Raw genomic sequence first — 226761 nt, 5'->3', positions numbered from 1 at the left:
TCAAGCCAAACGTGTCGACCACCTGTATCGGCCAGGCCTGCAGCATGGGCGCGTTCCTGCTGACCGCGGGTGCCGAGGGCAAGCGTTACTGCCTGCCTAACTCGCGTGTGATGATTCACCAGCCACTGGGCGGTTTCCAGGGCCAGGCGTCGGATATCGAAATCCATGCCAAGGAAATCCTCTTCATCCGCGAACGCCTCAATAAACTGATGGCCCACCACAGCGGGCGCACCCTGGAAGAAATCGAGCGTGATACCAACCGTGATAATTTCATGAGCGCTGAAGCCGCGAAAGAATACGGGTTGATCGACGCAGTGATCGACAAGCGCCCCGCTTAATATAAGCCGCTCAAAATAGGGCTGGTCGGCATGTCCGACCACTGGCGGGCTTGAAAAAGCCCGCATAAGCCTTCATCTTGTGTTGCAAGCCTATCGGATTTGGATCGAACGAATGACTGACACCCGCAACGGCGAGGACAACGGCAAGCTGCTCTATTGCTCCTTCTGTGGCAAAAGCCAGCATGAAGTGCGCAAATTGATTGCCGGCCCCTCGGTGTTTATCTGCGACGAATGCGTCGACCTGTGCAATGACATCATCCGCGAGGAGGTGCAGGAAGCCCAGGCCGAGAGCAGTGCGCATAAATTACCTTCGCCGAAAGAAATCAGCGGCATCCTTGACCAGTATGTGATTGGTCAAGAGCGTGCAAAGAAGGTTCTGGCCGTAGCGGTGTACAACCACTACAAGCGCTTGAACCAGCGTGACAAGAAAGGCGACGAAGTCGAACTCGGCAAGAGCAACATCTTGCTGATCGGTCCTACAGGCTCGGGTAAAACCCTGCTTGCTGAAACCCTTGCTCGCCTGTTGAACGTTCCGTTCACCATTGCCGACGCCACCACCCTCACCGAGGCTGGCTACGTGGGTGAAGATGTCGAGAACATCATTCAGAAACTGCTGCAGAAGTGTGACTACGACGTAGAAAAGGCCCAAATGGGTATTGTCTATATCGACGAAATCGACAAGATTTCGCGCAAGTCCGATAACCCGTCGATTACCCGGGATGTTTCCGGTGAAGGCGTGCAGCAGGCCCTGTTGAAACTGATCGAAGGCACGGTTGCTTCCGTACCGCCCCAGGGTGGCCGCAAGCACCCGCAGCAGGAATTCCTTCAGGTTGACACGCGTAACATCCTGTTCATCTGTGGCGGTGCGTTCTCTGGCCTGGAGAAGGTTATCCAGCAGCGCTCCACCCGTGGCGGCATTGGTTTCGGCGCGGAAGTGCGCAGCAAGGAAGAAGGCAAGAAGGTGGGCGAGTCCCTGCGTGAAGTCGAACCTGACGATCTGGTCAAGTTCGGTCTGATCCCGGAATTCGTTGGCCGTCTGCCGGTCCTGGCCACGTTGGACGAGCTGGATGAGGCTGCTCTGATTCAGATCCTCACCGAGCCGAAAAACGCATTGACCAAGCAATACGCCAAGCTGTTCGAGATGGAAGGTGTAGACCTCGAGTTCCGTACCGACGCACTCAAATCGGTGGCCAAGCGGGCACTGGAGCGCAAGACCGGTGCACGTGGCCTGCGTTCGATTCTTGAAGGCGTGCTGCTCGACACCATGTACGAAATCCCCTCGCAGTCCGAGGTGAGTAAAGTGGTGATCGACGAAAGCGTTATAGAAGGCAAGTCCAAGCCACTGTATATCTACGAAAACAGTGAGCCGGCTGCCAAGGCAGCGCCAGACGCGTAAGCGTCCAGCGGTAGCGGTACAAGCAAGGGGCCTTCAGGGGCCCCTTGTTTTTTGGGGTGGTTTCTCAGGGCAGTGGTTAAATTCGCGGTTATTCATGCGTTTAACTGCTGGCATTGAGCTTGTTTTTTTTGCATCGAACCCCCATCTTGGTTTCAAGCTTACTTTTCAACTGTCATAGAGGCGAAATCATGAAGACAACCATCGAATTGCCTCTCCTGCCGTTGCGTGATGTCGTCGTCTATCCGCACATGGTTATCCCGCTGTTCGTGGGGCGCGAGAAGTCTATCGAAGCCCTCGAGGCCGCGATGACGGGCGACAAGCAAATCCTGCTGTTGGCCCAGAAGAATCCAGCTGATGATGATCCAGGCGAAGACGCCCTGTATCGCGTCGGCACCGTTGCGACTGTATTGCAATTGCTCAAGTTGCCCGATGGTACCGTCAAGGTACTGGTAGAAGGCGAGCAGCGCGGCGCGGTAGAGCGTTTCATGGAGGTGGACGGCCACCTGCGCGCCGAAGTGGCGCTGATCGAAGAAATCGAGGCCCCGGAGCGTGAGTCCGAGGTGTTTGTACGCAGCCTGCTCTCGCAGTTCGAGCAGTATGTGCAGTTGGGCAAGAAAGTCCCGGCTGAAGTCCTGTCTTCCCTCAACAGCATTGATGAGCCAAGCCGTCTGGTCGACACCATGGCGGCGCACATGGCGCTGAAAATCGAACAGAAGCAAGACATCCTCGAAATCATCGACCTGCCGGCACGTGTCGAACACGTGCTGGCGCTGCTCGATGGCGAAATCGACCTGTTGCAGGTCGAGAAGCGCATCCGCGGCCGCGTGAAGAAACAAATGGAGCGCAGCCAGCGCGAGTACTACCTGAATGAGCAGATGAAGGCCATTCAGAAAGAGCTCGGTGACGGTGAGGAAGGCCACAACGAAATCGAAGAGCTGAAAAAGCGTATCGACGCCGCTGGCCTGCCGAAAGACGCCTTGACCAAGGCCACTGCTGAGCTGAACAAGCTCAAGCAGATGTCGCCGATGTCGGCCGAAGCCACCGTGGTGCGCTCCTACATCGATTGGCTGGTACAGGTGCCGTGGAAGGCTCAGACCAAGGTACGCCTGGACCTGGCCCGTGCCGAAGAGATCCTCGATGCCGACCACTACGGTCTCGAAGAGGTCAAGGAACGCATCCTCGAGTACCTCGCCGTACAAAAGCGCGTGAAGAAAATCCGCGGCCCGGTGTTGTGCCTGGTCGGCCCTCCAGGTGTAGGTAAAACCTCCCTGGCGGAGTCGATTGCCAGCGCCACCAACCGCAAGTTTGTGCGCATGGCCCTGGGCGGCGTGCGTGACGAGGCGGAAATCCGTGGTCATCGCCGTACCTACATCGGTTCGATGCCCGGAAGATTGATTCAAAAGATGACAAAAGTGGGTGTGCGCAACCCGCTGTTCCTGCTCGATGAAATCGACAAAATGGGCAGCGACATGCGTGGCGATCCTGCATCGGCGCTGCTTGAAGTCCTCGATCCAGAGCAGAATCACAATTTCAACGACCATTACCTGGAAGTCGACTACGACCTGTCCGACGTAATGTTCCTGTGCACCTCCAACTCCATGAACATTCCACCAGCTTTGCTGGACCGGATGGAGGTGATTCGTCTGCCGGGCTACACCGAAGACGAAAAGATCAACATCGCCGTCAAATACCTCGCGCCCAAGCAGATTTCGGCCAACGGCCTGAAGAAAGGCGAGATCGAATTTGACGTCGAGGCGATCCGCGACATCGTGCGTTACTACACCCGCGAGGCCGGTGTACGGGGCCTTGAGCGCCAGATTGCGAAGATCTGCCGTAAGGCGGTCAAGGAACACGCCCTGGAAAAACGCTTCTCCGTGAAGGTGGTTGCCGACTCCCTGGAACACTTCCTCGGCGTGAAGAAATTCCGCTACGGCCTGGCCGAACAACAGGATCAGGTCGGGCAGGTAACTGGCCTGGCGTGGACCCAGGTGGGTGGCGAATTGCTGACCATCGAAGCCGCGGTAATTCCGGGCAAAGGCCAATTGATCAAGACCGGCTCCCTGGGTGACGTGATGGTCGAATCCATTACGGCCGCGCAGACCGTGGTGCGCAGCCGCGCCCGCAGCCTGGGCATCCCCCTGGACTTCCACGAGAAGCACGACACCCATATCCACATGCCGGAAGGGGCGACCCCGAAGGACGGCCCCAGCGCGGGCGTAGGCATGTGCACGGCCCTGGTGTCGGCATTGACCGGGATTCCTGTGCGCGCCGATGTGGCAATGACCGGGGAAATTACCCTGCGTGGCCAAGTATTGGCTATCGGTGGTCTGAAAGAGAAATTGCTTGCTGCACACCGGGGTGGAATCAAGACGGTGATCATTCCTGAAGAGAATGTTCGCGATTTGAAGGAAATTCCTGACAATATCAAGCAGGATCTTCAGATTAAACCGGTTAAATGGATTGACGAGGTCCTGCAAATTGCGCTGCAATACGCGCCGGAGCCCTTGCCGGATGTGGCTCCGGAGATAGTCGCGAAGGACGAAAAACGCGAGTCCGATTCCAAGGAAAGAATTAGCACGCATTAATGTGTTAAAGCCTGGGGGCTTCCTTGACAGCTTTTTAGAGCCCTTGTTATAAAGCGGCTCTTAAGTGTCTGTAGGCCATTCAGCACTGGTTTTTGCTTTTACCAAAAAACTTAGAATCATACTCAATAGATATATAAGGGGACTTAGAGTGAACAAGTCGGAACTGATTGATGCTATCGCCGCATCCGCTGATATCCCGAAAGCTGCTGCTGGCCGTGCGCTGGACGCAGTAATCGAATCCGTCACTGGCGCTCTGAAGGCCGGCGACTCCGTGGTACTGGTAGGCTTCGGTACTTTCTCTGTGACCGATCGCCCAGCTCGCACTGGCCGTAACCCACAGACCGGTAAAGCACTGCAAATCGCTGCTGCCAAGAAACCAGGTTTCAAAGCCGGTAAAGCCCTGAAAGAAGCGGTTAACTAAGCTTCGTTCTTGCCTTACCTACCCGGGTTAGACGCAGGTCTGGCCTGGCAGCGGAGCGGCAGCTGACCCACATATCCATTGGGTCGCCATGCCGGGGGTGTGGGTTCTAACCCCCGTCCGCTCCGCCAGTTACGAGAAGGCGCATCCTCGGATGCGCCTTTCTTCTATCCGGACTCTACCCACGCTCCACGGTTGCCTAAATTTGAAGTTCAACCGTTTCTGGGGGACGCATGCTGCAAAATATCAGGGACAATTCACAAGGCTGGATTGCCAAGACCATTATCGGGATCATCGTCGCATTGATGGCGTTCACCGGTATCGAGGCTATTTTCCAGGCTTCGGGTAACAACAAGCAGGACGTGGCCAAGGTCAACGGTGACGAAATCACCCAGACCGAATTGAGCCAGGCCGTCGACATGCAACGGCGCCAGCTGATGCAACAGCTGGGCAAGGATTTCGACGCTTCCCTGCTGGACGAAAAACTGCTGCGCGACGCGGCCCTCAAGGGCCTGATCGATCGCAAGCTGCTGTTGCAAGGCGCTGCTGATTCCAAGTTCGGCTTCTCGGAAGCGGCACTGGACCAGGTGATCCTGCAGACGCCGGAATTCCAGGTGGACGGCAAGTTCAGCGCCGAACGCTTTGACCAGGTGATTCGTCAGCTGGGCTATAGCCGTATGCAATTCCGTCAGATGCTGACCCAGGAAATGCTGATCGGCCAGGTTCGCGCAGGTATCGCCGGCAGCGGTTTCGTGACCGACGCCGAGGTGCTGGCATTTGCCCGTCTGGAAAAGCAGACCCGCGATTTCGCCACCGTCAATATCAAGGCTGACCCTGCGGCGGTGAAACTCACCGATGACGAGGTCAAGGCCTACTACGACCAGCACGCCAAGGAATTCATGACCCCGGACCAGGTGGTCATCGACTACCTGGAACTGAAGAAGTCGTCTTTCTTCGACCAGGTCACCGTCAAGGACGATGAATTGCAGGCTGCCTACGAGAAGGAAACCGCCAACCTCGCTGAACAGCGTCGTGCCGCGCACATCCTGATCGAAGTCAACGACAAGGTCACCGAGGCACAAGCCAAGGCCAAGATCGAAGAGATCCAGGCGCGCCTGGCCAAGGGTGAGAAGTTCGAGGCCTTGGCCAAGGAATTCTCCCAGGATCCAGGTTCGGCCAACAATGGTGGCGACCTGGGCTTTGCCGGTCCGGGCGTCTACGATCCGGACTTCGAAACTGCCTTGTACGGCTTGAAGCAAGACCAGGTATCGGCGCCTGTGCGCAGTGCTTTCGGTTGGCACTTGATCAAGTTGCTGGGCGTTGAAGCACCTGAGGTACCATCGTTCGCCAGCCTGAAAGACAAGCTGACCCGCGAGCTCAAGACCCAGCAAGTGGAACAGCGGTTTGTCGAAGCGACCAAGCAATTGGAAGATGCGGCATTTGAAGCGTCCGACCTGGCCCAGCCGGCATCTGACCTGAAACTGACCGTCCATACCTCCGCGCCATTTGGCCGCGAAGGTGGCGAAGGCGTCGCGGCCAACCGTGCCGTGGTCACCGCCGCGTTCAGCCCGGAAGTGCTGGATGAAGGTGCCAACAGCAGCGCCATCGAGCTGGACCCGGAAACCATCATCGTGCTGCGTGCCAAGGAGCATCTCAAGCCGGCTCAACTGCCGCTCGAGAAGGTCGAGGCGGCCATTCGCACACAGATGACCAAGGAGCGCGCGAGCGCTGCTGCCAAGGCTCATGCCGACGAGTTGATCGCCAGCCTGCGCGATGGCAAGACCGCGTTGGACCAGCCGATTGACGGCCAAGCCTGGAAGGTCACTGAAGCGGCGACCCGTGGTCAGGAATCCATCGACCCGGCCGTGCTGCAAGCCCTGTTCCGCATGCCCAAGCCTGCGGCCAAGGACAAGCCGACCTTCACCACCGTGACCCTGCGCGATGGCAGCCTGGTGATCGTGCGTTTGAACGGCGTCAACGAAGCGGCAGCGCCTACGGACGAAGAAAAGGCGCAATACCGTCGCTTCCTCGCTTCCCGTATCGGCCAGCAGGACTTCGCGGCGTACCGCAAGCAGCTGGAAACCCAGGCAGACATCAAGAAATACTGATGCCGGCCTGAATAAAAAGACCCCGTCCTGAAAAGGCCGGGGTCTTTTTTTTGCCCTCGATAAAGCGCTGCTGAACTCGCCTTAAGTAGGCTTGCCGGCGAACTTGAGCTTGCCCCAGGTCAGGCCGATCAGCGCCGCCAGGGTCGAAGCGGCCAATACACTCAGCTTGGCAGCCGACAGCAGGGCCGGGTCGGAGAAGGCCAGGGAAGAGATAAAGATCGACATGGTGAAACCGATCCCCGCCAACAGGCCGACCAGGCCCACCCCCGTCCAGGTCACCCCATCGGGCAGCTTGCAGATATTGAGCTTGACCAGCGCCAGGCTCGCCAGCATCACGCCCAACGGCTTGCCGAGTACCAGGGCGAAGATGACGCCCATGAACACACCGTGGGCCAACGGATCATCCAGGTTGAAACCGTCCAGGCTCACTCCGGCATTGGCCAGCGCGAACAGCGGCATCACGCCGAACGCTACCCACGGGTGCAGTGCCGATTGCACCCGTTGTACCGGCGGCAACATTTCCCTCTGGGCTTCGCGCAGTTGCTTGAGGGGCTGGGCGACCTGCTGGGGGCCTTGCGCCGATTGCGAGAAGCGCTCCATCAGCTCGTTGAATGTGCGTTCGATGGTCTCCAGCGGGCGCTCAGTGGTGGGCTTGGAATGGACCGGCGTCATCAAGCCAAGGATGACCCCGGCGAGGGTAGGGTGCACGCCGGTCTTGAGCAGGCCAAACCAGACAATCGCGCCTGGCAGCAGATAGATCGCGGCCTTGCCGATGCCCATGCGCTGAAACACCAGCACCAGGGCCAGGCCGCCTGCGGCAATCACCAAACCCATGTAGTCGAGGCTGGCGGTGAAGAAGATAGCGATGATCAGGATCGCCACGATGTCGTCAATGATCGCCAGGGCCAGCAACAGGATACGCACCCCGCTGGGGATCGATTTGCCCAGCAACGCCAGCACGCCCACGGCAAAGGCGATGTCGGTCGCGGTGGGCACGGCCCAGCCACTCGCGGCGGCAGTGCCGTGGTTGAGCAGGGTGTAGATGAGCGCTGGCATCAGCACGCCACCCAACGCCGCGCCCAGCGGCAGCGTGGCGAGCTTGAGGTTGGCGAGGGCACCGTCCTTGATTTCCTGGCGGATCTCGGCACCGACCACCAGGAAGAAGATGGTCATCAGCCCGTCATTGACCAGAAAGTGCAGGGAGCGTGACACGCTGTAGTCGCCCAGCCCCAGAGTGATGGGCGTGTTCCAGAAATGCTCGTAGGTCGCCGCGGCGGGGCTGTTGGCCCAGATCAGCGCCGCAATGGCCGCCAGCAGCAGGACGATACCGCTGACGGCTTCGATACGGGAAAAGCGCTCAAGGGCAGACAACGCGCCCTCAGCCAGACGTTGAGGGCGAGGGATCGCAGGGTGTTTATCAGGCACGACAAATCTCCATTGGCGGCCCGACCAATGCTTGGCTTTTAACCTGCGCCGTACTTTATGCAGCGACGCACCCAGGGGGATGATAGGAAGCTGATGAATAAGTTGTAAACAAACTTGTCATCGTGCGTGCTTTGTCTTACCCAGTATTGCGCCCACCGCCAGCGCCATCAGGCCTAAAACCGCCCATGGGAATACCTCGACACCGAAGCTTTGCAGCAATAAGCCACCTACCAATCCTCCCCCGGCTATGCCCAGGTTCCACACCGTGACCAGCATTGATTGCGCGGCATCGGCCGAGTGGCCCGCCGACTTGGCCAGGGCGGTTTGCAACAGGGCCGCGAGGCCACCGAACGCCAGGCCCCACAACGCCACGCTGATGTAGAGGCTGATTGGCGAGCTGATCCAGAGGCCAAGCAGCAAGGCGGCCACGGCGAACATCGCACAACTGATGAGGGTCAGTAGCCGTAGATGCCGGTCAATCCAGATGCCTACCAGCCAGATGCTCAACAAGGCCATCAAGCCGAACACGAGCAATACCCTGTCGATGTCGCCGCCAATCCCGGCTGGCACCAGCAGCGGCGCGATGTAGGTGTAGAGGATGTTGTGGGCCAACACGTAGGTAAGGGTCACCCACAGCACCGGACGTATGCCCGGTAAGGTCAGTACCTTATGCAAGCCCAGGCGCTTGCTTGCCGGTTCACCGGCGAAGTCCGGCAGTTGCCAGCGCGCCCATACCAGCAGTAACAGGGTCAGGCCGGTCATGATGGCGAAGCTGGTACGCCAACCGACCAGCGCACCCAGCAACGTGCCGGCAGGTACGCCGAGGGACAAGGCCAGCGGCGCGCCCAACATGGCCACGGCAATCGCCCGGCCCTGCAGGTGAGGCGCAACCATGCGGCTGGCATAACCCGCCAGCAGTGCCCACAGCAGCCCAGCGAACACACCCGCGAAAAAGCGTGCGATCAAGGTCAGGCCATAGTGGCTGGAAAACGCGGTAACACTGTTGACCAAGGCAAAGCCGCCAATGGCAATCAATAGCAGGGGACGTCTGCGCCAGCCTCGGGTCAGTAGCGTCAGGGGGATGGCCGCGAGTAACGAGCCGAGGGCGTAGAGCGTCACCAACTGCCCGACCAGGGCCTGGGACACGCCCAGCCCTGCACTCATTTGCGGCAGCAATCCGGCGGGCATCGCCTCGGTGAGAATGGTGATAAAGCCAGCCGAGGCCAGGGCCAGCAAGCCTGCCAGGGGTAGGGCCTCATGTTGGGGGGCAGTACCGGCCAATAAAGGGCTGTCGTTCATGGGGTTCTCCTTGAGGGGCAAGGAGACAGGGTAGGGGGCTGCGGTGTGCGGAAAAACAGGCTAAGGTTCCGAACTTATCGGACGTTGTTGTCCGCAATCATCCAAGGCATCACCATGGACAACCTTGGCAGTCTCTCAGTATTCGTACAGGTCGCGGACACCCGCAGCTTTACCGGGGCGGGTCGGATATTGGGTGTGTCATCTTCGGCGGTAGGCAAAAGCATCGCGCGGATGGAAGAGCGCTTGGGTGTCAGGCTGTTTCATCGCAGCACCCGCAGTATCACCCTGACCAGTGAGGGCGCGCTGTTCCTGGAGCGCTCGCGACGCATCCTGGCGGAAGTGGAGGCGGCCGAACAGGAGTTGACCCAGGCCAGTGCCGCGCCTCGGGGTAAGTTGCGTATCAGCGTGCCCCAGGTGCGTGGTTTGTTGATGCCGGTGATCAGCGACTTTATGCGTGCCTACCCGGAAATCGAGTTGGACGTGGATTTTTCCGACCGCATGGTGGACGTGATCGAAGAGGGCTTCGATGCGGTGATTCGCACCGGCAAGCCGGAAGATTCGCGCTTGATGGCGCGCCATCTGGGGCACTACCAATTGGTCATCGTCGGCACGCCCGGCTACTTTGAGCAGCACGGCATTCCAAGTCAGCCGCAACACCTGAATCACCACGCCTGCCTGCGGCATAAATTCTGCGCCACCGGCAAGCTGGAGCCCTGGCCCCTGCGTCATGTTCCGGGCTCAACGGAGCCGAGCCTGCGCACGCCATTGGTCAGTACCACCATCGAGTCGCTCTATCATGTGGTGCAGGAAGGTCTCGGTATTGCATGCCTGCCGGACTACATGGTCAACCAGGCGGTAAGCAAAGGGCAATTGCAGCGAGTACTGGACGAGCACCTCGAGCACCGCGGCAGTTTCTGGTTGTTGTGGCCGGCCAGTCGCCATGCTTCGGCCAAACTACGGGTATTCATCGACCATATGTGTGCCGGGCTTTTTCCTACCGGTGCGGTTCCCTAAGCCTGTGACGTTTTACCGACAGGAATGCGCGCCTCCAGGCCCTGTTCTGTTGCACAATACCGTCCGGACCGTTTTCCTCAGGATTTTCAATGTCGACATCATTTCACTTGCGCAGCCTCGGGTTGGCGCTGGTGCTGGCGGGCGCTGCGGGTTGCTCGTCACCCAAGACCGCTATCTATGAGCACGAGAATTTCGATGACTCCGGTACGTTTTCCCGTGATTACCCGGTCAGCGACGTGGCCGCCTGTGAGGCGGCGCGCCGTGCGTTACTGAGCCAGGGCTACATCATCACCAGCAGCGATCCCAAGTTGGTGGCCGGCAACAAGAGCTTCCAGCAGACTGGCGAGACCCACCTGCAGATCAGCTTCAATGTGGTGTGTGCCGCAGATGGCAAGGGCAGCAATCACTCGACGATGTTTGCCAATGCCTTGCAGGATCGCTATGCGTTGAAGAAGGTCAACAACTCCGCCAGCCTGGGCGTGGGTGTACTGGGTTCGGTGTCGATGCCGATTGGCTCCACCGATGACTCGATGGTAAAGGTGGCGAGCGAGACCGTCTCGGCGCCGAAGTTCTACGAGCGGTACTTCGCCCTGGTGGATGTGTTCCTGCCCCAGGAGGTGAAGCAGGCCGAGCATATTCCCGAAAAGCCCAAGGCTGACCTGGGCATGCCCGAACCCAAGGCTGCGCCGGCTGCCGAGAAGGTCGAGGCGCCGCAGGACACACCGCAGCCTGCCGCCGCGCAACCTCTTGCGCCGCCACCTGAGGCCGCGCCGATCGCGCCGACACCAGAGCCGAACCCGGAACCTGCGCCGGCCCCAACACCGGTAACCGAGCCTGCGCCGGCGCCGACCAACCCCAGCCTGCCAGCACCGACAGAGGCGATTCCGCCCCTGCCAGCGCCTGCGCAGTGACTCAGACGGCTACGGGATCTACCTTGTCGACGTTGATCCCGTAGCGGCTGATGGCCAGGGCGATTTTGTCCCGGCCAATCACACCGTCATCCGCCAACGCTTTCAAGGCCGCCAGAACAATGAAGTGGCGGTCGACCTCGAAAAACTCGCGCAATGCCTCGCGGGTATCCGACTGCCCGAACCCGTCGGTGCCCAGTGCGACGAAACGGCGACCGTGCACAAAGGGGCGAATCTGGTCGGCGAATAACTTCATGTAGTCGGTCGCTACCACCACTGCTCCGGTTTTCCCGTCGAGGCAGGTTTCGACATAACTCTGGCGCGGCTCGCTTTGCGGGTGCAGCAGGTTCCAGCGCTCGGCGGCGTGTCCGTCACGGCGCAGCTCGGTCAGGCTGGTGACGCTCCAGACATCGCTGTGCACGGCGAAATCCTTGGCGAGCAGCTCGGCTGCGGCGATCACTTCCCGCAAGATCGAGCCGCTGCCCATCAGCTGCACCTGCGCTTGCGGGTGGGTGCTCAGCGGATACATGCCCTTGAGGATTCCTTCTTCAACGCCTTCGGGCATCGCTGGGTGCGGGTAATTTTCGTTGAGCAGGGTGATGTAGTAATAGATGTCCTCTTGCTCGACATACATGCGCCGCATGCCCTCGCGAATAATCACCGCCAGCTCGTAGGCAAACGTTGGGTCATAGGCCACGCAGCACGGAATCACCGACGCCAGGATATGACTGTGCCCGTCGTCGTGCTGCAAGCCTTCGCCCATCAGCGTGGTGCGCCCGGCCGTGGCACCCAGCAGGAAGCCGCGCGCACGTGCATCACCCGCGGCCCAGGCCAGGTCGCCAACGCGCTGGAAGCCGAACATCGAATAGAAAATGTAGAACGGCACAGTCATCAGGCCATGATTGCTGTAGGACGTACTCGCCGCGATCCACGAAGAAATGGCGCCGGATTCATTCAGCCCTTCCTGCATGATCTGTCCGTCCTTGCTCTCCTTGTAGTAGCTCAATTGCCCTGCGTCCTGTGGCGTATAAAGCTGCCCGACGGCGGAGTGGATGCCGATCTGGCGAAACAGGCTTTCCATACCGAAGGTACGCGATTCATCCGGCACGATGGGCACGATCAGCTTGCCCAGGTGCGGGTCCTTGAGCAGGGTGCCGAGGATGCGCACAAAGGCCATGGTGGTGGAGATGGCGCGTTCGCCGGTGTCTTTGAGTTGGGTGGCAAACGCGCTCAGCTCGGGGATCTGCAAAGGGGCGACAGCCGTGTGGCGCGCCGGTACATAGCCGCCCAGGGCTTGGCGTCTTGCGGCGAAGTAGCGAGCTTCTTCGCTGTCGGCGGCGGGTTTGAGGTAAGGGATTTCGTCGAGCCGGTCATCGGCGACTTCCAGGCCGAAGCGGTCGCGAAAGGCTTTTACCGCGTCGGCACCCATCTTCTTGAGCTGATGGTTGATGTTCTGGCCTTCGCCGGCTTCACCCATGCCAAAACCCTTCACGGTCTTGGCCAGGATCACCGTGGGCTGGCCCTTGTGGCGCACGGCGGCGGCGTAGGCATTGTAAACCTTGTCCGGGTCATGCCCGCCCCGTGAGAGTTTCCAGATATCGTCGTCGGACATGTCCGCAACCAGCGCCAGCAACTCCGGGTATTTGCCAAAGAAGTGTTCACGCACATAAGCGCCATTCTGGGATTTGTAGTTCTGATAGTCGCCGTCCACGCACTCCATCATGCGTTGGCGCAGCAGGCCGCTCTGGTCCTTCTCCAGCAGTGCGTCCCAACCGCCTCCCCAGATCACCTTGATCACATTCCAACCGGCGGCGCGATACAGGCTCTCGAACTCCTGGATCACCTTGGCATTGCCGCGCACCGGGCCGTCCAGGCGTTGCAGGTTGCAGTTGACGACGAAGATCAGGTTGTCGAGTTTTTCGCGGCCTGCCAGGGAGATGGCAGCCAGGGATTCCGGCTGGTCCATTTCGCCATCGCCGAGGAATGCCCAGACCTTGCGGCCCTGGTGTTGCTTGAGGGCGCGAAACTCCAGGTAACGCATGAACCGCGCCTGGTAGGCGGCGGTAATCGGGCCAAGGCCCATGGACACGGTGGGAAATTGCCAGAAATCGGGCATCAGCCGTGGGTGAGGGTAGGACGACAGTCCCTCGCCGCCGGCCTCGCGGCGGAAGTTGTCGAGCTGGGCTTCACTGATGCGGCCTTCCAGGTAGGCGCGGCCGTAGATGCCTGGGGAAGAGTGGCCCTGGATGTATATCAGGTCACCGTCGAAGGTGTCGGTTCGGCCACGGAAAAAATGATCGAAGCCAACGTCATACAACACCGCCGCTGATGCGTAGGTGGCGATATGCCCACCTACACCTGAGTGTTTGCCTGCGCGCAGGACCATCGCCATGGCGTTCCAGCGGATAAACGCATTGGTGCGACGCTCGATGTCCAGATTGCCGGGGTAGGGCAGTTGTCGTTCGACAGGGATGCTGTTGACGTAGGGGGTGGTGACCCGCCCGTAGAAGTCGCCATGGCGCGCGACGTCGAAATCCAGCAACTGGTCGATCAGGTAATGGGCGCGGGGGCGGCCTTCGGTGGACAACACCGATTCGATGGACTCCAGCCATTCGCGGGTTTCCTGTGGATCATCGTCGAGTCTTGCTGTGTTATTCGAGGTCATGTGAGGCTCCAGGGTAGGCGGATTCAAGCGGCGAGCTCCTTGTGGGAGTGATGCAAATGTAGTTGCAATTGCAACGATATGACGGAATCTAGCGCGGGATGAGCTACTATTGCAACCTTCTTGAAATCCCCCGGATGGTGTTGCATGTCGTCGAAAGAACCGGATGTCTGGTTCCGTTTTGTCAGGGCCCACAGGACGGTCATCCGTGAAATCGAGCGGCGGTTGGCCGCGGCGGATCTGCCGCCGTACGCCTGGTATGACGCCTTGTGGGGCCTGGAGAGCGGGCCCGATGGTACCCGTCGCATGCACGAATTGGCCGATGTGCTGGCCATCGAGCGCTACAACCTCACGCGTCTGGTAGATCGCCTGGAAAAGGACGGCCTGGTGGTGCGCTCGCGTTCCGACGGCGACGGTCGTGCGGCGTTTGCCTCGATCACGGACGCCGGCCGGGTGTTGCGCAAAAAAATGTGGAAGATCTACGAAAGCACCGTGGACGAGCTGTTCCTGTCGCAGATCGAACCTGGGCAACGCCAGGCGTTTGCCGATGCCCTGCAGCGCACTGCGGGGCTGGCGATGTCGGCGGGCGTGCCGACCCGCAGCCGCGGCAAGCGCTGAGCAACAATGAAAAGCCAATGCAAGCCCGAACATTCCAGCTCATCCAAGTGGGTAGCGGGCCATTGCCTTCTTCACGTCTAATGCATCGATCCGTCCTTGTTCCGCCAACGCCCTGAGCGCCGATACCACTACCCAATACCGACTCGGTGCCGTCGCCTGCACCGACCCCGCGCCCAACGCTATAAACCGCGTATCCACGTGCGCCCTCAACTGATCGACAATCGCCTGCGGATAGCCGGTCACTGCAATCACCGGCGCTGTATTTCCCGCCAGGCACTCACGCAAATGGCAACTGCGCCTGGGGGCCAGGGGGTGCAAGCGATTCCAGCGCTCGGCGGCCGCCGCCTCACGGGCCAGCCGTGTGTAGCTGGGGCAGCTCCATACCTGCGCCGTGATATTCCAGTCCTGTGCCAGCAACCGAGCCGCGAGCATGACTTCTTCAAGCGCCCGGCCAGCGCCGAGCAGGCGCACATCTCCCACTTGGCCACGTTGGATCGGATACATGCCTTTGTGGGCGTCTGCACGGTCCTGACTATCCAGCGTGGTGCTAGCGTCCTGATCATGCAGCGCCAGGTAATAAAAGCCCGGCTGCCCGTCGACGTACAGCGTGCGCAGCCCCGCCAGCACAATCGCCCTGGCTTCGTCACCCGAGGCGGGATCGTAAGGGGTGCAGCGCGGATGGGTCGCCAGCCACAACGGCAGCGATGGGTGCGCGCCCTTGGGCCATGGGGAGGGCTGGTTTTCGATGTCATTGCACAAGATACCGCGCTGGGCGGTCTGGTCCGACAGTGCACACAGCTGTGCCGACGATGTCGCGCTGTGCAGGTAGAGCAAAGGTTTTTCGCCGCGATTGCGTGCAAACCATGTGGGCCAGTTGCCCACGCGGCGGCTGCGTGACTGGCCGCGGATCACCCAGGCTTGTCGGCTGGATTCCAGGGTATTGGCCATGGTCATGACCGTATACAACGGCGAGCTGCCCGGGCTGGCGGCGGTGTCGAGTGCGTCGATGCAGCGCAGCGCAGAATGCGCGGTGGAGGCAGGCATGGGGCGAAGCTCCTTTCAACGGATGCTCGTACCCTAATGGAAATGTGGTTGCATTTGCAATGATTGCAATTGCACTTGAAAAGCCTCGCGGTTAAATCATCCCGACCCTGGCGCGTTTAATCTTGAAATACCGGAATGTCATCACGTCGACATTTTTTCGTCATGACGGCACTTTAGGCTGGGTTCGCAGGTCATTTATCTGCAACCGCTTTCAATTCAAGAAGGAGTTCACCATGGACGAATACCAGGAAGAATTGCTGGAGTACCAGGCATTCGAGCTGGATCCACTGGATCCCGCCGACGATGCCACCGAGCTGTAAAACCGACTTCAGGTGGAATGCCGCTGACTGCGGCGAAATTCCCCTGGGGTCTGGTTGTTCCAGCGCCTGAAGGCCCGCTGGAAGGCTTGGGCCGAAGCAAAACCGAGCAAGTAGGCGATTTCGCCGAATGCCAGCTCGGTATCGCGAATGTAGGTCATGGCCAGGTCGCGGCGGGTGTCGTTAAGAATGGCGCGAAACTGCGTGCCTTCCTCGGCCAGTTTGCGCCGCAGCGTCCAGGTCGGCAGCTTCAAGCGTGCCGCCACCTCTTCCAGGTCGGGCTCCCGGCCCCCATTAAGCATCGGCCCGAGCAACCGGGTAATGCGTTCGCGCAGGCTACGGGTGCGGGTCAACTGCTCCAACTCTCTCTCACACAACTGCAACAACAGGTGCCAGGTGCTGGGGCAATGCTGTGGGTTGCGCAGGGCCAGGGTCGGTTGGCTGAGGCGCAGTTGATTGGCGTCGGCGCCGAAGTGCACCAGGCCGTCTCCCAGCACGCTGTATTGTTCGTGGTAGTCCGGCGCTTGGAATTCGATTTCGATCCGTTGCGCCTGCACCGGCTGTTGCGCCAGGCCAGACAGTTGCTGCAGCCAACCGGCGATGATCGAATCGACGACAAAGCGGTTATAGGCGTTGTAGGGACTGATGGAATAGAACCGCAGCCAAGCGCCCTTGGCATCCTCGTGAAAACTCGATTGCCCGCGATAGTTGGAGCCGTACAGCGCTTCAAAGCGTGTCAGTGCGCGCGCTGCTTCGCGCACATTGGGCGCCTGGGCGGCGGTGACGCCGGCAAGGCCAGCCTGGCTCAAGCGACTGAGCTGGCCCATGCGCAGGCCCAGGCCCGGGTCGCCGGTCAGTTGGATGGCCGCGTGACCCAGGCGCATGTAGCGCGGGATTGATAAGCGTGCGCCGGCCTCGGCCAGGCGCGCCGGATCGAGGCCGTATTGCAGCAGCAGCGGTTGCGGGTCCAGGCCGTGGCTGTGGATGGCGTCGGCCAGGGTGTGCACGAAGCCCACCGACAGATCCCCCAGGCGCACCGGCTTCAAGGGCTACAACCAGATGTTCAGCAGGCGCGCACCGCGGGCGTCGCTGTCGGCGAACACTTGCCCGTTGCTGCTGAGAAAGCTCTGGCCGGCGCTGCCCAGGTCCCAGAACTGCCCACGTAAAAATACGCTCATGCCCGCCGTGGCTTGGCTGACGGGTTGCTGGCTGATCAGGGTCAGGCGGCGCCAGGCGGCGCCCTCGCTGGTTTCTTCGGGCTTGAGGCTGACTTCAGCAGGCGTCGACACGCTCTTGAAGCCACGCCATGGGCGGTCCCAGGTGTCGCGCCCGGTGACAAAGGCTGGCACCGCGACCAGTTGCGCACCCTGTTCGTTGAGCTTGCGGTAGTTGTCCGGGTACCAGCTGTCGCTGCCTACCAGAATGCCCAGGCGCCCGGCGGGCGTGTCGACCACGCTGAGGGTGTTTTCATCTCCTGGCGCGATAAACCCGCGTTCATCGTAGATCGGGTAGAGCTGGCGCTGCGGCTGGCCCAATGGCAAGCCATCGGCGGCAAACACCAGGCTGGCGTTGTACAGCGCGCCGTGGCCTACCTGCAGCACCCCTTGGCTGACAGTCGGGTTGGGCAGGGCGATGGAACCGGCCACAAGGGTGACGCCGAACTCCTTGGCCAGGCCGCCGAACAGCACTTGGTAGTCTTGCGCCATGGCCGGGGCTTTCATGCGCAAATACGCGTCGTCCATGCGGTTGTCACCGGTGGCGCTGATCCAGGCGCGCATGAAGGGCAGCGGGTTGCTGATCGACAGCCAGTGCATGGCGTCCTTCAGATGCGCGGCCTGGTACAGCTCGTTTTTTTCGCCACTGAGCATCAGCCAGGTGCCGATATGTTCGGGCAGCACCACGATGGTCTTGGGGTTGATCAGGCCCAGGTCACGCGCGTTTTGCAGGTAGGCCGCCAGTTTCAGGTGCAGGCGTTCCAGGCTCTGGTAGTCGGCGGGGAACAGCTCCGGCTGGATGCCCAGCAGGTTGCCACGCTCGGCCGGCTGGCCCTCATTGACGGCGAGGGTGATGCGCAGGTCCGACAGGTAATGCGCCACGGGGCGCTCCTGGGTCCAGACCAGATACGCGGCGAGAGAGGCAACCAGGGCCATGATGACGGTGAACGCTAGAAGTTTACGCATGGGGCAACAGACAACAGACCGGGTGCAGGGTTCGCGACTAGGGTAGGGCCCATGGCACCGCTTGCCAAGGGGCGCTGTGCATTTGGATCAATAACTTGTCAGTTTCAGTCATTGAGCCGTGGTCCGCTGCCTCTTAGTCTGTGGGACATAAACCGATGGCACGCCGTTCGAGTGCGCCACGTCCCGTGATGATCCGTTGTGGAGCTGTACCATGACCGCTGCTGCCTACCCGCACCTGCTGGCCCCGTTGGACCTGGGTTTCACCACCTTGCGCAACCGTACCCTGATGGGCTCGATGCACACTGGCCTGGAAGAAAAACCCGGTGGTTTCGAGCGCATGGCGGCCTACTTTGCCGAGCGCGCCCGTGGCGGGGTGGGCCTGATGGTCACTGGTGGCATTGGTCCGAATGATGAGGGCGGTGTGTATGCCGGTGCCGCCAAGCTGACCACTGACGAAGAAGCGCAGAAACACAAGATTGTCACCCAGGCCGTGCACGAGGCGGGTGGCAAGATCTGCATGCAGATCCTCCATGCCGGGCGCTACGCCTACAGCCCCAAGCAGGTAGCACCCAGCGCGATCCAGGCGCCGATCAACCCGTTCAAGCCCAGGGAGCTGGATGAAGAGGGCATCGAGAAGCAGATCCAGGATTTCGTCACCTGCTCGTTGCTGGCTCAGGTCGCCGAATACGACGGCGTGGAAATCATGGGCTCGGAGGGTTATTTCATTAACCAGTTCCTCGCTGCCCACACCAACCACCGCACCGACCGCTGGGGCGGCAGCTTTGAAAATCGCATGCGCCTGGCGGTGGAAATCGTGCGCCGTGTGCGCGAAGCGGTAGGCCCCAACTTCATTATTATCTTCCGCCTGTCGATGCTCGACCTGGTGGAAGGTGGCAGCGTCTGGGAAGAAGTCGTGCAGTTGGCCAAGGCCATCGAGCAGGCCGGCGCGACCATTATCAACACCGGTATCGGTTGGCACGAAGCCCGTATCCCGACGATCGCCACCAAGGTGCCCCGTGGCGCGTTCAGCAAAGTCACGGCCAAATTGCGCGGCGCGGTGCAGTTACCCCTGATCACCACCAACCGCATCAATACCCCGGAAGTCGCCGAGCGGATCCTGGCCGAAGGCGATGCCGACATGGTCTCGATGGCGCGACCGTTTCTCGCCGACCCGGAGTTCGTCAACAAGGCCGCAGCCGGGCGCGCCGATGAAATCAATACCTGCATCGGCTGCAACCAGGCATGCCTGGACCACACCTTCGGCGGCAAGCTGACCACCTGTCTGGTCAACCCGCGGGCCTGCTATGAAACCGAGCTCAATTATTTACCGGTCCAGCAAATCAAGAAAATCGCGGTCGTCGGTGCTGGCCCTGCGGGCCTGGCCGCTGCCACCGTGGCCGCCGAGCGCGGGCACCAAGTGACCTTGTTCGATTCCGCCAGCGAGATCGGCGGCCAGTTCAATATCGCCAAGCGCGTGCCGGGCAAGGAAGAGTTCTTCGAAACCCTGCGTTACTTCAAACGCAAATTGCAGACCACCCACGTCGAGCTGTGCCTGAATACTCGCGTGAATGTCGAGCAACTGGTGGCGGGTGGTTATGACGAGGTGATCCTGGCCACCGGTATCGCGCCACGCACCCCGGCGATCCCGGGCGTCGAAAACGCCAAGGTCTTGAGTTACCTGGATGTGATCCTGGAGCGCAAGCCGGTGGGCAAGCGTGTGGCGGTTATCGGTGCCGGCGGCATCGGTTTCGATGTATCGGAATTCCTCGTACACCAAGGCGTGTCTACCAGCCTGGATCGCGAGGCGTTCTGGAAAGAGTGGGGCATCGATACCCAACTGGAAGCACGTGGCGGGGTGGCCGGGATCAAGCCCGAGCGCCATGCACCGGCCCGTGAAGTGTTCCTGCTGCAACGCAAGGCCTCCAAGGTCGGTGACGGCCTGGGCAAGACCACCGGCTGGATTCACCGTACCGGCTTGAAGAACAAACAGGTGCAGATGCTCAACAGTGTCGAGTACTTGAAGATCGATGATCAAGGCTTGCATATCCGCATCGGCGCCGAGGGCGAACCGCAAGTGCTGGCGGTGGATAATATCGTCATCTGCGCCGGCCAGGACCCGCTGCGCGAATTGCACGACGGCCTGGTCGCCGCCGGCCAGAACGTGCACCTGATCGGCGGTGCCGATGTGGCCGCCGAGCTGGACGCCAAGCGCGCCATCAACCAGGGCTCGCGCCTGGCTGCCGAGTTGTAAGGCGACAACAGGGGCGGTGTTAGACTTGCCGCCCCTTTCTCATTCAGATACCTGCCGATGGGCCCTTTCGATTGGCTGCCTTATGCGCCCCTTGAACCTGTGCAGCTTGTTTGGCTGAACGGCATCGAGCTGGCCGTGCTGCGCCTGGACCGCATCGACCCGCTGATCAGCGGCAACAAGTGGTTCAAACTTACCGAACACTTGGCTCAGGCCCGCGCTACCGGCGCCAAAGGGGTTATCAGCCTTGGCGGGGCTCACTCCAACCATCTGCACGCACTGGCAGCGGCGGGCAAGCGCTTTGATTTTCCTACGGTCGGCCTGTTGCGCGGCCATCCCCAAGACACTCCCACGGTGCTCGACCTCAAGACCTTCGGGATGCAACTGCATTGGTTGGGCTACGGCGGTTATCGGGTGCGGCATGAGCCGGGTTTCTGGCTGCCCTGGCGCGAGCAGTATCCCGACCTTTATCCGATACCCGAAGGCGGTGGCGGTCTGGACGGTGCGCTGGGCTGTGGGGTGTTGGTGGAGCAGGCGCGGGCGCAGTTGAGCCACCTCGGCTGGACAGATTACGACGCATGGTGGCTGGCGGCGGGCACCGGTACTACTCTGGCCGGGTTGGTGCTGGCGGAGGCCGGCGCGCATCCGGTGTACGGCGCAATGGCTGTGCCGGATGATCATGGCGTGGCGCAGAATGTGAGTGCGATTGTGCAGACCGGTTATGAGTTGCTGGACGCCTGCCGTGGCGGCTTTGCCAAGGTCGATCCGCTGCTGCTCGACTTTATCGAGCGCACCGAACGGGCCTGCGGTGTGCCACTGGAGCCGCTCTACACCGGCAAGGCGCTGCTGGCATTGAAGCAACAGATCGAGGCCGGACGCTTTGCCCCCGGCACGCGCCTGATCTTCATCCACACTGGCGGCCTGCAAGGCCGCCGAGGTTTCCTGTAGGTGTCAACGGGTGGGATTGTGCCCGCCCGGCATCATTCGCAAGGCAGTGTTATCGCGCATCACATAATGGTGAAAGATCCCCGCCAGCGCATGCAGACCGATCAGCCAGTAACCGATCTGGGCGAACAGCACGTGCCAGCCTTCAATCTCCTCGGCCAACGCCTTGTTTTCTGCAATCAGCGGCGGTAACTCCATCCCATAGAACATCACCGAATGCCCCTTGGCACTGACGATCAACCAACCGGCAATCGGCAAGCCGATCATCAACGCATACAGCGCCCCATGCATCAGCTTCGCCAGCATGCTCTGCCATGGCGGCGGTGCCGGCACGATCTTCGGCGCCACCCCCAGGCTGCGTGCGAACAGGCGCAGCCACACCAGCACAAACACGGTAAGTCCGAACATAAAGTGCATTTCCACAATCAGCGTGCGCGCACCGCTGCCTTTGGGGAACTGGCCGCGTAACTCAATGCAGGCGTAGACCACCGCCAGCAGCACCACCATCAACCAGTGCAACGCAATCGACATGGTGCTGTAGCGCGTATCGGAGTTTTTCCACGGCATCGCTTTTTTCCTCACTCATCAGGGCATACCTCCGCTCTTTAGCGACGGAGTACGTTAACTGTATGCCCGTTTTGAGCGCTTCGCTCGTTGCCAATGCCGTTGCCTTGATCCTGGTCAGTAACTTTGCGGCATTTCCCCGCGTGCCAGGCGTGCGTTGATGTCGGCGATGACATTCGGCAGGTCGTTGATAGTGTCGATCAGGTAGTGCGGGCGCGAGCCTTCGAACATCGTTTCGATGCGCTGACGCTCGCTGGCCAGTGTGGCGCTGTCCAGAGCGCGAAATTGCTCGTAGGTCAGGCCCAGGGCATTGCCCGAGCAGGTCAGCGCCACCGTCCACGTGCCGGCGCGACGGCCTTCGAGGATGCCCGGCACGGTGTCGTCGACCTTCACGCACGCGGCCACGTCATCAATGCCCAGGGCGATCACATTGGCCAGGGCCTGGGCCGGCCACGGGCGACCGTTGGGGACTTCGTCGGTGGCGACCACATGGTCGGCGACATAGCCGTTGGTGGCGGCCAGGGCCACGACCTTGTCCATCACTTGCTTGGGGTAGCCGGAGCAGGAGCCGATCTTGATGCCTTGCGCCCGTAGCGCTGCAATGGTGTCGAGGGCGCCGGGGATCAGCGCCGAGTGCTCGGCGATCTTCTCGATCTGCAGCGGCATAAAGCGCTGGTAGATGGCGGTCACATCATCATCGGTCGGCGTGCGGCCGAAGGCCTTGCGGTAGCGCTCGGCAACTTGCGGCTGGTCGCAGAGGGTGCGGATATGGTCCCACTTGCCCATGCCCATCGGGCCACGGGCTTCCTCGATAGAGACTTGCACGTCGAACTCGGCAAACGCCTCGACAAAGATCTGCGTGGGCGCGAAGGAGCCGAAGTCGACCACGGTGCCGGCCCAGTCGAGGATAACGGCCTGGAGGGTGTTGGGGTTTTGATAGTTCATGGTTCAGATCCTGTGGGTAATGAAACTCATGTAGGAGCGAGCGTGCTCGCGAAAAACTCCCGGGCATCGCGTTGAGTCAGAATGCCCGCGTCATCGTTAACGGTCATCGCGAGCAAGCTCGCTCCTACACATTTCTTGCAGCACCTCGGCGATGGCCTTGACCGCTGCGCGCATGCCGGCCGCGTCGACATGGCCGATGCAGCCCACGCGAAAAGTTTCCACCTGGGTCAGCTTGCCCGGGTACAGGATGAAGCCCTTGGCCTTGACCCGTTCGTAGAAGTCCTTGAACTGGTAGCGCGGGTCTGTTGGTGCATGGAAGGTGACGATGATCGGCGCCTGGATCGACGCCGGCAGAAAGCTGCGCAGGCCCAGCGCGGCCATGCCATCCAGCAATGCCTGGCAGTTGTCCGCGTAGCGTTGATGGCGAGCGGGCAGGCCGCCTTCCTCAGCGTATTGCAGCAAGGCTTCATGCAGGGCGGCGACCACGTGGGTCGGCGGGGTGAAGCGCCATTGGCCGGTCTTGACCATGTAGCTGTGCTGGTCGAACAGATCCATCGCCAGGGAATGGCAGTTGCCTTGGGCAGCGGCCAGCGCATGTTTTTCTGCAAAGACAAACCCCATGCCCGGCACGCCTTCCAGGCATTTGCCGGAGGCTGCGATCAACGCTTCGAACGGGACTTCGCGGGCATCGATCGGCAGCGCGCCGAATGAACTCATGGCGTCGATGATCAGGCGCTTGCCGTGGTGTTTGACCACCTGGGCGATCTCCGGCAGCGGGTTGAGAATGCCGGTGCTGGTTTCACAATGAATCAGCGCGACGTGGGTGATGGCGCTGTCAGCGCGCAGCAGGCGATCCACATCGGCAGCGGTGGTGGGCTCGTCTTCGGCGGTTTCAAAGGTGCTGAACGCGCGGCCAAGCACCTCGCAGATCTTCGCCAGGCGCTTGCCATAGGCGCCGTTGATCAGCACCAGCACCTTGCCCTCGCGGGGCACCAGGGTGCCGATGGCGGCTTCGACGGCGAAGGTGCCGCTGCCTTGCAACGGCACGCAATGATGGCTGTCAGCACCGTTGAGGATCGCCAGCAGCTGCGTGCAAACGCTGGCGGTGAGCTGGTTGAAGCGGTCATCCCATGAGCCCCAATCCACCATCATCGCCTGGCGGGTGCGGTTCGATGTGGTCAGGGGACCAGGGGTCAACAGGATCGGCGCGGCAGTGGTCATCTCAAATCCTCGCAAGGTGTCGGGGTTGAAGCTACGGCGCCTAAATTGCAGTTTGGCTTGTTATCAATCAAATTGTTTGTTGTTATGCGAGCTATCAGTGAGGCCGATAACTATGAACCTGTTCCAACTGCGTGCATTCGATGCGGTGGCCCGCGAGGGCAGTTTTACCCGGGCAGCGGCTCGGCTGTTTATCAGCCAGCCGGCTGTCACCGGGCATATCAAGGCGTTGGAGGAGCACTACCAGATCCCGTTGTTGCGCCGTACCGCCCGGCGCGTGGAGTTGACCGAGGAGGGCGCGCGCCTTGCAGCCATTACCCGGGCAATCTTCGGTTTGGTGGACGAGGCGCAGACCATGCTGGAGGCCAACCGCCAGTTGCTCACTGGGCGCCTGGAAGTGGCGGCCGACGGCCCGCACTTGGTGATGCCGATGATCGCCAGCCTGCGCTCGCGCTACCCGGGCATTACCGTGAACCTGCGCTTGGGCAATGCCCAAGAAGCCCTGGCGGCGCTGCTGTCCGAACATGCGGACGTGGCGGTGCTCACCGAGGTGGAACCACGCAATGGCCTGCACTTGCAGCCTTTGGACGAGTCACGGATTTGCGCGCTGGTGCCGGCTGCGCATCCGTGGGCAAACCAGCCCGAAGGCATTCAACTGACGCAATTGCACGAGGTGATCATGGTGCTGCGAGAGCCCAGCTCCATCACTCGGCGCACCTTTGACGACGCCTGCCTGGCCGCGAATGTGCAGCCCAAGGTGCTGCTGGAGTTGGACAGCCGTGAAGCCGTGACCGAGGCCGTTGCGGCTGAGCTGGGCGTGGGAGTTGTGTCGTCGATGGAGGTCAGCCCGGACCCGCGTGTGCAAGCGGTACCGATCCTGGGCGATGGGCTGCTCAACCGGCATATGCTCGGCTGCATGGAGCGGCGCCGCTCGCTGCGCTTGATTCAGGCATTTTTCGAATTGGCATGAAGGCTCTCACGCACTATTTCCAAAAAGCTCGCCACCACCCGGCGTGAGCTCTGTTCCTTCAGGCACACCAGGGTTTCCTTCATGCGCTGGGTGCAATCGCGGATCGGCATGGCGTACACCCGTGCGTCGGCGCCGAACTCGGCTGCCGACACCACGCCCACGCCAATGCCCACCACCACCGCCTCGCGGGCGGCTTCGCGGCCTTCCACCTGTATCGCCGGGCGAATGCGCAGGCCGGCCTGGCTCATTTCCTGCTCCAGGGTCTGACGGGTGACCGAGCCGATTTCGCGCAATACCAAGGGTGTGTCGTCGAGGTCGGCCAGGCAGATCGACTCGCGTCCGGCCCAAGGGTGGTTGCGTGCGACAAACGCCAGGAGCTGGTCATCGGGCAAGGGCAGCGACAACAGGCGCGCATCGTCGACATCGCGCCCCAGCAACGCCAGGTCAGCCTGATAGTTGTACAGGCGAAACAATGATTCATCGGTGTTGCCGGTTTCGATCTTCACGCTGATTCCGGGGTACAGCTGGCAGAAGCGCGCAATCTGCGGCAGTACATGCACCGGGGCATCCACCGCCAGGGTGAGGGTGCCGGTAAGCAGGGCGCGGGAGTCCTGCAGCAATTCCTCGGCTTCGGCCTCGATCACAAACAGCCGTTGAGTAATGCCCAGCAGGCGTTCACCGAGGTCGGTCAGGCGTACCGAGCGCTTGTTGCGGTGAAACAGCAATACGCCGAAGCGCTCTTCGAGTTTGCGTACCTGGTCGGAAATCGCCGGCTGGGTCAGGAACAGCCGCTCGGCAGCCCCGGTAAAACTGCCATGGACGGCCACCGCGTGGAAGGCCTTGAGCTGGGCATGGGAAACCGACATGGCAGGTCCTCTTACAAGCTGGGCTTATATTTGAAATACGATAAATCGATTTTACCTATTAGTCAGCCATTGCTTTGATGCACCTCAGTCGCCGTAGGTTGAGTCCTACAACCTCGGTGGCCATGGGCGCAGGCATACCGCACCCATCTGACCAATGTTGCGGCCCCACGGCCCGGCATTGCAGTGCTCAACCATAAAAACAACAGGCGTTTTCTTTCGATTCTGCCGGCACACTCACACCTGAGGTCAGAACCACCATGAATATCCCTATGGGTAGCATCAAGCGTTGGCGCGTGCAGATTTTCGCCATCACCTGGCTGGCGTACGCCGCTTTCTATTTCACCCGCAAAGCATTTTCCGTGGCGAAGCTGGGGATCGGTGACGACCCGGGTTTCCCCCTCGACAAAATGATGATGGCCAACCTGGATGGCCTCTACCTCGCCGCATACGCCGTGGGCCAATTCACCTGGGGCATGCTCGCCGACCGCTTCGGGCCACGGGTGGTGGTGCTTGGCGGCTTGCTGATTTCCGCTGCCGCGGCGCTGGTGATGGGCACGTTCGCCACCTTGCCGGTCTTCGTCACCTGCATGTTGATCCAGGGCTTGGCGCAATCCACCGGTTGGTCGGGGTTGTGCAAGAACCTTGGCAGTTTCTTCCCGGCCCAGCAGCGCGGGCGGGTGTTGGGGCTGTGGAGTTCGTGCTATGCCTTTGGTGGCTTGGTCGCCTCGCCGTTTGCCGGCTGGTGGGCGTATACACTGATCGGCAGTTGGCACGCGGCGTTTATCTCCAGCGCCGCAGTGGTGGCGGTGGTGGCCGTGCTGTTCTTTATGTTCCAGCGCAATACCCCGCAGGACGTAGGCTTGCCGGCGGTGGAGCCCGAGCCGGTCTTGAGCGCCGAAGAGGCTGCTGCTGAAAAGCACATCAGCGTGCTCGAACCATTGCGCGCAATCCTGCGCAACCGCACGGTGTTGACCCTGGGGCTGGCGTACTTCCTGCTCAAACCGGCGCGCTACGCGATCCTGTTGTGGGGCCCGGTGATCGTCTACGAGCAGATGCCATCGGTGGGCAAGGTTGGCGCCGCCATCGTGCCTACCGCGTTTGAACTGGCCGGCTTGCTCGGGCCGGTGCTGATCGGCTTGGCCTCCGACAAACTGTTCGGCGCCCGGCGCATGCCCGCCTGTGTGCTTAGCCTGCTGGCGCTGACCGTAGCCTTGGCGTTATTCATGGGCGCGCTGCACACCGGCAGCGTGGTGCTGGTGATGGCCCTGTTGTTTGTGATGGGCCTGACTCTGTACGGCCCTGATTCGATGATCAGCAGCACGGCGGCCATTGACTTCGGCACCGCCAAAGCCGGCGCCACGGCGGCAGGTTTTGTCAATGGTTGCGGTTCGGTGGGGGCGATCCTTGGCGGCTTGCTGCCGGGCTACTTCGATACCGTCACGGTATTTATCGTCTTTGCCGGCGCGGCGCTGTTTTCGTCGCTGGTGCTGATGCCCTACTGGAACGCCAGGCCTGCGGTACTGGTCCAGGTCGGGGACTTCGTCCCTGATCGCAACGTCACAGGCAAACCCCTGCGCACCTGAGGCACCTGGCCGGTTTTTTGGTGGATTAGAGTGTTTTTGCCCTATAAACTCTGCCCCCAAAGCGCCGGCCAGTAGACGTTTCGGCGCCATGGATAGTAGAGAGTGAGTCATGGGCGCACAGTGGAAAGTCAAACATAAAGAAGCGGCAGCCAATGCCAAGGGCAAGATCTTCGGCAAGCTGGTGAAAGAAATCACCATCGCCGCCCGTAACGGTGCCGATACCGCGACCAACGCGCACCTGCGCCTGGTGGTGGAGCAAGCCAAGAAAGCCTCGATGCCCAAGGAAACCCTGGACCGAGCGATCAAGAAGGGCGCCGGTCTGCTCGGTGAAACCGTGCAGTACCACCGTGTGACCTACGAAGGGTTTGCCCCGCACCAGGTGCCGTTGATTGTCGAGTGCGTGACCGACAACATCAATCGCACCGTGGCGGAAATCCGCGTGGCATTCCGCAAGGGCCAACTGGGCGCTTCTGGCTCGGTGGCCTGGGACTTCAACCATGTCGGCCTGATCGAAGCTTCGCCGGATACCCCGGACGCGGATCCGGAAATGGCCGCCATTGAAGCCGGCGCCCAGGACTTCGAAGACGGTGAAGAAGAGGGCACTACCCTGTTCATCACCGAAACCACCGACCTGGATGCCGTGCAAAAGGCCTTGCCGGAGCAGGGTTTCACCGTGCTGTCGGCCAAATTGGGCTACCTCTCGAAGAACCCGGTCAGTGGCTTGACGGATGAGCAGATGGCTGAAGTCGAGGCGTTCCTGGAAGGCCTGGACAACCATGATGATGTGCAGGATATGTTTGTCGGCCTGGCTGGCTAGTCACTGGACAAATACGGTCAAAAATGTGGGAGGGGGCTTGCTCCCGATTGCAGTGATTCAGACACAGATACTGTGGCTGATACACCGCTATCGGGAGCAAGCCCCCTCCCACATTGTTCCAGCGGTGTTAGATAGAGCTCAGTACGCCTTCAATTTCTTCAAAGCTCGGCCGCGCCAACACATCGGGTTGGCAGCAGCTTTTTTGCAGTTCAATCAGATCCTCACTGACTACCCCTTCACCCCGCTCCAACAACTCCCCCAGCAACACCCCGAATGCGCGCACTTCAATACGCTGCAACGCCCTGGTTTCCAAGGTGTCGGCCGTGGCATGGAATGACGCCGCGCCGAAGTCTGCGAGCAAACAACCACCCGTCGCATTCCACAGAATGTTGTGGCCATACAGGTCACCGTGGGTAATCCCCTGAAGGTGCAAGTGCGCCGCTGCCGAAGCGATGCCTCGTGCCATGCGCAGCACCACATCGAGGCTAAAACGGGTATCGGGTTCGTAGATGTCCCGGGTGCAAGACGCCAGGCTAGGCAGGGCCGCGAGGTTGCGGTAGCTCGGGTCAATCAGGCTCATGACCAATGCCGCCTGACCCTGCGGGTGCTCGATGACACGACCTTGCACCTTGATCAGGTTGGGATGCAGCCCGGCGGCAATGCAGGCTTGCATTTCATGCAGCGGTGACCCGTCGCTGGTGATAGTGCCTTTGTATAGCTTGACCGCGACCGACAGCGCCTGGGTTTTCCAGATTGCTTTGTGAATGATCCCGGAAGCGCCTTCGCCCAATACTTCTCCCAGTTCCAGTTCAGACCAGGGAATGTTCGGCGTCCCATCATCGCCCGTCACTGTCACCGCCATTTCCACCGGGTTACCGGCGTAGGCCAGCCACGTCAGGCTGGGCAGCGTCAGCAGCCAATCCGGCAGGTGTGTAAGGCGATTGGAGGCAATGCGGATCAGCTCCAGGTTGGCGCAATTGGCCAGACTTGGCGGTAACTGCGTCAGTTGGTTACCGGCCAGCATCAACTTTTGCAGCAACGGGCGCTGGCCCAATTCGTCGGGCAATTGGCTGATGCTGTTATCGGTGAGGATCAGCCAGCGCAGCTGGGGCGGCAGGGCGGCGGCGGGCACGTGGCTGATCTGGTTGGCCTTGAAGCCGATCATGCTCAGCTTCGCGCATTGGCCCAGGCACTGCGGTAACTCGGTAAAGGCGTTGTCCGAGCAGAACAGCACGCGCAAGTGCGTCAGGCGATGCAGGTCGTCGGGCAAGCTGGTCAGGGCGTTGCCCGTGAGATTGAGGATTTCCAGGGAGTCGGCCAGTTCGAAGATTTCCCGGGGGAACTCGGTCAGCCCGCAGGCGAGGTCCAGGCGCGTGGCGCCGGCCAATTGGCCGGCCTTGAGTTGGGCGAGGGTAGTCATGAACAGCGCGGCACTCGGATGGGGGGCGTAAAAGGCGCTCATGATACCGGGTCGGGGGCGGTTTGCGCGCAGGGTGTTTGCAACTGGCGCAGGCGGCTGGCAGTGCGGGCGAGGTCGATGGCCTGACCTTCCAGGCATTTATCCAGCGGCTGGTGGCCGATGAGCGTCAGACGTTTGTCCTGGTCGTAGAGCACGTCCACCAGGTTGATGAACCGCTGCTGCACGGCAATTGGGCATTCGGCCAGGTGCGGCAGGCCGTCGATTATCCAGTGGTCGAAATCCTCGCACAGCAGCAGGTAGTCCATGACCGCCGTGAGCTGTTCGCACAGGTCGTTGAAGGTGAACACGATGGTGCGCGCCTGATGGCCACGGCACAGCAGCTGCCGAGTGCCGACCGTCAGGTGCTGCGCCGGGCAATCCGTGGTGGGCAGCTTAAGGCTTTCACGCTGGGTCGGTGTACCGGGCCACACATACTGGCCGCTGGTGAAACGCTGTTGTGCGTGGGCCTGGGGCAGGCTGCGAAAGTCCTCGGGCGAACTGACTTCCAGCACATCCATGCGCGCGGCGATCAGGTCGATCACCGACTTGAATCGTTCGTGGTACAGCGGGTTGGGCAGCAACCCCTCGGGCGGATAGTTGGAGGTCACTATCACCAGCACGTCGCGTTGGAAAAGCGCCCTGAACAAACGGCTGATGAGCATCGCATCGCCGATATCGTGGACGTGGAATTCGTCGAAGCACAGCACGCGGCAGCCGGCCAGCAACTGATCGAGGGTGATGGTCAGGGCATCGTCATGCCCGCGGTGCAGGAACATGCCTTGGTGCAGGCGGGCGAAGAAATCGTGAAAGTGCACGCGTTGCTTTTCGGCGATGGGCAGGGCCTTGAAGAACCCGTCCAGCAGCCAGCTTTTGCCGCGCCCCACCGGGCCGTGCAAGTACAGGCCGCGGGTGGCTTGGCCATTGAGCAGACGCTGTGCCTGGCGATTCAGGGCGGTAATCGCCCGCATTTGCCCATCACTGAGGGTGTAGCCCTGTTGCTCGGCCTTTCTTTGGAAATACGCCGGGATAGTCGAGGCGTCCGAAACGCTGGATTGTTTCGCGAACAGGCGCTGGAGCAGGGAAAACACGGCCAATGGAGTCACTCTGTGCTGCGGTGGTCGCTTACTTTAGAGCGCCCACCGCGATTTGACCAATAGGGTAGGGGGCGGCCAACTGGCTCGAAAACCTAATGCTGGACATGGCTTCTAGAACTTCATCAACCCCGTGGTCGGCTGGTCCACCGGGCTAACCATTGCGTAGTTATAGCCGCCGCCTGACCAGTATTCGGCCTGCAAGCCATCGGCGCTGCGGCTGCCCCGGGGCAGGAAACCGTTGTTCGGGCCCGGCGGGCGGATATAGAAGCTGATACGCCGGCCTTGCGGGTCTTCGTACAGCACCATGGCTGCCGCGCCCTGGTCGGTGGTGAGCAGGCGCCCGCTGACCGGCTTGAACCCCGCCTGGCTCAGGTCGGGCAGGCGGTGGGCCTGATTGAAATAGCGGTCGAGCCAGGCCTGCATATTGCCGCTGCCCTCGGCACTGAAGTCGGCGGGCATGATGCCGTCCTGGGCAAACAGGCGGTAGGCCTGCATGGCATCGGCCATTGGCAATAGCGGCGGCTGGGTGGCTACGCGGGCTTGCCAGCCGCCTATTCCGCCAAGGCTCACGGCAATCAGCAGCAGCGCCGCGGTGGCGAAGTGGCGGCGGGACTGACGCTTGATACGCTGGCGAACCAGTGCCGGGTCCAGTGCCGGGTTGTTCGGCTGTTGCAGGGCGCCGCTTAAAGATGCACGCAATAATTGCGCATCCTGTTGCCAGGCATGCACCTGCGCGGCCACCTCGGGGTGGCTGGCCAGCCAGGTTTCAAGCACACGGCGATCACTCTCCAGTAATTGGTGATCGACGTAGGCATGCAAGTCGCGTTCGCTGGGGGGCAGGCTGATCATTTGAGTCTCCGCAGGGCAGGGCCGGCAATTTCGCCATCGCTGAGTTGACGCAACGCTTGGCGCGCACGGGACAGGCGCGACATCACGGTGCCGATGGGCACGTCGAGGATGTCGGCCACGGCCTTGTAGCTCAAGCCTTCGACGGATACCCACAGCAGCAGGGCACGCTGTTCGGCGGTGAGCTGGTCGAAGGCTTGCAGGGTGGATTGGGCCATCACCGTGCGCTCTACCGACGGCTGCGCATCATCGCGACCGGTGAAGAATTCGAGCATGCGTGCATAGCGTCGGCTGCGGCGGTGGGCGTCGAGGAACTGCCGGTAGAGGATCGAGAACAGCCATGCGCGCAGGTCACCTTCGATCCGTTTATCGGCCCAGGCGATGATCGCGCGTTCCAGGGTTGCCTGCACCAGGTCGTCGGCGCTGCTGGTGTTGCGCGTCAGCGACACCGCAAAACGCCGCAACCTGGGGATGAGTTCACGTAACTGTTCGTCGAGTTCATGCATGGGTGTCTGGCTGGTCACTTCGCTGGGACTAGAAAGACGTCCGGCGTTAAAGATTATTCAACGGCCCGCAAAATAATTCGAAGGTCAGGGAATAGAGCAAATCGGCGTTCGTCTTAATGCTCCGACCTTATGTTTCACCCTAAGGCCACTGGCCCTGGAGTTCCTGCATGGTAGATCACTCATCACCACCCCGTCTGCCGTTGAGCACTGCGAGCCTGATCGCACGTCTGGCGGGCATCGGCGCGGTGGTTGCCGTTGTCGCTGGGGCATTTGCCTACGTCAACGGCACCCTCGACCCGCAACGCCTGCGGCCAAAAACCTTGGTCAATGCCCTGGAAACCAATAACGGCGTACACCCCGGCTTTCGCCGTAACCACGCCAAGGGCGTGTGCGTGGCCGGTTACTTCGAGAGCAGTGCCGAGGCGCGTGCGTATTCCAGTGCCCAAGTGTTCAGCGCGGCCAAGACCCCGGTCATCGGCCGGTTTGCCTTGCCCAGCGGCAACCCTTATGCACCGGACAGCAGTGTGCCGATCCGCAGTTTTGCCGTGCAGTTCAGCCAAGCCAACGGCCAGCAGTGGCGCACCGGCATGAACAGCATGCCGGTGTTCCCGGTGGGCACCCCCGAGGCGTTCTACCAGTTGCTCAAGGCGGGCGCGCCGGATCCGGCCACTGGCAAGCCGAACCCGGCCAATATGCCGGCATTTTTTGCCGCGCACCCGGAGACAGCGCCGTTCCTGGCGTGGGTCAAAACCGCCAAGCCATCGGCCAGTTATGCGACTGAAACCTATAACGGCATCAATGCGTTTTACCTGGTGAGCGCCGATGGCAAACGCCAGGCCGTGCGGTGGAGCGTGGTGCCGCTCAGCCAGGACGCACCGGGCGATACCGCGGCGGATGGCGCCGATTTCCTCGAGAAAGATCTGGTGCAACGCCTCGTCGCCGGGCCGTTGCGTTGGCAATTGAACATGACCCTGGCCAACCCCGGCGACCCGCTGGATGACGCGAGCAAGACCTGGGCCGGCGAGCACAGGGTGCTGAACGCCGGCACCCTGGTGCTGCAAAGCAGCCAGCCACAGGCAGACGGTGATTGCCGCGATATCAACTTTGACCCGCTGATTTTGCCCAGCGGCATCGAGGCCACCAATGACCCGTTGCTGGCTGCCCGCTCCGCCGCGTATGCCAGTTCATACCTGCGCCGCGCTGGCGAAGTCAGCCCGTTGCACAGCGCCCCTCAGGAGTTGCAGCCATGAATGCCCAGCCCCGCTTTTTTGCCCCCCTGGCACGTCTGCTGCACTGGCTGATGGCGCTGATGATCATTGCCATGCTGTTTGTCGGCGCTGGGTTGGCCGCGTCGGTGTCTGAGCGCCATGAGTGGTTGATCCACCTGCACAAGCCGCTGGGGATCGCGATCCTGGCCCTGGTGATCGTGCGGTTGGTGGTGCGCTTTTGCACACGACAGCCGCCGTTGCCAGCGGATTTGCCCGCGTGGCAAGTGTTGGCGGCCAAGGCTTCCCATGTGCTGCTGTATGCGTTGATGCTGGTGTTGCCGCTGCTGGGCTGGGCGATGATTTCGGCCGCCGGTGATCCGGTGATGCTCAGCAGTAACGTGCAACTGCCCGCACTGGTCGGGGCGAATGCGCCGTTGTTTGCGCTGTTGCGCAAGGCCCACGGCTATCTCGCCTACCTGTTGTTTCTCACGGTACTGGTGCACTTGGCGGCGGCGTTGTTCCACGGTTTGATCCGCCGCGATGGTGTCTTGCAAAGCATGACCGGCACCAAGGACTGATGGTTTTTTGTGGCGAGCGGAACGGCCCGCTCGCCACAGGTAATCAGCGCAAAAGGCCGACGATATCAGCGACGCTGCTCAAGACGTCCTTGCCCAGCTGTTTCGAGCGATCGCCTGACCAGCCGGTGCGCAGGTTGGGGGCGTCGTCGTTGTCCTTGAAGGGCATCTCCAGGGTCAGGGACAGGCAGTCATACTTTTCACCAACCGCGTTGCAGGCCAAGGTCATGTTGGCTTCTCCCGGCAGGTCGCGGGTGTAGCCGTGGGTGGTCTGGAAGTCCCGGGTCAGGTGGCTCAGATGGCGGCGGAAGTGTTTTTCCAGGGCTTCGATGCGCGGTGTGTAGCCGGGGTTGCCTTCGCAGCCGGCGGTGAAGACGTAGGGGATCTCTTCGTCGCCGTGGATATCGAGGAACAGGTCCACGCCGTATTTTTCCATCTGTTCCTGAACGAACAGGACTTCCGGGCTGAGTTCCTGGCTGGCGCTTTGCCAGGCGCGATTGAGGTCCTGGCCCATGGCATTGGTGCGCAGGTGGCCATGGAAGGCGCCATCGGGGTTCATGTTCGGGACCAGGTAAAGGTCAGCCGCGGCCAGCAGCTTTTTCAGCTCGTCGTCGCCGTCCTGTTGCAGGCGTTCGATCACGCCTTCCATAAACCATTCGGCCATGTGCTCGCCAGGGTGCTGCTGGGCGATGATCCACACGTTGCGGCGACCTTCGCCCCCTTTGCCCCGTCGTAGCAGTTGGATATCGCGGCCTTCGGCGCTCTTGCCGGTAGCGAGCAGGGTGACTCCGGCGTACTTAAGGGCTTGGTCGATCAGCCAGTCGTGGCGTTCACGGCTGTAGGGTTCGAAATAGGCAAACCAGACGTGTTTTTCCCGGGTCTGGAGGGTGATATGCAGGATCTCGCCATCGAAACGCGTCGGTACCCGGAACCAGTTGATATGGTCATAGGACGCCACGGCGTTGTACCCGCTCCAGGCATGCCTATAGGACGAGCGACCCGCGTTGCTCAGGCGAAAGGTGTGGGTATGCCCTACGTGCATGCCTTCGGCCTTGAAGTGGAACCATTGGAAGTGATCGCTGCGGGTATCGGGTTTGATTGCCAGCAACAACTGATAGGCATCGCTGGCATCCAGGACCTGGATGTTGCCGCTGTCGAAGTCGGTGCTGATCTTGATGGAGGTCAAGGCCACGGTCATAGTCTGGTTGCCTGAATATGAGTGATGTCGCGGCTATATTACACAGGCGCCAGGCAAAACCTGGATGCAAAATTGTTGCACGGGGGAGGGGGCGTCATCCCTGACGCCGCCGCAGCTTAGAGTCTATGAGATTGATTCTCAAGCGCTAAATCGCAAAGATCCGGGCTAGAGCAGTCGAGTGGCTTTCTTTAGGCGATAGTCTTTTGCTACCATGCGCGCCATCAAGCAACACACAGTCTTCATTAGCCTGAAGCCACGCCAGGGAAACTGGCAAAAAAAAGACCCGGCCAAAGAGCCGGGTCAAAAACCGTGATTAGCCTGATGAGGAGATATTCCAAGAGTCCGACCTAAGGTCTCTTGGTCTATCGACTGATCTCGCGATCAGCTGGGTCCAATAATAATCATTATCATTTGCAAGTCAAATGTTTTTATCCGTGGGATAGAAATATTTTTCCTTGCCGCCTGTTACGCGTTTGCCCGAGCCGCTGGCCCTTGCAACGACCGCTCCACCATCGCCTTGGCCATATCAATCAAATACACCACGGAAAACGCCAGGTCGCGTTGATTGCCTTGATGGCTGCACGCTGATTCATAGGCGGTGGCCGCTGCACTGCGCAACAGGTCCGAGGCATGCACCAGCGCTTCCTCCTGGCTGATGCCCGGTTTGATCACGAACATGGCGTCACCCTGGGTCGGCGCCGACATTTCTTCTTTCAAGTAATAATCCAGCGCGCGCTGGGCCGCACCGCTGTTGTGCATGTCGTGTAATTCAATGTGTTCAGGTGTTTGGGGCAATGGATACGGGCTGTTCGTCATAAGCGGCAGTACTCCGGTGGGTGTCGAAATCCTTAGGCTTGATGATAGTACGTATCGTATTTATGTCGTTTTATGGATTACTACAAACTGTTTATTGCCCTGAAAAATACACGTCGTATCGTCAGGCGCCATGGACAAATGGATAGCGTTGGTTAAAGCCAACATGAAAGACCGCAAGGTCACGCAAGGCGAATTGGCGGAGCGCCTGGGCATGTCCCAGGGCGGTGTCGGCCACTGGCTCAACAAGCGCCGTGTACCGAGCCTGGCGGACATGAACCGGGTGCTCGCGGAGCTGGGGTTGGGGGACCTGGAAGTGGCGCTCGAGATTCGCGAGCGGGCCGCAACGGAGGCGGCGTTGGAACGACGCTACAACCCGTATTTTCGCTACCCGGTCAGCGACTGGAAGCAGGCGTGCGAGTTGCGCGAGGAGCGTGCGGCCTATGGAACGAGTCGCTACGAATTGACCGATTACCACGCTCAAGGCAAGGCGTTCTGGCTACCGGTGACGAGCGACGCCATGACCGCGCCCACGGGCCTGAGCATCGGTGCCGGGATGATGATCCTGGTGGACCCGGCTATCGAGCCCGACCCCGGCAAACTGGTGGTTGCCCAATGGGCTGGCAGTCCCCAGGCGACCTTTCGCCAATTGCAGGAAGAAAGCGGCCAGCGTTATCTGGTGCCGCTCAATCCCACTTACCCCAAGGCGCTGCTCACCGAGGATTGCCGCATCCTGGGCGTGGTGGTGCAAGCCACGGCGAAGTTCTAGCCGGCCGTTTCAAGCTCCACCAGCGCGCTGCCTTCAGCCACCATTTCACCTTCCTGGCAGAACAGCGCCTTGACCACCCCGGCCTGAGGCGCACGGATGCTGTGTTCCATCTTCATGGCTTCCAGCACCACCAGTTGAGTACCAGCCTCGACGGTTTGGCCTACCTCTACCAATACGCGCACGATGCTGCCGTTCATCGGAGCGCTAAGGCCGCCCTGATGGGATTGCCCTGCCTCCACCGCCGCAATCGGATCGAACAGGCTGACCGCATACATCTCACCGTCCCAACGCAGGTACAGGCTGCTTGCACTGCGGACCGCCAGGTGAGCACGGCACACCCCTTGGTGCTCGATCAGCAACTGCTCGCCGCACAGCTGTGGCGTGTGCCCCGATAATGTCACCAGCCGATTCTGCCCATTGCAGCTCAGGTGCAGCGAAACCTCGGCCGGCAGGCCCGCACGAAAGCCCTGGTTATTGGCCCACGGGCCATCGCCCATCGGCAGGCTCTGCATAAACGCCGAGCCCGCCGCCTGCCAGAACGCATCGCTTAATGCACCGGGCGCCGGTAACAGCCCATCCTGATAACGAGGGATAAAGCCGGTATCCAGTTCGGCGGCCGCAAACGCGGGATGACCGATTATGCGTCGCAGAAAGCCCAGGTTGGTCTTGAGCCCGCCGACTGCAAACTCGTCGAGCATGCTCAGTAACCGCAAACGCGCCTGTTCACGGTCTTCGCCCCAGGCAATCAACTTGCCCAGCATCGGGTCGTAGAAGGGCGACACGTCGTCGCCTTGCTCGACGCCGCTGTCCACTCGGCGGCCCGGGCCTGGGCGGGACTCGCGGTACAGCGCCAGGTGCCCGGTGGCCGGCAGGAAGTCATTGGCCGGGTCTTCGGCATACAGCCGTACTTCAATCGCATGGCCGATCAACGGCACTTGGTCTTGAGTGATGGGCAGCGCCTCGCCCTGGGCCACCCGGATCTGCCAGGCCACCAGGTCCAGACCGGTGATTGCCTCGGTCACCGGGTGTTCCACTTGCAGTCGCGTGTTCATCTCCATGAAGAAAAACTCGCCACGGGCATCCAGCAGAAATTCCACCGTACCTGCGCCGACATAACCGATGGCCTGGGCCGCACGCACGGCTGCTTCGCCCATGGCCTTGCGTTGCTCGACACTTAAGCCCGGCGCCGGGGCTTCTTCGACGACTTTTTGATGGCGACGCTGGATCGAGCAGTCGCGCTCATTGAGGTACAGGCAGTGGCCATGCTGGTCGGCAAACACCTGGATCTCGACATGCCGCGGCTTGAGCAGGTATTTCTCCACCAGCATCTGCCCATTGCCGAAGGATGACAGCGCTTCACGCTGGGCAGAGGCCAGGGCTTCGGCCAATTGGCTGACATCCTCGACCACCTTCATGCCCTTGCCGCCGCCGCCGGCCGTGGCCTTGAGCAGCACCGGGTAGCCGATCCGCTCACAGGCGGCGCGGAAGGTTTCCAGGTCCTGGGCCTCGCCGTGGTAACCCGGAACCAGCGGTACGCCAGCGGTTTCCATCAGGGCCTTGGCCGCCGATTTGCTGCCCATGGCGTCGATGGCCGAGGCGGGCGGGCCGAGGAAGATCAACCCGGCGTCTTCGATGGCGCGGGCGAAGCCAGCGTTTTCCGAGAGGAAACCGTAGCCTGGGTGAATCGCCTGGGCGCCGCTGGCGTGGGCGGCGGCGATCAGTTTGTCGATTTGCAGGTAGCTGTCGGTGGCTTTGCTGCCACCCAGGTCGACGCGGATGTCTGCCTCGCGACTATGGCGTGCATCGCGGTCGATGGCGCTGTGCACGGCCACGGTGGTCAGGCCCATGGCCTTGGCGGTGCGCATGACCCGGCAGGCGATCTCGCCACGGTTGGCCACCAATACGGTGGTGAGTGTGCTCATGAACGCGGCTCCTGGGCTTGCCAGCTCGGTGCACGTTTTTGCAGGAACGCACGCAAACCTTCCTGGCCCTCGGCGCTCACCCGAATGCGCGCGATGGCGTTTTCACAGTAACGTCGCAGCGCAGGCGTGAGGGCACCGTTGCCCACTTCGCGCAGTAAATCTTTACTGGCGCGCATCGCCGCCGGGCTGTTTTGCAGCAGGTTTTCGACCCATTGGTCTACCTGCTGATCCAGGGTTTCGGCCGGATAACTCTCGGCCAGCAAGCCGATTTCCCGTGCTCGCTGGCCGCCGAACCGCTCGGCCGTGAGGGCATAACGACGGGCAGCGCGTTGGCCGATGGCCTGCACCACGAAGGGGCTGATCACCGCTGGCGCCAGGCCGATGCGCACTTCCGACAAACAGAACTGCGCGTCGTCGGTGCCAATGGCCATGTCACAGCAACTGATCAGGCCCAACGCGCCACCGTAGGCCGCGCCTTGCACCACGGCCAGCGTGGGGATTTTCAGCTTGGACAGGTTGTACATCAGCTCCGCCAGTTCACGGGCGTCGTCCAGATTGGTGTGGTAGTCCAGCTCGGCCGATTGCTGCATCCAGGCCAGGTCGGCGCCGGCGCTGAAATGCTTGCCGCGCCCGCGCAATATCAAAAAACGCACGGAAGGGTCGCCTTGCACCCGGTCCAGGGCAATGATCAGTTCGCGGATCATCTCGGCGTTGAACGCGTTGTTCTTGGCTTCACGACTGAGCCACAGCGTGGCAAAGCCACGGCTGTCAGTGATCAGTTCGAGGGTGTTGAAGTCGTTCATGCAAGGAGCTCCATGATAATGAGAGGCCTCCTGTAGGAGCGAGCTTGCTCGCGAAGCTCGTCAACGATAACGCGGGTATTCTGGAGGTTCGCGTTGCCCTGACGTTCTTCGCGAGCAAGCTCGCTCCTGCAGGTTACATGCGGAACACGCCGAAGCGGCTCGGCTCGATGGGGGCGTTCAGCGAGGCGGACAAGGCCAGGGCCAGCACGTCGCGGGTCTGCAACGGGTCAATGACGCCGTCATCCCACAAGCGCGCGCTGGAGTAGTAGGGGTGGCCCTGGGTTTCATACTGGTCGAGTATCGGTTGCTTGATTGCCGCTTCCTCATCGGCGCTGAACGCGTCGCCTGCGCGCTCGGCCTGCTCCCGCTTGACCTGCACCAGCACCCCGGCGGCCTGTTCGGCACCCATCACGCCGATGCGTGCGTTGGGCCACATCCACAAGAAGCGTGGGTCGTAGGCGCGGCCGCACATGCCATAGTTACCGGCACCAAAGCTGCCACCGATGATCACGGTAAACTTCGGCACCTTCGCGCACGCCACGGCGGTCACCAGCTTGGCGCCATGCTTGGCAATGCCGCCGGCTTCGTACTTCTGGCCCACCATGAAGCCGGTGATGTTTTGCAGGAACAGCAGGGGAATCCCGCGCTGGCAGGCCAGTTCGATAAAGTGCGCGCCTTTCTGCGCGGCTTCGGCGAACAGGATGCCGTTGTTGGCCAGGATCGCAATCGGGTAACCATGCAAATGCGCGAAGCCGCAGACCAGGGTGGTACCGAACAACGCCTTGAACTCATCGAACACCGAGCCGTCCACCAGCCGTGCGATCACTTCACGTACATCGAAGGGCTGCTTGGCATCCGCCGGGATCACACCGTACAGCTCTTCGCTGCTGTACAGCGGCGCCACTGGCGGCCGTTGCACCAATTGGCCTTGCTTGCGCCAATTGAGGTTGGCCACGCTGCGCCGAGCCAGGGCCAGGGCATGTTCATCGCTGTCGGCATAGTGGTCGGCCACGCCGGAGATCTTGCAGTGCACATCGGCGCCGCCGAGGTCTTCGGCGCTGACCACTTCACCGGTGGCGGCCTTCACCAGCGGTGGTCCGGCAAGGAAGATGGTGGCTTGCTGGCGCACCATGATCGCTTCGTCGGCCATGGCCGGCACGTAGGCGCCGCCGGCGGTGCATGAACCCATCACCACGGCGATCTGCGGGATGCCCTGGGCGCTCATATTGGCCTGGTTGAAGAAGATCCGCCCGAAGTGCTCGCGGTCCGGGAACACCTCGTCCTGGCGCGGCAGGTTGGCGCCGCCGGAGTCCACCAGGTAGATGCACGGCAGGCGGTTCTGCTCGGCGATGGTCTGGGCGCGCAGGTGTTTTTTCACGGTCAGCGGGTAGTAGGAGCCGCCTTTGACCGTGGCATCGTTGGCGACGATCATGCATTCGACGCCTTCCACGCGACCGATGCCGGCAATGACTCCGGCCGCCGGCACGTCTTCGCCATACACCTGATAAGCCGCCAACTGGCTGAGTTCGAGAAACGGCGAGCCCGGGTCGAGCAGGCGATTGATACGCTCACGGGGCAGCAACTTGCCCCGCGAGGTGTGGCGCTCCTGGGCCTTGGTGCCGCCGCCTTGTTGCACATGGGCGAGCAGGCTGTGCAGGGCGTCGACCTGTTCGCGCATCGCCATACTGTTGGCGGCGAACTCCGCCGAGCGTGGGTTGAGCTGGGTATGCAGGGTGGCCATGACGCGCTCCTTCAGCGGGTTTCGTTGAAGAGTTCGCGGCCAATCAACATCCGCCGAATCTCACTGGTACCGGCGCCGATTTCATACAGCTTGGCGTCGCGCAGCAGGCGGCCGGCGGGGAATTCGTTGATATAGCCATTGCCGCCGAGAATCTGGATCGCATCGAGGGCCATCTGCGTGGCGCGTTCGGCGCTGTAGAGGATCACCCCGGCGGCGTCCTTGCGCGTGGTCTCGCCGCGTTCGCAAGCCTGGGCCACCGCGTAGAGATAGGCGCGGCTGGCGTTGAGCTGGGTGTACATGTCGGCGACCTTGCCCTGGATCAGCTGGAATTCACCGATGCTCTGGCCGAACTGCTTGCGGTCGTGGATGTAGGGCACGATCAGATCCATGCACGCCTGCATGATCCCGGTGGGGCCGCCGGACAGCACCACGCGTTCGTAGTCCAGGCCGCTCATCAGCACTTTCACGCCGCCATTGAGCACGCCGAGAATGTTCTCTTCGGGCACTTCTACGTCATCGAAAAACAACTCGCAGGTGTTGGAGCCACGCATACCCAGCTTGTCGAACTTGTTGCTGCGGCTGAAGCCTTTCCAGTCGCGCTCGACGATAAAGGCGGTGATGCCGTGGGCGCCTTTTTCCAGGTCGGTCTTGGCATAGATCACGTAGGTGTTGGCGTCGGGGCCGTTAGTGATCCAGGTCTTGCTGCCATTGAGGACGTAGCAGTCGCCGCGTTTATCGGCGCGCAGTTTCATCGAGACCACATCGGATCCGGCATTCGGTTCGCTCATGGCCAGGGCGCCGACGTGCTCGCCGCTGATCAGCTTGGGCAGGTACTTGAGTTTCTGTTCGTGGTTGCCGTTGCGATTGATCTGGTTCACGCACAGGTTGGAGTGCGCACCGTACGACAGCGCCACCGAGGCCGAGCCGCGGCTGATTTCTTCCATGCTCACCACATGGGCCAGGTAACCCAGGCCGGCACCGCCGTATTCTTCCGGCACGGTGATGCCCAGCAGGCCCATGTCCCCAAACTTGCGCCACAGGTCGGCGGGGAACAGGTTGTCGATGTCGATCTGCGCCGCACGCGGTGCGACTTCCTTGGCCACAAAGGACTGCACCTGGTCGCGCAGCATGTCGATGGTCTCGCCGAGGGCGAAGTTCAGGGACGGGTAATTCATGGACAGGCACCTTAATGTGAGCTTTGTTGTTGTGTAGGTTGGGCGCCAGGGGAGGGCGCTCACCTTTACGTTAACGTAAGCTTGCGTTACGGCGCTGTCAATCGTAGTTTACGTATACGTCAACCTACAAAAAAGACAACAGGGGTCGTTATGGATCAACCGAATCAGAGCTACAGCCGTGGCTCCCAGGACAAAGCCTTGCTGGCCATGACCATTGGCCAGGCCTTTGATCGCACCGCCGCGCAATTTCCCGATGGCGAAGCCTTGGTGGTCCGCCACCAACAGCAGCGCTTCACCTGGCGGCAACTGGCCGAGACGGTTGATCTGCATGCGCGGGCATTCCTGGCCTTGGGCATGCAAACCGGCGACCGCCTGGGCATCTGGGCACCCAATTGCGCCGAGTGGCTGATCTGTCAGGTGGCTAGCGCGAAGCTCGGGGTGATCCTGGTCAATATCAACCCGGCGTACCGCAGCAGTGAGTTGGACTATGTGCTCAAGCAATCCGGCTGCCAGTGGCTGGTTTGCGCCGGAGCGTTCAAGACCTGCGATTACCACGCCATGCTCCAGGCGCTGAAGCCCGATTTGCGTGGCCTCATCAGCCTGGATCCCAGCCCGCCGCCGGGCTTCATGCCCTGGTCGCAGCTGTCGGGCCTGGGCGCCGGTGTCCCGCCCGAGCAACTGCACCACCACCAGGCCAGCCTGCACTTTGACCAACCCGTGAATATCCAGTACACCTCCGGCACCACCGGCTTCCCCAAGGGCGCCACCCTCAGTCACCACAACATCCTCAATAACGGCTACATGGTCGGCGAAAGCCTTGGCCTGACTGCGCAGGACCGTCTGGTGGTCCCGGTGCCGCTGTATCACTGCTTTGGCATGGTGATGGGCAACCTCGGCTGCATCACCCACGGCACCACCCTGATCTATCCCAATGATGGCTTCGACCCACTGCTGACGTTGAGTACCGTCGCCGAAGAAAAAGCCACCGGCTTATATGGTGTGCCGACCATGTTCATCGCCATGCTCGATCACCCACGCCGCGCCGAGTTCGACTTGTCCAGCCTGCGTACCGGGATCATGGCCGGGGCGACGTGCCCTATAGAAGTGATGCGCCGAGTCATCAACGAAATGCACATGAGTGAAGTGCAGATTGCCTACGGCATGACGGAAACCAGCCCGGTCTCACTGCAAACTGGCGCGGATGACGATATAGAGCGGCGCGTCACCACGGTGGGCCGCACCCAACCGCAACTGGAAACCAAGATTATCGATGAGGCCGGCAACACCGTCGCGCGCGGCGTGATAGGCGAACTGTGCACCCGTGGCTACAGTGTAATGCTCGGTTACTGGAACAACCCCGAAGGCACCCGCGAGGCCATCGATGACGCCGGCTGGATGCACACCGGCGACCTGGCGACCATGGATGAGCACGGCTATGTGTGCATCGCCGGGCGTAATAAGGACATGATCATCCGCGGTGGCGAAAACGTGTACCCGCGGGAGTTGGAAGAGTTCTTCTTCACTCATCCGGCGGTCGCCGACGTGCAGGTCATCGGCATCCCCGATGAGCGTTATGGCGAAGAAATCGTCGCGTGGATCAAGTTCCATCCGGGTCATGTCGCCAACGAGCTTGAACTGTTGAGCTGGTGCAAGGACCGTATCGCCCATTTCAAGACGCCCAGGCACTTCAAGTTTGTGGACGAGTTTCCGATGACGGTGACGGGCAAGATCCAGAAATTTCGCATGCGCGAGATCAGTATCCAGGAGTTGGAGGCTGCCCGCGACGACCTGGGGTAGGTGAATACCGCTGTTTGAAGGGCAAATGATCGCAGATTGATCTTTTGTTCTATCAAATGGATGCGGTAAATGAGTGAGCTTGATCAACCTCCCAGCCAACAATCAGTAGCGCCGCAGAGCGTGCATGCGCGGGTTATACAGGACCGGCAGCCCTCCTGGTATGACGCCGCCGCCCTGAAACGCAAGAAGGCCTTTTCACAGACGCAGTTCGAAATGCCGCCATGGTACGCAGCGCTTTCGCCGGACAGACAACCGGCACTGAGTGCCGCTTATGCACGCAGCTTTAATTCGCTGAACAGGCTCGATGTTATTTTCAACGGGTTACAAGGCGTGGTCGCGTTTGCCGAGCCGCTCCTGGTGGCGGCGATGAAGGCGAAGTTTGCCGCAGACTATGACGTAAAACGGCTGTTTTTTGCCCGTGAGGCGTTCATGCCCGCCGATCGTTCAAAGGTCGGCGGCTTGGAAGCTTCCGGGTATTGCTACTACCAGGGAGAGAGCCTGCTCGAAGCGGCGCTGGGTAACTTTGCCTTGGAAGACACGATTGAGACCGACGACCAGAACGCCAGCCTCGTCACGCGCTACGATTTCCACCAGCAGCCGCCTGGCAGCCCATTCAATCAGTCGCAAGTGCTTAGCCGTAAAGTCACCATTGCGCCTCATGCATTCGCCAGCCTGTGTCGGGAGTTGGACCTGGGTGCGCAGTACCTGGCCCATGTCGAGTCGTTCATCAGTCCACTGGACCCCCCTCGAACCCCCAGGGGGAGCAGGGCCAGGGCCGTGCGTAATCTTATGGTCAGTGCGACCCGGCATCAGCTGCAATTCGCCGCCGAAGTCGCGGTGGCGCGTAGGGATATCCAGCCGGATGCGTATCAACTGATACAACAGTTGATGAGCAATCAGCAGGATCTGGAATGGCGCGATAAAACAGTTACCTTTTCGAGTTTGAACGTCCTTGGGCAGTCGCTTAAACAAATTATCGTCATCGGGCATGTGAGTATTCACTACCCCATACGTGGCAATGTGGTGTTCTTGAGCGAGCCCTGCCTGGCGTTTATACCCGGCGACCCTGTTTGCATGTTGAAGGAATACGCCAACCTGGAGGCGCTCAAGTTTGATTTGGTCGAGCGACTGTGCGTGGCCAGCTACCGGCAGTTTTTCAGCCAGTTCATCCCCTATGAGCGGCAAGGGGCGTTTTTTTCCAGGCTCAAGCAGCATCTCGACCCCGCTGAGCAGTCGACAGAGTCTCAAGACTTTGACTCAAGCAAGAAAAATATCAGGACCCTCACAGCAAGTTACGGAACGCGCTACGCCTTGTTGTGGCAGGACCATACCCGGCAAAACATCGACCTGATGCGCAGCAACGCCCGGGCCATGGCCGTCTCCACCGACGCGGCGGATGCACGTGCGCGTAACGCCTGGCTGGTCAAGCTGGGCAGCACGGCGTTGAATGTCCTGAATGCGGCTGTGCTGGTCTTTCCAGAGCTGGCGCCGGTCATGCTGATGATCGGCGCGGCGCAAATACTGAAGGAGGTCGCATCGGGTATTGAGGCGTGGGAGGCGGGGGATAAGCAAGCGGTGTGGGCTCACGTTTCAGCCGTTGCTTTCAATGCGGCGACGGCCGTTGTAGGCGCCAGGTTATTGCCCTTGGTCAAGAGCGCCTTTGTCGAGAGCCTGGCCCATGTGCGTTGCCCCGATGGCAACATACGCCTGCATGCGCCTGACCTGAGGCCATACCAGCAATCCGTGTCGATGCCCGCGCAGCTTACGGTGAATGGTGACGGGCTGATTGAACATGAAGGGGGCCTGTACCTGCGCGAAGACAATGCCTATTACCGGGTGGAGCAAGTTGGGGCGGGCAATGACTACAAGATCCTGCATCCGCATGATCCTTTGGCCTTCACCCCAAGGGTAAGCCGCACGCGCACCGGGGCCTGGGCTCATGAGCACGAGATCCCGCTGACCCTGACCGAGTCACAGTTGATGCGCCGCTTGGGGCCGATGGCAGAGGGGTTTTCAGATCAGCCGCTCAAGCTCAAACGCATCATGCAAATGTCTGGCGTTGAGGTGGATGCGCTGCGCCGGATACATGTGCATCGGGCAGCACTGCCGGGGCTATTGGCCGATACCTTGAAGCGGTTCGAGATTGACCGTGTGGTGGCTGAAGAAGGCTCCAGCGTACGCCCCTCATTGCGTGCTGCGGATCAACTCGAACGCTTTACCCAGCGCTATGCCGCTGCCGAGCGCGCAGAAAGCGCGGCCGCATGGCCGATCAGGCGCTTATTCCCGTCATTACCCAAGGCGATTGTCGAAGAGCTGTTGGACGAAACCAGCGCCGCCGAAATGCAGGTGCTCACCGAGCAGGATCGCGTGCCACTGCGCCTGGCTGAAGAGGCCCGCCATTATCAACAGCAGGTGCGCCTGGCGCGGGCGTATGAGGGCTTGTACCGCAATACCCTAGGCAATGACGACACGCAACGCTTGGTGCTGCACAGCCTGGACAAGCTGCCCGGCTGGCCATCGGGCTTGCGCATCGACGTCATCGAACGGTTGCCTGCGGGGGAGCGCCTGCTGGACTCATCGGGGCCGGAGGACGCGGCGATCAAGCGGCGTCTTATCAAGTTTGGTCCCATGAACCTTTATGAAGTACAGGATAACAAGCTGGCGGTATTCAATGCCCAGGCGGATATCTATGAGGCGGTACAGTCAGCGGTCCCGCCTGAGGACTGGACTGCAATGAAACTGACCGCGCTGGATGGAGGCGCGAGCCTGAAACAGGCGCTGGAGCAGATGCCTTTGATGCCTCGTGAACAATTGCGCAGGTTGTTGCGCATGCAGCCGATCAAGCCTGGGTATAAACCGCCCATGCGCCTTGCGGAGGGACGTATCGGCTATCCGTTGAGTCCTGTGGGCATTCGATCCGCTCCCTGCGAACAGGCAGCCTCAGCGCTCTATCCGTCACAATCCATCGAAGAGGTGGAGTGGACGCTGAAGCTGCAAGACGCCAGCGATGATGTGTTTTTGGCCCGCATGGACCAACTCGAAGAGGAGTTCACGCAACTGAAGGCGACACTGGACGCCTGGCATGACGAAGACACGACTTATCGCCGATCAAGGGGCCGGGTCGTCAATACTCTCAAGAATGCCTGGCAGCGTTCCCCTCCACACTTGCCCATGAGTCCTGAGCAAATGCGCTCTGAGCTACGAGAAGAGGAGGGTGGGCTGTATGTCGTGCGCTTGGCCGACGAGCAAGTCGGTGATTTGCCGCCGATCACCGCGAACATGAGCCATGTGGAATGTCTGGATTTAGCGAGAATGTCACTTTCGGACGCCTCTTTACCTTTCTTGCAGTCATTCAGCGGCTTGCGTTGGCTGGATATCAGCCACAGTAACCTCACGCGCTTGCCGGAGTTCGTCGATGGGGGCGCGCAAATCACCTGGCTCGACCTGAGCAGCAATGACATTCGTCTGACCGCGCCGAGTCGTGAACGCCTGCAGAATATGCAGGGCCTCAAGACCCTCAACCTCTCCCATAACCGGCAGTTGGGCTGGGCCGCCGACCTGAGCAACCTGCGTGATCTGCAGCGGCTCTATCTGGAAAATACCGGCACCAGGGTATTCCCGGCAGGTGTCGAGGTGCCTGGCAACCTGGCCTGGATCGATCTGCGTACGAATGGGATCACGACCTTGCCCGGCTATGCCATACAGCACCCGGATCGAGTCAATCTACAGGGCAATCCCGTCGCGCCGCTTTGAGGGTACGGGTAACAAACCGCACGTGCAGACAGCACAAAGGGGACCCGAAGGTCCCCTTTAATTTGTCGTTGCCTGCTCTTTTCTTATTATTGAGGGGCGGCCTGTTGTTGTTTTTGGTAGCCGTGGCCCGTACCGCTGTTTTTGGCGACCCCCATCCGGGGTCAAGAGCAAACGTATTTTTTTGAACGCTGACCTGCTTCTTCGTAAACGATCCAACCAGTGGGTAGCTACCTGAGGTAGTTTTATTTTTCTCTATCCGGTTGCGGGTTGCGGCATGCCGTACCCTGGGAAGCCATCTTCTCCAAAAAAATCTGTTAGCTGCGTCTCTGCCGTGTTGTTTTTGTTATGTCAGAGTCGTTTCGTCTTATTTTTATTAGGTTTGGTGCTTTTTATTCTTGTTATGCCATAGAGATAGCAGAAGCCGTGCCAACTTTTTAAAAGTCTTTAAAATCAAAAGGTTAGTTTTTTCGTGGGAAATGTCTTTACGTATGTGCGCTAAATTCTGTTCCCGCGTTACCCGCCGAACAGGCGCGCGGTAACACATTGTCACAGCTGTGCTACTTCATCCGGCGCTACGGGCCTTGGCCACACGCGAACCGCTCGGCCGCCCCAGCACTCTGCTGATCTGCTGGCCCGCGCCAATCAAGCGCTCCAGGTCGATACCCGTGTCGATACCCAGGCCGTTGAGCAGGTACAGCACGTCCTCGGTAGCGACGTTACCGCTGGCGCCCTTGGCATAAGGGCAACCACCGAGACCAGCGATAGAGCTGTCGAACACCTGGATGCCTTCCAGCAGACCGGCGTAGACATTGGCGATGGCTTGGCCGTAGGTGTCATGGAAATGCCCGGCCAGTTTGTCCCGCGGTACCTGGGCGCCGACCACTTCGAACAGCCGCCGGGTTGCCCCCGCCGTGCCGGTGCCGATGGTGTCGCCCAGGGACACTTCATAGCAGCCCATGGCATACAGTTCACGCGCGACGGCTGCCACTTGCTCTGGGGCGATAGCGCCTTCGTACGGGCAACCCAACACGCACGACACATACCCCCGCACGCTGATGCCATGCTGCCTGGCCGCGGCCATGATCGGCGCGAACCGCGCCAGGCTCTCGCTGATGGAGCAGTTGATATTGCGCTGGGAAAACGCTTCGGATGCTGCGGCAAATACCGCAACTTCCTTGACCCCGGCGGCCAGCGCATCCTCAAACCCGCGCAGGTTCGGCGCCAGCGCGCCATAGGTTACGCCGGGCTTGCGCTGGATCTGTGCAAACACCTCGGCTGAGCCGGCCATCTGCGGCACCCATTTGGGCGAGACAAAACTGCCGACTTCGATATAGCTCAACCCGGCTTCGCTCAAGGCGTTCACCAGTTGGACCTTGTCCGCCACGCTGATGGGCTGGGCTTCATTCTGCAAACCGTCGCGCGGGCCGACTTCCACCAGGCGTACGTGTGAGGGGAGGGACATGGCAGTTACCTTCTGGTCAATGGCCGGCTTGGCTGATGGTATGCGCGAGGGCTTGGGTGCATCGCTCCTCGGCGGTGTCCAGCTCGAGTTTCATTTGTTCGATATCCAGCAACTGTTGCTCAAGCTGTTCACGGCGTTCGGCGATCTTGGCCAGCATGCTGTTGAGTTGGATCTGGTTGCCGCCGGTGGGGTCGTAGAGTTCGATCAGCTCGCGGCATTCGGCCAGGGAAAAGCCGATGCGCTTGCCCCGCAGGATCAGCTTGAGGCTGACTTTGTCCCGCGCCGAGTAGATGCGCTCCTGGCCACGGCGTTCCGGGGCCAGCAGGCCTTGTTCTTCATAGAAGCGAATGGCGCGGGTGGTGATGTCGAGCTCGCGGGCGAGGTCGGAGATGCTGTAGGTGGTGCTCATGGCGGTGCTCAAGAAGGTCTTGGCACTAAGCTAATTGGAGGTTGACGTAAACGTCAAGGGGCGCTGCGCGCCCCATCGGGGGCAAGCCCCCTCCCACAGGGGGACTCCTGCAACTTTAGGCTTGTTGTTTATCGAGTTTCTTTTCATGGGCCGTCACCTGCTGGCATAGCTCGATCATCTGCTCGCGCATCCAGCGGTTCGCCGGGTCCTGGTCAGTGCTTTCATGCCAATACAGGTGGGTTTCTACCAGCGGTACGTCGTTGACCGGCAAATTGAACCAGTGCAGTTCATGGCGGCGGGCGAAGCGTTCGGGCACGGTCATCACCATGTCGGTCTGCTGCAACACCTGGGAGGCCATCAGGTAATGCTGGGAGCGCAGGGCGATCTTGCGCTGGATGCCCATCTTGCCCAGGGCCAGGTCCACATGGCCCAAACCGTTACGGCGGCTGGAGATATGGATATGGGTCAGCGACAGGTAGTCATCCAGGCTGAATTTGTCCTTGCCCGCCATCGGGTGGCCCTTGCGCATGGCGCACACGTAGCGGTCTTCCATCAGCTTGACGTGGCGCACCTGCGGGTCGGTGTTGAGCGGCGCGTCCACGGCAAAATCCAGGCGCCCGGCCGCCAGTTCTTTGGTGGTTTCGCGGCGCTTGGACAGGAAACTCTCGATCACCACGGTCGGCGCCAGGCGGCGCAGGCGCTGGAACAGCTGCGGCAGGATCACCGCCTCGGTGAGGTCGGTCATGCTGATACGGTAGGTCTTGGCCGCCTGCTGCGGGTTGAAGATGCGGCTTTCCTGCACCGACACCCGTAGCAACGACAGCGCATTGCGCACCGGGCCGATGATGTTCTGCGCCATGGGCGTGGGCACCATGCCTTGGGCGGTGCGCACGAACAACGGGTCGTTGAAGGTCTCGCGCAGGCGTGCCAGGGCGTTCGACACCGCCGGTTGGGTGATGCCGACGATTTGCCCGGCGCGGGTCAGGTTGGCTTCGGTGTAGATCGCATCAAAGACGATGAAAAGGTTGAGGTCGACCTTGCTCAGATTCATTTCGTTGCGCTCTTATTGTTAGGTGTCCATACGCCGATCATATATCGGTGATGAATGTTAATACACGCCGAGAATAGGCTAGGTAAATTATCAACGCTGTTCTAGCATCGATTGCATGACCTAAACAACCTCTCAGAGAAGGGAGCTGCCCATGGATTTCGCCTATTCGCCCAAGGTTCAGGAACTGCGTGAACGTGTCACCGCGTTCATGGACGCTTACGTCTACCCGGCCGAGCCGGTGTTCGAGCGCCAGGTCAGCGAAGGTGATCGCTGGCAGCCCACCGCCATCATGGAAGAACTCAAGGCCAAGGCTAAGGCCGAGGGCTTGTGGAACCTGTTCCTGCCCGAATCCGAACTGGGCGCAGGGCTCACCAATCTTGAATACGCACCGCTGGCGGAAATCATGGGCAGGTCCTTGCTCGGCCCGGAGCCGTTCAACTGCTCCGCGCCCGACACCGGCAATATGGAAGTGCTGGTGCGCTACGCCAACGAAGAGCAGAAACAGCGCTGGCTCGAACCGCTGCTGCGCGGTGAGATTCGCTCTGCCTTCGCCATGACCGAACCGGACGTGGCCTCCTCGGACGCCACCAACATGGCTGCCCGCGCCGAACGCCAGGGCGACGAGTGGGTAATCAACGGCAAGAAATGGTGGACTTCAGGTGCTTGCGACCCGCGCTGCAAAATCCTGATCTTCATGGGTCTGAGCAACCCGGATGCACCGCGCCACCAGCAGCACTCGATGATCCTCGTCCCTGTGGACACCCCCGGGGTGAAAATCCTGCGTCCGCTGCCGGTGTTCGGCTACGACGACGCGCCCCACGGCCACGCCGAAGTGCTGTTCGACAACGTGCGCGTGCCCTACGAAAACGTGCTGCTTGGGGAGGGGCGTGGCTTCGAGATCGCCCAGGGCCGCCTTGGCCCGGGCCGTATCCACCACTGCATGCGCTCCGTCGGCATGGCCGAACGCGCCTTGGAATTGATGTGCAAACGTTCGGTCAGCCGCACCGCGTTCGGCAAGCCTTTGGCGCGTCTGGGGGGCAATATCGACAAGATCGCCGACTCGCGCATGGAGATCGACATGGCGCGCCTGCTGACCTTGAAAGCGGCGTACATGATGGACACCGTGGGCAATAAAGTGGCGAAAAGCGAAATCGCCCAGATCAAGGTGGTGGCGCCGAATGTAGCCTTGAAGGTGATCGACCGTGCGATCCAGATCCATGGCGGCGCCGGGGTTTCCAATGATTTCCCGCTGGCCTATATGTACGCCATGCAACGCACCCTGCGCCTGGCCGACGGCCCGGACGAGGTGCATCGTGCGGCGATTGGCAAGTTTGAGATTGGCAAGTATGTGCCTCGGGAATTGATGCGCGGCGGGCAGTAGCACCGCGTCGCCTGCAATCGGGGGCAAGCCCCCTCCCACATTTTGACTGTATTCACGAATCCAAGTGTGGGAGGGGGCTTGCCCCCGATGAGGCCAGTCCAAACACCTCAAACTCCAAGGCTCAGTACACCCAAACCTCCACCCGTCGATTCTTGATCCGCCCCTCATCCGCCGTATTCGCCGCTACCGGCATCTGCGCGCCAAACCCACGGATATCCCTGGGCACCACGCCGCTCTTGACCAGCTCCCGGCGTACTGCCATAGCCCGCAGCTTCGACAGCAACGCCGCACGTTGCGGATCATTCTTGGCATCGCCAAACCCCACCAAAGTTACCTGTTTATCGAGCTTGCCGTGGCTTCTTATATAAGCCACCACCCGCTGCAAATCCTGGCGCGCCTTGTTGTCGAGGCTGGCGCTACCTTCCTCGAAACGAAAATTCACAGTCAAGCGCTGGGCGTCACGGGCGAGGGCCTGGTAGTCGTCGGGCATTGACGGGCGTGGCGCCACGCCAATCGCCTGCACTTGTTGGGCGATAAAGCCATTGGCGGCGACTATTGCCTGGGCCTTGCTGCCTTGGGTGAAGTCCACCAGCGCCCTGGCCCAGGGGTTGCGGGAGGAGGGCGGCAGGTAAAAGAACAGTCGCCGTGACAGCGGGTAATCCTCGGTGGCAATCAAGCTGGTCAAGGGCAACATCGGTTGTGAGTCGCCGTCGACAATCGCCACTGCCTTGGCCTGGCGTACATAGGGCAAGCCGATAAAACCGATGCCCTGGGGGTCATGACTGACCGCATCGGACAGCGCCTCGCTGGACTCGAAACGCTGTGCGGTCCCGGCAAGCGGTTTGCCGCGTCGGCTCAACACCAATTCCTTGAAGGTGTCGTAGGTGCCGGACTGATCATCCCGGGCGTAGACATGAATGGCCCCGCCAATGCCGCCCAGCGCTTCCCAGGTGCTGACCTCGCCGTTGAAGATCTGCGCCAGTTGCTCGGTGTTCAGCGTATTGAGTGGGTTGCGCGGGTTGAGGATGATTGCCAGGCCATCGATGGCGATCACCTGTTCGGCTTCGGGGCTTTTCAGGTCACCCAGGGATTCGAGGTCTACCAGTTCGCTGTCCTTGATCGGGCGGGACGCCGCGGCGAGGTCGGCGCGGTTGTTTTTCAGCGCGGCAAAACCGGTGCTGGAACCATGGGCAGCCACTGCGATGGTCACGGTCTTGCCTTGGCGCGTCTTGCCAACCACCCGTTGTTCGTTTGCCCCGTCACCCGGTTCGCTGTGTACACCCTGCAGGCCTTGATGCTCCATCAGACCCTTGACCAACGCCGGGCCGAGTGCCGCCCCGATGGTATTGGAACCCTGGATGCGCAGCGCTGGGCCTTGGTCGGGGACGGCAAGGGGTGCGGCCACGGCGGGCAGGGAGATCGCAAAGCACAGGAACAGAACGCGCAGCCTCATGCCGGCACCTTCTCAAGCCAAAGGGAGTGCCGCGAGATTAAGTCAGTTGGATTGCAGCAATGTGACTGACACTCAGCCGGTCAAAATGTGGGAGGGGGCTTGCCCCCGATAGCGGTGTATCAGCGACAGATGAGCTGGCTGACACACTGTCATCGGGGGCAAGTCGAATCGTCGCACCGCCCCTCCCACATTTGACCGAGTACAATCGGGGAGTCAGCTCAGTTCCAACCAGATCGGCGCATGGTCCGACGGCTTCTCCAAGCCACGCAAATCGTAATCCACCCCGGCATCCTTGACCCGCGGTACCAAGCCGGTGGACGCCATGATCACGTCAATGCGCAGCCCACGCTTGGGCTCGTCTTCAAACCCACGGCTGCGGTAGTCGAACCAGCTGAAGCGGTCGGCCACGTCCGGGTTGAGGTGGCGGAAGCTGTCCACCAGGCCCCAGTTCTTCAGGCGTGCCATCCACTCGCGTTCTTCCGGCAGGAAGCTGCACTTGCCGGTTTTCAGCCAGCGCTTGGCGTTGTCGGCGCCGATGCCGATGTCACAGTCCTCCGGGGAAATGTTCACGTCGCCCATCACCACCAGCGCCTGGTCATTGCTGAACTGGCTTTCCAGCAGGTGCTGCAAGTCTGCGTAGAAGCGCTGCTTGGCTGGGAACTTGGTCGGATGGTCGCGGCTTTCACCCTGGGGGAAGTAGCCGTTCATGATGGTCACCGGGTGGCCGTTTTCATCGGCGAAGGTGCCCCAGATAAAACGCCGCTGGGCGTCTTCTTCATCGCTGGCAAAACCTTTGTGCACGCTCAGGGCTTCTTTGCGCGAGAGCAGGGCCACACCGTAGTGGCCTTTCTGCCCGTGGTAATACACGTGATACCCCAGGGCCTGCACTTCGGCCAGGGGGAACTGGTCATCGTGGACCTTGGTTTCCTGCAGGCCGATCACGTCCGGTTGATGCTTTTCAATCAGCGCCGCCAGCTGATGAGGGCGAGCACGCAGCCCGTTGATATTGAAGGAGACGATTTTCATGGTCGGCAGTCCAGTCTGGCAAAAGGGCGATGCTAGCCGACAAGTCCGGCGGGGGCCAGCGTGGCGGTCGGGTGAATGCGCTGCTAATGTCTGGGAACGACTGGAGCTGTACAGGTTCGTACCCATAAGAACGCCATGTTTGAGTGGCGCCCAGGAGATTGACTGTTATGCCAGACACTTCGACGGCCATTGCCGACATCCGCCTGCTCAATAGCGGTTACTCCCGCGAGGCGCGATCCCTGCTTTACCAGGCGTATCGCCACGAGCCGACCTTCGCCTACATCTTCGAAGCCGAGCGGCCGGGTTATGAGCAACGGGTACGCGCCACCGTGCGCGAACTGGTCAAGCAGCACTTCTTCCAGAAGCTTCCCGCCATCGGCCTGTTCGTCAACGACCGGCTGATCGGCATCGCCCTGATTGCACCGCCCCAGCGGCGCCTTGGCATTACCGAGAGTTGGGCGTGGCAGATCCGCATGTGGCTGAGTACCGGCGTGCGCGGCACGCGGCGTTACCTGGAATACCATCAGGCGGTCCTGGCATGCCTGCCCAGCGAGTCGGTGCATGTATTGCCGCTGTTGGGTATTCACCCACAGTTCCAGGGCAAGCACTTCGGTGAGCAACTATTGGAAGCCGTACACAATTGGTGCGCCGATGACCCGCATTCCTCAGGGGTGGTGCTCGACACTGGCAACTCCCGCTACCTGGATTTCTACAAGCGCCAAGGCTATGAAGAGATCGGCGAAGTCGCCGTAGGCCCGGTGCTGGAACATGTGTTTTTCCATCCCAATCCCCAGGCGTTACATGCTGCAACGGCTTAGACAGAATTATTCAGACAAATCCGGGTTCAAAGACTCTCCCCAGCTCGTGTAGCATCCGCGCCTATGAAGTTTCCAGGAAGATTTACCAGCGGCTTGATTCTGCTGTTCACAAGCTGCGGCGCATTCGCGCAAAGCGAATTGGACGTGCGGGTCAAACCCTCAAACGACGCGTTGAAAGCCAACATCGAAGGCTATATCGGCGGGGTGGGCGATCGTGATGAAGAAGCCTTGCTGCGGTTCAGCCGCGGCGCCGAGGAGCAGGCGCGTAAAGCGGCCCAGGCCCTGGGCTACTATCAGTCACGGATCGCCAGTGATGTAAGGGGCGGGAAGAACCCGCGCCTGACGCTCACCATAGACTCCGGCGAACCGGTGCATCTGCGCGACGTAACCATTCGGGTCGATGGCCAGGCCGCTAGCCTCAAGGCTTTTCGCGTGCCTGCCAGCGACGATCTCAAATCCGGCGCGGTGCTCAACCACGGCCATTACGAAGACGCCAAGCGCCTGATCCAGAACCAGGCTTCGCGCTACGGTTTTTTCAGCGGGCGCTTTACCAGCCAGAAGCTGGCGGTGGACCCCCAGGCCGGCGTGGCCGATATCGAACTCATTTACGACAGCGGCCCGCGCTACAGCATGGGCAAGGTCAGCTTCAGCGGCGACACGCCTTTTGATGAAGAACTGCTGCAACGCATGGTGCCGTTCAACAGCGGCACGCCGTACGACTCTGAACTGATCGCCGAACTTAACCAGAACCTGCAAGCCAGCGGCTTCTTCGAAGGCGTGAGGGTGGATGCCAGCCCCACCGCCGCGACCAATGATGTAATCCCGGTCGCCGTGCAGCTGGAAACCCGCAAGCCGCGCACCATGGGCCTGGGCCTGGGTTACTCCACCGATGTCGGCCCACGGGGCAAAGCCAACTGGACACGGCATTGGGTCAACCCCCAGGGCCATAGTTATGGTTGGGAAGCCGAGTTGTCGGCGCCCCGGCAGAACGTCGGCCTGTGGTACGACATCCCCCTGGACCCACCGCTCACCGACAAATTGCGCTTTGCCGGCGGCTATCAGAATGAAGAGATCGCCAACACCGACACTTTGAGCAAGCTGCTCACCATCGGCCCGGAATGGCACAGCAAATTGCCCAGCGGTTGGACGCGGGTGATTTCCCTCAAGTACCAGCGCGAAGAATACCGCCTGGGCAACGACTCGGGTTTGAGTAACCTGGTGATGCCGGGGGTCAGTTATTCTTACCTGCGCAGCGACAACCGCATCGACCCGCACCATGGCTACCGGCTGATGTTTGACACCAAGGTCGCGAAGGAGGGCCTGGGGTCCGACACCAACCTGCTTTACGGCACGGCCACGATCAAGGGCCTGACCACCTTGTGGGACAACCATCGTTTCCTGGGGCGTGCGCAATTGGGTGGCAGTGCCACCAACGGCTACAAGTCCGTGCCGCCGTCGTTGCGCTTCTTTGCCGGTGGCGACCAGAGCGTGCGCGGCTACGAGTACCAGACCCTGTCGCCCGAGAACGACCGCGGCGACCGCATCGGCGGCCGCTATATGGTGGCCTTGAGCGCCGAGTATCAATATTCCATCACCGACAAATGGCGCATCGCGACCTTTGTCGACCAGGGCAACTCCTTCAATAACCTGGACTTCCCCAGCCTGAAAACCGGTGTGGGCGTTGGCGTGCGCTGGGTCTCGCCGGTCGGGCCGATTCGCCTTGACCTTGCCCATGCCCTCGAAGATCCGGGCGGCGTTCGATTGCACTTTTCCATGGGGCCTGAGCTTTGATGCGTGGTTTGAAAATAGCCGGGCTGGCGCTGGTCGCCATCCTCGCTTTGCTGTTGTTGGCGCTCTGGTCGGTACTGGGTACCCAGGCGGGCAGTCGCTGGGCCATGGGCCAGGTGCCGGGCTTGAGTGTGGAGCATTTCCAGGGCCGCCTGGGCGGGCAGTGGAGCGCCGATCATGTGTTGTGGCAGCAGGACGGCAGCCGCGTCGAGTTGAAGGCGCCGACTTTTGACTGGTCGCCCGGCTGCCTGCTACGCATGACCCTGTGCATCAACAGGCTGGACGTGGAGCAAGTCAGCCTGGAATTTGCATCCAGTGCCGAAGAGAGCAGCAGCGGGCCGATTCAACTGCCCGAACTAACATTACCGGTTGCCGTACAGTTAGGCGACGTTCGCATCGGCAGCCTGGTTTTCAACGGCAGTGAAGAACTCAAGGGCCTGCAACTGGCGGCGCACTGGACTGCCATGGGCCTGCGTATCGACTCGGTGCACTTGCAGCGCGACGACCTGGTGCTGGACCTTGCCGGCCTGCTGCAACCCAGTGGCGATTGGCCGCTGAAGGCCAGCGGCAACCTGAGCCTGCCCTACGCCCCGGGCGGTGCACCCTGGACGGTAGCGCTCAAGATCGACGGCGACCTGCTCAAGACCCTCAAGCTCGACGCTGACAGCAGCGGCTACCTGCCGGCCAAGCTCAGCGGCGAATTGCAACCCCTGGTGGAAAACCTGCCGGCGCAGTTGCACATCACCTCCGAGGCGTTCAAGCCCGACGCGGATCTGCCTGACACCCTGCAACTCAACCAACTGGACCTGAGTGCCAAGGGTGACCTGAAAAGCGGCTACCAATTAGTGGGCAAAGCTGTACTGCCGGCGGAAAAAGGCCCGGTGGACTTGCTGCTGCAAGGCAAGGTCGACGCCAAGGGCGCGCAGATCGCCGGCCTGGACTTGAATGCCGGCGACAAGCAAAGCCTCAAGCTCAGTGCCAACCTCGACTGGCAACAAGGCTTCAGTGCTGACGCAAAAATCGACTGGCTGGACTTCCCCTGGCATCGCCTGTATCCGGTAATCGACGAGCCGCAGGTTGTATTGCGCACCTTCAACGGTGAAATCTCTTATAAGGACGGCAATTACCTTGGCAACCTCAAGGCCGATCTCGACGGCCCGGCGGGTAAATTCAATCTGGTCACGCCTTTCAGTGGCGATCTCAAGCAAGTCTTCTTGCCCGAGTTGAAGCTGACCGCCGGCCAAGGCAAGGCCGAAGGCCACCTGAATCTGCAATTTGCCGACGGTATTGCCTGGGATATGGCGCTGGACCTGTCGGCCCTGAACCCGGCGTACTGGGTCGCCGAGTTACCCGGCACCCTCGCCGGGCCGCTGCGCAGCAAGGGCGAGTTCAAGAACGAACAGCTCAAGCTCAACGCCGACCTCGACCTAAAGGGTCGCCTGCGTGGGCAGACGGCAGTGCTGGCGGCCAAGGCCGAAGGCGCCGGCGAACAATGGACCCTGGCTAACCTGGATATCCGCCTCGGTGACAACCGCATCAACGGCAGCGGCAGCCTGCAACAACGCCTGGCGGGGCAGATCGACATCAAGCTGACGCGCCTGGCCCAGCTCTGGCCGCAACTGCGCGGGCAAATCAATGGCCGCGTTGATGTAGCCGGCACCTTGAAAGCCCCCCAAGGCAAGCTCGACCTCAAGGGCCAGCAGTTGGCATTTGCCGACAACCGCCTGCAAACCCTCAACCTCGACGCCAACCTCGATAACGCCCAGCGCGCCAGGCTCGACCTCAAGGCCAGTGGCATTCAGGCGGGCGAAACCCAGGTCGGCAACCTCACTGCCAGCGCCCAGGGCGATATCAAGAACCAGAAGGTCCAGTTGGACCTCGCCGGCCCACTGCTCAAGCTGGCCCTGGCGTTGGATGGCAACCTCGACAAAGGCAATTGGCGCGGGCGTCTGGCCAGCGGTGATGTACAAGCCGGCGGCCAGGACTGGCGCCTGCAAGCCCCGGCGAAGATCGAGCGCCTGGCCGATGGCAAGCTGACCTTCGGCGCGCACTGCTGGGTCTCCGGCCCCGCCAGCCTGTGTGGCGAAGACCAGCGCCTGATGCCCGAGCCGAAGCTGCGCTACCACCTCAAGCAATTCCCCATCGACAGCCTCGCGGCATTCTTGCCCAAAGACTTCGCCTGGCAGGGCAAGCTCAACGCTGACGTACAACTCGATTTGCCACAGAGCGGCCCCAAGGGCGTGGTGTCGGTGGATGCCAGCGGCGGCACCCTGCGCGTGCGCGACAAGGGCCAGTGGCTGGACTTTCCCTACAACACCCTGAAGCTGGAAACCACCCTCAACCCCAAGCGCATCGACACCCAGCTCAACTTCCATGGCGGCAAGCTCGGCGAGTTGCTGTTGCAGGCGCAGATCAACCCGCTGCCGAGCAACAAGCCGATTACCGGCAATTTCAGCCTCACGGGCCTGGACCTCGCCGTGGCGCGGCCCTTTGTGCCGATGGTGGAAACGCTCAACGGCAAGCTCAACGGCAGTGGTCGCATTTCTGGCGGTTTGCTCGCACCCCTGGTCAACGGCAACCTCAACCTGGTGGACGGCGAAGTCTCCGGGCCAGAACTGCCCATCAGCCTCGAGGGCCTGAACCTGCAGGCGCAGATCGCCGGCGAAAGCGTGCAGCTCAACGGTGGCTGGCACAGCGGCAAGGCCGGGCAGGGCAGTCTCAAGGGCCAGATCGACTGGGGCCGCGCGCTGGTGGTTGATCTCAACCTCAAGGGCTCGCAACTGCCGGTGACGGTGGAACCCTATGCCAAGCTGGAAGTGGCGCCCGACCTGAAGATCAGCCTCAAGGACGACAAGCTGGCGATTGCCGGCAAGGTCCATATCCCCCGTGGCGATATCACCGTGCGGGAACTGCCGCCGTCGACGGTCAAGGTCTCCGATGACACCGTGATCATCGGCAGCCAGACCGAAGAGGGCAAGCCGCCGATGGCCATGGCCATGGATATCGACGTGGAGGTGGGTGAAGACCAGCTCAACTTCGCCGGCTTCGGCCTCACCGCCAAGGTCCAGGGCCATGTGCATATCGGCGACAACATGGACACCCGTGGCGAACTGTGGCTCAACGACGGTCGCTACCGCGCCTACGGCCAGCGCCTCAACGTGCGCCGTGCGCGGCTGCTGTTCGCCGGGCCGCTGGACCAACCGTTCCTGGATATCGAGGCGGTACGCATTGTCACCGAATCCAGCCGCACGGTCACCGCAGGTATTCGTCTCAGTGGCAGCGCCGAACAACCGACCACGCAGATCTTCTCCGAACCGGCCATGGCCCAGGAAGACGCACTGTCGTACCTGGTACTGGGGCGCTCGCGCACCAACACCGGCGAAGACAACAACATGCTCGCCGAAGCCGCCCTGGGCCTGGGTTTGATGGGCAGCGCCGGCGTGACCACGGATATTGCCAACAAACTGGGTATCCAGGACTTCGACCTCGACACCCAGGGCACCGGCAACAGCACCGCCGTGGTAGCCAGCGGCAAGATCAACGAGAAGCTCAGCCTGCGTTATGGGGTCGGGGTGTTTGAACCGGCTAACACCATTGCGTTGCGCTACCTGCTGAGCAAGAAGGTGTACCTGGAAGTCGCTACGGGCGTAGCCAGTTCCCTGGATATCTTTTACAAACGCGATTTCTGATCGGTACGCGGTAAAAAATGTGGGAGGGGGCTTGCTCCCGATAGCGATCGGTCAGCTACAAACAAGTTGACTGACATACCGCTATCGGGAGCGGGCCCCCTCCCACATTGGTTTTCATTTCACTCCAGCCTTCAGCCAACTACCAAGCAACCTAATAATTCCATTTGACATTCGCTGCCTAAGCAGTAACATCTCGTCACACATTCACTGCCTAGGCAGTAATAAGGTGACTTTCGATGCCTCACTTCACCCCTGACAACTTCCACAACTGCCACCTCGGCCTGTTGCTGGGCCGCGCCGCGATTCTCAAGGACCGCATCATCGACACCCATATGGAACCCCACGGCATCACCGCCGCGCAGTTCAAGGTGTTGATCATCATGGCCCAGTTCGGCGTCGACACCCCGGCCGAGCTGTGCCGCAACCTGTCCCTGGACAGCGGCTCGATGACGCGCATGCTCGACCGCCTGGAGCAAAAAGACCTGCTCAGCCGCAAGCGCTCCGAACTGGACCGCCGCCAGGTGCAGTTGGTGCTGACCGCCGGCGGCCAGCGCCTGGCGGACATGCTGCCGCAGATCGGCGCCCAGGCCCTTAACCAGTTGGCCGGCGTACTTGAACCGGGCGAGCTGGAAACCCTGGAGCGGATCCTGAAGAAAATGCTCATCGCTGCGGGTGACCCCATCACTATCCAGCGGGTAGGTAAATCATGAACACACGCGCATTCAGCCTGGTGCTGGCGGCGATGACGTTGGCCGGTTGCGCCAATTACAGCGGTCTCGACACACAAGGCCAGCGCCTCGACGCCAATACCCTGCAAACCGGTAAATCCCTCGGCGGCATGACGTTGTCGAACGCTGCCTGGCCGGCTGCCGACTGGTGGAAAAGCCTTGGCGACCCACAGCTCGACAGCCTGATCGCCGAAGCCCTGCAAAACAGCCCCGACATGCAAGTGGCCGACGCCCGTGCCCATCAGGCCGAAGCCGCTGCCTATGCCGCCAACGCTGCGCGCATGCCAACCCTGGATGCCAGCGCCGGCGTCAGTCGTTCGCGCCTGGCCAAGGACCAGGACCCTCGCGGGCAGGGCGATGCGTACTCGACGGTGCGTAATATCGGCGCCAGCTTCAACTACAACTTTGACCTGTGGGGCGGCCAGCGCGCCGCCTGGGAAGCCGCCTTGGGCGAGGCCCGCGCCGCGGAAGTCGACCAACAGGCCGCACGCCTGACCCTGGCCGCCAACGTGGCCAAGGCCTACAGCGACCTGGGCCAGGCGCATATCGTGCGCGACCTGGCGGTCGACGACCTCAAGCGCACCCGCCAGATGCTCGACCTAAGCAAGCGCCGCCTGAGTTCCGGCATCGACAGCGAATACCAATACCAGCAGACCGAGAGCCTGGAAGCCAGCTCCCAGTCGCAGCTGATCGATGCGGAAAAACAACTGCAAAGCGCCAAGATCGCCCTGGCGGTGTTGCTCGGCAAAGGCCCGGATCGGGGTAGCGAGTTGGCCCGTCCGGCGGTGCTCAAGCCCAGCGCCGTCGCCGTACCTTCGGTATTGCCCGCCGAGCTGCTCGGCCGTCGTCCCGACCTGATCGCAGCACGTTGGCGGGTAGAAGCGGCGAGCAAGAACATCGACGCAAGCAAGACCCGCTTCTACCCCAACCTCAACCTGAGCGCGAGCGCCGGGGCCGAGTCGTTGCTGGGGGACGCGATGTTCGGTTCGGCCAGCCGTTTCTTCAACATTGCACCGACGATTTCGCTGCCGATCTTCGACGGCGGCCGCCTGCGTGCCGACCTCGACGCCCGCGACGCCGATTACGACCTGGCCGTGGCCCAGTACAACAAGACCCTGGTGCAAGCCTTGGGCGATATTGGCACCACCCTCTCGCAACTGCGCGACACCGGGCGGCAGATCCAGGCCCAGCAACATGCCGCCGACATCGCCCAGCAGTCGTACGACACCGGGGTGCAGCGCTACAGCTCAGGCATCGGTAATTACCTGGATGTGCTCAGCATCGAGCAGCAATTGCTGCAGGCCCAGCGTCAGCTGGCGGCCCTGAATGCGGCGCAGATCGACCTGTCGATTCAACTGATGCAGGCCCTGGGTGGCGGATACAACGCCAGCAACGTGGCTGCGACCACCCCAGCTACACGCACGGAATAATTTGAGGTATTTGTCATGGCCACTGCCGACAGCAACAACGCAACTGAACAACCCAAAGACAACAACCCACGCAAACGCAAAGTGATGCTGATCGGCCTGGCGCTGATCGTCATCCTCGGTGCCCTGGGTGTGTGGGGCTGGTACGAGTTCTACGGGCGCTTTAATGAAAGCACGGACGACGCCTACGTGAACGGCAACGTGGTGGAAATCACCCCGCTGGTCACCGGCACCGTGGTCAGCATCGGCGCCGACGATGGCGACCTGGTGCACGAAGGTCAGGTGCTGATCAACTTCGACCCCAACGATGCTGCCGTCGGCCTGCAAAGTGCCCAGGCCAACCTGGCGCGCACCGTGCGCCAGGTACGTGGCTTGTACAGCAACGTCGATGGCATGAAAGCCCAGGTCAATGCACAGAAGGCCGACGTGCAAACTGCCCAGGACAACTACAACCGGCGCAAGACCCTGGCTCAGGGCGGCGCGATCTCCCAGGAAGAACTGTCCCACGCCCGCGACAGCCTGACCGCCGCCAAGAACGCCTTGACCAACCTCGAGCAACAACTGAAAACCACCAATGCCCTGGTGGATGACACGGTGATTTCGTCGCACCCCGACGTGCAAGCTGCCGCCGCGCAATTACGCCAGGCGTACCTGGCCAATGCGCGCAGCACCTTGATCGCGCCGGTCACCGGTTATGTAGCCAAGCGCACCGTGCAACTGGGCCAGCGCGTGCAGCCGGGTACCGCACTGATGGCGGTGATCCCGTTGGACCAGCTGTGGATTGATGCCAACTTCAAGGAAACCCAACTGCGTGACATGCGCATCGGCCAGCCGGTGGATATCGAGTCGGATATCTATGGCAGCGACGTCAAGTACAGTGGCACCGTCGATAGCCTCGGCGCCGGCACCGGCAGTGCATTCGCCCTGTTGCCGGCGCAGAACGCCACCGGTAACTGGATCAAGATCGTGCAACGGGTGCCGGTGCGCATCCATATCAACGCCGAAGAGTTGGCCAAGCACCCGCTGCGGGTGGGCCTGAGTACCGTGGTGAATGTGGACCTGCACGACCAGAGCGGCCCGGTGCTGGCGCAACAGGCGCCGCAAAAGGCGTCGTTCACCACCAATGTGTATGAGCGCCAGTTGGCCGAGGCCGATGCCATGATCAATCAGTTGATTCATGACAACAGCGTCGCCGCTCCCAAGGCTGCGCAACGCTGATGAGCAATAACGCCTCGTTCACGCCACCCAGCCTGTTGATGGCCACTATTGGCCTGTCGCTGGCGACCTTTATGCAGGTGCTCGACACCACCATCGCCAATGTGGCGTTGCCGACCATCTCCGGCAACCTGGGCGTGAGTTCAGAGCAGGGCACCTGGGTCATTACTTCGTTCGCGGTGAGCAACGCCATTGCCTTGCCGCTCACCGGCTGGTTGAGCCGACGCTTCGGCGAGGTGAAGCTGTTCCTGTGGGCGACCATCCTGTTTGTGCTGGCGTCGTTCCTCTGCGGCATCTCCACCTCGATGCCCGAGCTGATTGGCTTTCGGGTGCTGCAAGGCTTGGTCGCCGGGCCGTTGTACCCAATGACGCAGACGCTGTTGATCGCCGTCTACCCACCCGCCAAGCGCGGCATGGCCCTGGCGTTATTGGCGATGGTCACGGTGGTGGCGCCGATTGCCGGGCCGATCCTCGGCGGCTGGATCACGGACAGCTACAGCTGGCCGTGGATCTTCTTTATCAACGTGCCCATCGGTATCTTTGCGGTGATGGTAGTGCGTGCGCAGTTGAAGAAACGCCCGGTGGTCACCAGTTACCAGCCAATGGACTACGTTGGGCTGCTGAGCCTGATCGTCGGGGTCGGCGCCTTGCAGATCATTCTCGACAAGGGCAATGACCTGGACTGGTTCGAATCCAACTTCATCATCATCGGTGCGGTGATCTCGGTGATTGCCCTGGCGGTGTTCGTCATCTGGGAAATGACCGACAAGCACCCGGTGGTAAACCTGCGGTTGTTCGCGCACCGTAACTTTCGCATTGGCACCATCGTGTTGATCCTCGGCTACGCGGGCTTCTTTGGTATCAACCTGATCCTGCCGCAGTGGCTGCAGACCCAGATGGGCTACACCGCCACCTGGGCCGGGCTGGCGGTGGCACCGATCGGTATCCTGCCGGTGCTGATGTCGCCGTTCGTAGGCAAGTACGCGCACAAGTTCGACCTGCGCCTGCTGGCGGGCCTGGCATTCTTGGCGATTGGCTTGAGCTGCTTCATGCGCGCAGGCTTCACCAACGAAGTGGACTTCACCCACATCGCCCTGGTGCAGCTGTTCATGGGCATTGGCGTGGCGCTGTTCTTCATGCCGACCTTGAGCATCCTGATGTCCGACCTGCCGCCGCACCAGATTGCCGACGGCGCCGGGCTCGCGACCTTCCTGCGCACCTTGGGCGGCAGCTTCGCGGCCTCGCTGACCACCTGGATCTGGATCCGCCGTGCAGACCAGCACCATGCCTACATGAGCGAGAGCATGACCCCCTACGACTCGGCGACCCGCGATGCCATCCAGGCGCTCGGTGGAGCAGGGCAGAAGGCGTACGCGCAACTGGACCAAGTCCTCACCAGCCAGGCGTACATGATGTCCACCGTGGATTACTTCACGTTGCTGGGGTGGATGTTCATGGGGTTGATGTTGCTGGTGTGGCTGGCCAAACCGCCATTTACCGCAAAGGCAGGGCCAGCAGCCTCGGGCCACTGATAGCCAAGGCTGAAATGCAATCAAACTGTGGGAGGGGGCTTGCCCCCTCCCACAGTTTAATCTCTGTTCACATTGACCAGTGGTGTTTGAGAGTCAGGCGCCAGGCAATGCCAACTGCGGGTTGACGAAGTCAAACGCCGCCAGTTGAAACCCTTGCTCATCCACCTGCAACGCCCAGCCTTGCTTGTCCCAGTCCCCCAGTACAATACGCTTGGCCGCCTGGTCGCCAATCTGCAACTTGTGGATCGCCGGGCGGTGGGTGTGGCCGTGGACCAGGGTGTGCACGCCGAACTGCTGCATCACCCGTGGCACTTCTTCAGGCGTGACGTCGACAATGTCATTGGCCTTCATGCGCACCTGGGCGCTGCTCTCACTGCGCAACTTGCGCGCCAGTTTGTGACGTGTGCCCAAAGGCAGGTGACGCAGGATAAACAACACAATCGGGTTACGCAGGATGCGCCGCAGCTTCATATAGCCAAGGTCGCGGGTGCAGAGGCTGTCGCCGTGCATCAGCAACACAGGCTCGCCATACAATTGCACGACACTCGGGTCCTTGAGCAAGGTGGCGCCTGCCGCTTTGCAGAACGCCTTGCCGATCAGGAAATCGCGGTTGCCATGCATGATGAAAATCGGGGTGCCGCTGTCGCTCAGTTCACGCAACGCCGCACAGATGGAACGCTGGAAGGGGGTCATGCCATCGTCGCCGATCCAGGCTTCAAAGAAGTCCCCCAGAATGTACAACGCCTGGGCGCCACGGGCGCGGCCGTGGAGCAGATCCAGAAACGCCCGGGTAATATCCGGGCGTTCCTCTTCCAGATGCAAGTCTGAAATCAGCAATATCACGCTTCGATGATCTCGGCTTTCTCGATGATCACGTCTTCTGCTGGAACGTCCTGGTGACCGGCCTTGGACGTCGTGGACACGCCTTTGATCTTGTCGACAACGTCGGTGCCTTGGGTGACTTTACCGAACACCGCATAACCCCAGCCCTGCACATTCTTGCCGCTGTGGTTGAGGAAGCTATTGTCGGCGACATTGATGAAGAACTGCGCGGAGGCCGAATGCGGCTCCATGGTGCGGGCCATGGCGACGGTGTACTTGTCGTTGGAAAGGCCGTTGTCCGCCTCGTTCTGGATGCTTGGGCGCTTGTCTTTCTTCTCTTTCATGCCAGGCTCGAAACCGCCGCCCTGGATCATGAAGTTACCGATGACACGGTGGAAAACGGTGTTTTCGTAGTGGCCGGCTTTCACGTATTCGATGAAGTTGGCGACGGTGATCGGCGCCTTGTCGGCGTTCAGCTCGATGACGATGTCACCGTGGTTGGTGGTCAGTTTGACTTGAGTCATGTTCACTACTCTTTTCAGGGAATTCGTGGGTTTGGGCGCCTGGGCGCCACGACCGGTTTGGCCAGGCTTGGGCCAAGACGCGCAGTTTAGCGTGCCTTGCAGGAATTTCGAGGTGGTTTTTTACCGCGCCTGTCATTAAAGCAGCAATTAAAGCAGCAGTTTTCGACCGCGCTCTGTCAGGTGGTTGACAGCTTCGGCTATGATAAGCCCTTTGTTTTATCTGGCCTGACCCGGCCACGAACCTGTCTGTTCAAGGATCCTATGAGCAAGCCCACTGTCGACCCTACCTCGAATGCCAAGGCCGGACCTGCCGTCCCGGTCAATTTCCTGCGCCCGATCATCCAGGCGGACCTGGATTCGGGCAAGCACACGCAGATCGTCACCCGCTTCCCGCCAGAGCCCAACGGCTACCTGCACATCGGCCATGCCAAGTCGATCTGTGTGAACTTCGGCCTGGCCCAGGAGTTCGGTGGCGTCACGCACCTGCGTTTCGACGACACCAACCCGGCCAAGGAAGACCAGGAATACATCGACGCCATCGAAAGCGACATCAAGTGGCTGGGCTTCGAGTGGTCCGGTGAAGTGCGCTACGCCTCCAAGTATTTCGACCAGTTGTTCGACTGGGCCGTCGAGCTGATCAAGGCTGGCAAGGCCTATGTGGACGACCTGACTCCGGAGCAGGCCAAGGAGTACCGTGGCACCCTGACCGAACCGGGCAAGAACAGCCCGTTCCGCGACCGTTCGGTGGAAGAAAACCTGGACTGGTTCAACCGTATGCGCGCCGGTGAGTTCCCGGACGGCGCTCGCGTGCTGCGCGCCAAGATCGACATGGCCTCGCCAAACATGAACCTGCGCGACCCGATCATGTACCGCATTCGCCATGCCCACCACCACCAGACCGGTGACAAGTGGTGCATCTACCCCAACTACGACTTTACCCACGGCCAGTCGGACGCCATCGAAGGCATCACCCACTCCATCTGCACCCTGGAGTTCGAAAGCCATCGCCCGCTGTACGAGTGGTTCCTGGACAGCCTGCCGGTGCCGGCGCACCCGCGCCAGTACGAGTTCAGCCGCCTGAACCTCAACTACACCATCACCAGCAAGCGCAAGCTCAAGCAACTGGTGGATGAAAAGCACGTGCATGGCTGGGACGACCCACGCATGTCGACCTTGTCGGGCTTCCGTCGTCGTGGCTATACCCCGGCGTCGATCCGCAATTTCTGTGAGATGGTCGGCACCAACCGTTCCGACGGCGTGGTCGACTACGGCATGCTCGAGTTCAGCATCCGCCAGGACCTCGACGCCAACGCCCCCCGCGCCATGTGCGTGCTGCGCCCGTTGAAGGTGGTGATCACCAACTACCCGGAAGACCAGGTCGAGCACCTCGAACTGCCGCGTCACCCACAGAAAGAAGAGCTGGGCCTGCGCAAATTGCCGTTCGCCCGCGAAATCTACATCGACCGCGATGACTTCATGGAAGAGCCGCCCAAGGGCTACAAGCGCCTGGAGCCGAACGGCGAAGTGCGCCTGCGCGGCAGCTACGTGATCCGTGCGGACGAAGCGATCAAGGACGCTGACGGCAACATAGTCGAGCTGCGTTGCTCCTACGACCCGGACACCCTGGGCAAGAACCCTGAAGGCCGCAAGGTCAAGGGCGTAGTCCACTGGGTGCCGGCCGCCGCCAGCATCGAGTGCGAAGTGCGTCTGTACGATCGCCTGTTCCGCTCGCCGAACCCCGAGAAGGCTGAAGACAGCGCGAGCTTCCTCGACAACATCAACCCTGACTCCCTGCAAGTGCTCACTGGTTGTCGTGCCGAGCCATCGCTTGGCGACGCACAGCCGGAAGACCGTTTCCAGTTCGAGCGCGAAGGTTACTTCTGCGCGGATATCAAGGACTCGAAACCTGGTGCTCCGGTATTCAACCGTACCGTGACCTTGCGAGATTCGTGGGGCCAGTGATTAAGTCTTAAGGGAAACATCGTGCTAACGATCTACAACACGCTCAGCAAGACCAAAGAAGTCTTCAAGCCCCTGGATGGCAACAAGGTGCGCATGTACGTGTGCGGCATGACCGTGTACGACTACTGCCACATCGGCCACGGCCGCAGCATGGTGGCCTTCGACCTGGTGACCCGCTGGTTGCGTTTCAGCGGTTATGACTTGACCTATGTGCGCAACATCACCGACATCGACGACAAGATCATCAACCGCGCCAACGAAAACGGCGAGGCGTTCGACGCGCTGACCGAGCGTATGATCGCCGCCATGCACGAGGACGAGGCGCGCCTCAACATCCTCAAGCCCGACATGGAGCCGCGTGCCACGGACCACATCCCTGGCATGCACGCGATGATCCAGACCTTGATCGACAAGGGCTACGCCTACGCCCCGGGCAACGGTGACGTGTACTACCGCGTCGCCAAGTTCATGGGCTACGGCAAGCTGTCACGTAAAAAAATCGAAGACCTGCGCATCGGTGCGCGCATCGAAGTCGACGAAGCCAAGCAGGACCCGCTCGACTTCGTGCTGTGGAAAGCCACCAAGCCAGGCGAGCCAAGCTGGGAGTCGCCTTGGGGGGCCGGGCGTCCGGGCTGGCACATCGAGTGCTCGGTGATGTCCACCTGCTGCCTGGGCGAGACCTTCGACATTCATGGCGGCGGCAGCGATCTGGAGTTCCCGCACCACGAAAACGAAATCGCCCAGAGCGAAGCAGCCACCGGCAAGACCTACGCCAACGCCTGGATGCACTGCGGCATGATCCGCATCAATGGCGAGAAGATGTCCAAGTCCTTGAACAACTTCTTCACCATCCGCGACGTGCTGGAAAAGTACCACCCGGAAGTGGTGCGTTACCTGCTGGTGTCCAGCCACTACCGCAGCGCCATCAACTACTCGGAAGACAACCTCAAGGACGCCAAGGGCGCCCTGGAGCGGTTCTACCACGCGTTGAAAGGCTTGCCAGCGGTGGCACCTGCTGGTGGCGAAACGTTCGTGGCACGCTTTACCGAAGTCATGAACGACGACTTCGGCACGCCGGAAGCCTGCGCGGTGCTGTTCGAGATGGTGCGTGAGATCAACCGCTTGCGTGAGACTGATCTCGACGCGGCAGCGGGCCTGGCGGCGCGCCTCAAAGAACTGGCCAGCGTACTGGGTGTGTTGCAGATGGAAGCCGATGACTTCCTGCAGGCCGGCGCTGAAGGGCGTGTGGATGCGGCGCAAGTGGATGCGCTGATTCAGGCACGTTTGGCTGCTCGGGCTGGTAAAGACTGGGCGGAATCCGACCGTATCCGTGACCAACTGACCGCGATGGGTGTGGTGTTGGAAGACGGGAAGGGTGGGACGACGTGGCGGTTGGCTGACTGACCGTTGAAAGCTGCATGCTGAATAAAAAACGCCCCGACTGGTTCGGGGCGTTTTTTGCATATTGCTAAGTTTTTCGAATTAAACCTCTATTCGTGTCCAAGACCTGCATAGTCAGAGCGGAGGTCTCACCGAACACGGCTCTGAAATTTTTCCTGCTTGGTATTGGCAGTCTATCAACGTCCCGTCTCGGCCCCACTGCCGTGATTGTCCGTTTCTCTCGCCGTGTGCGTATTCGGTAGAATAAAGTTGAGTTCCATCCTCAGACCAACCTTGCATCTTTCCATGAAGTTTTCCATCTTTATAGATTGAGTGCTTTCTTTTTTGTCCGTTGTCATACCATTCTATGTCGTCGCCTTGGCGGTTATGATTTTCGTCTTGTTCCCATTGACTGACTTTTATGCCGTCAATGTTCCATTCGTGGCTTATTCTAATGCGCTGATTTTTATAGAGTGTTTGTGATTCGGTCTCGCCGTTTGCGAAATATTTGACGTCCCAGCCATCCAACTGCCCACGGTCATAATCTTGTATATTTTTTAGTGTGCCGTCTTCATAGTAATAATTTGATATTCCTGAGCGACTGCCGTCTAAGTATTTTTCCATGGATTCAGGATTTCCGTTAGCGTACAGTTTGACTCTTGGGCCATTTAGCACTCCATTTACATAATGCTCACGGATCTTGATTTTTCCTGTCAGGTCGTAAGTTATGTACTCGCCGTCAGTGATAATTCCGTTATTGTAATTTATAGATTTTTCAATTTTTCCGTTTTTGTGGCGAACAATGCTTTTTCCTTCACGTTGCCCCTGCGCACTCATTTCAATAGAACTCGAAATCATGCCGTTGCTATGAAAGGTGCGGAATTTATGGATGAATTTGCTCGCAGCATAGTCTTCATTGTCGACGAATCCATCGGCCGCAATCTTCTTAGTTTTTTTATCGTAGATATATACTTTCCAGGCTTTTAGTTTTTGGTCATAAGTTTGGGGTTGCTCTATGAAAAAAAGACTGCGCGCAGCTGGAACGGGTCGGTAATTCTTGTCTAGGTACATTTTTCCATCAATTAGCACATCTGTGAGTGATCTGCATATTTCACCCGTGCAGGTAGCGAATTTGGTTGCCATCGGTATTTTTCGATCACAATCGTGATGTGTGATAAATAGTGCGGCTCCATCATCAGCGTATTTTTTGATTTTCTTAACTTCTGCTAGGAAATTTTCGACAGGAACGCCGATGGAGTCCGGTGTGATATGCAGTTTAGAAGTGCCACAACTGTGTTCTGTCGAAAGCGTCAGGCGAACTGCCGCCATGAGCTTTACGCCGAAAGAGTTAGTGGTTTCTGTATCAATGTCGAGATAGGTTGCATTCATTTTTATATTTAGGATTGTCGATAAGTGAGTCTGTTCGGCTTGAGCGTATATTGCATTCGAGATGAGTGCTAGTGTCACGAAGAATTTCTTATATTCGAATTGCATCCCGATTGTCCATTAATTGACTTGTATAGAGAGGGTAAAGTTTTGGGTGGCGGCTGTGCGTGACTTCGATTTACGTTTGAGTGGAAGGTGTGCCCGCTGGAAACGCTCAATGGAGTATCGGGCACCAAAGAGAAGACTATGGGTCAATCGTTGACTACAAAGAAGCAAGGGTTTCTGGCGCGGACGTAGGATGTTTCTTTGGAAAATATGTCACGGTGCTTTACGTTGTTCGTGCTTGCGGGTGTTCAATAGCTGACGGTAAAAGGGGGGGGCTACTTGTACCAACATAGCGGCATCCCTCATCACTTCTACCTTTGAACACCGTTCAATTTAGGGCTGCTTCTTTAGGTGGACGCTGTGCGTCTAGAGTTTAACCGGGCTGCGAAACCCGGTCGCTGAATTTGCAGCGACCGCCGAAGATTAGGCGGCCATTTTCTGAGCGGCAACCCTAAAGAGCTGTAGGGCGTTTCCTTGCAATGGGCTCCGAAGTGCTGCTGAGTTCATATGCACTACCAGTCGTGTAGTTATGAACAGTCGCGTGGTATTCACCGTTCTTGAAATGCAGGGCAACTCCGTCATCCAGCGCGTAGGCGGGGCGTATGTTTTTAAGTCGAACCAGTTCAACAAACGAAGATTCTCTTCCCGCCTCTGAGCTGAAGTGCGGGCACAGCGCGCCAGGGAGAAAACCCAGCCCGTCGATCAGCGCATATACGCCCCCTGAGTCGGAATGCCCATGGTCGAACCAGCAGATAGCGCCGGCACTGACGCCGCAAAGCACTTTGCCGTGTTCCTGGGCTTGCTTCAAAAGGGCGGTCACGTCAAATTCACGCCAGATGGCCAACAAGGCTCGGGTGTTGCCGCCGGCCACATAGATGATGTCAGCCTGTTCAAACAGCGCGGCAACATGATCCAGGGCTGGAAAAGGCGGAATGAAAAACGTCAATGGCACAACGGTGCAGCCGGCGCTTTGGTATTTGAGCGTGAAGTCGGCAATCTTCGTACGGTCATCGCCATTGGCGGTGGAGATATAGAGCACCGTGGGCCGGGGTTTGCCCGACGAAGCGACGATATATTCGTCGATGCGGGTCATGCGCGTCATGTCTTCGCTGGACTCGCCGCCGATGACAATGATGTTTTTATCCATGGTGAACTCCTGTCTCAGCACAGCGGGCATACCCAGGTCTTAGGACATTTCCCAAAATGCCCGTAGGGTTTGACGCTCATTCCATCCTAGCTTTAGATGGTTGCCACGACCAAACCCAAGACGAAACTGGCGGTGATTCAAATGGATTGTATTTTCTGCAGCATCGTTCAAAAGACTTCCCCGGCGCACATCCTGTGGGAAGACGACCACCATATGGCGTTCCTTTCGATCTTCCCCAACACGCCGGGTTTCAGTGTGGTGATCCCCAAGCAGCACTACGGCAGTTATGCGTTCGCGCAGTCGGATTCGGTGCTGGCTGATCTGGCTGTGGCGGCCAAAAAGACTGCGTTGCAGATTGACCGGGCGTTTCCCGATGTGGCGCGCACGGGGATGATTCTGGAAGGGTATGGCGTGGATCATCTGCATGCGAAGCTGTTTCCCATGCACGGAACGGGGCAGGACAGTGCGTTCAAACCTCGCAGCTCGAAGGTGGATAAGTACTTTGAGACGTATGAGGGGTATATATCGTCTCACGATTCGGTACGGGCTGATGATCAGGGGCTGGCTGAACTCGCTGCGCATATCAGGTCATTTAGCTAACCTTTTGGAGGGCTCATGCAGCAGTCATCGGGCATTCTTTTGCGGGGCGTGGATCTTGCGGTACTCATTGGGGCTAATGCCTAGGCGACGCACGAACGCACGCCTGAAACCATCCACATTGGCGTACCCAACCTGATTGGCCAGACGCTTGAGGGATACATCGGCGCTGTCGAGCAGTTGGCGGGCTCCGTCGATGCGCGCCCGTTCAACGAATTCGGCTGGGGTCTGGCCGGCGTCAGCCTTGAATACCCTGGCGAAATTGCGTTCGCTCATGCCCATGTGTCGGGCCAGTAGTGGCACGCTGAGGTCGGTCGCCAAGTGTTCGATGATGTAATGCTGTATATCGCGAATCGCGTTGCGCTCGGCGCTCTGGGCTGCCAATTGGGCACTGAACTGCGATTGGCCGCCGGGGCGCTTGAGGTACATCACCATTTCCCTGGCCACGCTCAGTGCCAGGTCCCGACCGTGATCCTCTTCCACCAGGGCCAATGCCAGGTCCATCCCCGCCGTGATGCCCGCTGAGGTATACAGGTTGCCATCGCGGATGAAGATGCTATCGGCGTCCACCTGGATGTTCGGGTACTGGCGGGCCAGGGCCGCACTGGAGTTCCAGTGGGTGGTGGCCCTACGGCCTGCCAGCAGCCCGGCTGCAGCCAGTACGAAGGCACCGCTGCACACCGAGCCGACACGACGCGCCTTGCCCGCCTGCCGACGCACCCAGTGCAATACGCGAAGATTATCGGTGATATCGCCGATTGCCGGGCTGCCGGCGATGAGCAGGGTATCGATGTGGGCGTCGAAGGTTTCAATGCAGTCATCCGTTTCCACGCGCAAGCCACTGGTACCCTTGATAGGGCCGGGTCGGACCCCGATCACCGCTATTCGGTAGGTACGAGGTTTACCCAGTTGGCGTGCGGCTTCAGCGAATACATCGGTCGGTCCGACGAGGTCGAGCATTTGGATACGTGGGGGTGCAAGAAGAGCGATTTTCATCGAGTTGCCCGTCTAGGCTGTGAATTTGGCTGAAAACGTCGTTAGTTTATGATTGTTGCCATATTTCGATTGGCTGAAAATAGCGTCTACGTCATTTTCAGTCAATTGGGTACATCATGAGTCATAGCAATCTGTCGGTGGCCAAGCCTGCCGAGTCGAGCCAAGGTACACATTCGATCAAGAACCTCCCCATCAACTTGTTTGGCAGTGTCATGGGGCTTGCCGGCTTGAGCTTGGCGTGGCGGTTAGCCAGCCCTGGCCTGAGTGAGGCCAGTATCTTCGGCGAAATTCTTGCCGAGTTCATCGGCATGCTTTCGGCTCTGGTGTTTGTCTTATTAGCGGTGGGTTACACGAGCAAATGGATCAAACACCCTGAGGCGGTAAAAGCAGAGTTTTCTCATCCGGTAACCGGCAACTTTTTTGGTACCGTGACTATTGCGTTACTGCTGCTTTCGGCCATAGCGATGTCATACAGCACGCTGTTGGGCCAGGTGTTATGGGCGGTCGGTAGTGGGCTGACTGTGTTGCTGGCGGCGGTCGTGGTTTTTCGTTTGCTCAGCGGCGGCCGGGAGGCCCAGTTGGCCGTGCCTGCCTGGTTGATTCCAGGCGTTGCGGCATTGGATATTGCGGTGACTGGGGCCCATATGCCCATGGCCTGGGCTCACGAACTCAACCTCTTCGCCATCGCAATGGGCAGCACATTGGCAGTGGTGCTGTTCAATCGAATTTTCGCCCGGCTGATTCATGAACCGGCGATGGCCAAGGGCATGACGCCTTCACTTATGGTGATGGTGGCGCCTTTTGCCGTAGGATTTCTGGCTTATGTGAACGTTTTCGGTGCTGTTGACCGTTTTGCCAGCGTTCTTTTTTACTTTGGCCTGTTCCTGTTTGTAGTGTTGGCGTTCAAAGTGTTTCGAAACGCAGCGCCTTTCTCGCCAGTGTGGTGGTCGATCAGTTTTCCCATTGCGGCATTGAGCAATGCCGCGTTGAAGTACGCTGATGCGCAACAGAGCTTGTTTTTAAGCCTGGTAGCTTATGGGTTGTTGGTGTTCCTGACGCTTGCATTGGCTGTGATGCTCGTCAAAACGGTGAAAATGGCACTCGACGGGCGCTTGTTGGCAAGCTGACGGGCGCTCTGGCAAGCATTTCCAGGCGCACGCTGGCTCGCTCTTACCTGCTTTTTTCTGTGCGGCTACTGACTTCGGTGGGCACATCATTGCCCGCCATGCGCTTTCTAAACAGCGCAGTACGCGCCAGCAGCAGGGTAGTCACCGGCACGGTGATCGACAGCAAAATCGGGATCAACCAGCCATGCAATACCGGCCCGGACTTGAGCGTCGAAAAGTAGATGATCGACGCCAACGCCACACTCCATGCGCCCAATGTCGAGGCGAGCGCGGGTGGGTGCATGCGCTGGAAAAAGCTCTTCATCCGCAGCAAGCCGATTGCACCGATCAGTGCAAACACGCTGCTCACTATCAGCAGCACCGCCACGCTCACTTCAACCCATAACGGCATCATTCAATCACCTCCCCACGCAACAGGAATTTGGCCAGGGCAAACGAGCCGACGAAGCCGAACAGCGCAATTAACAACGCCGCTTCAAAGTAGGTATCACTGGCATAGCGAATGCCCAGCACCAGCATCATCAGCATCGCCAGGATGTACAGGTAGTCCAGCGCCAGTACCCGGTCCTGGGCCGAGGGGCCTCTGAACAGGCGGATCAGTGTCAGCACCATGGCCAGGGAAAACAGGAACAGGTTGGCGAGGATCGCATTGGAGAGCAGGGCGCTCATTCGAAGATCTCCATCAGGGGCCGTTCATAGGCGTGCTTGAAGTGCTGGATAAACTGCGCTTCGTCATCCAGGTCGAAAACGTGCAGCAGCAAGATGCTACGGTCCAGGGCCAGTTCCGACCAGACAGTGCCTGGCGTCACGCTGGTGATCATCGCCAGTACGGCCAGGCCATTGGCGTCGCGCAGGTCCAGGGGGATCTTGATAAAGCGCGAACGCGGCGCTCGTGTGCCGCAGGTCAGGACGCCCCAGGCCACATTCAGGTTGGAGAGGATCACGTCGCGGCCCACCAGGAAAAACAGGCGCACGATCACCCCGGGGCGGCGGATGCGGATCGGCAACGGCCGCAACGGCGCCATCAGCAACGGTGCAAGAAAGCCCAGCAGCGCGCCCAGCAGCAGGTTGCCGGGGCTGATCGACAGATTCAGCACCAGCCACAACACCCACAACGCCAATGACAGCCACGGAGCAGGGAACAAACGCTTCATGGCTGCACCTCCAGCGCGGCGGCCTGGGCTTCGGGGCTGGGTACCGGGCGTGTCGCCAGCACTGCCATCACGTAGCGCTCCGGGTTGTTCAGGCTGTCGGCGGCGGCCTGGGTGTAACGCATCAGTGGCTCGGCCTTGAAGGTCAGCAGGATGCTGAGGCCGAGCAAAAAGAAGATCGGCAGGCACTCGTTACGACGCAACAGCGGCGATGGGCGTTCTTCCGGGGTCCAGAAGCGCTGGATACCCAGGCGCGCAAAGGCGATCAGCGAGGCCAGCCCGGACAGGATCAGCAATGCCACCAGGCCCCAGGCCGCAGGGCGAATTGGTTCATCGATGGCATTGCCCAGGCCCAACGGATTGATCAGCGCACTCAACAAGCTGAGCTTGCCGATAAACCCGGACAGCGGCGGCATGCCGATGATCAACAAGGCGCAGGCGATAAAGCTCAGGCCCAGGAAGGCCATGGTCCAGGGGATTACCTGGCCGACCACGGCTTTCTGCTCATCATCCAGGTTCACCCCAGGACGCGGATGCAGTGACTCCATGGCCTTGGGCAACGCATCGATTTCTTCATCCAGCGGCAGGTCGTTGGCCGAACGCGAACGCTCGATCAACTCCGCCAGCAGGAACAACGCACTCAACGCCAGGGTAGAGCTGACCAGATAGAACAACGCCCCCGCCGTCAGGCTCGGCTGGGCAAACCCCACTGCCGACAGCAGGATCCCGGCCGAGACCAGGATGCTCAGGCTGGCCATGCGCTCCAGGCGCTGCGCCGCCACCATCGCCAGTGCCGCGCAAATGATGGTCGCCATGCCGCCATACACCAGCCAATCGCCGCCAAACAGTGCCGAAGCCCCGGCCTGGCCGGAAAACAGCAGGGTCCATAGGCGCAGCACGGTGTACACGCCGACCTTGGTCATGATCGCAAACATCGCCGCCACCGGCGCGCTGGCCGACGAGTAGGCGGGCGCCAGCCAGAAGTTCAGCGGCCACATGCCGGCCTTGGCCAGGAACGCCGTGGCGAGGATCGCCGCGCCGGCATGCAGCAGGCCACGATCAGCCTCCGGCACCAACGGGATTTTCAACGCCAGGTCGGCAAAATTCAGCGTGCCGGTGACGCCGTAGATCATTGCCGCGCCGATCAGGAACAGCGACGACGCCAGCAGGTTGATCGCAATGTAATGCAGGCCTGACGACACCCGAGCACGACCGGAACCATGCAACATCAAGCCGTAGGATGCCGCCAGCAGCACCTCGAAGAACACGAACAAGTTGAACAGGTCGGCGGTGAGGAACGCGCCATACAAACCCATCAACTGGATCTGGAACAGCGCGTGGAAACTGGTGCCCGCCCGGTCCCAGCGGGCCATGGCGAACAGCAGCGCGCTCACGCCGATGATCCCTGTCAGCACCAGCATCATTGCCGACAGTTGGTCCACCACCAACACGATGCCGAACGGCACCTGCCAGTTGCCCGGCAGGTACACGCCAATCGAGCCGGGGCCGCCTTGTTGCGTCCAGTACAGCAGCAGGATCGCGATGCCCAGGCCGATCACACTGGAGAACAGATTGATCTGGGCTTTCAGCGGGCGACGCTTTTCGCCGAGCATCAGCATCAACCCGGCCGTGAGCAGTGGCAGCAGGATCGGCGCGACAATCAGTTGGTTCATCCACGTCATTCCTTGGGCTCCCGGCCGTCCACATGGTCAGTGCCGGTCAGGCCCCGGGATGCCAGCAGCACCACCAGGAACAACGCGGTCATGGCGAAGCTGATCACGATGGCTGTAAGTACCAGGGCCTGGGGCAGCGGGTCGGTGTAGTTGAGCAGGTCTTGCGGCACGCCGTCCTTGATGATCGGCTCCTTGCCGATAAACAGGCTGCCCATGCTGAAAATGAACAGGTTGACGCCGTAGGACAACAGGCACAAACCCATCACCACCTGGAACGTCCGTGGCCGCAGGATCAACCAGACGCCGGAGGCCGCCAGGACCCCAATGGCTATTGCGATGACTTCTTCCATCAGGCGGCTCCTTCGGTTGTGGCAACTACTTTGGCCTGGTTGCTCGGTTTGTGTGCCCGCACCGATTGATGGCCGAGGGCAGTGAGCATCAGCAGCGTGGAACCCACGACCATCGCGTACACGCCGACGTCAAAGAACAGCGCACTGGCGATATGAATGTCGCCCAGCAGTGGCAGGCTGAAATGCCAGGTATGGGTGGTGAGGAACGGGTAGCCAACGAACAGCGCGCCCAGGCCAGTCAGGGTCGCCGACAGCAGGCCAAAGCCCATCCAGCGCATCGGCCGCAGGCTCATTTGCGCCTCGACCCATTGGGTGCCCGCCACCATGTATTGCAGGATAAACGCTACCGACATCACAAGACCGGCGACAAAACCGCCACCCGGTTGGTTGTGGCCGCGCATGAACAGGTAGAACGAGACCACCAGCGCAATCGGCAGCAGCAAGCGCACCAGCACTGCCGGCACCATCATGAAGCCCAGGGCGGTGTCGCTGGCCTGGCGTGGGTTGACCAGGTCGGTGGCCACGTCCGGTGCCAGTTGGCGCTGTTGTGGCGGCAACTCCATGCTTTCCTTGGACGGGCGGAAGCGTCGCAGCAGGGCATAGACGGTCAATGCCACGGCGCCAAGCACGGTGATCTCGCCCAGGGTGTCGAAACCGCGGAAGTCCACGAGCATCACGTTCACCACATTGCTGCCGCCGCCTTCGGGCAGGGCGCGGCTGAGGTAGAACGAGGAGATATCGTTGGGCGTCTGGCGGGTCAGCATCGCGTAGGACAACAGCGCCATGCCGCCACCGACCACGGTAGAGAGCAGGAAGTCGCGCACCCGGCGGATACGCGCCTTGCGCAGGGTGTTGGGCAGTGGCCACACCTCTTCGATCCGCCGCGGCAGCCAGCGCAGGCCGAGCAGAATCAGCACGGTGGTCACTACTTCCACCACCAGTTGGGTCAGGGCCAGGTCCGGCGCCGAGAACCATACGAAGGTGACGCAGGTCATCAGGCCGCACACGCTGACCATGGTCAGGGCCGCCAGCCGGTGGTACTTGGCTTGCCAAGCGGCGCCGAGGGCGCAGGCAATTGCCAGCAACCACAGGGTGACGAACACGATGGAGCCCGGGATCTTCGGCCGGTCGCCCCAACTGAGGCCACTGTTGAGCATGGGGATCATCGCGCCGACCACCGCCAGCAGCACCAACAGGAACAACTGGGTTTGCAGGCGCTTGGTGCTGATGCGTTTCTCGATCCGGCGCACGCCGCGCATCATCACCACCAGGCTGCGCTCGAAACCGCGCTTGCCGTTGAAGTAGCTGATCAGCGGCGGGTACTTGAAGCGCCCGCGCTTGAGTTGCTTGCGCAGCAGCAGATACAGCACCACGCCGCCGCACATGGCCACCAGGCTCATGATCATCGGCGCGTTCCAGCCGTGCCAGATCGCCAGGCTGTATTCGGGCAGCACGCCACCGACCACCGGCAGCGCCGCAGCGGCAAGGATCGAACCCACCACCTGGGCCGGGAAAATCCCTACCAGCAGGCAGGTGAATACCAGCAGTTCGACCGGCGCACGCATCCAGCGCGGGGGTTCATGGGGCGTGTGCGGCAAATCGGTGGCGGGCGGGCCGAAGAATACATCCACGGTGAAGCGCAGGGCGTAAGCCACGCTGAACGTACCAGCGATGGTCGCGATCAGCGGCAGGGCGATTTCCACCCATTGGGTCGAGGAGATAAACACGGTCTCGGCGAAGAACATCTCTTTGGACAGGAAGCCGTTGAGCAGCGGCACCCCGGCCATGGACGCGCTGGCGACCATGGCCAGGGTCGCGGTAAACGGGATCAGACGCACCAGGCCACTGAGCTTGCGGATATCCCGCGTGCCGCTTTCGTGATCGATGATGCCCGCCGCCATGAACAGCGACGCCTTGAAGGTGGCGTGGTTGAGGATATGGAACACCGCGGCGACGGCGGCCAGCGGGCTGTTAAGGCCCAGTAGCAGGGTGATCAGCCCGAGGTGGCTGATAGTGGAATAGGCCAGTAGGCCCTTGAGATCGTTTTGAAACATGGCGCAGTACGCGCCGAGGAGGAGGGTGAGGGCGCCGGCACCGCCGACGATCCAGAACCATTCTTCGCTGCCGGACAGCGACGGCCACAGGCGGGCCAGCAGGAACACGCCGGCCTTCACCATCGTCGCCGAGTGCAGATAGGCCGAAACCGGCGTCGGCGCCGCCATGGCATGGGGCAGCCAGAAGTGGAAGGGGAACTGCGCGCTTTTGCTCAAGGCGCCAATCAGCACCAGGGCGAGCATGACCGGGTACAGCGAATGCGCGCGTATCTGATCGCCCGCTGCCAGCACCTGGTCCAGGTCATAGCTGCCGACAATATGCCCCAGCAGCATCACCCCGGCCAGCAGGCACAAGCCGCCGGCACCGGTGACCATCAGCGCCATATACGCACCACGCCGCGCATCGGCGCGGTGGTGCCAATAGCCGATCAGCAGGAACGAGAACAGGCTGGTCAGTTCCCAGAAGAACACGATCTGGATCAGGTTGCCGGAGATCACCAGGCCGAGCATGGCGCCCATGAACGCCAGGAAAAACGCAAAGAAGCGCGGCACCGGATCATCCGGCGACATGTAGTAACGCGCATACAGCGACACCAGCGTGCCGATGCCGAGCACCAGCATCGAGAACAGCCAGGCAAACCCATCCATGCGCAGCACGAAGTTCAGCCCCAGGCTGGGCAACCACATGAATTCTTCGCGGATCACACCACCGTGGGCGATCTGGGGGTAGAGCAGGGCGACTTGAATAGTGCCGACCAGCGCCACAAGGCCAGCCAACAGGGATTCGGTGTTACGTGCATTGTGCGGCAGCAAGGCCGCCAGACAGCTGCCGATAAAAGGCAGAAGCAGTAGAACTATCAGGGACATAGGCTTCTAATCTGCGGGAGTTTGGGATGCATCATACGTGCCGCTTTCGCGATCACCAAACGGCAAGATGTGGCAGGATCCTACAAGATAGGCCGAAGGCTCTCATTTGGCATTGTTTCAGGTGGCCGCTTTGCAACCAACAACACCGCTCAATGTGGCAGCCGGGCTTGCCCGCGATGGCTATCCGTTGGACGCCGCTGGAGTTCGGACCTCAACCCTGGCGTTCCTGTTCCATCTCATCGGCCAATTCAACGGCCTTCTGCCCCCGCGTCTTCAACTCACTCACAATCACCGCCACCACAATCAACACTGCCCCCAGCATCGCAATCGGCGGGAACCGCTCCCCGGCTATGCGCCCGACCACCCCGGCCCACACCGGCTCGCCGGCATAAATCAAGGTGGCCCGGGTGGGTGACACGCTCTGCTGCGCCCAGTTCATCGCCACCTGGATCACCGCACTGGTCAGGCCCAGGCCCACCGCGCTGAACAGCAGCAACCACGAAAAGCCCGGCAACGCCTCGCCCATCGGCACCACCAGCATGAACGACAATACCGACGCCGTCGCCAGCTGCACCACCGTCACACGGCGCACGTCCACCTGCCCGGCAAATGCGCTGATCAGAATGATCTCGGCCGCAATCGCCACCGCGCCGATCAAGGTGGCGATTTCCCCGGCGCTGAAATCCAGCGAAGCGCCCGCAGGGCCTGTCAGCAGCATCAACCCGGCAAACGCCAGCATGATGCCGATGCTTGGCATCAAGCCTGGTCGCCTGCCCAGTACCAGCCACTGCAGTAACGGCACGAAGGGCACATACAGCGCAGTGATAAACGCCGACTGGCTGCTCAGGATCGTCTGCAAGCCAATGGTCTGCAAACCGTAGCCAAACATGATCGCCACGCCGATAAACACCCCGGCTTTCAATTCGAACAGCGTGAGATCGCGCAAAGTGCGCAAGGAAAAGCAGCCCACCACGATGGCAGCCGCAGCAAAGCGCAGGCCGACGAAAAACATCGGCCCGCTGACGGTCATGGCGTGCTGCACCAGCAAAAAGGTGCCGCCCCAAAACATGGTGATCACCACCAGGATGCATTCGGCCTTGCTGAAACGGTTGAAACGCGAAGGGGAGTTCGGGGCGGTCATGGCGGCTCGGTCTTGCAAGGGAAAAGCACGGACCGCACAATGCGCCGCACTGCTGGGCAGTATACTGCGCACACCCACCGATTGAGCAATATAGTGCACAAAGAAAATCCACAACGGGCCTCGGTCCTGCAACACGTCAGCCAGAACGTCCGTCGCCTGCGTCACGCCGCCGACCTGAGCCAGACTGCGCTCTCGGAAAAGTCCGGGGTCAGCCGGCGCATGCTGGTAGCGATTGAAGCGGGGGAGAAGAACGTCAGCCTGTCCACCCTCGACCGTGTGGCCGAAGCGCTGGAGGTGGCATTCAGCGACTTGATCCAGGCTCCGGATGCGCCTGACCATAGTCGTATCAATGAGCTGGCCTGGGCCGGCGATATACCCGGCAGCAAGGCGGTGTTGCTGGCCAAGGCCAACGCCCGCCGCGAAGTGGAATTATGGGAGATGCGCCTTGAGCCGGGGGATCGCTACAGCCCCGAGCCGGACCCGGAGGGTTGGAGTGTGCAATTGTTCGTGTATGAAGGTGCATTGACCCTGATTCTCGACGACCAAGAAAAAATCGTCGCGGCTGGTGAGTTCTATATGTTCGCCAGCCGCCAATCCCACGGCTATCGCAATGAGGGTGATGTGGCGGTGCGATTTGTTCGAAATGTCGTGATCTAACCGGGCCATCAAATGGTTTATATCTGTTAGTTTTCACCGCAGGGCAAACCTGAAAGCGCATGTTACTCCATTCGCCAGCCAGTAAGTCTTGAATTGCTTACGAGGTGCAATCCCCTGTCGCAAAGTATGAAGTCAGACCCTGAATCGCTTTCTGAACAGTTAAAACCGTAGGCGCTCACCAGCGCCGACGGTTTGTGCGTCACGAGTCTAACTACTTAAACTTACGGGGCTGGAAACAACAGTGGGTCTATTTTTCGATGTTGAGTTTCCCATTTTTGACTTCTATCCGTAGTTTAGTGCCATCTGTAAGTGTTGCTGTACCGGTAAAGTGGTAGACCCCTGACAGCGGGCCCTCTAATGTTTCAAAGTTAGGCATTGAGGTCAGCGTAATCGTACCGCTTTCGCTTGGCCAGGCGACGTTTCGATTGAGGTCGAATACAAATGCACGCACCTGTCTGTTATCCGGACTGAAGTTATAAGTGCCCGGTAAAAGTGCCTCTGCAAAGTTGAAGACTACTCGGTAGTCAAACGGATTCGGATCAGGCGCTGGGACAAACTCTTGTGACCATACGCTGATATGGGCTGGAAAACTACCTGACGCAGGCTGGGTAGTGAGCGCAGTCTCCATCGACCGATAGTTGCGGTTGATGGCATCACTGATATCGCAGGTCACTGAACCTGTTGCGTTGGTCATGCGGCGTTTCGTTGTGCCTTTAACTTTCATATCACCCTTTGTAAGGGTGACGACTCGTGTACCATGTTCCGCTTTAAAGTTGAAAATGAGGTGTACTGTCTCCTCGGCGCGGTCCAAAGTAACCTTCACACTTCCGCTAGAGGCAGTATAAGGTTGGAAGGTATGAGAAGTCCTTTTCACCCATGAAGCATTGGCTTTTCCTTGCGCGCCCCATTCTTTGACGATCTCATAAGTTTTTTCTATGACATGGCCCTCGTTGGGTAAAATCAGCTCGATTTGTTGGTGATATTCAAACGGCACGGGCTCGGTGAGGGCTGATATGAACCATCGGTTGCGATCTTCATCCAGGTAGAAGTGAATCGGAGGGCCTTCAAAGCGTTTCAAGTCGGCATCGCCCTCCACGACGGCGGTGCAGGTTCCCGAAATAAGTTTGGCTTTGGAGTGATTGGGCTTATTCATTTGATGTTTCCTTTGGAAGGAGGGGCACGATGAATAGGCTATGGGTTGAATTGGGCTGCGTATACTGTCAAAAGTAACAGGTATAACTCATGGGGTTTTGATAGCGGGAGTCACTATGGCCTGGGTGCAACAAAGTGAGATGCAAGTCCACAACGCCGATGTGCTGATCATCGGCGGCGGCCTGAGCGGCACGATGCTCGCCGTACAACTGCTGCGCCTGCCGGGCACGCGGCGCATCCTGGTGATCGAACCGCGTGCTGAGCTGGGGCGCGGCGAGGCCTATAGCGCGGTCGAGCTGGGCCACACCTTGAACGGCAATGCGGCGCGCATGAGCGTCGACCCGGACAATGCCGACGACCTGATCCAATGGCTCACCGACTACATCGCTGGCGGTGGTTGGCCGGAGTCGGACCAGCAGCATGTGCCCATCAGCGAACTGTTCCCGCCGCGGGGGATTTTCGGGCTGTATGCGCAACAGCGCCTGGCCGAGGCCAAGGCGCTATCCACTTCGACAGTCGAGCATATCCGTGCCGAAGGGGTCGACCTGCAAGTCGAGGCAACGTCGACGCGGGTCACCCTCGATACTGGCGAGCAACTGCATGGGGCTTTTGCGGTATTGGCCACCGGCATGTTCCCGGCTGCGCGCACGCCACAGACCGAGTCCACGGGGCTGAACGCTGCCGCATTGGACCCATGGGACGTGCAAGCGATGACCCAACTCGGCCCACAATCAACGGTGCTGATCATCGGCTCCGGGTTGACCATGGTCGACGCCGTGGTGTCCCTGGAACAGGCCGGGCATCGCGGGCCCATCGAGATTTTTTCGCGCCACGGTCTGTTGCCCCATGTGCGCCGGCAACCGCCGAGTTGGGACGACTTCCTGGCCGCCGACCACCGCCTGCGTAGCCCGCGGCAATTGCTGCGGGAGGTGCGCCGCCAATGCCGCATCGCACTCGACCAAGGCATCGATTGGCAGGCGCCGCTGGACACCGTACGTGTGCATATCGCACGTTTATGGAGCCAGGCCAGTGAGCGTGAGAAACGCCAGTTCGTGCGGCATGTGCGGCCATGGTGGGAAAGCCATCACCACCGCTCGCCACCGTTGAGTGCGCAGTTGGTGGCCCGTTTGCAGGAAGAAGGACGGTTGCGGATTCGCGCAGCGTCGTTCAAGGGTTTAGTGCCGTCGGATGAGGTCGTCGCCATTGCGGTGCGCCATCGTGGCGAGCAAGGGCTCACCCGGGTTTCGGGCGCGGCGCTGATCAACTCCAGCGGCATCGAATACGACTGGCGCCGCGTGGCCCGGCCGTTGCCACAACAACTGCTCCAGCGCGGGCTGGTCCAGCCCGGGCCATTGGCCTTGGGGATTGCGGCGGATGCGGCCGGCGCGGTGCTGGATGCCCAGGGCCAGGCCAGCCAGCGACTGTTTGCCATGGGCCCGCCGTTGCGGGGCATGTGGTGGGAGAGTACGGCGGTGACCGACGTGGCGCTCCAGGCCAAGGCACTGGCAACCAAGCTCACACATTTAGATCTGCGTTTAGTTTGAGGTTTTCACAAAACCTGGCTTCAGCCCAAACACCTCAACCCCCTGCGGCGTCGATTGCCCGGTGGTCACCTTCACCCGCTCCACCGGTTTATCCATCGCTGGTCGGTACTCCACCGTCATATCTGCCTGGATCGCCTGGCTGGGAATCACGATCGCCTGGTCATTGTTGTAGGTGACGATGGTCAGCCGCGCACTCATGCCCAGACGCACCCGTTGCAACTGCTGTGGTGTCAGCTTCGGGATCGACAGGGTCACCGGAAACTGCGCGCTGCCCTGGTTGTCGCTGGCGATGGCCAAGCCACTGACCACGCTGACCGAGCCGGTCAGCCGTTCGCCGTCGAAGCCATCGCCCATCACTTCCACCGCCTGGCCCTGGTGCAACTGGTTGATGTCCAGTTCGGAAACCTTGGCGACGATTTTCAGCCGTTCGATATTGGCCAGCCCGAACAGCACCTGACCCTGGCTGACCTTGCTCCCCGCCTGTACCGGCGCGTTGTTGCTGGCGCCTCCTTGGGCGGTGCTGGTGCTGCCGGGTGCGGGCACCACGATGCCGGAGAACGGCGCCTTGACCTCCTTGCCTTCAAGGAGTTTTTGCAGGGCTTGGTACTTGACCGTGGCATTAGTCAGCTCCATCTCGGCGATCTGTCGGTATTCGCCTCTGCCTTGGTCCTGGGCCTGTTGCAGTTCACTGCGCGCCGCTGCCAGGTCGAGTTGCTGCTGTTGGGTTTGCTGCTTGAGATCGTCCAGTTCGTTGCGCGGAATAATCCCGCGCTTGAACAGGTTTTCGCTCTCGGTGAGTTTGCGCTGGGTATTGCCGGCGGTCATTTCAGCGGTGCGCAAACTGCGGCGAGCGCGGCTGACCGCGGGGCTGCTGTCCCAGTCCTGCATTTCCTGTACCGCGCGCCGGGCCTTGAGTTGGGCGGAGAGGGCGTCGCGCAGTTGCACTTCAAGGGTGGCCGGGTCCATGCGCAACAGCACCTGGCCGGCTTCGACACGTTGGCCTTGCTCGACCAGATTGGCCAGCACATTGCCGTCGAACGGCGCCGTGAGGGTGACGGTGTTGTCGGGCTCGATCTTGCCCACCAGGCCGATCTGGTGCACCAGCGGGTCGGGTTTTACCGCCAGCCATTGCTCGGCGGTGCTGGCCTGCTCGACGCTGCTGCGGTGGTTGAGCCGGCTGACTGCCGCGCCTGCCAGCAGTACGATCAAGACGACGGCCAGCCAGCGTTTTTGATTAGTAGTCATTGAGGGCGATTTCCCAACTTTCCAGCGTCATGCCCAGGGTCAGATCGAGCTGGGTCTGGGCGTTCAGATAAGCGATCAGCGCATTGAGCTGGGCGTTTTCGGCGTTGCGCAGATCGGTCTCGAAGCTCAGTACCTGGAAGTTGGTGGAGCGCCCGGCACTGAGTTTTTCCCGCTCGATCTCGATCTTGCGCCGCGACAACTCCACGGCGCGCTTGGAAATTTCATATTGGCGCCAGCGGGTACCGAGGTCACGCACCACGTTGTTGACGTTGCGCTCCAGCTCCTGGCGGGCGTCGGTAATGCGGATTTCCTGATCCTCCACATTCACCCGCGCGCGGACTTCGGCCTGGCGTGTGCTGATGTCGCCAATGGGGATCTGCACCTGCACGCCGGCGTAGCTGTCCCAGGTGCGGTTATTGGTGTGGCCGTTGTCGTTGTCGTAGGCGTCACGCACCTGGTTGGCGCCGGCCACCAGGTCCACCTGCCAGCGCCCGGAGTCCTTGGCGATGACCAGGTTGAGATCGGCCTGCTGGCTGCCCAGCAGGGCGGCGAGGTATTCCGGCTGCTGGTTCTGCGCCAGGTTGAAGGCTTGGCGCTTGTCGATTTCCATGGGGTTGGCCTCCAGGGCTTCGGTGGCGCGAATCGGCGTGGACAGGTCCAGGGCTAGCAGGCGCAGCAAGGCCAGGCGGTTGGTGTCCAGTTGGTTCTGGGCTTCTTCCACGCCCAATTGCTGGGTGGCGATATCGGCTTCGGTCTGCACGATCTCGAACTCGGCCATGCGCCCGGCGCTGATCAGCGCTTTGTTGACGTCCAGCAAGGTGTTGGAACGCTTGAGGGCTTCCTGGACGATCACCAGTTGCTCCTGGGCGCGAAGGAGTTCGCGGTAGGTGGCAATGATCTGGCTGATGGTCTGCGCCACGGTGGCCTTGAGGTTCAGGCGGTTGGCCTGCTCGGCCAGACGCGACAGGCGCAGCGGCGCGGTGGTGGCGTCCCAGCCGGCCCCGCGCATCAGCGGTTGGATGATCGCCAGGTCGAGGCCGTCACTGCGGTAGCGTCCGGCGCGGTTGGCGTTATTCAACTGCTGGGTCCAGGCCATGCTCAGGCGCGTGCCGTATTCGCCGAGCAGGCTGCTGGTCGGCGCCACACTGGCATTGCGGGCGTTGTCCTGGGAGCCCCGGCTGGTGCGGTAATTACTGTTGAGGGTGAGCTTGGGGTTGAACACGTCTTCGGCGACGCGCAAGTCGAACTTCTGCGCCACCCGTTGCAGATAGGCGCTGCGGATCGCCGGGTTGTTGCGCAGGCCCAGGTACACGGCGTCGCCCAGGGTCATGGTGGTGACCTGGGCATTGAGCGACACGCCGCGGTCATAGGCGCTGCGCGTGCTGCTGGGTGCCGATGGCTTGACGACCACCTCGGCGGCCACGCCGGGCAGGCTGATCAGCGCCAGCAACCACAACCATTTACTCATCGCGCAGGGCCTCCACCGGTTGCAACCGCGAGGCCGAGACCGCCGGATAGATGCCGAAGAACAAGCCGACCAGCAAGGTACTGCCCACCCCCAGGGGCAGGGCGGCCACCGCCAGGGCGAATGCCCAGCCCGACAGCCAGGCATACAGCCACGCAGCGGTCATGCCCAATACCGCACCGCAAAGCGCACCCACGGCGGTGAGGGTGATGGCTTCGAGCAGGAACAGGTTACGAATATCTCGCTGGCGCGCGCCCAGGGCCATGCGAATGCCGATCTCGCGGCGGCGCTCCGAGACGTTCATCAGCATCACGTTCATTACCCCGACGCCGCCGCCCACCAGGGAGATCGCGCCGAGGGCCAGCAGCAGATAGGCGAATGTGCGGCTTTGGCGCGTCATGCCGTCGATCATCTGCTGGGGCACGATGATGTCGACGTCATGCTCGGTGAGCTGGGGTTGCAACGCAGCGCTAGCGTCTCGGGCAATACGTTCCATGTCCTGCCCCGGCGTCGCACGGATGATCACATTGCTGATCTGCGGGCTGGCATAGATGCGGCGCATACCCTCGGCGGGAATAAACAGCGATTCGTTGGCTTGCACCGGCATCAGCATGGCCCGGGGCTGGTTGTGCAGAATGCCGACAGTCAGGAACAGATAGTCGTTGATGCGCACGCGATCGCCCAGCCTCAGTGGGTCACCCGGTGCTCCGAGGGCCTGGGCGAGTTGGTCACCGATCACGGCGTAGGTTTCGTTGGCGTCGAAGGCTGACAGGAAACGCCCCTCGCGCATGACCAGGCGCATGGCCGCGTAGATATCCGGGGTGCTGCCGACCAGGTTGGCATTGGTGGTGCGGCCATGGAACACGACGGGCCCGCTGAACAGGCTGAGGGCGCCGATATGCGCAATGCCCGGCACCGCCAGGCGCACGCTATCGAGGTCGAGCCGGGTGCGCATCGGCACATTGCTGCTGCCCTTGGGCGGGAACTGGGCGATCAGGGTATCGGTGCCCATGTCCTTGAAAATCATCGCCGCGTCCACCGCCGCGTTGTGGCCGATATTGATCAGCGCCACCACCGAGGAACTGCCGATGACGATGCCCAGCAACGCCAGGATCGAACGCTTGCCCAGGGTGCGCAGGCTGATGAACGCTTCATGCAGCAGGTGGCTCAGGCTCTGCTCGACCCGCAGGCTCATAGGCGATCGGCCTCGTGCACCACGCCATTGCGCACCAGGATCTTGCGCTCCAGGCGCTCGGCGATGTGCGCGTCATGGGTGACGATGATCAGCGTGACCTGTTGCTCACGGTTGAGGGTCAGCAGCAGGTCCATGATCTCCTGGGCGGTGGTACTGTCGAGGTTGCCGGTGGGTTCGTCGGCCAGGATCACCGAGGGCTGGCCCACTAGGGCGCGGGCTATGGCGACGCGCTGGCGCTGGCCCCCGGAGAGGTCGGCGGGGCGATGGTGGGCGCGCTCGGCCAAGCCTACTTGCTCGAGCATGCGCTGGGCTTGCTCCACCGATTCATGCCGCGACACACCGCGATAACTCAAGGGCAGGGCAACGTTGTCCAGGGCGCTGAGGCGCGGCAGCAGGTTGAAGCTCTGGAACACGAAACCGATCTGCCGGTTGCGGATCGCCGCCAGCTCATCGGGGGTGGCAGTGAAAATGTCGTGGCCGGCAAAGTGGTACTGGCCGCAATTCGGCAGGTCCAACAGGCCGAGGATATTGAGCAGGGTGCTTTTGCCGGAGCCGGAGGCACCCAGGATGCCGCAGCTGTCACCGCTTGCGATGGACAGGCACACGTCATTGAGAATGCTCAATTCCTGCCCGGCCAGCTGATAGCGCTTGCCGATGCCTTGCAGGGAGATCAAGCCTGGGTGCGAGGGAGTGTCTGTCATCATGACTACGCCTGCAGTCTCGACGGTGTCGGCATGCCCCGGAAAATCCTTGTAACAAGTTCGGGAACTGCCTGTACGCGTCACGGACTGGTTTTATTTCTTGTTTTTAAAATATTGTTTGAATAGTAACCGCGTTCCAGACGCTTCGCCAGCCATGGATGTAGAGCGGTTTTGCCCTGTGAATCGTTTTCCAGGCTGAGGGTTTCGAGCCGGCGAAATGCCTTTTGGTATGACTCAATAGCCCGGTTCTACAGGCTTTCAGTGATATGGCGCAGTGTCACTACTTGCTTTCACCCGGCCGCCCCGGTATAAAAAATCAAATTATTTTTTAAAACAATATTTCCGCCGTGGAACCCTTATGGCCGCGAAGAAACTCAGCGCTCCAAACGTTACCAAGACTCGATTGCTGGATGCGACAGAGGCACTCTTCATCAAGTACGGCTACGACGCCGTTTTGTTACGTCAGATTACCGAGCGTGCCCAGGTCAACCTGGCCGCGGTGAACTATCACTTCGGGGACAAGGACTCCCTGATGAAAACCCTGCTGATGCAACGCCTGGAGCCGCTCAACGAGCAGCGCCTGGAATTGCTCGCCCGCTGCGAAGCCGAATCCGACGGCCCGCTGGATTGCGACACCCTGCTCGGCGTGCTGTTCGCCCCGGCCATGGGCCTGGAACGCAGCGACCCGGCCAGTGGGGAAGGGCGCTCGTTCATCCGTTTCCTGGGGCGGGTCTACAGCGACACTTCGCCGTTTATCCAGGAATACCTCAAGGTGCATTACCAGCCGGTGTTCCAGCGCTTCTTCGAAGCCTTCGCCCTGGCCTTGCCGGATCTGCCGCGCAATGAGCTGGGCGTGCGCCTGCAATTTGCGCTCAAGGCAATTTCCGGGGTTATGGCGGGTACCGAATTGCGCCTGCTGATGAACTCCATGAGCCTGGGCCGCCCGGCCACGGATGCGGAGGTGATGGCCAAGTTGATTACCTTGGTGTCAGCGGCGATTCGCGTGCCACAGCAGAGTGCTGAGGCTGAGACGGCGTTGGCCAAGGTGTTGGAGACTCAGCGTGTCATTCGCGAACAAGCCTTACGCTGAGTCCAATCCTCATTCTCCTTTAGGAGCGGGCTTGCTCGCGAAAAACGTCAACGATAACGCAAACAACTTGGTTTACCACGGCGGCCTTGCGGTCTTTGTGAGCTGGCGTAAAGGCCCCGTATCGCAGAATACGGAGCCTTCGAGCTGACCTTAGAGGTCTATTATGGTGACTGTATTACTCCCGGAGTTAGCGACAAACATTCTTGTCCCCTCAGAGTTGACTGCAATGGCCTTGGGTTGGTCGAAACCTTCGAGTGTGCTGATAAGCTCGAGTGTTGTAGCATCGTATGTCTTTACCGTGTTGCCGGATCTTTCAGTTATATAAATCGCGCCAGTGCGGGGATTGGTTGCTACGCCCCATGGGCCTCGCAGACCTTCTATGCTCTTGATTAACGTAGGAGAGTCATTGTTGGTATCGAGAACTAGCAGTCTATTGGCGGCGGCTGCCGTCACGTAAAGCGTGGAGCCGGTTGGGGCATGAGCAAAGCCTGTGTGTTCCACACCGGTCTCATAATAGCTGCCGATAGTTCTTAAAGTGGCCGCGTCGGTGACGACAATATAATATCTCCCTTGCGATCCATATGATCCATATATATGAGTTGATTGCCTATTAATGCCAACTGCCCTGCCAGAGGCTGCGTTGAGTGTGTAATAGTTGTTGAAGGTGCCGGATACTGTATTTGAGGTGGTGTCGATTGATGATGAAGTATAGGCGTAATAATGTGAGATGAAATAGTGGCTGAGATAGCCGCTATAAACTCTTGATCCGTTATTGTTAGTGATGAGTTCTCCGGATTGTGAGGTGGTTATTGCTTTTATCGTTCCAAGGTTGGTTGTGTTCAATGCAAGTATGTCGTTTACATAATATGAATTTTGATATCTGGAGTTGTAAAGGCTTACATAAATCACGTCACCATCAGGTTTTGTGACTAGTCCTGCTGGTGGGTATGCGAGCGGTTGAGTAATAATAGTTTCACCTGTATCCGAATCGAATACTGTAATGCCGTATCCACCAGTTCCGGTGCTGGCAACGTACACCCGGTTATCATCCGGACTAATGGCAAGATATGTCGGGCCATTTCTGACTGTCACACTCCCTACAATCTCCCCGGACATTTTTTTGATCGTATAATTCACAGGTGTCAAAGGCTGTGCTGAAAACTTGTCGTGCTGCTCTTCCAAGTTTACAGATACGTGCACTTCCAGTGAGTCTCCATCTTTCAATAAGCGTAGATAACTCGATGGTATTTCTTCGCTGATGAGTTTTGCACTGGCCTCACCGGGGCTTACAACAGCGCCGATTCGCAGTTCATGGTACCGACTGCTGCATAAATCGATATAAACCGGCTGTCCAGGTTTCATGAGCCGCCATCCCCTTACTTCTATTCGATGGGGTTTACTGGTATCGATCACACCTGAGGATGCACTGGGCACGCTCACAAGGTTCCACTCACTCGCCGGCAGTGCCTCAACCTTCAGCGTCAACTCATCAGACTTGGTGGTCTTGCCGATTTCCAGCAGTTGGTAAAATACCTTGCATTCTCCGTCCAGGTAAGCGGCTACAAACTCATTCTGCACCTCGAAGCTGGTGTAGTTTTCACCCGGTTCCGGGCGTGCCGGTTTCGCCGGGATATCGGGCATACCCACGTCGGGTTTGCCGGTGATGAACACCTTGATATCAGCCCCCGGTGGGAATTTGTCGGAGACCACACGCACAGTCACCTTCTCAGGATTGGGCGGCAGTACATTCATCGGATTCAGGGTGGCCTGATCCGGGCCAGTCACGGTCGCTTGCAGCACCTGTGGCGCTTGCAGTTCCAGCCTGGAACCGACCTTCATATTGACCGCGTGAGAAAAACGCGTCAGTACGTTGTCCCGCCAGCGCGTGTAGTAGATGCGCATGGTCTTGTCGATATTGGCAAGGATGTAGCTACGTTCCAGCCTGAAGCGCAGGTCTCGCCCAACCCATTGAACCCGTATCGGAAACGCCTGCTCAGGTGCCGTGCCGCCGGACGCGGTGCCCTCACAATAAAGCGTCACGATATCGTTGAGCAGGAAGTCAGGGTTGCTCTTGACCACAATATTGGCGTGCTCGGTGGATTGTTCGGGGTCGAATTGATACAGCGGTGCCGGCGCTTCCATGACCTCAGGCTCCGGCAATGAGGCCACTGCGTTGCCGATGTTGACTGTCACGTCCATTGAAGTGCGCACGCCATCCCCATTGTCCACCTGATAAAGAAGCCTGAGTGTGCCGCCTTCAAGACCGGCAATCACGCCGTTCGGGCCGTTGGCAATGGGAAATAACACATCGCCCCCTCCTGCAGACTCGTAGAGTTCGTCGTAGTAGCGAGTGCCGTTGGCGTACGTGCCCTCGAGGATCAGAATCACCAGATCAAAGGGGTCCTGGCCCAGCTCGGGGTATGCCCTGACGATCACATTGATAAATTCTACTTGTGGATCGAGGACGCCGCCGGGCGCTTCCCGCACCACCGGTGGCCGCAGGCGCATATCGATGGGCGTACCGGTTACATCAACGATGATGGCATCGGAGGGGCGGTTGGGCACGCCGCTGCGAATGCGTTCATAGAACAACTGGAACTGCCCGCTGATAAAAGGGCGCAGGTCGGCATTCGGGCAGGGCAGGGTGATAAAGCTCAGTGAGGTAAGCGGTGGGGAGTCGTAGGTGGTGGTGATAACGCCAACGCTCGAACGGCCTCTGACGGTTACGCGCACGATGTCCCCAAGGGCAAAGTCCGGGCTTCGGGTGGTGACAAAGATGGTTGCATCGCGCTCATCGAGCCGGTCATGATCGAGGACATTGTCCGGAGCTTCGAGTATAAAAGCTTCGGGCAAGACCGGCTCAGACCCATCATTGAGCCTGACATTCAACCGTAGTGCCGGTGACCAGCCGAGGGACGCGTTGCCGACCTCGTCGATGATTTCATATTCACACACATGGGAACCACTGCGCACTTGCTGCCAAAAACCGTAATAAAGCGTGACGGTTATATCTTCACGCCCGGTGGCTTGGCTTTCGGTGAGCGGAGGGATTGGCGCCGTGATCCCATTAATGCGTAAGCGAATACGGTCACGTGTGGCCCGGTAGGTGTTGGGTTCCTGGGTCGCATCGTCCGGGTAGAACTTGAAGGTAACAGGTACCCCGTTTTGTGCGTCGGTCTCAGTCACTCCGAAATTGATGATGTGCTCAGGGAATACCGGAACCGGCAGGTTTTCGTTTTGCAGCGTGCTGCCGATCGGGTTGCGACCAGCGGGGGGCACGGTATCGACCTTCAGATTGAAGCGTTTGGTTTCTTTGGACGTGCCACCGAGGTGAGTCACTCTCAAGAACACCGGGTTGACCGGGCCATCAGGAAGACGGGTTCGAGGGATGTATAACGGAATCATACGACTCTTGTCGACATCATTCTGGGTGACATTATAGGTCGCGACTGGAATTAGCAGGTCATCGCAGAACAGCTCAATGAAGTCACCATCAGCCATATTCAGGTAGGCCAACAGGTTGCACAACAGACCCAGGTCCCGATGAACCTCCAGAGCCGCTTTGTTTATGCCACCATCGAAGCCGACGACTGTTTGCGTCAAGCCCGGAATATAGAGGGGCAACACCTCGAACGGCACGTTTGTAAAGCTATCGGAGGTGATGGTGCCCTGGATTGACTGTGGTGGTAGGAAATAGCTGCGGTTAAGGTGCCGGGGGCCGGACAAGTCGGTGGCCTCTTCCGCCGGCTCTGACAATTGCCCTGAGTCGATCACGGGCAATGGCGCGGGGTGTGCGACGACGGAAAGGTGAGTGTCTTGGCTCATGGAAAACCCCCTCTGCAAGTAAATTGGCTCACTGGGGGAATTAAGCGTCTCGGAAGGCGAACGGGATAGCTGTGAGAAATGACAGTCGCGACGAATGGTCTGGGTAAAAACCACTGATTGCCATGGCGCACGCAAAAAAAAGCCCGCTGGGGCGGCGGGCTTGATGTACAACGTTTGTAACGGATGAGGCTTCACCCTACGTCTTGGGATGTGAACAAATCGTGAAAAATATGTAAGAGAAAGTGTGAATGTGTTGATCCTGGTAATCAGATCAACTCCTCATACGTTCAGATCTTCCACCGGCCAGCGCTTTTGGCCAAGCGTTGACGCATTGCATCCACATTCGCGGCCAATTGCAGGGTCAATAACCGATATCCATCCAGTGCGCTGTAGACGGGTGCATCCAATGTGGACTCACCACCGCTGGCCTGGCCGTTGCGTTCCAACCGCTCCGTCACCCCCGACTTCAACGCCCGCGCCATCCCCACCAACTGCACCCTGATTTGCCGATGCTCAGCCTTCAACATTACCTGCATGCGCGCCGTCGCCTGCTCATCGCGAGGATTGGGCCGGGTATTGCCGAGAATCTCCAGGGTGCTGATGCACATGCGCAGGTGGCGCTGGATCGCGTCCAACTCGGTCATGGAAATCCGCACTTCCTTGGACACCGACGGCATCAATGAGCGCAGTTGCAACATTGCTGCATTCAGGCGGTTGAGCAACTTGAGGTGTTCATCATCGGTCACCGATTGACCATTGATGATCCGGCTGTAGATCTGCGCGCAATCACGCAGCGCACTGGCCAGGTTGTAACGCCATGAATACACGGCGTACAGCGGCAGGGCGAAGGAAAACGCCAGGGCCAAGGCGATGCCGATGAGGATGTCTACGGTGCGCCACAGCCCGTCCGACAGCGGATTGTCACCGTGCCCCGCGACGATAAATACGGTAATCGCCGACAGCAGCGCGGTATACCCGCCTTTGCCGATGGCGTGGTAGGAAAAGAATCCGCAAATCGCCGACATCAGCAGGTAGGTCAGCAATGGCTGGCCGACGTAGGCTTCCTGCACCACCAGCAGCAAACCGACACTGGCACCGATCAGCGTACCGTAGGCGCGCTCCACGGCTTTCTTGCCGATATTGCCGTGGTGCTGCAACCCGCCGATCACCACCAGCATGGTTACCGAGGCCCATTCGCCGTGGGGCAGGTTGAGACCGGTGGTCAACAGGATCGTCGCCAGCAAGCCGATGGACACGCGCACGGCGTGGATCAGCTTGGCGTGACGATAGCGGCGGTACGGGTCGAGCAGGGGGCGCAGCAGGCGTCGGGCAAAGAAGGGCAGGTTCATCGGTATTAAAAGAGCCTCAATCGTCAGGGCTGACTCAGTCCATTGTGGGAGGGGCAAGTCGAATCGTCGCACCGACCCTCTCACATTGTTGAACCGAGGAGTGCTTAGAAAATGTAGTCAGTGGTCAGGAAGCTCGAGTCACGGTTACGCAGGATCTCGCTGACCAACGCCTTGTTGCTCTCCTGGAACTTGGTCGCCACCAGAGTGCGGATCGAGAACACGCGCAGGGCGTCATGTACCGACAGCGTGCCCTCGGCCGAGTTCTTGCGGCCATTGAACGGGAAGGTATCCGGCCCGCGCTGGCACTGGGCGTTGATATTGATGCGGCCGACCTGGTTGGCGAAGGTGTCCACCAGGCGCCCGACGGCGACGGGGTCGGTGCCGAAGATACTCAACTGCTGGCCAAAATCCGAGTCCAGCACGTAGTCGATCACGGTTTCCAGGTCGCGGTAGGGCACGATCGGCACCACCGGGCCGAATTGCTCTTCGTGGTACACGCGCATCTGCGGGTTCACCGGGTACAGCACCGCCGGGTAGAAGAACGAACCACGGCTGCTGCCACCTTCGGCATTGACGACCTTGGCACCGTGCCGGGCCGCATCGGCCACCAGTTCATTGAGGTAATCCACCTTGCCCACTTCCGGCAGCGGTGTCAGCGCTACGCCATCGTCCCAAGGCATGCCGGGCTTGAGGGTGGCTAGCTTGGCATTGAACTTCTCGATAAAGCTGTCGACCACATCCGCGTGCACAAACAAAATTTTCAGCGCGGTGCAACGCTGGCCGTTGAACGACAGCGAGCCGGTGACTGCTTCACTCACCGCGTTGTCCAGGTCCACTTCGGGCAGCACGATCCCCGGGTTTTTTGCATCCAGCCCCAGCGCAGCACGCAAACGATGCGGTTTGGGGTGCAGCTTTTTCAAATCGCTGGCGGCCTTGTTGGTGCCGATAAACGCAAAGATATCGATCTTGCCGCTGGCCATCAGCGCGCTCACGGTTTCGCGGCCGCTGCCGTAGATCACGTTGATCACCCCGGCCGGGAAGCTGTCGCGGAAGGCCTCCAATAAAGGACGGATCAACAGCACCCCGAGCTTGGCCGGTTTGAACACCACGGTGTTGCCCATGATCAGCGCCGGGATCAGCGTGGTGAAGGTCTCGTTCAGCGGGTAGTTGTAAGGCCCCATGCACAACGCCACGCCCAGGGGCACGCGACGGATTTGCCCGAGGGTGTCCTGTTCAAGCTCGAAACGGCTGCTGCGGCGGTCGAGTTCCTTGAGGGCGTTGATGGTGTCGGTGATGTAGTCGCAGGTGCGGTCGAATTCTTTCTGCGAGTCCTTGAGGTTCTTGCCGATTTCCCACATCAGCAGCTTGACTACCGCGTCGCGCTGTTCGCGCATGCGCCGCAAGAAGGCTTCGACATGCTGGATGCGCTCTGCCACGCGCATCGTCGGCCATTCACCCTGGCCACGGTCATAGGCGCGCACGGCGGCATCCAGGGCGGTGAGGGCGGTATCGGCATCCAGCAGCGGCGTGCTGCCGATATGCACGCGTTCATCGCCCAGTTGCACCGGGCTTTGCACGCGGGCGAGCGGGCCGTCCCACACCCGCAGTTGGCCATCGACCAGGTAATCACGCTGCTCAATGGGCGCCGCCAGGCGAAATTGCTCGGGAATCTGGGCAACGGACGTGGGAAACAGTTGGGCAAGCAGGTTGCTGGTGGTCATGTCGCTACCCCTGGAATAGTTGCAAAACATGACTAGAGAGTCACCCAACTGGCAGCTCCAAGGCAAGGCTTACGCGCATTCTTGTTCGCAGTGTCGCGTGCGCCGGGTAAACTGCGCGGCTTTTCAGAAGGAGTTCACATGAGTCAGTACCAGCCGGGCATTCTTGCCGCCCCGGTGCCTTTGCAGGCCCGCCATCTGTTTTTTGCCCTCGATTCCCTGCAAGCCGTGCCTGCTGCCCTGGACGCACTGGTGCAGTGGACGGATGCGGCGGCCGTGGTCGGTTTCGGTGAGCCGCTGGTAAAGGCCCTGGGTGCTGAGATTGAAGGGTTGCGTACATTCCCCGTGGTCAGCGGCCCCGGTGCACATAACCCGTCGACCCAGCAGGCGTTGTGGGTATGGTTGCACGGAGTGGATCGCGGCGAGTTGCTGCTGCGCAGCCGCACACTTGAAAAAGCCCTGGCCCCGGCTTTTCGCCTGGTGCAATCGACCGAAGGCTTCCGCTACAAGACCGGTTTTGACCTGACCGATTACGAAGACGGCACCGAAAACCCCCATGACGATGCCGCCGTGACAGCCGCCTTGACCGATAGCGGCGCCAGCTTCGCCGCGATCCAGCAATGGCAGCACGACCTCGACGGTTTCGCCGCATTGCCGGCCCAGGAGCGTGACCACATCATCGGCCGCCGCCATGGCGACAACGAAGAGCTGGATGACGCTCCCGAGTCCGCCCATACCAAACGCACGGCCCAGGAAAGTTTCACCCCGGAGGCCTTCGTGGTCCGCCGTTCCATGCCCTGGGCCGAGAATGGCCAGGCGGGTTTGATGTTTCTTGCTTTCGGGCATTCCTTCGATGCGTTCGAGGCGCAGCTTCGACGTATGAGCGGGTTGGAGGATGGGATTGTTGATGGTCTGTATCGCATCAGTAAGCCACTGACCGGTGGTTACTACTGGTGCCCGCCGGTCAGGGAAGGGCGCCTGGACCTGAGTTTGGTTTTTTAACGCTTCTGCACCTGCGTCCTTGAAAAACACATGGCGGCAACGCTAGTGTGGCGGTCTGAATATTTCTGAATGTTTCAGCTTTATGCCCAGCCTCACTCAACGCACTGCCGATAGCACCTCGCGCCGCGCCGCCTTGACCCTGGGGTTTTGCCTGCCCAGCGATGTGTTGCTCTATCTGTTGCTGCCAATGGAGTCCGAGGCGTTCGGCGTCACCCTGGCCCAGGCCGGCGTGCTGTTGGCCGCCAACCGCCTGGTACGGATCTTTGGCTACCGGCATGTACTGAATTTCTATGCGCGTAACGGCGACCGCCTGACCTGCATGATCGCCGCCGGTGCCGCAGCGCTGTGCGCGCTGGGCAATTCGGTGCTGTCCGGGTTCGCTGCGCTGCTGGGCCTGCGGTTGGTCTGGGGCCTGTGTTTTGCCGCGTTGAACCTGTCGACCCAAGTACTGGCGACCTCCGAGCCGGAGGGCGCGGCCCGCAGGGCAGGGCGTTCGCGGGCATTGATCGCCTTCGGGCCGATGCTGGCCTTGCCCCTGGGCGGGCTGTTGACGTTATGGGCAGGGCCGCGCCCGATCTTTCTGGTTCTCGCCGGTTGCTGCCTGGTGGGGCTGTGGCTCGCCCGCGGCTTGCCCACCAGCGGTCATGATTTGCACAGCACTCCGGGGCGCCGCTTCAAGTGGCCGGACAGTGTGGCGCTGTGGTCGTTTATCGAAGGCGTGGCGCTGGACGGCTTGTTTATCTTTGGCCTGTCACTCCAGGCACAGAAAATCATGGGCGGTGATGCAGTGCTGATCGCCGGTGGCTTGATGGGCCTGCGCTACCTGTCTGAATTGCTGTTGAGCTCATTGGGCGGGCGTGCGGCCCAGCGCTTCGGGGCCACGTCGATGTTACTGCTGTTTTCGTTCTTGAGCGCCCTGGCCTTGGCCGCGTTCGGCAGTCATTGGGTGATCGTCGGCGCGGCGGCGGTGCTGGTGCTGCGTGCCCTGCAACTGCCACTGGTGACCACGCTGGTGGCTGAGCGCAACCCAGGTGCCATGCGCGTATCGGCATTGGCGTCCAACGCCGTATGGCGCGATATCGGCGCAGGCCTCGGGCCGCTGCTGGCGGGCCTGTTGCTGCCGGTGGCCGCTGCGCCTTGGGTGTTTGGCCTGGCTGGCGCAGCAATTGTCGTGAGCGCGCTGTTCTGCTGGCGGGCCAAGGTCGCCCACTGACGTTACGTTAAGCGCTTTTCAGGCTTTGCAGCCATGTGGGATCGAGCCGGGTTTGGTCGATATCGATCCCCAGAGCCTCCATCTTTGTCTTATGAGCCTCAATCTCGCCGACCAGTTGCGCCTGGGCGCTGGAGTTGGCGTCCAGTTCATGCATCTGCGTCAGCCCCAAGTGATAGAAGCGCAATAACTTGATGGCCGCCGGGTCGTTGGCCTGGACCCGCTCGGTGACCTTGTGCATTACATTGGTCACACTCATCAGGCTGCGTTTGAGCTGCCAACCGTATACAGCCGGCGCCAGCCAGGGCTGGGTCCAGAACGGGCCACGCACCAGCGCGACAGTAATCAACACCCCGGCAAATACGCCGCCGACATTGAAGCGAAAGTTGTCGCCTCCGGGCTCGCCGAACAGCACCACCGCCAGGCTCGACAGCAGCATGGCCAGGGCCAGGAACAGCACGGCGACGATCAGCGTGCTGCGGCGGGTCTGTTGACGGTAGGTGACGGGGTCGCAGGGTTTGAGCTCGAACATCCGAGGAAGGTCTCCAGAAAGGGCTGCCATCTTCTCATGCTTGCAGCAATGAAGTTGAACGATAGCCACGGGCAGTTTCTCTAAATTTGTGAAGCCCCCATGAGGTAAGCCGTCATGTCCGAACACAAACAGCCACCACCTGGTACACCCGACCCGAACCGCACGCCCGGTGAAGAAGAGCGCGACAACGATGCGTTGCGCCCCAATGACCCGAAAGAGCGTGGCCCGGACGATGATGTCGAGCGCGTCGAAGAAGACCTGGAAAACCTCCACGACAAAGCTCGCCCGCTTTAACAGGAGAACCTGATGAACAAGCGTACCGATGGCCCCCACTCCAATGAACATGCCAGCGGCAAGGATGAGCTGGGCTTTGACCCGGACTCGCCGGATGTGGCAGACCCGCAGGTCGATCCGATAGGCCCGGCCATCGCGCCGTTGGACAAAGACAAAAAGGCTAAGGAAGAGGCGAAAAAAAAGCCGCCCTACGATCCGTTGGGCGACTTGAAAAAGTGAACCGAGCCCCGCCGTCGTGCGGGGCTTTGTTTATTTGGGCGGCGTCCAGCTGACGTCGGTAATGCCATACTTTTCCGCCCAGGGCCGGGTGGTTTTTTTCACCTGCTCGTGACCCACGCGGCCGATGCGGCTGACATGTGCAATGTCGGCATCAACGGCCGCCCAATGCCATGCCTCGGCGTTGTTCATCACTTCGGCGCGCACCACGAAAGACTTGGGTTTACCGTGTAGCTGATAGTGGATGGTGTAGATTTTTGCGGTACTCATGTTGCCTCCCTGTCTTGTTATAGATGGATAGGCCAGCGTTCAAAAAGGTTCATTCAAAATGACAACGTGTGCGGGGGCGCGGCATAGTGACGCTCCGCCTCGTGCCAAGGACCGCGCCATGCCTGAACTCACTCATAGTCATCTCTATTTGAAACGCCTGGGCTACGATTCGCCGCCACCCCCCACCTTGCAAACCCTGCAGGACTTGCAACTGCGCCATGTGTGCACCTTTGCCTTTGAAAATCTGTCGACGCTGATGTACGCGCCGGTGCCGATCGACCTGCCCAGCGTCGAGCACAAGGTGCTGCACCAGGGGCGCGGTGGTTATTGCTACGAGTTGAACCAGTTGTTCCTGGCCCTGCTGCAGGAACTGGGCTTCGAAGCCCGCGGCATCACCGGTCGCGTGATAATTGGCGGGCCACCGGACGCCCACACCGGGCGCACCCACCGCCTGAGCCTGGTGACGCTTGAAGGGGTGCGCTACATCACCGACGTCGGCTTTGGCGGCATGGTACCCAGCAGCCCGTTGCAACTGGACACCGACGCATCCCAGGCCACTGCCCACGAGCCCTATCGCCTGACCTTCAATCAGGGCAGCTACACGCTCTGGGCCCAGGTCGCCGAAGAGTGGCGCGGCCTGTATGTGTTCGATCTGCAAGTCCAGGCAGACATCGACTACGAAATCGGCAATTGGTACGTCTCCACGCACCCGGGGTCGCCGTTTGTGGGGCAGTTGAAGGCCGCACTGCTGGCACCCGGTAAACGTCATACCTTAGCCAACGCCCACTATGCGCTCCATTACCTGGATCGGCCCAGTGAAAAGCGCACGCTTCGGACTGCCGATGAATTGCTGGGGCTATTGCGCGACACCTTCGGCATTCGGCTGCCGGATCAGCCTCAACTTAGCGAAGCCGTGGAGCGCCTTATCTGTATGAATCCTGAAGAATATTGAGATAGAGCCTTCGCTGAACCGTTTTTTCTCCTTTTTGGTGCAAATCAGTTCGAACTTTTTGCAAACGCCAAGGTTCGAACCGATTCCTGAATACTTTGCCCACCTTAAAATGGAGATGTAAAACGATGTCCAAACTATTCGGAAAATTCCTCAAGAACACCTCGTTGCTGGCCCTGGTGGCTGCGCCTGGCGTGGTGTTCGCTGCACCTTCCACCGACCCGATTTCCACCTTCGGGATCCTCGGCAGCTACAACGACTTCAAACTCGAAGGCGGTAGCCAAAGCGACAAAGACCACATGCCTGAAGCCGGCCTGTTCTATAACTTCGGCAACAAGCTCACTGCCGAGTCCGGTTTTATCTACCAGGCCGGTATCGAAGCCAAGTACGGCGAAAAGAGCGATAACAAGCTCAAGGAAGGCCAGGCCGACCTCGACCTCGGCTGGCGTGCCGCGCTGGATGCGCGCAACTTTGTCGACGTGATCGTGGGCGGTGGCTACACCTGGACCCGCTATGAGCCGGACACCAATGGCTACGACATGAAACTGACCAACAAGTCGCCGTTTGCCAAGGCTGCGCTGGGCTACAACCACCAGTTCGATGACATGACCCTGCGCGTTGAAGCCGGCGCCCGTCACACCATCGATGGCCGTGCCAAACTCAAGGTAGACGGCGTTGGCAGCGACAGCGTGGACCTCAAGGACCGCACCAACCCCTATGCCGAAGTCAGCCTGCTGATGAACCAGAAGGGCGACCTGCCAGTGATGGCGGGCCTGTACTACACCCGCACCGAGTACAAGCTCGACGATGACTCCTATGTGGCCGACAACACCAAGCTCAAGCGTGACGAATACGGCTTCAAGGTCGGTATTGCATTCTGACGCTGTTGTACTGCAAAAAACGCCTCGATAATCGGGGCGTTTTTTTTGGCTTTCGCAGGTCAGCCCAATGCGGCAAGTTGCGCCACGGTTTCAGGAAAACGCGCTACCAGACGGATCAGGGTGACGGCCTGGGCGTTGGGCTTGGCCCGGCCTTGTTCCCAGTTCTCCAGGGTGCGGGTGTTGGTACGCAGGTACATGGCGAATACCGACCGGGAAAGGTTGAGTTGCTGGCGCACGGCGATCACCTCATCAGCGGTGAGCGGCGCCAGCTTGTTGAGGTGGACCTTGTGGTTGCGCAGGGTGATTTTACCCTGGCGCTCATCGGCCAGGGCGTCGAAGCCTTCGACCAGTTCGGAAAAGATGTCACGTTTCATGATGTGTTCTCGCTTTGATTTCCCTGTCCAGCATGTGTTTAAGAGCTTTCTTGTGGTGGGGTGTCAGGTCGCTCTGTTCGTGCTTGCCGTACAAGGTGAATAACCAGAATTGCGTGCCGTCTGACCACCAGTAGTAAATGACTCGCAGGCCACCACGCTTGCCTTTGTTTCGCCGCTCATCAACGAAGCGAACCTTTCTCAGCCCGCCCGTTCCTTCGATCACATCTCCTGCTTCGGGGTTTTTCATTAACTCCTGTTGAAAACCCTGGAAAAGCTCCTCACTCAGATAGTCCTTGCGATGCCGCTCGAATGCCGGCAGTTCGATAAATAGAGCATCCATGTTCTGTACGTAGCCTGCGTAGAGTTTGGTGGCCCGCCCGCGTTAGGTCAAGTGACCGCGCTGTGGGAACTTTCTTAAAACGCAAACACCATACGGCCGGCTTCATCGGGTAGATGCCGGATGAAGAGGCAGATCGAGGAGGAAAATTCAGCGAGCAGGGGAGGGGAAAAGCAGATCCTGGGAAACGCAAAACGGCGCCCAAAGGCGCCGTTCTGTTGACTGCATCAACCTAAGCGATCAAACCCCCAGCACCGCATGCTGCACCAAGGTGAGCAACGGTTGTGGGTACACGCCCAGGAAGAACGCGAGCAGGGCGATGGCCAGCAGCATCACGCCGCCTGCCTTCTGTTCCCAATGCAACTCGGCATCCACACGGCGCAGGTTGGGCTCGATCAGGTAGAGGGTGACCATCACGCGCAGGTAGTAGAACACGCCGATGGCGCTGCCCAGCACCAGCGATGCTACCAACCACCACTCGTGGGCTTCGACACCCGTGGCGACAATGTAGAACTTGCCGATAAAGCCCGCAGTCAGCGGGATACCGGCCAGGGACAGCATCATTACGGTCAGCACGGCAGTCAGGTACGGACGGCGCCAGAACAGGCCGCGGTATTCGTACAGGGCGTCGGCGTCACGGCCTTTGTAAGGCGAGGACATCAGCGTGATCACACCGAAGGCGCCAAGGCTGGTGATCACGTAGGTGACCAGGTACACGCCAATGGCTTCCACGGCCAGGCCCTTGCTCGCCACCAGGGCGATCAGCAGGTAGCCGAAGTGGGCGATGGACGAGTAACCCAGCAGACGCTTGAGGTTGTTCTGGGTCAGCGCCAGCAGGTTACCGAACAGGATCGACGCAATGGCGATCACGGTCAGCACGTTGCTCAGCACGCCGGTGTTGGCGGCAGGCGAGATCTGGAACAGACGCACCATCACCGCAAACACCGCCACCTTCGACGCAGTCGCCAGGAACGCGGCCACCGGCGCCGGGGCGCCTTCGTACACGTCCGGGGTCCACAGGTGGAAGGGTACCAGCGACAGCTTGAACGCCAGGCCGATCAGCATCATCGCCAGGCCCAGCTGGGCAATCGGCGCCGGGCTGTTGGTGGCGGCCAGGGCCTGGCCGATACCCGTGAAGCTCAGGCTGCCGGCTTCGGCGTAGAGCAGGGCCATGCCGAACAACAGGAACGCGGAACCAGCAGCCGACAGCACCATGTACTTGATGCCGGCTTCCAGGGAGCGCTTGTTGAAGAAGGCGTAGGCCACCAGGCCGTAGGTCGGGATCGACAGCAGTTCCAGGCCGATGAACAGGCCGGCCAGGTGCTGCGCGCTGACCAGCACGATACCGCCGGCCGCAGCCAGCAGGATCAGCAGGTACAACTCTTCCTTGTTACCTGGGTAACCGGTGCCGCCTTCGCCGAGGTAGGCGTGGGCGAGGGTCACGCACGCCAGGGTCGCCACCAGGATCAGGGCGATGTACAGCAGCGCGAAGTCATCGACCATCATCAAAGGCGTGACCGCCAATGGCGCGACCTTGAGGGCCGGGATGATCGACAGCAGGGCCAGGTTCAAACCGGCACAGGACAGCAGGAACGTTTGCGAGTGATTGCGGCGCCAGGCGATCGCCAGCATCACCACCACAATGGTGAGGCTGGTGATCAACAGCGGCGCAAGCGCGATAAAGTGTTGGATCGTGAATTCCATAGCGCTCTTACCGGGCCGAAGCGAGTTGGGAGAAGGCGGTGCCGAACCACTGCTGCACGCCATGCATCGTTGCGGCAGAAGTGTCCAGGAACGGTTGCGGGTACACGCCAATGAAGATCAGCAATACCGCAAGGCCGAGCACCATGATCAGTTCGCGGGCATCCATACCGTGCAAAACGGTGTCTGACTTGGCCGGGCCGAAGTACGCGCGGTGGATCATGATCAGCGAGTAGACCGAACCGAACACCAGGCCGGACGTGGCGATGGCGCTGATCCATGGCGTCTGCACGAAGGCCCCCATCAGGATCAGGAACTCGCCGATGAAGTTACCGGTACCCGGCAAGCCCAGGGACGCCGCGGCGAAGAACAGGCTGATCGCCGGCAGGTATGCGATGCGCGACCACACGCCACCCATCTCACGCATGTCACGGGTGTGCAGGCGTTCGTACAGCTGACCACTGAGGATAAACAGGGCAGCCGCCGAAACACCGTGGGCCAACATCTGGATCACCGCGCCTTGCAGCGCCAGCTGGCTGCCGGAGTAGATGCCGATCAGTACGAAACCCATGTGGGAAACGGACGAGAAGGCAATCAGGCGCTTGATGTCGGTTTGCGCGAAGGCCAGGAACGCACCGTAGAAGATCCCGATCAGACCCAGGGTCATGGCGATCGGCGCAAACTCGGCCGAGGCATTCGGGAACAGCGGCAGGGCGAAACGCAACAGGCCGTAGGCCGCCGTCTTCAGCAGGATACCAGCCAGGTCCACGGAACCGGCAGTCGGCGCCTGGGCGTGGGCGTCAGGCAACCAGGAGTGGAACGGCACCACCGGCAGCTTCACCGCGAAGGCGATGAAGAAGCCGAGCATCAGGATGTACTCGGTGGTCAGCGACATCTTGGTTTTCAACAGGTCGGCGTAGTTGAACGTAATCACGCCGGTGCTGTTGAAGTTGACCAGGACCAGGCCCAGGATCGCCACCAACATGATCAGGCCGGAAGCCTGGGTGAAGATGAAGAACTTGGTCGCCGCGTAGATCCGGGTTTTCTTGCCGTCCGAAGAACTGTGACCCCAGAGCGCGATGAGGAAATACATCGGCACCAGCATCATTTCCCAGAAGAAGAAGAACATGAACAGGTCCAGCGCCAGGAACACGCCGACAACGCCGCCCAGGATCCACATCAGGTTCAGGTGGAAGAAGCCCACGTGACGCTGGATCTCTTTCCAGGAGCAGAGTACCGAGAGGATACCCAGCAGGCCGGTCAGCAGGATCATCAACAGCGACAAGCCGTCGAGAGCCAGGTGCACGTTGATGCCGAAGCGCTGGATCCACACGTGCTTGAATTCAAGCGCGAAGGTCGGATCGACACCCGGTGCCGGAGCAAATGAATAGTCGCCATGGGCCCACAGCCAGAGGCCGAGTGCGAGTTCCAGGGACATGGTCAGCAACGCAATCCAGCGGGGCAGGGTGGCGCCGAAGCGTTCACCCATCCAGCAGAGCAGGCCGCCGATAAAGGGGATCAGGATTAGCCAGGGCAGAATCATGACGGGCTCGTTTCCTTTCGCAAGTTCGCAAAGTACGCAGTGCACTTAAACATAGTCAGACCGCTACCACGACGATGGCGCCGATCACCAGCACGGCACCCGCCGCCATGGATGCTGCATACCAACGCAGTTGGCCAGTCTCGCTGCGGCTCAGGGCTGTGTGACCAGCCTTGGCGGCGCGCGGGATCAAACCGATGGTCTGGTCGAGCGGGTCTTTGCGCAGTACATGGCTGATGGCGAGGTATGGCTTGACGAACAGTTTGTCGTAGATCCAATCGAAGCCCCAGGCAGCGAACCACCAGGCCGACAGGAAGCGCCCGATGCCACTGTTGGCCACGGCGGTCACGAAGCGACGCTTGCCGAGGAACAGCAGGGCGGCCAGCAGGATACCAGCGATGGCGATGGCGCCCGAGGCGATTTCCAGGCTGTGCTTGTCTGCGCCGCCGGCATGGCCGACGCTTTCTGGCAATACACCGGCCAGTGGTGGAGTGATCATGGCGCCGATGAAGGTCGACAGGATGATCAGCACCGACAGTGGCAGCCAGTGGGAGATGCCGTGGCCTGCGTGCGCTTCGGTCTTGGCTTCACCGTGGAAGGTGATGAAGATCAGGCGGAAGGTGTACAGCGAGGTCATGAATGCACCCACCAGGCCTGCGTACAGCAGGTTCTGGTTACCGCTGGCAAAGGCTTCCCAGAGGATTTCATCCTTGGAGTAGAAACCGGCGGTCACCAGCGGCAGGGCGGCCAGGGCTGCACCACCGACGATGAAGCTGGCGTAGGCCAGTGGCAGTTTCTTCCACAGGCCGCCCATCTTGAAGATGTTCTGCTCGTGGTGGCAGGCCACGATCACCGCACCGGAGGCAAGGAACAGCAGGGCCTTGAAGAACGCGTGGGTCATCAGGTGGAAGATCGCCGCGTCCCAGGCACCAACGCCCAGGGCCAGGAACATGTAGCCGATCTGGCTCATGGTCGAGTAGGCGAGGATACGCTTGATGTCGGTCTGCACCAGCGCGGCGAAGCCGGCCAGTACCAGGGTCACCCCGCCGACGATGCCGACAAGATGCAGGATATCCGGCGCCAGGGTGAACAGGCCGTGGGTACGGGCGATCAGGTAGACACCGGCGGTCACCATGGTTGCGGCGTGGATCAGTGCCGAAACCGGGGTCGGGCCGGCCATCGCATCCGCGAGCCAGGTTTGCAGCGGCAGTTGCGCGGATTTACCCACGGCGCCGCCCAGCAGCATCAGGGTCGCCAGGGTGATCCAGAAGTCGCCGACCTGGAATTTCTGCGGTGCCAGCACCAGCAGTTCCTGGATGTTCAGCGTGCCCACCTGTTGGAACAGGATGAACAGGCCGATGGCCATGAACACGTCGCCGATGCGGGTGACGATAAAGGCCTTGAGTGCCGCGTTACCGTTGTTGCGGTTGCTGTAGTAGAAACCGATCAGCAGGTACGAGCACAGGCCCACGCCTTCCCAGCCGAAGTACAGGAACAACAGGTTATCGCCCAGCACCAGGAACAGCATGCTGGCGATAAACAGGTTGGTGTACGAGAAGAAGCGCGAGTAACCGGCTTCACCGCGCATGTACCAGGACGCGAACAGGTGGATCAGGAAGCCTACACCCACCACCACGCCGAGCATGGTGATCGACAGTCCGTCGACGTAGAGGGCGAAGTTGGGCTTGAAGCCCTCCACCGACATCCACTGCCACAGTACCAGGGTGTAGTGACCGCCTTCGGGCGGTGCAACGTTGAATTGCCAGATGACGTAGGCAGCCACGATGGCCGACAGGCCAATGGAGCCCACGCCGATCAGGGCCGAGAGGTTTTCCGACCAGCGCCCGCGAGAGAACGACAGCAGCAGGAAACCGATCAGGGGGAATACGAAAGTCAGAAAGATCATGTTCATCCGCGCATCTCACTGGCAGCGTCGATATCAAGCGTGTGGAAGCGACGATACAGTTGCAGCAGGATCGCCAGGCCGATACTGGCCTCGGCGGCTGCCAGGCTGATCACCAGGATGAACATCACTTGTCCATCCGGCTGGCCCCAACGTGCACCGGCAACGATGAACGCCAGTGCCGCGGCGTTCATCATGATTTCCAGGCTCATCAACACGAACAGAATGTTACGGCGCACCATCAGGCCGACCAGGCCAAGGCAGAACAGGATGCCGGCGACCGCCAGACCATGCTCCAAAGGGATAGCAGGCATCGTCATTGCTCCTTGGCTTCGTTGCGGCCCAAGTGGAAGGCGGTGATGGCTGCGGCGAGCAGCAGCATCGAAGCCAGTTCGACCACCAGCAGGTACGGGCCGAACAGGCTGATGCCCACGGCTTTCGCGTCCACGGTGGTGTGGCCGATGGCCTGGCCGCTCTGGTGAGCGAACAGCACATACAGCAGTTCACCCAGCAGCAGCGCTGCGAGGACAACCGGGCCGAGCCAGATGCCGGGCTTGAGCCAGACGCGCTCCTGGGCGACCGAAGCCGGCCCGAGGTTGAGCATCATCACCACAAACACGAACAGCACCATGATGGCGCCGGCGTAGGCGATCACTTCCAGTACACCGGCGAACGGTGCGCCGAGGCTGAAGAAGGTCATGGCCACGGCGATCAGCGAAATGATCAGGTAGAGCAGGGCGTGCACGGGGTTGGTGTTGGTGATCACGCGAAGCGTGGACACCACTGCAATACCCGATGCGAAATAGAAAGCGAATTCCATCTTTCTTCCTTAAGGCAGCAAGCTCTTCACGTTGATCGGCTCGGCTTCGTTTTGTGCGGCGCCCTTCGGCTTACCGGCAACGGCCATACCTGCAACACGATAGAAGTTGTAATCAGGGTTTTTACCGGGACCAGAGATCAAAAGATCTTCTTTCTCGTACACCAGGTCCTGACGTTTGAACTCGGCCATCTCGAAATCCGGTGTGAGCTGGATCGCGGTGGTCGGGCAAGCTTCCTCGCAGAGGCCGCAGAAAATGCAGCGCGAGAAGTTGATACGGAAGAAGTCCGGGTACCAGCGACCGTCTTCGGTTTCAGCTTTCTGCAGGGAGATGCAACCCACCGGGCACGCCACGGCGCACAGGTTGCAGGCTACGCAACGCTCTTCGCCGTCGGGGTCGCGGGTCAGTACGATGCGGCCGCGATAGCGCGGCGGCAGGTACACCGCTTCTTCGGGGTATTGCAGGGTGTCGCGTTTGCGAAAGCCGTGACCGAACACCATCACCAGGCTTCGCAACTGGGTACCGGTACCCTTAACGATGTCGCCAATATATTTGAACATGGGTCAAATCCTCACTGAACCGCGGCAGCTGGCGTGTTCAACAACACGACGGCAGCCGTCACCAGCAAATTGATCAGGGTCAGCGGCAGGCAGAATCTCCAGCTGAAATCCATCACCTGGTCATAGCGCGGGCGCGGAATCGAGGCGCGCAGCAGGATGAACAGCATGATGAAGAACGCGGTCTTCAAGAAGAACCAGAAGAAGGCCAACTGCGGCAAGATGCCGAACGGACCGTGCCAGCCGCCAAAGAACAGCGTGACCAGCAGGGCCGAGATCAAGATGATGCCGATGTATTCGCCAACGAAGAACATGCCCCATTTCATACCGGCATATTCAATGTGGTAACCGTCGGCCAGTTCCTGTTCCGCTTCCGGCTGGTCGAACGGGTGACGGTGAGTCACGGCCACGCCAGCGATGAAGAAGGTACAGAAGCCAAAGAACTGCGGAATGATGAACCACAGGTTCTGTGCCTGGTACTCGACGATATCGCGCATGTTGAACGAGCCAACCTGCACCACGATGCCCATCAGCGCCAGGCCCATGAACACTTCGTAGGACACGGTCTGGGCCGAGGCACGCAAGCTGCCCAGCAGGGCGAACTTGTTGTTACTGGCCCAACCGGCGAACAGCACCGCATACACCGACAGACCGGCCATGGCGAAGAAGAACAGCAGGCCGATGTTCAGGTCCGCCACGCCCCAGGTCGGGGTGATCGGGATGATCGCGAAGGCGACCAGCAAGGCGCTCATGGCCACCACCGGTGCCAGGGTGAAGATCACCTTGTCGGCGAACGGCGGGGTCCAGTCTTCCTTGAAGAACATTTTCAGCATGTCGGCGGCGATCTGGAACATGCCGAACGGGCCAACGCGGTTCGGACCGTAGCGGTCCTGCCACCAGCCCAGCAGGCGACGCTCGACGAAGCTGAGCAGGGCGCCCGCCACGACCACGGCCAACAGGATCACGATGGCCTTGACCACCGAAATGATCACGTCAATTACTTCCGGCGTGAACCAGGTCATTGCGCTGCCTCCTGCAGACCGTCAACGGTTTGGCCAAAGATAGCGGGCGGAATGCCGGCAAGGCCTTTAGGCAGTGCAACCAGGCCAGCGCCCAACTCCTCGTTGATACGCAGCGGCAGGCGCAGGGTCTGGCCGGCCACGTTAAGGCTGAGCAGGGCACCGTCGTTGACGCCCAGGCGGTCGGCTTCGGACTTGGCCAGCGACACGTAGGCCGCAGGGATACGTTCCTGCACCGGCGCGGCCTTGGAAGAGGTCTCTTCGCTGCCGAACAGGTGGAAGAACGGCACGACCTGCCAGGTGCCCGGGGCCGGGTTGAACGGACGCGGTACCGCAGCGAACCAGTTCAGCGAGTCACCGGTGCTTTCGATCAGGCGAGTACCCGGGTCGCCAGCACGGATGTGACCACCGACTTCGTCCTGGAACTTGTTCCAGGCCTGCGGCGAGTTCCAGCCCGGCGACCAGGCAAACGGCACCTGCTGACGCGGCTCGGCCGACCCCGAATAACCTTCCATGGAGAAGGCGAACGCGGTGTCGATGTCTTGCGGGGTACGCGGTTCGTGCACGCTGATATCAGCACGCATGGCGGTACGCCCGGAGTAGCGCAGCGGTTCACGGGCCAGTTTCAAGCCCTTGATACGGAACGCGGCGGACGGTGCAGCGTCGACGATGCGGGCCAACTGCGGCGCGCTCGCAGCGGTGGCTGCGGTGACGTGGTCGAGCTGGGTCCAGTCAATCGGCTGGTTCAGCAGGGTGGCGCGCAGGGCATGCAGCCAGCGCCAGCCTTCGTGCACCAGGATGCTGGCATCCATGTACTTCGGATCGAACACCTGGAAGAAGCGCTGGGCGCGGCCTTCCTGGCTGACCAGGGTACCGTCGCCTTCGGCGAAGGTGGCGGCTGGCAGCACCAGGTCGGCACGCTCGCTGGTAGCGGTCTTCTGGTGGTCGGCGACGATCAGCACCTTGGCGGCGTTGAGTGCAGCGTCAACCTTGGCGGCAGCGGTGCGGGTGTACAGGTCGTTTTCCAGCACCACGATGGCGTCGGCGCTGCCGTCGGTCACCGCTTGCAGGGCGGCGTCCAGGGACTCGCCACCGAGCATGGCCAGGCCGAGGCTGTTGGCTTCCGGCACCACCAGGCTGATGGAGCCGTTCTTATCGCGCAGCTTCAGGGCTTTGGCGATGTTGGCAGCCGCTTCGATCAGCGCCTTGGAACCCAGGGAGGTGCCGGCGATGATCAATGGGCGCTTGGCCGCCAGCAGTGCGTCGGCGATGCGCTGGGCCAGTTCGACCGCTTCGGTGTCCAGGCCATCGACGGCAGGCGCGCTGGCGTCGAGGGCGTGGGCCACGGCGAAACCGATCCGGGCCAGGTCGTCCGGTGCGGCATGGACGCATTCTTCGGCGATGTCGTCGAGCTTGGTTTCAGCCAGGGAGGCGATAAACAGCGGGTTCAGCGCGTGCTGGCCGATGTTTTTCACCGCGGCGTCGAGCCACGGTTGCACGCGCATGGCATCGGCCATCTCTTCGGCCTTGCCCTTGACCGACTGGCGCAGCGACAGGGCGATGCGGGCAGCGGTCTGGGTCAGGTCTTCACCGAGCACAAAGATGGCATCGTGGTCTTCGATGTCGCGCATGTTCGGCACTGGCAGCGGGCTGTCATTCAGCACTTGCAGGACCAGGCGGATACGCTCCAGCTCACCAGCTTCGATACCGCAATAGAAGTGCTCGGCGCCGACCAGCTCGCGCAAGGCGAAGTTGCTTTCGAGGCTGGCACGCGGCGAACCGATACCGACGATGTTGCGCCCGCGCAGCAGGTCGGCGGCTTTATCCAGCGCCGCGTCCAGGCTCAGCTTGGCGCCATCGGCCAGCAGTGGCTGGCGTGGGCGGTCTTCGCGGTTGACGTAGCCATAGCCGAAACGGCCACGGTCGCACAGGAAGTACTGGTTGACCGAACCGTTGAAGCGGTTTTCGATGCGACGCAATTCACCGTAGCGCTCGCCCGGGGAGATGTTGCACCCGCTGGAGCAGCCATGGCAGATGCTCGGTGCGAACTGCATGTCCCACTTACGGTTGTAGCGCTCGGAGTGGGTCTTGTCGGTAAACACACCGGTCGGGCAGACCTCGGTGAGGTTGCCGGAGAATTCGCTCTCGAGCACGCCGTCTTCAACGCGACCGAAGTACACGTTGTCGTGGGCGCCGAATACACCAAGGTCGGTGCCGCCGGCGTAGTCTTTATAGAAGCGCACGCAGCGGTAGCAGGCGATGCAGCGGTTCATCTCGTGGGAAATGAACGGGCCGAGGTCCTGGTTCTGGTGGGTACGCTTGGTGAAGCGATAGCGGCGCTCGTTGTGGCCGGTCATCACCGTCATGTCTTGCAGGTGGCAGTGACCGCCTTCCTCACAGACCGGGCAGTCGTGGGGGTGGTTGGTCATCAGCCATTCGACAACGCTGGCGCGGAACGCCTTGGATTCTTCATCGTCGATGGAGATCCAGGTGTTGTCGGTGGCTGGGGTCATACAGGACATGACGATACGACCACGGGTGTCGTTCTCGTCGGTGTATTGCTTGACCGCGCACTGGCGACAGGCACCGACGCTACCGAGCGCGGGGTGCCAGCAGAAATACGGGATATCAAGGCCGAGTGACAGACACGCCTGTAACAGGTTGTCCGCCCCATCGACTTCGAGCGCTTTGCCGTCTACGTGGATAGTGGCCATGGTTCAAAGTTCTTCGTTGGCCCGTTGTCAGCGGGCGTGGCTAATGGAATCTTGTTATTCATGTGCATCTACACAGCCTTTACGGCGTCAGCACATGAGCAGGCGAAGGGCACGAACCCTTCGCCTGTTTAAGCGTTACGCGCCGACTACGATCGGCTTCGCCAGAGGCGGGACGGCGGCGCTGGTGGGCGCGATACCGGCTTCGAACTCCGAGCGGAAGTATTTGATTGCGCTGCCCAATGGCTCTACGGCGCCCGGTGCGTGAGCACAGAAGGTCTTACCTGGGCCGAGGAAGCCGACCAGGCCCAGCAGGGTTTCGATATCACCCTCGCGACCTTCGCCATTTTCCAGGGCCATCAGCAGCTTGACGCTCCACGGCAGGCCGTCACGGCATGGGGTGCAGAAGCCGCACGATTCACGGGCAAAGAACTGCTCCATGTTGCGCAGCAGCGACACCATGTTCACTGTGTTGTCCACCGCCATCGCCAGGCCGGTGCCCATGCGGGTGCCGACCTTGCCGATGCCGCCGGCATACATCTGGGCGTCCAGGTGTTCGGGCAACAGGAAACCGGTACCGGCACCGCCTGGCTGCCAGGCTTTCAAGGTGTAGCCGTCGCGCATGCCGCCGGCGTAGTCCTCAAACAGCTCGCGGGCGGTCACGCCGAACGGCAGCTCCCACAGGCCAGGGTTCTTGACCTTGCCGGAGAAACCCATGAGCTTGGTGCCCATGTCTTCACTGCCTTCACGGGCCAGGGATTTGTACCAGTCCACGCCGTCGGCGATGATCGCCGGCACGTTGCACAGGGTCTCGACGTTGTTCACGCAGGTCGGCTTGCCCCACACGCCGACGGCGGCAGGGAAGGGCGGCTTGGAGCGCGGATTGGCGCGGCGACCTTCGAGGGAGTTGATCAGTGCGGTTTCTTCACCACAGATATAACGCCCGGCGCCGGTGTGCACGAACAGTTCGAAGTCGAAGCCGGAACCGAGGATGTTCTTGCCCAGCAGGCCCGCAGCCTTGGCTTCTGCCACTGCACGGTTGAGGTGCTTGGCGGCGGTGGTGTACTCGCCACGCAGGAAGATGTAGCCACGGTAGGTCTTGAGCGCACGGGCGCTGATCAGCATGCCTTCGATCAGCAGATGGGGCAGTTGCTCCATCAGCATGCGGTCTTTCCAGGTGTTGGGCTCCATCTCATCCGCGTTGCACAGCAGGTAGCGGATATTGATGGATTCGTCCTTGGGCATCAGACCCCACTTCACACCCGTGGGGAAGCCTGCGCCGCCGCGGCCCTTGAGGCCGGCGTCTTTGACGGTCTGGACGATATCGTCCTGGGCCATGTCGGCGAAGGCTTTGCGCGCAGCGGCGTAACCGTTCTTGGCCTGGTATTCGTCGAGCCATACCGGCTCGCCATCGTCACGCAGGCGCCAGGTCAGCGGGTGGGTCTCGGCCGAACGCTTGATCAGGTTGGCCGGGCCGAAAGAGGTCAGGGTCATGGGTAGCCCTCGAGCAATTGGGTCACGCCAGCAGGCTGTACGTCACCGAATGTGTCGTCGTCGATCATCAACGCCGGCGCCTTGTCGCAGTTGCCCAGGCAGCACACCGGCAGCAGCGTGAAGCGGCCGTCGGCGGTGGTCTGGCCGAGGCCGATGCCGAGCTTGGCCTGGATTTCGCTGACCACGGACTCATGGCCGCCGATGTAGCAGACCATGCTGTCGCACACGCGAATGATGTGACGGCCGACTGGCTGACGGAAGATCTGGCTGTAGAACGTCGCCACCCCTTCAACATCGCTGGCCGGGATGCCGAGGATCTCGCCAATGGCGTAGAGAGCGCCGTCGGGCACCCAGCCACGTTCCTTCTGGACGATCTTCAAGGCTTCGATCGACGCCGCGCGCGGGTCTTCATAGTGATGCAGCTCGTGCTCGATGGCCGAGCGCTCGGTTTCACTCAAGGTGAAACGGTCTGTCTGGATAAGCGTGCTGTTCATGCTTAGCGGTCCACGTCGGCCATAACGAAATCGATACTACCCAGGTACGCAATCAAGTCCGCGACCATCTCGCCTTTGATCACCGAAGGGATCTGCTGCAAGTGGGCAAAACTTGGGGTACGAATCCGGGTGCGGTAGCTCATGGTGCCGCCATCGCTCGTCAGGTAATAACTGTTGATACCCTTGGTCGCTTCGATCATCTGGAAGGATTCGTTGGCCGGCATGACCGGGCCCCACGAAACCTGCAGGAAGTGCGTGATCAGGGTTTCGATGTGTTGCAGCGTGCGCTCTTTGGGCGGCGGCGTGGTCAGCGGGTGATCCGCCTTGTACGGACCTGCCGGCATGTTGCGCATGCACTGCTCGATGATCTTCAGGCTCTGGCGCATTTCTTCGACACGCACGATGCAACGGTCGTAGGCATCACCATTGGCCGCCAACGGTACTTCGAACTCGAAGTTCTCGTAGCCGGAGTACGGGCGGGCTTTACGCAGGTCGAAGTCGCAACCGGTGGAACGCAGGCCGGCACCAGTGACGCCCCATTCCAGGGCTTCCTTGGTGTTGTACTGCGCAACGCCGATGGTGCGGCCCTTGAGGATGCTGTTGTCCAGCGCGGCTTTCTGGTACTCGTCCAGACGCTTGGGCATCCAGTCGATGAATTCCTTGACCAGGCGCTCCCAGCCGTTGGGCAGGTCGTGGGCCACGCCGCCGATGCGGTACCAGGCCGGGTGCAGGCGGAAACCGGTGATGGCTTCGATAACCTTATAGGCGCGTTGACGGTCGGTGAAGGTGAAGAACACCGGGGTCATGGCGCCGACGTCCTGGATATAGGTACCCAGGAACAGCAGGTGGCTGGTAATGCGGAAGAACTCGGCCATCATGATGCGGATGGTATCGACGCGGTCCGGCACCTTGATACCGGCCAGCTTCTCCACCGAGAGCACGTACGGCAGGTTGTTCATCACGCCGCCGAGGTAGTCGATACGATCGGTGTAGGGGATGAAGCTGTGCCACGACTGACGCTCGGCCATCTTCTCGGCACCACGGTGGTGGTAGCCGATGTCCGGCACGCAGTCGACGATTTCTTCGCCGTCCAGTTGCAGGATGATACGGAACGCACCGTGGGCCGAAGGGTGGTTCGGGCCCAGGTTGAGGAACATGTAGTCCTCGTTGGTGCCGGAACGCTTCATGCCCCAGTCTTCCGGACGGAAGCGCGCAGCCTCTTCTTCAAGCTGCTGCTTGGCCAGGGTCAGGCTGAACGGGTCGAATTCGGTTGCGCGGGCAGGGTAGTCCTTGCGCAGCGGGTGACCTTCCCAGGTCGGCGGCATCATGATGCGCGTCAGGTGCGGGTGGCCGGGGAAGTCGATGCCGAACATGTCCCAGACTTCGCGCTCGTACCAGCTGGCGTTGGGCCAGATACCGGTCACGGTTGGAACGCTGAGATCGTTTTCGCTCAGGGCGACCTTGATCATCACGTCACTGTTACGTTCCAGCGACATCAAGTGGTAGAACACGGTGAAATCGGCGCCGCTCGGCAGCCCCTGGCGCTTGGTGCGCAGACGCTCGTCCACGCCATGCAGGTCATAGAGCATGACGTACGGCTTGGGCAGGTTGCGCAGGAAGGTCAGGACTTCGACAAGCCTGGCACGCGCCACCCACAGCACCGGCATGCCGGTGCGTGTGGCCTGGGCGGTGAAGGCGTCAGGGCCAAAACGGTTATTGAGTTCGACAACCACGTCCTGGTCGTCTGCCTTATAAGGCGGGATGTACAGAGCACTGCCTGTAGTCATGGTTTTTTATCGCTTTCGGTCAACGTAAAGAATGAAGCCAGGTTTTCGTTCTATAAAAGAAGCGGGTCTGGATCAGACTTCGTCGGGGCTGCGCAGGTTAGTGACTGCGATTCGCTGTTCGCGGCGCTGTTCTTTTTGGGACGGCATCTCGGCGCGGTACACGCCTTGATCGCCGACGACCCAGGACAGCGGGCGACGCTCCTTGCCAATCGATTCCTGCAACAGCATCAAGCCTTGAAGGAATGCTTCGGGGCGGGGCGGGCAGCCAGGCACGTAGACGTCCACGGGTAGGAACTTGTCCACCCCTTGAACGACGGAGTAGATGTCGTACATGCCACCGGAGTTGGCGCACGAACCCATGGAGATTACCCATTTCGGCTCGAGCATTTGCTCATAGAGACGCTGGATGATCGGCGCCATCTTGATAAAGCAGGTACCGGCGATAACCATGAAATCCGCCTGGCGCGGTGATGCCCGGATCACTTCGGCGCCAAAACGCGCGATGTCGTGGGGCGCCGTGAAGGCGGTGGTCATTTCCACGTAGCAGCACGAAAGGCCGAAGTTGTACGGCCACAGGGAGTTTTTACGCCCCCAGTTGACCGCGCCACTCAGCACGTCTTCCAGCTTGCCCATGTAGATGTTCTTGTGGACTTGGTCTTCTAACGGGTCGGAAACGGTTTCCCGTTCGCCGATGGGGTACTGCTCGTTAGGAGCATCCGGGTCGATCCTGGTGAGATTGTATTGCATTGCCAAAGCCTCATTGTTTCAGCTTCGCCTGCCGCTTGCGACGAGCTTCCGGAGCCCAGTCAAGGGCGCCCACTCGGAACAGGTAGACAAGACCTGCCAACAGAATTGCTATGAAAACGAGAGCTTCGACGAATCCGGTCCAGCCGCTTTCGCGGACGGACACAGACCAGGCAAAGAGAAAGAGGGCTTCGATATCGAAGATCACGAACAGCATCGCGACCAGATAGAATTTGGCTGAGAGCCGCAAGCGGGCGCCACCTGTAGGTAGCATGCCGGACTCGAACGGTTCGTTTTTGCTGCGGCCCCAGGCTTTTGACCCAAGGAGGCTGGAGACGCCGAGCATGAAGGCGCAAAGGCCGACAACACCGAGGAGGAAAATGGCAAAGCCCCAGTTGTGGGCCATGAGTCCTGTCGCTTCGGTCATGCTGGAAATCCTTAACAGAGAGCAAAGGTCTCTGAGCTCGAAAAAGTAACGATGCAGTGACGATATGTCGCACTGCAATCAATCGCGGTGATTTTATGGCTAAACACCGGGCAAGTAAAATTCCTGGGGTGAAATTATTCGGTGGAATAAGCACATAGTGCACCTTCTTGGGGCTGTAGCCCTTGTGGTGTGGGCATTAGCGAGCTTTTCATCAATTATGTTTTGTTTAAGCTGTAACGAATTTTTTAAGCGCTAAATGATAATGAATATTGTTTGCGTGGGGTTTGAGCGATTGTTTCTCATGTGGCGGGGGAAGTTGCCGTTACTTGGTTGAGTGCCGTTTAGTTGCCGCGACGGTTCTTTTAACCGATTTGATGTGCGCGAGTACCGCTCTGGATCAATGTTTTGCGCAAAATTACTTGTGGGAGGGGGCTTGCTCCCGATAGCTGAGTATCAGCCAACCCAGCTGTTGCTGATCCGCCGCTATCGGGAGCAAGCCCCCTCCCACATTGGGTCCGCAGTGCATCGGTAGGTTTTGTGCAGGCAAAAAAACGCCCCGAACCAGTCGGGGCGTGATTGTTGTGCGGCACTGCGGTTAGGTCTTCCGTGGGGCCGCGGTGGCCGGGTACTCAGTTGATCAGTGGAACTGATCTTCTTCGGTCGAACCGGTCAGCGCGGTAACCGACGAAGTGCCGCCCTGGATCACGGTGGTCATGTCGTCGAAGTAACCGGTGCCCACTTCCTGCTGGTGCGCCACGAAGGTGTAGCCTTTGGCGGCGTCCGCGAACTCCTGCTCTTGCAGCTTCACGTAGGCAGTCATGTCGTTACGGGCGTAGTCGTGCGCCAGGTTGAACATGCTGTGCCACATGTTGTGAATGCCGGCCAGGGTAATGAACTGGTGCTTGTAGCCCATTGCCGACAGTTCACGCTGGAACTTGGCGATGGTCGCGTCGTCCAGGTTCTTCTTCCAGTTGAAAGAAGGCGAGCAGTTGTAGGACAGCAGTTGGTCCGGGTATTCCTTCTTGATCGCTTCGGCGAAGCGACGAGCTTCGTCCAGGTCCGGCTTGGCGGTCTCGCACCAGATCAGGTCGGCGTACGGCGCGTAGGCCAGGCCGCGGGCAATGGCCTGGTCGAGGCCGGCGCGGACTTTATAGAAGCCTTCCTGAGTACGCTCGCCAGTCACGAACGGCTGGTCGTATGGGTCGCAGTCCGAAGTCAGCAGGTCAGCGGCGTTGGCATCGGTACGGGCCAGGATGATGGTCGGTGTACCGGCAACGTCAGCGGCCAAACGCGCAGCGGTCAGCTTCTGTACGGCTTCCTGGGTCGGTACCAGTACCTTGCCGCCCATGTGGCCGCATTTCTTCACTGACGCAAGCTGGTCTTCGAAGTGCACGCCGGCAGCGCCAGCCTCGATCATGCTCTTCATCAGTTCGTAAGCGTTCAGTACGCCGCCGAAGCCGGCTTCGGCGTCAGCCACGATGGGGGCGAAGTAGTCGATGTAGCCTTCATCGCCTGGGTTCTTGCCGGCTTTCCACTGGATCTGGTCGGCACGACGGAACGAGTTATTGATGCGCTTGACCACGGTCGGTACGGAGTCCACCGGGTACAGCGATTGGTCGGGGTACATGGATTCAGCGGAGTTGTTGTCCGCTGCCACTTGCCAGCCGGACAGGTAGATCGCCTGGATACCGGCTTTTACCTGTTGTACTGCCTGGCCGCCAGTGAGGGCGCCCATGCAGTTGACGAAATCTTTGTCGGGACGGAAGGACGGCTTGGCACCTTGGGTGACCAGGTTCCACAGCTTCTCGGCGCCGAGTTTTGCAAAGGTGTGCTCAGGTTGGACCGAGCCACGCAGGCGGACGACGTCAGCAGCGGAATAAGCGCGGGTCACGCCTTTCCAGCGTGGGTTTTCAGCCCAGTCTTTTTCAAGGGCTGCAATTTGCTGTTCGCGTGTCAGTGCCATGGGGAAAAACCTCGTCGCATAGGTCTAGGTGGAGAATTCCATTTGCCAGCCACGGATTGAATGCGTGGTGATGGCTGCTCGCTGACCAGAAGCTCAGGTGGTCAAGCCGGGCTTGGCGGGGAAGGCGACGGGATGAACGAGTGGCTCAAGGCGGAGTTGAGCAGGTAAAGGCGAACTGCGAACGGTCTTCGGGCGTCGTGGGCCTTTGTACGATCCATCAGTGCGTAGCCGGGTTACCTGGTTAGCTTCCGTCCCTCGGGACAACTTCGTTCCAGTCGCAACCTCGTCAAACACGCCTTATGGGCGGTACAGACACGAATCGGCTCGAGTGGGTAGCTTGGAGCGGCGATCCGAAGGCCCTTACCAGGGCCCCTGATTAGCGGGAGCGAGGCCATCATGCCCATGCTTTTTTGGATCGTCAAATGTTTTGTAGTGCTTTTTTTCAGGCACTACATCTTTAGTCTTATACGACTCGTCAGTCAGTTTTCGGTGCTTCAGTTCAGGGTATCGACCTTGACCCGCAAAGTCAGGTCATCGCGGCCCTGAGTAGAGTAGCTGCGGGTTGTAGAGGATTTATCGGCCTGGGTCTCGCGATTTATCCCTGCTAGGGTGATCCATTCGCCCAGGCGCCCGCTGACGGTTGTGTCGGTACTCTGAACATTCACTACATCGGGACGTTCGTGGCTCATGCGGTCACGGTTGGTACTGATAGCCAGGTGTACGGTCTCGCCGGTGACGCTGGCGGTGACGTAAAAGCCCTGGGTGACGTTGCGATACTGGGTCTGGTTCTGCAGGCGGCCATAGCCATCCTGGTGCGTGGTGGTCAGCGGTACGCTCTGGCCGACCTGAATCAGCGCAGGCACGCCTTCGCTGGCCTGGATCTGCTGGATGCCGCCATCGCGGCTGACGGTGCCATAGCTGATGATGCGGGTCTGGCTGTCGCCGCTGTTCTGCTGGTTGGTTTCGTTGGTGTCGACGGTGATCAGCAGGCGCTTGGCCGGCGTGTCCAGTTGGGAGAGCAGGGTACGCAAGCCCTCTATCTTCGCAGGGTCGGCGTTAACGATAAGCTGGTTGCCGTAGGCGCTGACGGTGCCGTCCTTGCCGATGAAGTTCTGCGCCACGGGCAGCAGGTCGGCGCTGGTGCGGTTGCTCAGGTTGACGACCTCGGTGGCAGCCATGGCCGAAACACTGGCGGTCAGGAGTAGGGCGGTGAGCAAGGTGCGTAGCGACATGTCCGTTATCTCTGCGAGTCATTTTGCTTGATAGTGCCAGTTTGTCGGCCTGGCGGGGCGCAAGTTGAATCGTAGACGGCAAAATGCCCCGGCAAGCAGGGCATTTTGTGGTGTTGCTGATAGGGCTTGCTCCCGATATAGGCGACGCGGTCGTGAGTCAGCCCTCGCGCACCATATCCACATGCGGAATCCCGACTTCAAGAAACTCATCACTGACGATCTTGAAACCCAGTCGTTCATAAAACGGCGCCGCATACACCTGCGCACTGAGGAACTGCCGGGTCTGGCCGCGCTGTTCAGCCACCCCAATCACCGCTTCCATCAGCTTGTCGCCTACCTTCAGCCCGCGCCAGTCCTTGAGCACCGACACGCGACCAATCTCGCCGCTGGGCAGCAGGCGTGCGGTACCAATCGGAAAGTCGCCTTCGAATGCGAGGAAATGCATGGCGCCAGCGTCGTCCGCATCCCACTCGAGCTCGGCTGGAACCGATTGTTCGGCGATAAATACCGCTTCACGAATGCGCCGAATCTCGTCGATATCCTTTCGCCAGTCCGCGACACTTACGTGAATCTTATTCATCCGCGAACCCCAGGCTGCCTTGCTTGACCAGTTCGCACAGCAGGTCGCGGCCGTCTTCGTCGGCCAGCCATACGCTGAGGTTTTCGCTGTGCAGTGCGTCGGCCGAGCACACCAGCTTCAACAGTTCACGCAGTTTGCCCGGCAGGTAACGGCTCTGGCCGCTGGCGAACAGCAGCACGTCGTCGTCCACTTCGGACCAGGCCAGGCGCGCGCTTGGGTTGCGCACCAGGATCGCGCCGTCTTGCAGGCTGCTGATGAAGTCTTCTTCGCCCAGCTCTTCGCCGGCTACCAGTTCGGGGTAGCGCGGTTCGGTCATGAACTGGCCGAACCAGGTCAGCAGCATGCGCTCGTCGCTCATGTGCTCGGCCAAAAGGCTCTTGAGTCGATCGAGGGCGTCGACCTGGATCTGGTGCGGGTCGCTGACCGGCTGGGCATCGGCGTCGGTGTAGCGCTCTTCGTCAGTCAGGTACTGGCTGAGGAAGTCGGTGAAGTGGGTCAGCACTTCGGCGGCGCTCGGGGCACGGAAACCCACCGAGTAGGTCATGCAATCGTCTTCGGCGATGCCGAAGTGCGCCAGGCGCGGTGGCAGGTAGAGCATGTCGCCTGGTTCCAGCACCCATTCGGCGCTTTCTTCGAATTCGGCGAGGATGCGCAGGTCGGCGTGTTGCAGCAGCGGGCTTTCGGAGCTGCACATCTGGCCGATCTTCCAGTTGCGCTTGCCTTGGGCTTGCAGCAGGAACACGTCATAGTTGTCGAAGTGCGGGCCGACGCTGCCGCCGGGCGCGGCGAAGCTGATCATCACATCGTCGATGCGCCAGCTTGGCAGGAAACGGAAGTGCTCCAGCAGTTCGGCGACTTCCGGCACGAACTGGTCGACCGCCTGCACCAGCAGGGTCCACTCACGCTCTGGCAGGGCGCTGAAGGCATCTTCGGCGAATGGGCCGCGACGCAGTTCCCACGGGCGCTCGCCGTGTTCGATCACCAGGCGCGATTCGACTTCTTCTTCCAGAGCCAGGCCTGCCAGTTCGTCGGCGTCGATCGGGCTTTCGAAGTCAGGGATGGCCTGACGGATCAGCAGGGGTTTCTTCTGCCAGTAGTCGCGCAGGAATTCCCGTGCCGTGATGCCGCCCAGAAGTTGAAGAGGAATATCAGGATTCATGTGTAACCTATTGAAAAAAAGCACTTTTCAGACTGGAATAAAAACGCCCGGCGCGGCCGGGCGTCTCAAGGGGGCTTGCTTGAATCAGATGCGCTTGGCTTGCTCTACAGCGTTGCCGATGTAATTGGCCGGGGTGAGCAGTTTCAGCTCAGCCTTGGCCGCGGCTGGCATGTCCAGGCCGTCAATGAAAGTTTGCAGCGCTTCGGGGCTGATGCCCTTGCCGCGTGTCAACTCTTTGAGTTTCTCGTAGGGGTTTTCGATGTTGTAGCGGCGCATTACGGTCTGGATCGGCTCGGCCAAAACTTCCCAGCAGGCGTCCAGGTCAGCGGCGATCTTCTGCTCGTTGAGTTCAAGCTTGCTGATGCCCTTGAGGCTGGCTTCGTAGGCGATCACGCTATGAGCGAAGCCCACGCCGAGGTTGCGCAATACGGTGGAGTCGGTCAGGTCGCGCTGCCAGCGGGAGATCGGCAACTTGCTGGCCAGGTGCTGGAACAGGGCGTTGGCGATGCCGAGGTTGCCTTCGGAGTTTTCGAAGTCGATCGGGTTGACCTTGTGCGGCATGGTCGACGATCCGATTTCACCGGCAATGGTGCGCTGCTTGAAATAGCCCAGGGAAATGTAGCCCCAGATATCGCGATCGAAGTCGATCAGGATGGTGTTGAAGCGCGCAATGGCGTCGAACAGCTCGGCGATGTAGTCGTGGGGTTCGATCTGCGTGGTGTACGGGTTGAAGCCCAGGCCCAGCTCGTCTTCGATGAAGGCGCGGGCGTTGGCTTCCCAGTCGATCTCAGGGTAGGCCGACAGGTGAGCGTTGTAGTTGCCCACGGCGCCGTTGATCTTGCCCAGCAATGGCACGGCGGCGACCTGGGCGATCTGGCGCTCCAGGCGGTACACCACGTTGGCCAGTTCCTTGCCCAGGGTGGTCGGCGACGCTGGCTGGCCATGGGTGCGCGACAGCATCGGCACGGCGGCGAAACGGATCGCCAGCTCACGGATGGCTTCGGCAGTCTGGCGCATCAGGGGCAGCATGACGTCATCGCGGCCTTCGCGCAGCATCAGGGCGTGGGACAGGTTGTTGATGTCTTCGCTGGTGCAGGCAAAGTGGATGAACTCGCTGACCTGGGCCAGTTCCGGCAGTTTGGCCGCTTGCTCCTTGAGCAGGTATTCGATGGCCTTGACGTCGTGGTTGGTGGTGCGCTCGATCTCTTTCACACGCTCGGCGTGCTCCAGAGAGAAGTTTTCCGCCAGGGTGTTGAGCACAGCGTTGGCTTCGGCAGAGAACGCCGGCACTTCGCTGATGGCGGGGTGAGCGGCCAGGCGCTGGAGCCAGCGCACTTCAACCAGAACGCGGGCACGGATCAGGCCGTATTCGCTGAAAATAGGGCGCAGGGCCTGGGTTTTGCCGGCGTAGCGGCCGTCAACAGGGGAAACCGCAGTGAGCGAAGAGAGCTGCATGGGGTGTTCTCGGACAGTCGGGCAACGAAATGGGGCGCGTATCATACATGAAAAAATCCGCCGGTCCGTTGCCAACTGACCGGCGTATTACGCGTAACGGCTTGAAAAGGGCCTGTCGCTGCGACTTATTCGTTGCGCATCAACGGGTAAAGCTCCTTGAGCAATTTGCGTCGGCTGATCACCAGCTGCCAACGATGACCGCCCAACTGCCGCCACAACCGCGCCGAGCGAATACCGGCCAGGAGCAGCGCACGGATTTTCGAGGCATTGTTGGGTTGTTGCAGGTTGCGCATGTCGCCGTGCACTTGAATACGTTGGCGCAAGGTGCTCAGGGTGTCCTGGTATAGCGCGCCACAGGCAGCGATCACGTTTTCGTGGGCCGGGCCGAAGTGTTCCACCTGGGACTGGATCTGCGGCAGGCGCTTGCCGATGGTTTCCAGCATGTCGTCACGCTTGGCCAGTTGGCGCTCAAGGCCGAGCATCGACAAGGCATAGCGCAATGGCTCGCGCTGCAAGGTGCTGGGGTCGCGCTCCAAGGCGCCGATCAGTGCACGATAACCTTCGCGCAGGGCCAGGTCGTCACCGCCGTAGACCTCCAGGGTGTCCTTGGGGTCGCGAATCAACAGGCTGCCGAGCATGCAGGTCAGGCCGGCTTCGGTGACCTGGCCGGTCTTGGCGATCTTGTCCACCAGTACGGCGGCAAGAAACACACCACCAAGGGCCGTCAATTGCTCCTGGGTCGGGCTCATGCCGGGCTGCTCCAGGCTTGCGCAACTTCTATCACGCCGCCGCCCAGGCAGATTTCGCCGTCATAGAACACCACGGATTGGCCTGGGGTGACCGCGCGTTGCGGGTCATCGAAGGTGGCGCGGTAGCCCGTGGCGGTTTTTTCCAGTGTGCAGGGCTGGTCGCTCTGGCGATAGCGTACCTTGGCGGTCAGGCGACGCGGCGTGCTCAAGTCGATCGGGTTGACCCAATAGATCTCGGAAGCGAGCAGGGCGCCGGAGAATAGCAGTGGGTGCTCGTTGCCCTGGCCGACGATCAGCACATTGTTTTCCAGGTCCTTGACCAGCACGTACCACGGCTCTTCGCCGGCGTCTTTCAGGCCCCCGATTCCCAGGCCCTGGCGCTGGCCGATGGTGTGGTACATCAGGCCGTGGTGGCGGCCGATCACTTCACCTTCGGTGGTCTTGATTTCACCCGGCTGTGCCGGCAGGTACTGCTTGAGGAAGTCGCTGAAGCGGCGCTCGCCGATAAAGCAGATCCCGGTGGAGTCTTTCTTCTTGGCTGTGGCCAGGCCGTGTTTCTCGGCAATCTTGCGTACTTCGGGCTTTTCCAGCTCACCCACCGGGAACAGGGTCTTGGCGATCTGTTCGCCGCCGACGGCGTGCAGGAAGTAGCTCTGGTCCTTGTTCGGGTCCAGGCCCTTGAGCAGTTCGGTGCGCCCATCGATATCGCGACGGCGCACGTAGTGACCAGTGGCAATCAGGTCGGCGCCAAGCATCATGGCGTAGTCGAGGAACGCCTTGAACTTGATCTCGCGGTTACACAGGATGTCCGGGTTCGGTGTGCGCCCGGCCTTGTATTCAGCCAGGAAGTGCTCGAACACGTTGTCCCAGTACTCGGCGGCGAAGTTGGCGGTGTGCAGCTTGATGCCGATCTTGTCGCACACCGCCTGGGCGTCCGCCAGGTCGTCCATGGCGGTGCAATATTCCGTTCCATCGTCTTCTTCCCAGTTCTTCATGAACAGGCCTTCCACCTCATAACCCTGCTCCATGAGCAGAACGGCGGAAACGGAAGAATCCACGCCGCCGGACATGCCGACGATGACGCGCTTCTTTTGTGTGTCAGAAGGGGCTGGATCACGCATAGGGTTTCAACGGGTGTCTTGAAAAAGGACGCGATTCTAACAGGCTCACGCCCGCAAGGCTAAAGAGAAGGGCGGATCAATTCGAGGCTGTGCCTGTGGCCGGCCAGATAATCATCGATGCAGCGGATGATCAGCTCGCTGCGCCAGTCATCGCGCACGGCCATCAGCTCGTCACGGGTCAGCCAGCGGGCGCGCAGGATGCCTTCGTCGAGTTGATAGTCCGGGTGGTGTTTCAGGGCCTTGGCGATGAAGCAAACCCGTTGATAGGTCACGCCGTTGCTGGGGGCAGTGTAGAGGTAGATGCCGACGATGCCGGTGGCTTCGACATCCCAGCCGGTTTCCTCGAGGGTCTCGCGCACGGCGGCTTCGGTGAGGGTTTCGTTCGGGTCCAGGTGGCCGGCGGGCTGATTGAGCACGGCGCGGCCGCCCTTGAGTTCTTCGACCATCAGGAAGCGGCCGTTGTCTTCAACGATGGTGGCGACGGTGATGTGGGGGAGCCAGGTCATGGTTGCCTCGATTCAGGACGCAGTGCGTCTTACAGCAGGATTACAGTCAGTGTGGGAGGGGGCTTGCTCCCGATGAGGGAGGGTCAGTAAATACATCTGGGGCTGACCCACTGCCATCGGGAGCAAGCTCCCTCCCACATTTTTATCCGGTTTCTACAGTTGAACGGTAGAAACAGAAACCCCGGCACTTGGCCGGGGCTTCTTTGCAGCTTTACAACCTTACTTCAACTTGGCAATCGCCGCATTCAAGGTGTTGCTTGGGCGCATGGCCTTGCTGGTCAACTCCGGGTTCGGCGCGTAGTAGCCGCCGATGTCCACTGGCTTGCCCTGTACTGCGTTGAGCTCGGCAACGATGGTTGCTTCGTTCGCGGCCAGGGTCTGGGCCAATTCGCCGAACTGCGCTTGCAGTGCAGTGTCTTCGGACTGTGCCGCCAGGGCCTGGGCCCAGTACAGCGCCAGGTAGAAGTGGCTGCCGCGGTTGTCGATGTTGCCGACTTTGCGCGATGGCGACTTGTTGTTGTCGAGGAACTGGCCGGTGGCCTGGTCCAGGGTCTTGGACAGTACCAGGGCTTTCGGGTTGTTATACGTGACACCCAGGTGCTCAAGGGACGCGGCCAGGGCCAGGAACTCGCCCAGGGAATCCCAGCGCAGGAAGTTTTCTTCCAGCAGTTGCTGCACGTGTTTCGGTGCCGAACCGCCAGCGCCGGTTTCGAACAGGCCGCCGCCGTTCATCAGCGGCACGATCGACAGCATCTTGGCGCTGGTGCCCAGCTCCATGATCGGGAACAGGTCGGTCAGGTAGTCGCGCAGTACGTTGCCGGTCACCGAGATGGTGTCCAGGCCCTTGCGGGTGCGCTCCAGGGTGAACTTCATCGCGTCCACCGGGGCCATGATGCGGATGTCCAGGCCTTCGGTGTTGTGGTCTTTCAGGTACGCCTGGACTTTCTCGACTACGACGCCATCGTGGGCACGCTGAGGGTCCAGCCAGAAGATGGCCGGGGTGCTGCTGGCGCGGGCACGGTTTACGGCGAGCTTGACCCAGTCCTGGATCGGCGCGTCTTTGGTCTGGCACATGCGGAAGATGTCGCCGGCCTCGACTTTCTGTTCCATCAGCAGGTTGCCCTGGCTGTCGGTGACGCGAACAACGCCGTCAGCCTTGATCTGGAAGGTCTTGTCGTGGGAGCCGTACTCTTCGGCTTTCTTGGCCATCAGGCCTACGTTTGGCACGCTGCCCATGGTGGTCGGGTCGAAGGCACCATTGGCCTTGCAGTCTTCGATGACCGCCTGGTAGATGGTGGCGTAGCAGCGATCCGGGATTACAGCCTTGGTGTCGTGCAGTTGGCCGTCGGTGCCCCACATTTTGCCGGAGTCACGGATCATGGCAGGCATCGAGGCGTCGACGATGACGTCGCTTGGCACGTGCAGGTTGGTGATGCCTTTGTCGGAGTTGACCATCGCCAGGGCAGGGCGAGCGGCGTACACCGCCTGGATGTCAGCTTCGATCTGCGCTTGCTGGTCAGCCGGCAGCGCCTTGATGCGGGCGTACAGGTCGCCGATGCCGTTGTTCAGGTTGAAGCCGATCTGCTCCAGCACCGCAGCGTGCTTGCTCAGGGCGTCTTTGTAGAACTCGGCAACGATCTGGCCGAACATGATCGGGTCGGAGACCTTCATCATGGTGGCTTTCAAGTGAACCGACAGCAGAACGCCTTGTTGCTTGGCGTCTTCGATTTCAGCGGCGATGAAGCTGCGCAGGGCTTTCTTGCTCAGCACGGCGGTATCGATGATTTCGCCGGCCTGGACGCTGGTCTTTTCCTTCAGCACGGTGGTGGTGCCGTCCTGGGCAATCAGCGCAATTTTGACAGCATCAGCGGCTTCGATCTGTACGGCTTTTTCGCTGCCGTAGAAGTCGCCATTGCTCATGTGGGCAATGTGCGACTTGGAGTCGGCAGCCCAGGCGCCCATCTTGTGCGGGTGCTTGCGTGCGTAGTTCTTGACCGACAGCGGTGCACGGCGGTCGGAGTTGCCTTCGCGCAGGACCGGGTTCACGGCGCTGCCCTTGACCTTGTCGTAACGTGCACGGGTTTCTTTTTCCGCGTCGGTGGTTACGGTTTCAGGGTAGTCCGGCAGGGCATAGCCCTGGGCCTGCAGTTCCTTGATCGCGGCTTGCAGCTGCGGGGTCGAGGCGCTGATGTTTGGCAGCTTGATGATGTTGGCTTCAGGTGTAACGGCCAGGTCGCCCAGTTCGGCGAGGTGGTCCGGGATAGCCTTGTCGCCCAGTTGCTCGGGGAAGCTTGCGAGGATGCGCCCTGCGAGGGAAATGTCGCGGGTTTCCACGGCAATATCAGCGGAAGCGGTGAAGGCCTCTACGATAGGCAGCAGTGAATAGGTGGCGAGGGCTGGGGCTTCGTCGGTGAAGGTGTAGATGATCTTCGAGCGGGTGGGCATATTCGGATTAACTCTCTTCTTTGCTGAAAGCGTGCGCAGAAACTCGAGATGCGCCGGGTGGAGCGCGTTCGTTCAAGTCATCCATGAGCGAAAGGTCGAGGTTTCTTCGCGGTGATGTTGGGTTGCATCAGTCGAGCGTCAAGCGGGTGGACTATTGTATTAGTCCTGCTTTGCAGCGGAGGGCCATGTTCTAGAGCGGTCCGCTGTCGTGACTCTTTGGTCAGCGGCGGCATTATACATAGGTCGCTATGCTTACGCCGAGCCTTCATACAAAAGGCGGGTCGTCCATTGGTCTAAAGGTCGCAGGTGCCGGTTTACGCCTAAAGTCGCACGTTGTGCTCAGGATTGGCACTTTTCCCTTTGATTTCAGGCTTGTAGGCGACAATTTATGCTGTTTTCGATGCAAATGAGCATGGCGCGAGGTTTCAGTCGCCATTTATCTGGAGTACGCTCGAACGCAGCCAGATGTTCAATCCATAGATGGAGTTCAGCATGGGATACAAGAAGATTCAGGTTCCGGCAGTCGGCGACAAAATCACCGTCAATGCAGACCATTCTCTCAATGTTCCTGACCAACCGATCATTCCCTACATCGAAGGTGACGGTATCGGTGTCGACATCAGCCCGGTGATGATCAAGGTGGTCGACGCAGCTGTTGAAAAGGCTTACGGCGGCAAGCGCAAGATCTCGTGGATGGAGGTTTACGCCGGCGAAAAGGCTACACAGGTCTACGACCAGGATACCTGGCTGCCCCAGGAAACCCTGGATGCGGTCAAGGATTACGTGGTGTCCATCAAGGGGCCGCTGACCACACCGGTCGGTGGTGGTATCCGCTCGCTGAACGTGGCGCTGCGCCAGCAGCTCGACCTGTATGTGTGCCTGCGCCCGGTGCGCTGGTTCGAAGGCGTGCCCAGCCCGGTCAAGAAACCTGGCGACGTGGACATGACCATCTTTCGCGAGAACTCCGAAGATATTTACGCCGGCATCGAGTGGAAAGCTGGTTCGCCTGAGGCGATCAAGGTAATCAAGTTTCTCAAGGAGGAAATGGGCGTTACCAAGATCCGTTTCGACCAGGACTGCGGGATCGGCGTCAAGCCGGTGTCGAAAGAAGGCACCAAGCGCCTGGCGCGCAAGGCCCTGCAATATGTCGTGGATAACGATCGCGATTCGCTGACCATCGTGCACAAAGGCAACATCATGAAGTTCACCGAAGGTGCCTTCAAGGAATGGGCCTACGAAGTGGCGGCCGAAGAGTTCGGTGCGACCCTGCTGGACGGCGGCCCGTGGATGCAGTTCAAGAACCCCAAGACCGGAAAGAACGTAGTCGTCAAGGATGCCATCGCCGACGCCATGCTTCAGCAGATACTGTTGCGCCCGGCTGAATATGACGTTATCGCGACGCTTAACCTGAACGGCGACTATTTGTCTGACGCTTTGGCGGCGGAAGTGGGCGGTATCGGCATCGCGCCGGGGGCCAACTTGTCCGACACCGTGGCGATGTTCGAAGCGACCCACGGTACCGCGCCTAAATATGCGGGCAAGGACCAGGTCAACCCGGGCTCATTGATCCTGTCGGCAGAAATGATGCTACGCCATATGGGGTGGGTCGAAGCGGCTGACTTGATTATCAAGGGCACCAACGGCGCTATTTCGGCCAAGACCGTGACCTATGACTTCGAGCGCCTGATGGATGGCGCTACGCTGGTGTCGTCGTCGGGCTTCGGTGATGCGCTGATCAAGCATATGTAAACAGGCAGAGAAAACCGGCCGCCCTGATGAATCGGGCGGCCGGTTTGCTTTCAGTGCTTTATTCAGTGGCTGATCAGGCCTGTTTCTTTTTTTGAGTTTTGATCGGGCGCTGTAACTTTTTCTGCGGCAGACGGTGGGGTGACTAACTTGATATTCACCGCATTCAAGCCCTTTGGGCCCTGTTTGAGATCAAAGGACACCGGTTGACCCGCCTTCAGCGTTTTGTACCCATCCATATCGATCACGGAGAAATGCGCAAAAAGGTCTTCATCCTTGCCGTCCTCGACAATGAAGCCGTAACCCTTGGCATTGTTGAACCACTTGACCTTACCCCTAGCCATTCCCATATCCCTCTGCACCAGACTCCATCACTGGAGTATCATCCTGTCTATCCGTCCTAACCCGAATAAATAAGGTTGACTGCGCGGACCTTTTTTACCCACTGTGGGCTCTATTGGTTGTAACACCGATTCGCCGATAGTCAAGGCGACCAGCCGGTCAGAGTTGAAATTCTGACAGGTCGCCCCCACCACTGTAATCGAACCACTGACGAACCTTTCTTTCCATGCATGCAAACAGCCAGATTCGACTAACATTCAATCAGGATCGCCCGGATCAGGAACATGATGACGACGGTTCTGCAGGCATTGCTGTCCAGGAGGCCAAGCCTGCTCTACAGGCGCCGCCGATGTACAAGGTGGTTTTGTTCAATGATGACTACACACCGATGGATTTCGTCGTCGAAGTGCTCGAGGTGTTTTTTAACCTGAACCGCGAGTTGGCGACCAAGGTAATGCTGGCCGTTCACACAGAAGGACGGGCAGTATGTGGAGTGTTTACCCGCGACATCGCCGAGACAAAGGCCATGCAGGTCAACCAGTACGCCAGGGAAAGCCAGCATCCGCTACTCTGTGAAATCGAGAAGGACGGTTAACGCCGACCACTTGGGTATGAGGTGAAGCTATGTTAAACCGCGAGCTCGAAGTCACCCTTAATCTTGCCTTCAAGGAGGCTCGTTCGAAGCGTCATGAATTCATGACCGTCGAACACCTGCTGCTGGCACTTTTGGATAACGAAGCTGCCGCCACCGTTCTGCGTGCGTGCGGCGCCAACCTCGACAAGCTCAAGCATGATCTGCAGGAGTTCATCGACTCCACCACGCCACTGATCCCCGTGCATGACGAGGACCGTGAAACCCAGCCAACCCTGGGCTTCCAGCGGGTATTGCAGCGTGCTGTTTTCCATGTACAGAGCTCCGGTAAGCGTGAGGTCACGGGCGCGAACGTGCTTGTGGCGATTTTCAGCGAACAGGAAAGCCAGGCCGTGTTCCTGCTCAAGCAGCAGAGCGTTGCCCGTATTGATGTAGTCAATTACATCGCCCACGGTATCTCCAAAGTGCCTGGGCACGGCGATCATTCCGAGGGTGAGCAGGAAATGCAGGATGACGAGGGCGGTGAGTCTTCTTCTTCGGGCAATCCACTGGATGCCTATGCCAGCAATCTCAACGAATTGGCGCGCCAGGGGCGGATCGATCCGCTGGTGGGGCGTGAGCTTGAGGTTGAGCGTGTGGCGCAGATCCTTGCTCGTCGGCGCAAGAACAATCCGTTGCTGGTTGGGGAGGCGGGCGTGGGTAAAACCGCGATCGCCGAAGGCCTGGCCAAGCGCATTGTCGACAATCAGGTCCCAGACCTGTTGGCCAACAGCGTTGTCTACTCCCTTGACCTGGGCGCCTTGCTCGCCGGGACCAAGTACCGGGGCGATTTCGAGAAGCGCTTCAAGGCGCTGCTCGGCGAGCTGAAAAAACGCCCGCAGGCGATTCTGTTTATCGACGAGATCCATACCATTATCGGGGCCGGTGCGGCATCCGGTGGGGTGATGGACGCCTCCAACCTGCTCAAGCCGTTGCTGTCGTCGGGCGATATCCGCTGCATCGGTTCGACCACGTTCCAGGAATTCCGTGGCATCTTCGAGAAAGACCGTGCCCTGGCGCGCCGCTTCCAGAAAGTCGACGTGTCCGAGCCTTCGGTTGAAGACACCATCGGCATCCTGCGCGGGCTCAAGGGGCGCTTCGAGGCGCACCATGGCATCGAATACACCGATGAGGCCCTGCGTGCCGCGGCTGAGCTGGCGTCGCGCTACATCAATGACCGGCACATGCCAGACAAGGCCATCGACGTGATCGACGAGGCGGGGGCCTATCAGCGCCTGCAACCGGTCGAGAAGCGTGTGAAGCGCATTGACGTGCCTCAGGTCGAGGATATCGTGGCGAAGATCGCGCGGATTCCGCCAAAACACGTCACCAGTTCCGACAAGGAGCTGCTGCGTAACCTGGAGCGCGACCTCAAGCTCACCGTGTTTGGTCAGGATGCGGCAATCGATTCGCTGTCCACCGCGATCAAGCTGTCCCGTGCGGGCCTCAAGTCGCCGGACAAGCCGGTCGGGTCGTTCCTGTTCGCAGGCCCTACCGGGGTCGGCAAGACCGAAGCGGCGCGGCAATTGGCCAAGGCCATGGGAATCGAGCTGGTGCGTTTCGACATGTCCGAGTATATGGAGCGCCACACCGTTTCGCGCCTGATCGGTGCGCCTCCAGGCTATGTCGGCTTCGACCAGGGCGGTCTGTTGACCGAGGCGATCACCAAGCAGCCACATTGCGTACTGTTGCTCGATGAAATCGAGAAGGCTCACCCGGAAGTCTTCAACTTGCTGCTGCAGGTCATGGACCACGGAACCCTGACTGACAACAACGGGCGCAAGGCGGACTTCCGCAACGTGATCGTGATCATGACCACCAACGCCGGTGCTGAAACCGCTGCGCGGGCCTCTATTGGCTTTACGCATCAGGATCACTCCTCCGATGCCATGGAAGTGATCAAGAAGAGCTTCACGCCGGAGTTCCGTAACCGCCTGGACACCATTATCCAATTTGGTCGCCTCAGCCATGAGGTCATCAAAAGCGTGGTGGACAAGTTCCTCACCGAGCTTCAAGCGCAGCTGGAAGACAAGCGCGTGCAGCTGGATGTGACGGAGGCGGCGCGCAGCTGGATCGCAGAGGGCGGCTACGACGCGGCGATGGGCGCTCGCCCGATGGCGCGCCTGATCCAGGACAAGATCAAGCGGCCATTGGCCGAAGAGATCCTGTTCGGCGAGCTCTCCGACCATGGCGGCGTGGTGCATATCGACCTGAAGGATGGCGAGCTGACCTTCGAGTTCGAGACCACGGCGGAAATGGCCTGATCGTTCTGCAGCAACAAAAAAAGGCGCCGAAAGGCGCCTTTTTGCTGACTTGAAATGCAATTCTCAGAACAGTGGAGATCCACTGTGGGAGGGGCAAGCCCCCTCCCACAGGGCCCTCCATTGCTTGGTAAACCCCGCACACACAAAAACGCCCGGCATAACCGGGCGTCTTGTATTGACTTGCTTAACGAGCGCGGTAAGTGATGCGCCCTTTGCTCAAGTCATAGGGCGTCAGCTCGACGCGCACTTTGTCACCGGTAAGAATACGAATGTAGTTCTTGCGCATCTTGCCGGAGATATGCGCGGTTACGACGTGCCCATTTTCCAACTCCACACGAAACATGGTGTTGGGCAGGGTGTCGACGACAGTGCCTTCCATTTCGAAGCTGTCTTCTTTCGACATGCAGTAAAGCCCTCGGTATCCAGTGAATGGCCCGGTGCAACTGCGCCAGGCAAAAGCGGCGTGCATTGTGCCCGAAAAAGGGTGTTTAAGCCAAGGGGTTCTAGTTAAGCGTGACCCATCTTTGATTAATCAGCAGCTCAATGGGCCGATATTGGGTCTTGTAGTTCATCTTTTTGCAGTTCTTGATCCAGTATCCGAGGTATACCGCGTCCAATTCCTGGCGCAGTGCCTCGCCTATTTGCCAGAGGATGGCAAAGCGTCCGAGGCTGCGGCGTTCTTCGGCCGGTTCATAGAAGGTGTACACCGCCGACAGGCCGTTGGGCAGCAGGTCGGTGACGGCTACGGCCAGCAGGCGGCCGTCGAGGCGGAACTCGTAGAAGCGCGAGAACGGCAGGTCGCGTACCAGGAAGGTAGAAAATTGATCGCGGCTGGGCGGGAACATATCGCCATCGGCGTGGCGTTGTTCGATGTAGCGCTGGTAAAGATCGAAATATTCTTCACTGTACTGCGGCTTGGTGGCCGTTACCGTCAGGTCGGCGTTGCGCTTGAGGATGCGTTTCTGATTTCGATCCGGCAGAAACTGCGTGACAGGGATGCGCGCCGGCACGCAGGCATTGCAATTCTGGCAATGAGGTCGGTACAGATGATCACCGCTGCGCCGAAACCCCATCTCGGACAGGTCGGCGTACACATGCACGTCCATCGGCTGGCTGGGGTCGAGGAACAGCGTGGTGGCCTGCTCGTCGGGCAGGTAGCTGCAAGAGTGGGCTTGAGTGGCATAAAACTTCAAGCGCGCCAGCTCGGTCATGATCAACCCTCGGGTTAAAGCTTTGAAATAAGTGTAAGCCAGGTGGGCGAAAGTCGCCTAGGAAACCCATGGTCCAGAGCTGGGCTGGTCCAAGTGTTTGCGCAGGAAGTCTGCGAAGTCGCTGCGCGGTATGGCGCGGGCACCCAGGCTATGCAGGTGATCGTTGGGCATCTGGCAGTCGATGAGCACAAAGCCCCAGGCCTGCAATTGGCGGGTGAGTGTGGCGAAACCAAATTTTGAGGCATTGTCGGCGCGGCTGAACATGGACTCGCCAAAGAACAGTTGGCCCATCGCCAGGCCATACAGGCCACCCACCAGTTCGCCCTGGTCCCACACCTCGACGGAATGGGCGTAGCCACGCTGGTGCAGCGCCAGATAGGCGCTCTGGATGCCTTCGGTGATCCAGGTGCCATCCGCATAGGCTCGGGGCGCGGCGCAGGCCTGGATGACTGCTGCGAAGTCCTGGTCGAAAGTCACTGTATAGCGTTGTTGGCGTAATAGCTTGGCGAGACTGCGTGAAACATGCAGCTCATCGGGAAAGATCACCGTACGCGGGTCGGGTGACCACCAGAGGATCGGCTGGCCTTCGGAGAACCACGGAAAGCAGCCATGACGATAGGCTTGGATCAGTCGCTCGGCCGACAGATCGCCGCCGGCGGCGAGCAGGCCATTGGGTTCGCGCATGGCCTTGGCCAAGGGTGGGAAAGTCAGGGTGTCGCGTTGTAACCAGGTCAGCATGGCATCCAGGCTTATGGCAGGGGAGGGGAGTGGCAGGCAACGCCTGCCCCGCAAGCGTTGATTATTGTCGACCCGGCGCCAGGGGGCCAGCCCGAATAGGTTATCGGCCAGGATTAGCATGAGCGGGTGTTTCTGCAACTCCGTGCATCAAGCGTGGTCGTAATCGGGGCTGAGGCATGCCGGCCATCTGCCAAGCTTGCCTGGATTGCTAAATACAGCTCATAAGCCTTTGTCAGCAAAGACAATGCATGCTCAAATTGAACAGGCTGTGACAAGGCAATTGTCCAGTCGGCCGGGTGAAGGGCAAGTGTGTGGCATCGCGCACGCAAACCCGTACAATGCGGCCATTGTGGCGTTATCGCCATTTCACCTATCCATCACCCGGTGTTAAAAGTAGATTCAGCAACATTCGTTCATTTTTCAGCTGCTCGGGATAGAGCAGTCATGTGTAGTCATTCAACAGATGGACGCGCTAAAGGCGCAGGAAAAGACCCGTTTTGAAGAAATCCGCCGCAGCACCTAAAGCAGCAGTCGTACCGGCCTGGCGCCAGCACCTGCATTATCGACTCAAGGAAGGCGCACTGATTGCCATCGGTGCTCTGTGCCTGTTCCTGATGATGGCCTTGCTCACCTACGGCAAGGACGACCCTGGCTGGAGCCACAACAGCAAGATCGATGATGTGCAGAATTTCGGTGGCCCCGTAGGTTCCTACAGTGCCGATATCCTGTTCATGATCCTGGGTTACTTCGCCTACATTTTCCCGCTGCTGCTGGCGATTAAGACCTGGCAGATCTTCCGCCAGCGCCATGAGCCATGGCAGTGGAGCGGCTGGCTGTTCTCCTGGCGCCTGATCGGCCTGGTGTTCCTGGTGCTCTCCGGCGCGGCGCTGGCGCATATTCATTTCCATGCACCTACCGGGCTGCCGGCGGGCGCGGGCGGGGCCCTGGGCGAAAGCCTTGGCGATCTGGCCCGCAGGACCCTGAATATCCAGGGCAGCACGCTGATGTTTATCGCGCTGTTCCTGTTCGGCCTCACGGTCTTTACCGACCTGTCATGGTTCAAGGTGATGGACGTGACCGGCAAGATCACCCTTGATCTGTTCGAATTGTTCCAAGGCGCCGCCAACCGCTGGTGGGCTGCCCGTGTGGAGCGAAAGCAGATGGTTGCGCAGCTTCGCGAGGTGGACACTCGTGTCAACGAGGTAGTGGCCCCAAGCACCCCGGACCGGCGCGAGCAGGCCAAGGTCAAGGAGCGCTTGATCGAGCGTGAGCAAGCCCTGAGCAAGCACATGTCGGACCGCGAGAAGCAGGTGCCGCCGGTGATCGCGCCGGCACCGCCCAAGGCGCCGGAACCCAGCCATCGTGTGCAGAAAGAGAAACAGGCTCCGTTGTTCATCGACAGCGCCGTGGAAGGCACCTTGCCGCCGATCTCGATTCTCGACCCGGCAGAAAAGAAACAGCTCAATTATTCCCCGGAATCCCTGGCGGCCGTCGGCCACTTGCTGGAAATCAAGCTCAAGGAGTTCGGTGTCGAAGTTTCGGTGGACTCGATTCACCCAGGCCCGGTGATTACCCGTTACGAAATCCAGCCGGCCGCGGGTGTAAAGGTCAGCCGTATTTCCAACCTGGCCAAAGACCTGGCGCGCTCCCTGGCCGTGACCAGTGTGCGGGTGGTGGAAGTGATCCCGGGCAAGACCACCGTGGGTATCGAGATTCCCAACGAAGACCGCCAGATCGTGCGTTTCTCCGAAGTACTGTCGACCCCGGAATATGACAACTTCAAGTCACCGGTCACCCTGGCCCTCGGCCATGACATCGGCGGCAAGCCGGTGATCACGGACCTGGCGAAAATGCCCCACCTGCTGGTGGCTGGTACCACCGGTTCCGGTAAGTCGGTGGGTGTGAACGCGATGATCCTGTCGATCCTGTTCAAGTCCGGGCCGGATGACGCCAAGCTGATCATGATCGACCCGAAAATGTTGGAACTGTCGATCTACGAAGGCATTCCGCACCTGCTGTGCCCGGTGGTCACCGACATGAAGGACGCCGCCAACGCCCTGCGCTGGAGCGTGGCCGAGATGGAGCGCCGCTACAAGCTGATGGCGAAGATGGGCGTACGCAACCTGTCGGGCTTCAACGCCAAGGTCAAGGAAGCGCAGGATGCCGGTACGCCGCTGACCGACCCGCTGTACAAGCGCGAGAGCATCCATGATGAAGCCCCGCTGCTGACCAAGCTGCCGACCATCGTAGTGGTGGTCGATGAATTCGCCGACATGATGATGATCGTCGGCAAGAAAGTCGAAGAGCTGATTGCCCGTATCGCCCAGAAGGCTCGTGCCGCCGGTATCCACTTGATCCTGGCGACCCAGCGTCCTTCGGTCGACGTGATCACCGGCCTGATCAAGGCCAACATCCCGACGCGCATGGCGTTCCAGGTGTCCAGCAAGATCGACTCGCGCACCATCATCGACCAGGGTGGCGCCGAGCAACTGCTGGGCCACGGTGACATGCTCTACATGCCGCCCGGCACCAGCCTGCCGATCCGCGTGCACGGGGCCTTCGTGTCCGATGACGAAGTCCATCGCGTGGTCGAAGCCTGGAAACTGCGCGGCGCGCCGGAATACAACGATGACATCCTCGCTGGCGTCGAAGAAGCCGGCAGCGGCTTCGACGGTGGCAGCGGCGGTGGCGACGATGATGCCGAAACCGACGCGCTGTACGACGAAGCGGTGGCCTTCGTGCTGGAAAGCCGTCGTGCCTCGATCTCTGCTGTACAACGCAAGTTGAAGATCGGCTACAACCGCGCCGCCCGCATGATCGAAGCCATGGAACACGCCGGCGTCGTGACAGCCCCCCGTGGCGCGGGGCAACACGCGCCACGCCCTGACCATTCAATGAGGACTCCCATGCGCTTTATCCGCATGCTGTTGTTGCCGGCCCTGGCCCTGACCGCTGTCTCGGCCCATGCTGACCCGGCTTCCGTCGCCAGCCTGAAGAACCTGTTGGACAAATCCCAGACCTTGACCGCGCGTTTCTCGCAGTTGACCCTGGATGCCGGTGGCACCCAACTGCAGGAAACTGCCGGTGAAATGGCGGTGCAGCGTCCTGGTTTGTTTTATTGGCATACCGAAGGCAAGGCCGAGCAGACCATCGTTTCCGATGGCCAGAAAGTCACCCTCTGGGACCCGGACCTGGAACAGGCGACCATCAAGAAGCTCGACCCGCGCCTGAACCAAACCCCGGCGCTGCTGCTCTCAGGTGACGTGTCGAAAATCAACGACAGTTTCGACATCACTTCCAAGCAGACCAGCAACGTGATCGAGTTCACCCTCAAGCCAAAATCCAAGGACACGCTGTTTGATACCCTGTCCCTGTCGTTCGGCAACGGCGTGATCAATAACATGCGCCTGGTCGACAGCGTTGGCCAGCGCACCGATATCCTGTTTTCCGGGGTCAAGGCCAACCAGCCGGTGCCTGCCTCCAAGTTCAAGTTCGACATCCCCAAGGGTGCCGACGTGATCCAGGAATAAACTGCCCAGAGGTTTCAAGCGCTGCCCATGGATCTGTTTCGAAGTGACCCGATTGCCCAGCCCCTGGCCGCGCGCCTACGCTCGACCAACCTGGATGAGTACGTCGGTCAGGAACACCTGCTCGCTCGCGGCAAGCCTTTGCGCGAAGCCCTGGAGCAGGGCGCGCTGCACTCGATGATTTTCTGGGGCCCGCCGGGCGTGGGCAAGACCACCCTGGCGCGACTGCTGGCGAAAGTCTCGGATGCGCACTTTGAAACGGTCTCGGCGGTGCTGGCCGGGGTCAAGGAGATCCGCCAGGCGGTGGAAGTCGCCAAGCAGCAGGCCGGGCAATACGGCAAGCGCACCATCCTGTTCGTCGACGAAGTGCATCGCTTCAACAAGTCGCAGCAGGATGCGTTCCTGCCCTATGTCGAAGACGGCACCTTGATCTTTATCGGCGCCACCACTGAAAACCCTTCGTTTGAACTCAACAACGCCTTGTTGTCGCGAGCGCGTGTCTACGTGCTTAAGAGCCTGGACGAAGCGGCGATGCAAAAGCTGTTGCAGCGGGCCTTGAATGAAGACAAGGGCCTGGGCAAGCGCCAGCTGAGCGTCAGTGAAGAAGGCTTCAAGATCCTGCTCACCGCCGCAGATGGCGATGGCAGGCGCTTTCTCAATTTGCTGGAAAATGCCTCGGACCTGGCCGAAGACGGCGGCGAAATTGGCGTCGACTTGCTGCAAAGCCTGCTCGGCGATACCCGTCGGCGCTTCGACAAGGGCGGCGAAGCCTTCTACGACCAGATTTCCGCGCTGCACAAATCCGTACGCGGCTCCAACCCCGACGGTGCGCTGTACTGGTTCGCGCGCATGATCGACGGCGGTTGCGACCCGCTTTACCTCGCCCGTCGCGTGGTGCGCATGGCCAGTGAAGACATCGGCAATGCCGATCCGCGAGCGCTGAGCCTGTGCCTGGCGGCCTGGGAGGTGCAGGAGCGCCTTGGCAGCCCGGAAGGCGAGTTGGCGGTGGCCCAGGCCATCACCTACCTGGCCTGCGCACCCAAAAGCAACGCGGTTTACATGGGCTTTAAGTCGGCACTGCGGGCGGCGGCCGAACATGGCTCGCTGGAAGTGCCGATGCACTTGCGCAACGCGCCGACCAAACTGATGAAGCAGCTGGGTTACGGTGACGAATATCGCTACGCCCATGACGAACCGGATGCCTATGCGGCCGGCGAAGACTACTTCCCCGATGCGCTGGAACCGTTGCCGCTCTACCAGCCAGTGCCCCGTGGCCTGGAGCTGAAGATCGGCGAAAAGCTCAACCATCTGGCCCAACTCGACCGTCTCAGCCCCCGCCAGCGGAGAAAGTAGTGCTCAAGACGATTCTTGCCGTGTCCATAGCCGGCATCGCTGGTACATTATTGCGTTTCGCCACCAGCACCTGGGTCAGCGCCCAGTGGCCGAAGCATTTTTATGCGGCGACCTTGGCGGTCAACCTGGTGGGCTGTTTGATTATCGGGCTGTTGTATGGCTGGTTCCTGTTGCGCCCGGAAGTGCCAATTGAAATTCGCGCCGGCTTGATTGTCGGCTTTGTAGGCGGTCTGACGACCTTTTCATCCTTTTCACTGGATACGCTGCGCCTGCTGGAAAGCGGGCAGGCCCTGGTCGCCTTCGGGTACCTGGGCATCAGCGTGTTCGGCGGGCTGCTCGCCACCTGGGCCGGCCTGTCCTTGACCAAACTTTGATAACGAGAGACCGACATGCTCGATTCCAAACTGTTACGTAGCAACCTTCAGGACGTAGCGGACCGCCTGGCATCCCGTGGCTTTGCCTTGGATGTTGCGCGCATCGAAGCGCTGGAAGAACAGCGCAAGACCGTCCAGACCCGCACCGAAGCACTGCAGGCTGAGCGTAATGCGCGTTCCAAATCCATCGGCCAGGCCAAGCAGCGCGGCGAAGATATCGCGCCGTTGATGGCGGATGTGGAGCGCATGGGCACTGAGCTGTCCGAGGGCAAGATCGAGCTGGAAGGTATTCAGACCGAGCTGGATTCGATCCTGCTGGGCATCCCGAACCTGCCCCACGAATCCGTGCCGGTAGGCGAAGACGAAGACGGCAACGTTGAAGTACGCCGCTGGGGCACGCCCAAAGCCTTCGATTTCGAGATCAAGGACCATGTGGCCCTGGGGGAACTGACCGGCGGCCTGGATTTCGAGACCGCGGCAAAAATGTCCGGCGCGCGCTTTGCCCTGCTGCGCGGCCCGATTGCGCGCATGCACCGTGCACTGGCGCAGTTCATGATCAACCTGCACACCGGTGAGCATGGTTACGAAGAGGCCTACACCCCGTATCTGGTCCAGGCGCCGGCGCTGATGGGCACCAGTCAGTTGCCGAAGTTCGAGGAAGACCTGTTCAAGATCACACGTGATGGCGAAGCTGACCTGTACCTGATCCCGACTGCCGAAGTGTCGCTGACCAATATCGTGGCCGGCGAGATCCTCGATGCCAAGCAATTGCCATTGAAGCTGGTTGCCCACAGCCCATGCTTTCGCAGTGAAGCCGGCGCGTCGGGTCGCGATACGCGCGGCATGATTCGCCAGCACCAGTTCGACAAGGTCGAGATGGTGCAGGTGGTCGAGCCGTCGACTTCCATGGAAGCCCTGGAAGGCCTGACCGCCAATGCCGAACGCGTGCTGCAACTGCTGGAGCTGCCATACCGCGTCCTGGCCCTGTGCACCGGCGACATGGGCTTCAGCGCCGTGAAGACCTACGACCTCGAAGTGTGGGTGCCGAGCCAGGACAAGTACCGCGAAATCTCGTCGTGCTCCAACTGCGGTGATTTCCAGGCCCGTCGCATGCAGGCGCGTTTCCGTAACCCGGAAACCGGCAAGCCGGAGCTGGTGCATACCCTTAACGGTTCGGGCCTGGCCGTAGGTCGTACCCTGGTGGCCGTGCTGGAAAACTACCAGCAGGCTGACGGCTCGATCCGTGTACCTGAGGTGCTCAAGCCGTACATGGGCGGCGTTGAGGTCATCGGCTAAATGGAATTTCTGCCGCTGTTTCATAACCTGCGCGGCAGTCGTGTGTTGGTCGTCGGTGGCGGGGAGATTGCCTTGCGCAAATCCCGGCTGCTGGCTGACGCCGGTGCATTGCTGCGGGTGGTTGCTCCCCAGATCGAAGACCAGCTGCGCGAGCTGGTGCTGGGCAGTGGCGGGGAATTGATTTTGCGCGGTTATCAGGAGGCCGACCTTGACGGTTGCACCTTGATCATCGCGGCGACCGACGATGAACCACTGAACGCGCAGGTGTCCAGTGACGCCAAGCGTCGCTGCGTACCGGTCAACGTGGTGGACGCGCCGGCCTTGTGCAGCGTGATCTTCCCAGCGATTGTCGACCGTTCGCCCTTGGTGATTGCGGTCTCCAGTGGCGGCGATGCGCCGGTACTGGCGCGCTTGATCCGGGCCAAGCTGGAAACCTGGATTCCCTCTACCTACGGTCAGTTGGCCGGGTTGGCGGCGCGTTTTCGTGCCCAGGTCAAAGGTTTGTACCCGGATGTGCAGCAACGCCGGGCGTTCTGGGAAGAGGTATTCCAGGGGCCGATTGCCGACCGTCAATTGGCCGGGCAGGGCGACGAGGCCGAGCGCCTGTTGATCGACAAGGTCAACGGCGCACCGCCGCACGCGCCCGGTGAGGTTTACCTGGTGGGCGCTGGCCCGGGCGATCCGGACCTGCTGACCTTCCGCGCCCTGCGCCTGATGCAGCAAGCCGACGTGGTGCTCTACGACCGCCTGGTGGCGCCGGCGATTCTCGAGCTGTGCCGTCGCGACGCCGAACGTGTGTACGTCGGCAAGCGCCGCGCTGACCACGCCGTACCGCAAGCCCAGATCAACCAGCAACTGGTGGACCTGGCCAAGCAAGGCAAGCGCGTGCTGCGCCTCAAGGGCGGCGATCCGTTCATTTTTGGGCGCGGTGGCGAAGAAATCGAGGAATTGGCGGCCCATGGCATTCCGTTCCAGGTGGTGCCAGGCATCACGGCGGCCAGTGGTTGCGCGGCGTATGCCGGGATTCCGCTGACGCATCGCGACTATGCGCAGTCGGTGCGCTTTATCACCGGACACCTTAAGAACGGTACGTCGGATCTGCCCTGGCAGGACTTGGTGGGGCCGTCGCAGACCCTGGTGTTCTATATGGGCTTGATTGGCTTGCCGATCATTTGCGAGCAGTTGATCAAGCACGGGCGCTCGGCGGACACGCCGGCCGCTTTGATCCAGCAGGGCACCACTTCCAACCAGCGCGTGTTCACCGGCACCCTGGCCGATTTGCCGCGCATGGTGGCGGAGCATGAAGTGCATGCGCCGACATTGGTGATCGTGGGTGAGGTAGTGGTACTGCGCGAGAAGCTCAAATGGTTCGAAGGGGCTCAGTCTCAGGTCTGAGCCTTAAAAGCATCGGGAGCAAGCCCCCTCCCACATTTTGATTTGTGAACACAGTCAAAATGTGGGAGGGGGCTTGCTCCCGATGAGGCCATCAAATACAACCGATGATCCCGATCAACTAAAGACACCTTTACCTGAAAGTCGCGCCCGATCATGGCTGTTGTCAAACCCCTGCAACGGCCCCTTCGGCACAATCCCGGTCGGATTGATCGTGCGATGGCTGGCATAGTAATGTCCCTTGATATGCTCGAAATCCACCGTCTCCGCCACGCCCGGCCACTGATACATCTCCCTCAGCCAGTTCGACAAATTCGCATAATCCGCAATCCGCCGCAGGTTGCACTTGAAGTGGCTGTAGTACACCGCATCAAAACGAATCAGCGTGGTGAACAGCCGTACATCGGCCTCGGTCAGGTATTCGCCGGCCAGATAACGATGCTGGTCCAGGTGCTGTTCCAAATGATCCAGCTCGGCAAACACATCATCAAAGGCACTTTCATAAGCCTGTTGTGACGTGGCGAAGCCTGCGCGGTACACGCCGTTGTTCACGGCCGGATAGATGCGTTCGTTCAGTGCGTCGATTGTTGGGCGCAGGGTGTCGGGATAAAAATCCAGGGTGTTGCCAGTCAGCCCGTTGAATGCGCTGTTGAACATGCGGATGATCTCCGCCGACTCATTGCTGACGATGCGCTTGAGCTTCTTGTCCCATAGCACCGGCACGGTGACGCGCCCGGTGTAATCGGCGGTTTCGGCGGTGTAGCGCTGGTGCATGAAGTCCAGACCGTGCAGTTTGTCGCCGCTGGAGCCGTGGGCCTTGTCGAAGGTCCAACCGTTTTCCAGCATCAACCAGCTGACCACCGAGACGTCAATCAGGCTTTCCAGGCCCTTGAGTTTGCGCAGGATCAAGGTGCGATGCGCCCAGGGGCAGGCGAGGGAAACATACAAATGATAGCGACCTGCCTCGGCCTGGAAGCCACCTTCACCGCTGGGGCCAGGCTGGCCATCGGCGGTTACCCAGTTGCGGCGTTGTGCCTGTTCCCGTTGGAAAGCGCCGTCTTTGCTACTTTCGTACCACTGGTCTTTCCAGTGTCCTTCGATCAGTAAACCCATGACTGGCTCCTTGGCTGATAAACGTTGGAGCCCAGTCTAAAGGGATGAGTTCGAACTAAAAGCGCAAAGACCGGGGGTGAATGATCGACTAAATCGATTTATCCCGTGCATCCCAGTATTGCTGGGCCAATTCGAATGCCTGTTGCCGTGGGTGGCCCAGGCCGCGTAACGCCAGGGCCATGGTGGCGATCAGGGCCAATTGCGGGTAGCTGTCCTCGACGTCGCCGCGCCACAGCGCTTTCAGATGCTCGGGCTCCAGGGTCGCCGGCTTGACGTGACGCTGGGCGGAGAGGGCGGGCCACTCTTCGTCCCAACTCTGGCCGCCAGTGGTGCCATACAAGTGACTGAGGGTATCGGGGTTGATCTCGATCTCGCCACCGTCGCCCTTGACCACAATCACATTGTCACCGAGCAGGCCACTGGCATCGCGATGTACGCCCTGGTAACCCGGGTGGAAGATGCTTTGCAGGCCGCAACGCGCGTTCAGCGGGTTGAGCAACCGTGCTAGCGAGTGGATGGGCGAGCGCAGGCCGAGGGTGTTGCGCAGGTCGATCATGCGTTGCAATTGCGGCGCCCAGTCGCCTAGCGGGATAAACGCCAGGTTAGCGTGCTCAAAGGCGCCCTCGACCTGTTGCCAATTGCGGCACAGCGGGATCTGTAGAGTCTCCAGCAACTGCTCGGTGTACAACCGGCCCGCCGTGTGGGCACCACCGCCGTGCATCAGGATGCGCACACCGTTTTGTGCCAGGCACTTGGCCGCGAGCAGGAACCACGGCAGGTGGCGTTTCTTGCCGGCATAGGTCGGCCAGTCGATGTCCACATTCAGCGCTGGTGCGTTGAGCCGTTCACGTACCGCTTCGGTGAAGCCGGCAAGCTCTTCGGGGCTTTCTTCCTTGTGGCGCAGCAGCATCAGGAAGGCACCGAGCTGGGTATCCTCGACCTTTTCATCGAGCAGCATGCCCATGGCTTCCCGGGCTTCCTCGCGGGTGAGGTTGCGCGCGCCGCGCTTGCCTTTGCCGAGGATGCGCACGAACTGCGCAAAGGGGTGCTCTTCAGGCGTTGCGAGGGTCAGGGGGGCAAAGTCGGTCATAAGCAATTCGTCGGCCTGGGCAGGCCCGCCAGCTTGGCGGCGAGTTTGGCGGGAGTGCCATTGAACAGTTTGTTGAGGTGCAGGCTGTTGCCCTTTTCCGGGCCCAGCTTCAAGGCGGTGTACTTGATCAGCGGGCGCGTGGCCGGGGACAGCTGGAATTGGGCATAGAACTGGCGCAGCAGCCGGAGGATCTCCCAGTGATCCGGGGTCAGCTCCAGGGCTTCGGCGGCGGCCAGGGCCTGCGCCACCTCTTCGGACCAGTCATCCAGGTCGACGAGGTAGCCGTCCTTGTCCAGTTCCAGGGCGCGAGCGCCTACGGTCAAGGTGTTCATAGCCAGGTGTTGACCTTGTCGTAGTCGATCGACAGTTGTACGAAACCTGGGTAGTCCACGCTGTCGGCCCAGTCGGGCAGGGGCAAATTACGCGCCTGCATGTCTTCGGCCAGTACAAACACCTTCACGCCCTTGGTGCGCAACGCCGGGCTGTGCAAGCCGTAGGCGCCATCGCCGCAGAGCAGGATCGCGTCTTCGCGCCCACACAGGCGCAGGCAGCTGTCGAGGCGGCTATCGGTGAACGGAGAATGAGACAGCACATGTAAAGTCGACATCAGAGGGTTATCACCTGGTCGTAACGGTCAATCAGCCTGCAAATGTCTTCGTTGCCCAGGGGCTGGGCGCTGGCCGGCGGGGTGAGCCCGCGCTCCGCCAGGCTATGGCTGCAAGCGAATACGTCATCAATGCCAAACAGCCCCAATGCCTGCAGATTGGCACCGAGGTCCTTTTGCTGCACAGCCTTGGCGTCCTGGTGCGGTGCCAGCTGAAACACACCGTCGTCAAGAAACAGCAGGCCAATGGGCAGATCGAACGCGCCGCCGGCCAGCACGATATCCAGCGCTTCCCGCGCACTTGGCCCGGACCATGGGGCCTGGCGGCTGATTACCAACAAGGATTTGGACATGTCATGGCCCTCCAAAACAGATCAGGCGGTCGGCGCCCTGTATAGCGTCATGCAATTGCCCCAGGCCCGACAGCGCCCAGGGTGCCTCAAGGTTGACCGCGCTGCGTTGATAGCGCGTGGCTTCCTCGGCATTGAGCACGCCACGGCGCAAGGCCGCGGCGATGCATACCACGCCATCAAGCTGGTGCTGGCTGACAAACTCGCGCCATTGGTGGGCGATATCTTGCTCATCCTGGGGGGCAACGATGTTATTGGACGCGCTGTACACGCCATCTTGATAAAAAAACAGCCGCACAATCTCATGCCCGCCGGCCAGCGCCGCCTGGGCGAACAACAGGGCGCGGCGCGAGGAGGGCGTGTGGGCGGCGCTATACAGTGCAATCGCGAACTTCATGGAACACTCTGCCAACAAACGTGGGCCAATGATAAAGCCGCCGCCGCGAAAAAGCCCGCCGTGATCAAAACGGTCACTGCCGCTGATCGTTCTGACGATTGCCGGCAGGCGCAAGGCTGCCTAGTCTGTGGGGATTCGCAACCCGGATGGAGTCCTTATGTCAGGTCCCTTGGCGTCCCTTAAAGTACTGGATTTTTCCACCTTGCTGCCCGGCCCGTTTGCCTCCTTGCTGCTGGCGGACATGGGCGCCGAGGTGTTGCGTATCGAGTCGCCTACGCGCATGGACCTGCTGCGCGTGTTGCCGCCCCATGACCGCGGCACGTCGGCGAGCCATGCCTATCTCAATCGCAACAAGCGCAGCCTGGCCCTGGATCTCAAGCAGGCCGAGGCGGTGGAGATCGTGCGTGAGTTGGTCAAGGGTCATGACATTGTGCTTGAGCAGTTTCGTCCCGGGGTCATGGAGCGGCTGGGTTTGGGGTATGAAGCGCTCAAGGCTATCAACCCCCGGCTGATCTATGTATCGATTACTGGCTACGGCCAGACCGGCCCTTATAAGGACCGCGCCGGCCACGATATCAATTACCTGGCGTTGGCCGGCGTGGCCAGCCACACCGGGCGCCGGGACAGCGGGCCGCTGCCGCTGGGGGTGCAACTGGCCGATGTGGCAGGTGGGTCGCTGCATGCTGTCGTGGGCTTGCTGGCAGCGGTGATTGCCAGGCAGCAGAGCGGGGTGGGGCAGTACCTGGATGTGAGCATGACCGATTGCTCGTTCAGCTTGAACGCCATGGCCGGCGCCGGTTACCTGGCCTGTGGGGTGACGCCTGAGTGGGAGAACCATGTGCTCAATGGTGGGAGTTTCTACGACTACTACCGCAGTCGTGATGGACGCTGGATGTCGGTGGGGAGTTTGGAGCCAGCGTTTATGCAGCAATTATGCGAGGCACTGGGACAGCCGGAGCTGGCGGCCCACAGCGTGAAGCCTGAACAGCAGGCCGTTCTTAAGCAGGCCCTGCGGGTGGAGTTTGAGAAGCGCAGCTTTGAGGAACTTTGCGAGCTGTTCGCCGGGGTGGATGCGTGTGTGGAACCGGTGTTGAGCCTGGCGGAGGCTGTTGAACATCCGCAGTTGAAGGCTCGAGAACTGGTCAGCCAGGTGCCCAGAGGGGATGGCTCGACACAAGCGCAATTGGCCTGCCCGCTGAAGTTTTCCGAGGGTTTGCCGGCGCCACGGCATATTGGTGCGCCAGTGGGGGCGCACAGTGATGAAGTGTTGGCGCAGTTGGGGCTCAGTGCTCAGCGAATAGAGGAGTTGCGGCAGGCCAAGGTGGTTGGGTGAATGTACTGGCCTCATCGGGAGCAAGCCCCCTCCCACATTTAGAATGTATTCACAGATCCAAAGGTGGGAGGGGCGGTGCGACGATTCGACTTGCTCCCGATGAGGCCCTTATTCCACCCGAGTTTCGCCAGTAAACACCAGGGTCTGCCGACACCGCCGACACAAATACCGCCGCCCCTGGTTCACCAGGCCATGGCGCTGCGCCGAAAACGGAAAATCACTGTCCGCACATGGGCATCGGTAGATATAGCGCTTTACCTGGCGACGCTTGATCTCATAGGTATGGCAACGATCCGGCGGCAGTTCATAAACCCCGCGCATGATCAGCTGCCATTCCTCGCCATGGGGCTGGATACGTTCGCCGAACAACTGGTGGGCAATCAGGTGCGCCACTTCGTGGGCCACGGTTTGCTTGAGAAAGTGCTGGCTGTTTTCACGGTACAGCTGAGGGTTGAAGCGCAGCAGGTTCTCGTGCAAATGCGCGACACCGGCCTTCTGGCCCCGCAGCTTGAGGCTGACCTGGGGGCGTTTGAAGCTTCGTTTGAAAAAGGATTCGGCTTGCAGGAAACAATCTTCGACGCGGGTATTGAGTTGCTCGGGCATGCTGTACATATCTCCAGAGACACCCAGTATGCCGCAAAACCAGGTGTTTCCGAATCTGTCAGGCGCCGAATGGTCATGCATGACGCACAAAGCCACCTTGCGGTGGCCTTGCCTCAGGGTTTTGTTTGTTCAGCTGGTATAGATCGGCCCGACGCCCAAGCCCCAGACGATGACAGTAAAGGCCATGATCGCCACCAGTACCACGAGGCCCACGGCCAATACCGAGCTGGAGAACAGGAAGCCTTCGTCCGGGTCGATGCTCATGAAAGTCGGCAACCCCACATACAGCAGGTACACCGTGTAGCAGATCGCCGCCGTGCCGACGACCATGCCTAGCCACATATGCGGGTAGAGCGCCGCCAGCCCACCGATAAACAGTGGGGTCGCGGTGTAGGTGGCAAAGGCCACGCAACGGGCCATGCTGGGGCTGGCGTCGTAGGTGCGCGCCATCCAGTGAATGAACGCCCCCATCACTGCTACACCGCCGAGCATGGCGGCGTAAGACATCAGGGTCATCCACAGCGCGCTTTCCTGGGTCAGCATGACCGGTGCGCGGTTGCCGATGACCCAGCCGACCTGGGTGGTGCCGATAAAGGCGGATACGGCGGGGATCGCCGCAAGAATCAGGGTATGAGTGAGGTACATGTGGCCAATGCTTTCTTCCTTATCGCCACGAATTTCCCGCCATTCCTGGTCGGGATGGGTAAACAGCCCCACGACGTGATGGATCATGCCAGTCACTCCTGTCGTTATTACCATCGCCCCCCATCGGAGCGCCCACGGGCCAGATGGCCTGAAAGGTCTGGATAGTTGTGTGCGACCTCAAGTCGCAGTATAGGAAGTGATGACCGGAATAACTGTAGGGCCTTTAGAGCAAATTGCGCTGTAAACCTGAGGTTTAATCGCGGCGGGATCTGTCAAATGTGGGAGGGGGCTTGCTCCCGATAGCGGTGTATCAGCCAGCACTTGTAGTGCCTGGCACACCGCTATCGGGAGCAAGCCCCCTCCCACATTGGAACTTGGTCGTTCATATCGCTAAAATACCCGGCTTTTCGTCACACCTTCAGCGGATCCAAGCGCCATGGGCACTCTTACGGTCAACCAGAACAAACTGCAAAAACGCCTGCGTCGCCTGGCCGGTGAAGCGGTCGCCGATTTCAACATGATCGAGGATGGCGACAAGGTCATGGTCTGCCTCTCCGGCGGCAAAGACAGCTACACCATGCTCGACGTGTTGCTGCACCTGCAAAAGGTCGCGCCGATCCAGTTCGAGATCGTCGCCGTCAACATGGACCAGAAACAGCCTGGCTTCCCCGAGCATGTGCTGCCGGCCTACCTGAAAGAACTGGGCGTCGAGTACCACATCGTCGAGAAAGACACCTACTCGGTGGTCAAGGAGCTGATCCCGGAAGGCAAGACCACCTGCTCGCTGTGCTCGCGCCTGCGCCGTGGCACGCTCTACACCTTTGCCGACGAGATCGGCGCGACCAAGATGGCCCTGGGTCATCACCGCGATGACATCGTCGAGACCTTCTTCCTGAATATGTTCTTCAATGGCTCGCTCAAGGCCATGCCGCCCAAGCTGCGCGCCGATGACGGGCGCAATGTGGTAATCCGCCCGTTGGCGTATTGCAACGAGAAGGACATCCAGGCGTACTCCGACTTCAAGCAATTCCCGATCATCCCCTGCAACCTGTGCGGCTCCCAGGAAAACCTGCAGCGCCAGGTGGTCAAGGACATGCTGCTGGACTGGGAGCGCAAGACCCCCGGGCGTACCGAGAGCATCTTCCGCAGCCTGCAAAATGTGATCCCGTCTCAACTGGCTGATCGCAACCTGTTCGATTTCACCAGCTTGAAAATCGATGAGACGGCTGCTTCGCGTTTCGTCAATGTAGTGAACCTCTAAGCCTCGTCGAGGCTCTAGTAAACGGCGCTTGCGGGCGCCGTTTTCAATTCAACTGCCAGGAGAGGGCATGCGCGATTACAAGTGGCTGCACGAATATTGTCTGAACCGCTTCGGTTCGGCGGCCGAGCTGGAAGCCCACCTGCCTGTGCCCAAGACCCCGGCGCAATTGCGCAAGATCACCGATGACCGTTACCTGTCGACTTTGGCGCTACGGGTGTTTCGTGCGGGCTTGAAGCACAGTGTGGTCGATGCCAAGTGGCCGGCGTTTGAGCAGGTTTTTTTCGGCTTCGATCCGGAAAAAGTCGTGCTGATGGGCGCCGAGCACTTGGAACGCCTGATGCAGGACACCCGCATCATCCGCCACCTGGGCAAGCTCAAGAGTGTGCCGCGCAATGCGCAGATGATCCTCGATATCGAGCAGGAAAAGGGCAGCTTCGGTGCGTTCGTCGCCGATTGGCCGGTAACCGATATCGTCGGGTTATGGAAATACCTGAGCAAACACGGCCACCAGTTGGGCGGGCTGTCGGCGCCGCGGTTTCTGCGGATGGTGGGCAAGGATACGTTTGTGCCGAGCTATGACGTGGTGGCGGCGTTGAACGCACAGAAGATCGTCGACAAGGCACCCACCAGCCTGCGGGATCTGGCCACGGTGCAGGGCGCCTTCAACCAGTGGCATGCCGAGAGTGGGCGTCCGATGTGCCAGTTGTCGATGATGCTGGCGTATACCGTCAACCATTGATCATTGTAGGAGCGTGTCAATCGGCCAGTCGACGGTTCAGTTGATGCCGCCAACGCACATACAACAGCGCCGTGCAAAACACCGCCAGGCTCGCCAGCATCTCCAATACCCCGAACCACTGGCGGTTCGGGTCGTACGCCGCCAGCGCGCCCTTGATGAAATACAGGTTCACCACAAAGCACACCCACGAATGCCCGCGGGCGCTGCCTATGATCATCCCGGGCGCGAGTACCAGCAGCGGCACCAGTTCGATCAGCAGGATCACCCATGGACGCGCCCCGTGCAGGTCGGCGATGAACAGGTAGTACACGCACAACAAACCCACCAGCCCAAAAAACGCCAGCAGGCTCAGTGCCCGTGCAACCTTGACCCGCGGTTCCAGCCATGCCTGGGGCGGCAGGATTTTAGGCTTCCTGGCCACGGCCGTTCTCCAGCAGCGTGGCGGTCTTGGCCAGGCGCAAGCCCAGGGCTCGGCACAGGGTGATTTCATGGGGGTCGAGCATGCGCTTGCCGTCGGGCCCGGAATGGTGACTGGCGCCGTAAGGCGTGCCGCCGCCCTGGGTATCGAGCAGCGCCTGCTCGCTGTAGGGCAGGCCGGTGATGAGCATGCCGTGGTGCAACAGCGGCAGCAGCATCGACATCAGCGTGGTCTCCTGGCCGCCATGCAGGCTGGCGGTGGAGGTGAACACGCCGGCAGGCTTGCCCACCAGCGCGCCGGTGAGCCACAGGTTGCTGGTGCCGTCGAGGAAGTACTTGAGCGGCGCGGCCATGTTGCCGAAACGGGTCGGACTGCCCAGGGCCAGGCCCGAGCAGTGTTTCAGGTCATCCAGGCTGGCATACAGCGCGCCTTCATCGGGAATGCTCGGCGCCACGGTTTCGCACTCGGTGGAAATCGCCGGCACCGTGCGCAGCCGCGCTTCCATGCCGCCTTGTTCGATACCGCGGGCAATCTGTCGGGCCATCTCGCTCACCGAGCCATTGCGGCTGTAATACAACACCAGCACATAGGGCGCGCTCACGGCAGGATCTCCAGTACGTTCTCGGGTGGGCGGCCAATGATGGCTTTATCGGCGGTTTCCAGGATCGGGCGCTCCATCAGCTTGGGGTGGGCGGCGATGGCGGCGATCAATTGCGCTTCGCTGAGGTTGGCGTCGGCCAGGTTGAGGGTCTTGTATTCGTCTTCGCCGGTGCGCAGCAGCTGACGGGCGTTGATCCCCAGTTTTTCCAGCAGGGCCTTGATTTGCGCCGCATCCAGTGGGGTTTCCAGGTAGCGCACCACGTTTGGGGTGAGGCCACGGGCCTCCAGCAGTTCGAGCGCACCGCGGGATTTCGAGCAGCGCGGGTTGTGATAAAGCGTCAGATCGGTCATGTGCGGGTCGCATCTTGCGTAAGGTGGCGGGTATTCTACCTGCGCTGGCGCCTGTCCTTAAACCGTAAGAGGCGATAGGCCGCAGCCCATGTTCATTTTTGCGAAGGAATACCCCATGACAAGGCGACTGATCGGTGCATTGGCGATCATCACAACCCTGCTGCTCAGCGGCTGCGGTAACGATTACGGCGTTGACCAATACGGCCAGAAAGTGGCGGCCGAACGCCTGGACAAGCAGTGGCTGGTGGTCAATTACTGGGCCGAATGGTGTGGACCGTGCCGCACGGAAATCCCCGAACTCAACGCCTTGGCCGAGCAATTGAAGGGGCAGGGTGTGGGGGTGTTTGGAGTCAACTTCGACAATGTGCAGGGCGAGGAATTGAAGGCTGCCAGCGACAAGCTGGGGATCAAGTTCACGGTCCTGGCCCAGAACCCGGATGGGATCTTCGAGATTCCCCGCAGCGAGGCCTTGCCGGTGACCTATATCATCGATGACAAGGGCAAGGTGCGGGAGCAATTGATGGGGGAACAGACCGCAGAAGGGGTGCTGGGCAAGCTCAAGGCCCTGCGCGGTTAAAGCAACACCTCAGAGAAAGTGTGGGAGGGGGCTTGCTCCCGATAGCGGTGTAACAGTCAATTGATGTATTGACTGACACACTGCTATCGGGACCAAGCCCCCTCCCACATTGAGATCCCATCAATCCGAAGATTGGGGATATCAGCCTTCTTCAAGCCACAAGCGAATCGGCTTGCCCTCGGCCGGCCAGAACCGCGTCTGTTCGATCGGCGAGATGTCCCAGCGCTGCACGCCTTGCAGGGCCTGGAAAAAGCGCTGCTCCTGCTCCATCAGTGCCTCGGCGCAGAGTTTGCGGGTGCTGCCGATCTGGCCGAAGCTGAGCTTGTCGCCCTCGACGGTGTACGGCGCGAACCAGTGGTTGCAGCCGCCATTGCCATAGGCACGACCATCGGCGCCGAGGGTGACGGTCAGGTGCGCATAGTCCATCAGCGGCCGTTCACCGATCCATTCCACCACATAGCTGTGGTCGCGCTCCAGCTTCGCGCCATCCGCGGCGCAGCCGGCCAGGCCCATACCGATTGCACCGAGCAACAACGCGCCTTTCATTGCGCAGCCTGCTGGCATTTCGGGCAGCGGTGCTTGTCGCCTTCGCTGGCCCAGCCGAGTTCTTTGATGCGTGCGTTGGCAGCCGGCTGCAGTGGCTCCTTGGTCAGCTTGGTTTCCACCGCAAATTCAAACTCCAGCACGGTGTCGCAGCTGTCGCAATTGACCTTCCAGGTATGAATCTCCAGCTCACCGAACTTCGGCCCCTGGGCCATGGCGACCCATTGGCCGGCTGGGCGGATGGAGTAGCGTGCGTCACCTTCGACGGTCAGGCGCATCGACAGGGTTTTACTGCCGCGCAAGGTGACGATCAGCACGTCGCCATGCTTGATCGAACCACCGTTGCCGGTGACTTGGTAACGGCCCGGCACCAGGGCGCGGCATTCGATCAGGGTGTGTTGCGGGCTCAGCAAGCTGAAGCGGAAATCGTGTTCGGCCATGGATCCTCCAAATAGGCGCGGCATCCTATCACGGGTGCCGGCCTATCATGAGCCTGGTATGTGACCGCTGATCATCCCTCGACCCGGTTCTGCGCCCGGCCCTCGGCCCAGGCCGCGATGTTGGCCAGTGTTGTGCCGGCAATCGCCGCCAGGGCCTCGCGGGTGAGGAATGCCTGGTGCGCGGTAATGATCACATTGGGGAAGGTCAGCAGGCGGGCGAGCACGTCGTCTTGCAGGGGCAGGTCCGAGCGATCCTCGAAAAACAGCTGGGCTTCTTCCTCGTATACATCCAGCCCCAAATAGCCCAACTGGCCCTCCTTGAGCGCTTCGATCAGCGCCGGGGTATCGACCAGGCCACCGCGCCCAGTATTGATCAGCATCGCGCCGGGCTGCATCTGCGCCAGGGAGCGGGCGTTGATCAGGTGCTGGCTGTCGACGGTCAACGGGCAGTGCAGGCTGATGATCTGCGCCTCGGCCAGCAATTCGGGCAGGCTCACGTAACGGGCGCCGAGGGCCTGGACCTGCGGATTCGGGAAGGGATCGCAGGCCAGCAGCTGGCAGCCGAAGCCGGCCATGATCTTGGCGAACGTGGCGCCGATTTGCCCGGTGCCGACCACGCCGACGGTCTTGCCGACCAGATCGAAACCGGTGAGCCCGTGCAGGCTGAAATCGCCATCGCGGGTGCGGTTGTAGGCCCGGTGCAGCCGCCGATTGAGCGCCAGGATCAGCGCCACGGCATGCTCGGCCACGGCGTGGGGCGAATACGCGGGCACGCGCACGATGGTCAGGCCCAGGCGCTTGGCAGCCGGCAAGTCGACGTGGTTGTAACCGGCCGAACGCAGGGCAATCAGGCGCGTGCCGCCTTTGGCCAGTTGCTCCAATACCGGTGCGCTGAGGTCGTCGTTGATAAAGGCGCAGACCACCTCGTGGTGTTCGGCCAGGGCCACGGTGTCGAGGTTGAGGCGGGCGGGTTGGAATTGCAGCTCGATGCCCTGGGGGCGCGGCTCTCCGAGAAAGCTGTCACGGTCGTAGGCTTGGCTGCTGAACAGAATGACGCGCATCAAGAAGGCTCCCTGCAGTTTACACGTTGGAAATGCTGACTAAATGTGGGAGGGGGCTTGCCCCCGATGGCAGTGTGTCAGTCGAAATATCTGTAACTGATACACCGCCATCGGGAGCAAGCCCCCTCCCACATTGTTGATTCGTTGCCCATGAAAACAGGATCAGGCGCTGACCCTGGCTTCACTGGCCAATCGCGCAATGGCCATGTCCAGTTCATCCAGCGCGGCCATGGCCTTGGCATCATCCTGCTTGAGCAGGGTTTCGGCGCGTTGGCAGGCTGCGCGCAGTTGCGGCACGCCGCAGTAGCGCGTGGCGCCGTGCAGACGGTGGACGCGTTCGATCAGGGCATGGTTGTCATTGGCTTCGCGGGCGAGGGTGATTGCCAGGCGATCAGCTTCCAGGGAAGCCAGCAGCATGGCGAGCATGTCAGCGGCGAGGTCTGCCTTGTTGGCGGCCAGGCGCAGGCCTTCCTCGTGGTCGAGCACCAGCAGTTGTACGCCCTGGGCCAGGCCGTCGTTGGCGCGCTCCTGGCCTTGGTTGCGCAGGGCCAGCCCGGTCCATTTCAACACCACCTGGGCCAATTGGCGCTCACTGATGGGCTTGGTCAGGTAGTCGTCCATGCCGCTTTGCAGCAGGGCGCGTTTTTCGTTGGCCATGGCGTGGGCCGTGAGGGCGACCACCGGCAGCGGCGTGCCGTGGCGTTCGCTTTCCCATTGGCGGATAGCCTCGGTGCTCTGGCGCCCGTCCATGCCGGGCATTTGCACGTCCATCAACACCAGGTCGAAGGTTTCTTGCTTGACGGCATCGATGGCTGCATAGCCACTTTCCACCGCCTGCACCTTGGCCCCCATGTCTTCCAGCAGGGTTTGCACCAGTAGCAGGTTGGCCGGATTGTCGTCCACGCACAGCACCCGTGGCGCACGGCTGGACAGCGGCTCTCCCGGTTCGCTGCGCGAGGGGCGCGGGCTGATCAGGTCGGCCAGGGAGCGGCGCAGCTTGCGTGTACAAGCGGGCTTGGCCTGCAACTGGCTGTTGGGGTTGGGCACCGATTGGTTGAACAGCATCTGCTCGGTAGTCGGGCACAGTACCAGCACCTTGCAGCCCAGGTGTTCGAGGTCCCACAAGTGTTGGTTGAGACGCTCGGGTGGAATGTCATTGGCGGTGACGCCGAGCACCGCCAGGCTGATCGCCTGTTCGGTCTGGTGTGCACTGGTGATGCCATTGGTCAGGCTTTCCAGGGTGTTGAACGGTGTGACTTCCAGGCCGCAGTCTTCCAGTTGATGTTGCAGGGCCTGGCGCGCCAGTTCGTGGTTTTCCAGCACGGCCACGCGGCGACCCAGCAGCGGCGGGCCGGGCAGGTCTTCAACGTCGTCACGGGTTTTGGGCAGGTTCAGGCTGATCCAGAACTCGGAGCCTTCACCTGGCGTGCTGTCGACGCCGATTTCCCCGCCCATCTGCTCGATCAAACGCTTGGAAATTACCAACCCCAGGCCAGTGCCGCCGGGCTGGCGCGACAGCGAGTTGTCGGCCTGGCTGAACGCCTGGAACAGTGCCCGGACATCCTGGTTGGACAGACCAATGCCGGTGTCTTGCACGCTGATGCGCAACTGCACGCTGTCTTCCTGCTCATCCTCGATCATCGCCCGGGCAACGATGGTGCCTTCGCGGGTGAACTTGATCGCGTTGCTGATCAGGTTGGTCAGGATCTGCTTGAGGCGCAGCGGGTCGCCCACCAACGCCAGCGGCGTGTCGCGGTACACCAGGCTGACCAGTTCGAGCTGCTTGGCATGGGCGGCGGGGGCGAGGATGGTCAGGGTGTCTTGCAGCAGGTCCCGCAGGTTGAACGGCACGCTGTCGAGTACCAGCTTGCCGGCCTCGATCTTCGAGAAGTCGAGGATCTCGTTGATGATACCCAGCAGGTTGTCGGCGGATTTTTCGATGGTGCCCAGGTAATCCAGCTGGCGCGGTGACAGCTCGCTTTTTTGCAGCAGGTGGGTAAAGCCGAGGATGCCGTTGAGTGGCGTGCGGATCTCATGGCTCATGTTGGCCAGGAATTCCGACTTGATGCGGCTGGCTTCCAGGGCTTCCTTGCGGGCCAGGTCCAGCTCGATGTTCTGGATCTCGATGGTCTCCAGGTTCTGGCGCACGTCTTCGGTGGCCTGGTCGATGCTGTGTTGCAATTCTTCCTGGGCATTCTGCAGTGTTTCGGCCATGCGGTTGATGCCCGACGCGAGCTGGTCCAGCTCCTGGCTGCCCAACAGTGGCAAACGTGTTTCCAGGTTGCCGTCCTTGAGCTGGGCCACGGCTTGCTTGATCTGGCCAATCGGCGAATTGATGGTGCGGCTGATTCGCAGGGCGAGGGCAGCGGTACACATCAGACCGATGGCGATCAGCAACAGGCTGGCGAACAGGCTGCGGTAGCCACGCAGCAGCATGCCGTTGTGGGACAGCTCCACTTCGACCCACCCCAGCAGGCGGTCAGACTCATCGGGGATGAGTTCGCCCGCCAGGTTGCGATGCCGGCCGAATACCGGCAGCAAATAACGGGTGGCATCGTTGCCGGTGCGCTGCAGTAGGTGCGAGCTGTTGCCGGTAGGCGGCGGGTTGAGCATGGTCGGGCCGGCGTGGGCCAAGGGCGAACGGTCTGGGGCGAGGAACGACACCGCGCGCACGTCTGACTGCTCCAAGGATTGAGTGGCGATGCGCTCCAGCAGTTCAGTGTTCTTGTGGCCCAGGGCAGGCGCCACCAGCGGCGCCAATTGTTCGGCGATCATTTCGCCGCGTTGCAGCAACTGGCTCTGCAATTCCGACAGTTGCATCCAGGTGAAATAGCCTCCCAACACCAAGGCCATCAGGCTGGTCGGTAATAAGGTCAGCAACAGTACGCGGCCTTTTATCCCCATTCTTCTAAGCACGCCACTCTCCTGCTACCACGTTGTTATCAATTATCCACGCTGGCATCCGGCCCGCGCCACCTGCGCAGTGTAGCCATTTGCACGGTCTGGAATCTTGCAAATTAATGACATGCGGCAATCTTCGGGCCATTCGGCGCCGGGTGGCGATTGCCTGTAGCCATTTAATCTTGAATAATCAGTGATTGAGAATGACTTGCAGACGCTAATGACTCCCGCAACAGTTGGCCTACCTACTATCCTGACCATCGAAGATGACCCTGTGTTGGGGGCCTACGTGCATGAGCAGCTTGGCCGCAGTGGTTTTCAGGTGACGTGGTGTCGCAACGGCCAGCAAGGCCTGCAAATGGCCCGAGACCAGGCATTTGACCTGGTGTTGATGGACATCCTGTTGCCGGGACTGGACGGGCTGTCGATCCTCACGCATTTGCGTCAGAGCCACGCCATGCCAGTGATTCTGATGTCGGCCCTGGGCGCCGAAGCCGACCGCATCAGCGGCTTTCGCCTGGGCGCGGATGACTATCTGCCCAAGCCGTTCAGCATGGCTGAATTGCGCGTGCGCATTGAAGCCATCCTGCGCCGGGTGGCCCTGGATCGCCGGCCTGAGCCGCCGCGCGCAGTGATGCGGGAGAATGTCCCGGTGCTGCATTTTGATGATGAGCGCTGTGATGTGTGCTGCCAGGCACAGTGGGCCGGACTGACGCGCAGCGAGTACCGGCTGCTGGAAACCCTGCACCGCAACGCTGAAGAAGTCCTCAGCAAAGCCTTCCTGTATCAGCAAGTGCTGCAGCGTGGGTATGCGCCCCATGACCGCAGCCTCGACATGCACGTCAGCCAGATTCGCCGCAAACTCAAGGCCATCGGCTATGCCGAGCGTGAAGTGCGCACGGTGTGGGGCAAGGGCTACGTGCTGAGTGGTGTTGATGAAGGGCTTTGAGCGGCTGCCGGGCAAGCACTCGCTGTTCTGGAAACTGGCCTGCCTGTTGATCGCGTTCTGTTTGCTGATGATCTGGCTCAGTTGGTCGTGGGGCCGCTATATGGAGCAGCAGAGCGCGTACCTGTCGGACAAGTCGCGGGAGATTCTCAGTGGCTATGCGGCAGGCGCCGAGCTGGCCTGGAGCACACAAGGTCGCGCCGGGGTGGATGCCTGGTTGCAACTGATGGCCAAGCGTGAAACCACCTGGGTTGGCGTGATCGGCAACGATTTGCAGTCCCTCAGCAACACGCCCCTGAGTGACAAGGAAAGCCAGCGCCTGACCTTTTTGCGCGGGCTGGATTGGCCGGTCAGCCGGCATGTCACAGGGCTGCCCTGGATGAAGGTGCCGTTTCCGGTCGATCCTGGCCTGGGGTCGCTGGTGATCGAGTTGCCGCAACGTTTTATGCCGGGGCGCTATCAACTGTTCTGGCGGATAGTCACCAATGGTGTGATTCCGGGCCTGTTCACCCTGTTGCTGTGCATCGGCCTCTATCGGCTGCTGATCATGCCCCTTAATCAATTGCGCGAGCAGGCCAATGCCTGGCGTGCGGACCAGTTGCATACGCGGCTGTCCCGGGATGCGACCAGCCGCCAGGATGAATTGGGAGAGTTGGGGCGCGCCTTTGACCATATGTCCGAACGCCTGCAAGGCACGGTGCGCTTGCAGCAGCAGTTGCTGCGCGACATGTCCCATGAACTGCGTACGCCCTTGAGCCGCCTGCGGGTGGCCTGCGACAGCGAGCAAGACCCGGCCCGCCTGCGTGAGCGCCTGGGGCGGGAAATCGACGCCATGCAACGCCTGGTGGAAGACAGCCTGCAACTGGCCTGGCTCGACAGCGAAACAGCGCCGCTGCCCCAGGAAGACATTCAACTCCAGGCTTTGTGGGACATGTTGCGCGAAAACGCCTGTTTCGAAAGCCACTGGCCGGCGTCGCGCTTGCCGTGCCTGTTGCCGGCGGACAGTTGGGTGCGTGGCAACCTGAACGCACTGGCCCAGGCCCTGGAAAATATCCTGCGCAACGCCATACGCCATTCTCCCGACGATGGCTGCGTGCAACTTGACGGGTGTCGCGAGGTGGATTATTGGCATATCTGGCTGCAGGATCAGGGCGGCGGTATTGATGAGCGGGATTTGGAACGCATCTTCGCGCCTTTCACCCGTTTGGACGGCTCGCGGCCCGGCGATGGTGGGTTCGGCCTGGGCCTGAGCATCGCCCGCAACGCGGTGCAGCGCCAGGGCGGGCGCTTATGGGCGGAAAATACCGGGCAGGGCCTGCGGGTGCATCTGCGCTTGCTGGCGCGTTAGCTTTTCAGCGCCGACGCAATTTACGTTTTTTCCACTGGTGCGCCACCCACCAGCGCCAGTACGCCATCGTCAAGCAATAGGCCAGAGCCCCCAATACCAGGCCCAGCACCACCGAACCCAGCAGGAACGGCTGCCAGAGCGTGCTCAGCTGGCCGCTGATCCATTCCCATGTGAGGTTATCGGGCAGGCTGCGCGGCGGTACGTTCATCAGCCAGGCGCCCGTCATGTAGGTACACACAAACACCACCGGCATGGTGATCGGATTGGTCAGCCACACCAGGCTGACGGCGATCGGCATATTGCCGCGCACGACGATCGCCAGGATTGCCGCAAGCAGCATCTGCAACGGAATCGGAATAAACGCCGCAAATAAACCCACCGCCATGGCACGAGCCACTGAATGCCGGTTCAGGTGCCAGAGGTTCGGATCATGCAGCAGGGTGCCAAGAAACTGTAATGACTTATGTTCCCTGATACTGCTGGGATCGGGCATGTACCGTTTGAATAAGCGCCGGGGCATAAGGGGTCCAGGTCAATTTGAGGGGCAAGTATGCCCGGATTCTATAAACAGAAAATTCAGACTTTGTGACAAAACATCATAGGCGCTGCCGGTCAGCCAGCTAAAACTGAGTGGATCAGTGGAAAAGGATGATCCATGAAAACAGCGATGTTGGCCTTGGCGCTGGGGCTACTGGCGTTGCGTTGGTTACCTGCGTTGCCGTCTGGCGCAGGGGTGTTGGGCATGTTGGTGCTGGTGTTGATGCTGCTGCCTTTTCGCACCTATCCCGTGGCGTTCTTCCTGTTGGGTTTGAGTTGGGCCTGTATCAGTGCGCAGTGGGCGCTGGATGACCGCTTGCGGCCGGTGCTGGATGGGCAGACGCGCTGGGTCGAAGGGCGTGTCATCGGCCTGCCGCAACAGACGGGCACAAGCGTGCGCTTCGAACTGGCCGACAGCCGGTCGCGCACTGCGCGGCTGCCCAAGCGCATCCGCGTGTCCTGGCATGGCGGGCCGACGGTTAACAGTGGGGAGCGCTGGCGCCTGGCATTGACGCTAAAGCGGCCTGCCGGCCTGCTTAATTTCCACGGGTTTGACCATGAGGCCTGGTTGCTGGCCCAGCGTATCGGCGCCACCGCGACGGTAAAGGACGGCGAGCGCCTGGCGCCGGCCCGCAATGCCTGGCGCGATGCTGTCCGCCAGCGCCTGCTGGCTGTGGATGCCCAGGGCCGCGAGGCGGGCTTGGCTGCATTGGTACTGGGCGACGGTTCCGGGCTGGCGCCTGAGGATTGGCAGGTGTTGCAGGACACCGGCACGGTGCATCTGCTGGTGATTTCCGGGCAGCACATTGGCTTGCTGGCGGGTTTGATCTACGGCTTGATCGCTTTGTTGGCGCGCCATGGGTGCTGGCCCCGAACCTGGCCGTGGCTGCCGTGGGCGTGCGGCTTGGCATTTTCCGGGGCGTTGGCTTATGGCCTGCTGGCGGGGGGCGGCGTGCCGGTGCAGCGGGCTTGCGTCATGGTGGGCCTGGTATTGCTGTGGCGTTTGCGCTTTCGTCACTTGGGTGTTTGGTGGCCGTTGTTGCTGGCGCTGAACGCTGTGCTGGCGCTTGAGCCCCTGGCCAGCCTGCAACCGGGGTTCTGGCTGTCGTTTGCGGCGGTCGCAGCGCTGGTCCTGGCGTTCAGCGGGCGCCTGGGGCCGTGGAGCGCCTGGCAGGTCTGGACGCGTCCCCAGTGGTTGATCGCCATTGGCTTGTTCCCGTTGTTGCTGGTATTGGGTTTGCCCATCAGCCTCAGTGCACCCGTGGCCAACCTGGTTGCGGTGCCGTGGATCAGCCTGGTGGTGCTGCCCTTGGCGCTGCTGGGCACGGCGCTGCTGTGGGTGCCGTTGGCCGGTGACGCTTTGCTGTGGTTGGCGGGTGGCGCGCTGGACGGCTTGTTCAAGGGCCTGGCGCTGCTTGCTGTGCGACTGCCTGCCTGGATACCGGCCGAAGTACCTTTGGGCTATTGGCTGGTGAGTCTGGCCGGCGCAGTAATTTTGCTATTGCCCAAGGGGCTGCCGTTTCGGTTATTGGGCTGGCCCATGCTGTTGTTGGCGGTTTTTCCACCCAGGGAGTCGATACCCCATGGGCAGGTGGACGTGGTGCAGCTGGATGTCGGCCAGGGGCAGGCCCTGATCCTGCGCACTCGCCATCACTCCTTGCTTTATGACGCCGGGCCCCGGTCGGGGCCTGTCGACCAGGGGGCGCGGGTCGTCTTGCCGTCGTTGAAAAAGCTGGGGGTAGGGCAGTTGGACATGATGCTGCTCAGCCATGCTGATGCCGATCATGCCGGCGGTGCGGAGGCAGTGGCCCGGGGGCTGCCCGTCAAGCGCGTGGTGGGCGGCGAAACCGAAGGCCTGCCGGGGTTTCTCGGTACCCAGGCCTGTACCCGTGGCGAGCGTTGGGACTGGGATGGCGTGGCCTTTGAGCTGTGGCAATGGGCCGGTGCGATTGATGGCAATCCGAGATCCTGCGTACTGCAGGTCGAGGCCAATGGCGAACGCCTGCTGCTCACCGGCGATATTGATCGCGCCGCCGAACAGGCATTCCTGGCCTCGCCGCTGGCGGTGCCGACCGATTGGCTGCAGGCCCCGCACCATGGCAGCCGCAGCTCTTCGTCCTGGCCCTTCCTGCAGCGGCTGGCGCCGGCATCGGTGCTGATCTCCCGTGGGCGCAGCAATGCATTCGGCCATCCTCATCCACAAGTAATGGAGCGCTATCAGGCCCTGGGCAGTCGGGTATATGACAGCGCTGAACAAGGCGCAGTGCGCCTGCGCCTGGGAACGTTCCTTCCACCGACTGTTGCGCGCAGTCAACGCAGGTTCTGGCGCGAACCGTTACCGTAATCCGGCGTTACCAAAGACTCTGGGCCGTGACGGGCGGGCCTGTAGCCGACGAACCCCGCTGCCGAACCTATATGGTAAAGTGGCGCACTTTTTCGAGGGGACATTCACTGTGTGGGAATTGGTCAAATCCGGCGGCTGGATGATGTTGCCGATCATTCTGAGCTCCATCGCCGCACTCGGCATCGTTGCCGAACGCCTGTGGACCCTGCGCGCCAGTCGCGTCACCCCCGAGCACCTGCTGGGGCAAGTCTGGGGCTGGATCAAGAACAAGCAGCTCGACAAGCAAAAACTCAAGGAACTGCGCGCCAATTCGCCGCTGGGTGAAATCCTCGCCGCCGGTCTGGCCAACTCCAAGCACGGTCGCGAGATCATGAAAGAGTGCATTGAAGAAGCGGCTGCGCGGGTGATCCATGAGCTGGAGCGTTACATCAACGCCCTCGGTACCATCGCCGCCATGGCACCGCTGCTAGGCCTGCTCGGCACGGTGCTGGGCATGATCGACATCTTCAGCTCGTTCATGGGCGCGGGCATGGCGACCAACGCGGCGGTACTTGCCGGCGGTATTTCCAAGGCCTTGATCACCACGGCTGCGGGCCTGATGGTGGGGATTCCCGCGGTGTTCTTCCACCGCTTCCTGCAACGGCGCATCGATGAGCTGGTGGTCGGCATGGAACAGGAAGCTATCAAACTGGTGGAAGTGGTGCAGGGCGACCGTGACGTGGACCTGGTCGAGGGTAAAGCGTGAAATTTCGCCGCAAGCAACGGGAAAATGTCGATATCAACCTCGCGTCATTGATCGACGTGGTGTTTATCCTGCTGCTGTTCTTTGTCGTGACCACCACCTTCACCCGGGAAACCCAGCTGCGTGTCGATTTGCCTGAAGCAGTGAGCGGTTCGCCTGCCGAAGACCAGCAGGTCAAGCAACTGGACATCGCCATCAGCGCCGATGGCGTGTTTTCGGTGAATAATCAGTTGCTGGAGAAAAACGACCTCGCCAGCCTGATGGAAGCCTTGCAGAAGGAATCTGGTGGTGACACCCAGTTGCCGCTGTCCATCAGCGCTGACGGCAAGACCCAGCACCAAGCCGTGATCACCGCCATGGACGCTGCCGGCAAGCTCGGTTTCAGTCATTTGCGCATGACCACCGTCGAGGCGGCGAGCCCACCCTGATGGCCATGTCCGATCGTTTGCTCAAGGCCTGGTACGAGGGCCATCCGGCACTGATGTTGTTGCGCCCGCTGGAGTCACTGTATCGCCGGGTAGTGCAACGCAAGCGTGCGCGCTTTGTGGCGGGCGAGGGCGAGATCTATCAATCGCCGGTGCCGGTAGTGGTGGTCGGCAACATCACCGTAGGAGGCACCGGCAAGACGCCGTTGATCCTGTGGCTGATCGAACACTGCCGGCGCAGCGGTTTGCGCGTGGGCGTGGTCAGCCGTGGCTATGGTGCCAAGCCACCGCAACTGCCGTGGCGGGTCGAGGCCGGCCACAGCGCCGACGTGGCCGGCGACGAGCCCTTGCTGATCGTGCAGCGCAGCGGCGTAGCGCTGATGATCGACCCCGACCGCAGTCGCGCGGTAAAGGCCCTGCTGGCCAGTGAACCCTTGGACCTGATCCTTTCCGACGACGGCTTGCAGCATTACCGCCTGGCCCGCGATCTCGAACTGGTGCTGATCGATGCCGCCCGCGGGCTTGGCAATCGACGCTGCCTGCCTGCCGGGCCGTTGCGCGAGCCGGTGGAGCGCCTGCAGAGTGTCGATGCGCTGCTGTATAACGGTGCCGCGACGGACCGTGAAGATGGCTTTGCCTTTCGCCTGCAACCCACTGCGCTGATCAACCTGCACAGTGGCGATCGCCAGCCGGTAGCCTACTTTCCCGAGGGCCAGCAGGTGCATGCGGTCGCTGGCATCGGCAATCCGCAACGTTTCTTCAATACCCTTGAAACGCTACACTGGCAGCCGATACCCCATGCTTTTGCCGACCACGCGCCCTACAGCGCCGAGGTCTTGAGTTTTACCCCGTCATTGCCGCTGGTCATGACCGAAAAGGACGCGGTGAAGTGCCGCGCCTTTGCCCAGCCCGACTGGTGGTACCTTGCGGTGGATGCGGTGCCGTCACCGGCGTTCATCGCCTGGTTCGACACGCAGCTGATGCGTCTGCTGCCCGACCGTCTCTTGCCTTAAAACGCTTCTTTCCAGGAAACACTCATGGACACCAAACTGCTCGATATCCTCGCTTGCCCGATCTGCAAAGGCCCGCTCAAGCTCAGCGCCGACAAGACCGAGCTGATCAGCAAGGGCGCCGGCCTGGCTTACCCCATCCGTGACGGCATCCCGGTCATGCTCGAAAGCGAAGCCCGTACCTTGACTACCGATGAGCGCCTGGATAAATGACCACCGCCTTTACCGTTGTCATTCCCTCCCGCTATGCCTCGACGCGCCTGCCGGGCAAGCCGCTGCAAATGATCGGCGACAAGCCGATGATCCAGCTGGTGTGGGAACAGGCCTGCAAAAGCAGCGCCGAGCGCGTGGTGGTCGCCACCGATGACCCGCGTATTATCGAGGCGTGCAAAGGCTTTGGTGCTGAAGCGGTACTGACCCGTGAGGACCACAACTCCGGTACTGATCGCCTGGCCGAAGTGGCCACCCAGCTCGGTTTGGCGCCAGACGCCATCGTGGTGAACGTACAAGGCGACGAGCCGTTGATCCCGCCGAGCGTCATCGACCAGGTTGCCGCCAACCTGGCGGCCCATGGCGAAGCCCGCATGGCGACCCTGGCCGAACCGATCGAAGATATTGAAACGCTGTTCAATCCGAACGTGGTGAAAGTGGTCAGCGACATCAATGGCCTTGCACTGACGTTCAGTCGCTCGACCCTGCCTTGGGCGCGGGATGCCTTCGCCAGCAATCGCGACATATTGCCGGAAGGCGTGCCGTATCGCCGCCACATCGGCATATACGCCTATCGTGCCGGTTTCCTGCATGATTTCGTCAATTGGGGCCCCTGCTGGCTGGAAAACACCGAATCCCTGGAGCAACTGCGTGCCCTGTGGCACGGGGTGCGCATCCATGTCAGCGATGCGTTGGAGGCGCCGCCAGCAGGTGTCGACACCCAGGAAGACCTGGAGCGCGTCCGTCGCCTGCTGGGCGTCTGATGGAAGTCCTGTTTGTATGCCTGGGCAATATCTGCCGCTCGCCGACCGCTGAAGGCGTGCTACGCCATAAATTGCGCGACGCAGGCTTGTCCGGCCAGGTTGAAGTGGCGTCTGCCGGCACCGGCGAATGGCATATCGGCAACCCGCCGGACCAGCGCAGCCAACGTGCGGCGCTGGCGCGGGGTTATGACCTGTCGTCCCAGCGTGCCCAACAGGTCAGCCGCGCCGACTTCGCGCGCTATGACCTGATCCTGGCCATGGACCACAGCAACCTGCGCAACCTCAAGGCCATGCAGCCGGGGCAGGGCAAGGCAGAACTGGATTTGTTCCTGCGTCGCTTTGACGGCGGAGTGGACGAGGTGCCAGACCCTTACTATGAAGGTGAGCAAGGTTTCGAGCGGGTCCTGGACCTGATCGAGCGCGCCTGCGATTTATTGGTGATCGAATTGAAGGGCCGCTTATGACCTTGCAAGTGCTTGCGCAGGTATCGCTCAAGCCATTCAACAGCTTCGGCATTGATGTGCGTGCGCAATTGTTTGCCGAGGCCCACAGTGATGCGGATGTCCGCGAGGCTCTGGCCTACGCGGCTGCACAATCGCTGCCACTGTTGGTGATCGGTGGTGGCAGCAACCTGTTGCTGACCCAGGATGTGCCTGCGCTGGTATTGCGCATGGCCACCCAAGGCATTCGCGTGGTGCACGACGATGGCGTGCACGTGGTCGTCGAGGCCGAAGCAGGCGAAGCCTGGCATCCGTTTGTGTTGTGGACCCTTGAGCACGGCTTTTGCGGTCTGGAAAACCTCAGCCTGATCCCCGGCACCGTCGGCGCCGCACCCATGCAGAACATCGGTGCCTACGGCGTGGAGATCAAGGATGTGTTCGCCGGCCTCACCGCCCTGGATCGCCAAACCGGCGAGCTGCGGGATTTCAGCCTGGACGAATGCAGGTTTGCTTACCGTGACAGCCTGTTCAAGCATGAAGTCGGGCGGTGGTTGATCCTGCGGGTACGCTTTGCCCTCAGCCGCACCACTCACCTGAAACTCGACTACGGCCCGGTGCAACAGCGCCTGACCGTGCAGGGCATCACCCACGCTACACCAAGCGATGTGAGCCGGGCGATTTGCAGCATTCGCCGCGAGAAACTGCCGGACCCGGCAGAGTTGGGTAATGCCGGCAGCTTCTTCAAGAACCCACTGGTGTCCCAGGCCCTCGCTGCCGAACTGCAAAGCCAATACCCGGACTTGGTCGCATACCCTCAGGCCGACGGGCAAATGAAACTCGCCGCCGGCTGGCTGATCGACAAGGCAGGGTGGAAGGGCTTTCGAGACGGCGATGCGGGGGTACACAAGATGCAGGCGCTGGTGCTGGTCAACTACGGCACCGCCACAGGCCGCGAGATTGCCAACCTGGCGTTGCGTATCCAGCAGGATATCTTCAAGCGCTTCAAGGTCGAGCTGGAAATGGAACCCAACCAGTACTGACCATTCGTGCAGGCCTGGAAATAAAAATGCCCCGTATCTCGCGATACGGGGCATTTTTTATTGTGACTGACTGATCAGTCGTCGCGGCTCATGATGCCGAAGATCTGCAACAGGCTGATAAACAGGTTGTAGATCGAAACATACAGGCTCACGGTCGCCATAATGTAGTTACGCTCACCGCCGTGGATGATGGCGCTGGTCTGGAACAGGATGCACACCGAGGAAAACAGCACAAAACCCGCGCTGATCGCCAGTTGCAAGCCGCTGATCTGGAAGAACATGCTGGCCACTACTGCCGCCAGCAACACGAAGAAACCCGCGGTAATGAAGCCACCCAGGAAGCTCATGTCCTTACGGCTGATCAGCACGTAGGCCGACAGGCCACCAAACACCAGGGCAGTCATGGCAAACGCCGAACTGACCACTTCCGCACCGCCGGCCATGCCGAGGTAACGGTTGAGGATCGGGCCGAGGATGAAGCCCATGAAACCGGTCAAGGCAAACGCCGACACCAGGCCCCAGGCCGAATCGCGCAACTTGTTGGTCAGGAAGAACAGACCATAGAAGCCGATCAGCACGACAAAGATATTCGGATAACCAACGCGCATCTGCTGGGCCACGTAGGCCATCACGCCGCTGAATGCGAGGGTAAGGGCGAGCAGTCCGTACGTGTTGCGCAAGACGCGGCTGACTTCAAGCTGCTCAGCCTGCGCGTTACCATTCACTGCGTAATTCTGTTCGCGCATGGCGACACTCCTTCAGTTTTGAAACGTTCAGTCGCAAAGATCATAACAGACGCCCTGTAACAAGCGATGCAGAGAGTTTGACAGTGTGTTTCATTCGGGTATTATGGCGCCCGCTGAGACGGGATGAGCTACTATAATCCTGTGATGCACAAGGGAAATTGGCAGAGTGGTTGAATGCACCGGTCTTGAAAACCGGCGAACGTTAATAGCGTTCCCAGGGTTCGAATCCCTGGTTTCCCGCCAAGATTTACACGAAAGCCTCGCGAAAGCGGGGCTTTTGTGTTTCTGGGGTTCGAGAATGTTTCTTCTGCTTTTGGCGGGAGTTCCGAAACTTTTGAGTAGGGGTTCCGAAACATTGCCTATTTGGACGGTTTCGCGGTGGCGCCAATCCTCCTGTAACCCGCTTTGTGATCTCCTGTTTGCTGTGTCCCAGCAGCAGGCTTGCATCCCCGATATCGATGATTTCCGACGCGGCCTTCGGCCGGATGTCGCGGAACTGAAACCCTCCAATCTTGGCCGCCAGCAGCGGGTCGCCTTGTTCGATGGCGTTCTGCTGGGCTTTCTCCCGAGCCTTGTCCCAGCGCAAGCGCAACATCCCCTTCGTCATTCGCTTTCCATACCTGTTGATCAACAGGTACTTGGATGAATGACCGACATTCCTTTCGCCAATCTCCCTGACCAATCTCCCCAAGCTGTTTTCCCCGGCTTCCGTACGCATCAGGATTCGAAGCTTCTGGCCGGTCTTGCCCTGCGTTACCAGGAAGTAGTCACCTTCGGTATCGTCGCTACGCATGATCAGCACGTCAGCAGGCCGCTGTCCGGTCAAATAGCCCAGGTCCATGGCTTCCTTGAGTTCTTGTTCGGCAACTGCGTAGACGGCATCCCAAACAGCCGCGTTGGCGTAGTAATCACGCGGCGCTTCCTTGTTCTTCCTGATGCCCTGGCAAGGGTTCTCCCGTTCCGTCAGCCCCCACTCCCTGGCCATGTTGAAAACGTGGGACAGGAGCGCGATCTCGCGGTTGGCACGAACCTTCGCTGAGCGGGCATCACGGTAGCCGGCGATGTTGAATGGCGTAATTGAATCGATGGGCGCCTCATCAAACGTAGGACGAAGCTGTTTCAGTTCGGCCATGTTGTCCTTCTGGGTCCGCTCCCCCTTTTTTGGGATGACGTCGCGCACGTACCGGTCGAAGATGCCCTTCATCGTTGTCAGGTCGGCAGGCTTTTCTTTGGCCTCCAGTTCGGCCCACTTCAGCCGGGCTTTGCTCAGGTCTGTACCAAGCGGAATCTCTTTTCCCGCTGAGTCACGGTAGTAGTAGCCGATCCAGACCTTGCCATTCTTCCTTGGGCGCTTACGACGCACCATTCCTGGCGGCAAGTCCCTGTTTTCCGTGTTTCGGGGGCGCATATCAGTTCACTCTGGAGAAATCAGGCGTCCAAGCTGGACGCGCCGGCGGCGGGTTTGGATCTGCGATTGCGGCGTTAACCATGCCAAGCTTCATGCGCGCGTACATCCGACCCACCAGAGGGCGGCCGCCACGGCTCTCGATGAACACCCAGTTTCGGTCTTTCAGCCATTTGCGCTGGTGAGCGCGCTGCTTGTAGCCGGTTAGGTCGGCGAGCTCGTCGTCCGACAGGATCTCTGCTTGCATGCCTACCTCCGGCCGGCCGCCGTGGGCCGTGCTGTCTTGATGATTTGGATGGCCAGGCCGAAGGTGATCAGCAGCCAGCCGCAAGTGCCGGCGAAGGCGTAGAGGATGTCGGCCGTTTCGCCGTCGGCCAGAAGGCGGGGGGCGATCCAGAATAGCCAGCATCCGCTGCCGACCAGGTACAGCAAAGCGCCCAGCAGTGTCAGGGTGAGTTTCATGGCGAGCATGGAGTTTCCCTTGCCGCGCGTGGCGGTAGACGGTGGGGTTGTTAAAGTGGGGACGCGAGATTGATATCTCGGTTGTAAAATATGTTGCTTCTTCCGTTGCATTTGCGGAACATGCTTTGCCCTTAACATGGAAATGGATTTCAATATGACCTCACTAGCAAAGACAGCATTCGAAGCTAACAAAATTGATATTGAAAGGCTTTGGGAGATACATGGGATAGTTGCAGGTCATGGCGTCGGAAGAAAGTTCGGCGTTGAAGTTCTTAATCGTTCTGCTATTGTTTTTATTACCGCGTGCTGGGAGTCATTTATTGAGGATTTGGCTACTCAGTCCTTTGACTTTTTGCTTGCCAATGCTAAAAATCACGAAGTAATACCCGCTAAAGTCAGGAATTATGCTGCTCGGAAATTGGTTGATGTTAAGGACCCTTCTAGGCTTTGGGATTTGGCAGATGGCGGTTGGCGGAATATTTTGAGCGCTCACAAGCAAAGCGTCTATGACGATTGGGTGGGGACGCTAAACACTCCAAAAACTCCTCAGGTGAATGCGCTGTATTCGCAGTTATTAGGTATACCTAAGTTGAGCGAATGTTGGTATTGGCAGAAAATGTCCGCTGTTAATGCTGAGTCAAAATTAGATGAATATATAACTATTAGGGGGAATATCGCCCATCGTATCCGAAACGAAAACCCAATACCAAAGCTTGTTCCACAAAATTTTCTGGTTCATATTGCTCAACTCGTTGATAGGACTGAGTCTTATGTGGAGAATTATCTCTTTGAATTAACAGAAGTTAAACCATTTTTAGTTCGCTCGCTGGACACCAACTAAATTTTTGAGTTGCCTATTAATTTAGGCAGCTCATTAGCCTGCGGGGGGGCATTCACTTTATGCGGCGAGGCGTTGGTAAAGCTCGATGATGTCCGCGGCGTTGGCAGCGACCAGTGCCTCGGCCTCATCTGGGCAGACGCTGTTGCCGATCAGGCGCACCTGGTCGGCCTTCTTTATTTCGCGCCATTCCTCGGCGCCGGTAACCGGGTCGACAAACAGCCCGCGGTCAATGATGTAGTCCTTGTCGAAGCCCTGCGCGGCCTTCAGCTCCGGCGGTTGCAACATGCGCAGGGTGATGTCGCTCAGCACATAGCCACCGACCATCACCATTTCCGACGGGTCTTTGAAGTGCTCCGGCAAATACTTGTGCATGAACGCGGCGCAGCGGCGGGCGCCTTCCATCTGCTCAGATGTCAGTGTATCTGGCACCTGTACTGTCTCGACGACCGCCACCCGATCTTTTGTCGGCAGCGTGTGCATCGGCTCATTGAGCGAGATGCCGTCCTTCTCGCTGCCGTAGTACTTGACCAGATAAGCGCTCACCAGGCGCTGGTTGGCGCCGGACTGGCAGATTGTCGATATCGGGTCGTAGGCCGATCGGCCGTCCCCTTTGTAGAAACCGCCATTCGCCTGTTCGAAGAACGCTGTGACGATGCCGTGGCGCGCAGCACCGGCCAGAACTGTCTGCGCCGGGTCGTCAGGTGAGCTGCCCACTGCGTTTTGCCCGAATGCAGTCATGTGTGCAGCAACCATCGCGAAGTGGCCGCCCTTGACTTGGGCGACCTGCGTGCGCAGTGGCTCCTTGGCGTCGAAGTTGCGTTCAGATGAGCCGTTGGCGCACTCGGTGAGGAACGGCGCAGCTACCGGCTGCACCAAAGCGTGATGCGTGCCGCCCGCGCTGATGGTCGATAGCGCCTCGTGGACACCGTGGGTGCTCGTGTGCCCCGACGACGTTCCGCGCATAGGGACGATGAAGGGCTTCGCACTGGTCAGCACATGCCGCCAGCAGCCCTTGGCCACGCGGCGCATGGTGTTCTCGGCCATCGGCTTTTCACGAAAAATCGTGCGTCCGAGGTTGCTCCAGTCGATGCACTCGGCGGCAGAACGCCACGGCAATTGCATTGCGGCGGGCCGCTTATGGTGTTTTGGCGCTGGCCAAACGATCGGCTTGCCGTCGCTACGGGCAACCAGGTAAAGGCGTTTGCGAATGGTGGGCGTGCCGGCGTTCGCCGCGATCCGCTCCCGCCACTCGGCGTTGTAACCAAGCCCGCGCTCCAGAGCTTCCATCGGCACGAACTCTCCGATGGCCTCGATGATTTCCGGCATGTCAGGGTGATCAGCTGGTAGCCCGGTACTGATTGCGGAGATGAACGCTTTAAAGGTGCGGCCACGCTCAGACTTGATCGGCTGGCCGTCGTCGTCGATCGGCCCCCAATCGCAGAACTCTTCAACGTTTTCAAGGAAGAGAAGGCGGGATTTCGTGACGAACAGCCAGCGGATCACCACCCATGCCAGTCCACGCACCCCGCGATCACGCGGTGCCCCACCTTTGGCCTTGCTGTGATGGCGACAATCAGGCGATGCCCAGATAATCGCGACGGGCTGCCCGTCAGTGGCTTTCCGTGGGTCAACCTCGTACACGTCGGCGACGTAATGCGCTGTGTTTGGGTGGTTGGCGCGGTGTACAGCCAAGGCTATTGGATTGTGGTTCGCCGCTACGTCCGGCTCCCGGTATGCCCTGGCGATACCGGTGCTGGCGCCGCCACCGCCAGCGAACAGGTCGACCACCAGTTCCTTTTCGAACGGCAAGCCCATGCTCGGCTGGCCATGGATGAATTTGGGTTTCTTCTGTTGTGCGGACATAGATGGTCCTCGCCAGCTGGCGCTATATGCTGAAGTGAGTTATTTCTATTCCCTCATAGGAAATGAGGTTCAAAAAATGCGGGATGATCAGGAAGTTGTGCGAGCCGCAGCGGAAAACATAGCTCGGCGTGCCGGAGCTATTAAAGAGTGCGAATTCCACGGTGAAATTCTCACCAAAGACTGTGATGGTGAAGCTTTCGCATTGGGAAACAGTCTCTACGATAGCGAGTTTCGCGGTGTATTCAGCTCAAGAGATGAAATGAATGCCGCCATCCAATCTGTGCTCAGCGATGCGGCATGGGATTGCGGGTTATGTGACAAAAATAGGGATGACTGATTAACGTCTTCTGAGCTGTAAGGCAGTCTGGACGCCGGCATCGTTAGTCGGCGATTCAGGCCGCCTCCTGCTTCGGCGGCCACTCCGAAAACCCAACCTTCGGCGCCTTCGTCCTTGGATTTATGATCGGCTTGCCCTTGGCGTCCACCAGCACGGCCTTCGCCCGAATCTCCATATCGCGGCACCGGCTACCCTTGCGAGCTAGCTCAATGAACTGCTCGGCGTACTGCGGTGCGTCGAAGAGCGGGCTGAGCTGCTTCACCCTGACCCCCCCATGATCTGTTCGGCCTTCTGGGTGACCTTGATCAGCCAGTCTTCGACCGAAAGCTCTATCTTGTGGCCGGGGCGCTTTGGGTCGGGCCGGGTGGTTTTGACGGTCTTCCTAGCCTCAGCCATGGCGACATCGAGGGTCATTCCAAACACTGCAAAGGTGCTCATGGGTTATCTCCAAGCGTGCGCCTGCCTCCCCGGCTGGCGTGATTCGTTGATATGGGGTATTACGGGTGACCGGCATGGAGCCGAAGGGGAATCAGCATGCGATTTACGGTAGGAACGAGAACCAAAGGCGTCGAGGACTGGACCTACTCACTGGAGTTCGAAGAGGAAACCGGCGAGTTTTATCTGCACACGGAGCGCTTCGGTCTTGGCGATGACCATAATGAAGGGCGGGTCCTTTTGCGTGATGCTAAAAACAGTAGGGGCTACAGTTCCGCGGTTCGATTTTTGAAAGAGAGGCTTGGGCCTTCTACTGTCTGACCTGAAAGAGCGGCAAGACTTGTTCAGGCGCGCCGGACTTTGAGGTGGTGCATCGCCCTGATGCTGTGGCAGTAATCCTGAAGCTTTTCATAGGCCTTGTATTTTGCCTGGCTTCGAGTGGCTGCCCAGACCCTGACCAAGTCTTCGCGCGCCTCTCGGTTCCAGTTGAGATCGTTCCAATCGTGCTTGAACGGTAGGACCAACCACTCTTTGAGCGGCAGCGTTTCGGCCATCTCGCCGTACTGCATTTCATGGGTAGGGTGGAAGTTGCTGATCCGCTTCTTCGGATCTTCATCCAGCACTACACCGATGTAGTGGCCGCGATCCGCCAGGATGATGCCGGGCTTTCCGTAGGCGATGACGCGGCGGCCGACTTCGGCAGGCACCTGATAGTGCTGCCGAACGTATGCGCAGTTGTGGTTCATGGATTATCTCCAGTCAGGCGCCGCCCTCCGGTTACCGGATGCAGCGAGTAGGGTGGGTTATGCTGGTGTTTCGATTTCGTCTTCAGGCTCGGCCGGGTCATCGGCGAGCGACTTCAGGCCCGCTGCCATGATGATCTGCGACACCTTTTCGGTAACCACAAAAGGTGTTGTTCATGCCATTGAACCCGTCTAGCGATACTGGCTCTTCTGGAGCGGATGCGCGGGCTATATCGACAACTCCCTGAGCTTGCGCTCCGTTGCCCTATCAAACTGAAGGATAAGTACCTCGCCTTGCTCTTCTGTGATTGCGCCTACGCATGTCAGGCCGATCACGAAGCCATGAGCTTTCGCACCGTATTTAACAGCCAGTATCATTGATCCAGCAGTCTCTATCTCTCTGAGAATTTTTTCTGCAGGACGTTGCGCTGCGACTGGCAAGTCGAAACTGTCACTGGTCGTCATCGACTCCACACACAAGGTTCTGAGGCTTTATGCCACGCGGGGCTTTTAGCCCTCTAAAAAATCATGACTGCCCCGGTAAGGCGGGGTTCAAAAAATGAAATGGTACGGCTGACGAGCTCAGACTGGCAAAAAATATTCGTCGCCCGCCAGCCGCTTCTGCGCAGCTTTGGCCGATCGTTCCTGAGCAGTCTTGGCCATGGCCTACCTCTTCGATTTCATATGCTGGCAAATCAAGCCATGTCTGACGGCGACGTTGTCGCACCTGGTTATTGATGCGCCTCATGGGGGGCGGCGAACTTGAAGCCGTTCTCCTGAGCGATCAGCGTCACGCGCTTGATGTGAGTGCCCAGGTTCTTTGCTGCCATGTTGTAATGCCTTCGACTGCGTTTGCTCGTACATTAGCTGCCAGAATGGTCGTGTCCTCGTTTGTGTTGGGCAACAACCGCCGAGAGGAACGGCTCGAGCTTGTGTCGCGGCCTTGATGCCGCTGCACACAGAACCGTATGTGATATCGGACATATGGGAACCTCGTCGGCTGGCTTGATGTTGATTTTAGGAGTATTGGTATTTGAATAACTCATCCAGGCAGGAGGCCTATATGAGACTGCAAAGCGATATTGATGCACTCGCAGCAATCGAAGAGGACGCGCGTGCGATGCTGAGGCGGATAGGGATTCCAAACGACATGCAAAAGCTTGAAGTCCTGATCTGCTTGCGGGAAATAATTGATCTTGCCAGCTATAACCAGGAGGTGGACGAGTACTCGTGGCTACCGGCTTGATAGTGATCGAACGGCACAGCTGTTTGGTATGAAGTATTACGTGTTACCGGCATGGAGCCAAATCAAGGAGGTATGTATGCGTGATGACAACTACGAAGCAGGCCTTCTCGAGCTTCAAATCGCAAAGGACGAAGCTGAGGCAGCGGCGGAAGATTTCTACGAGAAATACTGGCCGTTCCAGACTGACGAGATAGCCGCTCAGTACGGGGAGTTGCAGTTCACGGCGGTTATCATGTTCGCCGAGTTTGAACAATTCGCGCAGCCGGGCAGCGCCAAGCGTTCACGTTGATGCTCCTCAAGGCGTGTTGCTTGTTCCGCAGTTCCGACAGTCTTCCCGGTAGCGCTGCGCGTCGCTTATGAACCGACCGCAACCATCGCAGTTAAACATCATCATTCGCGGCTTTTGCGGCTTGGCCAGTTTTATGCCGGTGCCACGCAAGGCCTCCTTGATGTTCACGTCGTCTCGCTCAACCAGCCTTCGGGCGAACTTATCGATGTATGGCTTGGGCCACACTATGGCGCCTGTTGAGCCAAGCTTGCCTATCCAGGTGATGGTGTGAGCCTTCGGTACTACGACTGCCTTCGAGAGATCGCTCGTGAATACTCCGTCCTCACAAAGCCAAATCAGGTTGTTGCCGTTCCAGCACTGCGGCTTCTGGATGTAAAACTCGGCTGCGTCAGGGTGTTGGTCCAGCGCCTCACTCAACGTGACATTCTGGCAATCGACACCGACTCGCGCCCGGGCGTCGACATAGGCCTTGGGCCAAGGGATGTCGGTGTCGCGGTGATCGCAAGCGCCTTTACGGGTGAACACCTGGGCCTTTGCCAAGTCGGTGACATATCCGGAGCCGCCAAAGCCCCAGAACGACAACCCATCGCCGACGTAGGCGTGGCTGCGGCTGTCTTGCAGGTAGAACTGGTCGTCCATCGATTATCTCCAGTCAGGCGCCGCCCTCCGTTGGCCGGTGGTGGCAATTTGGTTTGGGGTATTACGGGTGACCGGCATGGAGCCGGATCAGGCGGCCTGAGAAATCGGCACGGCCTTCAGGTCGTCTTTTTCGTCAGCGTCGCCCAGATAAGGCTTCAACTCCGCGCGGGTGTACTTGCCAGCCCTGATCGTGTCACTGGTATATCCGCTGTAATTGGGACGGAAATAGACCCCGTCTTTCATGTTGAGGATCATGAACAATGGCTCAGGCTCAGGGAAAAGAACCTTGCGCAAAACCTCGGCCCGCCGATAGTTCATCCCGGCCACTGCTCTGGCCCTCATGTCTTCCAAGCGCTGGCGGCGGGCCCGCTCGTTTTTCTTGGTCCTGATGTCTGCCGGCCGGTCAACAAATAGCTCAAAGCACGCCTTGTTGGTGTATCCGTATTTGCCGTAAGCCACCCACCACATGTTGTTGATGTTCACGAACGCGGTGCCCTGGTACCAGCGGCCTTTGTGGTCAGTCGTCCAAACCTTCGAGCCATGCTGAATGGTTTTCTTGTCGCCTGATAGCGAGTTGTAATCGGCAGCGGGAATGTTTGGCGGACGGAAGCGGCGCTTGCTTACATAGTCGGCATTGATCCACTCGATGTTGGTCAAGTCGCCTAAACCGCACTTCCGATCTGACGCCTTGAACGTGTAGCCCGTGAAGACATTGCACAGATAGTCACGAATGCGTGTGCGGTTATGCTGCATTTCCAGGCGAGCCAGGTACCGCATGTGCTTTTCTTTGTCGCTTTGGTACCGCCCGCTATGATCAGCGCGATCCGGCGTGTTCACGGCCTGGAAGAACTCCAGTTCAATGCTGCGACCGCGGATCTTGAGGTCGGCTTGCAGATCGCCTTACACGCAATGGTGAGCTATCAGGTGGGCAGCAACGCTGAGGGGCACCGATCTTTCAGCACCAGGGGGGCGAAGTTGTTCGTCGTGGATTAACGCTGGGATAGACCGCTATTGGCCCAGGGTTCCGGTGGTGTTGAGGACGATAGCCAGAAGATAATGCCGCAATCAAAAAACCACAGCAGGTGCGCTGGCCTCGTACATGTCGTTGCTCATGGATTATGTGCATTCAGGCGCCGCTCTTCGTGATCGCGGATGGTGGCGCAAAGGTTGATAAGGTTACGATGTGAGGAAATCTACAATTTCATTTTTATCAGGGAGACGAAAAAATGTTCCACAGGTACGTGCGCCCAGTTGGCTATGGGTTGGTGGTAGTAGGGACGATCTCGCTACTATTTTCGGCGTTTGAGTTGTTTGCTGGAAGAGATTCTCTGTTCGCCGTGGCTAAATCAGCAGCGTTTGTTCTTGTTGGTGTTTGGGTGATCAAGAGCTCGGTAAAGCCCTAGTTACATGCTCACGTAGCAATCATAAGCAGTTGTCGCCCTTCGGTTACCGGATGCAGCATGGCAGACAAAAGGTGTCTAAGTTAGGATTGCCGCATTTTTCAAGGAAGGAAGCGCAATGAATAAACTCAAGGCTATGAACGCGGCGGCAAGTCGTTTTTTAAGCCAATTTTCTCGTAAGCAGTTTTTCTTGGCATTCGCCGTAATCACCGCAGCCAACTACTGGTTGGCCTATAACGTTTCCGGCTATAAGTCTGTCTATCTGGCCATGGTCGGGGGCTTTTTCTTCGGCATGATGTTCGCGAAATTCGAGCCCAATAAGTAGGTTCGAATCAAATTTCAGCCTGGCTGATTCACTCGTCTTCACCGTTGTGTTCGGTGTTCATTCGCAGGGGGTTGGCAAAGTCTGTTTGCCCTAATTTGCGGGTGTAACGTTGGCCATGGCCGGTGCCCGCCCCATATTCATGGTCACGTATTGGCAGCCAGTGGATACCTGTCTATTGCTAGGCCGGCACTCAAACCTCAGGCAATTTATGACGAGATCTGCGGGTGATGCAGTGTTTCATTCGAGGCTGATCGTGGAACAGCATGCTTGGGATGACGATTTTGTTGTACAGGCAAGAATTTTTCGTATAGGAAAATGTCTACGGCTCATGTTTTGCACAGGTGCTTAGGGCCATGACCAGTAACGACGACTTCCGATTCGAAGCGCACAAACGTCTGCTCGAACTCGACGCAGCCATAAGTGATCTGATGATGCTTGTAGTTGCGGGAAAAATTGGCGGTGTAGAGTGGAGCGGCGCAAATGCACGCTACGACGCTGCTCACTCAGCGTGGACGCATTTTCTGAAGCCTAAAGTGGATGATCAGGCCTCTCCACCGCTTGGCTGCCTCAGTCCAAGGCACGTGGATCAGTGACATCGAGCCTCACGGAAACAGAAAATTTCCTGCGCTCTGTACTATTTTCCTCCCCAATCCAGTCGCATAATTGCCGCCTTAACATCGGGGCGCTTACATGAGAAACAGGGGTAAGGTTTTCTGGGACTGGGCTGATCCCGCCCTTCATACTCGATCCGTAGATGAGCGGCAGCCTGATGGCACGCTTCTAAACGTCCAAGTCCGAATGTCGCTTCTCGGCAGAACGGAGTTGTTCATAGGGGTCTACGGAGTTGATGGGAAGATGCTTTTTGAGGAGGCGCCCGATTCATTGCCGGGAGAAACGATGACAAACGCTCTGGCGAGGGGGCTCGATAGGGCTAGGTTAAATGCCCCACTGGCCACCCAATCAATTTCGACCCGAAAACCCGAGAATTCGCCAAGGGCTGGCTCCCGGCGATTCCGCAAGAGCATTAGCGGCTGACTTTGAACGGGAAGGGATCACAGGTTCTGTGGGCCGAGTACGGATGCGCTCTTACAGAATGGGCACCGGCAGCAGGCGGGGAGTTGGATTAGGTCGAGGCACCCGCCGCTGATTGCAGGGAGGATAGGTTAACGGTCGGTATCAGTATGTAGTCGCAATCGCCTGGGCGAGTTGCATATCGGACATGAGGGGCGATCTATAAGTTGAGCGATAATGCCGGGATGCTTGCTCAAACTGCGCACCGCGAATCTCGCCATTCGAGCCTATGTAGGCAAGAGCATCGGTTTTGGCTGATTTGAAAAGCTCTGGCGGTTCGGTCGTGAGAGACGTCGTTGCCCCAATCAGAATAGTTGGCAGGAACGTCGTGATCATCAGACCTTTATCGAAAGGGTTGGCATTTTCCGCCGCTACTACCTGGTTGCCGATCAACGTCATCACGACGATTACAACAGTCTTCCATGAGTCCATTCTTTGATGCTTGCGTTGCGGTATGAGGGCGCCACCATAGCAGAGTGGGGGATCACTAGAAACAAGAAGGCCGGCGCTGGGCCGGGGGCGCAAATCGTCCGTTCTTGAAAGAACACCTCCGATAAAACGAGATATGGTTACGAAGAATGTACTCATCTTCTTCGCAACCAAGGACGGTGATCATAAATTTCAAATATCTGTTGCCCCTGTTCCTGCTTGCCGGTTGCGTCTCACAACCCAATCATCGAGGGGTTGATTGGGGTGACGGCTCCTGCCCCAGGCCTGCTCCAGAAGACATCTCCGCCACCCATCACCTGATCATCCAGGATGGCAAAACCCTGAAGTGCCAAATCCGTCCATATGTATCGAACATGGCATGCCAAGGAATTGTCGACGGAGAAACTGAGGGCGTTGTTTGTCAGGACTCTGGGGGCAACCAGATGATTTTTCTTTTTGATAAGAAAGGGGTGCTGTCTACGCATCGCAGTATGAAGTCAGGTTAGGGCGTTTTTCCGTGAGGGTGAACCAAGCTGTGTTCGGGAGTATCTGAGACCCTTGCATTTCAGCCTTTGGCCTTCAGTGGCCCGAGGCTGCTGGCCCCGTCTCGTCGCAAGTGGTACTGGCACTGTCTGACGCCTGGCTCAAGCACACCATCGCCCAAATGTGGGAGGGGGCTTGCTCCCGATGGGCAGTGGGTCAGTATCAGATGTGCTGACTGACCCTCCGCCATCGGGAGCAAGCCCCCTCCCACAGTTTGATTGCATTTGTACCCCAGCCGAGTACGTCAGGAACCTGGCATTCAAACGCATCTACAGGCTCCATCGTTGCTGCATGCTCCTTGTGCGGCATCGGACGCAGGGAACACGATGAAGAGCGCACCATTCAATATACCAACCAGCGCCGCCGCTTTTGTAGCGTTCGGGATCAAGCTGGCTTCTGTGCAAGGTAATTTGGTTTCATGAACACCGACTGATTCGGTTCAGCAGTTGAACACCGGCGCATAACGCTCTTCGCGCTTTTTGAAGTGAATCGGCGCCATGGGGACTTTTTCACCGTTGACGAAGATATCCGGAAAGGTCAGCGTGAAGTCGTCCATATCGCCTTTACCCAAAGGTGTGCCTTTAATCGAGGACGTGGATATTTGCTTGGGGTCGAACCCAGTTTTCAACTGCTCGATACTGACCTGATAGCTCTGCCCCGAAGCCAGTTTCACGGTTACGTCAGGCGAGGCCGCACTTACCCAAAGTGACGTGGCGGGGTTGCCCAGATGCGGTTTATACAGGCGACCGAACAGGCGAAGTTCTGTGTCGGTAGCCCTCACCTTACCCGGCCAACTGAGTGTCCCCGGTGGGGCCACATACACCAGCACGCGAACCCAGTTGAGTTCTTCGGACAATGGCGTAAAACTGATTGCGGCGTGTGCACCCGGGCAGGTTCGTGAAAGCAGGGCGTTCTGGCCCACCGACGATTCCGGGTGCAGATAAGGCCCCGTGCTGCACCCCGCGACCAGTGCCATTAGCGAACACAGCAGGTATTTGTTCATCGCGCAATTTCCTTTGCTATCTGGGTATCGCGTGCATTAAAGCATTTATATCGCGCTGGGCCGTGCACGGCAGATAACTAACGGGCAGATGAAAAAAAGCCCGCAACCGCGGGCTCTTCTTACATCACTGTGCGGCTTACTTAAACAGTCCACCAATCGCATTAATCGCATCCGCAGCCTTGTTCACGTTTTGCTGGCGTTGACTGCTGGTATCCACCTGCGCCTGGGCATTGTAGCTACCGTTGGCGCAGCTTTTATTGGTCTGTGTCAGCGCTGCCTGGAAGGCCGTGGCGCGTAGGGTGTCGCCCTTGGCATTGGCCGCATTGATGTTGGCTTGCAGGTCGCGGATCTGCTGCTGGCAGGACGCGTTGTTGGCGTTAGCGGTAGTGTTCTGATTGGCGCCGCCGAGGGCCGATGACAGGGCGCCTGTCAGGGCAGACAGGTCCGCAGCATGGGCGGTCAGCGTGAACAGGCTGAGCAAGGCGGCGGCGGGTGCGAGTGTGGAAAGGCGCATGGCAAACCTCAATGTTTGATTGCCTGCGCACACGTGGGAACTCGAGCTGGCGCAGAGCAATATCCCTATAAAGTTGGCGCTCGAGTGAAGCGAGATACTATTTGCTCGGTTTTTAGCCTTCAATATCGGCATTCCATAATTGTGAATTGCTTCACGTTGCCTCTATGATCGACACGCCCGCTAGTGGGCCGCTGAGCCTCAACCCCCTGTGAAGGATACGAGCATGGACAAGTACTTCGATAATTCAGGCCTTTTCAAACGCACTTCGTATGAAGGCAATGCCTCCCTGGACGCCAGCATCACTGGCTGGGAGCTGAAAAATATCGCGCTGAATACGAAGGAATTTTTGATATGTCCAAAGAACTACTCGGAGTTTTTGCTCTAGGGTTGATGGTGATCGGGGAGTTTTGTGCAATCTACAGCGAGGTGGTAACCGCCAGGCTGGCCCACACCGGCGGCGGCTCCTGGGGAGCATTTGTGCTGCCCGTCGTGGTGATGTGTTTTGCCGGGTTTTGCCTGCTGGGCGCCTATTGGCTGGGGTACAGGGCGGTGGGTGACATCTGGATTGTCACCGTGGTCTCGGTCACGTCCTTGTTGCTACTTGAGCCAGTGGTGGTGTGGTCGCTGTTTCATGAAGCGCCAGGGCGCGGTGCGCTGGTCGGGTTTTGCCTGGGCGCCTTGGGCATGCTTGCCACGATACTGCTTTAACGCACCCGTTCATCCAGTGCCGGGTCAGATCAGCGCCTGTAGTCCTATGCTTATCTGACCCGTGCGGCTGCACTTTTTTCCATTCTGCTGATCTATCCCTGTCCCGGCTACCCGACTCCCGCGGGTAGCCCACAGAATCAGACCCGGTGCCGATGGATCGAACGTCAATTGTTTTTACCTCGCTATGGCCGCTGTTGCTGGCCTTGGTGTTCGCGCTCTGCGTAGTGGGTTGCAGCCAGCAACAAGGCCGCGATATCGCCAGGCAGTTCAGCAGCGGCAAGCCCGATGAGTTCTTCCAGACCAGCGTCGACCGCATGGCGACCCTGGGCATGCGCGACAACCTGCAAAGCCTCTACCTGCTGATGAGCAAGCTCTACCTGCGTAACCCCAGCCAGTGGCGCCAGTCGGGTTACCCGGATGCGGTGAGCGCGGCGCGGGTAATCCGTCAGGCCATCGAGAATCGTCAACCCTTGCCCGCACTGGGAGACCGGCGTGATCTGGCTGCCCTGAGTTATTCCTTGAGTCCCGACTTTCGTGGCGACCGGGTCGGTGCGTTTATCTACGCGATCGGCAGCATGCTCGTGACCGCCCACGGAGGGCGCACGCAGTTTTATGTGACTGACTCAATCAACCCGCAGTTCGTCAGCAATGCCGCACGCAATATCGAGAAGGCCACCTGGCTGCTCAGTCAACGCCAGGATGCCAACGGTGTATTGCTGCTGTTTTCCAATGAGATATCGGAAGAGGGCAGCAACCTCAGTTTCGCTGTCGAGTTCGGCAAGATCGTCGCGCGCCTCGACTTGCTCACCGAAATCCTCGATGAGCGTTACCGCCGCATCGGCCTCAATTACGCACAAAGCCTGTTGCTGATGAATTTTCTGCCGGTGCAGTGAGACGCGGCAGCGCGCATAAATAGCTCAAACGGTGCGGTGTTTCCCTTTCCACTGTAGGAAGCGGCCTATCTTGCCTCCTGCTGCTTGAAACGCGTCCCTGCGGGCAATAGCCTCGGATTTTTCTTAAACACGAGGCCCTACCTTGGGTAAACGAAAAACGGTTTGGCCCACGGATCGCGAAATACGTTTGCGGTTTATCCTCTTCGCCGTGATTGATGCCGCGACTGTCCAGGGCGTCTCTGCCGAGTTGCTGTTGCCGGCCCACAAGCTGCTGCGTGACTCGCCCACGGAAACCCAGTTGCGCGATGCGCTGGGTGAGATTCTGGCCACGGAGCAAATGTGCGGGTTCCGCTTCCCGGCAGGATCGGAGGCCGACGATCTGATGCGCGCGTTGAAGGCGCCGGACGGCTAAAACAGGTTCGATACTGTCTTGGACGCCGCCTGGTCCGTCAATAAGGCGTGACCTGACGGGCGTGCCTGCCTTCCCATCACTGTTCGCGTGGTGGGCTCGGCCTGCCACGCTCCTGAATTCCAAGGACCCGCCCCAATGCTGCTGCGTCAACCCCCGTTCCTTTTTGCCGCCCTGACCCTCAGCTCGCTGGTACAGGCCGAAGGCTTGCAATTGGCGCCGGTCGAAGTCACCACCACTGAGGCCAGCGCTGGCGAAATCGCCCAGGCGCAGCTCAACAGCGTGCCCGGCGGCACCAACTACATCGATATGAGCAGCGTGCAACAGGGGCGTGTCAGCACTAACGAAGATGTGTTCAAGTACCAGGCCGGGGTGTACGCCAAGGCGGCGAATAATGAAGGGGTGAAGTTATCCATTCGCGGCTCGGGCTTGAACCGCAGCCCGGGTGCCCATGGCTCCGGCCTTTATGAGATGTTCGACGGCCTGCCGCTGACCGGCCCGGGCGGCACCCCTTATGAACTCAAGGACCCGCTGTGGCAAAGCCGGGTGGAAGTGCTGCGGGGCGCCAATGGGTTCGATCAGGGCGCATTGGCCTTGGGCGGTTCGGTCAATTACGTCACCCACACCGGCTACGACGCGCCCAAGCTGCAAATGCGCTACGAGGTCGGCAGTCGCGGCTACGCCCAGCGCGAGGTCAGTTCCGGCCAGGTGCTGGGGGATGCCGACTACTACATCAGCCTTACCGATTCAGAGTCCGACGGCTACCAGCACCAGAGCGCCGGCACCGGCAAGGGCATTGCCGCCAACTTTGGCTACCGCTTCAACCCGGACCTGGAAACGCGTTTCTACCTGCGCTACCGCGAAACCACCAACGATTCCCCCGGCAAGCTCACGCGCTACCAGGTCAGCCATGACCCGCGTGCCGCCAACAGCGTGAATGCTGCTCGCGATTCCAAACGCCTGCAACCGGGCTCCACCTGGATCGCCAACAAGACCACCTTGCAACTGGACGACGCATCAAGGGTCGAGGTCGGGCTGGCCTATCATGACTACCCCATGGACCTGCGCGAAGGCAGCAACCGCCTGAAAGTCGCCTACACCGATATCAGCGGCACCCTCAACTACATCCGCCAGGACAGCCTGTTCGGCCATGCCAGCAAAACCACCGTCGGCTTGCGTACCACCCAGGCGCTGCCCAACAATGGCGCCTCCGAGTACGTACGCACCCCCACTGGCAATACCGCCAGCTACGCCCCCGGCACCAAGACCCGCGACTACAGCTACCTGGGGTCAGACACCGTGCTGCACATCGGCAACGACCTGGAGCTGGTCCCCGACCTATGGCTCACCACCGGCCTCGCCGCGATCTACACCCGCCGCGAAACCCAGGTGACTTACCCCGAGGGCCAGGCGCCGCTCAGTCAGCATGACTGGGACTACGCACCGCGCATCGGCCTGCGTTACGACTTCACCCCGCAATTGCAGCTGTACACCAACCTGAGCCGCTCGGTGGAGCCGCCCCATGCCTGGTCGATGATCTGGGGTTCCAACAAGTACTTCAGCACCGGACCCGCGAATGGGCTGGCACGCGAAGGCGTCAGCCTGAAGAACCAGACCGCCACCACCCTGGAAATCGGCGGGCGCGGCGAAGCCTGGCTCGGCCAGTGGGACCTGGCCCTCTACCGCTCCGAAGTACGCCACGAACTGCTCTCCGTGGAAACCCAGGCCCAGACCTCCACCAGCAATGCCGTTATCGCCGAATCCAACGCCAGCCCCACCGTGCACCAGGGTGTGGAACTGGGCCTGCTCAGCCCGTTATGGGACGGCGGCCGCAGCGGCAAGCTCGACCTGCGCCAGGCCTACACCTTCAGCGATTTCCACTACCGCGACGATGAGCGTTTCGGTGACAACACCCTGCCCGGCATCCCCAAGCACTACTACCAGGCGCAGGTGCGCTACAGCCACCCGACGGGTTTCTACACCAGCCTCAACACCGAGCATGCTTCACGGGTTGCTGTGGACTACGCCAATTCCTACTATGCCGCGGCCTACACTACCTTCGGTGCCACCTTCGGCTACGACGCACCCAAACAGGACTGGCAAGCCTGGGTCGACTTGCGCAACCTCACCAACCGTCGTTATGCCAATACCGTTACGCCGGGTTACGACGACAAGGGCATGGACGCAGCACGCTCTACCCCTGCCGATGGACGTGGTGTTTACACCGGTGTGTCTTGGAGTTGGCGTTAAATCAGCCTTCGTGCTGGCGCAGGCGTTTGTACAGGGTGTTGCGGCTTACCCCCAGTTCCCGCGCCAGGTGGGAAATATTTCCGCCCACGGCCTCAAGGCGTTGGCTCAGATCCAGGTTGTCATCCAGGCGCTCACGTGTAGACAGCGGCGCCGCCTCTTTTAGATCGACAAAAAAATCATCGGGCAGATGCTCCGCACGGATCGGCTGTTCTTCGGCCATTGCCAGCGCCACCTGTAACACGCTGCTCACCTGGCGCAAATTCCCCGGCCACGGATGTTGCTCGAACAACCCCAGCACCTCGGCACTCAGCCCGGCCCACTGGGTCGGCTCGCGGTGTTGCTGCCACAGTTGCTGGAACAACGCCTGTTTGTCAGTGCGCTCGCGCAACGCCGGCAACTCCAGGGTCAGGCCGCCGATGCGGTAGTACAAATCCTCACGAAAACGCCCGGCCTGCACCAGCTCACGCAGGGCCCGGTTGGTCGCCGAGATGATGCGCAAGTCCACCGGGAACACCTCGCTGCTGCCCACCGGTTGCACGCAGCGCTCTTGCAACACCCGCAACAGCCGGGCCTGGGTCGGCAATGGCATATCGCCAATCTCATCGAGAAACAGCGTGCCCTTGTCCGCCTTGCGGATCAGACCGATGCTGCCTTTCTGATTGGCGCCGGTGAAGGCGCCTTTTTCATAGCCGAACAGTTCCGATTCCACCAACTCAGCGGGAATCGCCGCACAGTTCACCGCGATAAACGCCTGGCGGCTGCGGGAACTGGCCTGATGCAGGGCCTTGACGAACACCTCTTTGCCCACCCCGGTCTCGCCGTGGATCAGCAACGGAATGTCCTTTTCCAACAGGCGCTCGGCCTGGCGCACGGCTTTTTCCACCCGTGCATCGCCAAAATGCAGGGTCTTGAGGTTGATCGAGGTCGGGGTTGGCGGCGGCGTCGGTTCATTGAACACCCGCGCTTGCACCGGCAGCTGCTTGGGCCGCTTCAACAGGCACTGGAACCGATTGCGTCCCGCGGCCTGCAGCGAGAACGGCAAGCCCTCCGGCTGGTTGAGCAGCTCCAGCAGCGAGACCTTGAACAAACGGTCGATCATCACCCGCGACAGGCTGATACCCAGCAGGTTGTCCGCACGCCGGTTGGCCGACAGCACCTGGCCGCTTTCATCGAAGATCAACAGGCCGGCCCACTGACTGTCGAGATTGCTCAAGCCGGTGTTGAACGTCAGTTGGAAATGTTCGCCGCGGAACAGGTTGAGGATCAGCCGGTTTTCCACGGTCTGGCTCATCATCTTGACCATGCCCAGGGTGTGGGAGGGCGGCAGGTAGCTGTCGCTGGACACATCCAGCACCGCGATGATTTCGCGCTGTGCATCGAAAATGGGGGCGGCCGAGCCGGTCATGAAGCGGTTGGCCTTGAGAAAGTGTTCATCGTGTTCGATATGCACCGCCTGGGCGCAAGCCAGCGCGGTGCCAATGGCATTGGTGCCGCTGGAACGCTCCTTCCAGCTGGCGCCAGGGCTGAAACCACGGGCCAGCTTGGGCTCGATAAAGCGCTGGGTGCCCCACGAGGTCAGCACCTGGCCCTGGTTGTCGGCCAGCATGATCAGGCAGTTGGAATTGCTGAGGATGTTCTCGTAGTAGGGCAGCACTTCCTGGTGGGTGGTCTGCACCAGTGAATGCTGGCTCTCCAACAGTTGGCGAATGCCTTCGGCGGGGAGTTGGTCAAAGCTGGGAGCGCTCTGGTGATCCAGGCCAAAGGCGCGGCAACGGCGCCAGGAATCCTGGATTAGGGTGTCGTGAGCCAGGGGTTCGGCCATGGTGCGACCTTCATTTTTATTGTTATTGGATGTGCACAATCTAACGGATCTAACCAGATCAATGTGGGAGGGGGCTTGCTCCCGATAGCGGTATATCAGTGAAAAAAATGCTGACTGATACACCGCTATCGGGAGCAAGCCCCCTCCCACATTTTTATCCTCTGTTGGTCATGAGAGTGTTGTTCAGAACTGTTCATTGTCAACCCCGAAAGTGTTCAGTTGTTCAGCCACTTTGTTCACTCCTGAACATCACCATTAACCCATTCCCTTACGTATCAAGCGCTTGCAGTTTTGGCACGAAACTCGCTCTGACGACTCGCCAGATTCATTCCAATAATAAAAAGGTCGTGTCATGTCATTGACCCTGGAACATGTCTCCCGCGTTGTCGACGGCCAAACCTGGATCGACGACGCCAACCTGCGTTTCGAAGCCGGTTCGTTCAACGTCTTGCTCGGTCGCACGCTGTCCGGCAAGACCAGCCTGATGCGCCTGATGGCCGGCCTGGACAAGCCCGACAGCGGGCGCATCCTGATGAACGGCGTGGACGTCACGCAAAAACCGGTGCGCCTGCGCAATGTGTCGATGGTCTACCAGCAGTTCATTAATTACCCGACCATGACCGTGTTCGAAAACATCGCCTCGCCGTTGCGCCAGGCCGGTGTGTCCAATGAGCTGATCCAGAGCAAGGTGCTGGAAACCGCCAGGATGCTGCGCATCGAGAAGTTCCTGCAACGCCACCCGCTGGAACTGTCCGGCGGTCAGCAGCAACGCACTGCCATGGCCCGTGCCTTGGTCAAAGATGCTGAACTGATTCTGTTCGATGAGCCGCTGGTCAACCTGGACTACAAACTGCGCGAAGAGCTGCGTCAGGAAATGCGCGAGCTGTTCAAGGCGCGCCATACCATTGCCATCTATGCCACCACCGAACCCAACGAAGCCCTGGCCCTGGGGGGCACCACTACCATTCTTCACGAGGGCCGCGTGATCCAGAGCGGCAAGGCCGCCGAGGTCTATCACCAACCGCAGACCGTGCTCGCCGCCGAGCTGTTCTCCGAGCCGCCGATCAACCTGATGCCCGGGCGCATCAGTGGCAATGAGGTCAGCTTTGCCAACTTCGTGCATTTCCCGCTCAACGTCGACCTGCGTCCCATCGGCGAAGGCGAATTTCGCTTTGGTGTGCGCCCCAGCCATATCAGCCTGGTGCCGAGCAACGACGATGACCTGGAGTTGGCCGTGACCGTGGAAGTCGCCGAGATCAGCGGCTCGGAAACCTTCCTGCATGTACGCAGCGAACATTTCCTGCTGGTGCTGCACCTGCCGGGGGTGCACGAGTACGACGTCGACGCGCCGATCCGCGTGTATATCCCCACCCATAAACTGTTTGTGTTCGATGGCCAGGGCCGTTTGGTCCAGGCCCCCGGGCGCCGTATCGCGAGGGTTGCCTGATGGCCGAGATCCATTTGCGTAACCTTGCCCATAGCTATAGTCCTACGCCAGCGGGGCCTGAGGACTATGCCATTCGGGAAATGAACCACGTATGGGAGCAGGGCGGCGCCTACGCCTTGCTCGGGCCATCGGGCTGCGGCAAGTCCACGTTGCTCAATATCATCTCCGGCCTGCTCAGCCCCTCTGAGGGCCAGGTGCTGTTCGACACCCAGGTGGTCAACGACCTGACCCCGGAGAAACGCAATATCGCCCAGGTGTTCCAGTTCCCGGTGGTGTACGACACCATGACGGTGTTCGACAACCTGGCCTTCCCGCTGCGAAACCAGGGCATGGCCGAGGCGAAAATCCACAGCAAGGTGCAGGAAATTGCCGAAGTCCTCGACCTGCAAAACCTGCTGAGCAAAAAAGCCCGCAACCTCACCGCCGACGAAAAACAGAAAGTCTCCATGGGCCGTGGCCTGGTGCGCGATGACGTCTCGGCGATCCTGTTCGACGAGCCGTTGACCGTGATCGACCCGCACCTGAAATGGAAACTGCGGCGCAAGCTCAAGCAGATCCACGAGCAGTTCAATATCACCATGGTCTACGTCACCCATGATCAACTGGAAGCTTCCACCTTCGCCGACAAGATCGCGGTGATGTACGGCGGGCAGATCGTGCAGTTCGGCACTCCGCGTGAATTGTTCGAGCGGCCGAGCCATACCTTTGTCGGTTATTTCATCGGCAGTCCCGGGATGAATCTGATTGAGGTGCAGGCCAAGCCCGGCGGCGTCGGCTTTGCCGGCACGCTGCTGCCGTTGTCCGAAGCGTTGCAACAACGTATCAGCGCCACCGACTACCAAAAGCTGCAGGTAGGCATCCGCCCGGAATTTATCCACGTATGGGACGAGTACAACCCTGACGCCCTGCAAGCCGAAATCGTGCATGTGGAAGACCTCGGCACCTACAAGATCATGACCCTCAACCTCGACGGCGCGCCGCTGAAAGTGCGCCTGGCTGAAGACAAGCCAGTGCCGGAGGGCAGGGCGTCGATCAGCTTCCCCGCGCAATGGCTGATGCTCTACGCCGACGATTACCTGCTGGAGGTGGCGCCATGAACAAGGTGCAGAACAACAAGGCCTGGTGGCTGGTGTTGCCGGTGTTCCTGCTGGTGGCGTTCAGTGCGGTGATCCCGATGATGACCGTGATCAATTACTCGGTGCAGGATATTTTCGACCAGTCCAGCCGCTACTTCGTCGGGGCCGACTGGTACAAGCAGGTGCTGCTCGATCCGCGCCTGCACGACTCGTTGCTGCGCCAGTTCATCTACTCGGCCTGTGTGCTGCTGATTGAAATCCCGCTGGGCATCGCCATCGCCTTGACCATGCCGACCAAAGGACGCTGGTCATCACTGGTGCTGATTATCCTCGCCATTCCGCTGCTGATTCCATGGAACGTGGTCGGCACCATCTGGCAGATCTTTGGCCGTGCCGACATCGGCCTGCTGGGTTCGACCCTCAACGCCATGGGCATCAGCTACAACTATGCGGCTAACACCATGGACGCCTGGGTCACCGTGCTGGTGATGGACGTATGGCACTGGACCTCGTTGGTGGCGCTGTTGTGCTACTCAGGTTTAAGGGCCATTCCGGACGTCTACTACCAGGCCGCGCGGATTGATCGTGCATCGGCCTGGGCAGTGTTCCGACATATCCAGTTGCCGAAGATGAAAAGCGTGCTGTTGATCGCGGTGATGCTGCGCTTCATGGACAGTTTCATGATCTACACCGAGCCTTTCGTACTCACGGGGGGCGGGCCGGGGAACGCCACCACCTTCTTGAGTCAGACGCTCACCCAGATGGCCGTAGGCCAATTCGACCTGGGCCCGGCAGCGGCGTTTTCGCTGGTGTATTTCCTGATCATCCTGTTGGTGTCCTGGCTGTTCTACACCGCCATGACCCATTCCGACGCCAACCGCTGAGGCCGCCAACATGAGCAAGCGCAAGCTTATTCCGTTACTGATTTATATCCTGTTCCTGCTGGTGCCGATCTACTGGCTGTTGAACATGTCGTTCAAGAGCAACACCGAAATCCTCGGCGGCCTGACCCTGTTTCCCCAGGAGTTCACCCTGGCCAACTACAAAGTGATCTTCACCGACCCGAGTTGGTACACCGGCTACCTCAACTCGCTGTACTACGTGAGCCTGAACACGGTGATCTCTCTGAGCGTGGCGCTGCCGGCAGCCTATGCGTTCTCGCGCTACCGCTTCCTGGGTGACAAGCACCTGTTCTTCTGGCTGCTGACCAACCGCATGGCGCCGCCGGCGGTGTTTCTGCTGCCGTTTTTCCAGCTGTATTCCTCCATCGGCCTGTTCGATACGCACATCGCCGTGGCCCTGGCTCACTGCCTGTTCAACGTGCCGTTGGCGGTGTGGATCCTTGAAGGCTTCATGTCCGGCGTGCCCAAGGAAATCGACGAAACCGCCTACATCGATGGCTATAGTTTTCCCAAGTTCTTTGTGAAGATTTTTATCCCGCTGATTGGCTCCGGCATCGGCGTCACGGCGTTTTTCTGCTTTATGTTTTCCTGGGTCGAGCTGCTGTTGGCGCGCACCTTGACCTCAGTCAACGCCAAGCCCATCGCGGCGGTGATGACCCGTACGGTCTCTGCCTCGGGCATTGACTGGGGCGTGCTGGCAGCGGCGGGGGTGTTGACGATCCTGCCGGGCATGCTGGTGATCTGGTTTGTTCGCAACCACGTGGCCAAGGGCTTCGCCCTGGGCCGGGTCTAGAGGAATCGATGATGGAATGGATGGCCTGGACCACCCCCACTGCGCTGTTCTTTGGCGGCATCGCGCTGATCCTGGCGGGCATGACCACCTGGGAACTGCGCTCGCCGAGCATCGCCCGGCGCGGTTTTCTACCGATCAGTACCACTCGTGGTGATCGCTTGTTTATCGGACTTCTCGGCAGCGCCTACCTGCATTTGCTGGTGATCGGCGTTACCGACTGGAGCATCTGGGTGGCGTCCGCGCTCTCCCTGGTATGGCTGTTGAGTGTGATGCGTTGGGGCTAGTGCCCTTATGAATAAACAACCAGGAGGTCTCTATGTTGAATAAAAACAATAAGCTGCGACATAGCATTTCATTGGCCGCCGTACTGGCCCTCAGCGGTTTGAGCGCCTCGGCCTGGGCCGATGCTTATGAAGATGCCGCAAAAAAATGGATCGGCAGTGAGTTCAAGCCCTCCACCCTCACCGAAGCCCAGCAGCTCGAGGAGTTGAAGTGGTTTATCAAGGCGTCGGAGCCCTTCCGTGGGATGAAGATCAACGTGGTGTCGGAAACCCTTACCACCCACGAGTACGAGTCCAAGGTACTGGCCAAGGCTTTCAGTGAAATCACCGGCATCAAGCTGACCCACGACCTGCTGCAGGAAGGCGACGTGGTGGAGAAGCTGCAGACCCAGATGCAGTCCGACAAGAATATCTATGACGGCTGGGTCAACGACTCGGACCTGATCGGTACGCACTTCCGCTACGGCAAGACCGAGTCCATCACCGACCTGATGGCCAACGAAGGCAAGGACTTCACCTCGCCAACCCTGGACCTCAAGGACTTTATCGGCCTGTCCTTCACCACCGCGCCGGACGGCAAGATCTACCAGCTGCCCGACCAGCAGTTCGCCAACCTCTACTGGTTTCGCGCCGACTGGTTCGAACGCCCGGAGCTGAAAGCCAAGTTCAAGGAAAAATACGGCTACGACCTCGGCGTCCCGGTGAACTGGTCGGCCTATGAAGACATCGCCAAATTCTTCAGCGAAGACGTCAAGGAAATCGACGGCAAGCGCATCTACGGGCACATGGACTACGGCAAGAAAGACCCGTCCCTGGGCTGGCGCTTCACCGATGCGTGGTTCTCCATGGCCGGCGGCGGCGACAAGGGCTTGCCCAACGGCCTGCCGGTGGACGAGTGGGGCATTCGTGTGGAGGACTGCCACCCGGTGGGCTCCAGCGTGACCCGCGGCGGCGATACCAACGGCCCGGCGGCAGTGTTCGCCACGCAGAAATACGTGGACTGGATGAAGGCCTACGCGCCACCGGAAGCAGCCGGCATGACCTTCTCCGAATCCGGCCCGGTGCCGTCCCAGGGCAACATCGCCCAGCAGATCTTCTGGTACACCGCGTTTACCGCCGACATGGTCAAGCCGGGCTTGCCGGTGGTGAACGCCGACGGCACGCCGAAATGGCGCATGGCGCCGTCACCGGTCGGGCCTTACTGGGAAAAGGGCATGAAAAAGGGCTATCAGGACGTAGGCTCCTGGACCTTCCTCAAGTCCACCCCCGAGAAGCAGAAACTCGCGGCCTGGCTCTACGCGCAGTTCGTCACCTCGAAAACCGTGTCGCTGAAGAAAACCATCGTCGGCCTGACGCCGATTCGTGAGTCGGATATCAACTCCCAGGCCATGACCGACATGGCCCCCAAACTCGGCGGCCTGGTGGAGTTCTACCGCAGCCCGGCCCGCACCGAATGGTCGCCGACCGGCACCAACGTGCCGGACTACCCGCGTCTGGCGCAACTGTGGTGGAGCAACATCGCCGCCGCCGCCAGCGGCGAGAAAACCCCGCAACAGGCGTTGGACAACCTGGCCAAGGAGCAGGATGCGATCATGACGCGCCTGGAACGCTCCAAGGTGCAACCGGTGTGCGGCCCGAAAATGAACCCCGAGCGTGACGCGCAATACTGGTTCGACCAGCCAGGTGCGCCGAAGCCGAAACTGGCGAACGAGAAGCCCAAAGGCGAAACCGTGAACTACAACGACTTGCTCAAGCAGTGGGAGGCGGCGCGTAAATAGTTCATCAGAGTGTGCAGAATGTGGGAGGGGGCTTGCTCCCGATAGCGGTGGTTCAGTCACAGATGGAATGGCTGATACACCGCTATCGGGAGCAAGCCCCCTCCCACATTTGGACCTGCGTTGTGCCGTCAATGACCGCTTATCTACCCCAACCCAACCTCATTTGAATTTTTCGCACATCCCAATGCTCTGCTTTTTAGAAGCGCACATTTTTGAGCGCTCTTGCGGGGCCGCCTTGTGGGAGGCCCGTTGTAACGGACTTTGCGGAAACTGCCATCATGACACTCCTTACAGCGCTGTCAGGCCAGCCGGCCTCCATGACCCCATCGGCTCACGGCCCCTACCAGGAGCTTTACCAGCAGCTTTATGGGGAAACCCATGGCTGTGAAGAAGCCGCGCGCAACTTCCTGCAAGCCCAATTGGCCCTGGTGCGCGAGGCGCCCAGTGAATTGCCCCAGATGCCGGAGCAATTGCCGGCCTGGATCGAACTGCGTTGCGCGGACGTGGCCCAGGCTTACGCCGACTATCTTGAGCAACGTCAGCAAGGCCGGCCTCGGCGCTATTTCCAGAACAAGGCCCATGCGTTGTATTTCCTGCAGCGCGTGGGCCCGACCAAGCAGGTGGATGGCGCCTGGCTCAACGGCTTGCTGCGCTATTGGCAGGACCCGCGTTTTGATGGCCTGCTCACCACCTACCTGGAAGAATTGGGCGATGGCGAGGCCGCGCAGAACCATGTGGTGATCTATCGCAAATTACTCAGTGAACACGATGCCGACAGCGAAGCCGGACTGGACGATGACCACTACCTGCAAGGTGCGCTGCAACTGGCCCTGGGCCTGTGCGCTGAAGAGTTCCTGCCGGAGATCATCGGCTTCAACCTGGGCTACGAACAGTTGCCCCTGCACCTATTGATCACCGCCTACGAGCTGAGCGAACTGGGCATCGACCCCTATTACTTCACCCTCCACGTCACCATCGACAACGCCAGCAGCGGCCATGCCTGCAAGGCTGCGCAATCGGTGCTGAGCTTGTTGCCGCTGGGCGAGGGCAGGGCGGATTTCTACCGTCGCGTGGCGCAAGGGTATCGCCTCAATGATCTTGGCCCGGGCACCACGGCGGTGATCAAGCAGTTCAACCTGCAGGACGAGGTGGTCGCCATGCTTGAGCGCAAGCGCACCTTTGGCCAGCACATGCATTCGGACTACTGCCGCTTCGAAGGCAAGACCGTCAACCAGTGGCTGGCCAAGCCGGGGCAGATCGGCGATTTCCTCAAGGCCCTGGAAGACAAGGGCTGGATCAAACGCAACCAGGATCCCGCCGAGAGCCGCTTTTGGCAACTGATCGAGGGCGCCGGCGCGGCGATGTTTGGTGTGTTCAGCGGCTATGAAAAACAACTGATGCATGACTGGATCGCCGGGGACTGGATCAGCAGCCAGCGCGTGCCGCCGGTTCGTCCGGGTCGTGGCAGCCGTTTCTCCCGCGAGCAGCATCGCCCGGCGGATCCGGACACTCAGGCCCTGGTGGATTCATTGTGGAAACTGCCCGATGACCAGCAGCTCACCGCGCTGATCCCCTGGATGTCGGCGCGCCGTCACTGTACGCCCGCGGGGCTGTATGCGACCCGCCGCTTTATCCAATTGCGCGCGCGTTTGCGCTAAGGAACCTGCTCATGTCTGCACAACAATTGGCTGATCGCGCCTTGCTGAACCTGGGCCGAGGGTTGAAGGAAAGCGGTTATCGCTTTATCACGCCGACGCCCCTGACCCACGAGCGTGTCTATCGGCGATTGGCGACGCCGCTGGCGATGAATATGCGTGACGTGTTCGGCTGGTCGATGCCGTTTGACAATGAGCTGTTGCCGGAGGCGTTTCGCGAAGAGTTGCTGCAAGCCGGGGCGATCGAAAAACACGATTCTTTATGGCGCAGCACGGTGCGTTGGTCGAGCCTCGATGGGCTGCTGTTTGCCCATTCGCCATACCCCACCGTGCAAGCGGATGCGGTATTTTTCGGCCCCGACAGCTACCGTTTTGCCCAAGTGATCGAAGCCCATTTGCAACAGCGATTCGAGCCGCTCAAGCGCGCCGTGGATATCGGCTGTGGAGCCGGCGTCGGCGCCCTGGTAGTTGCCCGCGCGCGGCATGACGCCGAGGTGCTGGCGGTGGATATCAACCCCCGCGCCCTGCGAATGACTGCGGTGAATGCCGAGCTGGCCGGGCTGAATAACGTCAGCGTCTATCACAGCGATGTGCTGGCCAGCGTCGAGGGTGAATTCGACCTGATCGTCGCCAACCCTCCGTACATGAATGACGATTGCCAGCGCGCCTATCGCCACGGCGGCGGCGCGTTGGGCGAGCAGTTGTCGGTGCGCATCGTCAGTGAGTCCATCGGGCGCCTGGCCCTTGGCGGCAGTCTGGTGCTCTACACCGGCGTGGCGATGGTGGCAGGTGGTGATCCGTTCCTGGAGGCGGTCAAGCCGCTGTTGGCCAACGATGCCTATGGCTGGACCTACCGCGAATTGGACCCCGACGTCTTCGGCGAAGAACTCGAAAAACCGGGGTACGAAGGTGTGGAGCGCATCGCCGTGGTCGCGCTTACTGTCACTCGGCTGCGCTGACGTCCATGCTCACCTTTGGTATCGAAGAGGAATATCTGCTCACCGATCTGCACACCCGCTGCATGCTCGCCGAACCCTCGGCGGCGGTGCTGGCGGCCTGCCGTGAGGCGATTGGCGGGGGCTTCGCCTATGAGATGTTCCAGGGGCAGATCGAGGCCGCCTCACCAGTCTTCACCACCAGCGGCGAAGCGGTGGATTACCTGGCGACAGTGCGCGGCAGCCTGGCCGATGCCCTGAGCGAATTCGGCCTCGGTGTCGTGTGTGCCGGCAGCCATCCCCTGGCCGATTGGCGCATGCAGCGGCCAACCCCACAGGTGCATTTCCAGCAACTGTTCGACGATATCCAGTATGTGGCGCGGCGCAGTGTGTTGTGCGGGCTGCACGTGCATGTGCAGGTCCCGCAAAGCCTGGACCGCATCGCCGTGATGAACCAGGTGTCGCCATGGCTGCCGTTGTTGTTGCTGCTCAGTTGCTCGTCGCCGTTTTGGGACGGCGCGCCCAGCGGCTTCATGAGTTATCGCCAGGCGGCTTGTGATGAGTGGCCGCGCATGGGCGTGCCCGAACATTTTGCCGATTGGAACGACTACCTGCACTACCTTGCCTTGCTGCAGCGCATAGGCGCAATCAAGGCAGATGGCAACGGCTGGTGGGGGATTCGCCCGGCAGCGCGTTACCCGACCCTTGAGCTGCGCATGACTGACGCCTGCCCACGGCTGGCGGATGCCCTGGCCCTTGCCACGCTGTTTCGGGTGATGGTCACCCACGCCTGCACCCTGGAGCGCCCCGGCGCCGAATTCAGCGCCCAAGCGCGTTGGCTGCTCAAGGAAAACCGCTGGCAGGCTAAACGCTACGGCGCAGCGGGCCGGTTTGCGTTGGACGACACGGGTGACATGGGCAGCGCTGAGCAATGGCTGCAATGCGCCCGACAGACCTTTGCCGCCACCGCCGAAGCCATGGGCGAGGCGCAGCTGTTCGATTCCCTGCAAGCACTGCTGCGGCGCGGCAACAGCGCGACCGAACAATTGCACTGGTACACCCAGGCACGGGCCGAGGGTGCCGATGACCTCGAGCGCCTGCGCTATGTGGTCGACCAGTTGCTGGCCCAGGGCAGGGGCGACCACTGATCGGGTGCTGCACCAGGTGGAAGGAACACTGACGCACTTGCGCCGCCCTTAACTAGTAACCCCTCAACGGCAGGAGCGCAGAGCATGCGAGCGATGACTTACCAGGGCGCACACAAGGTGCAGGTCGACACCGTGCCCGATCCGACCATTGAACAACCCGACGATATCATTCTGCGTGTCACCGCCACGGCCATCTGCGGCTCGGACCTGCACCTGTACCGCGGCAAGATCCCCACCGTGGAACACGGCGACATCTTCGGCCATGAATTCATGGGCATTGTCGAAGAAACCGGCCCGGCGGTCACCGCGGTGCAGCGTGGCGACCGCGTGGTGATTCCGTTCGTGATTGCCTGTGGCGATTGCTTTTTCTGCCAGCTCCAGCAATACGCCGCCTGCGAAACCACCAACGACGGGCGCGGGGCGATCCTGAATAAAAAAGCCATTCCACCGGGCGCGGCGCTGTTCGGCTATAGCCGTCTGTATGGCGGCATTCCCGGCGGCCAGGCAGAGTTGGTTCGGGTGCCCAAGGCCAACACCGGGCCGTTCAAGGTGCCGGGCACCCTGGCCGATGAAAAGGTACTGTTCCTCTCCGATATCCTGCCCACCGCCTGGCAGGCGGTGACCAATGCCGGTATCGGCAAGGGCTCCAGCGTGGCGATCTATGGCGCCGGCCCCGTGGGCCTGCTCAGTGCGGCGTGTGCGCAGATGCTGGGGGCCGGGCAAATCTTCATGGTCGACGACCATCCGTACCGGCTGGCCTATGCGCAGAAGATGTACGGTGTGATCCCGATCAACTTCGAAGAAGACGATGACCCGGCCGATACCATCATCCGCCAGACCGCCGGCATGCGTGGCGTCGATGGCGTGGTGGATGCGGTAGGTTTCGAAGCCAAGGGCAGCACCACGGAAACCATCCTCACCACCCTCAAGATCGAAGGCAGCAGCGGCAAGGCCCTGCGCCAGTGCATCGCTGCCGTGCGCCGAGGTGGCGTGGTCAGCGTAGCCGGGGTGTATGCCGGGTTTATCCATGGCTTCATGTTCGGTGATGCCTTCGACAAGGGCCTGACCTTCAAGATGGGCCAGACCCATGTGCAGCGCTTTTTACCCGAACTGTTGGAGCATATCGAACTGGGGCACCTGAACCCCGAGGCGATCGTCACCCATCGGCTGTCCCTGGAACAGGCTGCGCGGGGCTATGCACTGTTTGATAAAGCCGAGGAAGAGTGCCGCAAGGTGATCCTGCTGCCGGGGATCAGTGATCGGCCGCTGACCGAGCCGCTGGAAGAGGAACTGACCCCTGAGTTGCGCGTGCAGGGCGTGCCCGGTTTCTAGAAAGTACCCGGTACAAATGTGGGAGGGGGCTTGCTCCCGATAGCAGTGTGTCAGCCAATACATCGGTTGACTGACACGCCGCCATCGGGAGCAAGCCCCCTCCCACATTTACAGTGTCAGGCCATGGCTTGGGGCTGAATGCGCAACTCGCCGTCCACATCCTTGACCAGCCCGCTGGCCACGAACAACGGCGCCAGGCGCTTGTGCAACTGCGGCTCGACAAACTCCTTCACCATCTCCAGCACCAGCACGCCGCTGAGCGGCAGTTCGACCTTGGTGTACGACAACCACGCCTTTTTCAATGCCATCAACACATCACTGCCCGCTGTCGAAGCAAAGCGACGGTGCATCGGCTTACCGTCGAAGGTGAACGTGTGCTGGAATTCATAGCCGCTTTCATCACCACCGCTGGCAGCGCAACGCACGCAGGTGCACGGGCCATCACCGAAGGCGCTGCGCAGGTAAGCGTTGAAGTCCACCACGGGCTTGAGTGACAGGCGCTTATCGACCTCAAACAGGTCCCCGGTCATTTTTTCGTCAGTGTTCAACGTCCATTTCCTCGCAGGTCAGTAGCGGTATTTCAAAGCGCGGCACAATACCAGCCGAGCGCGGGTTTGTGGGTTATTTGCATTACAATAGATCCCGATATTCTGTCCGGGCCCCATGGAGCGCAGGCGGCCAACCCCATTCTAGACATGAAATGCCCTCCCACATTTTGATCCTCACAGCCCCAAAGGATCAGCGGAAAAACTCACCAGGTGTCGTCTCAAACTGCTGGCGAAATGCATTGATAAATGCCGACGTCGATTCATACCCACATCCCAACGCCACATCCGTCACCCGCTCACCCCGTTCCAGGGCGGGCAGGGCGCTCAGCAGTCGCAGGCGCTGGCGCCAGGCGCGGAACGTCAGCCCGGTGTCACTCAGAAACACGCGGCTTAGGGTCTTTTCGCTGACCCCCAGCCTGGCGCTCCAATCCCCCAGTGTGGTCTGCTGCTCCGGGCGCTGGCTCAGGCTGCGATAGATCTGCCGCAGCCGTGGGTCATGGGGCAACGGCAACATCAGGTCAACCTGGGGCGCGGCGGCGAGTTGGTCGAGCAGCACCTGGGCCAGGCGTCCATCGGCCCCGTCCTTGGCATATTCCACCGGCACTTCGCTGAAACTGCGGATCAACTCGCGTAGCAGGCTGCTCACTTCCAGCACCTGGCAACGCTCGGCCGCCCAGGCAGTGACGCTGCAATCGAGGTACAAACTGCGCATTTCCGTATGGGGCGAACTGAACACCCGATGGGGCATGCCCGCCGGGATCCACACTGCACGTTGCGGCGGCGCGACGAAGCGGCCGACGCTGGTCTGGATCTCCAGCACCCCGGAAATCGCATAGGACAACTGCACCCACGGGTGACTGTGCCGTCGTGTCAGCGCCCGATTGGGCAAGGATTCAGTACGCCCATACACCGGCCGTGGCAGGCTGGAAAGCCCGGGCACACTGCGTCGCACGGCTTTTTCATGTCCTTTAGGCGGCATTTACTGGCTCATTGGCGTTAGTCGGTAACAGGTGGTTACGTTAGAGTCGCCACGACGCTCTTGGCAACCCCTGGAAGACTTGCTTATGACCCGCCCGCGCTTTCTACCCGATAACTTCACCCTGACCCTGATCGCCACAGTGATCCTTGCCTCCCTGCTACCGGCCAGCGGCCAGACCGCCGTGGCCTTCGGCTGGGTCACCAACCTGGCCATCGCGCTGCTGTTTTTCCTGCACGGCGCCAAGCTGTCACGCCAGGCCATCGTTGCCGGTGCCGGTCACTGGCGCTTGCACCTGCTGGTGTTCAGCCTGACCTTCGTGCTGTTCCCGTTGCTGGGCCTGGCGCTCAAGCCGGTGCTGTCGCCGCTGGTTGGCAAAGATTTGTACATGGGCATGCTCTACCTCTGCGCGTTGCCGGCTACTGTGCAGTCGGCGATTGCCTTTACGTCACTGGCTCGCGGCAATATCCCGGCGGCGATTTGCAGCGCGGCGGCTTCGAGTCTGTTCGGAATTTTCCTGACGCCGTTGTTGGTGGCGCTGCTGCTCAATGTGCAGGGGGACGGCGGCTCCACGGTCGACGCGATCTTGAAGATCAGCGTGCAGTTGCTGCTGCCATTCATAGCCGGGCAAATCGCCCGCCGCTGGATCGGTGACTGGGTCGGTCGCAATAAAGCCTGGCTGAAATTCGTCGACCAGGGCTCGATCCTGCTGGTGGTCTACGGCGCGTTCAGCGAAGCGGTCACCGAAGGCATCTGGCACCAGATCCCGTTATGGCAACTGGGCGGTCTGGTGGTGGCCTGCTGCGTATTGCTCGCGCTGGTGCTGGTGGCGTCCACGTTGCTGAGCAAGGCATTTGGCTTTAACCAGGAAGACCGCATCACCATCCTGTTCTGCGGCTCGAAGAAAAGCCTGGCCACCGGTGTGCCCATGGCTCAGGTGCTGTTCGCCGGGGCGAGCATGGGCGTGTTGATCTTGCCGTTGATGCTGTTCCACCAGATCCAGTTGATGGTGTGCGCGGCGCTGGCCCAGCGTTATGCCCAGCGCCCGGAGAGTATTCCTGAGTTGATGGGGCAGGTGGATCCGTGATCCACCGCTCATTCTCAGGCAAATAAACTCAAGTTAACCGCCGCGCCGACGACTAACTTCTTACTAACCCAAGAAGGAGTGTCGGCATGAACGTTGGTGGTTTTTCGGTAATGACGAGCCTCCTTTGCCTATGGGCAAGCACCTGCGGCGCTGCGCAGACGGTTGGGCAGGGCACCCTCAGGTTCACTGGCGCCATCGTCGAGTCGGGCTGTGCGACAAATGCGCGCAGCGGTTCGGTGATGGAGCTGACCGGTTGCGCCAGTGTCAGTCGCGGCAGCCGCTTAGATGTGCGTAGTGTTGAGCCAGTGGCCAGCGTCAATGCCGCCCATGTACGGCTGGTGGCGGACAGTGGCGAGGGGCGCTATTACGACCAGCGCTATCTGCTGGTGGACAATGCCGGTAAGCCCATCGAGTCGGGCAACTACGTGATTACCATGACTTCGCCATAGCTCCCGGGGCGACGATCCGCCTCAACAGCCGCCCGAGAAACCTATAGAATGCTCGGCGGCGGCGCTTGTCCTGGGCGGCGCCTGACCATCGCCAGAGTACCGCGCCCGTCAATGAGCCTTTCAGCCGCAACCCCCCAAGCCAATTGGCAACCGGTCATCGCCCTGGCGCTGGCCGCGTTTGTGTTCAATACCACCGAATTCGTACCTGTCGGGTTGCTCAGCGCCATCGGTGCCAGCTTCGACATGCCCGTGGCCAGCGTCGGCCTGATGCTCACCATCTATGCCTGGATCGTGTCCCTGACCTCGCTGCCGGTGATGCTGCTGACGCGCAACGTAGAACGGCGCAAACTACTCATCGTACTGTTCGGCCTGTTTATCGCCAGCCATATCCTTTCCAGCGTGGCTACCAGTTTTGGCCTGCTGATGGTCAGTCGCATCGGCATTGCCTTGGCCCACGCGCTGTTCTGGTCGATCACCGCTTCGCTGGCGGTACGCCTGGCGCCGCAAGGCAAGCAGGTGCAGGCCCTTGGCTTGTTGGCCACGGGTACGTCCCTGGCGATGGTGCTCGGCATTCCCTTGGGCCGCCTGCTCGGCGAGGCCATGGGCTGGCGCACTACCTTCCTGGTGATCGCCGCGTTCGCCGCGGCCCTGGTGTTCTGGCTGGCACGCACCTTGCCGCCGCTGCCCAGCCAAAACTCCGGCTCGCTGCGTAGCCTGCCGCTGTTGTTCAAGCGCCCGGCACTGGTGGCGCTCTACGTGCTGACCGCGATGACAGTCACCGCGCAATTTACCGCCTACAGCTATATCGAACCTTTCGTCGAAGGCGTCGCCGGGCTGGGCGGCAGTGCGGTGACGTTGATCCTCTTGGTGTTCGGTGGTGCTGGCATTATTGGTTCGTTGTTGTTCAGCCTGGTGCATCGCTTCAACCCCCACCTGTTCGTGGTCGGCGCAGTGTTCATCCTCGCCGCGTGCCTGGCCTTGATGCTGCCGTTGAGCGGCGCCGAGTCTTACCTGGTGGTGCTGAGCATTTTCTGGGGCATGGCGATCATGGGCTTTGGCCTGGCCATGCAATCCAAGGTGCTGGTACTGGCACCGGACGCCACCGACGTGGCCATGGCGATGTTCTCCGGTATCTACAACATCGGCATCGGCGGTGGCGCGTTGATGGGCAGTTGGGTCGGCAGCCACTTCGGCTTCGCCTGGATCGGCGCGGCGGGCGGGTTGCTGGCGGCGCTGGCGCTGGTGGGGTATTGCCTGGCGATTCGGCGGTTTGGTCAGGGTGTGCCGCTCAACAAATAAATTCACAGGGACTGGTGATTGATGAAGTACTTAATTGTTGTATGTGTTCTGTTATCGCTCAGTGGCTGTGTTACCAACCAGTTGCACTTCGCGGCGTACTCGACGGAGGCCGAGTTGGCGGCAATCAAAGGTCGTGTTGTACAGGCCGATATCGTGCAAGTGACTGGCGGTGAAAAGTGTACTCGCTGTAAGGAGTCGAGCAAGATTGTTTGGCATGCTGCGAATTACAATGTCGGCCTTTACGAGGGGTTCGCCAACGTTCCTGTTGACGATTGGACCGAGTTCACCAAACGTGCTGTGGGCGCTTCTCCCACTTCGACACTCAAAACCAGCGTCGAAATCGACAGAGTCTTCGTCAAAACTTGGAACTCTCCTGACTATTACGCCTGTGAGGTTAACTTGACGGTGGACATCGCCGGCGCGAAATACCCTGGGCGCTCCAGGCTCAAGTTGAAGCAGGTGGGGCAAAGCTTAATCGGTGATAAGCTTGCTGCTCTTAACGCGCAGGTATTGGATACTGTAGGCCTGACAGTTAAAGCGGCCTATATGAATGCTTTGACCAACTATCACAAGGTGCACTGAATAAGTGCGGTTTTGCTGATTTGCTGAGCTTATAGAGGGCGACCGCGAGGTCGCCCGTTTTCGTCTACGACATCCTTGCCCTTAGCCTACGCCCAATCACATCCAGTAAATCGCAGCCGTCACGCAATGGAATACTTAACAGCAACGCGAAGTCCTGCAACACAACGGTATCGCTGTTTATTTCATCGCGAAGTGCCAGGTTTTCCAGAACTTGAGTGACTGCCCGAATGCGAAAAACAGCTGCGTCATGCAAGGCATCTAGCGGTGCCTGAGTATCGATTAGCAGGGTAGGTATGGTGCAATCGGGGCCCGTGATGGGCATGTATCGATCAGATGAGGTCATGGTTCTTGCTCCTATATCTAAGTGAGCCGTCACCTTCTGCCGCCAAGCAGAATTAGGGTGGCGGATTACGCAAGGTTGGCGGACCGGGGATATAGGACCCGGCACTTCCGAAGAAGTCCCTGCGCAACCCGCCATTGCACGAAATCACGGGCGCAAAAAAAGCGCCTGCAATCGTGTTGGGGGCGCCGTTGCGCCTATATCTGGTCGGACCGCCAAGTCCAATCGCAGCACTTGCTGCGAGTTGGAAGAGTAGCCTGGAGGATGCTCTATCGCAACCGGGAAGTGGACGACATCAAAAAATTGAATCGATCTCTCCCTGTCAATGTGGTGAGCAACGCGAAGTTCTACGCCACCGGAATCAACGGATCCGCCGCCGCCAGCGCCACTGCCCGATCCGCCGTCGGTGGGTAGATCCACACACTGTTGATCTGCTGCTTGAGTGCCTTGGCCTCCTGGCGCACCAGTTTCAGCTGGCGGTCCCAGCCTTCGGTGTACACCGCGCCCCAGGCGCCGAGGTCGAGGCAGGTCACGTATTTGGGTTGGCTGTAGGCCATCGGCGCCACGCCGATCAGGTCGGCGGCGACGTTGTTGCCGGCGTAGCGGCCCAGGGCGATGGCGTGTTGGCAGGACGTGGCGGCGAAGTGACCCCGCTCATCGGTAGCGGTATAGGCCACGTCACCGGCGGCCCCTTGTACAAAGGCCACGCCTACGGCATCGAACAGCGGGCCCAAGGGCGCCAGCATGCTGTGCACCTCGGGCTCGTAGAACCGTGGGCGGACCCGCAGTTCCGCTTGCGGGGCGAGCAGGCTGATGTGCACATCGTTGCGGTCATGTTTGTCCAGCAGCCTGTCGGACCTGACCCGTGAACAACAACGCAGGGATGTGATGGAGATTATGGCCGTGCTCTCCAGGAAAAGGGGCAGGGCTCCTTTTGTACCACTTCCCGCCGGCCTTGTTTACCTTAGGGCTGCCAGGTCTGTACTGCCTTGGCATCCACCGCTTTGGGCAACAGCCCCGCCTTGAAGAACGCATCGGCAATCTTCTGCTGCTCCCCCAGTTGCTCGAATGTCACCGGCTGCACCAGGTAGCTGCGGTGCGCATTGGCAGCTTCCACCGTCGCCGCATCAAGGTTGCCCCATAACGGCCCGAGCACTTTTGCCGCGTCTTGGGGATGGGCCTTGACCCATTGACCGGCTTGTTCCAACTGCGCGTATACCACCTTCAACACCTCGGGATGAGCCTGAGCGTAAGGCGTGCCGGTCAGGTAATAACGCTTGTAGCTCGCCAACCTGGCGCCGTCCGCCAGGGTGCGTGTGGGCAGTTGCCGCTGCACACTGGTGAGGAAAGGCTCCCAGGTGACCCATGCGTCCACCTTGTTGTTTTCAAATGCGGCGCGGCCGTCAGCGGGGGACAGATAGGCTGGCTGGATATCGGCAAACGCCAGGCCGGCTTTGTTCAACGCGGCGATCAATAAATAGTGAGTGCCGGCGGCTTTGGTCACGGCGATTTTCTTGCCTTTGAGGTCCGCCAACTGCTGGATTGACGAGTCCTTGCGTACAACGATGGCCTGGGCCGCGGGCGAGGGCGCTTCCTGGGCGAAGTAGGTGAGCTGGGCTTGGGCGGCCTGGGCGAAGATCGGCACGGTATCGGCCACATCGGCGCTGATATCCACGTTGCCGACGTTCAGCGCTTCGAGCAAGGGCAGGCCGCTGGGGAACTCATGCCAACTGACGTCGACGTGGTTGGCCTTGAGAGCTTTTTCCAGGGTGCCTTGGGTTTTCAGCAAGGTGATCAGAGTCGAGGATTTCTGGTAGCCGATGCGCAAAGTTTCCTGAGCCTGGGCACTTACAGCGACAGCAAAAGCCAGCAATCCTAATACAGCGGCGAGAGGGTGGCGAAGGGTCATGAGGCGCTCGATTTTTCAACAAAATGAACCGAAGCATAAGGGTCTGAAAACCATTCGATAAATACTCTTTCGATCTGAGCTTAAGGCGCTTTTTTCGGCTTTTGCTGAATCTGGCATATCTATAGAGTTATATGTTTCTATCATAATAACCAGTCATTAATATAATAAAAGCACAATCAATCTGCGTATAAACAAGGATATCGTGCATGGCTGCCTTCGACCCTTTAACCCGTCGCTGTCTGCTCGGCATGGCCGGCCTGACCCTGGCCAGCCTGACGCTGCCGCGCCTGGTCTTTGCTGGCGACGCACACGCCGGCCACAACATCCCCCAGGAACCTGCCGGCACCGGTGAGTTCATCCGCCTCGATGCACCGCGCAAGTTGAAATTGGCAGTCAATCTCAACGCGGTGTGCCTGGCGCCGGTGGTGATCGCCCACGGCCAGGGCTTCTTCACTCAGCACAACCTCGACGTGGAACTGGTCAACTTCGGTAACTCCACCGAGGTATTGCTCGAAGCCATCGCCACCGGCAAGGCCGACGCTGGGGTGGGCATGGCGCTGCGTTGGCTCAAGGCTCTGGAACAGGGCTTCGACGTGAAGCTCACCGCCGGCACCCACGGTGGTTGCCTGCGCTTGCTCAGTGCGGCAAGCGGCAGCGTGAGCAAGCTGGAAGACCTAAAGGGAAAGGCCATTGGCGTCACCGACATGGCCAGCCCGGATCGCAATTTCTTTTCGATCCTACTGAAAAAGCATGGGGTCGATCCGGTGCGCGATGTGGAATGGCGCCTGTACCCGGCCGACTTGTTGGGCACCGCCTTGGAGCGTGGCGAAGTGCAGGCGGTCAGCGGCAGTGATCCGTTCATGTACCGCCTGATCAAGTCCGGCGTGGCACGCGAGCTGTCCACTAACCTGGTGGAGGAATACGCCAACCTCAGTTGCTGCGTGGTCGGCGTCACCGGCAAGTTGGTGCGCGAGGACAAGCGCGTGGTCGCGGCCCTGACCCAGGCGATCCTCGAAGCCCATGATTATTCCGTGCAACACCCAGAAGCCGTGGCCAAAGGCTTCCAGGCTTTTGCACTGAACACCTCTACCGAAGAAGTGCAGGCGATTCTCCACGATCACACCCACGGCCACCACGCGGTGGGCGCAGCGCTGACTGAGGAAATCACCACCTATGTGACCGACCTGAAAACCGTGGAGGTGATCAGCAAAGGCACCGACCCGGTAGAATTCGCCAAGGAGATCACCGCCGATGTCTTCAGTTGACGCCAGCACCCTCAACCCACCCCTGGCCTTCAAGCTCGGCTGGCACGGCGCAGCCGTCGTAGCAGCCTGGGTGGCCGTCGCGCTGCTGATCAGCTATTGGCCCAACGCGACACGCCACTGGCCGATGACCCAAGGCTTGGCCAATTTCTGCGTGGGCGTGGCCGTGGTGTTCAGTACCTTGAGCCTGTTGGGGCGCAGGCTGTCGACATTGGCGCTGCGCCTGCGCAATGCCACGCCCTGGCTGATTGCGTTGCCGCTGCTGCTGGGTCTTTGGGAACTGCTCACGGCCAAGCTTGCGCTGTTACCGGTGCCGTTCTTCGCGCCGCCCCAGGCCCTGCTGGCGGTGTATATCGAAGACTACCCGCGCTTGGCCGACAGCCTGCTGCACTCGGCATTGCTGCTGGGCTCGGGCGTGGCCCTTGGCGCGGCGACGGGGTTTATCGCCGGCGTGGCCATTGGTTGGTCCACGCGCATCGGCTATTGGCTGCACCCGGTGCTGCGCATCCTCGGCCCGGTGCCTTCCACGGCGCTGTTGCCACTGTGTTTTTTCCTGTTTCCCAGCAGTTGGAGCGCCAGCGTGTTTCTAATCGCCTTGGCTACCTGGTTTCCGGTCACGGTGCTGACCTGGTCGGGGGTGGCTAGTGTCGATAAAGCTTATTACGACGTGGCCCGCACCCTCGGCGCCAAGCCCGGTTTCCTGATCTTCAAAGTGGCGATTCCGGCGGCGATGCCCCATGTGTTTGTCGGCCTGTTCATGGGCTTGGGCGCCTCATTCTCAACCTTGGTGGTGGCGGAAATGATGGGGGTCAAGTCCGGCATCGGCTTTTACCTGCAATGGGCCCAGGGCTGGGCGGCCTACGCGAATATGTACGCTGCATTGTTGATCATGGCCCTGGCCTGTTCGGGGTTGATCACCGGGCTGTTCCTGGTGCGTGACCGGTTGCTTGCCTGGCAGAAAGGAACGATGAAATGGTAGCCCTCGCACCAACAGCAGCGGCATCGACAGGGTTGGCGCTGAGCATTGAAAACCTCAGCCACGGCTTTGCCTTGGACGGCCAGCACTTGCCGGTGCTGGAACGGGTCTCGTTGGACGTGACAGCGGGAGAGTTCGTCGCGTTGCTGGGCCCGTCCGGGTGTGGAAAATCCACCTTGCTGCGCCTGGTGGCCGGGCTTGAGCCGGCGGACAGCGGCAGGTTGCTGGCCGACGGGCAGCCCATCACCGGCCCCGACCCCAGCCGCGTGGTGGTGTTCCAGGACCCCACGCTCTACCCGTGGCGACGGGTGTGGGACAACGTCGCGGTGGGCCTGGAGGCCCAGGGCTTGCTCAAGGGCCATGCGGCGAAGGTCGACCAGGCCCTGGAGAAAGTCGGCCTCAGCCAGTTTGCCCGGGCTTACCCGCGCCAACTCTCCGGCGGCATGGCGCAACGGGTGGCCCTGGCCCGTGCACTGGTCAATGAGCCGCGGCTGCTGATTCTTGATGAGCCACTGGGCAAGCTGGACTCCCTGACGCGAATCACCATGCAAAAGGAGTTGATTGGGCTGTGGCAGCGCCAGGGGTATACGGCGTTGCTGGTGACCCATGATGTAGAAGAGGCGCTGCTGTTGGCCAACCGGGTGGTTGTGTTCAGCGATCGGCCAGCCAAGGTTCAGGCGCAGTTGACGATTGAGCGACCGTATCCCAGGCATCGGGATGATCCTTATCTGGTGGATTTGCGGCGCAGCATTTTGGGGTTGTTGGGGTTGGGGGGCGATTGGTAGCCGGTCAGCCCTGGACACAAAATGTGGGAGGGGGCTTGCTGCCGATGGCGGTGGGTCAGATATGGATTAATTGACTGACCCACCGCCATCGGGAGCAATCCCCCTCCCACAGGGGTTATGGGGTGTTGGTAGGTTTGGTTTGCAGGCAATCCAGTGCGCGGTCGGCGAGGGTGCGGGCCATGTCGATCAAGTGGGTGGTGGAGCAGGCCATGTCGCGTTGGGTGCCTTTGAGGCCCTCGGCGGTTTCGGTGGCGGTGGTGGTGGCGCAGCGTAGCAGCGAGGAAATGCTGGCGATCGCGCCTTCGAAGCTCAGGTCTTCGTGGGCGACAAAAACGGGATAGGGTGGATCGGGGACGACTTTGCTCATGGGTGAAGCTCCTGCTTGGATTGGGAGCCATTCTTTTGCCGATCTCACACGTCAAAAGGTGGCAGCTATGTGCGGGGTGAGATACCGGAAAGCAGGACCCGGCCAGACCGAAGTCTGCCCGCACATAGCCGCCATAGACGGTTGTAGCGCATGGTGCCTGCTCATACACGGGATCTCACACCCGATCGCTGATGTGCAGCGACGAAGCAAAGGCTAGCCAGCCAGTGGATTGAGCAGGCGCAAGCCCGAAGGATTGTCTAGGAAACGTCCTGCAAATTAAAGGGATATGGATTGCTGGCCTTTAACAATGCATGTCGAGCAGGCGACACAGACCAAATGTGGGATTAAAAGCTTGTGTTGTCGTCTGTGGCGTACATCCACCGCAACAACGAATGCCGACCGCTGATGCCCAGCTTGATCGCCGCGCGCTTGAGGTAGCTTTCGATGGTGTTGACCTTCAGCGCCATTTGCTCGGCCAGTTCCGGCGCGGTGCGGCCGGCCAGCAGGCCCACGCATACTTCCAATTCACGCTTGGACAGGCTCAGCCCCGACTGCACCAGGCGCTCCTGGATGCGTCGGCGCAGGGTGTCGATGCCCTGGTTTTGCGGCACTGGCGGCCCATTGTCCTGGCGGCACGGCTGGATCGCGGTGATGTGCTTTTCCACCATGGGCAGCAACATCGTGGAGAAGTCCTGCAGCATGCTGCGCTCTTGCGCGGAAAAACTCTCGGATGGGTGTGAGCGGTACACCGACAGCACGTAGCGCACATCGTCCTTGCGCCGTGTGAGGTGCAGTTGTGCCGCAGGTTGCTCAGGCCCCAGGGTCGCCACCGAGTCGGTGTAGACCGGGCTGATCTTGCGGCGGCTATGGCCTTTGCTGCTGACCCGCAGCTGGGTGATATGGGTGGCATCCACTGCCAATTGGGTGAGGATAAGATCATGCAGCATGCGTGGAAAATGGCGGCTGCCGGTGCTGGCGATGACCTTGCCTATATGGGGGAACAGGTGTGAGTTCATCAATTCGTCCATGAGTATCGAGCGCGGGCATCCAGCCATATAGCGACGGGGTTTAACAAGATGACCAATATGAATAACCCGCAGTGATAATACTTCCCGCCGAGACCCATGCTAGTACAGGCTGGCGAAGGGAAGGGGATTCCAACCAAAAAAAACAGATTAAATCCTATAGCGACGAGCGATAAGTTCGACCACCGCTTGCAGGAAAGAACAACGTCTGATGAGGCGTTATCTCAGGACGTGGGCTGCTGTTGCGGCAGGGCGCATGCTGGGGCGGCTGCACTTGGCCAGGGCCTGGTGCACATCCGCCAGCAGGTCCGCGATATCCTCAAGCCCCACCGATAAACGCACCAAGCCTTCGCTGATACCGTGCTGCTCCCGTTCCTCGGGGGTGTAGGTTGAATGGGTCATGCTCGCCGGGTGTTGGGCCAGCGACTCGGCATCCCCCAGGCTCACTGCGCGGGTGAACAGGCGCAATGCGTTCATGAAGCGCCGGCCCATCTCGATGCCGCCCTTGAGTTCAAAGGCAATCATGCCGCCGGGCAGCTTCATCTGTCGTTTCGCCAGCGCGTACTGCGGGAAAGACCGCAGCCCAGGGTAGGTCACCCATTGCACCGCCGGGTGCGCCTGCAAGGCTTCGGCCACTGCCTGGGCGCTGCTGCAATGGCGGTCCATGCGCAGGGCCAGTGTCTTGAGGCCGCGCATCAGCAACGACGCGTCCTGGGGTGACATCACTGCACCGGTCAGGTCCTTGAGCCCTTGCAGGCGAATGCGCTGCGCCAGGGCATGACTGCTCACGGCAATGCCTGCGGTGATGTCGCCATGGCCGCTGAGGTATTTGGTGGCTGAGTGCACCACCACATCCGCGCCCAACTCCAGCGGACGTTGCAGGTACGGCGTGCAGTAGGTGTTATCCACCACCAGGGTGATATTCGGCTGGCGGTGGGCAAGCTTGGCCACCGCGGCGATGTCGATCAGGCGCAGGTTGGGGTTGGCCGGGGTCTCGCAATAGATCATGCGGGTCGCCGGCGACAGCGCCGCTTCCAGGGCGGCCAGGTCGGTCAGGTCGACGTGCCGCACCTGAATGCCGAACTCGCCGATGCCGTGGTGCAACAGCGCGAAGGTACAGCCGTAGAGGGTCTGGCTGACGATGATCTCATCGCCTGGGCGCAGCAGGGTCCAGAACGTCGCGGCAATCGCGCCCATGCCGGAACTGAACGCCACCGCGGCTTCGCCGTTTTCCAGGGTAGCCATGCGCGATTCCAGCAGGGCCAGGGTCGGGTTGGAAATGCGCGTATAGAAGTGGCCGCTGGCTTCACCGGCGAAGCAGGCAGCGCCATATTCGGCGGTGGGAAAAGCGAAAGTGGCGGACAGGTAGATCGGCGGTACGAGGGCGCCGTGGTGGTCTTGGGGGTCATAGCCGTGGTGAATGGCGCGGGTAGAAAAGCCGAATGTGTTGTGTTTATTGTTCATGTAGGGCGCTCCTTATTTCCTACAATGCTATGCTCATAACCGCAGATAAACCTTGCAAAAAATGTTGGGAAAAGCCGCGTTTGTGGATCAAACACCGATAAAAATAATGATTAGAGGCACGTTATGCCCATCAAGCTGGACCGTACTGATAAAGCGCTGTTAAACGCATTGCAAGGCAACGCCCGCCTGACCGTGGCCGAACTGGCGGAGCGGGTAGCCTTGACCACTTCACCGTGCTGGCGGAGGGTGCGCGCGCTGGAAGACAGCGGGGTGATCAGTGGCTATCAGGCGATCCTTTCACCCAAGGCGCTGGGCTACGGCGTGACGGCCTTTGTCAGCATCATGATGGACAGCCACACCCAGGACATCGCCCGGGCGTTCGAGCAGCGGCTGTTGGAAATTCCCGAGATTGTGGCGTGCCATAACGTGTCGGGGCGCTATGACTTTTTGCTGGAAGTAGTGGCCAAGGACCTGGAGTCGTTTGGCGAGTTTGCCCGTGAGGTCTTGCAGACCTTGCCCTGCGTCAAGGAGATCTACTCGAGCTTTTCCTATAAGTCGGTGCGGCCGTTGCGAGTGATTCCGCTGCCGGGGTGAAAGGTTCATTGGGCGACGCTTACGCGCGGCAATTGCTCTGGGCAACTCCATGCAATAACAGCGCCTCAAACACCCGCTGCACCCGCGGCTCATCACTGTGGGCCACATTGAAGCGCATTGAGTCGCGATGGGCCGGGTCGTAGCCAAACAGCGCGCCGGGCGCGAGCACCATGCTGCGTTTCAATGCCTCCTGGGCCAGCAGTTCACCGTTGACCCCTGGCGGCAGGCGCGCCCAGATGAACATCCCGCCTTCATAGGCCATCGGCAGTTCGCAGCCGCAACGCTTGAGCCATTGCTCGACGCGCCCGCCAGCCTCGATCAGGCGTTGCACCATGCGCTTGCGATGCTTGGCGTAGCTGCCTTCGCTGAGCATGCGGTAGACGATCTGTTCGAACAGTTCGGAGGTCACGCCGCCGCTCATCAGTTTCATGTTGGTCAGGTTGGCGGCCAGTTGCGGTGCAGCCACCACGTAGCTGACCCGGGTGTTGGCGCTGAGGATCTTCGAGAACCCCGACAGGTAGGTAACCTGGTCCAGCCCGGCGACGGCGGCCAGGCGCGGTGGCGGGTTGGGATGCAGGTCGCCGTAGAGGTCATCCTCGACGATATGGCAGTGGTACTGCTGGGTCAGTTGCAGCAAGCGAAACGCCTGGCTTGGGCTGAAGGAGTGGCCGGTGGGGTTATGCAGCACGCTGGTGGTCAGGTACAGGCTGGGGCGATGTTCGGCGAGCAGGTGTTCGAGGGCGGTGAAGTCGAAGCCGTCGGGGCGGCGTTCGATAGTGATGACCTTGACGCCGTGCAGCGCCAGGTTGGCGTGGAAGTTGAAATAGCACGGCGCATCAAGCAGCACGGTATCGCCCGGCCGGGCGAGCAGGCGCATGAGCATGTCCAGGCCCTGCACGGTATTGGGCGTCGTGATGATTTGCTCCACCGGCACTGACAAGCCCTCGCCATGCAGCTTCTGTTGCAACGCCTGACGCAACGGCAGCAACCCGGCCGGCGTGCCCAGCCCGGCGATGCGCAACGACGGCGCGCGCACCACACTGCGCATGGCCTGGCGAATTGCCTCGCCATTGAGCCATTCCTCCGGCAGGTGCCCGCCACCGGGACGCAGCTCGCCACTGGCGGTGACCAAGGGGCGGCGCAATACGCTGAGCAGGTCCTGGGGCAACAGGTCGACCCAGGTCACCGACGCCGGGCGGGCGTTGTCCATGGCCACGAAATACCCACGACCCTGGCTGGAGGTGAGCAGGTGGCGCCCGCGCAGGCGGTCCAGCGCTTCGTTGAGGGTGAACTTGCTGACGCCCAGGACCTGGGTCAGTTCACGCACCGACGGCAACTTGCTACCCGGTGCCCATTCGCCGTTTTCGATGGCCTGGCTGAACGCCTCGACGATCTGTTGCACCTTGGGGGTGCCATCCACAAAGGCGATAGCCGATACAAACATGAACCTTCCTTGTCTTTGCTGGTGCTTTTACCGGTGAAGTTAGGCCGGATTAGGCATCACTTTACCTGCCTTGTGCAATGCCAGTCCCCTAGACTGCGCGGCATCTCGCCAGGAGTTGGCGAAGTTTCCTACAAGCGGGCAATGGATTCTGCATTCTCATGAAGACTTATATGTGTGCTCCCTGCGGTTTTATGTACGTAGAAGAATTGGGTATCCCGGAGGACGGGATACCCGCAGGCACCCCTTGGGAAGAGGTGCCTGAAGACTGGACATGCCCGGATTGCGGCGTGACCAAGGCCGACTTCATGGCCATTGAGCTCCCCGAACCTCTAGAAGCCTGACGCTCCATCCACGAAAGGAATCGATCCATGGAAAGCAAACTGATCAACGCCACCGTGCCGTTCTGCACCGGTGTAGCCCACCAGAAATACCTGGGCGCCGAGAAAGGCCTGGAAACCGCCATCGAAGGCAACTGCACCCATTGGTATATCGACGGCAGCCTGTTTGGCGAAATGGTCGACGACTGGACCGATGCACGCATCGAAAGTCTGCAGGCGCAAATCGCTGCCACCGGCATCAAGCCGATCTTTCATGGCAACTTCAAGGCGCCGCTGGCCAGTGACGTCGAGGCGTTCCGTGCAGCAGCCGTGGAATATGTGAAGAAAGAAATCGACATTGCCAGCCGCCTGGGCGCGCCACTGATCATTCATGGCGGTTGCATCGTCGAACCGAAAATGGTGCTGATGGCCAAGAAGGTCGCCCTGGAGCATTACCTCAAGTCGGTGCAGGAACTGGCGATTTACGCCGAGGCCAAGGGCACGGATATCTACCTGGAAAACCTGTCCAACTACGTCAACTACCGGCCGTTCCACTACATCTTCACCCATGAAGCGGAATACGCCTTTGTGTTCGAGCGCCTGCAAGCCCACAGCAATCTGTACTTTTTCCTCGATGCCGGCCACGCCAACATCGAGAACGGCCTGCCGGCGGAAGTGGTGCGCAAGTATCACCACCTGATCAAGGGCATTTCCTTCAGCAACAACAATGGCGTGCAGGATCAGCATTTCGGCATTCACGACGGCAACTGTGACTATGCCGACGTCATGCAGGCCATCGTCGAGACCAACTGGAAGGGCTTGGTGGCTTTCGAAACCCGTAACCAGACTGCCAAGGCAGCCCTGGCTGACCTGGCGGTGATGTACCGCGAATCCCTGACGACCGAAATCGCTGTCGCCTGACGGACCCAGGGGTGGGCGCTTGCGGCGCTCGCCCCGTTGCTGTTTCTATCCACTCAAGGTCCCTGGCCATGACAAGTGCGTTAACCCTGTCTTCGTTTCTCTACTTCCTACTGTTTTGCGCCACCATGACCTTCAGCCCCGGCCCCATGACCCTGCTGTTGCTGAGCCTGGGCTTGAAGGACGGGCTGCGCAGTTCGATCCCGGCGCAGATCGGCGCCAGCGTGTCGTACCTGATTTCCATCCTGATCTTTGCCGTCGGCTTCTCGGAGTTGATCAAGGGCAACCTCGCCATTACCCAGACCATCCAGTTTGTCGGCGTGGCCTACATCCTGTACCTGGCCTACAAGCAGTGGACCAGCAGCGGTGTGGCGATCAACAACGCCGGCGCCGTGGAGGGTTCGCGCAGCCTGTTCGGCAAAGGGCTGTTGACCGGGTTTTCCAACCCCAAGACCATCATCATGTTCAGTGCGGTGTTCCCGCAGTTCGCCGGGTCGGGGGAGCACAGTTCAGCGGCGGATATCGCCATCCTCGGCCTGACGTTCCTGCTGCTGCAATTTGCCAGCGGCTGCCTGTATTGCTATTTCGGACAGCGTATCAAGCACGTGTTGGAAAACCCCAAGCGGCGGGTGTTGTTGCAGCGCATCACCGCGGTGTTGCTGTTGGGCGTTGCGTTGATGCTGGCGCGTGGGTTTTCACACTGACGTCAGCTTCTAAGCGGTAGTGGCGATTTGCCGCTGCCCTGATAGACTCGAGACACTCACCCAGGATCGCACCCCATCATGCCAGCCGTCGGAGGAAATGGACTTCCGCTCGCTTCGCGCTTGTACAAATCACGCCTCCTGGGGCTCACGCTCGGCTTTATCTGCGTCGCGTTTGGCATGTATCCGCTGAGTCCCTCTGTATGGGTGTGGGTTTGGATGCTGATCAACGCGTTTGTTTGGCCGCATGTGGCTCTTCAAATTTCCCTGCGTGCGGCCCACACGTTGCGCAGTGAACGCCGCAGCCTGTTGTTCGACTCCTTCTGCGGTGGCTTCTGGGTCGGCGCGATGCACTTCAACCCGCTGCCCAGCGTCACCACCTTGTCGATGATGAGCATGAACAACGTTGCCATCGGCGGCCCGCGCTTCATGTTCGCCGGCTGGGTGGCACAGGCGCTGGGGCTGGGCACGTCGCTGCTGATATTCGCCCCGGCGTTCATCGCCGTGACCACCCAGGCCCAGGTGTATGCCTGCCTGCCTATCCTGATGCTGTATCCCATGGCCCTGGGCTGGATCTGCTACCGCCAGGCGGTAACCCTGGCCCGCCACAAACGCGAACTGCTGGCCCTGAGCCGCACCGACAGCCTGTCCGGCCTGCTCAACCACGGGGCCTGGAAAGACCACCTGGACATTGAATTCCAACGCTGCCGCCGAGGCCCGGCTGGTGCAGCCATCGCCCTGATCGACATCGACCATTTCAAGACCATCAACGACACCTACGGTCATGTTACCGGCGATATCGTGCTGCGCCAGTTGAGCAAGGTGCTGCGCCAGAACCTGCGCACCACCGACTTGGCCGGACGTTACGGTGGTGATGAGTTCTGTGTGATCCTGCCAGACATGCCGCTCAACCGTGCCACTGAGGTCATGGAGGCGCTGCGCGATCGCTTCAACGCCTTGGCCTACACTCAGGACCCGGCGCTGCGCGTCAGCTTGAGCATCGGCCTGGCGCTTTATCAGCCGGCCCATGCCGACGCCATCAGTTGGCTCAACGATGCCGACCAGGCGTTGTACGAAGCCAAGAGCAGCGGGCGCAACCGCGTGAGCGCAGGGCAGGGGAGTTGGTTGCGCTCGGTCTAGTGGGGTAGGGTATTGGCGCGCCTTCCAACAAAAAAACAAGGATCGGTCCATGCTCTTCACTTTCCCGCGTACCCTCCTGGCCGCCACCCTGGCCTTTTCCTTCGCCCTGCCGGCCTACAGTGCCGAACCCCACAAGCAGGTCCAGGCTGATGCCGAACAGTACAAGGCCGAGGCCCTGAAACTGCTCGAACGCCTGGTGAACATCGATTCAGGTTCAGGCTACGAGCCGGGCCTGACCCAAGTGCGCGATATCGCAGTGGACGAGTTGAAACAGTTGGGTTTCAGCATTGAACTGGTGCCGGACAAAGCCGCCAACAACAGCCATGTGATCGCCACGCTCAAGGGCACAGGCAAGGCCAAAATCCTGCTGATGGCCCACATGGACACCGTGTTCAAGGAAGGCTCGGCCGCCGAGCGCCCGTTCCACATCAAGGACGGCCGCGCCTATGGCCCCGGCGTAATGGATGACAAGGGCGGCATCGTCGCCGGCATCTACGCACTTAAGGTCCTGAAGAACCAGGGCTTCAAGGACTACGCGCAAATCACCTTACTGCTCGACGCCAGCGAAGAAACCGGCTCCGAAGCCGCCTCCGAGCTGATCCGCAGCACCGCCAAGGGCCACGACGTAACCCTCAACCTCGAACCCGGCCGCCCAGCCGACGGCCTGGTGGTGTGGCGCAAAGGCAGCGCCACCGCCGTGGTCGAAGTCAAAGGCAAGGCCGCCCACGCCGGCGTCGCCCCGGAACTGGGACGCAACGCCGCCATGGAAGCCGCGCACCAGATCCTGCAACTGGGCAAGCTGGGCGATGAAGACAAGAAAACCACCATCAACTTCACCGTGCTCAAGGCCGGTGACCGCACCAATGTGATCCCCGACCAAGCCACCGCCAAGGCCGACGTACGCGCCGCCTTGCCGGAGGAATTTGACCGAATCGAAAAGGACCTGGCCCGGGTTTCAGCCAACAAGTTGATCCCCGAAACCGACGTGAAGACCAGCCTGCAACGCGGCTTGCCGCCGATGCCACAGACAGCGGAGTCGGATAAATTGGTGGCGATTGCCCAGGGCATTTATGCCGAGCTGGGACGTAAGTTGACCATTGAAGGCAGCGGTGGGGCGGCGGATGCGAGTTTGTCGGCCGGGGTAGGTACGCCGACGTTGGATGGGTTTGGGATAGTGGGCGGGAATATTCACACACCGGAGGAATATGCCGAGGTAGAGAGTGTGGTGCCGCGGGTGTATTTGTTGAGCCGGATGATTATGGAACTGGCCAAGCGCTGATCAGATCCGGGATCACAGGACGAAGTAGATTCAAATGTGCGGGGCTTGCAGCAGTGGCGATATCTCAGCCGCCGAATATTACCTGATGCGCCTCAGTCCAAATGTGGGAGGGGGCTTGCCCCCGATGGCGGTGGGTCAGCTTGCACATGCATTGACTGAACCCCTGCTATCGGGGGCAAGCCCCCTCCCACATTGGATACTCAGCGCATCCAAAACTGAGGGCACCATAGTGAGTGGACTTCGAAGCTGGCTTTGGGTCATCTTTCCATCACTTACTGGTTAGCAGAAGGTACGTCTGACCTGCTCTCGACAATGTCAAGGTTGTATCTGCTGAGGCAGTCCAATAGTGTTTTCATGAACTGCCGTTTGTCGATTATTTCATCATCAAAGTAAGTGTCAAACAGATAAAATACTGATTCAAAGCTTTCCCCAGTGCTAAGAAAATGCTGAAGTGTGTTGATGTACCATTCTCTTTCGTCCTGCCTATATTTCATGAATTCAGGTTTGGTTAGCTCATCGAATAGCCATGTAAGCTCCTCGTGATGATTCACGTTTATGGAGGTAATGAGCTCTTCTCTGTCTACATCCCTGGTATTTTCGATGCAGTAAGTGAAAAGCAGGCCTTGGAGTATCGAGAGGTTTGGCTTGAGTTTCATTCGAGATCCTTAAAACTATGAAGAAAATACGTTGTTTAGCTTCGTGTAACTGTAATGTCGTTTTGCACTATATCGGTCCACGCATTAGTTCGGTCTTCTGGACAGGGGCCGCTTTGCAGCCCGTGCGGGAAATTCGCTTGCCACAAGGGGCCAATATGGCGCTGGAGAGCTTTTTTTTAAAAATTTAAATTTGATTCGTTATGGTGATTTTTCAAACAGCTTAAAAGAATTTGCATAAATTTTTTCTGGTCGGTTACGGGTGCACTAAAGTAGGTTGACATGGTTTTAAAAACGGCATCGAAATTGTCGTCTATAGTTAGGAAGTGTGATATCGAATCAATGAACCACACTTGCTCATTCCTTGTGTAAAACAGGAATTCTGGTTTGGTCAGTTCGTCAAAAAGCTTTACGAGTTCTTCGTCGTTGTTTATGTTTGTTGATGAAATAATTTTCTCTCGTTCTAAGTCGTCCGTATTTTCAATGTCGTAAGTGAACAGGAGTCCACGGATTATTGACATGCTGGGTAGTTTTGTTTTCATATTGTTTTCTCGCGGCAGCCTCCGTTGTGTAGTTCTGTAAGCAGCGTAATAGCACGCTCATGAATTGCCTATGGTCAATTATCTCGTCATCGAAATAGGTGTCGAGAAGATAAAAAACAGAACTAAAATCTCCATCAGTATTTAGGTAGTGTTGAAGTGTTTCAATATGCCATTGTTGAATTTCAAGTTTGTATGATAGGAATTCTGGCTTGGTTAGTTTTTCAAAAAGCTCAGCGAGTTCTGTTTCGTTGTTGATGTTTTTTGAAGCGATGAAGCGCTCTCTTTCGGGGTCGTCGTAGTTTTCAATGCTATAGGTGAATAGTAGGCTTGTGAGTATTGATAGTTCTGGTGTGAGCTTCATGTTTAGAATTCCGTGTACGCAGTAATCGGATTGCGCTGATCAGATCGCCGGATTGCAGAACGAAGCAGATTTAAATGTGGGAGGGGGCTTGCTCCCGATAGCGATGTGTCAGCTTGCATATGCATTGACTGAACCACTGCTATCGGGGCAAGCCCTAATGCCAGTCAGTTAAGGCTTTTTTGTAGGAGCGAGCTTGCTCGCGAAAAACTTACAGGCGCCGCGTTCATTCAGCAAACACGCGTTATCGTTCACATTTTTCGCGAGCAAGCTCGCTCCTACAGAAGGCGATGACCGCTTAACTGACTGGCATTAGGGCAAGCCCCCTCCCACATTGGTGTATTCAATACTGGGGGTCACCATGTGGCAGGGTCTTCGAGGCTGGCTTTTTGGAGATCTTCTTTCCAGACCTCGTTGGCTAGCCGATAGATGTCCTCGAAGAAGCCTCGGGGGTCGGCTATTTCTGTTTCGTCCCAGGCCATCGTTATGTACTCGTCATAATCGCTTTCAAATTCTTTCGAAAAGTCGAAATCGGGTTTGTCTAGCACCTCTCTAAGTGCAGCCATCAATACGAAGCGATGTCTATATGACAAATACATAAGATCCTTCAGGATAAAAGAAATTATGATTGTTTCTCTGTCTTTCTCATTGTTAGGGTCGTACTTCCATAGTTCTTTGCCAATTGTATCTTCAAGATCGTATATCGATAAGGCTCCCAGTATATGAGAGATATTGGGGGTGTAAGGGATTTTCATGAATGGGCATTTCAGCATTGTCTTCTCACTTCGGGAATGCGGTAAATGGCCGAGTTGGATTGTTTCTATCAAATCTGACCTCTGCTCTGTCCATATTTTCAATATACTTAGGATCGTTTACGTCCCGGCGGTTAGGTTTGTAGCCTCGTCCGGCTCCGGGTAGCTCGACTATAACCACGGGGTTACCTCTTCTATCAAAACCTGTAGGAGATGGTGAATCGCCTTGCATTCTGCCCATAGCTTTATTTATAGCGTGAAGCTGCATCACCCAGGTTTTAAATTGAGAGCTGGAATTGACAGCTTCTCTCTCCCCCGTGGTTGGATTTGTTCCATCAATAGATCGTTGCCTTAAAGCGTTGTCTGGTATCTCTGGCCCATGCTTTTCAACCGAATGCATATCGTATTTCTGCTCCCAATCCAGTACTTTTTGTTTTGCATTTGCCTCTGCCAGTTCACCTATTCTCGCCTGTCGCTGAGTGCGCGCCAGTTGAGGTAAAGCGGGCGCGCCTTCATCTACGCTAGGCTTCGGAAGGATAGGAGGAGCGTTAGGCTTGCGTTCGTCACCAGGGCAGGTGCTTAAGCCTAGCGGATCCACCCATCCCGTAGGATTGGGCACGTACTGGTAACCATTGATCCCACCCGCCAACTTCACCGGATCCGGCGTCAGGTAACGACCAATATCCGGATTGTAGTAGCGATGGCGGTTGTAGTGCAGCCCGCTTTCCTGATCGANCCCACCCGCCAACTTCACCGGATCCGGCGTCAGGTAACGACCAATATCCGGATTGTAGTAGCGATGGCGGTTGTAGTGCAGCCCGCTTTCCTGATCGAAGTATTGACCCTGGAAACGCAGCGGGTTATCGATTTTACCTACGTCGAGCCGGGCGATTTGGCCGTAGGCGCGGTAGTGGGCGGACCAGACGATTTCGCCTTCGGGCGTGGTGAGTTCTTGCGGTGTGCCGAGGTGGTCGAGCTGGTAGTGGTAGGCCGTTGTGGCTTTTGGGCCGAAGCCTTCCAGCAGTGCCAGTGGGCGGAAGCTGCCGGGCTCGTAGATGTAGCTGCGGTGGCGGTCCGCGTGATGTTCGGCAATCAGCTTGTCGCCTTGCCAGAAAAACTCCGTGGTCTTGCCATCTACGGTCTTGCTGATGCGCCGCCCAAAGGGGTCATAGCGGTAACTGGCGGTTTCGCCGTTGGGCTTCGTCACGCTGATCAGCCGATGCTGACAGTCGTAGCGGTATTCAGTGACGAGCTGATGGCCCTTGCCGCGTCGTTCGCGGATGAGGTTGCCGAAGGCGTCGTAGTCGTAGTGACGGTCGCCCTGGATCACCAGGCGGTTCGCCTGAGTTCTTGCTCAGACATTAGCCGTGTTCCTTTTCGAACTCTGCCATNCCCTTGCCGCGTCGTTCGCGGATGAGGTTGCCGAAGGCGTCGTAGTCGTAGTGACGGTCGCCCTGGATCACCAGGCGGTTCGCCGCGACGATGTCCGGCCCCGGGCGGTCTTGCATCAGCAGGTTGCCCGCCGGGTTGTGGGCAAAGCGTTCCTGGACGTCTTGCGAATGATCGGCGCGGGTCAGGCGGGCGAGGGGGTCATAGTGGTAGCGGTGTTCGCCTTTGCGCGTGTCGAGCAGGCGGGTGAGGTTGCCGCTTTTGTCGTAGTCGTATTGGCGTTGGTAAAGGTAATTTTCCTGCTGTGTGACGGCGTGGGCGTGCAGGCGATTCTGGTCGTCGTAGTGGTAGTGGCTGAGCAGCTGGCCTTGTTGGCGTTG

Annotated in this window: 214 protein-coding genes, 1 tRNA gene and 4 pseudogenes (1 of these 219 only partly in view); 99 read left to right on the top strand and 120 right to left on the bottom strand. The window is 60.0% G+C overall.

Annotated elements, in window-relative coordinates; all coding sequences use genetic code 11:
• The 5 genes from clpP to ASD70_RS12660 all read left to right on the top strand — a co-directional run.
• Positions 1–338 carry the 3' portion of an ATP-dependent Clp endopeptidase proteolytic subunit ClpP gene (gene clpP / locus ASD70_RS12680; RefSeq protein ID WP_043048706.1) on the top strand. It extends 298 nt beyond the left edge of the window, so the window shows 338 of its 636 coding nt (coding positions 299–636); the start codon falls outside the window, past its left edge; the stop codon is at positions 336–338.
• 112 nt (positions 339–450) lie between these two features.
• Positions 451–1734 carry an ATP-dependent Clp protease ATP-binding subunit ClpX gene (clpX, locus tag ASD70_RS12675; RefSeq protein ID WP_017136464.1) on the top strand — a complete coding sequence of 428 codons (1284 nt, stop codon included), beginning with the start codon at positions 451–453 and terminating at the stop codon, positions 1732–1734.
• 188 nt (positions 1735–1922) lie between these two features.
• Entirely contained in the window at positions 1923–4319 is a 2397-nt protein-coding gene (lon, locus tag ASD70_RS12670; RefSeq protein WP_046068716.1) for an endopeptidase La, read from the top strand.
• A 148-nt stretch (positions 4320–4467) separates the two neighbouring features.
• The gene (locus ASD70_RS12665) at positions 4468–4740 is read left to right on the top strand and encodes an HU family DNA-binding protein (RefSeq protein ID WP_003174819.1); all 273 of its coding nucleotides are present in this window, start codon (positions 4468–4470) and stop codon (positions 4738–4740) included.
• A 230-nt stretch (positions 4741–4970) separates the two neighbouring features.
• Positions 4971–6845 (top strand): SurA N-terminal domain-containing protein, encoded by a 1875-nt coding sequence (locus ASD70_RS12660; protein ID WP_046068715.1) that lies wholly within the window; start codon positions 4971–4973, stop codon positions 6843–6845.
• 81 nt (positions 6846–6926) lie between these two features.
• On the opposite strand, the gene nhaA is transcribed toward ASD70_RS12660, so the two are convergent.
• Positions 6927–8270, bottom strand: a complete 1344-nt coding sequence (nhaA, locus tag ASD70_RS12655) for a Na+/H+ antiporter NhaA (protein WP_046068714.1) — start codon at positions 8268–8270, stop codon at positions 6927–6929.
• 117 nt (positions 8271–8387) lie between these two features.
• A complete protein-coding gene (locus ASD70_RS12650) occupies positions 8388–9569 on the bottom strand; it encodes an MFS transporter (protein WP_056846609.1) in 1182 nt (393 codons plus the stop codon).
• A gap of 114 nt (positions 9570–9683) precedes the next feature.
• Here ASD70_RS12650 and ASD70_RS12645 point away from each other — a divergent pair, with 114 nt between their 5' ends.
• A complete protein-coding gene (locus ASD70_RS12645; RefSeq protein ID WP_056846608.1) occupies positions 9684–10583 on the top strand; it encodes a LysR family transcriptional regulator in 900 nt (299 codons plus the stop codon).
• A gap of 89 nt (positions 10584–10672) precedes the next feature.
• Entirely contained in the window at positions 10673–11494 is an 822-nt protein-coding gene (locus tag ASD70_RS12640; protein ID WP_046068711.1) for a DUF2242 domain-containing protein, read from the top strand.
• A 1-nt stretch (position 11495) separates the two neighbouring features.
• Here ASD70_RS12640 and aceE read toward each other — a convergent pair whose 3' ends face one another.
• Positions 11496–14156, bottom strand: a complete 2661-nt coding sequence (aceE, locus tag ASD70_RS12635) for a pyruvate dehydrogenase (acetyl-transferring), homodimeric type (RefSeq protein WP_056846607.1) — start codon at positions 14154–14156, stop codon at positions 11496–11498.
• 144 nt (positions 14157–14300) lie between these two features.
• Here aceE and ASD70_RS12630 point away from each other — a divergent pair, with 144 nt between their 5' ends.
• Positions 14301–14771 (top strand): MarR family winged helix-turn-helix transcriptional regulator, encoded by a 471-nt coding sequence (locus ASD70_RS12630; RefSeq protein WP_056846606.1) that lies wholly within the window; start codon positions 14301–14303, stop codon positions 14769–14771.
• Positions 14772–14810: 39 nt separating this feature from the next.
• On the opposite strand, the gene ASD70_RS12625 is transcribed toward ASD70_RS12630, so the two are convergent.
• Positions 14811–15815 (bottom strand): transketolase-like TK C-terminal-containing protein, encoded by a 1005-nt coding sequence (locus ASD70_RS12625; protein ID WP_056846605.1) that lies wholly within the window; start codon positions 15813–15815, stop codon positions 14811–14813.
• A 122-nt stretch (positions 15816–15937) separates the two neighbouring features.
• Between ASD70_RS12625 and ASD70_RS28910 the strand changes: the two genes are divergently transcribed.
• On the top strand, positions 15938–16135 hold the full coding sequence (locus tag ASD70_RS28910; protein ID WP_145916477.1) for a hypothetical protein: 198 nt from the start codon (positions 15938–15940) through the stop codon (positions 16133–16135).
• Between the two features lie 8 nt (positions 16136–16143).
• Here the strand turns inward: ASD70_RS28910 and ASD70_RS12620 are convergent, their stop codons facing one another.
• Positions 16144–17178: an AraC family transcriptional regulator gene (locus tag ASD70_RS12620; protein ID WP_056846604.1), complete on the bottom strand. Its 1035-nt coding sequence runs from the start codon at positions 17176–17178 to the stop codon at positions 16144–16146.
• 3 nt (positions 17179–17181) lie between these two features.
• Positions 17182–18312 carry a carbon-nitrogen hydrolase family protein gene (locus ASD70_RS12615; protein WP_046068706.1) on the bottom strand — a complete coding sequence of 377 codons (1131 nt, stop codon included), beginning with the start codon at positions 18310–18312 and terminating at the stop codon, positions 17182–17184.
• A gap of 211 nt (positions 18313–18523) precedes the next feature.
• Between ASD70_RS12615 and ASD70_RS12610 the strand changes: the two genes are divergently transcribed.
• A complete protein-coding gene (locus ASD70_RS12610) occupies positions 18524–20563 on the top strand; it encodes an NADPH-dependent 2,4-dienoyl-CoA reductase (protein WP_056846603.1) in 2040 nt (679 codons plus the stop codon).
• A 57-nt stretch (positions 20564–20620) separates the two neighbouring features.
• On the top strand, positions 20621–21508 hold the full coding sequence (locus ASD70_RS12605; RefSeq protein ID WP_056846602.1) for a 1-aminocyclopropane-1-carboxylate deaminase/D-cysteine desulfhydrase: 888 nt from the start codon (positions 20621–20623) through the stop codon (positions 21506–21508).
• A 3-nt stretch (positions 21509–21511) separates the two neighbouring features.
• Here ASD70_RS12605 and ASD70_RS12600 read toward each other — a convergent pair whose 3' ends face one another.
• The 3 genes from ASD70_RS12600 to ASD70_RS12590 all read right to left on the bottom strand — a co-directional run bounded on the left by ASD70_RS12600 (position 21512) and on the right by ASD70_RS12590 (position 24235).
• Positions 21512–22072 (bottom strand): cytochrome b, encoded by a 561-nt coding sequence (locus tag ASD70_RS12600; RefSeq protein ID WP_056846601.1) that lies wholly within the window; start codon positions 22070–22072, stop codon positions 21512–21514.
• Positions 22073–22186: 114 nt separating this feature from the next.
• The gene (gene phnX / locus ASD70_RS12595) at positions 22187–23014 is read right to left on the bottom strand and encodes a phosphonoacetaldehyde hydrolase (RefSeq protein ID WP_056846600.1); all 828 of its coding nucleotides are present in this window, start codon (positions 23012–23014) and stop codon (positions 22187–22189) included.
• A gap of 96 nt (positions 23015–23110) precedes the next feature.
• Complete coding sequence (locus tag ASD70_RS12590; protein WP_046068701.1) at positions 23111–24235, bottom strand: 2-aminoethylphosphonate--pyruvate transaminase; 1125 nt, start codon at positions 24233–24235, stop codon at positions 23111–23113.
• A gap of 112 nt (positions 24236–24347) precedes the next feature.
• Here ASD70_RS12590 and ASD70_RS12585 point away from each other — a divergent pair, with 112 nt between their 5' ends.
• Positions 24348–25202, top strand: a complete 855-nt coding sequence (locus ASD70_RS12585; protein ID WP_056846599.1) for a LysR substrate-binding domain-containing protein — start codon at positions 24348–24350, stop codon at positions 25200–25202.
• Here the strand turns inward: ASD70_RS12585 and ASD70_RS12580 are convergent.
• Positions 25178–26068, bottom strand: a complete 891-nt coding sequence (locus ASD70_RS12580; RefSeq protein ID WP_046068699.1) for a LysR substrate-binding domain-containing protein — start codon at positions 26066–26068, stop codon at positions 25178–25180. The two genes, ASD70_RS12585 and ASD70_RS12580, sit on opposite strands and share 25 nt — an antisense overlap.
• Before the next feature lie 257 nt (positions 26069–26325).
• Here ASD70_RS12580 and ASD70_RS12575 point away from each other — a divergent pair, with 257 nt between their 5' ends.
• Entirely contained in the window at positions 26326–27651 is a 1326-nt protein-coding gene (locus tag ASD70_RS12575; RefSeq protein WP_056846598.1) for an MFS transporter, read from the top strand.
• A 109-nt stretch (positions 27652–27760) separates the two neighbouring features.
• A complete protein-coding gene (locus tag ASD70_RS12570) occupies positions 27761–28468 on the top strand; it encodes a YebC/PmpR family DNA-binding transcriptional regulator (protein ID WP_005789254.1) in 708 nt (235 codons plus the stop codon).
• Between the two features lie 127 nt (positions 28469–28595).
• Here the strand turns inward: ASD70_RS12570 and ASD70_RS12565 are convergent, their stop codons facing one another.
• From ASD70_RS12565 to ASD70_RS12550, 4 genes are all read right to left on the bottom strand, one after another.
• Positions 28596–29888, bottom strand: coding sequence for a protein kinase (locus tag ASD70_RS12565; RefSeq protein ID WP_056846732.1), 1293 nt, complete (start codon positions 29886–29888; stop codon positions 28596–28598).
• Between the two features lie 38 nt (positions 29889–29926).
• Positions 29927–31021 (bottom strand): cell division protein ZapE, encoded by a 1095-nt coding sequence (gene zapE / locus ASD70_RS12560; RefSeq protein WP_056846597.1) that lies wholly within the window; start codon positions 31019–31021, stop codon positions 29927–29929.
• A gap of 111 nt (positions 31022–31132) precedes the next feature.
• Positions 31133–31870: an anti-sigma factor family protein gene (locus ASD70_RS12555; RefSeq protein WP_056846596.1), complete on the bottom strand. Its 738-nt coding sequence runs from the start codon at positions 31868–31870 to the stop codon at positions 31133–31135.
• Entirely contained in the window at positions 31867–32373 is a 507-nt protein-coding gene (locus ASD70_RS12550; RefSeq protein WP_046068695.1) for a sigma-70 family RNA polymerase sigma factor, read from the bottom strand. Before ASD70_RS12550 ends, ASD70_RS12555 begins: the two co-directional genes overlap by 4 nt.
• A gap of 167 nt (positions 32374–32540) precedes the next feature.
• On the opposite strand from ASD70_RS12550, the gene ASD70_RS12545 reads away from it, so the two are divergent.
• A complete protein-coding gene (locus ASD70_RS12545; RefSeq protein ID WP_056846595.1) occupies positions 32541–33623 on the top strand; it encodes a catalase family peroxidase in 1083 nt (360 codons plus the stop codon).
• On the top strand, positions 33620–34159 hold the full coding sequence (locus tag ASD70_RS12540; RefSeq protein WP_046068693.1) for a cytochrome b: 540 nt from the start codon (positions 33620–33622) through the stop codon (positions 34157–34159). Before ASD70_RS12545 ends, ASD70_RS12540 begins: the two co-directional genes overlap by 4 nt.
• Before the next feature lie 43 nt (positions 34160–34202).
• Here ASD70_RS12540 and ASD70_RS12535 read toward each other — a convergent pair whose 3' ends face one another.
• Both ASD70_RS12535 and ASD70_RS12530 read right to left on the bottom strand, forming a co-directional pair.
• Positions 34203–35354 (bottom strand): M14 family metallopeptidase, encoded by a 1152-nt coding sequence (locus ASD70_RS12535; RefSeq protein WP_056846594.1) that lies wholly within the window; start codon positions 35352–35354, stop codon positions 34203–34205.
• A 465-nt stretch (positions 35355–35819) separates the two neighbouring features.
• Complete coding sequence (locus ASD70_RS12530) at positions 35820–36170, bottom strand: DUF6124 family protein (RefSeq protein ID WP_082561432.1); 351 nt, start codon at positions 36168–36170, stop codon at positions 35820–35822.
• Positions 36171–36300: 130 nt separating this feature from the next.
• Here ASD70_RS12530 and ASD70_RS12525 point away from each other — a divergent pair, with 130 nt between their 5' ends.
• Complete coding sequence (locus ASD70_RS12525) at positions 36301–36936, top strand: LexA family protein (protein WP_056846593.1); 636 nt, start codon at positions 36301–36303, stop codon at positions 36934–36936.
• Here the strand turns inward: ASD70_RS12525 and ASD70_RS12520 are convergent.
• The 4 genes from ASD70_RS12520 to ASD70_RS12505 form a co-directional block, all read right to left on the bottom strand.
• A complete protein-coding gene (locus ASD70_RS12520) occupies positions 36933–38858 on the bottom strand; it encodes an acetyl/propionyl/methylcrotonyl-CoA carboxylase subunit alpha (protein ID WP_056846592.1) in 1926 nt (641 codons plus the stop codon). The genes ASD70_RS12525 and ASD70_RS12520 overlap by 4 nt on opposite strands.
• Positions 38855–39661 (bottom strand): gamma-carboxygeranoyl-CoA hydratase, encoded by an 807-nt coding sequence (locus ASD70_RS12515; RefSeq protein WP_056846591.1) that lies wholly within the window; start codon positions 39659–39661, stop codon positions 38855–38857. The genes ASD70_RS12520 and ASD70_RS12515 overlap by 4 nt, the downstream gene beginning before the upstream one ends.
• A gap of 133 nt (positions 39662–39794) precedes the next feature.
• Entirely contained in the window at positions 39795–41402 is a 1608-nt protein-coding gene (locus ASD70_RS12510) for a carboxyl transferase domain-containing protein (protein WP_046068687.1), read from the bottom strand.
• An 11-nt stretch (positions 41403–41413) separates the two neighbouring features.
• Entirely contained in the window at positions 41414–42577 is a 1164-nt protein-coding gene (locus ASD70_RS12505) for an isovaleryl-CoA dehydrogenase (protein WP_056846590.1), read from the bottom strand.
• 150 nt (positions 42578–42727) lie between these two features.
• Between ASD70_RS12505 and ASD70_RS12500 the strand changes: the two genes are divergently transcribed.
• Both ASD70_RS12500 and ASD70_RS12495 read left to right on the top strand, forming a co-directional pair.
• Positions 42728–44374 carry an AMP-binding protein gene (locus ASD70_RS12500; protein WP_056846589.1) on the top strand — a complete coding sequence of 549 codons (1647 nt, stop codon included), beginning with the start codon at positions 42728–42730 and terminating at the stop codon, positions 44372–44374.
• Between the two features lie 69 nt (positions 44375–44443).
• Positions 44444–48127, top strand: coding sequence for a leucine-rich repeat domain-containing protein (locus ASD70_RS12495; RefSeq protein WP_056846588.1), 3684 nt, complete (start codon positions 44444–44446; stop codon positions 48125–48127).
• Positions 48128–48689: 562 nt separating this feature from the next.
• Here the strand turns inward: ASD70_RS12495 and ASD70_RS12490 are convergent.
• From ASD70_RS12490 to ASD70_RS12480, 3 genes are all read right to left on the bottom strand, one after another.
• Positions 48690–49589: a hydroxymethylglutaryl-CoA lyase gene (locus tag ASD70_RS12490; RefSeq protein ID WP_056846587.1), complete on the bottom strand. Its 900-nt coding sequence runs from the start codon at positions 49587–49589 to the stop codon at positions 48690–48692.
• A 16-nt stretch (positions 49590–49605) separates the two neighbouring features.
• Complete coding sequence (locus ASD70_RS12485) at positions 49606–49998, bottom strand: MerR family transcriptional regulator (protein ID WP_043049962.1); 393 nt, start codon at positions 49996–49998, stop codon at positions 49606–49608.
• A gap of 115 nt (positions 49999–50113) precedes the next feature.
• Complete coding sequence (locus tag ASD70_RS12480) at positions 50114–51049, bottom strand: LysR family transcriptional regulator (protein ID WP_056846586.1); 936 nt, start codon at positions 51047–51049, stop codon at positions 50114–50116.
• Positions 51050–51200: 151 nt separating this feature from the next.
• Between ASD70_RS12480 and ASD70_RS12475 the strand changes: the two genes are divergently transcribed.
• Positions 51201–52430 (top strand): acyl-CoA dehydrogenase, encoded by a 1230-nt coding sequence (locus ASD70_RS12475; protein WP_046068682.1) that lies wholly within the window; start codon positions 51201–51203, stop codon positions 52428–52430.
• 121 nt (positions 52431–52551) lie between these two features.
• On the opposite strand, the gene ASD70_RS12470 is transcribed toward ASD70_RS12475, so the two are convergent.
• Entirely contained in the window at positions 52552–53883 is a 1332-nt protein-coding gene (locus ASD70_RS12470) for a substrate-binding domain-containing protein (RefSeq protein ID WP_056846585.1), read from the bottom strand.
• A 213-nt stretch (positions 53884–54096) separates the two neighbouring features.
• The gene (xthA, locus tag ASD70_RS12465) at positions 54097–54909 is read right to left on the bottom strand and encodes an exodeoxyribonuclease III (protein ID WP_043049966.1); all 813 of its coding nucleotides are present in this window, start codon (positions 54907–54909) and stop codon (positions 54097–54099) included.
• A gap of 167 nt (positions 54910–55076) precedes the next feature.
• Between xthA and ASD70_RS12460 the strand changes: the two genes are divergently transcribed.
• The 7 genes from ASD70_RS12460 (at position 55077) to ASD70_RS12430 (ending at position 66106) form a co-directional block, all read left to right on the top strand.
• Entirely contained in the window at positions 55077–55727 is a 651-nt protein-coding gene (locus tag ASD70_RS12460; RefSeq protein ID WP_046068680.1) for a GNAT family N-acetyltransferase, read from the top strand.
• 63 nt (positions 55728–55790) lie between these two features.
• A complete protein-coding gene (locus tag ASD70_RS12455) occupies positions 55791–57518 on the top strand; it encodes an autotransporter assembly complex protein TamA (RefSeq protein ID WP_056846584.1) in 1728 nt (575 codons plus the stop codon).
• Positions 57518–61204, top strand: a complete 3687-nt coding sequence (locus tag ASD70_RS12450; protein WP_056846583.1) for a translocation/assembly module TamB domain-containing protein — start codon at positions 57518–57520, stop codon at positions 61202–61204. Before ASD70_RS12455 ends, ASD70_RS12450 begins: the two co-directional genes overlap by 1 nt.
• Before the next feature lie 236 nt (positions 61205–61440).
• Positions 61441–61914, top strand: coding sequence for a MarR family winged helix-turn-helix transcriptional regulator (locus tag ASD70_RS12445; RefSeq protein WP_046068677.1), 474 nt, complete (start codon positions 61441–61443; stop codon positions 61912–61914).
• The gene (locus ASD70_RS12440) at positions 61911–63362 is read left to right on the top strand and encodes an efflux transporter outer membrane subunit (RefSeq protein ID WP_056846582.1); all 1452 of its coding nucleotides are present in this window, start codon (positions 61911–61913) and stop codon (positions 63360–63362) included. Before ASD70_RS12445 ends, ASD70_RS12440 begins: the two co-directional genes overlap by 4 nt.
• A gap of 15 nt (positions 63363–63377) precedes the next feature.
• Positions 63378–64577 carry an HlyD family secretion protein gene (locus ASD70_RS12435; protein ID WP_046068675.1) on the top strand — a complete coding sequence of 400 codons (1200 nt, stop codon included), beginning with the start codon at positions 63378–63380 and terminating at the stop codon, positions 64575–64577.
• A complete protein-coding gene (locus ASD70_RS12430; protein ID WP_046068674.1) occupies positions 64577–66106 on the top strand; it encodes a DHA2 family efflux MFS transporter permease subunit in 1530 nt (509 codons plus the stop codon). The genes ASD70_RS12435 and ASD70_RS12430 overlap by 1 nt, the downstream gene beginning before the upstream one ends.
• A 93-nt stretch (positions 66107–66199) precedes the next feature.
• On the opposite strand, the gene lpxH is transcribed toward ASD70_RS12430, so the two are convergent.
• Both lpxH and ASD70_RS12420 read right to left on the bottom strand, forming a co-directional pair.
• The gene (gene lpxH / locus ASD70_RS12425; protein WP_032880584.1) at positions 66200–66949 is read right to left on the bottom strand and encodes a UDP-2,3-diacylglucosamine diphosphatase; all 750 of its coding nucleotides are present in this window, start codon (positions 66947–66949) and stop codon (positions 66200–66202) included.
• Positions 66946–67452, bottom strand: a complete 507-nt coding sequence (locus tag ASD70_RS12420; protein WP_056846581.1) for a peptidylprolyl isomerase — start codon at positions 67450–67452, stop codon at positions 66946–66948. Before ASD70_RS12420 ends, lpxH begins: the two co-directional genes overlap by 4 nt.
• 261 nt (positions 67453–67713) lie before the next feature.
• Here ASD70_RS12420 and ASD70_RS12415 point away from each other — a divergent pair, with 261 nt between their 5' ends.
• Positions 67714–69414, top strand: coding sequence for a glutamine--tRNA ligase/YqeY domain fusion protein (locus ASD70_RS12415; RefSeq protein ID WP_056846580.1), 1701 nt, complete (start codon positions 67714–67716; stop codon positions 69412–69414).
• Between the two features lie 21 nt (positions 69415–69435).
• Entirely contained in the window at positions 69436–70818 is a 1383-nt protein-coding gene (gene cysS / locus ASD70_RS12410) for a cysteine--tRNA ligase (protein ID WP_056846579.1), read from the top strand.
• Positions 70819–70929: 111 nt separating this feature from the next.
• Here cysS and ASD70_RS12405 read toward each other — a convergent pair whose 3' ends face one another.
• Together ASD70_RS12405 and ASD70_RS12400 are read right to left on the bottom strand one after the other, a co-directional pair.
• Positions 70930–72288 (bottom strand): toxin-antitoxin system YwqK family antitoxin, encoded by a 1359-nt coding sequence (locus ASD70_RS12405; RefSeq protein ID WP_056846578.1) that lies wholly within the window; start codon positions 72286–72288, stop codon positions 70930–70932.
• 448 nt (positions 72289–72736) lie between these two features.
• On the bottom strand, positions 72737–73432 hold the full coding sequence (locus ASD70_RS12400) for a peptidase E (RefSeq protein ID WP_056846577.1): 696 nt from the start codon (positions 73430–73432) through the stop codon (positions 72737–72739).
• A gap of 141 nt (positions 73433–73573) precedes the next feature.
• Here ASD70_RS12400 and ASD70_RS12395 point away from each other — a divergent pair, with 141 nt between their 5' ends.
• A complete protein-coding gene (locus tag ASD70_RS12395; RefSeq protein ID WP_046072497.1) occupies positions 73574–74032 on the top strand; it encodes an HIT family protein in 459 nt (152 codons plus the stop codon).
• Between the two features lie 24 nt (positions 74033–74056).
• Here the strand turns inward: ASD70_RS12395 and ASD70_RS12390 are convergent, their stop codons facing one another.
• Complete coding sequence (locus ASD70_RS12390; protein ID WP_046068667.1) at positions 74057–75025, bottom strand: GlxA family transcriptional regulator; 969 nt, start codon at positions 75023–75025, stop codon at positions 74057–74059.
• 116 nt (positions 75026–75141) lie between these two features.
• Here ASD70_RS12390 and ASD70_RS12385 point away from each other — a divergent pair, with 116 nt between their 5' ends.
• Positions 75142–76152 (top strand): SLAC1 anion channel family protein, encoded by a 1011-nt coding sequence (locus tag ASD70_RS12385; RefSeq protein WP_056846576.1) that lies wholly within the window; start codon positions 75142–75144, stop codon positions 76150–76152.
• 43 nt (positions 76153–76195) lie between these two features.
• Here the strand turns inward: ASD70_RS12385 and ASD70_RS12380 are convergent, their stop codons facing one another.
• The 7 genes from ASD70_RS12380 to ASD70_RS12350 form a co-directional block, all read right to left on the bottom strand.
• Positions 76196–76546, bottom strand: a complete 351-nt coding sequence (locus ASD70_RS12380; RefSeq protein ID WP_056846575.1) for a Na+/H+ antiporter subunit G — start codon at positions 76544–76546, stop codon at positions 76196–76198.
• Positions 76543–76821 carry a K+/H+ antiporter subunit F gene (locus ASD70_RS12375; protein WP_056846574.1) on the bottom strand — a complete coding sequence of 93 codons (279 nt, stop codon included), beginning with the start codon at positions 76819–76821 and terminating at the stop codon, positions 76543–76545. Before ASD70_RS12375 ends, ASD70_RS12380 begins: the two co-directional genes overlap by 4 nt.
• Positions 76818–77306 (bottom strand): Na+/H+ antiporter subunit E, encoded by a 489-nt coding sequence (locus tag ASD70_RS12370; protein WP_046068664.1) that lies wholly within the window; start codon positions 77304–77306, stop codon positions 76818–76820. Before ASD70_RS12370 ends, ASD70_RS12375 begins: the two co-directional genes overlap by 4 nt.
• Positions 77303–78985, bottom strand: coding sequence for a monovalent cation/H+ antiporter subunit D (locus ASD70_RS12365; protein WP_043046541.1), 1683 nt, complete (start codon positions 78983–78985; stop codon positions 77303–77305). The genes ASD70_RS12370 and ASD70_RS12365 overlap by 4 nt, the downstream gene beginning before the upstream one ends.
• A complete protein-coding gene (locus tag ASD70_RS12360) occupies positions 78982–79326 on the bottom strand; it encodes a Na+/H+ antiporter subunit C (protein WP_003192163.1) in 345 nt (114 codons plus the stop codon). Before ASD70_RS12360 ends, ASD70_RS12365 begins: the two co-directional genes overlap by 4 nt.
• Positions 79326–82247 (bottom strand): monovalent cation/H+ antiporter subunit A, encoded by a 2922-nt coding sequence (locus ASD70_RS12355; protein ID WP_046068663.1) that lies wholly within the window; start codon positions 82245–82247, stop codon positions 79326–79328. Before ASD70_RS12355 ends, ASD70_RS12360 begins: the two co-directional genes overlap by 1 nt.
• Positions 82248–82458: 211 nt before the next feature.
• Positions 82459–83388: a DMT family transporter gene (locus tag ASD70_RS12350; protein WP_056846573.1), complete on the bottom strand. Its 930-nt coding sequence runs from the start codon at positions 83386–83388 to the stop codon at positions 82459–82461.
• 93 nt (positions 83389–83481) lie between these two features.
• Here ASD70_RS12350 and ASD70_RS12345 point away from each other — a divergent pair, with 93 nt between their 5' ends.
• Positions 83482–84045 (top strand): helix-turn-helix domain-containing protein, encoded by a 564-nt coding sequence (locus tag ASD70_RS12345; protein ID WP_056846572.1) that lies wholly within the window; start codon positions 83482–83484, stop codon positions 84043–84045.
• Positions 84046–84292: 247 nt separating this feature from the next.
• Here ASD70_RS12345 and ASD70_RS12340 read toward each other — a convergent pair whose 3' ends face one another.
• Positions 84293–85198: a hypothetical protein gene (locus tag ASD70_RS12340; RefSeq protein ID WP_056846571.1), complete on the bottom strand. Its 906-nt coding sequence runs from the start codon at positions 85196–85198 to the stop codon at positions 84293–84295.
• Between the two features lie 115 nt (positions 85199–85313).
• Between ASD70_RS12340 and ASD70_RS12335 the strand changes: the two genes are divergently transcribed.
• The gene (locus ASD70_RS12335) at positions 85314–86741 is read left to right on the top strand and encodes an FAD/NAD(P)-binding protein (RefSeq protein WP_056846570.1); all 1428 of its coding nucleotides are present in this window, start codon (positions 85314–85316) and stop codon (positions 86739–86741) included.
• On the opposite strand, the gene ASD70_RS12330 is transcribed toward ASD70_RS12335, so the two are convergent.
• Genes ASD70_RS12330 through ASD70_RS12315 form a run of 4 tightly spaced genes read right to left on the bottom strand, consistent with a single transcriptional unit; the run spans position 86733 to position 91350 of the window.
• Positions 86733–87986: an efflux RND transporter periplasmic adaptor subunit gene (locus ASD70_RS12330; protein ID WP_056846569.1), complete on the bottom strand. Its 1254-nt coding sequence runs from the start codon at positions 87984–87986 to the stop codon at positions 86733–86735. The genes ASD70_RS12335 and ASD70_RS12330 overlap by 9 nt on opposite strands.
• On the bottom strand, positions 87976–89454 hold the full coding sequence (locus ASD70_RS12325) for a TolC family protein (protein ID WP_046068657.1): 1479 nt from the start codon (positions 89452–89454) through the stop codon (positions 87976–87978). Before ASD70_RS12325 ends, ASD70_RS12330 begins: the two co-directional genes overlap by 11 nt.
• Positions 89447–90646 (bottom strand): ABC transporter permease, encoded by a 1200-nt coding sequence (locus ASD70_RS12320; RefSeq protein ID WP_056846568.1) that lies wholly within the window; start codon positions 90644–90646, stop codon positions 89447–89449. Before ASD70_RS12320 ends, ASD70_RS12325 begins: the two co-directional genes overlap by 8 nt.
• The gene (locus ASD70_RS12315) at positions 90643–91350 is read right to left on the bottom strand and encodes an ABC transporter ATP-binding protein (protein WP_056846567.1); all 708 of its coding nucleotides are present in this window, start codon (positions 91348–91350) and stop codon (positions 90643–90645) included. Before ASD70_RS12315 ends, ASD70_RS12320 begins: the two co-directional genes overlap by 4 nt.
• A gap of 355 nt (positions 91351–91705) precedes the next feature.
• On the opposite strand from ASD70_RS12315, the gene ASD70_RS12310 reads away from it, so the two are divergent.
• Positions 91706–92437, top strand: coding sequence for a TetR/AcrR family transcriptional regulator (locus ASD70_RS12310; protein ID WP_056846566.1), 732 nt, complete (start codon positions 91706–91708; stop codon positions 92435–92437).
• 150 nt (positions 92438–92587) lie between these two features.
• Here the strand turns inward: ASD70_RS12310 and ASD70_RS12305 are convergent, their stop codons facing one another.
• The 3 genes from ASD70_RS12305 to ASD70_RS12295 all read right to left on the bottom strand — a co-directional run bounded on the left by ASD70_RS12305 (position 92588) and on the right by ASD70_RS12295 (position 99332).
• Positions 92588–96262, bottom strand: a complete 3675-nt coding sequence (locus ASD70_RS12305) for a YncE family protein (protein WP_056846565.1) — start codon at positions 96260–96262, stop codon at positions 92588–92590.
• Between the two features lie 287 nt (positions 96263–96549).
• On the bottom strand, positions 96550–97611 hold the full coding sequence (locus ASD70_RS12300) for an FUSC family protein (RefSeq protein ID WP_056846564.1): 1062 nt from the start codon (positions 97609–97611) through the stop codon (positions 96550–96552).
• Positions 97612–97715: 104 nt separating this feature from the next.
• Positions 97716–99332 (bottom strand): NADP-dependent glyceraldehyde-3-phosphate dehydrogenase, encoded by a 1617-nt coding sequence (locus ASD70_RS12295; protein ID WP_046068652.1) that lies wholly within the window; start codon positions 99330–99332, stop codon positions 97716–97718.
• Positions 99333–99470: 138 nt separating this feature from the next.
• Between ASD70_RS12295 and ASD70_RS12290 the strand changes: the two genes are divergently transcribed.
• Both ASD70_RS12290 and ASD70_RS12285 read left to right on the top strand, forming a co-directional pair.
• Positions 99471–100331, top strand: a complete 861-nt coding sequence (locus ASD70_RS12290) for a Dyp-type peroxidase (RefSeq protein ID WP_046068651.1) — start codon at positions 99471–99473, stop codon at positions 100329–100331.
• 82 nt (positions 100332–100413) lie between these two features.
• Positions 100414–101544 carry a hypothetical protein gene (locus ASD70_RS12285; RefSeq protein WP_056846563.1) on the top strand — a complete coding sequence of 377 codons (1131 nt, stop codon included), beginning with the start codon at positions 100414–100416 and terminating at the stop codon, positions 101542–101544.
• A gap of 7 nt (positions 101545–101551) precedes the next feature.
• On the opposite strand, the gene ASD70_RS12280 is transcribed toward ASD70_RS12285, so the two are convergent.
• Entirely contained in the window at positions 101552–102073 is a 522-nt protein-coding gene (locus tag ASD70_RS12280) for a DUF3087 family protein (protein WP_056846562.1), read from the bottom strand.
• 114 nt (positions 102074–102187) lie between these two features.
• On the opposite strand from ASD70_RS12280, the gene ASD70_RS12275 reads away from it, so the two are divergent.
• Both ASD70_RS12275 and ASD70_RS12270 read left to right on the top strand, forming a co-directional pair.
• Positions 102188–102367: a hypothetical protein gene (locus ASD70_RS12275; protein ID WP_046068648.1), complete on the top strand. Its 180-nt coding sequence runs from the start codon at positions 102188–102190 to the stop codon at positions 102365–102367.
• Between the two features lie 12 nt (positions 102368–102379).
• Positions 102380–102586 carry a DUF6021 family protein gene (locus tag ASD70_RS12270; protein ID WP_046068647.1) on the top strand — a complete coding sequence of 69 codons (207 nt, stop codon included), beginning with the start codon at positions 102380–102382 and terminating at the stop codon, positions 102584–102586.
• Between the two features lie 30 nt (positions 102587–102616).
• Here ASD70_RS12270 and ASD70_RS12265 read toward each other — a convergent pair whose 3' ends face one another.
• A complete protein-coding gene (locus tag ASD70_RS12265; RefSeq protein ID WP_005789137.1) occupies positions 102617–102853 on the bottom strand; it encodes a DUF6555 family protein in 237 nt (78 codons plus the stop codon).
• Positions 102854–102971: 118 nt separating this feature from the next.
• On the opposite strand from ASD70_RS12265, the gene ASD70_RS12260 reads away from it, so the two are divergent.
• Positions 102972–103805 carry an arylamine N-acetyltransferase family protein gene (locus ASD70_RS12260; RefSeq protein WP_056846561.1) on the top strand — a complete coding sequence of 278 codons (834 nt, stop codon included), beginning with the start codon at positions 102972–102974 and terminating at the stop codon, positions 103803–103805.
• Positions 103806–103930: 125 nt separating this feature from the next.
• Positions 103931–104683: an outer membrane beta-barrel protein gene (locus ASD70_RS12255; RefSeq protein ID WP_046068645.1), complete on the top strand. Its 753-nt coding sequence runs from the start codon at positions 103931–103933 to the stop codon at positions 104681–104683.
• A gap of 59 nt (positions 104684–104742) precedes the next feature.
• Here the strand turns inward: ASD70_RS12255 and ASD70_RS12250 are convergent, their stop codons facing one another.
• The 24 genes from ASD70_RS12250 to ASD70_RS12135 form a co-directional block, all read right to left on the bottom strand.
• Positions 104743–105057: a helix-turn-helix domain-containing protein gene (locus tag ASD70_RS12250; protein ID WP_014718915.1), complete on the bottom strand. Its 315-nt coding sequence runs from the start codon at positions 105055–105057 to the stop codon at positions 104743–104745.
• The gene (locus tag ASD70_RS12245) at positions 105047–105397 is read right to left on the bottom strand and encodes a hypothetical protein (protein WP_056846560.1); all 351 of its coding nucleotides are present in this window, start codon (positions 105395–105397) and stop codon (positions 105047–105049) included. The genes ASD70_RS12250 and ASD70_RS12245 overlap by 11 nt, the downstream gene beginning before the upstream one ends.
• A gap of 237 nt (positions 105398–105634) precedes the next feature.
• The gene (gene nuoN, locus ASD70_RS12240; protein WP_043046579.1) at positions 105635–107098 is read right to left on the bottom strand and encodes an NADH-quinone oxidoreductase subunit NuoN; all 1464 of its coding nucleotides are present in this window, start codon (positions 107096–107098) and stop codon (positions 105635–105637) included.
• A 7-nt stretch (positions 107099–107105) separates the two neighbouring features.
• Positions 107106–108638, bottom strand: coding sequence for an NADH-quinone oxidoreductase subunit M (gene nuoM, locus ASD70_RS12235; RefSeq protein ID WP_034120261.1), 1533 nt, complete (start codon positions 108636–108638; stop codon positions 107106–107108).
• Between the two features lie 55 nt (positions 108639–108693).
• Positions 108694–110547 carry an NADH-quinone oxidoreductase subunit L gene (gene nuoL, locus ASD70_RS12230; RefSeq protein WP_056846559.1) on the bottom strand — a complete coding sequence of 618 codons (1854 nt, stop codon included), beginning with the start codon at positions 110545–110547 and terminating at the stop codon, positions 108694–108696.
• Positions 110544–110852, bottom strand: coding sequence for an NADH-quinone oxidoreductase subunit NuoK (gene nuoK / locus ASD70_RS12225; RefSeq protein ID WP_003174727.1), 309 nt, complete (start codon positions 110850–110852; stop codon positions 110544–110546). Before nuoK ends, nuoL begins: the two co-directional genes overlap by 4 nt.
• A gap of 2 nt (positions 110853–110854) precedes the next feature.
• Complete coding sequence (nuoJ, locus tag ASD70_RS12220) at positions 110855–111358, bottom strand: NADH-quinone oxidoreductase subunit J (RefSeq protein WP_003174726.1); 504 nt, start codon at positions 111356–111358, stop codon at positions 110855–110857.
• Positions 111359–111367: 9 nt separating this feature from the next.
• Positions 111368–111916: an NADH-quinone oxidoreductase subunit NuoI gene (gene nuoI, locus ASD70_RS12215; protein ID WP_003174725.1), complete on the bottom strand. Its 549-nt coding sequence runs from the start codon at positions 111914–111916 to the stop codon at positions 111368–111370.
• 11 nt (positions 111917–111927) lie between these two features.
• A complete protein-coding gene (gene nuoH, locus ASD70_RS12210; protein ID WP_043046584.1) occupies positions 111928–112935 on the bottom strand; it encodes an NADH-quinone oxidoreductase subunit NuoH in 1008 nt (335 codons plus the stop codon).
• Positions 112932–115646: an NADH-quinone oxidoreductase subunit NuoG gene (gene nuoG, locus ASD70_RS12205; protein ID WP_056846558.1), complete on the bottom strand. Its 2715-nt coding sequence runs from the start codon at positions 115644–115646 to the stop codon at positions 112932–112934. Before nuoG ends, nuoH begins: the two co-directional genes overlap by 4 nt.
• Before the next feature lie 135 nt (positions 115647–115781).
• Positions 115782–117137, bottom strand: a complete 1356-nt coding sequence (gene nuoF, locus ASD70_RS12200; protein ID WP_005789119.1) for an NADH-quinone oxidoreductase subunit NuoF — start codon at positions 117135–117137, stop codon at positions 115782–115784.
• The gene (gene nuoE, locus ASD70_RS12195; RefSeq protein ID WP_003232080.1) at positions 117134–117631 is read right to left on the bottom strand and encodes an NADH-quinone oxidoreductase subunit NuoE; all 498 of its coding nucleotides are present in this window, start codon (positions 117629–117631) and stop codon (positions 117134–117136) included. The genes nuoF and nuoE overlap by 4 nt, the downstream gene beginning before the upstream one ends.
• A gap of 2 nt (positions 117632–117633) precedes the next feature.
• On the bottom strand, positions 117634–119418 hold the full coding sequence (gene nuoC, locus ASD70_RS12190) for an NADH-quinone oxidoreductase subunit C/D (RefSeq protein ID WP_046068641.1): 1785 nt from the start codon (positions 119416–119418) through the stop codon (positions 117634–117636).
• Between the two features lie 72 nt (positions 119419–119490).
• Positions 119491–120165 (bottom strand): NuoB/complex I 20 kDa subunit family protein, encoded by a 675-nt coding sequence (locus tag ASD70_RS12185; protein WP_003174719.1) that lies wholly within the window; start codon positions 120163–120165, stop codon positions 119491–119493.
• Positions 120166–120175: 10 nt separating this feature from the next.
• On the bottom strand, positions 120176–120589 hold the full coding sequence (locus ASD70_RS12180) for an NADH-quinone oxidoreductase subunit A (RefSeq protein WP_003219575.1): 414 nt from the start codon (positions 120587–120589) through the stop codon (positions 120176–120178).
• A gap of 637 nt (positions 120590–121226) precedes the next feature.
• Positions 121227–122552 carry an isocitrate lyase gene (gene aceA / locus ASD70_RS12175; protein WP_043046591.1) on the bottom strand — a complete coding sequence of 442 codons (1326 nt, stop codon included), beginning with the start codon at positions 122550–122552 and terminating at the stop codon, positions 121227–121229.
• A 494-nt stretch (positions 122553–123046) separates the two neighbouring features.
• Positions 123047–123784, bottom strand: a complete 738-nt coding sequence (locus tag ASD70_RS12170) for a secretin N-terminal domain-containing protein (RefSeq protein WP_056846557.1) — start codon at positions 123782–123784, stop codon at positions 123047–123049.
• A 157-nt stretch (positions 123785–123941) separates the two neighbouring features.
• Entirely contained in the window at positions 123942–124364 is a 423-nt protein-coding gene (locus tag ASD70_RS12165) for a GNAT family N-acetyltransferase (RefSeq protein WP_046068639.1), read from the bottom strand.
• Positions 124357–125523, bottom strand: coding sequence for a ribosomal protein uL16 3-hydroxylase (locus ASD70_RS12160; protein ID WP_056846556.1), 1167 nt, complete (start codon positions 125521–125523; stop codon positions 124357–124359). Before ASD70_RS12160 ends, ASD70_RS12165 begins: the two co-directional genes overlap by 8 nt.
• Before the next feature lie 84 nt (positions 125524–125607).
• Complete coding sequence (gene purB, locus ASD70_RS12155; protein ID WP_034120246.1) at positions 125608–126978, bottom strand: adenylosuccinate lyase; 1371 nt, start codon at positions 126976–126978, stop codon at positions 125608–125610.
• Positions 126979–127103: 125 nt separating this feature from the next.
• Complete coding sequence (gene hflD / locus ASD70_RS12150; RefSeq protein WP_046068637.1) at positions 127104–127727, bottom strand: high frequency lysogenization protein HflD; 624 nt, start codon at positions 127725–127727, stop codon at positions 127104–127106.
• Positions 127724–128848 (bottom strand): tRNA 2-thiouridine(34) synthase MnmA, encoded by a 1125-nt coding sequence (mnmA, locus tag ASD70_RS12145; protein WP_046068636.1) that lies wholly within the window; start codon positions 128846–128848, stop codon positions 127724–127726. The genes hflD and mnmA overlap by 4 nt, the downstream gene beginning before the upstream one ends.
• Positions 128849–128907: 59 nt before the next feature.
• Entirely contained in the window at positions 128908–129354 is a 447-nt protein-coding gene (locus ASD70_RS12140; RefSeq protein WP_046068635.1) for an NUDIX hydrolase, read from the bottom strand.
• 219 nt (positions 129355–129573) lie between these two features.
• Positions 129574–131799: an NADP-dependent isocitrate dehydrogenase gene (locus tag ASD70_RS12135; protein ID WP_056846555.1), complete on the bottom strand. Its 2226-nt coding sequence runs from the start codon at positions 131797–131799 to the stop codon at positions 129574–129576.
• Positions 131800–132291: 492 nt separating this feature from the next.
• Here ASD70_RS12135 and icd point away from each other — a divergent pair, with 492 nt between their 5' ends.
• On the top strand, positions 132292–133548 hold the full coding sequence (gene icd, locus ASD70_RS12130) for an NADP-dependent isocitrate dehydrogenase (protein WP_005789095.1): 1257 nt from the start codon (positions 132292–132294) through the stop codon (positions 133546–133548).
• 62 nt (positions 133549–133610) lie between these two features.
• On the opposite strand, the gene cspD is transcribed toward icd, so the two are convergent.
• Positions 133611–133895, bottom strand: a complete 285-nt coding sequence (cspD, locus tag ASD70_RS12125) for a cold shock domain-containing protein CspD (RefSeq protein WP_274358522.1) — start codon at positions 133893–133895, stop codon at positions 133611–133613.
• A 218-nt stretch (positions 133896–134113) separates the two neighbouring features.
• Here cspD and clpS point away from each other — a divergent pair, with 218 nt between their 5' ends.
• Both clpS and clpA read left to right on the top strand, forming a co-directional pair.
• Positions 134114–134482: an ATP-dependent Clp protease adapter ClpS gene (gene clpS, locus ASD70_RS12120; protein WP_005789091.1), complete on the top strand. Its 369-nt coding sequence runs from the start codon at positions 134114–134116 to the stop codon at positions 134480–134482.
• A 29-nt stretch (positions 134483–134511) separates the two neighbouring features.
• Positions 134512–136782, top strand: a complete 2271-nt coding sequence (gene clpA, locus ASD70_RS12115; protein ID WP_043046605.1) for an ATP-dependent Clp protease ATP-binding subunit ClpA — start codon at positions 134512–134514, stop codon at positions 136780–136782.
• Between the two features lie 184 nt (positions 136783–136966).
• Here the strand turns inward: clpA and infA are convergent, their stop codons facing one another.
• The 3 genes from infA to aat all read right to left on the bottom strand — a co-directional run bounded on the left by infA (position 136967) and on the right by aat (position 138731).
• A complete protein-coding gene (gene infA, locus ASD70_RS12110; RefSeq protein ID WP_002553999.1) occupies positions 136967–137185 on the bottom strand; it encodes a translation initiation factor IF-1 in 219 nt (72 codons plus the stop codon).
• 100 nt (positions 137186–137285) lie between these two features.
• Positions 137286–137993, bottom strand: a complete 708-nt coding sequence (locus tag ASD70_RS12105; RefSeq protein WP_046068633.1) for an arginyltransferase — start codon at positions 137991–137993, stop codon at positions 137286–137288.
• A gap of 57 nt (positions 137994–138050) precedes the next feature.
• The gene (aat, locus tag ASD70_RS12100; RefSeq protein ID WP_046068632.1) at positions 138051–138731 is read right to left on the bottom strand and encodes a leucyl/phenylalanyl-tRNA--protein transferase; all 681 of its coding nucleotides are present in this window, start codon (positions 138729–138731) and stop codon (positions 138051–138053) included.
• A 497-nt stretch (positions 138732–139228) separates the two neighbouring features.
• Between aat and ASD70_RS12095 the strand changes: the two are divergent.
• From ASD70_RS12095 to cysG, 6 genes and pseudogenes are all read left to right on the top strand, one after another.
• Positions 139229–141625: pseudogene (locus tag ASD70_RS12095) on the top strand (DNA translocase FtsK); the annotation flags it as partial.
• The gene (gene lolA, locus ASD70_RS29800; RefSeq protein WP_330219685.1) at positions 141626–142261 is read left to right on the top strand and encodes an outer membrane lipoprotein chaperone LolA; all 636 of its coding nucleotides are present in this window, start codon (positions 141626–141628) and stop codon (positions 142259–142261) included. It abuts the pseudogene before it with no gap.
• Between the two features lie 27 nt (positions 142262–142288).
• Positions 142289–143611 (top strand): replication-associated recombination protein A, encoded by a 1323-nt coding sequence (locus ASD70_RS12090; RefSeq protein ID WP_046068631.1) that lies wholly within the window; start codon positions 142289–142291, stop codon positions 143609–143611.
• A complete protein-coding gene (gene crcB / locus ASD70_RS12085; RefSeq protein WP_043046609.1) occupies positions 143611–143985 on the top strand; it encodes a fluoride efflux transporter CrcB in 375 nt (124 codons plus the stop codon). Before ASD70_RS12090 ends, crcB begins: the two co-directional genes overlap by 1 nt.
• A gap of 15 nt (positions 143986–144000) precedes the next feature.
• Positions 144001–145281 carry a serine--tRNA ligase gene (gene serS / locus ASD70_RS12080; protein WP_046068630.1) on the top strand — a complete coding sequence of 427 codons (1281 nt, stop codon included), beginning with the start codon at positions 144001–144003 and terminating at the stop codon, positions 145279–145281.
• Positions 145282–146676, top strand: coding sequence for a siroheme synthase CysG (cysG, locus tag ASD70_RS12075; RefSeq protein ID WP_056846554.1), 1395 nt, complete (start codon positions 145282–145284; stop codon positions 146674–146676).
• Between the two features lie 114 nt (positions 146677–146790).
• On the opposite strand, the gene ASD70_RS12070 is transcribed toward cysG, so the two are convergent.
• The 6 genes from ASD70_RS12070 to tusD all read right to left on the bottom strand — a co-directional run bounded on the left by ASD70_RS12070 (position 146791) and on the right by tusD (position 150227).
• Positions 146791–147786 (bottom strand): glutathione S-transferase family protein, encoded by a 996-nt coding sequence (locus tag ASD70_RS12070; protein ID WP_056846553.1) that lies wholly within the window; start codon positions 147784–147786, stop codon positions 146791–146793.
• A gap of 88 nt (positions 147787–147874) precedes the next feature.
• Entirely contained in the window at positions 147875–148876 is a 1002-nt protein-coding gene (locus ASD70_RS12065; protein ID WP_056846552.1) for a glycosyl transferase family protein, read from the bottom strand.
• Entirely contained in the window at positions 148873–149208 is a 336-nt protein-coding gene (locus ASD70_RS12060; RefSeq protein ID WP_046068626.1) for a TusE/DsrC/DsvC family sulfur relay protein, read from the bottom strand. Before ASD70_RS12060 ends, ASD70_RS12065 begins: the two co-directional genes overlap by 4 nt.
• Positions 149205–149483 (bottom strand): sulfurtransferase complex subunit TusB, encoded by a 279-nt coding sequence (gene tusB, locus ASD70_RS12055; protein ID WP_046068625.1) that lies wholly within the window; start codon positions 149481–149483, stop codon positions 149205–149207. The genes ASD70_RS12060 and tusB overlap by 4 nt, the downstream gene beginning before the upstream one ends.
• Positions 149483–149833, bottom strand: coding sequence for a sulfurtransferase complex subunit TusC (tusC, locus tag ASD70_RS12050; RefSeq protein WP_043046620.1), 351 nt, complete (start codon positions 149831–149833; stop codon positions 149483–149485). The genes tusB and tusC overlap by 1 nt, the downstream gene beginning before the upstream one ends.
• A gap of 1 nt (position 149834) precedes the next feature.
• Positions 149835–150227 carry a sulfurtransferase complex subunit TusD gene (gene tusD, locus ASD70_RS12045; protein WP_046072495.1) on the bottom strand — a complete coding sequence of 131 codons (393 nt, stop codon included), beginning with the start codon at positions 150225–150227 and terminating at the stop codon, positions 149835–149837.
• 157 nt (positions 150228–150384) lie between these two features.
• Between tusD and ASD70_RS12040 the strand changes: the two genes are divergently transcribed.
• Positions 150385–151560, top strand: a complete 1176-nt coding sequence (locus tag ASD70_RS12040; RefSeq protein WP_046068624.1) for a CaiB/BaiF CoA transferase family protein — start codon at positions 150385–150387, stop codon at positions 151558–151560.
• A 108-nt stretch (positions 151561–151668) separates the two neighbouring features.
• On the opposite strand, the gene ASD70_RS12035 is transcribed toward ASD70_RS12040, so the two are convergent.
• Both ASD70_RS12035 and ASD70_RS12030 read right to left on the bottom strand, forming a co-directional pair.
• The gene (locus ASD70_RS12035) at positions 151669–152163 is read right to left on the bottom strand and encodes a SprT family zinc-dependent metalloprotease (protein ID WP_046072494.1); all 495 of its coding nucleotides are present in this window, start codon (positions 152161–152163) and stop codon (positions 151669–151671) included.
• A gap of 129 nt (positions 152164–152292) precedes the next feature.
• Entirely contained in the window at positions 152293–152895 is a 603-nt protein-coding gene (locus ASD70_RS12030; protein WP_043046623.1) for a Yip1 family protein, read from the bottom strand.
• A gap of 349 nt (positions 152896–153244) precedes the next feature.
• Here ASD70_RS12030 and ttcA point away from each other — a divergent pair, with 349 nt between their 5' ends.
• Positions 153245–154069 (top strand): tRNA 2-thiocytidine(32) synthetase TtcA, encoded by an 825-nt coding sequence (gene ttcA, locus ASD70_RS12025; RefSeq protein WP_043046624.1) that lies wholly within the window; start codon positions 153245–153247, stop codon positions 154067–154069.
• Positions 154070–154136: 67 nt separating this feature from the next.
• Complete coding sequence (locus ASD70_RS12020) at positions 154137–154808, top strand: DNA-3-methyladenine glycosylase I (RefSeq protein WP_034120216.1); 672 nt, start codon at positions 154137–154139, stop codon at positions 154806–154808.
• A gap of 16 nt (positions 154809–154824) precedes the next feature.
• Here the strand turns inward: ASD70_RS12020 and ASD70_RS12015 are convergent, their stop codons facing one another.
• Genes ASD70_RS12015 through arsC form a run of 3 tightly spaced genes read right to left on the bottom strand, consistent with a single transcriptional unit; the run spans position 154825 to position 156177 of the window.
• Positions 154825–155229 carry a DUF2069 domain-containing protein gene (locus ASD70_RS12015; protein WP_056846551.1) on the bottom strand — a complete coding sequence of 135 codons (405 nt, stop codon included), beginning with the start codon at positions 155227–155229 and terminating at the stop codon, positions 154825–154827.
• Positions 155213–155827 carry an NAD(P)H:quinone oxidoreductase gene (gene wrbA, locus ASD70_RS12010; RefSeq protein WP_046068621.1) on the bottom strand — a complete coding sequence of 205 codons (615 nt, stop codon included), beginning with the start codon at positions 155825–155827 and terminating at the stop codon, positions 155213–155215. Before wrbA ends, ASD70_RS12015 begins: the two co-directional genes overlap by 17 nt.
• A complete protein-coding gene (gene arsC, locus ASD70_RS12005) occupies positions 155824–156177 on the bottom strand; it encodes an arsenate reductase (glutaredoxin) (RefSeq protein ID WP_046068620.1) in 354 nt (117 codons plus the stop codon). The genes wrbA and arsC overlap by 4 nt, the downstream gene beginning before the upstream one ends.
• Before the next feature lie 115 nt (positions 156178–156292).
• Here arsC and ASD70_RS12000 point away from each other — a divergent pair, with 115 nt between their 5' ends.
• On the top strand, positions 156293–156754 hold the full coding sequence (locus tag ASD70_RS12000; protein ID WP_043046629.1) for a TlpA disulfide reductase family protein: 462 nt from the start codon (positions 156293–156295) through the stop codon (positions 156752–156754).
• 141 nt (positions 156755–156895) lie between these two features.
• Here ASD70_RS12000 and ASD70_RS11995 read toward each other — a convergent pair whose 3' ends face one another.
• From ASD70_RS11995 to ASD70_RS11980, 4 genes are all read right to left on the bottom strand, one after another.
• A complete protein-coding gene (locus ASD70_RS11995; protein ID WP_043046631.1) occupies positions 156896–157300 on the bottom strand; it encodes an META domain-containing protein in 405 nt (134 codons plus the stop codon).
• A complete protein-coding gene (locus ASD70_RS11990; RefSeq protein ID WP_043046633.1) occupies positions 157297–157737 on the bottom strand; it encodes a hypothetical protein in 441 nt (146 codons plus the stop codon). The genes ASD70_RS11995 and ASD70_RS11990 overlap by 4 nt, the downstream gene beginning before the upstream one ends.
• Before the next feature lie 71 nt (positions 157738–157808).
• Entirely contained in the window at positions 157809–158798 is a 990-nt protein-coding gene (locus tag ASD70_RS11985; protein ID WP_046068619.1) for a 2-hydroxyacid dehydrogenase, read from the bottom strand.
• Between the two features lie 162 nt (positions 158799–158960).
• Positions 158961–161714: a response regulator gene (locus tag ASD70_RS11980; RefSeq protein WP_046068618.1), complete on the bottom strand. Its 2754-nt coding sequence runs from the start codon at positions 161712–161714 to the stop codon at positions 158961–158963.
• Between the two features lie 205 nt (positions 161715–161919).
• On the opposite strand from ASD70_RS11980, the gene ASD70_RS11975 reads away from it, so the two are divergent.
• Together ASD70_RS11975 and ASD70_RS11970 are read left to right on the top strand one after the other, a co-directional pair.
• On the top strand, positions 161920–162648 hold the full coding sequence (locus ASD70_RS11975) for a response regulator transcription factor (RefSeq protein WP_046068617.1): 729 nt from the start codon (positions 161920–161922) through the stop codon (positions 162646–162648).
• A complete protein-coding gene (locus ASD70_RS11970) occupies positions 162635–163993 on the top strand; it encodes a sensor histidine kinase (protein WP_056846550.1) in 1359 nt (452 codons plus the stop codon). Before ASD70_RS11975 ends, ASD70_RS11970 begins: the two co-directional genes overlap by 14 nt.
• Before the next feature lie 4 nt (positions 163994–163997).
• Here the strand turns inward: ASD70_RS11970 and ASD70_RS11965 are convergent, their stop codons facing one another.
• A complete protein-coding gene (locus ASD70_RS11965) occupies positions 163998–164513 on the bottom strand; it encodes a DUF2062 domain-containing protein (RefSeq protein ID WP_056846549.1) in 516 nt (171 codons plus the stop codon).
• Positions 164514–164648: 135 nt separating this feature from the next.
• Here ASD70_RS11965 and ASD70_RS11960 point away from each other — a divergent pair, with 135 nt between their 5' ends.
• The 8 genes from ASD70_RS11960 (at position 164649) to murB (ending at position 171505) form a co-directional block, all read left to right on the top strand.
• On the top strand, positions 164649–166874 hold the full coding sequence (locus ASD70_RS11960; protein WP_236708703.1) for a DNA internalization-related competence protein ComEC/Rec2: 2226 nt from the start codon (positions 164649–164651) through the stop codon (positions 166872–166874).
• Between the two features lie 109 nt (positions 166875–166983).
• A complete protein-coding gene (locus tag ASD70_RS11955) occupies positions 166984–167619 on the top strand; it encodes a MotA/TolQ/ExbB proton channel family protein (protein ID WP_046068614.1) in 636 nt (211 codons plus the stop codon).
• Positions 167616–168044: an ExbD/TolR family protein gene (locus ASD70_RS11950; protein ID WP_043046643.1), complete on the top strand. Its 429-nt coding sequence runs from the start codon at positions 167616–167618 to the stop codon at positions 168042–168044. The genes ASD70_RS11955 and ASD70_RS11950 overlap by 4 nt, the downstream gene beginning before the upstream one ends.
• Positions 168044–169054 carry a tetraacyldisaccharide 4'-kinase gene (gene lpxK, locus ASD70_RS11945; RefSeq protein WP_056846548.1) on the top strand — a complete coding sequence of 337 codons (1011 nt, stop codon included), beginning with the start codon at positions 168044–168046 and terminating at the stop codon, positions 169052–169054. Before ASD70_RS11950 ends, lpxK begins: the two co-directional genes overlap by 1 nt.
• A gap of 24 nt (positions 169055–169078) precedes the next feature.
• Positions 169079–169264: a Trm112 family protein gene (locus tag ASD70_RS11940; protein ID WP_003174668.1), complete on the top strand. Its 186-nt coding sequence runs from the start codon at positions 169079–169081 to the stop codon at positions 169262–169264.
• Positions 169261–170025, top strand: a complete 765-nt coding sequence (kdsB, locus tag ASD70_RS11935) for a 3-deoxy-manno-octulosonate cytidylyltransferase (protein ID WP_056846547.1) — start codon at positions 169261–169263, stop codon at positions 170023–170025. Before ASD70_RS11940 ends, kdsB begins: the two co-directional genes overlap by 4 nt.
• On the top strand, positions 170025–170489 hold the full coding sequence (locus ASD70_RS11930) for a low molecular weight protein-tyrosine-phosphatase (RefSeq protein WP_056846546.1): 465 nt from the start codon (positions 170025–170027) through the stop codon (positions 170487–170489). The genes kdsB and ASD70_RS11930 overlap by 1 nt, the downstream gene beginning before the upstream one ends.
• Complete coding sequence (gene murB / locus ASD70_RS11925) at positions 170486–171505, top strand: UDP-N-acetylmuramate dehydrogenase (protein WP_056846545.1); 1020 nt, start codon at positions 170486–170488, stop codon at positions 171503–171505. Before ASD70_RS11930 ends, murB begins: the two co-directional genes overlap by 4 nt.
• A 74-nt stretch (positions 171506–171579) precedes the next feature.
• Here the strand turns inward: murB and ASD70_RS11920 are convergent, their stop codons facing one another.
• Entirely contained in the window at positions 171580–172251 is a 672-nt protein-coding gene (locus ASD70_RS11920; protein ID WP_046068609.1) for a Bax inhibitor-1/YccA family protein, read from the bottom strand.
• A gap of 152 nt (positions 172252–172403) precedes the next feature.
• Between ASD70_RS11920 and ASD70_RS11915 the strand changes: the two genes are divergently transcribed.
• Positions 172404–172494: transfer RNA gene (locus tag ASD70_RS11915), tRNA-Ser, on the top strand.
• Positions 172495–172610: 116 nt separating this feature from the next.
• Here the strand turns inward: ASD70_RS11915 and ASD70_RS11910 are convergent.
• The 3 genes and pseudogenes from ASD70_RS11910 to ASD70_RS11900 all read right to left on the bottom strand — a co-directional run bounded on the left by ASD70_RS11910 (position 172611) and on the right by ASD70_RS11900 (position 174127).
• Positions 172611–173659 (bottom strand): annotated as a pseudogene (locus ASD70_RS11910) (tyrosine-type recombinase/integrase).
• Position 173660: 1 nt separating this feature from the next.
• Entirely contained in the window at positions 173661–173903 is a 243-nt protein-coding gene (locus ASD70_RS11905) for a DUF4224 domain-containing protein (RefSeq protein WP_056846544.1), read from the bottom strand.
• Between the two features lie 2 nt (positions 173904–173905).
• The gene (locus ASD70_RS11900; protein WP_056846543.1) at positions 173906–174127 is read right to left on the bottom strand and encodes a hypothetical protein; all 222 of its coding nucleotides are present in this window, start codon (positions 174125–174127) and stop codon (positions 173906–173908) included.
• 145 nt (positions 174128–174272) lie between these two features.
• Between ASD70_RS11900 and ASD70_RS11895 the strand changes: the two genes are divergently transcribed.
• Complete coding sequence (locus tag ASD70_RS11895) at positions 174273–174959, top strand: HEPN domain-containing protein (protein WP_056846542.1); 687 nt, start codon at positions 174273–174275, stop codon at positions 174957–174959.
• A gap of 57 nt (positions 174960–175016) precedes the next feature.
• Here ASD70_RS11895 and ASD70_RS11890 read toward each other — a convergent pair whose 3' ends face one another.
• Positions 175017–176822, bottom strand: coding sequence for a DNA cytosine methyltransferase (locus tag ASD70_RS11890; protein ID WP_056846541.1), 1806 nt, complete (start codon positions 176820–176822; stop codon positions 175017–175019).
• On the opposite strand from ASD70_RS11890, the gene ASD70_RS11885 reads away from it, so the two are divergent.
• Positions 176791–177159, top strand: a complete 369-nt coding sequence (locus tag ASD70_RS11885; RefSeq protein WP_156382920.1) for a hypothetical protein — start codon at positions 176791–176793, stop codon at positions 177157–177159. The genes ASD70_RS11890 and ASD70_RS11885 overlap by 32 nt on opposite strands.
• A 55-nt stretch (positions 177160–177214) precedes the next feature.
• Here ASD70_RS11885 and ASD70_RS29410 read toward each other — a convergent pair whose 3' ends face one another.
• Together ASD70_RS29410 and ASD70_RS29405 are read right to left on the bottom strand one after the other, a co-directional pair.
• On the bottom strand, positions 177215–177421 hold the full coding sequence (locus ASD70_RS29410) for a hypothetical protein (protein ID WP_056846539.1): 207 nt from the start codon (positions 177419–177421) through the stop codon (positions 177215–177217).
• Positions 177418–177597, bottom strand: a complete 180-nt coding sequence (locus tag ASD70_RS29405) for a hypothetical protein (protein ID WP_056846538.1) — start codon at positions 177595–177597, stop codon at positions 177418–177420. The genes ASD70_RS29410 and ASD70_RS29405 overlap by 4 nt, the downstream gene beginning before the upstream one ends.
• 96 nt (positions 177598–177693) lie before the next feature.
• On the opposite strand from ASD70_RS29405, the gene ASD70_RS11870 reads away from it, so the two are divergent.
• Positions 177694–177915, top strand: coding sequence for a hypothetical protein (locus tag ASD70_RS11870; RefSeq protein WP_056846537.1), 222 nt, complete (start codon positions 177694–177696; stop codon positions 177913–177915).
• 23 nt (positions 177916–177938) lie between these two features.
• Here ASD70_RS11870 and ASD70_RS11865 read toward each other — a convergent pair whose 3' ends face one another.
• A complete protein-coding gene (locus ASD70_RS11865) occupies positions 177939–178340 on the bottom strand; it encodes a hypothetical protein (RefSeq protein WP_056846536.1) in 402 nt (133 codons plus the stop codon).
• Between the two features lie 1060 nt (positions 178341–179400).
• Here ASD70_RS11865 and ASD70_RS11855 point away from each other — a divergent pair.
• Positions 179401–179583: a hypothetical protein gene (locus ASD70_RS11855; protein ID WP_056846534.1), complete on the top strand. Its 183-nt coding sequence runs from the start codon at positions 179401–179403 to the stop codon at positions 179581–179583.
• 76 nt (positions 179584–179659) lie between these two features.
• Positions 179660–179872, top strand: coding sequence for a hypothetical protein (locus tag ASD70_RS11850; protein ID WP_056846533.1), 213 nt, complete (start codon positions 179660–179662; stop codon positions 179870–179872).
• A 6-nt stretch (positions 179873–179878) separates the two neighbouring features.
• Here the strand turns inward: ASD70_RS11850 and ASD70_RS11845 are convergent, their stop codons facing one another.
• Both ASD70_RS11845 and ASD70_RS11840 read right to left on the bottom strand, forming a co-directional pair.
• Positions 179879–180511, bottom strand: coding sequence for a hypothetical protein (locus tag ASD70_RS11845; protein WP_056846532.1), 633 nt, complete (start codon positions 180509–180511; stop codon positions 179879–179881).
• Positions 180512–180598: 87 nt separating this feature from the next.
• Positions 180599–181348: a hypothetical protein gene (locus ASD70_RS11840; RefSeq protein ID WP_156382919.1), complete on the bottom strand. Its 750-nt coding sequence runs from the start codon at positions 181346–181348 to the stop codon at positions 180599–180601.
• Positions 181349–182029: 681 nt separating this feature from the next.
• On the opposite strand from ASD70_RS11840, the gene ASD70_RS11830 reads away from it, so the two are divergent.
• Positions 182030–182236 (top strand): hypothetical protein, encoded by a 207-nt coding sequence (locus ASD70_RS11830; protein ID WP_046068607.1) that lies wholly within the window; start codon positions 182030–182032, stop codon positions 182234–182236.
• Between the two features lie 353 nt (positions 182237–182589).
• The gene (locus tag ASD70_RS11825) at positions 182590–182829 is read left to right on the top strand and encodes a hypothetical protein (RefSeq protein ID WP_056846529.1); all 240 of its coding nucleotides are present in this window, start codon (positions 182590–182592) and stop codon (positions 182827–182829) included.
• 583 nt (positions 182830–183412) lie between these two features.
• On the opposite strand, the gene ASD70_RS11820 is transcribed toward ASD70_RS11825, so the two are convergent.
• The 3 genes from ASD70_RS11820 to ASD70_RS11805 form a co-directional block, all read right to left on the bottom strand.
• Positions 183413–183739 carry a DUF2388 domain-containing protein gene (locus ASD70_RS11820; protein WP_046068605.1) on the bottom strand — a complete coding sequence of 109 codons (327 nt, stop codon included), beginning with the start codon at positions 183737–183739 and terminating at the stop codon, positions 183413–183415.
• A gap of 979 nt (positions 183740–184718) precedes the next feature.
• On the bottom strand, positions 184719–185282 hold the full coding sequence (locus ASD70_RS11810; protein ID WP_056846527.1) for a hypothetical protein: 564 nt from the start codon (positions 185280–185282) through the stop codon (positions 184719–184721).
• Between the two features lie 136 nt (positions 185283–185418).
• Positions 185419–185796, bottom strand: coding sequence for a DUF1090 family protein (locus ASD70_RS11805; protein ID WP_046068602.1), 378 nt, complete (start codon positions 185794–185796; stop codon positions 185419–185421).
• 223 nt (positions 185797–186019) lie between these two features.
• Here ASD70_RS11805 and ASD70_RS29130 point away from each other — a divergent pair, with 223 nt between their 5' ends.
• The 5 genes from ASD70_RS29130 (at position 186020) to ASD70_RS11785 (ending at position 190056) form a co-directional block, all read left to right on the top strand.
• A complete protein-coding gene (locus ASD70_RS29130) occupies positions 186020–186181 on the top strand; it encodes a hypothetical protein (protein ID WP_164484442.1) in 162 nt (53 codons plus the stop codon).
• Between the two features lie 5 nt (positions 186182–186186).
• Positions 186187–186504 carry a hypothetical protein gene (locus tag ASD70_RS11800; protein WP_046068601.1) on the top strand — a complete coding sequence of 106 codons (318 nt, stop codon included), beginning with the start codon at positions 186187–186189 and terminating at the stop codon, positions 186502–186504.
• A gap of 152 nt (positions 186505–186656) precedes the next feature.
• Complete coding sequence (locus ASD70_RS11795) at positions 186657–187397, top strand: hypothetical protein (RefSeq protein ID WP_056846526.1); 741 nt, start codon at positions 186657–186659, stop codon at positions 187395–187397.
• A 142-nt stretch (positions 187398–187539) separates the two neighbouring features.
• Positions 187540–187809 (top strand): hypothetical protein, encoded by a 270-nt coding sequence (locus ASD70_RS11790; protein WP_046068599.1) that lies wholly within the window; start codon positions 187540–187542, stop codon positions 187807–187809.
• Positions 187810–187944: 135 nt separating this feature from the next.
• A complete protein-coding gene (locus ASD70_RS11785) occupies positions 187945–190056 on the top strand; it encodes a TonB-dependent receptor family protein (protein ID WP_056846525.1) in 2112 nt (703 codons plus the stop codon).
• A 1-nt stretch (position 190057) separates the two neighbouring features.
• On the opposite strand, the gene ASD70_RS11780 is transcribed toward ASD70_RS11785, so the two are convergent.
• On the bottom strand, positions 190058–191878 hold the full coding sequence (locus ASD70_RS11780; protein WP_056846524.1) for a sigma-54-dependent Fis family transcriptional regulator: 1821 nt from the start codon (positions 191876–191878) through the stop codon (positions 190058–190060).
• Positions 191879–192230: 352 nt separating this feature from the next.
• Here ASD70_RS11780 and ASD70_RS11775 point away from each other — a divergent pair, with 352 nt between their 5' ends.
• The 10 genes from ASD70_RS11775 to ASD70_RS11730 all read left to right on the top strand — a co-directional run bounded on the left by ASD70_RS11775 (position 192231) and on the right by ASD70_RS11730 (position 203225).
• Entirely contained in the window at positions 192231–193325 is a 1095-nt protein-coding gene (locus ASD70_RS11775) for an ABC transporter ATP-binding protein (RefSeq protein ID WP_043046713.1), read from the top strand.
• Entirely contained in the window at positions 193325–194422 is a 1098-nt protein-coding gene (locus ASD70_RS11770; protein WP_056846523.1) for an ABC transporter ATP-binding protein, read from the top strand. Before ASD70_RS11775 ends, ASD70_RS11770 begins: the two co-directional genes overlap by 1 nt.
• Positions 194419–195285 carry a carbohydrate ABC transporter permease gene (locus ASD70_RS11765; RefSeq protein ID WP_056846522.1) on the top strand — a complete coding sequence of 289 codons (867 nt, stop codon included), beginning with the start codon at positions 194419–194421 and terminating at the stop codon, positions 195283–195285. Before ASD70_RS11770 ends, ASD70_RS11765 begins: the two co-directional genes overlap by 4 nt.
• A gap of 10 nt (positions 195286–195295) precedes the next feature.
• Positions 195296–196096: a carbohydrate ABC transporter permease gene (locus ASD70_RS11760; RefSeq protein WP_005789022.1), complete on the top strand. Its 801-nt coding sequence runs from the start codon at positions 195296–195298 to the stop codon at positions 196094–196096.
• 11 nt (positions 196097–196107) lie between these two features.
• Positions 196108–196380 carry a DUF2160 domain-containing protein gene (locus tag ASD70_RS11755; RefSeq protein WP_005789020.1) on the top strand — a complete coding sequence of 91 codons (273 nt, stop codon included), beginning with the start codon at positions 196108–196110 and terminating at the stop codon, positions 196378–196380.
• A gap of 32 nt (positions 196381–196412) precedes the next feature.
• Complete coding sequence (locus ASD70_RS11750; RefSeq protein ID WP_003192009.1) at positions 196413–198155, top strand: ABC transporter substrate-binding protein; 1743 nt, start codon at positions 196413–196415, stop codon at positions 198153–198155.
• Positions 198156–198433: 278 nt separating this feature from the next.
• Positions 198434–199813 carry an iron-containing redox enzyme family protein gene (locus tag ASD70_RS11745; RefSeq protein ID WP_056846521.1) on the top strand — a complete coding sequence of 460 codons (1380 nt, stop codon included), beginning with the start codon at positions 198434–198436 and terminating at the stop codon, positions 199811–199813.
• Positions 199814–199824: 11 nt separating this feature from the next.
• The gene (locus ASD70_RS11740; RefSeq protein ID WP_056846520.1) at positions 199825–200769 is read left to right on the top strand and encodes a methyltransferase; all 945 of its coding nucleotides are present in this window, start codon (positions 199825–199827) and stop codon (positions 200767–200769) included.
• 5 nt (positions 200770–200774) lie between these two features.
• Positions 200775–201893, top strand: coding sequence for a carboxylate-amine ligase (locus ASD70_RS11735; protein WP_056846519.1), 1119 nt, complete (start codon positions 200775–200777; stop codon positions 201891–201893).
• Between the two features lie 84 nt (positions 201894–201977).
• Entirely contained in the window at positions 201978–203225 is a 1248-nt protein-coding gene (locus ASD70_RS11730) for a zinc-dependent alcohol dehydrogenase (protein WP_056846518.1), read from the top strand.
• Positions 203226–203341: 116 nt separating this feature from the next.
• Here the strand turns inward: ASD70_RS11730 and ASD70_RS11725 are convergent, their stop codons facing one another.
• Together ASD70_RS11725 and ASD70_RS11720 are read right to left on the bottom strand one after the other, a co-directional pair.
• The gene (locus ASD70_RS11725) at positions 203342–203773 is read right to left on the bottom strand and encodes a hypothetical protein (RefSeq protein WP_056846517.1); all 432 of its coding nucleotides are present in this window, start codon (positions 203771–203773) and stop codon (positions 203342–203344) included.
• A gap of 190 nt (positions 203774–203963) precedes the next feature.
• Positions 203964–204752 carry an AraC family transcriptional regulator gene (locus tag ASD70_RS11720; protein WP_056846516.1) on the bottom strand — a complete coding sequence of 263 codons (789 nt, stop codon included), beginning with the start codon at positions 204750–204752 and terminating at the stop codon, positions 203964–203966.
• Between the two features lie 85 nt (positions 204753–204837).
• Between ASD70_RS11720 and ASD70_RS11715 the strand changes: the two genes are divergently transcribed.
• From ASD70_RS11715 to ASD70_RS11700, 4 genes are all read left to right on the top strand, one after another.
• Entirely contained in the window at positions 204838–205836 is a 999-nt protein-coding gene (locus tag ASD70_RS11715; protein ID WP_056846515.1) for a bile acid:sodium symporter family protein, read from the top strand.
• A gap of 86 nt (positions 205837–205922) precedes the next feature.
• Positions 205923–206285, top strand: a complete 363-nt coding sequence (locus ASD70_RS11710; RefSeq protein WP_056846514.1) for a hypothetical protein — start codon at positions 205923–205925, stop codon at positions 206283–206285.
• 111 nt (positions 206286–206396) lie between these two features.
• Positions 206397–207584 (top strand): sugar transporter, encoded by a 1188-nt coding sequence (locus ASD70_RS11705; RefSeq protein ID WP_056846513.1) that lies wholly within the window; start codon positions 206397–206399, stop codon positions 207582–207584.
• A 21-nt stretch (positions 207585–207605) separates the two neighbouring features.
• On the top strand, positions 207606–208166 hold the full coding sequence (locus ASD70_RS11700; protein ID WP_056846512.1) for a hypothetical protein: 561 nt from the start codon (positions 207606–207608) through the stop codon (positions 208164–208166).
• 64 nt (positions 208167–208230) lie between these two features.
• Here the strand turns inward: ASD70_RS11700 and ASD70_RS11695 are convergent, their stop codons facing one another.
• From ASD70_RS11695 to ASD70_RS11685, 3 genes are all read right to left on the bottom strand, one after another.
• Complete coding sequence (locus ASD70_RS11695) at positions 208231–208488, bottom strand: hypothetical protein (protein ID WP_056846730.1); 258 nt, start codon at positions 208486–208488, stop codon at positions 208231–208233.
• A 365-nt stretch (positions 208489–208853) separates the two neighbouring features.
• On the bottom strand, positions 208854–209420 hold the full coding sequence (locus ASD70_RS11690; protein WP_082561427.1) for a hypothetical protein: 567 nt from the start codon (positions 209418–209420) through the stop codon (positions 208854–208856).
• A gap of 50 nt (positions 209421–209470) precedes the next feature.
• Complete coding sequence (locus ASD70_RS11685; RefSeq protein ID WP_056846510.1) at positions 209471–210415, bottom strand: aliphatic sulfonate ABC transporter substrate-binding protein; 945 nt, start codon at positions 210413–210415, stop codon at positions 209471–209473.
• A 206-nt stretch (positions 210416–210621) separates the two neighbouring features.
• On the opposite strand from ASD70_RS11685, the gene ASD70_RS11680 reads away from it, so the two are divergent.
• Genes ASD70_RS11680 through ASD70_RS11670 form a run of 3 tightly spaced genes read left to right on the top strand, consistent with a single transcriptional unit; the run spans position 210622 to position 213438 of the window.
• Positions 210622–211680: an ABC transporter substrate-binding protein gene (locus ASD70_RS11680; RefSeq protein ID WP_056846509.1), complete on the top strand. Its 1059-nt coding sequence runs from the start codon at positions 210622–210624 to the stop codon at positions 211678–211680.
• The gene (locus ASD70_RS11675; protein WP_056846508.1) at positions 211667–212656 is read left to right on the top strand and encodes an ABC transporter permease; all 990 of its coding nucleotides are present in this window, start codon (positions 211667–211669) and stop codon (positions 212654–212656) included. Before ASD70_RS11680 ends, ASD70_RS11675 begins: the two co-directional genes overlap by 14 nt.
• On the top strand, positions 212650–213438 hold the full coding sequence (locus ASD70_RS11670) for an ABC transporter ATP-binding protein (RefSeq protein ID WP_056846507.1): 789 nt from the start codon (positions 212650–212652) through the stop codon (positions 213436–213438). The genes ASD70_RS11675 and ASD70_RS11670 overlap by 7 nt, the downstream gene beginning before the upstream one ends.
• A 115-nt stretch (positions 213439–213553) precedes the next feature.
• On the opposite strand, the gene ASD70_RS11665 is transcribed toward ASD70_RS11670, so the two are convergent.
• The 3 genes from ASD70_RS11665 to ASD70_RS11655 form a co-directional block, all read right to left on the bottom strand.
• Positions 213554–213805, bottom strand: a complete 252-nt coding sequence (locus ASD70_RS11665; protein WP_056846506.1) for a DUF6124 family protein — start codon at positions 213803–213805, stop codon at positions 213554–213556.
• A 344-nt stretch (positions 213806–214149) separates the two neighbouring features.
• Positions 214150–214821: a helix-turn-helix transcriptional regulator gene (locus tag ASD70_RS11660; RefSeq protein ID WP_173664490.1), complete on the bottom strand. Its 672-nt coding sequence runs from the start codon at positions 214819–214821 to the stop codon at positions 214150–214152.
• A 228-nt stretch (positions 214822–215049) separates the two neighbouring features.
• Positions 215050–216294: a methionine gamma-lyase gene (locus ASD70_RS11655; protein ID WP_056846505.1), complete on the bottom strand. Its 1245-nt coding sequence runs from the start codon at positions 216292–216294 to the stop codon at positions 215050–215052.
• Positions 216295–216417: 123 nt separating this feature from the next.
• Here ASD70_RS11655 and ASD70_RS11650 point away from each other — a divergent pair, with 123 nt between their 5' ends.
• Entirely contained in the window at positions 216418–216888 is a 471-nt protein-coding gene (locus tag ASD70_RS11650) for an Lrp/AsnC family transcriptional regulator (protein ID WP_056846504.1), read from the top strand.
• A 19-nt stretch (positions 216889–216907) separates the two neighbouring features.
• On the opposite strand, the gene ASD70_RS11645 is transcribed toward ASD70_RS11650, so the two are convergent.
• Positions 216908–218332, bottom strand: coding sequence for an aminotransferase-like domain-containing protein (locus ASD70_RS11645; protein ID WP_056846503.1), 1425 nt, complete (start codon positions 218330–218332; stop codon positions 216908–216910).
• A gap of 158 nt (positions 218333–218490) precedes the next feature.
• Between ASD70_RS11645 and ASD70_RS11640 the strand changes: the two genes are divergently transcribed.
• The 5 genes from ASD70_RS11640 (at position 218491) to ASD70_RS11620 (ending at position 222687) form a co-directional block, all read left to right on the top strand.
• Entirely contained in the window at positions 218491–218673 is a 183-nt protein-coding gene (locus ASD70_RS11640) for a rubredoxin (RefSeq protein WP_046068575.1), read from the top strand.
• Between the two features lie 27 nt (positions 218674–218700).
• Complete coding sequence (locus tag ASD70_RS11635; protein ID WP_046068574.1) at positions 218701–219570, top strand: sugar phosphate isomerase/epimerase family protein; 870 nt, start codon at positions 218701–218703, stop codon at positions 219568–219570.
• 68 nt (positions 219571–219638) lie between these two features.
• Entirely contained in the window at positions 219639–220271 is a 633-nt protein-coding gene (locus ASD70_RS11630) for a LysE family translocator (protein ID WP_046068573.1), read from the top strand.
• A 78-nt stretch (positions 220272–220349) separates the two neighbouring features.
• Positions 220350–221408 (top strand): diguanylate cyclase, encoded by a 1059-nt coding sequence (locus ASD70_RS11625; RefSeq protein WP_056846502.1) that lies wholly within the window; start codon positions 220350–220352, stop codon positions 221406–221408.
• A 49-nt stretch (positions 221409–221457) separates the two neighbouring features.
• On the top strand, positions 221458–222687 hold the full coding sequence (locus ASD70_RS11620) for a M20/M25/M40 family metallo-hydrolase (RefSeq protein WP_056846501.1): 1230 nt from the start codon (positions 221458–221460) through the stop codon (positions 222685–222687).
• A 272-nt stretch (positions 222688–222959) separates the two neighbouring features.
• Here the strand turns inward: ASD70_RS11620 and ASD70_RS11615 are convergent, their stop codons facing one another.
• The 6 genes and pseudogenes from ASD70_RS11615 to ASD70_RS29970 form a co-directional block, all read right to left on the bottom strand.
• On the bottom strand, positions 222960–223343 hold the full coding sequence (locus ASD70_RS11615; protein ID WP_056846500.1) for a hypothetical protein: 384 nt from the start codon (positions 223341–223343) through the stop codon (positions 222960–222962).
• 477 nt (positions 223344–223820) lie between these two features.
• Complete coding sequence (locus ASD70_RS28320) at positions 223821–224243, bottom strand: hypothetical protein (protein WP_082363304.1); 423 nt, start codon at positions 224241–224243, stop codon at positions 223821–223823.
• A gap of 353 nt (positions 224244–224596) precedes the next feature.
• A complete protein-coding gene (locus ASD70_RS11605; RefSeq protein ID WP_046068568.1) occupies positions 224597–225013 on the bottom strand; it encodes a hypothetical protein in 417 nt (138 codons plus the stop codon).
• A 7-nt stretch (positions 225014–225020) separates the two neighbouring features.
• Positions 225021–225727: pseudogene (locus tag ASD70_RS29390) on the bottom strand (RHS repeat-associated core domain-containing protein); the annotation flags it as partial.
• Position 225728: 1 nt separating this feature from the next.
• Positions 225729–226334 (bottom strand): annotated as a pseudogene (locus tag ASD70_RS29385) (RHS repeat domain-containing protein); the annotation flags it as partial.
• Between the two features lie 50 nt (positions 226335–226384).
• Positions 226385–226761: hypothetical protein (locus ASD70_RS29970; protein ID WP_156382921.1), on the bottom strand; the 377-nt coding region annotated here is incomplete at both ends.

Origin of the sequence: Pseudomonas sp. Root569, assembly GCF_001427465.1 — a bacterium.
Classification (GTDB): Bacteria; Pseudomonadota; Gammaproteobacteria; order Pseudomonadales; family Pseudomonadaceae; genus Aquipseudomonas; species Aquipseudomonas synxantha.
Note: the sequence above shows the minus strand (reverse complement) of the source record. Positions and strands in the feature narration are given on the sequence as shown.

Coding starts and splice junctions, on each gene's coding strand:
- clpX (WP_017136464.1), top strand. CDS start 451: ATGACTGACACCCGCAACGGCGAGGACAACGGCAAGCTGCTCTATTGC.
- lon (WP_046068716.1), top strand. CDS start 1,923: ATGAAGACAACCATCGAATTGCCTCTCCTGCCGTTGCGTGATGTCGTC.
- ASD70_RS12660 (WP_046068715.1), top strand. CDS start 4,971: ATGCTGCAAAATATCAGGGACAATTCACAAGGCTGGATTGCCAAGACC.
- ASD70_RS12650 (WP_056846609.1), bottom strand. CDS start 9,569: ATGAACGACAGCCCTTTATTGGCCGGTACTGCCCCCCAACATGAGGCC.
- ASD70_RS12645 (WP_056846608.1), top strand. CDS start 9,684: ATGGACAACCTTGGCAGTCTCTCAGTATTCGTACAGGTCGCGGACACC.
- ASD70_RS12640 (WP_046068711.1), top strand. CDS start 10,673: ATGTCGACATCATTTCACTTGCGCAGCCTCGGGTTGGCGCTGGTGCTG.
- aceE (WP_056846607.1), bottom strand. CDS start 14,156: ATGACCTCGAATAACACAGCAAGACTCGACGATGATCCACAGGAAACC.
- ASD70_RS12630 (WP_056846606.1), top strand. CDS start 14,301: ATGTCGTCGAAAGAACCGGATGTCTGGTTCCGTTTTGTCAGGGCCCAC.
- ASD70_RS12625 (WP_056846605.1), bottom strand. CDS start 15,815: ATGCCTGCCTCCACCGCGCATTCTGCGCTGCGCTGCATCGACGCACTC.
- ASD70_RS12615 (WP_046068706.1), bottom strand. CDS start 18,312: ATGCGTAAACTTCTAGCGTTCACCGTCATCATGGCCCTGGTTGCCTCT.
- ASD70_RS12610 (WP_056846603.1), top strand. CDS start 18,524: ATGACCGCTGCTGCCTACCCGCACCTGCTGGCCCCGTTGGACCTGGGT.
- ASD70_RS12605 (WP_056846602.1), top strand. CDS start 20,621: ATGGGCCCTTTCGATTGGCTGCCTTATGCGCCCCTTGAACCTGTGCAG.
- ASD70_RS12600 (WP_056846601.1), bottom strand. CDS start 22,072: ATGCCGTGGAAAAACTCCGATACGCGCTACAGCACCATGTCGATTGCG.
- phnX (WP_056846600.1), bottom strand. CDS start 23,014: ATGAACTATCAAAACCCCAACACCCTCCAGGCCGTTATCCTCGACTGG.
- ASD70_RS12590 (WP_046068701.1), bottom strand. CDS start 24,235: ATGACCACTGCCGCGCCGATCCTGTTGACCCCTGGTCCCCTGACCACA.
- ASD70_RS12585 (WP_056846599.1), top strand. CDS start 24,348: ATGAACCTGTTCCAACTGCGTGCATTCGATGCGGTGGCCCGCGAGGGC.
- ASD70_RS12580 (WP_046068699.1), bottom strand. CDS start 26,068: ATGTCGGTTTCCCATGCCCAGCTCAAGGCCTTCCACGCGGTGGCCGTC.
- ASD70_RS12575 (WP_056846598.1), top strand. CDS start 26,326: ATGAATATCCCTATGGGTAGCATCAAGCGTTGGCGCGTGCAGATTTTC.
- ASD70_RS12570 (WP_005789254.1), top strand. CDS start 27,761: ATGGGCGCACAGTGGAAAGTCAAACATAAAGAAGCGGCAGCCAATGCC.
- ASD70_RS12565 (WP_056846732.1), bottom strand. CDS start 29,888: ATGACTACCCTCGCCCAACTCAAGGCCGGCCAATTGGCCGGCGCCACG.
- ASD70_RS12555 (WP_056846596.1), bottom strand. CDS start 31,870: ATGATCAGCCTGCCCCCCAGCGAACGCGACTTGCATGCCTACGTCGAT.
- ASD70_RS12550 (WP_046068695.1), bottom strand. CDS start 32,373: ATGCATGAACTCGACGAACAGTTACGTGAACTCATCCCCAGGTTGCGG.
- ASD70_RS12545 (WP_056846595.1), top strand. CDS start 32,541: ATGGTAGATCACTCATCACCACCCCGTCTGCCGTTGAGCACTGCGAGC.
- ASD70_RS12540 (WP_046068693.1), top strand. CDS start 33,620: ATGAATGCCCAGCCCCGCTTTTTTGCCCCCCTGGCACGTCTGCTGCAC.
- ASD70_RS12535 (WP_056846594.1), bottom strand. CDS start 35,354: ATGACCGTGGCCTTGACCTCCATCAAGATCAGCACCGACTTCGACAGC.
- ASD70_RS12530 (WP_082561432.1), bottom strand. CDS start 36,170: ATGACGAACAGCCCGTATCCATTGCCCCAAACACCTGAACACATTGAA.
- ASD70_RS12525 (WP_056846593.1), top strand. CDS start 36,301: ATGGACAAATGGATAGCGTTGGTTAAAGCCAACATGAAAGACCGCAAG.
- ASD70_RS12520 (WP_056846592.1), bottom strand. CDS start 38,858: ATGAGCACACTCACCACCGTATTGGTGGCCAACCGTGGCGAGATCGCC.
- ASD70_RS12515 (WP_056846591.1), bottom strand. CDS start 39,661: ATGAACGACTTCAACACCCTCGAACTGATCACTGACAGCCGTGGCTTT.
- ASD70_RS12510 (WP_046068687.1), bottom strand. CDS start 41,402: ATGGCCACCCTGCATACCCAGCTCAACCCACGCTCGGCGGAGTTCGCC.
- ASD70_RS12505 (WP_056846590.1), bottom strand. CDS start 42,577: ATGAATTACCCGTCCCTGAACTTCGCCCTCGGCGAGACCATCGACATG.
- ASD70_RS12500 (WP_056846589.1), top strand. CDS start 42,728: ATGGATCAACCGAATCAGAGCTACAGCCGTGGCTCCCAGGACAAAGCC.
- ASD70_RS12495 (WP_056846588.1), top strand. CDS start 44,444: ATGAGTGAGCTTGATCAACCTCCCAGCCAACAATCAGTAGCGCCGCAG.
- ASD70_RS12490 (WP_056846587.1), bottom strand. CDS start 49,589: ATGTCCCTCCCCTCACACGTACGCCTGGTGGAAGTCGGCCCGCGCGAC.
- ASD70_RS12485 (WP_043049962.1), bottom strand. CDS start 49,998: ATGAGCACCACCTACAGCATCTCCGACCTCGCCCGCGAGCTCGACATC.
- ASD70_RS12480 (WP_056846586.1), bottom strand. CDS start 51,049: ATGAATCTGAGCAAGGTCGACCTCAACCTTTTCATCGTCTTTGATGCG.
- ASD70_RS12475 (WP_046068682.1), top strand. CDS start 51,201: ATGGATTTCGCCTATTCGCCCAAGGTTCAGGAACTGCGTGAACGTGTC.
- ASD70_RS12470 (WP_056846585.1), bottom strand. CDS start 53,883: ATGAGGCTGCGCGTTCTGTTCCTGTGCTTTGCGATCTCCCTGCCCGCC.
- xthA (WP_043049966.1), bottom strand. CDS start 54,909: ATGAAAATCGTCTCCTTCAATATCAACGGGCTGCGTGCTCGCCCTCAT.
- ASD70_RS12460 (WP_046068680.1), top strand. CDS start 55,077: ATGCCAGACACTTCGACGGCCATTGCCGACATCCGCCTGCTCAATAGC.
- ASD70_RS12455 (WP_056846584.1), top strand. CDS start 55,791: ATGAAGTTTCCAGGAAGATTTACCAGCGGCTTGATTCTGCTGTTCACA.
- ASD70_RS12450 (WP_056846583.1), top strand. CDS start 57,518: ATGCGTGGTTTGAAAATAGCCGGGCTGGCGCTGGTCGCCATCCTCGCT.
- ASD70_RS12445 (WP_046068677.1), top strand. CDS start 61,441: ATGCCTCACTTCACCCCTGACAACTTCCACAACTGCCACCTCGGCCTG.
- ASD70_RS12440 (WP_056846582.1), top strand. CDS start 61,911: ATGAACACACGCGCATTCAGCCTGGTGCTGGCGGCGATGACGTTGGCC.
- ASD70_RS12435 (WP_046068675.1), top strand. CDS start 63,378: ATGGCCACTGCCGACAGCAACAACGCAACTGAACAACCCAAAGACAAC.
- ASD70_RS12430 (WP_046068674.1), top strand. CDS start 64,577: ATGAGCAATAACGCCTCGTTCACGCCACCCAGCCTGTTGATGGCCACT.
- ASD70_RS12420 (WP_056846581.1), bottom strand. CDS start 67,452: ATGACTCAAGTCAAACTGACCACCAACCACGGTGACATCGTCATCGAG.
- ASD70_RS12415 (WP_056846580.1), top strand. CDS start 67,714: ATGAGCAAGCCCACTGTCGACCCTACCTCGAATGCCAAGGCCGGACCT.
- ASD70_RS12405 (WP_056846578.1), bottom strand. CDS start 72,288: ATGCAATTCGAATATAAGAAATTCTTCGTGACACTAGCACTCATCTCG.
- ASD70_RS12400 (WP_056846577.1), bottom strand. CDS start 73,432: ATGGATAAAAACATCATTGTCATCGGCGGCGAGTCCAGCGAAGACATG.
- ASD70_RS12395 (WP_046072497.1), top strand. CDS start 73,574: ATGGATTGTATTTTCTGCAGCATCGTTCAAAAGACTTCCCCGGCGCAC.
- ASD70_RS12390 (WP_046068667.1), bottom strand. CDS start 75,025: ATGAAAATCGCTCTTCTTGCACCCCCACGTATCCAAATGCTCGACCTC.
- ASD70_RS12385 (WP_056846576.1), top strand. CDS start 75,142: ATGAGTCATAGCAATCTGTCGGTGGCCAAGCCTGCCGAGTCGAGCCAA.
- ASD70_RS12380 (WP_056846575.1), bottom strand. CDS start 76,546: ATGATGCCGTTATGGGTTGAAGTGAGCGTGGCGGTGCTGCTGATAGTG.
- ASD70_RS12375 (WP_056846574.1), bottom strand. CDS start 76,821: ATGAGCGCCCTGCTCTCCAATGCGATCCTCGCCAACCTGTTCCTGTTT.
- ASD70_RS12370 (WP_046068664.1), bottom strand. CDS start 77,306: ATGAAGCGTTTGTTCCCTGCTCCGTGGCTGTCATTGGCGTTGTGGGTG.
- ASD70_RS12365 (WP_043046541.1), bottom strand. CDS start 78,985: ATGACGTGGATGAACCAACTGATTGTCGCGCCGATCCTGCTGCCACTG.
- ASD70_RS12360 (WP_003192163.1), bottom strand. CDS start 79,326: ATGGAAGAAGTCATCGCAATAGCCATTGGGGTCCTGGCGGCCTCCGGC.
- ASD70_RS12355 (WP_046068663.1), bottom strand. CDS start 82,247: ATGTCCCTGATAGTTCTACTGCTTCTGCCTTTTATCGGCAGCTGTCTG.
- ASD70_RS12350 (WP_056846573.1), bottom strand. CDS start 83,388: ATGACCGCCCCGAACTCCCCTTCGCGTTTCAACCGTTTCAGCAAGGCC.
- ASD70_RS12340 (WP_056846571.1), bottom strand. CDS start 85,198: ATGAATAAGCCCAATCACTCCAAAGCCAAACTTATTTCGGGAACCTGC.
- ASD70_RS12335 (WP_056846570.1), top strand. CDS start 85,314: ATGGCCTGGGTGCAACAAAGTGAGATGCAAGTCCACAACGCCGATGTG.
- ASD70_RS12330 (WP_056846569.1), bottom strand. CDS start 87,986: ATGACTACTAATCAAAAACGCTGGCTGGCCGTCGTCTTGATCGTACTG.
- ASD70_RS12325 (WP_046068657.1), bottom strand. CDS start 89,454: ATGAGTAAATGGTTGTGGTTGCTGGCGCTGATCAGCCTGCCCGGCGTG.
- ASD70_RS12320 (WP_056846568.1), bottom strand. CDS start 90,646: ATGAGCCTGCGGGTCGAGCAGAGCCTGAGCCACCTGCTGCATGAAGCG.
- ASD70_RS12315 (WP_056846567.1), bottom strand. CDS start 91,350: ATGATGACAGACACTCCCTCGCACCCAGGCTTGATCTCCCTGCAAGGC.
- ASD70_RS12310 (WP_056846566.1), top strand. CDS start 91,706: ATGGCCGCGAAGAAACTCAGCGCTCCAAACGTTACCAAGACTCGATTG.
- ASD70_RS12305 (WP_056846565.1), bottom strand. CDS start 96,262: ATGAGCCAAGACACTCACCTTTCCGTCGTCGCACACCCCGCGCCATTG.
- ASD70_RS12300 (WP_056846564.1), bottom strand. CDS start 97,611: ATGAACCTGCCCTTCTTTGCCCGACGCCTGCTGCGCCCCCTGCTCGAC.
- ASD70_RS12295 (WP_046068652.1), bottom strand. CDS start 99,332: ATGACCACCAGCAACCTGCTTGCCCAACTGTTTCCCACGTCCGTTGCC.
- ASD70_RS12290 (WP_046068651.1), top strand. CDS start 99,471: ATGAGTCAGTACCAGCCGGGCATTCTTGCCGCCCCGGTGCCTTTGCAG.
- ASD70_RS12285 (WP_056846563.1), top strand. CDS start 100,414: ATGCCCAGCCTCACTCAACGCACTGCCGATAGCACCTCGCGCCGCGCC.
- ASD70_RS12280 (WP_056846562.1), bottom strand. CDS start 102,073: ATGTTCGAGCTCAAACCCTGCGACCCCGTCACCTACCGTCAACAGACC.
- ASD70_RS12275 (WP_046068648.1), top strand. CDS start 102,188: ATGTCCGAACACAAACAGCCACCACCTGGTACACCCGACCCGAACCGC.
- ASD70_RS12270 (WP_046068647.1), top strand. CDS start 102,380: ATGAACAAGCGTACCGATGGCCCCCACTCCAATGAACATGCCAGCGGC.
- ASD70_RS12265 (WP_005789137.1), bottom strand. CDS start 102,853: ATGAGTACCGCAAAAATCTACACCATCCACTATCAGCTACACGGTAAA.
- ASD70_RS12260 (WP_056846561.1), top strand. CDS start 102,972: ATGCCTGAACTCACTCATAGTCATCTCTATTTGAAACGCCTGGGCTAC.
- ASD70_RS12255 (WP_046068645.1), top strand. CDS start 103,931: ATGTCCAAACTATTCGGAAAATTCCTCAAGAACACCTCGTTGCTGGCC.
- ASD70_RS12250 (WP_014718915.1), bottom strand. CDS start 105,057: ATGAAACGTGACATCTTTTCCGAACTGGTCGAAGGCTTCGACGCCCTG.
- ASD70_RS12245 (WP_056846560.1), bottom strand. CDS start 105,397: ATGGATGCTCTATTTATCGAACTGCCGGCATTCGAGCGGCATCGCAAG.
- nuoN (WP_043046579.1), bottom strand. CDS start 107,098: ATGGAATTCACGATCCAACACTTTATCGCGCTTGCGCCGCTGTTGATC.
- nuoM (WP_034120261.1), bottom strand. CDS start 108,638: ATGATTCTGCCCTGGCTAATCCTGATCCCCTTTATCGGCGGCCTGCTC.
- nuoL (WP_056846559.1), bottom strand. CDS start 110,547: ATGAACATGATCTTTCTGACTTTCGTATTCCCCCTGATCGGTTTCCTG.
- nuoK (WP_003174727.1), bottom strand. CDS start 110,852: ATGCCTGCTATCCCTTTGGAGCATGGTCTGGCGGTCGCCGGCATCCTG.
- nuoJ (WP_003174726.1), bottom strand. CDS start 111,358: ATGGAATTCGCTTTCTATTTCGCATCGGGTATTGCAGTGGTGTCCACG.
- nuoI (WP_003174725.1), bottom strand. CDS start 111,916: ATGTTCAAATATATTGGCGACATCGTTAAGGGTACCGGTACCCAGTTG.
- nuoH (WP_043046584.1), bottom strand. CDS start 112,935: ATGACCTGGTTCACGCCGGAAGTAATTGACGTGATCATTTCGGTGGTC.
- nuoG (WP_056846558.1), bottom strand. CDS start 115,646: ATGGCCACTATCCACGTAGACGGCAAAGCGCTCGAAGTCGATGGGGCG.
- nuoF (WP_005789119.1), bottom strand. CDS start 117,137: ATGACCCTGACCTCTTTCGGCCCGGCCAACCTGATCAAGCGTTCGGCC.
- nuoE (WP_003232080.1), bottom strand. CDS start 117,631: ATGAACAGCACGCTTATCCAGACAGACCGTTTCACCTTGAGTGAAACC.
- nuoC (WP_046068641.1), bottom strand. CDS start 119,418: ATGACTACAGGCAGTGCTCTGTACATCCCGCCTTATAAGGCAGACGAC.
- ASD70_RS12185 (WP_003174719.1), bottom strand. CDS start 120,165: ATGCAATACAATCTCACCAGGATCGACCCGGATGCTCCTAACGAGCAG.
- ASD70_RS12180 (WP_003219575.1), bottom strand. CDS start 120,589: ATGACCGAAGCGACAGGACTCATGGCCCACAACTGGGGCTTTGCCATT.
- aceA (WP_043046591.1), bottom strand. CDS start 122,552: ATGGCACTGACACGCGAACAGCAAATTGCAGCCCTTGAAAAAGACTGG.
- ASD70_RS12170 (WP_056846557.1), bottom strand. CDS start 123,784: ATGTCGCTACGCACCTTGCTCACCGCCCTACTCCTGACCGCCAGTGTT.
- ASD70_RS12165 (WP_046068639.1), bottom strand. CDS start 124,364: ATGAATAAGATTCACGTAAGTGTCGCGGACTGGCGAAAGGATATCGAC.
- ASD70_RS12160 (WP_056846556.1), bottom strand. CDS start 125,523: ATGAATCCTGATATTCCTCTTCAACTTCTGGGCGGCATCACGGCACGG.
- purB (WP_034120246.1), bottom strand. CDS start 126,978: ATGCAGCTCTCTTCGCTCACTGCGGTTTCCCCTGTTGACGGCCGCTAC.
- hflD (WP_046068637.1), bottom strand. CDS start 127,727: ATGAGCCCGACCCAGGAGCAATTGACGGCCCTTGGTGGTGTGTTTCTT.
- mnmA (WP_046068636.1), bottom strand. CDS start 128,848: ATGCGTGATCCAGCCCCTTCTGACACACAAAAGAAGCGCGTCATCGTC.
- ASD70_RS12140 (WP_046068635.1), bottom strand. CDS start 129,354: ATGACCTGGCTCCCCCACATCACCGTCGCCACCATCGTTGAAGACAAC.
- ASD70_RS12135 (WP_056846555.1), bottom strand. CDS start 131,799: ATGCCCACCCGCTCGAAGATCATCTACACCTTCACCGACGAAGCCCCA.
- icd (WP_005789095.1), top strand. CDS start 132,292: ATGGGATACAAGAAGATTCAGGTTCCGGCAGTCGGCGACAAAATCACC.
- cspD (WP_274358522.1), bottom strand. CDS start 133,895: ATGGGAATGGCTAGGGGTAAGGTCAAGTGGTTCAACAATGCCAAGGGT.
- clpS (WP_005789091.1), top strand. CDS start 134,114: ATGCATGCAAACAGCCAGATTCGACTAACATTCAATCAGGATCGCCCG.
- clpA (WP_043046605.1), top strand. CDS start 134,512: ATGTTAAACCGCGAGCTCGAAGTCACCCTTAATCTTGCCTTCAAGGAG.
- infA (WP_002553999.1), bottom strand. CDS start 137,185: ATGTCGAAAGAAGACAGCTTCGAAATGGAAGGCACTGTCGTCGACACC.
- ASD70_RS12105 (WP_046068633.1), bottom strand. CDS start 137,993: ATGACCGAGCTGGCGCGCTTGAAGTTTTATGCCACTCAAGCCCACTCT.
- aat (WP_046068632.1), bottom strand. CDS start 138,731: ATGCTGACCTGGTTACAACGCGACACCCTGACTTTCCCACCCTTGGCC.
- lolA (WP_330219685.1), top strand. CDS start 141,626: ATGAGGACTCCCATGCGCTTTATCCGCATGCTGTTGTTGCCGGCCCTG.
- ASD70_RS12090 (WP_046068631.1), top strand. CDS start 142,289: ATGGATCTGTTTCGAAGTGACCCGATTGCCCAGCCCCTGGCCGCGCGC.
- serS (WP_046068630.1), top strand. CDS start 144,001: ATGCTCGATTCCAAACTGTTACGTAGCAACCTTCAGGACGTAGCGGAC.
- cysG (WP_056846554.1), top strand. CDS start 145,282: ATGGAATTTCTGCCGCTGTTTCATAACCTGCGCGGCAGTCGTGTGTTG.
- ASD70_RS12070 (WP_056846553.1), bottom strand. CDS start 147,786: ATGGGTTTACTGATCGAAGGACACTGGAAAGACCAGTGGTACGAAAGT.
- ASD70_RS12065 (WP_056846552.1), bottom strand. CDS start 148,876: ATGACCGACTTTGCCCCCCTGACCCTCGCAACGCCTGAAGAGCACCCC.
- ASD70_RS12060 (WP_046068626.1), bottom strand. CDS start 149,208: ATGAACACCTTGACCGTAGGCGCTCGCGCCCTGGAACTGGACAAGGAC.
- tusB (WP_046068625.1), bottom strand. CDS start 149,483: ATGTCGACTTTACATGTGCTGTCTCATTCTCCGTTCACCGATAGCCGC.
- tusC (WP_043046620.1), bottom strand. CDS start 149,833: ATGTCCAAATCCTTGTTGGTAATCAGCCGCCAGGCCCCATGGTCCGGG.
- tusD (WP_046072495.1), bottom strand. CDS start 150,227: ATGAAGTTCGCGATTGCACTGTATAGCGCCGCCCACACGCCCTCCTCG.
- ASD70_RS12040 (WP_046068624.1), top strand. CDS start 150,385: ATGTCAGGTCCCTTGGCGTCCCTTAAAGTACTGGATTTTTCCACCTTG.
- ASD70_RS12035 (WP_046072494.1), bottom strand. CDS start 152,163: ATGCCCGAGCAACTCAATACCCGCGTCGAAGATTGTTTCCTGCAAGCC.
- ASD70_RS12030 (WP_043046623.1), bottom strand. CDS start 152,895: ATGATCCATCACGTCGTGGGGCTGTTTACCCATCCCGACCAGGAATGG.
- ttcA (WP_043046624.1), top strand. CDS start 153,245: ATGGGCACTCTTACGGTCAACCAGAACAAACTGCAAAAACGCCTGCGT.
- ASD70_RS12020 (WP_034120216.1), top strand. CDS start 154,137: ATGCGCGATTACAAGTGGCTGCACGAATATTGTCTGAACCGCTTCGGT.
- arsC (WP_046068620.1), bottom strand. CDS start 156,177: ATGACCGATCTGACGCTTTATCACAACCCGCGCTGCTCGAAATCCCGC.
- ASD70_RS12000 (WP_043046629.1), top strand. CDS start 156,293: ATGACAAGGCGACTGATCGGTGCATTGGCGATCATCACAACCCTGCTG.
- ASD70_RS11995 (WP_043046631.1), bottom strand. CDS start 157,300: ATGAAAGGCGCGTTGTTGCTCGGTGCAATCGGTATGGGCCTGGCCGGC.
- ASD70_RS11990 (WP_043046633.1), bottom strand. CDS start 157,737: ATGGCCGAACACGATTTCCGCTTCAGCTTGCTGAGCCCGCAACACACC.
- ASD70_RS11985 (WP_046068619.1), bottom strand. CDS start 158,798: ATGCGCGTCATTCTGTTCAGCAGCCAAGCCTACGACCGTGACAGCTTT.
- ASD70_RS11975 (WP_046068617.1), top strand. CDS start 161,920: ATGACTCCCGCAACAGTTGGCCTACCTACTATCCTGACCATCGAAGAT.
- ASD70_RS11970 (WP_056846550.1), top strand. CDS start 162,635: ATGAAGGGCTTTGAGCGGCTGCCGGGCAAGCACTCGCTGTTCTGGAAA.
- ASD70_RS11965 (WP_056846549.1), bottom strand. CDS start 164,513: ATGCCCCGGCGCTTATTCAAACGGTACATGCCCGATCCCAGCAGTATC.
- ASD70_RS11960 (WP_236708703.1), top strand. CDS start 164,649: ATGAAAACAGCGATGTTGGCCTTGGCGCTGGGGCTACTGGCGTTGCGT.
- lpxK (WP_056846548.1), top strand. CDS start 168,044: ATGGCCATGTCCGATCGTTTGCTCAAGGCCTGGTACGAGGGCCATCCG.
- ASD70_RS11940 (WP_003174668.1), top strand. CDS start 169,079: ATGGACACCAAACTGCTCGATATCCTCGCTTGCCCGATCTGCAAAGGC.
- kdsB (WP_056846547.1), top strand. CDS start 169,261: ATGACCACCGCCTTTACCGTTGTCATTCCCTCCCGCTATGCCTCGACG.
- ASD70_RS11930 (WP_056846546.1), top strand. CDS start 170,025: ATGGAAGTCCTGTTTGTATGCCTGGGCAATATCTGCCGCTCGCCGACC.
- murB (WP_056846545.1), top strand. CDS start 170,486: ATGACCTTGCAAGTGCTTGCGCAGGTATCGCTCAAGCCATTCAACAGC.
- ASD70_RS11920 (WP_046068609.1), bottom strand. CDS start 172,251: ATGCGCGAACAGAATTACGCAGTGAATGGTAACGCGCAGGCTGAGCAG.
- ASD70_RS11905 (WP_056846544.1), bottom strand. CDS start 173,903: ATGCAAGCAGAGATCCTGTCGGACGACGAGCTCGCCGACCTAACCGGC.
- ASD70_RS11900 (WP_056846543.1), bottom strand. CDS start 174,127: ATGCTCGCCATGAAACTCACCCTGACACTGCTGGGCGCTTTGCTGTAC.
- ASD70_RS11895 (WP_056846542.1), top strand. CDS start 174,273: ATGACCTCACTAGCAAAGACAGCATTCGAAGCTAACAAAATTGATATT.
- ASD70_RS11885 (WP_156382920.1), top strand. CDS start 176,791: ATGAATTTGGGTTTCTTCTGTTGTGCGGACATAGATGGTCCTCGCCAG.
- ASD70_RS11890 (WP_056846541.1), bottom strand. CDS start 176,822: ATGTCCGCACAACAGAAGAAACCCAAATTCATCCATGGCCAGCCGAGC.
- ASD70_RS29405 (WP_056846538.1), bottom strand. CDS start 177,597: ATGAGCACCTTTGCAGTGTTTGGAATGACCCTCGATGTCGCCATGGCT.
- ASD70_RS11870 (WP_056846537.1), top strand. CDS start 177,694: ATGCGATTTACGGTAGGAACGAGAACCAAAGGCGTCGAGGACTGGACC.
- ASD70_RS11865 (WP_056846536.1), bottom strand. CDS start 178,340: ATGAACCACAACTGCGCATACGTTCGGCAGCACTATCAGGTGCCTGCC.
- ASD70_RS11855 (WP_056846534.1), top strand. CDS start 179,401: ATGAGACTGCAAAGCGATATTGATGCACTCGCAGCAATCGAAGAGGAC.
- ASD70_RS11850 (WP_056846533.1), top strand. CDS start 179,660: ATGCGTGATGACAACTACGAAGCAGGCCTTCTCGAGCTTCAAATCGCA.
- ASD70_RS11845 (WP_056846532.1), bottom strand. CDS start 180,511: ATGGACGACCAGTTCTACCTGCAAGACAGCCGCAGCCACGCCTACGTC.
- ASD70_RS11830 (WP_046068607.1), top strand. CDS start 182,030: ATGAATAAACTCAAGGCTATGAACGCGGCGGCAAGTCGTTTTTTAAGC.
- ASD70_RS11825 (WP_056846529.1), top strand. CDS start 182,590: ATGACCAGTAACGACGACTTCCGATTCGAAGCGCACAAACGTCTGCTC.
- ASD70_RS11820 (WP_046068605.1), bottom strand. CDS start 183,739: ATGGACTCATGGAAGACTGTTGTAATCGTCGTGATGACGTTGATCGGC.
- ASD70_RS11810 (WP_056846527.1), bottom strand. CDS start 185,282: ATGAACAAATACCTGCTGTGTTCGCTAATGGCACTGGTCGCGGGGTGC.
- ASD70_RS11805 (WP_046068602.1), bottom strand. CDS start 185,796: ATGCGCCTTTCCACACTCGCACCCGCCGCCGCCTTGCTCAGCCTGTTC.
- ASD70_RS29130 (WP_164484442.1), top strand. CDS start 186,020: ATGGACAAGTACTTCGATAATTCAGGCCTTTTCAAACGCACTTCGTAT.
- ASD70_RS11800 (WP_046068601.1), top strand. CDS start 186,187: ATGGTGATCGGGGAGTTTTGTGCAATCTACAGCGAGGTGGTAACCGCC.
- ASD70_RS11795 (WP_056846526.1), top strand. CDS start 186,657: ATGGATCGAACGTCAATTGTTTTTACCTCGCTATGGCCGCTGTTGCTG.
- ASD70_RS11785 (WP_056846525.1), top strand. CDS start 187,945: ATGCTGCTGCGTCAACCCCCGTTCCTTTTTGCCGCCCTGACCCTCAGC.
- ASD70_RS11780 (WP_056846524.1), bottom strand. CDS start 191,878: ATGGCCGAACCCCTGGCTCACGACACCCTAATCCAGGATTCCTGGCGC.
- ASD70_RS11775 (WP_043046713.1), top strand. CDS start 192,231: ATGTCATTGACCCTGGAACATGTCTCCCGCGTTGTCGACGGCCAAACC.
- ASD70_RS11770 (WP_056846523.1), top strand. CDS start 193,325: ATGGCCGAGATCCATTTGCGTAACCTTGCCCATAGCTATAGTCCTACG.
- ASD70_RS11765 (WP_056846522.1), top strand. CDS start 194,419: ATGAACAAGGTGCAGAACAACAAGGCCTGGTGGCTGGTGTTGCCGGTG.
- ASD70_RS11760 (WP_005789022.1), top strand. CDS start 195,296: ATGAGCAAGCGCAAGCTTATTCCGTTACTGATTTATATCCTGTTCCTG.
- ASD70_RS11755 (WP_005789020.1), top strand. CDS start 196,108: ATGGAATGGATGGCCTGGACCACCCCCACTGCGCTGTTCTTTGGCGGC.
- ASD70_RS11750 (WP_003192009.1), top strand. CDS start 196,413: ATGTTGAATAAAAACAATAAGCTGCGACATAGCATTTCATTGGCCGCC.
- ASD70_RS11745 (WP_056846521.1), top strand. CDS start 198,434: ATGACACTCCTTACAGCGCTGTCAGGCCAGCCGGCCTCCATGACCCCA.
- ASD70_RS11740 (WP_056846520.1), top strand. CDS start 199,825: ATGTCTGCACAACAATTGGCTGATCGCGCCTTGCTGAACCTGGGCCGA.
- ASD70_RS11735 (WP_056846519.1), top strand. CDS start 200,775: ATGCTCACCTTTGGTATCGAAGAGGAATATCTGCTCACCGATCTGCAC.
- ASD70_RS11730 (WP_056846518.1), top strand. CDS start 201,978: ATGCGAGCGATGACTTACCAGGGCGCACACAAGGTGCAGGTCGACACC.
- ASD70_RS11720 (WP_056846516.1), bottom strand. CDS start 204,752: ATGCCGCCTAAAGGACATGAAAAAGCCGTGCGACGCAGTGTGCCCGGG.
- ASD70_RS11715 (WP_056846515.1), top strand. CDS start 204,838: ATGACCCGCCCGCGCTTTCTACCCGATAACTTCACCCTGACCCTGATC.
- ASD70_RS11710 (WP_056846514.1), top strand. CDS start 205,923: ATGAACGTTGGTGGTTTTTCGGTAATGACGAGCCTCCTTTGCCTATGG.
- ASD70_RS11705 (WP_056846513.1), top strand. CDS start 206,397: ATGAGCCTTTCAGCCGCAACCCCCCAAGCCAATTGGCAACCGGTCATC.
- ASD70_RS11700 (WP_056846512.1), top strand. CDS start 207,606: ATGAAGTACTTAATTGTTGTATGTGTTCTGTTATCGCTCAGTGGCTGT.
- ASD70_RS11695 (WP_056846730.1), bottom strand. CDS start 208,488: ATGCCCATCACGGGCCCCGATTGCACCATACCTACCCTGCTAATCGAT.
- ASD70_RS11685 (WP_056846510.1), bottom strand. CDS start 210,415: ATGACCCTTCGCCACCCTCTCGCCGCTGTATTAGGATTGCTGGCTTTT.
- ASD70_RS11680 (WP_056846509.1), top strand. CDS start 210,622: ATGGCTGCCTTCGACCCTTTAACCCGTCGCTGTCTGCTCGGCATGGCC.
- ASD70_RS11675 (WP_056846508.1), top strand. CDS start 211,667: ATGTCTTCAGTTGACGCCAGCACCCTCAACCCACCCCTGGCCTTCAAG.
- ASD70_RS11670 (WP_056846507.1), top strand. CDS start 212,650: ATGGTAGCCCTCGCACCAACAGCAGCGGCATCGACAGGGTTGGCGCTG.
- ASD70_RS11665 (WP_056846506.1), bottom strand. CDS start 213,805: ATGAGCAAAGTCGTCCCCGATCCACCCTATCCCGTTTTTGTCGCCCAC.
- ASD70_RS11660 (WP_173664490.1), bottom strand. CDS start 214,821: ATGAACTCACACCTGTTCCCCCATATAGGCAAGGTCATCGCCAGCACC.
- ASD70_RS11655 (WP_056846505.1), bottom strand. CDS start 216,294: ATGAACAATAAACACAACACATTCGGCTTTTCTACCCGCGCCATTCAC.
- ASD70_RS11650 (WP_056846504.1), top strand. CDS start 216,418: ATGCCCATCAAGCTGGACCGTACTGATAAAGCGCTGTTAAACGCATTG.
- ASD70_RS11645 (WP_056846503.1), bottom strand. CDS start 218,332: ATGTTTGTATCGGCTATCGCCTTTGTGGATGGCACCCCCAAGGTGCAA.
- ASD70_RS11640 (WP_046068575.1), top strand. CDS start 218,491: ATGAAGACTTATATGTGTGCTCCCTGCGGTTTTATGTACGTAGAAGAA.
- ASD70_RS11635 (WP_046068574.1), top strand. CDS start 218,701: ATGGAAAGCAAACTGATCAACGCCACCGTGCCGTTCTGCACCGGTGTA.
- ASD70_RS11630 (WP_046068573.1), top strand. CDS start 219,639: ATGACAAGTGCGTTAACCCTGTCTTCGTTTCTCTACTTCCTACTGTTT.
- ASD70_RS11625 (WP_056846502.1), top strand. CDS start 220,350: ATGCCAGCCGTCGGAGGAAATGGACTTCCGCTCGCTTCGCGCTTGTAC.
- ASD70_RS11620 (WP_056846501.1), top strand. CDS start 221,458: ATGCTCTTCACTTTCCCGCGTACCCTCCTGGCCGCCACCCTGGCCTTT.
- ASD70_RS11615 (WP_056846500.1), bottom strand. CDS start 223,343: ATGAAACTCAAGCCAAACCTCTCGATACTCCAAGGCCTGCTTTTCACT.
- ASD70_RS28320 (WP_082363304.1), bottom strand. CDS start 224,243: ATGAAGCTCACACCAGAACTATCAATACTCACAAGCCTACTATTCACC.
- ASD70_RS11605 (WP_046068568.1), bottom strand. CDS start 225,013: ATGCTGAAATGCCCATTCATGAAAATCCCTTACACCCCCAATATCTCT.